This window comes from Kosakonia sp. SOY2 (assembly GCF_027109175.1).
Classification (GTDB): domain Bacteria; phylum Pseudomonadota; class Gammaproteobacteria; order Enterobacterales; family Enterobacteriaceae; genus Kosakonia.
In genome coordinates, this window is sequence record NZ_JAPVXH010000001.1 from 1,263,111 (window position 1) to 1,492,602 (window position 229,492).

Here is a 229,492-nt window from a genome sequence, read left to right on the forward strand (position 1 = left end):
TTTCGCAGCCCTTTTCACCCAGCAAGGTGCTGGCTTTGCACCCTTCCGGTACCACCGGCAGTGAACCAAACCACGCCGCCACATCGCCCTGCACTTTTGGCGTCAGCGACCAGTTCATCCACTTATAGGCGCAGTTCGGGTGTTTCGCGTCGGCATGCAGCATGGTGGTATCCGCCCAGCCGGTTACCCCTTCTTTGGGAAAGACAGTGGCAATCGGCTGATTTTCACCTTTCAGGGCATTCGCCTGATAAGGCCACGCGCTGGAAGCCACCACGCCTTCATTCTTGAAGTCGCTCATCTGTACCGTGGTGTCATGCCAGTAACGGTGAATGAGCAAATGCTGATCGCGCAGGGTTTTCAGCACCGCCTGATACTGCGCTTCGGTAAGCTGGTACGGATCGTCAATACCGAGTTGCGGTTGCGTGGCTTTCAGGAACAGCGCGGCATCGGCGATATAAATCGGGCCATCGTAGGCCTGCACGCGCCCTTTATTACTTTTGCCATCCGGCAGATTTTGCTGCACAAAGACCACCGACCAGCTATCCGGCGGCGTCGGGAACGTTTTGGTGTTATACATCAGCAGGTTGGGCCCCCACTGATACGGTGTGCCGTAGGTTTTTCCACCGACATTAAACCATTCGCCTTTGACCAGCTTCGGATCAAGCGTTTTCCAGTTGGGGATAAGCGCGGTGTTTATTGGCTGGACGCGTTTCCCCATGATCAGGCGTAAAGAGGCATCGCCGGAGGCGGTCACCAGGTCGTAGCCGCCTTTCGCCATCAGGCTCACCATCTCATCGGACGTGGCGGCGGTTTTCACATTCACCGCGCAACCGGTCTCTTTTTCAAAGGCGGTCACCCAGTCATATTGCTTATCGGTCTGGCCGCGCTCGATATAGCCAGGCCAGGCGATAATATCCAGCCGACCTTCTCCCTTTCCCACTTCGGTTGGTTCGGCGGCGTGTGCGGTCATGACGGTCAGACCCAGCGCACACAGGCTGCTGCGGGCAAATTTCTTGCTCATTATTTTCTACTCCTGTCGCAATGAAAAAAGTGCGGCAGCCTTGCCGTAAATATATCTCCCTTAATAAAAATAGACGGCGCGCTGACGGCATGAATGTGGCCCGTCGGAAATTTCGCAAGGATGTGACAGATGACGCATTGCGTTAACAATGAAAATGCTACTGCGCGCTCTTTTAGAGTATAGACAAGGGGTTAGCGAACGTCCGTTAATCTGTGTTGCTATTCACATTTCCTATGAATACCAGGTTCGGGAGCGCAGAAAATAATGACGGCGCACGTCATATTTACGCCGCCGTTATTTTTAACGGGAGAATAAGTTATTCAGAAAATAAGAAAGACGGGTGTGGTTAATTCATCATCTGGCGAATTAATTCACCCAATTGCATTGCCGCCCGCTCCTCTTTATCGCCCCAGACCCAGGCGCAATTAAAGCGGAAAAACGAACGCCAGTTGTCGGATGTCGAAAACATTTTCCCTGGCGCAATGCTGATATGGTGCGCCAGCGCCTGCTGGCTCAGTTCACCGGCATCCAGCCCGGCGGGCAACTCCAGCCATAAGAAATAGCCGCTCTCATTACGATAGATTTTCACTTCCGGCGGCAAATGCCGCAGCAGCGCCTGCCAGGCCAGATGTTTGCGCTCGGCAAGCTGTCGACGCAGGCGGCGCAAATGAGCGTCGTAGTGGTGCGTCGATAAGTAATCGACCAGCGCCAGTTGCAGCGGTGAACTGGTGGATAAGGTGCTCATCAATTGCAATTGCTGAATGCGCCTGGCGTGGCGTCCGGCCGCGACCCAGCCGACGCGAAACCCGGCGACCAGACATTTAGAAAAGGAGGAACAGTGCAACGTCATGTCTTGCGTGTCCCAGGCTTTGGCCGGTAATGGCTGTTCACGCCCGTAGTAAAGCTCGCTGTAAACATCGTCTTCAATCAGCGTGACGTTATGTTGTGCCAGCAGCGCGACCAGTTGCGCCTTTTTCGCAGCACTTAAGGTAAACCCGAGCGGGTTCTGCGCATTGGTCATCAGCCAGCAGGCTTTGACCGGATAGTCGCTTAACGCCTGCGCCAGCGCCTCAAGATCGATGCCCTCTTTTACATCAGTCGGCACCGACAGCGCTTTTAACTTCAGCCGCTCCAGCGCCTGCAACGCGCCGTAGAAACAGGGGCTTTCAATAATCACCCAGTCACCCGGTTCTGTCACCGCCTGCAGGCTGAGGTTCAGCGCTTCCAGCGCGCCCGCGGTGATAACAATCTCATCCGGCGAAATGTTCATCCCCTGGCGGGCATAGCGTTTGGCAATGGCGTGGCGCAACTGGCTGTTTCCCGGCGGCAGGTTTTCTATCACGCTCATGGCGGTGGCGCTTTTGCTCACCTTTGCCAGTGACCGGTTGAGCTGCGGCATCGGGAACAGTTTGGGGTCGGGAAAGGCGGAACCAAACGGCAGCACCGAAGCATCGCAGCTGGCCTGTAACACGTCAAAAATATAGGTATTGATGTCCACCGCTTCGTCACGCGTGATCCTGGCCGCCGGCGCACGCGGCAAGCCAGGCGCTGGCGCGACAAAATAGCCGGACTGTGGCCTGGCAATCACCCGCCCCTGGCTTTCCAGCAACTGATACGCATGACCGACGGTCATAAAACTCAGCCCGCTGCTGACGACCTGCTCGCGCAGCGACGGCAGCTTCTCTCCGGGTCGCCAGACTCCAAGCTCAATTTGTTCTGCGATTTGCTGCGCCAGGCGCTGGTATTTTTTCATGATTTTTCACGTGTTAACAAAACGACTACATCATGGCACGCGGTGCGCCATCTTGCTATATCAGTTTATACAAAACAGCCCATTATGCGCACTGTTATGGTTACAGGTTACCGCTTCGTCTGGACTAATCCGCAACCTGCCATACCCTTTACAGGGAACTGTTATACGAAAATTACCTGTATCTGTTTCTGCAAGTTCACGCTTGCGCTCATTAACATTGACGCCACAACATTGACATTGGGGTTGTGCATGTTCGGTTTAGACGCGTTTTACCTGGCGAGAATACAGTTCGCCTTCACCGTTTCTTTTCATATCATTTTTCCGGCAATAACCATCGGCCTTGCCAGCTATCTGGCGGTGCTTGAAGGTTTGTGGCTTAAAACCCGCAACCCGGACTGGCGCACGCTGTACCATTTCTGGTCGAAGATCTTCGCCGTTAACTTCGGGATGGGGGTCGTGTCCGGGCTGGTGATGGCGTATCAGTTCGGCACGAACTGGAGCGGTTTTTCCCAGTTCGCCGGTAGCATTACCGGGCCATTACTGACCTATGAAGTGCTGACCGCCTTCTTCCTTGAAGCAGGTTTTCTTGGCGTGATGCTGTTTGGCTGGAACAAAGTCGGCCCTGGCCTGCACTTTTTGGCCACCTGTATGGTCGCGCTGGGCACCATTATGTCCACCTTCTGGATCCTCGCGTCCAATAGCTGGATGCATACGCCGCAGGGCTTTATCGTTGAAAATGGGCAGGTGGTGCCGGTCGACTGGTTTAAGGTTATCTTTAATCCTTCCTTCCCGTACCGGCTGATGCACATGACCATTGCGGCATTCTTAAGCAGTGCGTTGTTTGTCGGCGCGTCTGCCGCCTGGCATCTGTTACGCGGCAATAATACGCCCGCGATCCGCAAGATGTTTTCTATGGCGATGTGGATGGCGCTGGTTGTGGCGCCGATTCAGGCGATGGTCGGCGATATGCACGGGCTGAATACGCTTGAACATCAACCGGCAAAAATTGCCGCCATCGAAGGCCACTGGGAGAACCCGCCCGGCGAAGCGACGCCGTTGCTGCTGTTTGGCCTGCCGGATATGGAGCAGGAGCGCACGCGTTATGCCGTGGCGATCCCGGCGCTCGGTAGCCTGATCCTGACGCACAGCCTCGACAAGCAAGTGCCGGCGTTGAAAGATTTCCCAAAAGATCAGCGCCCCTATTCCCCGATTGTCTTCTGGTCGTTTCGCATTATGGTCGGGCTTGGCGTGCTGATGATTGGCCTGGGCGTCGCGGCGCTATGGCTGCGTTTTCGCGACCGGCTCTATCAGTCGCGACCGTTTTTACACTTCGCGCTATGGATGGGGCCTGCGGGGTTGATTGCCATTCTTGCCGGTTGGGTTACGACAGAAGTGGGTCGACAACCGTGGGTGGTATACGGCTTGTTGCGTACGGCCGATGCGGTTTCCGCCCATGGCGATCTGCAAATGAGCCTCAGTTTGCTGGCGTTTTTTGTTGTCTACTGTTCCGTTTTTGGCGTGGGTTACAGCTACATGGTGCGGCTGATCACCAAAGGGCCGCAGGAGCGTGATGAGCACGCCACGCAAGGTACTCCGGCGCGACCGCTGTCTGCGGCGGGCGAACATCTCCAGGCGGATGAGGATAAATAATGGGCATCGATCTTTCGTTAATCTGGTTTGTCATTATCGTCTTCGCCACCCTGATGTATATCGTGATGGACGGTTTTGACCTTGGTATCGGTATCCTGTTTCCCGTCACGCGTGACGCTCACGATCGCGACGTGATGGTCAACAGTGTCGCGCCGGTCTGGGATGGCAACGAGACCTGGCTGGTGCTCGGCGGCGCTGGGTTGTTCGGCGCGTTTCCGCTGGCGTATGCGGTGATTGTCGATGCGCTGACCATTCCGCTGACCTTAATGCTGATCGGCCTTATCTTTCGCGGCGTGGCCTTTGAGTTTCGCTTCAAAGCCACACCCGCGCACCGGCCGTTCTGGGACAAAGCGTTTCTCTCCGGCTCTCTGCTTGCCACCTTCACCCAGGGGGTGGTGGTGGGCGCGGTGCTAAACGGTTTTCCGGTGACGGGCCGTACGTTTAGCGGCGGTGCGCTCGACTGGCTGACGCCGTTTAACCTGTTTTGCGGCGTCGGGCTGGTCATCACTTACGCCCTGCTCGGCGCGAGCTGGCTGGTGATGAAAAGCGAAGAGCCGTTGCAGGGGAAAATGCGCAAGGCCGCAAGAAAACTGTTGCTGGCGATGTTGGTGGTGATTGCCGTGATTAGCCTGTGGACGCCGCTGACGCATTCCGCAATTGCCGATCGCTGGTTCAACTTGCCGAATCTCTATTTCTTCTCGCCGGTGCCGCTGTTAGTTGTAGTGTTGAGTGCCTGGCTGTGGCGCAGCCTCGGCAACCCGGATTCCCACACGCTGCCGTTTGTGCAGACGCTGGGGCTGATTTTCCTCGGGTTTAGCGGGCTTGGCATCAGTATCTGGCCGCACATTATTCCGCCGGATATCACGTTGTGGCAGGCCGCAGCACCTGTGCAAAGCCAGGGCTTTATGCTAGTCGGCGCCCTGCTGATCATCCCGATTATTCTGGTTTATACCTTGTGGAGTTACTACGTGTTTCGCGGCAAGGTGCAACATGGCGCGGGGTACCATTGATGAAACAGTCGTTTTTTAACCGCCTGATGTGGATGCTTTTAATCTGGGGAGGCAGCGTGCTGGCACTGTTTGCGGTCAGTATGGTGTTCCGGCTTCTGATGTCGGCGGCGGGGTTTAAATCGCACTAACTGGCCATGGGCAACGCACGATCCCGGCTAGAAATTTCCGGGATCGTTCACTACGCTTTTTGTTGTCAAATTTACATTAGAGCTGCGATTTTTCATGCGTTTAGGGAGAAATAATGATTAACCTCGTTCAGACGCCTTACAATCTCCGGTCGGGTTACCCGATTGTTCGCCGTACGCTGGAAGACAAAAAGAAGCTGGTTAAACAAGATGGTTTTGGCCCGGAATCGTGCTGCGCCACCGTCGAATACACGCTGCGCGGTAATTCCCGCTACGCCTTTGGCAATAGCCAGATGCGTATTGAGATGCCACCGGATATTTACACCAATAACTGGGTAAAATTGCATGGCGAAATGGCGGCGCTGATTGCGGCGATACGACGCATTGAGAACGCCGGCAACGGCGATGAACAGTTGCCGATCACCAGCGTGTATATCGAATTACGCCCCTGCGAAGCCAACTGCATGCAGGCGTTGCAAAATATCCTGCCTGATAACACCACCGTTTATTTCTCCTTTCTGCACCCCGATCAGGTTGATGAGTGGAAACAAAGCGCCCGCGCGCTTTGTGCGGCATAACACTGACCAGAGACGCTCATGATTAGCGTCTCTGGTCACCACGGCGTTACCCGTGCATCACCACACTTTGCTCAACGGGAATCCGCGGCATGCGTGTTTTCGCAGAGGGCGCAGACATATCGGCATAGCCAAACGAGATGCCGAACAGCAGCCGATAATCAGCGGAAACACCGAGTTCTTCGCGGATCATATCGGCGTGAAAACCCAGTAAAGTCTGCGGAATTCCGGCAAAACCACGCGCCGTCAATGACAGCAAAAAGCTCTGCGCATACATGCCAATGTCGGAGGCAACGCGGATGTTGTCGCCAAAAGACGGCATAAACAGAAAAGCGGCGTGTGGCGCGTTAAAAAACTGATAATTCCGCAGATAAGCCTCTTTGCGCCGAGCTTTATCTTCACGCGCCACGCCTATCGCCTCGTAATAAATCCGCGCTTGTTCATGAGCGCGCTCAAAATAGTCGCCATGAAAATCATCATAAGAAAAGGTGAAATCCGGCGTCTGGTGCCCTTGCAGATCGTTTTCCGTCATCCTTTTTCCAAGACGATTTTTCGTTTCACCGGAAACCACATGCACATGCCACGGCTGGGTGTTGCAGTTAGACGGGGAATATTGCGCATCCTGCAACACGTCCCGAATTTGCTCGTCCGTTAACGGGGTTGGTAAAAATGCGCGGGCGGAAAAACGCTGGCGGACGGTTTCATCGAAGGCTTTCACTACAGTGCTCATGATTCTTCTCCGTATTAATTGTTCGCGTAGCTTAACGATGAAACCTGTTCGCAAAAACACTACAATGCGCCATGGACCTTTGCGGATTACGCACAGATGAATAAGCTCAGTCAAATTAGCGCCCGCTCAATGCAGCTGTTTCTCGCCATTGTTCGCGAGGGAAATTTATCCGAAGTCGCTCGCAACGAAGGTCTGGCAGCCTCATCGCTGTCGCGCGTGGTTCAGCAACTGGAGCAGGCGCTGGAAACCCAGTTGTTGTACCGCAACACGCGCGCGGTGATCGCCACCGAGGCGGGTCATATCTATGCCGACACGTTTCGCGCCATGTTACAGCAGCTTGCGGACGCGCAAACGCAGGTGGACGAGCGTCGCGATGAGCCTGGCGGGCGCATTCGCATTAATGCGCCGATCTCGTTTGGCCTGCGCCATATTGGCCCCAAAATCAGCGAACTGAGCGAGCGCTATCCGCGTCTGCATATCGAACTGAACCTGAACGATGACTATATCGACCCGTTTGCCGACGGTACGGATCTGCTGCTGCGTATCGCGGCGCTGCAGGATTCTGAGTTGCACGGTCGGCTGATTGCGCATCAGCAGTGCCATTTGGTGGCGACCCCCGCCTACGTGCGCCGTTATGGTCAACCGAACACGCCAGAGGAGTTGCAGTCGCACCGGTTACTGGCGTATCGCGGGAAAAGTGGTTTGCAGCGCTGGCGTTTTCAGCGGGGGGAGAAATATGTCCAGTTTTCGCCGCAGGCCAAAATCGTTTCCGATAACGCGGAATTGCTGTTACAGGCCGCACTGAGTGATGCGGGAATATTACTTTTCCCGGACTGGCAAGTGGGTGAAATGCTGAATCGCAACGAGCTTGTAGCGCTCATGCCCGATTTCACCGCCAGTTATTCGGCAACGCCGCAGTCGCTGTGGTTGCTCTATCCTGGCGGGAAATACCCGTCGCTTAACACCCGCACGGTGATCGATTTTTTACTGGCGAGTTTCGGTTCACCGCCTTACTGGCGCTATCTTCCACCGCGCCGCCAGGAATAATCCAGAAGGCGTAACGCTCCATAATCCCTTCACTTTTTTATCGTCAAATCGTCGCCACGCAACAGAACGAGTAAGGATGGAAAAGATGAAAAAGAGTGCACTGGTGTCTGCCATTCTGGCGGTGAGCTTCTCTTCGATGGCGTTTGCTGACGAACGTCCGCCGCTACCGCCGGAACAGTACCAAAATGGCCCGCAGCATAACGGTGATAAAAAACCGTCGCACGATGCGCCGCCGCCGAAACATAAGCAAGATAAGCCGCCGCGCCCGGATGACAAACACCGCGACAAACACAACGGTAAGAAACCACCGCTGCCGGAAGAAAGTCGTCCGGGTGACGACCGCTAATCTATCCTGAAATGCAAACAGGCCTTTCGTGATGGCGAAAGGCCTGTTTTTTTATCTGGCAGATACGGTTTTAACGCCGCTTGCTCAGGAGATTACGATCCCATCGCTTTGGATAACCAGGACTTGCAGATGCCACGGCGTAAATTCCACGGTTTCGCCGGTTTATCCTGGTAGCGGTCATACACTTTATCCAGATCGTCCTGGCTGGTGATATTCAAATCCGCCGGAATTTCGACCGCGCCGCGGGAGCTGATTGCCACATAGTGTTTTCCTTTTTCAAGGAAAAATGCGGTCTCATGGATCCACATCCTGCCGCTTGAATTATCCTGAACGATTAATGTCCAGTATTGATCGCCTTTCAGACGGCTGGTAAAAAGCCGGTCAACAACGCCTTCCAGCATATTATTGCTGATGTAAATCATCTCGGCGGAATTAAAGCAGTCGCCCTCTTTGTTATAACGCTGGAAATAAAAAAGCCCTTGATGAGCCTTATTAGCCTGGGTGTAGACCACTGTCGCGTCGCTACCGGTATAGGCCTGATAACGCTGCGTTCCGAGCGGGCCAGGCGTACAGGCAGACAATAAAAAAGCACCAGCAACAAGCAAGGCGCTTAACGTAAATTTACGCATTTCCTCTCCGTGAATATCATCAATAAGCCATTTCTTATTATTTTCGCCCGGCTAGATTAACGTATTACGGTTATTAACGCATGCTTGTTATTAGCGCAGCGAGATAATTTATAGCTATTCAGAAGAATTGTTTTAGGGACAGTAAAAAAAACAGGGTGGCATAGCGCCACCCTTTGTTTATTTGCGTTTTGGCAACGTTTTTACTAAGTCATCGGCACTTATCGACGCCACTACGCTGCCCGGCAGGGGCATTTTCAGTATATGGTTCTTAATTTTGCCTATCACATGCATTTCACACGGACGGCAGTCAAACTTCAGCGTCAGCACTTCGTCGCCATGCACCAGTTGCATCGGCGTCGCGCGCCAGCTTTTGATGTTGCCTTTCGCCTGTTTCGGGCACAGGTTGAAGGCGAAGCGCAAACAGTGTTTGGTGATCATCACCGGCACATCGCCCTTCTCTTCATGCGCTTCGAAGGCGGCGTCAATCAGCTGCACACCGTAGCGGTGATAAAATTCACGCGCTTTATGGTTATAGACGTTTGCCAGGAACGACAAGTGTGTTTCCGGATAAATCGGCGCGGGTGTCGCCACCGGTTTGCGGCTGCCGCGTTGGTAATTCGCCAGCCGGGCCTCTTCCAGCATCTCTACCGTTTCGCGACGCAGCTGGTTGAGCAGGCTGTTGGGCACAAACAGCGCACCCGGCAGATTCACGGTGATCGCCTGTGCGTAATACCGGGTTTGCCCCAGTTTCGCCAGCCCGTCTTTCAGGCTTTCCAGCGCTTTTTGCGCATTATTGGCTTCGTCAAACTGCCCGTCCAGCGTGTGCGTCACGCTGACGCCATCTTCGCTGGTCAGCGTCAGCACCAGTTGCTCCTGCCAGCCGCCCAGCTCAATATCCACGCCGATGCGACGCTCGCTGGAGGTTTTCAGTAATGCCTGCTGCCAGTTATGGTCAAGGTTACGGTTCAGCGCGTGGTGCGGGCGCAGTGTTCGCAGCGCGTCCGGCATTTCGTTCGGGAATACGCGGTAGCGGTTCTCGCCCGTTTTCTCGGCGACGTTGACACGAAAACCCACCACTTCACGCTTCACCAGCACGTTCAGGCCATCACCGTTGGCCAGCGGTTCGGTCACTTCAACATCGAGATGATCTTTCGCTACTTTCAGCACTTCACCGACCGGCAGGCCGATAAATTTCGGGGAATCAAACGCGCCGATATCAATTTTACGCGCATTGACAAAATAATCGGTGCTGCCGCGATGGAAGGTTTTGTCCGTCGAGGGAATAAAGAAATGTTCGGTACGTCCGGCGGACGCACGCGCCAGGTCGCCGCGATCTTCGATAATGGCGTCCAGCATCTGGCGATAATGCGCGGTGATGTTCTTCACGTAGCTCATATCTTTGTAGCGCCCTTCAATTTTGAAGGAGCGCACACCGGCATCGATCAGCGCCGCCAGGTTGGCAGTCTGATCGTTATCTTTCATCGACAGCAGATGTTTTTCATAGGCCACGACGCGGCCCTGATCGTCTTTTAGCGTATAGGGCAAGCGGCACGCCTGAGAGCAGTCGCCGCGGTTAGCGCTGCGCCCGGTCTGCGCATGGGAGATATTGCACTGCCCGGAGTACGCCACGCACAGCGCGCCGTGGATAAAGAACTCAATGGTGGCGTCGGTCGCGTTATGAATGGCGCGGATCTGCTCCAGGTTCAGCTCACGCGCCAGCACAATCTGGCTAAAACCGACATCGGAGAGGAATTTGGCTTTTTCTACACTGCGAATGTCGCACTGTGTACTGGCGTGCAGCTCAATCGACGGGATATCCAGCTCAAGTACGCCCATATCCTGCACGATCAGCGCATCGACCCCGGCCTGGTACAGGTCATGGATCAGGCTCTGCGCCGGTTCCAGCTCGTCATCATGAAGGATCGTGTTCAGGGTAATAAACACTTTCGCGCCGTAGCGATGCGCGAACGGCACCAGTTCGGCGATATCGCGCAGGCTGTTACCGGCGTTGTGGCGCGCGCCAAAGCCAGGGCCGCCAATGTAGACCGCGTCAGCGCCATGAAGGATCGCTTCACGGGCGATGGCGGTGTCGCGGGCCGGGCTTAACAGTTCAAGATGATGGGGGTGCAGGCGCATACAATCGTCGTTATCCATTATGTACAAAATGGCGGCTATTGTAGTCACAACCGGGGCGTTTCACCACCTGCCGCAGGGGGAATTTGCGTCTGTCGGCAATGCAATGTCGAAATTGCTATTTCCGCTGCGTTTCATGCGGCGATAGAGTGGTGGCTCGGACATTCCTCGTCACGTTTTATCCACCGTACTGCCGGTTGCAGGTGAGGCTGAACTTTCCTGCAGCCCGAAGTATCGCGGGTCAACGTTGTCATGTTATTTATCGTCGTCGTTTTTAGCCGCGGGCGTGCTTGCGGCTTTTTCTTTTGGATAATGGATCAACGAGTGGAAATGCACGGTGTGTGCGGAACTGTTGCGATAGGCATGGGCCTCATCGCCCGCAAAGCGCACACCCATTCCGCTGGTAAATGTTTTCCACTGCCCGCCGAGACATAAATCCAGCGCGCCATTGATGACAATCACATGCTCAATCACCCCGCTTTCGTGGGGCGTCGATTCACTTATCGCCCCCGGCGCCAGCGCAATTGAAAAGAGATCAAAGTGCAGCTTTTCATCCCACGGGAAAATGGGCGTGATTACCATCGCCTGCTGTTCAGGATCGTAGGCGTGCGGGGTATCGCTCTCCGGTGGCGCAATAAAGGTAGAAAACGGCACGTTCAGGCCGGTGGCGATTTTCCAGAGCGTGGCCACTGTCGGGCTTGATTCATTACGCTCAATTTGCCCGAGCATCGCTTTGGAAACGCCCGTCTCTTCTGCCAGCCTGGAAAGGCTCCAGCCACGGCCCTGACGGAGAAGTTTTAAGGTGCTTGCCAGGTAGTCTGCGATGTTCATTACGCCTCCGGGAAGAAAAATCCGGGGCAGTATAGCGCAGCGTTTCTTTTTTAGAGAGTGAAACTATAACCACGCTAAATACCTTATTGCACTGCCAGCTTGTGCGCTATAACGGCCAGTGATACTTTATGCGGATGCTATAACGCACAAGGATTATTTCATGTCGCATGCCACCTTTTCTCGCGCGTCTGCCCTGCCTTTTTCCAGCCTGCTGGCTGGCTTTGTCGCGGTGCTGGTCGGTTATGCCAGCTCCGCCGCCATTATCTGGCAAGCGGCCTCGGCGGCGGGCGCAACTGCCACGCAAATCGCCGGCTGGATGACCGCGCTCGGTCTGGGTATGGGCATCAGCACGCTGGTGTTAAGTCTTTGGTATCGCATGCCGGTGCTTACGGCCTGGTCAACACCAGGCGCCGCGCTGCTCGCGACCAGCTTACAAGGGGTTTCACTGAATGAAGTAGTGGGCGTATTTATCTTTGCCAATGCATTAATTGTCCTGTGTGGCATTACCGGGCTGTTCGCCAGGCTGATGAAAATCATTCCCCACACGCTGGCCGCGGCCATGCTGGCGGGCATTTTGCTGCGCTTCGGTTTGCAGGCGTTTAGCAATATTCAGGGGCATTTCGTCTTGTGTGGCAGCATGCTGCTGGCCTGGCTTATCTGCAAAGCGCTGGTACCGCGCTATGCCATTGTCGCCACACTTCTGGTCGGGGGGCTGGTGGCGTGGCTAAGCGGTGACGTTGTCACGCAAAAAATCACTATCGCGGTCGTTGCCCCGACTTATATCGCGCCAGAATTTCACTGGTCGTCGCTGGTGAGCATCGGTATACCCTTCTTTCTGGTAACGATGGCCTCACAGAATGCGCCCGGTTTTGCCACGATGCAGGCGGCGGGATACCACGTGCCGGTTTCACCGTTGATTATTTTTACCGGCGCGCTGGCACTGGTGTTCTCGCCGTTTGGTGTCTATTCCATTTGTATTGCCGCCATCACGGCGGCGATTTGCCAGAGTCCGGATGCTCACCCGCAGGCGGAAAAACGCTGGCTGGCCGCGGCGGCAGCCGGGGTGTTTTACCTGCTAGCCGGTCTGTTTGGCGGCTCGATAACCTCGCTGCTCACCGCCTTGCCATTAAGCTGGATCCAGACGCTGGCAGGGCTGGCACTGCTGGGCACGATGAGCGGCAGCCTGCACCAGGCGCTGATCACCGAACGCGATCGCGATGCCGCGATGGTCACCTTTCTGGTTACCGCAAGCGGCGTCACGCTACTGGGGATTGGTTCTGCATTCTGGGGCTTAGCGATCGGCGGGATTTGCTACAGCGCATTACGCTTAGCGCGACGCGCGTAACTGCGAGGGCGTAATGCCTTTCGCCGCTTTGAAGCGGTTACTGAAGTGGCTGGCCGAGTTAAAACCGCAGGCCAGCGCAATGGTGGTCAGCGGCTGATCGCTATGAAGCAGCAGATCTTTCGCCCGCGCCATGCGCCGTTGCATCACGAACTGGTGCGGCGCCACGCCCATTGACTGGCGGAACATGCGGGCAAAATGGTATTCGCTCAGCGCGGCCTGCGCGGCCAGATCCGCCAGCAGCAGCGGTTCTGCCAGATGCGCATCGATATACTCCAGCACCGTGCGAAGCACCACGGGCGCTAAGCCGCCCGTTACGGTCGGCAGTTGCCACTGCACGTTACTGTAGTGCTGCACCAGGTGCGTCAGTAACAGCGTCGATGCGGTACTCAGCGTTAACTGGTTGGCGTTTTGCTGCCAGTCGCAACCGAGCAAAAACTGGCGATAAAGCGCGGTGATACGCGCATCCTGGGAGAATGTTTTCTCATCCAGCGTAAACGATGCCGGGCTGCGATCCCACACCTGCTCACCCACTTCACGCAGGTGCTCATCGGTGCAGTAAAGGTGGACAAAAGACAACGTATCGCGGATATCCCACACCGATTCGCTCTCTTTCGGCATCAGGCAAAAGCGATCCGGCCCGCCGCCATTTTTCCAGCCGTAGGCGGTTTTGTGATAGCTCTCATAGCCGTCGGCAACGTACAAACTCAGGGTATGGTGATTGCAATATTGGGTGATGTTGTCGCGTTTGTTCGACCAGGCCGCCAGTTGAATGCCAGAGTGCAGCGCCACCGAGTTGTGCAATACGGCGTTGTGTTTACTCAAGTTTTCAAAGGCTTCGTAGTGTTCAGACATTCACGGAAATTATCATAAATTCACCAGAACCCCAGTCTATGAATAGCTGGCAGCGGATACCAGCGTTGTGTAAAGAAAAGCGCAAGAATATGCAAGTCCGGCGCAAACCGGTGCAATCGCCTGCGTTGCGGTTTTGCCACACTCAGCATTCGTTTTACGCACTGGAACTCAATATGAACGCATTGCTGTACGGTTTGGTGGTGGTTATCTGGGGGACAACCTGGATTGCGATTTTTCTACAACAAGGGCCGGTCGCCGCGCCGGTGTCGATCTTCTGGCGCTTTGCACTGGCCACAGTGGCAATGATGCTGGTACTGCTGGCGCAGCGTAAGTTGCGCGCCCTGCCGCTGCGCGATCATCTGTTTTGCCTGCTCCAGGGCTGCTGCGTGTTTGGTTTTAACTTCTGGTGCTTCTATACCGCTGCGGCGTGGATCAGCACCGGGCTGGAGTCGGTGATCTTCTCCATGGCGGTGTTATTTAACGCGGTAAACAGCTATCTCTTTTTTGGTCAAAAGCCACCGGCGCGCTTTTTTGTCGCGGCGCTCCTCGGCCTGACGGGGATTGTGACGCTGTTCTGGGAGGATCTGGTCACCAGCGGCTGGAGCATAACGTTGCTGATGGGGATTGGCCTGTCGGCGCTGGGCACGCTGGGTTTCTCGTTTGGCAATATGATAAGCCTCCGCCATCAGCGCAAAGGGCTGGAAACCATCACCACCAACAGTTGGGCGATGCTTTATGGAACGTTAATTATGGGAGCGATTGGCCTGCTGCGCGGTGACGATTTCACCCCGCAATGGACGGCCAGTTACCTCGGCGCGCTGGTCTACCTGGCGCTGTTCGGATCGGTGATTGGCTTTGGCGCGTATTTTACGCTGGTCGGGCGCATTGGCCCCAGCAAAGCGGCTTACAGCACCCTGCTGTTTCCGCTGGTTGCGCTGACGGTTTCGACGTTTTTCGAGGGCTATATCTGGCATTTCAATGGCGTTGCCGGTTTACTGCTGATCCTTACCGGCAATCTGGTGATGTTTGCCCGCCCGGAAACCTGGCTGGGCGGGCGCGGAACACGGCGAAAAGCTAACGCTTGCTGATATCAAACATCGTCGCGTCGGTCGCCATATCGTCAATAACTTGTTTCAGAGAGTCGACGGTGACCGGCGCATTTTCGTTATTCACATCTTTCCCTTGCCCCTGGCGCACCACTTTCAGTACCGGCGCATTGGTCTGCGCATCAATTAGCTCGCCTTCAAAATAGAGGTGCGTGTTCATCGTGCGATGGCCGGTTGCCATCTGCGTTCCCGCCACGACCATGGCCACCGGCACCACTTCATAGAACTGCAATCCCTGTTTGCTGGCGTCCACGCCGGTTATCGCCCCGCGGAAAATCAGGCTGTGCTGGCCTGGCGATGTCACCAGCGGTTTACGCGCGGCGGCGGCAGCTTTCAATTTGCTGTTGGTGTAGTTGAGAACGCCATCCAGCACCTGTTGATTTACCTGGCTGGTAGGTTTCGCCAGCGGATAATAGACCACCGGGTGGTAGACAATACTGTCGTATTTCGCTGGATCAAAACCCGGCGCCACCCAGCGAAGTACCGGTTTACCGGTGGCGGAAGTGGTTTCCTGCAGCCCTGAATAATCTTTTAGAAACCCGGAGTATTTTTCCGGTTGCGTCACTTTTGACGCGCAGCCTGATAACGCCAGCAGGCCGGAAAAGACGGCAACGCTAACCAATGCATGAGTACGCATGAGGATGTCCCTGTGAGTGCGGAATTGCTCTTAAGGTATAGCAAACGCAGCGGCGTTTTGTGGGGGGGAAAAACGACAGCGTTGACAACGCCGATACCCTCATGGTTAACGCGCAGAGAAATGGACGAGCAAACCGCTAACGTACAGGGTTCGCTCGCCCATTGATGGCTATTTCTTCAGATCTACTTGCCAGAAAATATGTTTGCCAAACGGGTCGATTTCGTAGCCCTGCACTTCTTTGCGTACCGGTTCGAAAATCGTTGAATGGGCAATCATTACCGCCGGCATTTGATCATGCATCATTTGCTGCGCCTCTTTATACAGCGCGACGCGTTTTTCATGGTCGGTCGTGGCTTTCGCTTCGGCGATAATTTTGTCAAATGGCGCGTAACACCATTTCGCCGAGTTAGAGCCGCCATTGGCTGAGGTACAGGTAAACAGCGGGCCAAAGAAGTTATCCGGATCGCCGGTCGCCGTGGTCCAGCCCATCAAGGCTGCCTGGTGTTCGCCACCTTTCACCCGTTTCAGGTATTCGCCCCACTCGTAAGTGACGATTTTGGTCTGCACGCCCACTTTCGCCCAGTCCGCCTGGATCATCTCGGCCATCCGTTTGGCGTTCGGGTTATAGGGGCGTTGCACTGGCATGGCCCATAAATCGATGGTTGTTCCCGGTGCAAATCCGGCCTCTTTTAGCAGCGCTTTGGCTTTTTCCGGATCGTAGTCGTAATCCTTCAGTTCGCTATCCGCGCTCCAGACGCCCGGCGGCAGCAGGTTTTTCGCTGCGGTGCCCGTCCCCTGGAACACGGCCTGAATGATCGCCGGTTTGTTGATCGCCATCGCCAGCGCCTGGCGCACTTTGACATTATCCAGCGGCGCTTTTTGCGTATTGAACGACAGGAACCCAGTGTTTAACCCGGCTTTGCTCATCAGCGTGATGTCTTTATTCTCTTTCAGGCGCGGTAAATCTGCCGGATTGGGGAATGGCATGACCTGGCACTCGTTTTTCTCCAGTTTTGCCACCCGCACGGACGCATCCGGCGTGATGCTGAAGACCAGACGATCAATTTTGGCTTTGCCCTGCCAGTAGCCGTCGAACGCGGTAAACAGAATGCGCGAATCTTTCTGGTACTGCGCCAGGCGGAACGGACCGGTGCCAATCGGATCCATATCGACACGTTCCGGGGTTCCTGCCTTTAACATCGCATCGGCGTATTCCGCTGAGAGGATCGACGCAAAATACCAGCCAAGATCGGCGACAAACGGCGCTTCCGGGTGCGCCAGCGTAAAGCGCACCGTATGGTCGTCGAGTTTATCAATCGCGGTGATCAGCGAACCGAACTCCAGGCTTTCAAAGTTCGAGTAAGTGCCATTAGAGACATTGTGATAGGGATTACTGGCGTCTTTTTGCCGCATAAACGAGAAGATCACATCATCGGCATTGAAGTCGCGCGTTGGCGTGAAGTATTTATTGCTCTGGAATTTCACCCCCTTGCGCAGATGGAAGGTGTAAATCTTGCCGTCTTCACTGACATCCCAGCTTTCCGCGAGGCTGGGTTGCAGTTGCGTGGTGCCCACTTTGAAATCCACCAGCCGGTTGTAGACCGGCACCGCGCTGGCATCCACGCTGGTGCCCGAGGTATAGAGTTGTGGGTTGAAATTTTCCGGCGAGCCTTCCGAGCAATAGACCAGCGTTTTCGCCGCCACAGAAGAACTCACTATCATCGCGGCCAACGCCAGAGCAAGTGTTGTCGGTTTGCTAATCATAGTTTTTCCTGTTGTTTTATTGTAAAGGCTTGTTGTTTGCCCTCTCATAAATAACATTAAAGTGAATTTGCAAACACCTGATAATTCGAATAAAGAAGGAATCACTATGACGTCGTCGCTCTCCAGTCAATTAACGCATCGCTTCTTTCGCTACCTCAGCATCACCAGCCAAAGCGATCCGGCGGCCACCACTTTACCCACCACCGTCGGGCAGTTTGATATGGCGCGTGAACTGGCTAACGAGTTGAAAACACTGGGTCTTGAAGAGATCATTATTGACGATCACGCGACCGTCACCGCCGTCAAAAAAGGCAATGTTCCCGGTGCGCCGCGTATCGGTTTTATCACCCATATCGACACCGTGGACGTCGGTTTATCCCCGCATATTCATCCGCAGATCCTGCGCTTTGAGGGGCAAGATCTCTGCCTGAACCGCGCGCAGGATATCTGGCTGCGCGTTGATGAGCATCCGGAGATCCTCGCTTATCCGAATGAGGAGATAATCTTCAGTGACGGCACCAGCGTACTCGGTGCGGATAACAAAGCCGCGGTTACCGTGGTGATGACGCTGCTGGAAAACCTGACGCCAGAACAGCGTCACGGCGATATCGTGGTGGCTTTTGTACCCGATGAAGAAGTGGGCCTGCGTGGCGCGAAGGCGCTGGATTTAGCGCGTTTTGATGTTGATTTTGCCTGGACAATCGACTGCTGCGAACTGGGCGAAATCGTTTACGAGAACTTTAACGCCGCCAGCGCGCAAATTCAGTTTACCGGGGTGACCGCGCACCCGATGTCGGCGAAAGGCGTGCTGGTGAACCCGCTGTTAATGGCGATGGATTACATCAGCCACTTTGATCGTCAACAAACGCCGGAGCACACGGAAGGACGCGAAGGTTATATCTGGTTTAACGGTATCAATGCCGTGCAGAGCTACGCGACGCTGAACGCCAACATTCGTGATTTCGACAGTAAGAGTTTTGCTAAACGCAAACAGCAAATTGCCGATGTTGCGGCAAAAATTGCGGCTCAGTATCCCACCGCGAAAGTGGAGTACAGCATCAGCGATACCTACAGCAATATCAGTAACGCGATTGGCGAAGATCGCCGGGCGATTGATTTACTGTTCACAGCCATGGAATCACTGGGGATCACGCCAAAACCGACGCCGATGCGCGGCGGCACCGACGGTGCGGCGCTTTCTGCTAAGGGTTTGCTGACGCCAAATTTCTTCACCGGCGCGCATAACTTCCACTCGCGTTTTGAGTTCCTGCCGCTACGCGCTTTCGAAGCCTCTTATAACGTTGCGCTACAACTTTGCCTGCTGGCGGCGCGTTAAAACAGACCGGGGATGGCGTCGGAACGGCGTTCACCCCGTAATGATAGTCCGATCTAACCTGCCGGATGGCCTTGTAATCCGGCATTTGCTACCCATGCGATGACAATTCATCACTGTAATCCTTCAACCCTTTGCAGGAGGCATTTACCCGGCGAATAGCGGGAAGTGGCGCAGTAGAGATTGAAAGAGAAATACGGAGGGCTGGCAGTAAAAAAACCGGAGGCCGGCTTCCGGCGCTTTTACTGCCGCAGCAGGATAAGTTACGCGGATTTGCGTGCCAGCATCGTGGCGAAACGTAATTTGATGCGGTTACCGTTGGCATCGGTGCGGTGAAGTTCACCCACCTCTTCGTTGTATTTCAGCAGTTCCCAACCGGCGTAGTAATCGCGCAACTCCCCCTCTTTAAAAGCAAACGGGAAGCCGACCGTGCACGGGAAATCTGCCGTGTCCATTGCCGCGACAATCAGGTTATAGCCGCCGGGTTTGGTGCAGCGCTGCATATTGGCAATCAGCCCTGGGATGGTTTTCGCTTCCAGAAACATCAGCACTACGGTCGAGAGAATAAAATCGTACTCGCCGTCAAAACTGAGATGGTTGAGATCAACCGCCTCAATATGTAAGTTTTCCAGCCCTTCTGTTTCACGAATATTTTGTAAGTTGCTCAGACTGTTCGGGTTTTTATCCCACGCGGTGACATTAAAACCCCGGTTGGCGAGAAACAGACTGTTGCGGCCATTACCGCAGCCGAGATCCAGTGCTTTACCCGGCTGGACATAATTCATGGCGTTAAGCACTTCCGAATGGGTCGGAGTCATGCTGTATTTTTCAGTAAAGTAGTTATCAGTGCGGGTGGTCATGCTGTTCCTCAATACGTCGCGAATTTATAAGTTGCATTTTTTGTGCATTTTATTGGTTTCGCTGGCGGATAGCCAGCGGCGTAAAATTTGCTACGTTTAACTCAGGCAGATGGGGGAAATGTAGCATGAATAAGTATCGGCTCAGTGATGAGCAACGGACAATGCATTACCAGATTGGCGGCGAGAAGCGATCCGTCGCCCTGCGCCAGATTATTGCCCTGCGCGATTTCAACGATGTTGTGGCGGGCAGCGCCGGTGGCTGGGTCGATAATGAAAACGTGCTCGATCAGCAAGGAAACTGCTGGATTTACGATGAAAACAGCATGGTTTTTCTTGGCAGCGCAGTGCGTGGCAATGCGCGGATCACCCAGCCGTGCGTGATTTGCCACGATGTCATGATTGCGGATAACGCCTGGGTTGACGGCAGTGAGATAAGCCACGGCGCGCAATTAAGTGACAACGTCACCGTTCAGGCCTCTACGGTGCGCGGTGGATGTCATTTACGCGGCGATGCGCGCATTCTCAGCGGCTGCGACATCATTGCCGCGAAAGGTTTAACGCTGGATAACGAACAGATTTTGCAGATTTACGATCGCGCCACCGTCAGCCATTCGCGCGTGGTGCATCAGGCGCAAATTTATGGCGATGCCATCGTCAATTACGCCTTTATTGAACACCGCGCCGAAGTCTTTGATTTCGCCCTGCTCGAAGGCAACGAGCTCAATGATGTCTGGGTGTGCGACTGCGCCAAAGTGTATGGCGCCGCACGCGTGGTCGCCGGGACGCTTGACGATGAGATCCCGACCATTCGCTACAGCTCGCAGGTAGCCGAAAACGCCGTCGTTGAAGGCAACTGTATTTTAAAACACCACGTGCTGGTAGGCGGTCGCGCCTGGCTACGCGGCGGGCCATTGCAGCTGGATGAAAAAGTGGTGATTCAGGGCAATGCGCGCATTCACGGTAATGTGCTGATCGAGCATCAGATTGAAATTTACGGCGATGCGGTCGTCGAGGCGCAGGAAGGCGAAAGCATTCTGTTACGCGGGCCGAAAGTGATTAACGACACGCAGCACATTACCCGCACGCCGCTGGTTGGCTCTTTATAAGTTGCTTGTCTGTTATCAAAGCCGACGTCGTTTATCCGCAACTTTTCATATTGTTGCAGGTGGTTTATGAGGCACCCGGCGGAGAAAACGAACCCCCTGTTCTGTTCACTTTCCTCCTGCCAGGCTACAGGATTTTCGCTTCAACAACCTTTGCGCAGTTTTTGTAATCCGTAGCGGCCGTCACCCGGCTGGCGGCAAAGACGGCACCTTTGCCACTCGCTTTGCGACGAGACATCCCTGATAACACCGGGCCTGCAACGAACACTCTGTTGCAGGTTTTTTTCACAAAAAATTTTTTCTTTCGTGTGGAATAAACCCGCCGTTGCTTCGTCTTATCCGCTCATGATTAGCAGGTGAGCGACTATGACAAACACTCCTTTTACGACCGGCCAGATCCTTGCACGCCTTGCGGCAATCGCATTTGTTCCGCTGGTGTTGATTGTACTGTTTCTGTGGGGCGGAGGCTGGTTAACTCCTGCGCGCCTGAGCGCAGATAAACTGGTTAATGTCTTACAACAAGCGGGCGGAGAGCATCCGGGTTATCGGCGAAATCACGCCAAAGGGCTCTGCGTTACGGGCAGTTTTATCTCTAACGGTAATGCCAGCACGCTATCGCGCGCCTCGGTATTTGCTGTCGGAGAAACGCCAGTAACCGGGCGTTTTGCCATCGCCGGAGGAAATCCCGCCGCGCCGGATTATGCTGTGCCTGTGCGCAGTCTGGCGCTGGCGTTTCAGTTAGCAAACGGTGAACAGTGGCGCACCGGCATGAACGCAATGCCCTTCTTCCCGGTCTCCACCGTTGAGCAATTCTATGAATTACAGGTTGCCTCGCTGCCCGATGCGGCAACCGGCAAACCGGATGCCGGGAAATTCAAAGCCTTCGTGCAAAAGAACCCGGAGGTCGCGCCGTTTCTGGCATGGGCAAAACAGAATGTGCCTTCGTCGAGCTGGGCCAGCGATCGGTTTAACAGCCTGAACGCATTCCGGTTTATGGATAAAGCAGATGTCGCGCATCTGGTGCGCTGGAGCATGGTGCCGCACACCGATTATCAGCCCATCAGCGCCGACGAAAAACGTGATAAAAATTTCCTGCAAACGGATCTCAAACAGCGTCTGGCGCAGGGGCCACTGAAATGGGATCTGCTGATCACCGTCGCCCAGCCGGGTGATGATGGCAGCAATGCGGCGAAAGTCTGGCCGGCCGACCGGCAAACCATCAACGCCGGAACGCTGGTTCTTACCCGGGCAACCGAACAGCAAAACGGGCCATGCAATGACATCAATTACGATCCGCTGATCCTGCCGGATGGCATTGCCGCCTCCGACGATCCGTTACTCAATGCGCGTTCTGCGGCTTATGCTAAATCTTACAATGCGCGCACCCGTGAACAATCCGCCCAGGCTGGAGCTCATTTATGAAACAGGTTGCCTATTTCCACCCGGCGCTGCGCGTGCTGCACTGGTTAATGGCGGCGGCGATCATCGCGATGCTGTTTATCGGCGTCGTGATGGTTTCCACCGTCTCATCCCTGCACAGTTTGCTGGTGTCGATCCACAAACCACTAGGTTTGATGATTTTTGTGCTGGTGCTGGTTCGTCTGTGGCTGCGGTTTTATACTGCCACGCCGGCGTTACCGGCGACGCTTGCGGGCTGGCAACGCGCCATGGCGCATCTTTCACACTGGGCGCTCTATGCCATGATGCTTGCGCAACCGCTGATTGGCTGGGGAATGCTCTCGGCAGCGGGCTATCCGGTGACTGTCGCCGGTTGGGTGTTACCGCCCGTCCTGCCGGTGAATAATGATACTTACGCGCTACTGCGGCCACTGCATTCCCTGGTGGCGCTGGCGCTGTTCGCAACGGTGATGCTGCATCTGGCCGCCGCACTGTTTCATGCCCTCGTGCTCCGCGATGGCGTTTTTGAAAGTATGTCGGGAACCCGCAAGCGATGAAGGCAAGCTATGCAACTGACTGATGATGAGATTCGTCAGGTGATGCCACATTTGCAACGCTTTGCGCTGTGGCTAACCCGCAACCCGCACAGCGCGGAAGATTTGGTGCAAAGCTGCCTGATGAAAGCGCTGACGCGTAGCCCAAATAGTGATGGCGAACGGAGCCTGCGCGCCTGGCTGTTCGCCATTCTTTACCGTCAATTTATTGACGGCGAGCGGCGTAAGCGGCGGTATATGAAAATCCTCGCCTTTTTCACTGGCGAGGAGACCACCGGCGCGTCAACCGAGTCACTGGTCATGGCGGATGATACGCTGGCGGTGTTCGCCACGCTGCCGACCGATTATCGTGCCATTCTGTTGCTGGTGAGCATTGAAGGGCTGAGTTATAAAGAAGTCGCCCAAACGCTCGATATCCCGACCGGCACCGTGATGTCGCGCCTGTCGCGCGCACGTAAATTGCTACATGAGAAATTAGACGGTACGGCAGCGCCGCTGCCGCTGAGGAGACTGAAATGACGTTGCCACCGGATGAACACGATCTGCATGCCTGGATGGATGGCGAAACCGATGAGGCGACCTCAGCGCGTATCGAGCGCTATCTGGCAGAAAACCCCGATGCCGCCGCGCAGGTTGCAGGCTGGCGGCGTGACGCGCAGCAACTCCGCCAGGCCATGAGCCAGCAAACTATCGCCCTGGAAAAACCGGAGCCACACTATTTACGCCGCCAGGTACGCCAGCAGCGACAGTGGAAACTGGCCACCGCGTTCGCGCTGGTACTGGCGTTAAGCGTGGGCGGTTATACGGGCTGGGAGCTGAAAGAGTCGCAGATGTTAATGACTCATCAGCCGATGGAGGACGCGGTTCAGGCTTATAAACTTTTTGATAATGCCGCCGTCACGCCAATGGATGTGGTGGCAAGCCAGCAAACCGAACTCACCCGCTGGGTCGCCCGGTATTTTATTAACGGTAACCAGCCGCCGAATCTCGAACAGTATGGTTTCACCTTATCCGGTGCGCGGCTTATCGCCACCGCGCAAGGCCCGGCGGCGCTGATTATGTATCAGGACAGGAACGGAACGCGGGTCGGCTGGTATATCCGCCCGTTAAGCCCGGTCAAACTCCCTCACGGGGAACGCGAGGCCGAAGATGTGATGGCGCAGTACTGGAGTGATGATCACTACAACTACGCGCTGGTCACACCGATGAACTCACCGGCGGTAAACGGCCTGCGCAAAGCGGTGTCGCAGGCCACCAGTTAGCGCGATCAGGCCTTATCGACGATCTTCGCCCAGATATTCTGATCGTCGTAGCTGCCGTTGAGAAACTCCGCCTGTTTAAGGCAGCCTTCGAGCGTAAAGCCGTTGCGCCCGGCAACCTGATTGCTGGCATGATTCGCCACCCGGCATTTGATGACAAAGCGGCGGATATCGCCGCGGCGGGCATAAAAATCGATCATTGCCTGCATGGCCTGAGACAATATCCCCTGCCGCTGGCACTCCTCATCCAGCCAGTAGCCGATATAAGCCGTTTTGTTTAACGGCTCAATCGCGTTAAACGCCAGCACGCCCACCAGCACATCGTCGCGCACAATCATGAACATTTTGGCGTAGCCGCGCTGGTGCAACAGTATATTGCTCTGCACGGTTTTACGGGTGTCATCAACGGACGTGACCGACTTCGGCCAGTTGAGAAACTGCTGTAGCCAGTCGCGGTTTTTGACAATTAACTGGTGCAGATCGTGCACAAACCGCTCGTCGGCGGCATGCAGCGTGAGATGGTCATGCACCGGTATAACGGTATCGTCCATTGCGGCTCCATAAAGCATTCGCCCCCTGACGGGGGCGAAGTGGGTTTAGCGCATGACGCGGTCATCAACGTAGTTACGTTTGTCCGGCGCGGGCGGGAAGTATTGATAAAGCCAGGTTTCGCTGATGGCGTCGCCCTGGCAGCGCAGGAACAGACGCATGTCTACCGGATCGGTGGAATCATTGGTCGGATACCAGTCGAACAGAATGCGATAACCGTCAAACGGTTCGACATAGAGGATCTCAACCTGTTTCGCTTCCCCGTTTGAAAGCGTGATGACCGGCTCAATGCCTTTCGGCGCGGCCGCTTTCAGGTCACCGCCAACAAAATCAATGGCGAAACGACGCGCCCATTTATCCGGATAGTGTTCGCCCGGCGCCCAGCCTTCCGGGAAACCGCCCATGCCGGTACGGGTGGCGTAAACGCGGGCCAGCGGAGAACGCACCGGCGGCATCGCGCTCCAGTACAAGCGGTACTGGAAGGCAAAATCATCGCCCGCTTTGACCGGTTTTTCCGGCTGCCAGAAGCAGACAATGTTATCCAGCGTTTCGCCGGTGGTCGGGATCTCCATCAGGCTAACCGCCCCTTTGCCCCACTTGTTACGCGGCTCCACCCACAGACTCGGACGTTTGTTGTACCAGCCCATCACATCCTGGTAGTGGGAGAAATCACGATCGAGTTGCAGCAGGCCGAACCCTTTCGGGTTTTCATCCTGATAAGCGTTGAACTGCAATTTTTGCGGGTTATTCAGCGGGCGGCAGATCCACTCGCCGTTCCCGCGCCACATCGCCAGACGATCGGAGTCATGAATTTGCGGATGAATGGTATCGCAGACGCGGCGTTCGTTATTACCGCAGCTGAACATACTGGTCATCGGCGCGATACCCAGTTGCTTAATGTCTTTGCGCGCATACAGGCGGTTATCGACATCCATGATCACCTGGCTCTCTTCGCAGTGGATCACGAACTTATACGCCCCGGTAATACTCGGGCTGTCGAGCAACGCATAAACGGTAAAGGTGGTGTCGGCGGGTTTTGCCGTCTCAAACCAGAAGGCGGTGAAATCCGGGAACTCTTCCGGCGTATCGGTAAAGGTATCAATCGCCACGCCGCGTGCGGAAAGACCGTACTGGAAGGTGCTGTCTACCGCGCGGAAATAACTTGCGCCAAGGAACGAGACGATATCGCGGCGCGCCAGTTCAGGCGCTTTAAACGCGCGGAAACCGGCGAAACCAAGATCGCTTTGCCCTTCCAGCTGTTTGGTATCGACGCCCGCGTCGTGGTAGTTAAACAGCTCCGGGCGGAAGTGAATTTCACGCGCCTGGTGCGTCTCCTGGTCAAGGGAGAACATGCGAACGCGGCGGCGAAACCCCATGCCGACGTGGAAAAATTGCACGTCCAGCAGGCGGCCATCAACATTGTTCCACAGCGAGTGCTGCGCATCGTACTGAATGCTGTTGTAAGCCTGCGGCGTCAGGTTCGCCAGCGTATTGGGAAGCGCTTTAGGCGCGCCGCCCCACTGCTGTTGCGCCAGATCGTGCGCCATGGACTGCAGCACGGAGAAATCAAAACGGCGGCTCTGGCCATCGGCGATGTCCGTTTCCGCCGCGAACGCCGCGCGGGAAAAGAGCGATGCAACACCGGTGGTGCCGTAAGTTGCGGCAAGGGCCATGGATGCTTGAATAAATCGTCTGCGGTTCATGCCTGGTAACACGTCCTTCTGGTCGTCAAATGGCATTTCGCGATGGCGCGAAACAGCGGCAAAAGCGTTCATTAATGAACGCATCACTCTAGACAAAATTCATTGAGAATCCAATTGTTGGCTGCCGAATATATGAACGAAACATGAAATATTTTCTGTCGATAAGAGCAGCCCGAAAGCGGCGTAAAGATCTGTATAACGGTGGGCGTTTGCGGCGGAAATAAAAAAGCGCCTGCCGGACATCAACGGCAGGCGCCAGAGTGGTCATGCTTTATTTTGCGCTGACACTAACATCAATGCCGGGGAAGTACTTCTCCGCCAGTTTTTTGATGGTGCCATCAGCGCGGATTTTATCGATGGCGGCATCAAGTTGCTTTTTGGTGGCCTCATCACCTTTACGCAGCCCGAAACCGATACCACTGCCGAGGATCGTATCGTCCGATACCGGTTTGCCAATAAAGCCAAACCCTTTCCCCTGCGGCTTGCTGAGGAAACCTGCCTGCCCCGCCGCCGACATCACCAGTGAGGCGTCAATGCGGCCGTTCAGCAAATCTCCCCACGCCATATTCTGATCTTTATACGACACCACCGTGACACCGTGCTTTTCCCAGTGCTCTTTGGCGTAGGTTTCCTGAATTGATCCCTGCAACACGCCAATGGTTTTGCCTTTCAGCCCCTCGGCGGTCGCTTCCATGCCGTCGCCACTGTTGCCGACCAGTTGTGATGGAATGCGATAAATCGGCTGGGTGAAATCGATGCTTTTACGCCGCTGTTCGGTAATGTTCATCGCCGAGTTGATGGCATCGAATTTCTTGGCAGTCAGCCCTGGGATCAAGGCGTCAAACGAGGTTTCCACCCAGCTACATTTCAGTTGCGCCGCTTTGCAGACAGCGTTTCCCAGTTCGATATCAAAACCTTCCAGTTCGCCTGACGCGTTGCGGCTTTCAAACGGGGGATATTCCGCTTCCACGCCGTAACGCAGCGCGTTTTCGGCAAACGAGGAGAATGAGCAGAGCAAACCCATGCCCAGACAGAGTGCTTTAAATTTCATCATTAACGCTCCTTAGCGTGGCTTAACACGACACAGGGCCTGCGCGCCTGCTCTTAATGTTGCCTCGTCTTTCGCAAAAGAGAGGCGGATCAACTTGTTATCTGTACCATCGGTATAAAACGCCGACAACGGAATGGTGGCGACCCCGCAGTCAATAATCAGCCTTTTTACCATCTCGCTGTCGCTTTCATCGCTGAAGTGGCTGTAATCCGCCAGCAGGAAAAACGATCCGGCGCTGGGTAGTAAACGAAACGGCGACTCAGCGAGCAAGGTTTGCAGCAGGTCGCGCTTACGCTGGTAAAACGCCGCCAGCGACAGCCAACCCTGCGGGTCACGCATATGATCGGCAAAGGCATGCTGCATGGGGGTATCGGCGGAAAACATCAAAAACTGGTGTACTTTGCAGATCTCATCCATCAGTTCCGCAGGCGCAACGCAGTATCCCACGCGCCAGCCCGTCACATGATAGGTCTTGCCAAACGACGAGATAATCACGCTGCGCTCCGCCAGTTGCGGATGGGTTGCCATGCCGTGATGCGGCTCGCCGTCGAATACCACATGTTCGTAAACTTCATCGGAGAGGATCACAATATCGGTGTGCCGGGTGATCGCCGCCAGTTGCTCAAGATCGGCGCGGGAAAACACCTGCCCGCTGGGGTTGTGCGGCGTGTTCACGATAATCATGCGCGTGCGCGGTGTGATTGCCGCGCGCACTTCGTTCCAGTTCACCGCGAAATCCGGCACCGTCAGTTTGATGGCTACAGGCGTTGCCCCCTGCAAACGGACAATGGGCGCGTAGCTGTCGAACGAGGGTTCAAAGTAAATCACTTCATCACCCGGATGCACCAGCCCGCTGATAGCCGAGTACAACCCTTCGCTGGCGCTGGCGGTGATAAGAATTTCACTGTCTACGTCGTAATCCGTGCGGTACAGCTCGCTGATTTTTTGCGCAATCCGCTCTTTTAACGGGTGCAGACCGGTCATTGATGCGTACTGGTTATGATTGGCCTGCATGGCGCGCGTCACCCCGGCAATCAGCTGCGGATCGCAAGGAAAGTTGGGCGCGCCCTGAGAAAGGTTTATCGCATTATGTTCGGCGGAAAGCTGGCCGATAACGGTAAAAATGGTGGTGCCGACATCGGGTAATTTGGAGCGAGTTTTCACCGGGGTACGCAGAGTCATGCCTGATCCTTTCACATAAAAAGTGCATAACCATTCAAACCAAACCCTGTTGAGCCGACAACCGAATTGTTGTCATAATAGCCATGAATAAATTGCATAGCTGGAGTTGTCATGTCGCCCCGATCTTTGCCGCTCAATGCCATCGACGCTTTTCTGGTCACCGCCCGCCATCTTAATTTGACGCACGCAGCAAAAGAGTTGTGCCTGACACAGGGCGCGGTTAGCCGCAAAATCGCCGCGCTGGAAAACTGGTTCGGCTTTCCGCTGTTTGAGCGCCACGCGCGCGGTTTACACCTGTCGCCGCAGGGCAGCGCCCTGTTACCGGAACTGCGCGGCGCGTATGAACAACTGGTAGCGGTCGCCTTCCAGGCGCGCTCGCAACAAACGGTGGTGCGCCTGAAAGCCCCGACCTGTGCGATTCGCTGGCTGGTGCCTCGGCTGGTGAATCTGGAACAACGTTACCCGGAATTACAGGTGGCATTGACGACTACCACCGATCACACCATTAACTTCAAAACAGAACCTTATGACGCGGCGATTGTGTTTGGCACCCAATTAAGCGCCGGGGATCTGCTGTTTGAGGAAGCGCTAACGCCGGTGATTAGCCACGCGCTGGCGCAGCGCAATGCGCTGGAAACCGCCACGTTATTACATCCGACACGGGACAAAACCGACTGGTCGCTGTGGCTGGCAAGACAAAGCGTTTTTCAGCCCGTCATGAGTAAAAATCAACACTTCGACACCATGGATTTAGCCATTACCGCCGCCATTCAGGGACTGGGGATGGCCATCGCCGATGAAACGCTGGTAGCGGAAGATATCGAGGCTGGACGCTTGCTGCGCCCGTTTTCGCAGAGTGTCAAAACCGGTGCCAGTTACCGCCTGGTGCTGCGGGAAACGGAGAATAAAGCCGCCGGGCTGGCGGCGTTCAGAGAGGGGTTGCTGGGGGCTAATCAAGCTTCACATGGTGGCGCATAACCCGGCGAAAGAAGCTCAGACGGGCACGCATAAAGCGGTTAACCAGGCGAAATCCTGCATGTTTATTCAATCCCATGCGTAACAACCGATCGCGGCCGCGCACGCAGGCCAGCCAGTTGACCGGGCCGGGTAACGCTTCTGTACGGCGACTGGCCTGGGCGGCAAAACGAACCCAGTAATCAGCAATATGCGCGGCAAAGGCGAGATCGCGCGGGTTGACATAATGGCAGGACGGTTCCGAAAGCATAAGATTGTCGAATACATACGGCACTTCATTACCGTGCCACGCGCCGTTGATATAGGTGTCGTGTGCCGCTTCGGCAACATAATCAAACCAGTAACGCCAGCAGGGTTGACCGACACGCTGCTGAGCCTGCATCACCACCAGGCCAAGCGTGGTAAAGGCCATATCGCGGCACACCTGGCGACCCAGTTCCGCATCCCCTTTCACCCCTGGATAAAGCAGGCGGATAAGCCCCAGTCCGAGCCGCTGTTCGCGGCGCATCTTTTCGATTTGCCCGGCGAGATCGACGCCAAACTCGGCCATCACGCTGGCTTCATCACTGTTCGACCCGATAATGACCGGCAACGGGTGTTGTCGACCGGCGAAAAAGGTATCGAGCATCGGTTCCGGTAACACGCAGTCACCCGCGATGGGCGCAGGCGCAATTTTCAATGGCGCTTCCAGCGGCCAAAAGGCTTCTGCCGGCAGCGCGCGCAGCTGCCCGGCACTGGCATTTTCCAGGCCAAAATGTGCGGCAATCGCTTCACCTTTTGCCAGCGCCGCTTCGCGCGGCGTATCCGGCAAGGTATAACTGCTCTGAATAATGGCTTTGTGAAACAATCCTTCAGCCAGCGGCGAGGCCATCAGCGCCATCACGCTACGCGCACCCGCCGATTCGCCAAACAGCGTCACATTTGCCGCATCACCACCGAAAGCAGCAATATTCTCCTGTACCCAACGCAGCGCGGCTATCTGATCAAGCAAGCCAAAGTTGTAGACACGTTCACCGCTCTCCTGCTCAAGCGCCGGATGGGCGAAAAAGCCAAGATGGCCAAGGCGATAATTGATCGTCACCAGCACGACGCCGCGTGCCGCAAGCGCTTTTCCGTCATACGGCGGCAACCCGCCGGAGCCGATAGTAAACCCGCCGCCGTGCAGCCAGACCATCACCGGCAGCGGTTTTGTCCGCGAAGCCGGTGACCAGATATTCAGATAGAGACAATCTTCGGAGAAACGCCCCGGATCGCCGCCGCCGACCTGCTGGCAATAATCACTGTTTTGCCAGCTGGCGGCGGAAAACGTGTCGGCGATGCGCACCCCCTGCCAGGATTGCGGCGGCTGTGGCGCGCGCCAGCGCAGCGCACCAGTGGGCGGCGCGGCAAAGGGAATACCGCGCCAGACATGAAAGGCATCTTCACTGCATCCCAGCACACTGCCCTGGCGGGTGTGTGCCAGCGGCGTTAATGGATTTTCCATAACAATATCCAGAAATAACTGATTTCTGGCAGATTACCTGTTTTACAGCAGACCGCAACGCCGTTTGCTGCGCGCTTCGGCTTCCGCATAGAGTGTGAATTCATCGAACACCGGGCAACCCAGCGCGGCCTCAAACTGCGCCTGGCTGGCGTTGCCGTGGCTACGCGCCTGGGTTTCGTTGCCGAGGTTAGACTGGAAGATCCCCGCCGCGCTGACCGGCAGAAAATCCTCATAGGTAATGGGTTGCGCCACCACCCAGCCGCGCTCGATCAACGGCTGGGGATCGTCGCCGGGATGAATCGCCTGCCGGTGCGCTTCACCCGTTGGCGTCAGGCGATAGCGGAACCACGCCAGCCCCTGCTTGCGCAGCAGCATCTCGCTGTCAGGGAAGGCTTTAAACACCTCCTGCAAATGCAACTGGTGCGTCAGGTTATCTTTGCCGGTTCCGGCGCTGGTCAGCAGTTGATCATAGAGTGCGCGCCCTTTCTGCGTTAACGCGATGCCGCGCTGTTCGATTTCGCCAAAACGCGCGGTATGCGTGCCCTGGTGCTCACCGTTAAACAGCACCGGTTCATCCAGCGCTTTGAAACTGGTCTGGCGCAGCAAAATCGGCACATCGCGACGCGGTGGCCCTTCAATGAGGATTTTCGGTTCTATGCCGTACTCCGGCATCAGCGCCTGAACACGGTCAATATCCAGCGTGCGTGGCGTTAAGTGATTGATATGGCAGCCAGGGAAACAGACCACATCGGCAATCAGGCGGTGCTCATCATGCAGCGCCTGATAGGTTTGCGCATCCACCGTGGCATGGCGGTGCCAGCGGAACGTTTCCAGCGCTTCCTCAACAAAGGCTTTAGCTTGCTGCGGGGTAAAACCGCCATTCAGTTCATGCAACTCAATCAGCTGGCGGCATGCCGGGGTGAATATGTCACGCTTTGCCAGAATGGCGGCGGCTTTATCACGCAGCGTGTCGTTCTCGATAAGCTCCAGGCGCAGCAGCGAGGTAAAAATACGAAATGGGTTACGCGCCAGCGCCGCGTCTTCGATCGGGCGAAAGGCGGTGGAGTGCACCGGAACGCCCGCCTGCGAGAGATCGTAATAGCTGACCGGAAACATCCCCATAATGGCAAACATGCGCCGCAAAGTAGAAAGCTCCTCGGCCGTCCCTACCCTGATGGCGCCGTGACGCTCGACATTGAGCCGCGCTAATTCATCGGCGTTGGCCAGTTGTTCATGCAGACGCGGGTTGTTCTCCAGCACCGCCAGATTCACATCCGCGACCAGCTCCAGCAGCGTGCCGTATTGTGGAACTTCCTGCTGGTACATGGCTGACATCGCCTGTGAAAATTGTTCCCGAATCTCATCAGCCGTGATGCTGTACGCCATAGTGTAATCCCTCCAGTGTGTTCTCTCTGGAGTGTAGAGAAGCCTTTTTACGTGCGTGATGGGAAATTTACAAAGTGTGATCGTGGCAGAAAACGCGCGTGCGCCGCGCGGTAACGAACATAACGAAAGATTATGGAACAGCGCCGCCAAAAACCCTTATCAACATGCAGGTTACGTCACATTGCGGGCAGAATCCGTTTGTAACTCAAAGAGATTAAATGTTAATAATATTTTGCTATCTGGTTATCAAAATTAAACAACTTAACTTGCCAGCGGTTCTGCACGGTTTTTAACATCATCTTATGGAAAAAAACGGTCTGTTTTCACAGCGCATTCGTCTGCGCCATTTGCATACATTCGTTGCCGTCGCTCAACAAGGAACTTTGGGGCGCGCGGCTGAAACCCTTAACTTAAGTCAGCCTGCGCTGTCGAAAACCCTCAACGAACTCGAGCAACTCACCGGTAAGCGCCTGTTTGAACGTGGCCGCATGGGCGCGCAACTCACGCTGGTCGGCGAACAGTTTCTTACCCACGCGGTTCGCGTTCTGGACGCGGTTAACATTGCCGGGCAGTCGCTGAGCCACAAAACCGAACTCAAAAACGACCTGATCCGTATCGGCGCGCTGCCGACCGCCGCGCTGGGGATCTTACCGGCGGTCATTGGCCAGCTGCACAAACAGCAGCCGGATATCACCATTCAGGTTGCCACCGCCAATAACCCGATGATCCTCGCCGGGCTGAAATCCGGTGAACTGGATCTGGGCATTGGTCGCATGTCAGACCCGGATTTGATGAGCGGCTTGAGTTATGAACTGCTGTTTCTCGAGTCGCTAAAACTGGTGGTACGCCCGCGACATCCATTGCTGCAAACCACCGTCACGCTAAGCAAAGTGCTGGAATGGCCAGTGGTGGTCTTGCCGGAAGGCACCGTGCCACGGCAGAACACAGAGGATCTGCTCGCCAGCCAGAACTGCGCGCTGCCGTCTGGTTGCCTGGAGACGCTTTCCGCGTCGCTGTCACGCCAGCTCACGGTGGAATATGACTACGTGTGGTTTGTCCCTTCCGGTGCGGTAAAAGATGATTTGCGGCTGGGCTCGCTGGTCGCGCTGCCCATTACGCCACCCGGTATTGGCGATCCGATTGGCATCATCACCCGCGTGGATAGCCCCCTGCCACCTGCCGCTCACGCGCTGATAGCGGCGATTCGCAAAACGATGCCGGGTTGATCCCGGCTGGCTTATCTTCTCTTCCGTTTGCGCAACAGGTGAACAGCTCGTTAATTGTGTGATAAAAATAGGTTGTTGAATAAGGGTTGTTGTTACGCAACTTACACTAACGCTGTAACAATCCGCAGCCGGAAGAAGAGATGAAATTCAAAACCGCTATTAAACCCTACCACGCTGCTGCCGGTGGTCTGGGCTCGCTGGAAGCGACAACGCGCTTCGTTATTGACAGTAAAAACGCGCTGAAAAATATGCGCAACCTGTTGCGCATGAACAAAGCGCGCGGCTTCGACTGCCCCGGCTGCGCCTGGGGTGATGACAATAAAAGTACCTTCAGTTTTTGCGAAAACGGCGCGAAAGCCGTGACCTGGGAAGCGACCCGTCGCCAGATTGACGCCACCTTTTTTGCGCAACACAGCGTGACAGCGCTTAACCGCCAGAGCGACTATTTCCTTGAATACCAGGGCCGGTTGACCGAACCACTGCGTTACAACCCGCAAACCGATCACTACGAACCGATTTCCTGGGACGATGCGCTGGCGGTGATTGGCGAGCATATTAAGGCAATGGATAACCCCAATCAGCTCGAACTGTATACGTCCGGCCGTGCCAGCAACGAATCGTCCTGGCTTTATCAGCTGTTTGGCCGCATGGTCGGCACCAATAACTTCCCGGATTGCTCCAACATGTGCCACGAAGCGAGCGGCGCGGGGCTGAAACGCAGCATTGGCGTGGGTAAAGGCACCATTCACCTGGCCGATTTTGAGAAAGCAGACGCCATTTTTGTCTTTGGGCAAAACCCCGGCACCAACCACCCGCGTATGCTGCACAGCCTGCGGCACGCCGCCGATCGCGGGGCGCGCATTGTCACCTTTAACACCCTGCGCGAACGCGGTCTTGAGCGATTTGCCGATCCGCAAAAACCGCTGGAAGTGGTTACGCCGATGGCGGGTGCGATCAGCTCCTCTTACTATCAGCCCAATCTCGGCGGTGATATGGCGGCGGTGCGCGGAATGGCGAAAGCGTTGCTGGAAACGCAGCGCCAGCGGCTGGCTAACGGTGAAGCGAGCATTTTTGACGATGCCTTTATTGCGCAGCACACCCACGGCATTGACGCGTGGTTTGCGCAAATCGATGCCACCGACTGGTGGACCATTGAGCAACAGTCCGGTCTCACTCAGCAACAGTTGCGCGACGCAGCCGCCATCTGGCAGAACGCAAAACGGGTGATTTGTACCTGGGCGATGGGTATTACCCAGCATAAACACTCGCTGGACACGGTACGGGAAATCACCAACCTGCAACTGCTTGGCGGTCACTTAGGCAAACCGGGCGCGGGGTTGTGTCCGGTGCGCGGGCACAGCAATGTGCAGGGCAACCGCACGATGGGGATTGACGAAAAACCGCCTGCTGCCCTGCTCGACAGCCTTGCCCGCCATTTCAGTTTCGAGCCGCCGCGCGAGCACGGGCATCATACGGTAGAGGCCATTTCGGCAATGCTGCGTGACGAAGTGAAAGTGCTGCTTGCCCTCGGTGGCAATCTGGCCGCCGCCGCGCCGGATACGCCCCTTACCTGCACCGCGCTGCGCCGTTGCGGGCTGACGGTCTACATCAGCACCAAACTGAATCGCAGCCATTTAATGCCGGGTAAACAGTCACTGATCCTGCCGACGCTTGGCCGCACCGAAGAAGATATGCAGGCAAGCGGGCGTCAGTTCGTCACCGTGGAAGACTCTTTCAGCATGGTGCATGCCTCTGAAGGCATTGGTAAACCGCTGGCCGCCACGCAGCGTTCGGAAACCGCGATTGTCGCTGGCATCGCCCATGCCACGCTGGGCAGTGACAAGGTTGACTGGCTGGCGCTGGCGGGTGATTACAACCTGATCCGCGATCATATCGCCGCCACTATTCCCGGCTTTCAGAACTTTAATGTTCGTTGCGAAGAACCGGGTGGTTTCTGGCTGGGGAATGCTGCCGCAGAGTTGCGTTTTAATACGCCTTCCGGCAAAGCGGAATTCAGCGCCGCCGCCCTGCCGCTGTCGGTCTGCCCGGAGACGCAAGCGCCGTTTGTCCTGCAGACATTACGCTCGCATGACCAGTACAACACCACCATTTACGGGCTCGATGACCGTTACCGTGGGGTTTATGGGCAGCGCGACGTGCTGTTTATGCATCCGCAAGATATTCGCGCGCTTGGGCTGAATGATGGCGACCGGGTGGATATTGAAACCCAGTCGACTGATGGCGTGCAGCGCCGCGTTGAGGATTTCCGTCTTGTCGCTTATGACATCCCGCGCGGCAACCTGGCGGCCTATTATCCGGAAACGAACCCACTGGTTCCGCTGACGCGTTTTGGCGACGGCACCGGTACGCCAACCTCGAAATCCATTCCTGTCATTATCACGCCGGCAAAAACACGCGAAACGCTGCGTATTGCCTGATCGCAACGCCCGCGTTCAGCGGGCGTTCTCTAAAGCGCTTCCTGTTTATCCGGTTTACGGATGCATTACGGCGCGATCCGCTTACCGTTGCAATCAACAACCTGCTCCCCATCCTCTTTCGTAAACGCGCCTTTCTGCGCTTCAGGCAGGATCTCCAGCACCACTTCCGACGGGCGGCAAAGGCGCGCACCGCGCGAGGTAACAACAATCGGGCGGTTAATCAAAATCGGATGCTCAAGTATAAAATCGATCAGCTGCGCATCGGTGAAGCGATCTTCTGCCAGCCCCAGTTGTTCGTACGGCGCAACATTTTTTCGCAACAACTCACGCACTGAAATGCCCATTGCGCCAATCAGTGTTGTGAGTTCATCGCGCGAAGGCGGTGTCTCAAGGTAGTGAATAATTGTCGGCTCCACCCCGCTGTTGCGGATCAGCGCCAGCGTGTTGCGCGAGGTGCCGCAGTCAGGGTTGTGATAAATCGTAATGTTGCTCATAAGTACTCTCACGACAAAGGAAAAGAGAGGCGCAATGCCAGCGCCACCAGCGTGACAAAAAGAACCGGCAATGTCATCACGATACCGGTTCGGAAGTAATACCCCCAGCTCACCGCGATCTTCTTCTGCGCCAGCACATGCAACCAGAGCAGTGTCGCCAGGCTGCCAATAGGCGTGATTTTCGGCCCCAGATCGCAGCCAATCACATTGGCATAAATCATCGCCTCTTTAAGCACGCCCGTTGCGCTGCTGCCATCAATCGACAGCGCACCAATCAGCACTGTTGGCATATTGTTCATTACCGACGAGAGGAATGCGGTAATGAAACCTGTGCCGATGGTGGTCGCCCATAAGCCCTTATTGGTCAGCAGATTCAGAACCCCGGAAAGGTATTCGGTGAGCCCCGCGTTTCGCAGCCCATAGACCACCAAATACATGCCCAGCGAAAAGACAACGATTTGCCATGGTGCACCGCGCAGCACTTTGCTTGTATCAATCGCTGCACCTTTTTTGGCGACGGCAAACAGAATAAGCGCACCAACAGCCGCAATCGCACTCACCGGAATACCGAGCGGTTCCAGCACAAAAAAGCCTGTCAGTAGCAGGATCAGCACTACCCAGCCGGTGCGAAATGTCGCCGGATCTTTAATTGCGCGGGCAGGTGCTGCCAGTTTATCTGCGGCATAATTTTGCGGAATGTCACGGCGAAAAAAGAGGTGGAGCATGGTAAGTGTCGCCGCGATTGCCGCGATGTCCACCGGCACCATGATGGAAGCGTAGGCGGTGAATCCCAGGTGGAAAAAGTCTGCCGATACGATATTAACCAGATTCGAGACAATCAGCGGCAGACTGGCGGTATCGGCAATAAAGCCTGCGGCCATCACGAACGCCAGTGTGGCTCGCGGGCTGAAACCAAGCGCCAGCAACATGGCAATGACAATCGGAGTCAGGATCAGCGCGGCACCATCGTTGGCAAACAGGGCTGCAACCGCCGCTCCTAACAACACAATATAAGTGAACAGCAACCGCCCGCGCCCGTTGCCCCAACGTGCAACATGCAGCGCTGCCCATTCAAAAAAACCGGACTCATCTAACAGTAAGCTGATGATAATGACGGCAATAAACGTCGCCGTTGCGTTCCAGACAATATTCCACACCGCCGGAATATCGCTCATATGAATCACACCGCAGGCCAGCGCCAGCACCGCGCCAAGCGTTGCGCTCCAGCCAATACTCAACCCTTTGGGCTGCCAGATAACCAGCACGAGTGTGAAAATAAATATGCTTCCAGCCAGTAACATTTCAGACTCCATGATATACGGATTTATGCATATGTTTTGTTATCAGCACGAACCCAAAGACACTGATTGCAGTTTGGCTCGCGTCTCTTCACGCAAGCAATCCCATGCTGTATCGATGGTTGCTGCCGCCCAGGCGGGCATATGAGGTGACAGCCGATAATGGATCCATTTCCCTGCCCGTCGATCAACGACCAGACCATATTCACGTAACATCGCAATGTGCCTGGAAATTTTAGGTTGCGACTCCCCCGCCGCTGCGCAAATATCACATACGCAAAGTTCGCCGGACTCTCTGAGCAACAGCAGGATGGTTAACCGCGTTTCATCGGCGAGAATTTTAAAAAGCTGAACGGGTTGCAGCATGCCTTTACCTTAATGACGCCAAATAACATATATGGTAATTCATATGTATTTCTTTTTGAAGAGACAACGAGAATCACCGGAACATCTGGCCTTTCACATCATTTTTTTGCCCAGCTGCAACCAATGTTAAACAAACATTTCACTCATCGGACACGTATTCATGGCACTGATAAACTCAACAGTATCTATCACAGCGATCGGAAGGTTATTGCCATGCAATATGAAGAACAGCAGCTTATCAACGGCCTTTTCCAGCGCCTGAAACAGACCGAGCAACAGAACGGCCAGCGCGACGCCGAGGCTGAGCGTCAGATAGCGGAATTTGTGCGTCAGCAACCTGCCGCGCCGTACTATATGGCGCAATCGATCCTGATTCAGGAAGCGGCGCTAAAACAGCTCCAGAGCAAAGTCCAGCAGCTGGAAAGCGAGCTGGCCGCGCAAAAAAGCAAACCGCAAACCGGCGGTGGCAGTTTCCTCGGCGGCCTGTTTGGCGGCGGGAGAAGCCAGAGTCCACAGCCGGAAAATAACTGGAATGCACCTCAGCAGCCGCAGCAGGACTATTCCCGTTCGGCGGCACCTGCGCCACGCGGGAGCGGTTTTATGGCCGGGGCCTTACAAACCGCGGCGGGCGTTGCTGGTGGTGTGGTGCTGGCCGAAATGCTGACCAGCATGTTTCATCAGTCCCGCCCGGAAGAGATTGTGAATATTATTGAAGAACCGGCGACGGCGGCGGGTAATTCGTCGTTTGAAAACACGCAGAACGACAACTTTAGTAATGCCTCAGACACCCGTTTTCTCGATCAGAACGATTCGTTCGGCAATGATTCTTACCAGAACGATGATTTTGATGACACCGATTACAGCAACGATGACGACAGTTTTATTTAACGCTGCCCACGCCTGAACCTGGCCCGGTGGCGCTGTCTGCCGGGCAATTTCTCCCCCTTTTTAAAACCTACCAATTCAGGTGGCATGCCCCTTGCCAGTCGGGCATTGATGCTAACCTGTGCGGCGCTCAGCAAAATGAGTCGGTTTTTTCTTTTTTCGGACAAGGAGAATGGGATGTTCATCGCCAAACCTGTCGCACGTACGCTGGCGGTTGCCGCCTGCCTGCTGGCACTGTCAGCCTGTGACGACAAAACCACCAAAACGCAAGAAGCGCAGCCGTCAGCCGAACAGGCCGAAGTGCTGAAGTACAACGAATATATTGCCGCGGCTAACATGACCTCGGCCAACTTCGGTAAACAACTTGCTGAATACCAGAAGTACACACAGCCCGCTTTCGATGGCAAAAAGAAAATGGATGATCTGTTTTTTACTGAACCGCTCTCTATGGGGCGTATTAAAGAACATCTGGATAAAGCGCACAGCATGAAGCCGGATATGCCGGAACTGGATGAACCGGGGCTTCTTTACAGCGAAGCGCTGGCAAAAGCCGAGCCGGTAAGCCGCGATATGTACAACTACATCAGCGCAAAAACATACAAAAGCGATAATGGCGCTCACGGTCGTGAGATCCAGCCCGCGTTGTTGAGCAGCATGCAGATGCTGGTCGTTGCGCAGGCGAATTTCTTTGAAGGTATCGAGGCAAAAGATCGTGCGCGCATTAAAGCGGAATTCGAACGTACGCAAAAAGGCACGCTTGAGCACGCGCAAATGGGGATGGTCTACTACCTGAAAGAGAGCCTGGATGCCGCCGGTGGCGTGCTGGATGGCAAAGGACTGGGCGATAAGAAGGCGGCATTCAAAGAGGCGCTCGATCAGTTCAACAGCATGGCTACCGCTTACGATGCCAAAGTACGCGAAAGCAACAAAACGGGCTGTTCGAGTCTTCTGTCTAAAGCCAATGACTATCTCTCCACCGGCCGTGACATTATTGAGCGCACCGAAAATGGCGAGTACGAAAAAGATGCCAAACAGTCAACGCAGTTTCAGCTGATGCAATCGCAGCAGACACAGGACGCCCAGTCCCTGCTGCAAAACTACAACAATATGGTCAGCGCCTTAAACACCAACCAGTGTTAAGATTTTGCGCATAAAAAAAGAGGCCATTCGGCCTCTTTTTTGTTTTCTGCATACTCAGAACGTTTCCCAGTTATCACCCTGCGCCAGCGCCGGGCGCTGTGGCTTGAAGGTTTTGCTGGTTGGCGATGCCGCATTATTCTGACGCTGCGGTGCCGCTTCAGTTAAACGGAATGCCCCCACGGCTTCGGTCAGACGAGCCGCCTGCTCTTCCAGCGAAGCCGCCGCCGCCGAGGCTTCTTCTACCAGTGAGGCGTTCTGCTGGGTGACGTTATCCATTTCCGTGATCGCCTGGCTCACCTGAGTGATGCCTTTGCTCTGCTCATCAGAAGCGGCGGCGATCTCCAGCATGATATCGGTCACGCGCTTAACGGCTGTGACGATCTCACCCATGGTTTCACCGGCGGAAACCACTTCTCCGGAACCTTGTTCAATTAAGCTCACGGATTCGCTGATCAGCGCTTCAATCTCTTTCGCCGCCTGCGCACTGCGGCTTGCCAGCGTACGAACCTCGCTTGCCACCACCGCAAAACCACGCCCCTGTTCGCCCGCGCGCGCCGCTTCTACCGCCGCGTTAAGCGCCAGAATATTGGTCTGGAAGGCGATGCTGTTGATAACCGCTGTGATTTCGGAAATTTTGCGCGAACTGTTGGTGATATTGCCCATCGTTTGCACGACGCCAGAAACAATCTGCCCACCTTTGGTCGCTTTGCCGGAGGCATCGCGTGCCAGCCCGCTGGCATGGTGCGCGTTGTCGGCGTTCTGCTTCACGGTCGCGGTTAATTGCTCCATGCTGGCAGCCGTTTGTTCAATGGCCGCAGCCTGTTGCTCAGTACGGGAAGAGAGATCGGTGTTACCGGCGGAGATCTCGCTGGTACCGCGATAGATCTCTTCCGCGCCCTGACGCACCGTCGCGACTGTGGTGACCAGCGAATGCTGCATCGCTTGCAGATCGCTACTCAGACGACCAATTTCGCTACGCCCGGCAGGCTCATCGGCTACCGTTAAATCCCCTGTTGCGATGCGAGAAATGCGCTGAGCCGCACGTTGCAGCGGGTTAATCACTACGCTGCGCAATACGGTAAAGGTGATAACCGTCAGCACCAGCGCTAACGCAAAGGCGGCAGCCATAAACATCAGCCCAAGCTGGGTGCGGCTGTGAGCCTCTTCGGTCAGGCGCTGCGCACGTGCGGTACGGATATCAATGGCTTTTAACAACACTTCGTTATAAGACGCATCCAGCTGGCGCGCCTGCTCACTTTCGTGGTTAATGATCGCTTCAAACATGCCGTTTTTGGCATATTTCAGCATCGGTTGCATGCCCGCGATGTAGGCATTAAAACGGGTGGTGAGATCGCCATCCAGGGCAAGGTCCGCCGGAGTTTTGACCGGGCGTTCCATATATTGATTAAAACCGTCCTGTGACTGCTTCATGCGTTTTTCTGCTTCAGCCACGTTGTTTTTCATATCTTCCATTTCGGCGATGCGACTGGCCGCGCCGGCGTGGATCAGGCTGATACGCGCTATGCGTAAGTTATTCGAACTGTTGGATAATCCCATGCGCACCTGGATTTCCTGTGTGACATCCTGCTGATCGCGATCCGCTTGCATCAGGAAGTAACCCGCCAGACCGGAACTTAATGCAAATAGCACTAAGATGCCGCCGAGAATGGAAGAAAACAGGGGAACCAATCGAATATTGTGCATAAAACCAATGCCTTGTGTTCTTTGCATCGCTGCTTTTTTATCCATGGCTATCGACTCTCATATATGTCTGATACGTACAACAGGAATGATATATAGGCATCGGCAATAATTGGATTATTCTTATGGCGAAAAGCGCGTCAGCGGTCACAGATTTGGAGTTTGGTTGCGCCAGCGGTGACACCGCTGGCGTGAGAGAGCGTTACTTTTCGCCGAAATGGATAACGGTGCGGATAGATTTCCCCTGATGCATCAGCTCAAAGGCATCGTTGATCTGCTCCAGTGGCATACGATGTGTAATGAAGGGATCGAGGCGAATTTTGCCCGCCATCGCATCTTCTACCATGCCTGGCAGCTGTGTACGACCTTTCACACCGCCGAAGGCGGAACCGCGCCATACACGCCCCGTCACCAGCTGGAATGGACGGGTGCTGATCTCCTGCCCTGCGCCCGCCACGCCGATGATGACGCTTTCGCCCCACCCTTTGTGGCAGCACTCAAGCGCGGCACGCATGACGCTCACATTGCCGATGCACTCAAAACTGAAGTCCACACCGCCGTCCGTCATTTCGACAATCACGTCCTGGATTGGCCGGTCGTGATCTTTCGGGTTAATAAAGTCGGTTGCGCCCATCTCTTTGGCGAGAGGGAATTTGTCCGGATTGGTATCGATCGCCAGAATGCGTCCCGCTTTCGCCTGAACTGCGCCCTGGATAGCCGCCAGACCGATACCGCCGAGGCCAAAGATTGCGACCGTATCGCCCTCTTTGACTTTCGCCGTGTTATGCACCGCGCCAATGCCGGTGGTTACACCGCAACCCAGCAGACAGACTTTATCCAGCGGCGCTTGTTCGTTAACTTTCGCCAGCGAGATTTCCGCGCAAACGGTGTATTCGCTGAACGTGCTGGTGCCCATGTAGTGATAAATCGGTTCGCCGTTATACGAGAAACGGGTTGTACCATCCGGCATCAGGCCTTTGCCCTGCGTGGCGCGAACGGCCTGACAGAGGTTGGTTTTCCCGGATTTACAGAACTTACACTCGCCGCACTCCGCCGTGTAGAGGGGAATAACGTGGTCGCCCGGTTTCAGGCTGGTCACCCCTTCGCCGACTTCCACAACGATGCCGCCGCCTTCATGGCCGAGCACCGCCGGGAACACGCCTTCCGGATCGTCGCCAGAAAGCGTAAATGCATCGGTGTGGCAAACGCCGGTGTGTGTGATGCGCACCAGCACTTCACCCTTTTTTGGCGGCGCTACGTCTATCTCGACGATTTTGAGCGGTTGACCCGGCCCAAAGGCCACAGCTGCACGTGATTTCATAAGTCGCTTCCTTTTTGTATATGGCTTATTGCTTATTTTAGATAAGAGCGCAGAAGATGACCGACTTCCGCCATGCGCACCGCGCGTTGATCGGCAGTGGTTTCGCCGGTGACCAGCTCATCTTTGAGGTGAATTTCAACCATTTCGCCCATCAGACCATTGGCTGCGCCGCGTACGGCGGCGATTTGCTGCAAAATCGCGATGCAGGGCTCGCCGCTTTCCAGCGCACGCTCTAATGCATCAACCTGGCCACGAATGCGACGAACCCGCGTAAGCACGCGTTTTTTATCTTCTGGTGAATGGGGCATACGACCTCCTTGATACTATAGGGGGGTATGGTAACTTTTATTTTAGTACGATGTAAACATTATGTTTTTTATGGGTATCAGAAGGTTAGGCGTTTCAGTACAACGACCTGTGAAGCATAAAAGGGGTTTCGCCGTCCCAATTCGCCCCGGTTGCGAATATGAACCAGCCGGATCAGGAATAACCGCTTTCCTTTTTCACCGCGAATAAAAAAGCCCCGGCGAATGCCGAGGCTAGTGATAAGACCAGGGTAGTATTACCACTTCAGATCTTGTTTTGATGCCTTTTGATTTTCGTTGTACATCATTTCAATAGTCGTGTAGTTACACATATCCAGTGCCGAATGGCAGTATGTCTTAATGACTTTATCCATTATTTTTCGGTCTTTCGCCTGTGAAGCCTCTTTGAACGCGCGCAAATTCTCCTGCTCCATCATTCTTAAAGTCGTTTCCTGACACATATTGAGCTTGCTATTGCAGTAATCTTTCTGAACGCGATCTTGAATGTACTTAATAACTTCCGCTTTCTGCGCCTCTGAACCATCAAAATCCATCGGATGAATGAATTTTGCGAAAGATAAAGAAGGCAGGAAACAGATAAAAAGCAACAGTGATTTTTTCATAAACATCCTTTTATTATTTATCAGAAACATGTCGTTACATTACATCAAATCAGTTTGTTTGGCACTTCGCTGATAGTAAAAAATCCCGCCCAAAGCGGTTTTTATCGGGATGATGTATAAAAACAACTTATCAAACATTCGTTATGCATTGCCCTGTTTTATTCGGTTGTACAATATTGATGCGCAAATTCATCGAAAACGTGATCGCGATGATATGCACTGTCAAAGCCGCCTCATCTACAGCTCTAACGGTATGTTTCTATGTCAGCCAGTGCGAACGACAACGTTCACGCCAGCCTGTCTGCTCAACTCCGCACCAGCGTACAACTCCGCACCAGCGTATTCCTGATATGTTCCATAAAGAAGTACGCAAAGGTAACATGTCCTTCTCAGCGTATGGTGCGTCGATGTTATGGGAGAGAGTCATTTTAATGCTTGCCGAATACATTAAAAACGCGGGGCTTTTTTTTATCTGCTTCGTGGCTGCATTATGTTTATCAATATATGGAATGCCGCTCAATAGCTTAACCGTTGGCGTTTCAGACTGGGCTTATGCAACCTTTCGCCCGCTGATTTCCACGCCTTATGAAGCCGATGCCGATCCCACCTCATTCTTTGCGTTTGTCATTATGCTATGTGTTTATGCATCGATTATGTTCGTGATCGTTAAATTAATTCTTCGCACAAAGAAGAGTTAACTCGCGTTCTTAATACAAGCAACTATTGTCAGCCAGCGTTTTGACCGACAATATTTCCCAGGTTGCCACCCCCTGCGGTACTCAGCCTCAGTTTTACTTCACCAGCGACGAATAAATCAGCTTGATCCCTAAAATACTCAGTACCGTGGCCGAGGTTCTGTCCACCGCTGTTTTGATGCGCAAATACACGCGGCGCGGTTTCTCGGATGAAAGCAGCAGCGCCACCAGCGAATACCAGCCCGCATCAATCACAAAGCTCATCAGCGGGATCACATAATAGAAGACCGTTGGAATATTGGCTGGCAGCAGCGCGGTGAAAATAGACGCGAATACGATAGCCGTTTTCGGGTTGCTTAACTGAATAAACAACCCATCACGAAACGTCTTCCACAGCCCTTTGGGTGCGTCGTTATGGTTCACAGAGAGCGTCAATGGTTGTGACGCGCCGCGAAAAATCTTCACCGCCATCCAGATAAGATACGCGCCCCCTGCTATCTTTAGCGCCATATAGAGTTCCGGCACCGCATTCAGCACCCTTTGCAATCCCAGCATCGCCATCAGCGCAAAAGTCGCCGCGCCAACCCCCATTCCCAGCGAGGTGACTAAACCATGCACACGTGAATGCGCCAGTGAATTACGCGCAACGTAAATAAAACTCGGACCAGGGCTCATTACCCCCATCATTAGCACGGCGGCGATCGCAATCAGACTGGACAAAAGCACGGAAAACCTCCTGACAAGGCGAGACTAAAGTGACGTGATGACTCTAGCAGAGAGAAAACATAATGTATTCACCGGAAAAGGATAACAATCGTAAAAATATATTGTACAAAACCCCACCATTTTTGTTTGATATCAAAATCCTAAGTAAATTTAATTAAATATATCGTAGGTTAATCAGTGCAATATTAAATATAAAATTTAACTTAGGGCTGGCGCGAATTATTTGATAAGATTTTTCTTAGTGAGACATTATGCTATTAGCAAGGAGAACTTATGCGCTGGGATATTACGGATATGCTGCTTTCCCCAACGACCGGCACGGCGTTTGCTGTCGCCAGGAATAGCGAGCATCTGTCGGTTATTGTCTGGTATCGCGGCAACTATTTTTTGCGACCAAACAACTACTTACATACTGATGGCGCACGGGTATCCATTGATGGAAAACCACAGAATTTTCGCGTTATTCATACCATGCCCTTTTTCCCTGCTATCTGGCGGACTTTAAAAACCAGTTGTCATTGTCCTGGTAATGATAACGTTTCATTACGGAATTGTGAAAAGCAGCAGACGTGTTTATTCGAACTTTGTCCCTATGGAATAAAAATGATTTCCTAGGTTAATATCACGTTGATATTTATTCCCCGGACGGACAAATAAATATTCCCCTGTAGATGAAAGCGAAAGAAAATCATCGGCCATTGCGCGCACCCGCCACGTCCTGCTCCGTGACGGATACGCGCAATATCCTGTTTAAGATTTACCTGATAGCCCGGCGGGCTCCTCCGGGCAAAACGTCAGCGTTTTAACGGCTGCCCTGCGGTTTCGCGGGCGCGCAGCACTGTCAGGAAGGTGATGAGCGCCGCGCCCATCACATAGAAGGCGGGCGAAAATTTATCGCCGGTGCTGGTAATGAGCCAGGCGGAAAACCAGGGTGTGATGCCGCCAAAGAAGGCGACGGCAAAGTTATAGGCGATAGACAAGCCGCCATAGCGCACGCTGGTGGGGAAAAGTTCCGCCATTGCGGCGGTACAGGCGCCATCAAACGCGGCGATAAACGCCCCCAGCATCACCATTGCCAGCACAGCAGAGAGCACATCGCCGTTCGCCATCACCATCATGGCCGGGTAACTCAGCAGAATAAACCCGGCGCACCCGGTCAGCATTAACGGTTTACGGCCATATTTATCCGACAGATAGCCCATAAACGGCACCAGCACCGCCACGGAAAAGAGACCAATCGTGGTGATGGCGTAAGCGTTAAGTTTCGAGAAGTGCAACTCGGTTGAGAGATAGCTCGGCATAAAAGTTTGCAGCGTCCAGTGCCCGACCGCTTTGATCACCACAAAACCGACACAGAACAGCAACGCGCCCCACGCGGTGGTTACCGCTTTACGCAGCGGCGCGGATTCGGTTTGCCCGTTCTTCATGGCGTCGAGAAATTCTGGCGAATCTTCCAGATGTTTTCGTAAATACAGACCGACCCAGCCCAGCGGCCCGGCAATTAAAAAGGGAATGCGCCAGCCCCAGTCGCTCATTGTGCTTTCACCGAGCGTTGCCGTCAGCAGAAAGACCAGCCCGGAGCCGACGACAAACGCCATAAAACCAAAGTTATCAATCCAGCAGGTGAAGTAGCCACGGCGCTCCGTAGGGGCATATTCCGCCAGGTAGGTTGTCGCGCCCGAGCTTTCGCCCCCTGCGGCAAAGCCCTGAATCAGGCGCGTTATCACCAGCAGCACCGTCGCGGTAATACCAATCTGATGATAAGTCGGTAGCAGCCCCATTACGAAGGTGGCACCGGAGGTGAGCAGGATCACCGTTGCCAGCACTTTTTGCCGCCCTTTTCTGTCGCCCAGCGAACCGAAAAACAGCCCGCCAAGCGGGCGCATAATAAAACCCGCGCCAAAGACCGCGAACGACGAAAGCAGTGCGACGCTCGGATCGCCCGCCTGGAAAAACTGCAGGCCGATAATGGCGGCGAGCGTGCCATACAGGCCAAAGTCAAACCATTCGACAAAGTGACCAATGCCGGTGGCGAGCAGCACTTTGCGTAATTTGCGCGATCCGGCAGCGTGTTCTTGTGTTGCCATCCGATCAAGAGACTCCTGTACTGGCTGTGTCATATCCCCTCCGCCCGATAGTGTTTCTATAATAGATATACTATCTACACTGCTTGTACGAATTGCGCACAGCACGGATGGCGTAAAATGTGATTTCCGCCCTGCTTTTCAATGTGGAAAACCCGACAGGATCACATTTTAGACGCGCAGAAATGAAAAAGCCCCGCAGGATGCGGGGCCAGCAATGAGGAAGCGTTAGCCGCGTTTTTTTGGCATCATGCGCAGCAGCGTGTTGTCTTTAAAATAGTAGTGATGCGCCAGCGCCGCACCGGCATGCAACGCAATGACAAAATAGCCGACATTGGCCAACAGCTCGTGGAACTCTTTAAGCGTATCCACCAAATCATAATTCGCTTCGGCGGCATACGGCATCGTAATACCGAAAGCAATCCATGGACCACCGCGGTTATACATCATCAGCAGGCCAATAACGGGCAAGGCAATAAACAGCAGGTAAATGACCAGATGCCCAAGGTGCGCCAGCCCGGTCATCATCGCGGACGGTTTCGGCTCAATCGGCGGCGTCGGGCTTTTCAGCCGCACCAGCAGACGCGCCACCATTAGCACCAGAATTGAAATGCCACATGAAACGTGGACCAGATTGAAATAAGGACGATAGCTGCGCGGGAAGAATCCGCGTAGTTCCATGGCGCAATAAGCGCCAATAACCAGCAGGAACACCAGCCAGTGAATGGCGATTTGTAATCCGGAATATTTGCTACGCATAAGGAACCCCAAAACGAACGAACCGGCGTTCAACATACCGGGCTTTCCTTAAAAATTCATTAACTTTTCCTTATCATTTTTCAGGGACTTACCACTGCCTGAATGGGATTCATTTGCCCAATAACGCCCGCCAGGTTATCACTAAATAAGTGCAAAACGGTGATTCATTACATTCTGATGGAGAAGATCGATGAGCAAAATTGGCATTAATGGATTCGGGCGCATTGGGCGCCTGGTGTTACGTCGCCTGCTGGAAACCAACAGCGGCGCAGAGGTGGTGGCGATCAACGATCTGACCTCACCCAAAGTGCTGGCCTATTTGTTAAAGCATGACTCCAACTACGGTCCGTTCGGCTGGAGCGTGGATTTTACCGAAGACGCGCTGATCGTTAACGGCAAAACCATCACGGTATATGCAGAAAAAGAGGCGAAAAATATTCCGTGGCGCAGCGCCGGTGCTGAGATCATCGTTGAGTGTACCGGTTTTTATACATCGAGCGAAAAATCGCAGGCGCACATCGACGGCGGAGCCAAAAAAGTGCTTATTTCCGCTCCGGCAGGCGAGATGAAAACTATCGTCTACAACGTTAACGACGACACGATTAATGCGCAGGACACCATTATTTCTGTGGCTTCCTGCACCACCAACTGTCTCGCGCCGATGGCCAAGGCATTGCAGGATAATTTCGGCATTAAAGTCGGCACCATGACCACCATCCACGCCTACACCGGTACGCAGGCGCTGGTCGATGGCCCGCGCGGGAAAGATCTGCGCGCCTCTCGTGCCGCCGCGGAAAATATCATTCCGCACACTACCGGTGCGGCGAAAGCCATCGGTCTGGTGATCCCGGCATTGAGCGGCAAGCTGAAAGGCCACGCGCAGCGCATACCGGTGAAAACCGGCTCCGTTACCGAACTGGTATCCATATTAGAGAAGAAAGTGACGGTCGATGAAATTCATCAGGCACTGAAAAAAGCCACCGAAAATAATGAATCTTTCGGTTATACCGACGATGAGATCGTCTCTTCTGATGTTATCGGCAGCCATTTTGGTTCCGTCTTTGACGCCACGCAAACCGAGATCACCGAAGCTGGCGGTATACAACTGGTCAAAACCGTCTCCTGGTACGACAACGAATACGGTTTTGTCACTCAGCTGGTTCGCGTACTGGAAAAATATCGCGCACTGTAATCTCTCCATCCACGCCGGGTAACAACCTGGCGTATTCAAACCAGGCAGCACATGAGAAATATCAGCCCGGAAGATTTACTCACCCTGATGAACGTGGCGGTACAACACGCCACGACGTTCCCCGTCTGGCCAACCGGCGAAGCTCCGGGTGCCGCGGTAAGCACGGTGAAGTTTCAGCTTGAAGAGCATCATACCGGCCCCTCGCCTTTTGACCGATCCGTCACCGGCGTACGCGCTCCGCACATTACTGTCTACGCGCCACAAAACCCGAACGGTGTCGGTATTCTGGTCACGCCTGGCGGCTCTTATCGACGCGTGGTGCTGGATAAAGAAGGCAGCGCGCTGGCCCCCTGCTTTAATGCCAAAGGTTACACCCTGTTTGTCATGACCTACCGCCTGCCCGGCGACGGGCATGAGGAAGGTGCGGACGCGCCGCTGGCCGATGTGCAACGCGCGATACGCGTCATTCGCGCCCGTGCGCAGGAGTGGCGACTCGATCCTGAACGTATTGGCATTATGGGTTTTTCCGCCGGCGGCCACGCCGCAGCCAGCCTTGGCACACGCTACAACGAAAACGTCTATCACCCCGTTGATGAGATGGATAAGCAACACGCCCGCCCGGCGTTTATGGCGCTGGTCTATCCGGTTATTACCATGCACCAGGAGATTGACCACCCGATGTCGCGCCAGCAGTTGATTGGCGATACGCCGGGCGACGAACAGATCCGTCGCTACTCCGCAGAGCAAATGGCCGATGAAAACACGCCGCCGACCTTTCTGCTGCATGCGGTCGATGACCCGGCAGTGAAAGTGGAAAATAGCGTGGTTATGTTCAGCGCCCTGCGCCGCCTTGGCGTGCCGGTTGAGATGCATCTGTTCGAACAGGGGAAACACGGTTTTGGCATTCGCGATGCGCTGGGCTTACCGGTGGCAATATGGCCGGAACTGATGATGGCGTGGATAGCAACCAAAGTATGAAACGAGCCCCCGCCATGTGCGGGGGCTGCGTATATCAAGATTGCAGATAGACCATTTGCGTTTGCAGATACTCGTTCAGGCCGTGGCGTCCATCCGCCCCACCAATGCCCGATTTGCGCCAGCCCGCATGGAAACCCTGCATCGCTTCGAAATTCTCGCGGTTAATGTAGGTTTCACCAAACTTCAGCCCCCGCACGGCTTTCATTGCTGTCGTCAGATCGCGGGTATATACCGACGACGTGAGGCCATAATCGCTGTCGTTGGCCATCGCCAGCGCCTCTTCCAGCGTGTCGAACGCAACCACCGGCAGCACCGGGCCAAACGTCTCTTCATGCATGATGGCCATCTCCTGGCGCACATCGAGCAGCAATGTCGGCGGGTAAAAATAGCCTTTGCCGGCGACCGCCTTGCCGCCGAGTACCACGCGCGCGCCTTCAGACACGGCGCGCTCGACCTTCTCTGCAACGCGTTGCAGTGCCGCCGCATTGATAAGCGGCCCCATCGCTATATCGTTGCGCTGCGCCGGATCGCCAAACTGTACCGCTTTCATGGCTTCGCCAAGTCGATTGACAAAGCGGTCATAAATGCCTTTTTGCACATACACGCGTTCGGCGCAGTTACACACCTGCCCGGTGTTGATGACGCGGGAATCAACAATCGCTTTCACGGCCAGCTCAAGATCGGCATCATCAAAAACAATTGCCGGCGCTTTGCCGCCCAGTTCAAGACACACTTTGGTGATGTTTTTCGCCGCTGCCGCCATGATTTTCTCACCCGCGCCAACGCTGCCGGTCATGCTGACCATCGCCACTTTCGGATTCCCCGCCAGCTCCTGCCCAACGGTTTCCCCGCGCCCGAGCACCAGGTTAAAAACGCCTTTTGGTAAGCCGACATCATGGACGATTTTCGCGAAGGCGATCGCGTTGTTCGGTGTGAATTCGCTCGGTTTAATCACGATGGTGTTGCCGGTAATCAACGCAGGCGCCATTTTGCGGGCAATCAGGAAGAACGGGAAATTCCACGGCAAAATGCCAGTGGTGACACCCAACGGGCGTTTAAAGACAAAGATATTTTCGCCCGGACGGTCGCTTTGCAGAATTTCGCCTTCATAGCGCCGCGCCCACTCGGCCATATAATCGATGTAATCGGCGGTAAAAGAGACTTCCACCTCCGCCAGTTGCTGAATTTTTCCCCCTTCGGCGACAATCAGCGCACTGATCTCAGACGCTTTTTCACGAATGCCCACCGCGATTTTGCGTAACCAGCCCGCGCGCTCAATAGCGGGCAGCGCTTCCCAGCCTGGCTGCGCCCGTTCTGCGGCGTCAATGGCCTTGCGCGCGTCTTCGGCGGTGCCATCGGGAATACGCGCCAGGATCGCTTCGGTTGCCGGGTTGATCACATCCAACCACGTATCGCCTTGCCAGCTCACGAATTGACCATCGATAAACATAGGGTGCTGTACCGGTGCTGTCATGCCTCGCTCCTGTAATAACATTGTTTTTAACAAGTAAATTCGTTGTTAAAAATCTATCCGCGCACGACATTTTTCCTACAGACAGGGGCAACTTTTGTGAGAGAACGCATAAAAGGGGCGCTAAAAAGCAACAAAACCGTGACAAGTACAGCGGAGGAAATGCCCGTTTGCGGCAACGTCTGCGCAAACGGGCATTGAGGTTACAAAGCGCGGCTACCGAGCGCCGCAGTAAGCGTGGTATCGGCCATTAAAACCTGCCACGCAGCGTCGACTTCCTCCGGGAAATCAACATGAACGATAAAATCGCGGCCGTTTGGCCCGTAGCCATTAGCATCATCGCGCAGACGCGGCACTTCCCCCAGCAGCAACGACAAATAACGCTCAACCGACCATAAACCTCGCTGCTGCGGCTGGAATGCCAGCCCCTCAGCCGTGTTGGTTAACTGCGGAGTAAAGCCGGGCCAGCTCAGCCAGTGCGGCGCATCGTGACACTGCTGGCTGACGCGGGCAAACGTCGCCATTGTGCGGCGCTGCATGGTGGGATCCTGCACCACCATCACGGTTTTCGGTTTTACCCCCTGCGACATCAGCATATCGATGCTGAACCTGGCGTTCTCGCCGCAGTTGGTGGATTTGTCCTCAATCAGGATCTGTTTCGCATCAATCTGCCAGAACTGGCGCGCGATATCGGCCAGAATTGCCGCTTCGCCGCGCCCGGTGGTACGCACGACGTTATAGCGTGGATGCCGGGCGACAGCCGAATAAAGAAACGTGGTGGAGTGCCCGACGCCACCGCTTATCAGAAGCGGCGTTTGCTGCGCCGCCGCCAGCGCGCAGGCGGCATCGATCACAGGAATGACAGCATTACCCGCGAGGATCACCACATCAGCCCGCACGGGCGTGGGCTTACCGACAAAATCATTTTGCGCGAGCCACGCACCCAGCGTATTTGCCGCCGCCAGCGTGCGCTCTGATACGGCAGGAAAAGTCGTCATCAGCATAGAACCTCCTTCGCGTTAACTTACAGCCTACCGCGTCATCACCCGCAGAACAGGGGATCACTCCGAATCCTGTTCGCAGCGGTTCAGGTAAGTTTCTGTAGCCTTTTTGAAACATGTGCAATACCCCGCGATGCAGGGATTACCGCTGTATCTGCCCCATTGAAGACAGCGCCTGTAACCCGGCGTTAAGCAGGCAAAACGGCATACTTTTATGCTGCACGCATTCGTGCACTAACGAAACCGCACCTACCGGTCACAACGCTTTTTCGAAACATACCGCTTCCGGCCTGCCAATATAGGTGCCGTAGTTTTCACGGATCCGAAAGCCGTTGCGCTGATAGAAATCAATGGCACGCTGGTTGATTTTGCGCGTCTCCAGCCACAGCGCATGAAAACCGCGCTCCCGCGCATGCTGCTCAAGCGTGCGGAGCAACTGAGCGCCTACGCCGCGCGTGCCGGGGCGCGCATACATGCGCTTGATTTCACCGATCCCGGCGGACAATTCACGAACCGCAACGCAGCCCACCGCCACCGCGTTTTCTTGTGCCAGCAAAAAGAAGCCCCGCTCACCTAAGGCTGCGGCGTCAAACGAGGCTCTGCCGCAGCTGCCTGTGAGGTGTTGCAGGTAATCAGAAAGCGCGTCCTGAAGTTGCAGGCATGCAGGTTCGCTTGCCCCGGTAAGCGTAATGGTTAGTGCACTCATTGTGACGTTGTCACCTATAGTTGTTTATTTTTATCAATAAAGCAGATCACTTAACGTCAGTAACCTATATTTTTCTTATGCACTTGCATTGCCTTTGACGGCACAAGTAGAATCATTAGCCCGCTAACCATTCACATTAACAATCTTTGTTTCTATATGGATTACAGCTGTCCCCGACATCTTCATGCGCGCACAACTTACCGTCGCGAACGATCACCCTTAGCCCGGTCAGGAAAATGTAATGCGTTTGCCGAAAAGCGACCCGTATAGCCCACGCGAATGGCAGCCGCATGAAAAACCGATGCTGCTGGGTTCGCCTTCCACCCCTTATCACAGCACTCCGCGCCGTATCGCCTATGGTGTCGTTGGCCTGCTGGTTTGCATGACCGGCGCGCTCGGCAACGCGATGGTGACAGCTAATTTGCAAAACCTGCAAGGCACGTTTGCCGCCTGGTCGACGGAGATCGCCTGGCTGCCCGCGGTGTATGTGATGACCAATGTGTCAATTAACCTGCTGCTGGTAAAGTTTCGCCAGCAATACGGTCTGCGCGCGTTTACCGAAGGGTTTCTGGTGCTGTATGTACTGGTGACCTTCTTCCACCTGTTTATCAACGATCTTAGTTCTGCCCTGTTTGTCCGCGCCGCGCACGGCATGGTGGCGGCGGCACTCAGTTCGCTCGGCATTTACTATCAGATTCAGGCCTGGCCGGCGAAACATCGCTTAAAAGCGCTGACCATTGGTATTACCGGTTCGACGCTGGCGATTCCGATTGCCCGCCTCTTTTCTACCGAGCTGCTGCAACTGGATGAATGGCGCGGGCTGTACCTGTTCGAACTTGGGCTGGCGCTGCTCTCGCTTGGCTGCGTGATCGCCTTAAAATTGCCGCCGGGCGATCGTAAAAAAGTGTTTGAAAAGAAAGATTTCATCACTTTCTTTCTGCTCGCACCAGGCATGGCGCTGCTGTGCGCGGTGCTGTCGCTGGGTCGGCTGGACTGGTGGTTTGAAGCGCCCTGGATCGGCTGGGCGCTGGCAGGCGCCGTGGTGCTGATCGTCTCGGCGATAGCCTTTGAACACAACCGCAGTAACCCGCTGCTCAACACCCGCTGGCTCTCCAGCGGCAGCATTGTGCGTCTTGGGCTGATTATGCTACTGATCCGCATTGTGCTCGCCGAGCAGAACACCGGCGTGTTTGGCTGGCTGCAATATGTTGGCCTGCAAAACGAGCAAATGACCAGCCTGGCGTGGTCGATCCTGGCAGGTATCATCTGCGGTATTACCGCCAGTTGCCTGACGATTAAACCCCAGCGACTGGCATGGCCGATTGTCACCTCGCTGGCATTGATGATTATCGCCTCGCTGCTTGATAGCCAGTCCACCAGTTTGACGCGCCCGAATCAGTTGATGGTAAGCCAGTTTTTACTCGGTTTTGCCAGTGCGTTTTTTATCGCACCAGCGATGCTGGCAGGGATTGGCGGCGTGGTGGCGGAGCCGCGCAACCTGGTCAGTTTCTCGGTGCTGTTTGGCATGAGCCAGAATATCGGCGGGCTGCTGGGTTCGGCGATCCTCGGCACGTTTCAGACCTGGCGGGAAAAGTATCACTCCAGCCTGTTAGCGGACCAGCTCACCACCTTAAACCCACTGGTCAATGAGCGTTTGCAATATTACAGCCAGATGTTTCAAAGCCAGCTTGGTGACAACACATTGCTTAGCGCGCAGGCGGTGACGCAGCTGCAAACGGTGTCGACGCTGGAAGCGAATATTCTGGCTTACAACGATACTTATCTGCTGACGGCCAGCATTGCTGCCGCCACGCTGATTTGGATTTTATGGCGCTTGTTGCGCCTGCGTATTACTGCCCGCCTTGTGTTGAAGCGGGCCACTGGGAGCAAATAATAATGTTACTGGAGTGTCTATGAGCCAGCAGGATGCCGCCAAAGAGCGGGCCAATACCCGCAGCAACTTACGTGTGGTTTCTCTTTTTTCCGCCGCCGCGATTGGCCTGGTGGGCGTACTGGTGATCCTTTACGCCTGGCAGTTGCCGCCGTTTACGCGCCATACCCAGTTTACTGATAACGCCTATGTACGTGGCCAGACAACATTTATCAGCCCGCAGGTGAACGGCTACATCACCGACGTGCCGGTACAGGATTTCGCCGTCGTGAAAAAAGGCGATCTGATTATGCAGATCGATGACCGAATCTACCGCCAGCGCGTCGATCAGGCGAAAGCCACGCTGGCGATGAAGCTGGCTGCGCTGGATAACAACCTCCAGCAGCGAAAAAGCGCGCAGGCCGTCATTGCCCGCAACGAAGCCGCGCTTGCCAGCGCCAAAGCGCAGGATTTGAAATCCCAGGCAGATTTAAAACGCGTGAAAGCACTGACCGCAGACGGCTCGCTCTCCATTCGTGAACGCGACGCCGCCCTCGCCACCGCCGCGCAGAACACTGCCAGTATTGCCCAGGCACAAGCGACGCTTGAGATGTCGCGCCAGGATTTGCAAACCACCATCGTTAATCGCGGGTCGCTACAGGCAGATGTGGAAAACGCCAAAGCGGCGCTTGAACTGGCGCAAATCGATCTGCAAAACACCCGTATTGTCGCCCCTCGCGACGGGCAACTGGGGCAAATCAGCGTGCGCCTTGGCGCGTATGTCACCGCCGGAACGCACCTGACCTCGCTGGTGCCGTCGCAACGCTGGGTGATCGCCAACCTGAAGGAGACGCAACTGGCAAATGTGGTTGTCGGGCAGCCAGTGCGCTTTACCGTCGATGCGCTGGACGGGCGCAGCTACCACGGGCGCGTGGAGAGCATCTCACCGGCTACCGGCGTGGAATTTAGCGCTATCAGCCCGGATAACGCCACCGGTAACTTTGTCAAAATCGCCCAGCGCATTCCGGTGCGTATCCAGGTGGAGGCGAAACCCGACGAACTGGCAAGGCTGCGCCCTGGAATGTCGGTGCAGGTACATATTGATACGCGGGAGGCAGAGCAATGAAGCGGCGTCTCACCGTTGTCGCGTTGAGTCTCACCCTTGCCGCTTGCCAGTCTGCCGATGTTCAGCAAGCCCAACCGTCGCTGCAGATCCCGGCGGCCTGGCGCAGCGAGGCGGGTCCGGTCAGCAAAACGGATAGCGTCTGGTGGCGTAACTTTCACGACAGCCAGCTAAACCGCTATGTCGACCAGGCACTACGCCACAACAGCGACGTGCTGATCGCCCGCGAGCGGGTCAATGAATATCAGGCGCGGGTTTACGCCGCCGACAGCGCCCTGTTCCCCGAACTGGACGCCGGAATTTCCGGCACCCGCGCCCGGTCGCAATCTGCCGCCACGGGTTTACCCGTTTACAGCACCTTGTACAAAGGCAATCTGACGGCCAGTTACAACGTCGATATCTGGGGAGCCAGCCGCAGCGCGTCTCGTGCGGCAGACGCCTCGCTGGAAGCCCAGAAAGCAGCGGCAGCGGCGGCCGATTTGACGGTGGCGACCAATGTCGCTTCCGGTTATCTCACGCTGCTGTCGCTGGATGCACAATTACAGGTCACGCAATCCACGCTGGCAGCGCGGGAAGATGCGCTCAAACTTGCCCGGCGACAGTATGAGACCGGCTATACTTCGCGGCTGGAGCTGATGCAAGCGGATTCCGAGTTGCGCAGCACGCGCGCGCAGATCCCGGTGCTGCAACATCAGATAAGCCAGCAGGAAAATGCGTTGAGTGTGCTGCTGGGTAATAATCCGGGGACGGTGAATCGTGGCGAATTTGCGGCGTTAACACCGCTGACATTGCCCTCGCAGTTACCGTCAAGTTTGCTCAACCGGCGGCCGGATATTGTGCAGGCGCAGCGCCAGTTGGTTGCCGCCGATGCGACACTCGCCGCGTCGCAGGCGAAATTACTGCCGTCGATTAACCTGACGGCAACCGGCAGTATGCAGGGCGATACGCTGCCCGGTTTGCTGGATAATCCGCTACGGTTGTGGAGCATTGGCGGCAGCATTCTTGCCCCGTTGCTCAACCGCCAGGCGCTGAATGCGCAGGTCGATGTCTCGATGTCGCAGCGTAATCAGGCGCTTTACACCTATGAAAAAACCGTGCGCAACGCGTTCAAAGAGGTGAACGATAGCCTTGATGCCATCACCCGTCTGGGCGAGCAGCTCACCGAGCTTGCCGGGCAAGTCGATGTCGCGCAGGAGACGTTACGCATTGCGCAAAACCGTTATCACAACGGTTATTCCTCTTATCTGGACGTGCTGGACGCCCAGCGTACGCTGTTTTCCGCTCAACTGAGCGCGGTGCAGGTTAAAAACAATCTGTTACTGGCGCAGGTGGATCTCTATCGCGCACTGGGAGGTGGCTGGTCCGGACTGAATTAAGTTTCTAATAAACCAGGAGTAATGCTATGCAGCAGAAGTGGTCCGCGGTTGACGAATACTTAGTAAAACAGCTGATTCCGGAAGATGAAATCCTGACGCAGGTGCTGGCAAATAACCAGCGCGCAGGGCTTCCGGCCATTGATGTTTCGCCCGCTCAGGGGCAATTACTGGCGCTGTTTGTGCGCATGGTGCGGGCGAAGCGCATTCTTGAAATCGGTACGCTCGGCGGTTACAGCACAGTGTGGATGGCGCGCGAGCTGCCAACCGGCGGCGAACTGCTGACGCTGGAAGCCGATCCGCTACACGCGGCGATAGCGCGTGAAAACCTGCAGCTTGCCGGGGTGGCGCATCAGGTCACCGTTGCCGAAGGCCCGGCGCTGCAGACGCTGGAAAACCTCGGCGAACGCCCGCCGTTCGATCTGATTTTTATCGATGCCGACAAACCCAATAACCCGAACTACCTGAAATGGGCGATGCACTATGCCCGTCCGGGTACGCTAATTATTGGCGATAATGTGGTGCGCGACGGTGCAGTGACTAACCCGACGACCACCGATGCCAGTGTGCAGGGCGTGCGTAAATTCATCGAGATGATTGGCGCCGACCCGCGCCTGACGGCCACTGCCATGCAAACGGTCGGCGTCAAGGGATGGGACGGCTTTACGCTTGCCTGGGTGAATGCGTAAGGTTACCGGTGCAAATCATTGCCGGATGGGAAACTCGCTTAGCTGGCAACGCGCTAAGGCGATGATAGTAGCCCGGTAGGCATCGCAACCGGGCTACTATCCGTTCAGGCGCTAATCTGCTCCATTGCCTGCAGGATACGCTTATCGGAGATGGGATACGGTGTCCCCAGTTGCTGCGCAAAGTAGCTGACGCGCAGCTCTTCGATCATCCAGCGGATCGCTTTGACATCCTCATCTTCCCGGCGTGCCGGCGGCAGTTTATTCAGCCACTGCTGCCAGGCTTGCTGCGTCTGCTCCACTTTCAGCATCTGCGCGCGGTCGCGGTGCGGATCGACGGCCAGTTTTTCCAGCCGCTTCTCGATGGCTTGCAGGTAACGCAACGTGTCGCCCAGACGGCGGAAACCGTTGCCGGTAACAAACCCGCGATACACCAGCCCGCTCATTTGCGTTTTGATATCCGACAGCCCGAGCGCCATGGTCATATCCACGCGCCCTTTCAGCCGCTTGTTGATATTGAACACCGCCGTCAGGATCTGTTCGACCTGTTTGGCGATCTCCACCACCGTTTCGTTCAGTTCGGCGCGCACTTTTTCATGCAGCGCAGCGAAGCTCTCTTCCGTCCACACCGGGCCGCCCGCGTCATCAATCAGTTTGTCCACGCCGCAGGAAATGCAGTCATCAATCAAATCCAGCACTTTGCCGTACGGGTTGAAATAGAGCCCCAGCTTGGCTTTGTTGGGCAATTTCTCGTGCAGGTATTTAATCGGCGACGGAATATTTAGCAGCAGCAGGCGGCGGATACCGCGCCACATCGCCTGTTGCTGCTCCTGCGGGTTATCAAACAGCTTGATCGCGACACTGTCACGTTCATCGACCAGCGCAGGCCAGGCTTTTACCTTGTAGTTACCGCGTTTTTGCTCGTAGCTTTCCGGCAACTGGCCGAAACTCCAGATATGCAAACCGCTCTGCTCGATGCCGTCATCGGCCACCGCGGAAAGAGTTTCCTGCACTTTGCCTTTCAGGCGCTCTTTCAGTTCGGCCAGCGAGCGCCCTTCCAGCAGCTTCTTGTTCTTGTCATCCACTACGCGGAAGCTGATTTTCAGGTGATCGGGCACCTGATCCCAGTGCCAGTCGTCGCGGTCGACGGTAACCCCCGTCATCCGGCGCAGTTCGCGCTCCAGCGCATCCAGCAATGGCAGTTCCAGCGGTGTAACGCGTCCCAGAAACGCTTCGGCGTAGTTTGGCGCGGGAACGAAGTTGCGCCGCGTCGGTTTCGGCAGTGATTTGATCAGCGCAATCACCAGTTCGCGGCGCAGGCCGGGAATTTGCCACTCAAACCCGCTCTCTTCGACCTGGTTTAATAACGGCAGCGGGATATGTACCGTGACGCCGTCGGCATCCGCGCCCGGTTCAAACTGGTAACTCAGACGCAGCTTCAGGTTGCCCTGATGCCAGAAATTGGGGTAATCGAGCTTACTGACGCCCTCTGCGCCCTCTTTAATCAGCATGCTCTTTTCGAAGTTGAGCAGATCGGGGGCTTCACGGCTGGCCTTTTTCCACCAGCTGTCGAAATGGCGGGCGGAAATCACCTCGTGGCTAATGCGCTGGTCATAAAACTCAAACAGCGTTTCGTCGTCCACCAGAATGTCGCGGCGGCGGGATTTGTGCTCCAGTTCTTCCACTTCCGCGCGCAGTTTCAGGTTGTCGCGAAAGAAAGCATGCCGGGTTTGCCAGTCACCCTCGACCAGCGCGTGGCGAATAAAGAGCTCACGACACAGCATCGGGTCGATCTGGCTGTAGTTCACTTTGCGCGCCGCAACGATTGGCAGACCATAAACCGTCACTTTTTCCGTTGCCATTACCGCGCCCTGCGCCCGCTCCCAGTGCGGTTCACTGTACGAACGTTTAATCAGGTGCTGCGCTACCGGTTCAACCCATTCCGGATCGATGCGCGCGGCGATGCGCCCCCACAAACGGCTGGTTTCCACCAGTTCCGCAACCATTGTCCATTTCGGCGGTTTTTTGAATAAACCCGAGCCGGGGAAGATGGAAAAACGGGCATTACGCGCGCCGGTAAATTCCTGTTTATCGGCATCTTTCATACCAATGTGCGACAGCAAACCGGTTAACAGTGCGATATGAATTTCGCGATATTCCGCAGGCTCGCTGTTGACCGGGATCCCTAACTCTTTCACCACCTGGCGCAGTTGCGTGTAGATATCCTGCCATTCGCGCACGCGCAGATAGTTCAGGTAATCCACCCGGCACTGACGACGGAACTGGTTTGACGAGAGCGCTTTTTGCTGCTCGCCCAGGTAATTCCACAGGTTCACAAAAGCGAGGAAATCAGACTCTTTATCATGAAAGCGCTGGTGCTTCTCGTCTGAAGCCTGCTTTTTATCCAGCGGTCTTTCGCGCGGATCCTGAATCGACAGCGCCGAGGTAATGATCATTGCTTCGCGCACGCAGCCATGTTTTTGCGCTTCCAGTACCATACGCGCTAAGCGCGGATCGACCGGCAGTTGCGATAGCTGGCGGCCCAGCGGCGTCAGTTTGTAGGCGGTCTGCTGCTCGTCGGTGGTGATCGCGCCTAACTCTTCCAGCAGGCGAACACCGTCCTGAATATTGCGTTTATCCGGCGCTTCAACAAACGGGAAGGCGGCGATATCACCGAGCCCTAAAGCCGTCATTTGCAAAATGACCGACGCCAGGTTGGTGCGCAGAATTTCCGGATCGGTAAATTCCGGGCGTGACAGGAAATCATCTTCTGAATAGAGACGAATACAGATCCCTTCCGACACGCGGCCGCAGCGCCCTTTACGCTGGTTAGCAGAGGCCTGTGAAATCGGCTCAATCGGCAAACGCTGCACTTTGGTGCGATAGCTGTAGCGGCTGATGCGCGCCGTACCCGGATCAATGACATATTTGATGCCCGGTACGGTCAGCGACGTTTCCGCCACGTTGGTCGCCAGCACGATGCGCCGCCCGCTGTGCGGCTGGAATACGCGGTTTTGCTCACTGTTTGATAAACGCGCATACAGCGGCAGGATCTCCGTGTGGCGCAGATCGCGCTTGCTCAGGGCATCGGCGGTGTCGCGGATTTCCCGCTCGCCGCTCATAAAGATCAGAATATCGCCTGCACTTTCGCGCCCAAGCTCATCCACCGCATCGAATATCGCCTGAAGCTGGTCGCGTTCCGTGTCGTCCGCTTCTTCGACAATCGGCCGATAGCGCACTTCCACCGGGTAAGTGCGCCCGGACACTTCGATAATCGGCGCGTTATTGAAATGGCGCGAGAAACGTTGCGGATCGATGGTGGCGGAGGTGATGATAATTTTCAGATCCGGGCGGCGCGGCAGTAATTCACGCAGATAACCCAGCAGAAAATCGATGTTCAGGCTGCGTTCGTGCGCCTCATCGATAATGATGGTGTCGTACTGCATCAGCAAGCGATCCTGCTGGATTTCCGCCAGCAGGATACCGTCGGTCATCAGCTTGACCATGGTGTTGTCGCTAACGTGATCGCTGAAACGTACTTTATAGCCAATGCAACCGCCCGGTTCGGTTTTCAGCTCTTCGGCAATACGGTTGGCAACGGTGCGCGCCGCCAGACGACGCGGCTGAGTATGACCAATCAACCCTTTAATGCCGCGTCCCAGCTCCATGCAAATTTTCGGTAATTGCGTGGTTTTACCGGAGCCGGTTTCGCCGGCCACAATCACCACCTGGTTATCGCGGATAGCTTCCAGGATCGCCTGTTTTTTCTGGCTGACCGGCAGGTTGTCCGGGTAATCAATGGTCGGGCGCGCGGCTTCGCGCTGCGCCACTTTTCCGGCGGCTTCGTTTATCTCTTGCGCCAGCGTCTGTAGCAGTGCTTGCTGAGATTCAGGATTTTTAACTTTCTTGCTGCCGTGGAGGCGGCGGGCGAAGCGCTGCTGGTCGCGTAGCATCAGGGTGCTGAGCTGCGCGCTGAGATCGGTAATCGTCAATTTCTGTTGTTCTGTCATAGCGTTATTGGGCAGAGCACTGCCGGGAAACATCTTAAGTTCGCAATCGCAGTAGGATAGCACATCGCCGCAATCCTTTTCTTGTTCAAGAAATTCGAACATAGGATTCGATATATTGCGCTATTCATGTAGAGATTTTGTGAATAGAGTGTCATGACGTCACGGGGCAACCCATTGCAAATACAATAAAGGAAACACCCAATGAGCAAAGTTTTAGTTCTTAAATCCAGTATTCTGGCAGGGTACTCACAGTCTGGTCAGTTAGCCGATTATTTCGTTGAACAGTGGCGTGAAAAACACCCGGCGGATCACATTACCGTGCGTGACCTGGCCGCTAATCCGATCCCGGTGCTGGATGGCGAACTGGTTGGCGCGCTGCGCCCGAGCGATGCCCCGCTGACACCACGTCAGCAGGAAGCACTGGCGCTCTCCGACGAGCTGATTGCTGAGCTGCAAGCGCATGACGTGATTGTCATTAACGCCCCGATGTACAACTTCAACATCCCGACGCAGCTGAAAAACTACTTCGATCTGGTGGCGCGTGCTGGCGTGACGTTCCGTTATACCGAAGCGGGCCCGGAAGGTCTGGTGAAAGGTAAACGTGTCATCGTGGTTTCCAGCCGTGGCGGTATCCATAAAGACACTCCGTCCGATCTGGTTGCGCCGTACCTGAAATTGTTCCTCGGCTTTATCGGCATTACCGATGTGAACTTTGTCTTCGCAGAAGGTATTGCTTACGGTCCGGAAGTGGCGACCAAAGCGCAGACCGACGCCAAAGCCGCAATCGACAGCCTGGTGGCTGCCTAAGATTTCCCCCTCTCACCTCCTGGTGGGAGGGTGCTTTTCCCCGCTTTTCCGGCTATTCACCTTCCGTAATATTATCGGCTGGATGCTTACCCGCGCCGCCTGTGGTTACGACACATCCCGCTTTTTTATCAACCCCATGACGCGGTGGCTGATTCACCGGAGTGCGAAAGCGCTGGCAGGCTGCCCCAGCACCTTGCTCAGGAAGGTAACGCGCCGCTTACGGTTTCTTCATCCATTTACCGTTAATGCCCTGCACGTAGTCGCCGGGCTTCGCGCGTTCCACCAGTTTCTGTCCGGCCATTCTGGCCACGTCATCCACCGCGATGTTGTTGCGATCGGCCAGTTGCTGGTAGCTCTCAGTGCGCGCTTTGTTAATGCGTTCCACCAGCGCCAGCGTCTCTTTATCCTGGCTTATCGGCGCGACATATCCATTGAGTGTTTCACCGACGCGCCCCTGGGTGCGGGCCTCATCAAGCGTCAGCGCCTGAGCGGTTGCGCTGAAAAGGCCAACGGCCAGCAGCGCGCTTATGACACGTTTTTTCATCATCGCCTCAGAACAAGTCGCTGCGGGTTTTCAGCAGGGTTTCAACGTCTTTATCCACTTTGATGTGAATTTCATGCTCGATCTTCACGTTCATATTGATGGTGATCGGCTCCTTTGGCGCCGCCACCTCAATCCGCGGCGTGCAGGCGGCCAGCAGCATTGTCGCCATCACTACGGGCAAGGCTTTCAGGGTTCTCATTTTTTATCCTCACACTCTTCGCCCTTCGCGCAGCGGGCTTGCGGTAGCGCCGCGTGTTGCTCAAGCCATGACTGCAAATTGTCGCCAAAACGTAAACTGCGCCATAAGGTGAATACATTCTCCTCATGGGTATAGTTCAAATTCACGGTACTGCTTTTGCCATCGACAAAACTGGTGCCGCGCAGGGTGGCCTGCAGCGTCAGCAGCCCCAAATTATCCAGATTGATCTTCGTCCATGAGCGGGAAATTTCCATATAGCGCAGCCAGTTAATCGCCGCGCCCGCCGCCATGTTGTCCTTCACCACCGCGTCAGCGGTATCTTTATCGATCCGCAGCGTCATCGGGCCGGGGTTATGCAGCCAGCCATCTTTAATGATCCATTGCGGGTTATCCAGCCACAGCGGCAGCGCGCCGTCAAACGGCCCGGAAAGCGCGAACTGCTTCGGATTCACTGCGCTTATCAACTCACTGGCGGAAATGTGCTTCAGACGCAGCAGTGCCGGGTCGTGCTGCGGCATACGTAACTGCTGCATGGTCACTTTTCCGCCCAGTACATCGACGCTGACATCGCTTAAAACGAGCGGATTGTCCTCGCTCCACGGCCACGCGCCCTGCAAATCAGCGGTGATGTTTTTCGCTGTCACCTGGTTTGTTATCTCACCGATGCGCAATGAAACCGGTCTGCGGGTTCCCAGTTGCCAGCGCCCTTCGCGGTAGCGGAATGGCAGCACAAAATCGACGCCGCTGATTTGGTTGTCCGGCGTCCAGACACTGCCGCTTTTTAGCACACCGTGACCGCCCGCTTCAAAACCCTGGTCCGCTGCGGCGGAAAAGGCGACCTGCGCATACAGTGCGCCATTGAGCAGCTTCATTTTCCAGTCCGGGGGAATAAGCGGCTGGAATACCGAGAGCGCCTGACGCGGCCACCATGCCTGACCGCGTAAACGCTCACCGTCCCAGCGGCCATTAACCTGCACCGGGCCAATCGTGTCGGCCTGCAACGCCCCCTTAAACTGGAACATGGTTGGATCGTTGCCTTCGACGCTGAATGTCAAGGTCGAAGGCGGTAAGACACTTCCCGCGCTGAAGCTGGTTTGCCCGGCATCCAGCGTCAGTGCGCCGGTGAACTGCGGATTTGCCGCGTCACGCACCCACTTTACTGGTGCATCCAGCACTAACCGGGGCGCAGCCATGTGCATCGCGCCATATTGCAACTGGTCAAAGCCGGTCGAGAGATCGTTAAGTGTGATCGTGTTGTTATTCCATTCGCCGCGACCGGCGACTTCCCAGCGTGCGTTCATCGGCGTGAAATTGCCGTCGCCCCAGTAGCGCCAGCGCCACAGGCCGTTATCCGGCAGAAAATCCTGCGCCTGACCATCAAGATGCAGACGGAAATCCCCCATCGCATTTTCATGCGCGCGAAGGATGGCCTGCAAACGCCCGTCAATACCATGCTGAGTGAGCTTGACGCCCGCCAGCGGCCAGCGCACTTCATCAATATTTAACGAATCAATCACCCGTCCGCGCGAGCGCAGCAGCGCGCCAGGCGTAAAAGCCAGTTGCGGATCGTCAATACTGCCGCTCAGATGGGCGGGAAGCACCGCATAAAACACCAGATCGCCCTGCTTTGCTTCTCCGGTCAGTTGCAGCGGCATATCGTTCTTGTCGCTACCAAGACGGCCAGGGCCAATTGTCAGTACCGCATTGCCTTTCCCGGCGTCGCCCTGCGTCAGCACGTTTAACCGGCCACTGAACTGCGCCTTTTCCAGCCCCTGTTGCCAGTTATCCACTTTTACACCGACCCGACCGCTCAGCGGAAAACCCTGATAGGGCCAGCTCCAGCGTCCATCGCTGATGGTCAATTGTTCGGGCGTAAGCTGCCACGGCAGAGCGAGTAGCGGATCGCCCTGATCGCGCGCCATAACCACCAGTTGCCCTTCGTTATCGCGCCAGTCGAGATCGACATCCACCACGCCCGGCTGCTGCGACAGGGTTAAGGTGCTTTCCATATGTCCGTTAACGGGTACGCTGTCTGGAACATCCGGCAGGGTAAATTCGCCACCGAGTGTAAACGGCGGCTGATCATCGACAAGACGCAGCGCCATGCGGCTAACCGTCAGCGTCTGCCCGCGCAAACGGGCATGGAGATCAACGCGCTCGCCTGAATAAGTAAGTTGCTGCACATCCGGTGTCAACGACGCGGATAATTTACCTGCCCACGTTTTCCATGGCGAAACGGTAAAACGCTCTACCGTCAGCCAGCTATAAGGCAGCATGGCTTGCCATTGGGCCAGCGTACGCGGCGCGGCAGAAACAGTTTCACTTTGTGGCAGTTTATTCAGGCAGGCGGTGTTAATATCCAGCGCGCCAATATGAAGCTGCCAGCGGCTGGGGTGTGTGAGTTCGGCGTTCTGTAATGATGCCAGTTGACAATCACCGACCAGATAGCGCAGATCGGGGATGTTTAACGCGTGTCGGGTGAATCGCGGGCTCTCCTCCATGGCGATACGCGTGCCGGCTGGCAACCAGATCCCGACCAGCGTCGGCACCCATTGCGCAAGCGTCAGCAGCAGCGTAAGCGGCAACAGAAGGAACAGTAACACCAGTGCGATGGCGGCTTTGTATTTACCCTTCATGGGTAGCTAATATCCTGATTTTGCATATGATTAAGCCGATTCTGGCGGTTATTGTGGCATGTTTGACCGTCCCTTTGAAGGCGCGAGTCGTTTTAATCATAGTCTGGCGAGTGCATTTTCAGTAGTTACAGAAAATAGTGTTTTAATATCATTAACTTATGGATTCAGCGTATGTTCACGAAAGGTTCTTTAATTCGCGGCTGGTTTATCGGTACCACCGTTTTCACCTGCTTTACCTTCAGCGATTATCTCAGTGCTAACTACTTTCACGACTCCAAAATTCCATGGCTTATCGGCGTATTCACCGCTCTGGCGATCAACTGGAGCGCCATTGGCTCGTTGAAACAATTGCGCTAGCAGCGGATATACTGAAACTGGATACATTCACCGCGCCCATGGTTGTCAATAAAATTTGAACGTTTACATAATAATTTTAAAACGTGATAATGTGGGTAGAAAACCATTGGAGAAAGTCTTATGAAACTCGCGATATACAGCACAAAGCAATACGATAAAAAGTATTTGCAGCAGGTAAACGAGAAATATGGCTACGATCTTGAATTTTTCGACTTTCTGTTAACCGAAAAGACTGCCAAAACCGCGAACGGCTGTGATGGGGTCTGTATTTTTGTTAACGACGATGGCAGCCGCCCGGTGCTGGAAGAGCTGAAAAAGCTCGGCGTGAAGTTTATCGCCCTGCGCTGTGCCGGGTTCAACAACGTTGATCTCGACGCGGCAAAAGAGCTGGGGTTGCAGGTCGTGCGTGTTCCGGCCTACTCACCGGAAGCAGTGGCAGAGCATGCCATTGGCATGATGATGACCCTGAACCGTCGCATTCATCGTGCGTATCAGCGTACCCGCGATGCTAACTTCTCCCTGGAAGGGCTGACCGGTTTCACCATGTACGGTAAAACGGCGGGCGTTATCGGCACCGGTAAAATTGGCGTTGCCGCCTTGCGCATTCTGAAAGGGTTTGGCATGCGCCTGCTGGCGTTCGACCCGTACCCGAGCGCAGCGGCGCTGGAGCTTGGCGTGGAGTATGTTGATCTGCCGACGCTGTTTTCGCAGGCGGATGTTATCTCCCTGCACTGCCCGCTCACCCCAGAAAACTTCCACCTGCTTAACCGCGACGCCTTTGCTCAGATGAAAGATGGCGTAATGATCATCAATACCAGCCGCGGTGGATTAGTGGATTCGCAAGCGGCGATAGAAGCGCTGAAAACGCAAAAAATCGGCGCGCTGGGAATGGATGTGTATGAAAACGAACGCGATCTGTTCTTTGAAGATAAATCCAACGATGTTATTCAGGACGACGTGTTCCGTCGCTTATCAGCTTGTCACAACGTGCTGTTTACCGGTCACCAGGCATTCCTGACGGCCGAGGCGTTGATTAGCATTTCCGAAACAACGCTGGAAAACCTGCGCCAGTTACGCGACGGCGAAGCCTGCCCGAACGTGCTGGCCTGATTGTCCGGGGTTCCCCTGCCTGCACGGGAACCCTTTCGGACAAACCCCGATGACGCCCAGGCTTAGCCTGTTAGAATCCCCCACGTGATGGATAACCCCTTAGAGGACGAGATGAAGAAAATCATGACTTTGGTTGCGTTGAGCGTAGTGCTTTCTGGCTGCGTGAGTTCCCGCACCGACACATTGAAGCCACAGCAACTGGCAGATCAGCGTTTTGTGCTGACCACCGTGAACGGCCAGGCCGTGCAGGGTAATGACCCGGCACCGGAAATCCGTTTTGATAAAGACCTGCGCGTGTCCGGCAAAATGTGCAACGGCTTTATGGGCCAGGGAAAACTCTCTGAAGGCAAATTGACCGTCAAACAGATGGGCATGACCATGATGCTCTGCCCTGACCAGCAGCGTAATGAACTGGACCACACCATTAATGCGATGCTCAGCGAAGGTGCGCAAGTTGATCTTACTGACAACCAGCTGACGCTGGCGACGGCGACGCAAACCCTGATTTACACGCGCGCGGCGAAGGCTCAGTAACTGCCGCAGCTTCCGGTGGCAAGCGACTGTTCACTGCAGCGTTTGCCATTTGGTAAGGCGCACATTCCCACCATTGAACCATCGAGTTGCCGGGCAACAGACAACGAACCACCAATCATCGCGCAATTCGCCTGACCACCATTTGACATTGCGGCTTTAAGCCCCGGCGCTACGTGTGCTGCGGTCGCTTGCTGAACGGGTTCACTGCTGCATGCCGATAATAATAAAGCGGCACATCCTACTAAAAACGCTGCGCGCATTTCTCTCCCCCTGCCCCTGTGTCCTCAGGATAATTTAAAAAAGCGAAACCCAAGCATCATAGGCAGCAAGACGCAATACGTCGAGAGCTGAAAAGCATCTTTATGCGACCTGGAAACATTTTTTTGCGTTTTTTGGGCGGGTGAACACATTTCGTCGCAAACCGCGATTCAGCGGGTTCGTCAACTCAGGTTCAGTGGCAGGCGTTCCGCAGGCTACATCGCCACGAATGGCCGCATCACGCAATTTGGCGGTTTGAGTTAACAACACGGTCGCGTCCTGAAGATTTCGCTGCGTAAAGCGCCTCATCGGCGAATTCAATGAGCATCGCCTCGCGCCCCTTCAATGCGGCGGCAGATCCAGCGGCAACACCAATGCTCACACTCACGACGCCAAGCGGGCTTTGCTGGTGGGGAATATTCGCAAGCTTAATATTATGGCCTATCTTTCTGGCAATATTTCCGGCGGAATTCGCATCCGTTTCAGGCAGAATGACCACAAACTCTTCTCCGCCATATCGGGCGGCCAGAAAAGAAGTTTCGCTAATGGTCTTTTTCAAATTTTCGGCGACTGCCTGTAAACAGCCGTCACCGGCAATATGCCCGTAATTGTCGTTATATTTTTTAAAGTAATCGACATCAATTAATAGCAGTGCAATCTGCTGTTTGTTGCTGGTACATTTTGCCACTTCGTCCACTAAAGCCTCATCGAATTTGCGCCGATTCGCCAGCCCGGTTAAGCCATCTTCAGTGGCCATCACTTGCAACTCGGCATTCTCAGACGCCAGAGACTCTTTTGCTGCCGACAGCTCTTTGCCGATGCGGATACGGTTGCGAACATCCTGAATAAGGTAATAGCTGGAGAAACTGACGCAGCCGATAAGAAACAGAATGATCGCAGCAAGAATTTCAGACTGACGACGCCATGAAGCCATGGCTTCATCGATGCTAACGGCAACGGTTGTCACCAAACCATAGCGTTTATTTTTTTGAAATGAATAAATGCGCTCTATTTTATCGAAACGCGACACTGACGTTGCGATCCCGGAATTCCCTCTTTTTAAATAATCCGTAAATAATGGCGAGTCCGAAATTTCCTTACCCATATATTTATCATCAAAAGGATAACGTAAAAGCACGATCCCCGCGTCGCTGGTTAACGCAATCGCGCCCTGCTTTCCAATGTCCAGCTTTCCATAGGTTTGCAAAAAATTGGCGATGTTCAGCGTCAATACAGCAACCCCTTTAAAATTCCCTTCGTTATCCTCCAGCCGTCGACTCACGGTGATCACCCACTGGCCATTTGTTCTGCTCACCACAGGCGGGCCGATAAAGATCTCCTTTGAATTATTATCCCGGTGGTGGATGAAGAAAAACCGGTCAGCGCTATTACTCCTGCCCCAAAAATTCTCCTGCAAAGCGATAACTTTATTTCCTTTATCATCATAAATAATAATGTTATTTAACTGGGTGAGAAGCAGGTTCTGGTCGGCGAGTATTTTCTTAATATTCACTAACTGCGCGGGATCCATGCCATATATTTCCGTTATGTCAGAAATGTTTTTTATCAACATCTCGCTTTGCCGGATAATTCCCTCTGAATAGGTATCGAGGGTATGGCTCAGGTTGGATATATTCGTATTAAGTTCATTCCGCGTATGGTTTTTGGTACTCAGGATCTGAACAATCAGCGTGATGGATATCGCGAAAAAGACAACAGTAATGAAACTTGCCGCAAAAAAGATCCCTTTTTTCATCTTATTTTTACCCGCTACGACTCCTTCACAAGCACGACTGTAACAGTAAATCTTAAGTATCAAAAACACACATCTAAAGGTTTGAGAGCATTTAATTCATTAAGTTATTTACTGTACTCAAACGCAACGGCTGATAATAGCAGGATTGCAAATCCGCGTTTGTTAAGAACAGATGACCATCCTCTTTTTAAACAAGGCGCGATTACCCACTGCCATCATTTACCGTACATGGTCATTGCGATGATTCCACGTTCTATTATCGTGCAGCGCCACGATCGTTGCTGCTTTACCCGGCCAATTTATGCGGGAAATTGTCGACGATACGCTTTTTTAGCGTCATTAAGACTCTGCGCATTAGCCCCACCAGCCAAATCGGGGTTGTCTGCCTGCAGCGGATCATCTTCCCAGAGACAAACAGGGCAGATCTCCCACGCACCGCTTTCTGTAAGCGTTTCGCCACCGCAGCAAGGGCAGCGCAAAAGCTGTCTTGTCATTGATTTTCTCCCTCATTAAATGCATTCCGGCGCGAGAGTAACAGGCAACGCCTGCACACATGTCACCAGGTCTCGCCATCACCTGCCATTAAATCGCAATTCATTGATTCCCGTTATAGCTCAGGACACAAAAGCGAAAATTGCGCGCGCAGTGGTTTGCTAAAATAACAGGATAACTACAGGGCTTGCCGCCGTTTCACAAGCCCCTTTCTATTGAGCAATGCAAGGGTGCCATATGATTACTATTGACGGTAATGGCGCGGTCGCGTCAGTCGCTTTCCGCACCAGTGAAGTTATCGCCATATACCCCATTACTCCCAGCTCGACGATGGCTGAACAGGCCGATGCCTGGGCCGGAAACGGCCTGAAAAATATCTGGGGCGACACGCCGCGCGTCGTGGAAATGCAGTCGGAAGCGGGGGCGATTGCCGCCGTACACGGAGCTTTGCAGACCGGTGCGCTCTCCACCTCGTTTACCTCATCGCAGGGTTTGTTGCTGATGATCCCCACGCTTTACAAGCTGGCGGGCCAGTTAATGCCATTTGTTCTGCACGTCGCCGCGCGCACCGTTGCCACCCACGCACTCTCTATTTTTGGCGATCATTCCGACGTGATGGCGGTTCGCCAGACCGGTTGTGCGATGCTCGCTGCCGGTAGCGTGCAGGAAGCACAAGATTTCGCGCTCATTTCGCACATGGCAACCCTGAAAAGCCGGGTGCCATTCATTCATTTCTTTGATGGTTTTCGCACCTCGCACGAAATTAACAAAATCGTGCCGCTGGCGGATGACACCATTCGCAACCTGCTTCCTCAGGCGGAAATTGATGCGCATCGTGCCCGCGCGCTCAACCCGGAACATCCGGTGATCCGTGGTACTTCTGCTAACCCGGACACCTATTTCCAGTCTCGCGAAGCGACCAACCCGTGGTACAACGCGGTGTACGCGCACGTTGCGCAGGCGATGGACGATTTCGCTACCGCCACCGGGCGGCAGTACAAACCTTTTGAATATTATGGTCACCCGCAAGCCGATCGCGTGATCGTGCTGATGGGCTCGGCGATCGGTACCTGCGAAGAGGTGGTCGATGAGCTGCTGACGCGCGGGGAAAAAGTCGGCGTGTTGAAAGTGCGCCTCTATCGCCCGTTCAGCGCCGCGCATCTGTTGTCCGTGTTGCCGGAAAGCGCGAAAACCGTTGCCGTGCTGGATCGCACCAAAGAACCGGGCGCCCTGGCCGAACCGCTGTATCTGGATGTGATGACCGCGCTGGCAGAAGCGTTTAATAACGGCGAGCGGGAAACTCTGCCGCGGGTGATTGGCGGGCGTTACGGTCTTTCGTCAAAAGAGTTTGGCCCCGAATGCGTGCTGGCCATTTTTAACGAGCTGCGCGCGGCGAAGCCCAAACCGCGTTTTACCGTCGGTATTTACGACGATGTGACCAACCTTTCTCTGCCGCTACCGGAAAACACCCTGCCGTCGCATGCGAAATTAGAAGCGCTGTTCTATGGGCTTGGCAGTGACGGTAGCGTGTCGGCGACCAAGAACAATATCAAGATTATCGGTAACTCTACGCCGTGGTATGCGCAGGGTTATTTTGTCTATGACTCGAAAAAGGCTGGCGGCCTGACGGTTTCGCACCTGCGCGTCAGTGAAAAACCGATCAACTCGGCTTATCTGGTGTCGCAGGCGGATTTTGTCGGTTGCCACCAGTTGCAGTTTATCGATAAGTACCCGATGGCCGAGCGCCTGAAAACGGGCGGTATTTTCCTGCTCAACACGCCTTACAGCGCCGATGAAGTCTGGTCACGTTTGCCGCAGGAAGTGCAGGCGGTGCTCAACCAGAAAAAAGCGCGTCTCTATGTGATTAACGCCGCGAAAATCGCCCGTGAATGTGGACTGGCCGCCCGCATTAACACCGTCATGCAAATGGCGTTCTTCCATCTCACAAATATTCTGCCGGGCGACAGTGCGCTGGCGGAATTGCAGGGTGCGATTGCCAAAAGCTACAGCAGTAAAGGTCAGGAGCTGGTGGAGCGAAACTGGCAGGCGCTGGCGATGGCCCGCGAATCGCTGTTCGAAGTGCCGCTGGAAGCAGTTAATCCGCAAAGTGCCCATCGCCCGCCGGTGGTCTCTGATTCGGCCCCCGATTTTGTCAAAACCGTGACGGCGGCCATGCTGGCCGGTCTTGGCGATGCATTGCCGGTCTCCGCGCTGCCGCCGGACGGCACCTGGCCGGTGGGCACCACGCGCTGGGAGAAACGCAATATCGCCGAAGAGATCCCAGTCTGGAAAGAGGAGCTTTGCACCCAGTGTAACCACTGCGTTGCCGCCTGCCCGCACTCGGCGATCCGCGCCAAAGTGGTCTCGCCGCAAGCGATGGAAAACGCCCCGTCGAGCCTGCATTCACTGGATGTGAAATCCCGCGATATGCGCGGGCAGAAATATGTGCTGCAAGTCGCGCCGGAAGATTGCACCGGCTGTAACCTGTGCGTGGAAGTTTGCCCGGCAAAAGATCGCCAGAACCCGGACATCAAAGCCATCAATATGATGTCGCGCCTTGAACACGTTGAAGAAGAGAAAGTGAATTACGACTTCTTCCTCGACCTGCCGGAGATTGACCGCAGCAAACTGGAGCGCATCGACATTCGCACCTCGCAGTTGATTACCCCGCTGTTTGAGTATTCCGGGGCGTGCTCAGGCTGTGGCGAAACGCCGTATATCAAACTGCTGACGCAACTGTATGGCGACCGCATGATGATCGCCAATGCCACCGGTTGTTCATCGATTTATGGCGGTAACCTGCCCTCGACGCCTTACACCACCGATGAAAACGGGCGCGGGCCGGCGTGGGCGAACTCGCTGTTTGAAGATAACGCCGAGTTCGGCCTTGGGTTCCGCTTAAGTGTGGATCAGCACCGCCAGCGTGTTATGCGATTAGTTGATCAATTCGCTGAACATATTCCGGCGCAACTGAACGCGGCATTGCACGCGGAAGCGACCCCGGAAGCGCGCCGCGCACAGGTGGCAGAGCTGCGCACCGCGCTGGCGTCTGTGGAAGGTGCGCAACAGCTGTTGACCGATGCCGATGCGCTGGTCGAAAAATCGATTTGGCTGATTGGCGGCGACGGCTGGGCGTACGATATCGGCTTTGGCGGCCTCGATCATGTGCTGAGCCTGACCGAGAACGTCAATATTCTGGTGCTGGATACCCAGTGTTACTCCAACACTGGCGGCCAGGCCTCAAAAGCCACCCCGCTCGGAGCGGTGACCAAATTTGGCGAGCATGGCAAACGCAAGGCGCGCAAAGATTTGGGCGTCAGCATGATGATGTACGGCCACGTTTACGTCGCGCAGATTTCGCTCGGCGCGCAGCTTAATCAGACGGTGAAAGCCATTCAGGAAGCAGAAGCCTACCCCGGCCCGTCGCTGATTATCGCTTACAGCCCCTGTGAAGAGCACGGCTATGATTTGGCGCTGAGCCACGATCAGATGCGCCAGCTCACCGCGACCGGCTTCTGGCCGCTGTACCGCTACGATCCGCGTCGTGAGGAAGAAGGGAAAGTTCCGCTGGCGCTGGACTCGCGGCCGCCGTCCGATGCGCTGGCGGAGACCCTGCTTAATGAGCAGCGTTTCCGTCGTCTCAATGCGCAGCAGCCGGAAGTGGCGGAACAATTATGGAAAGATGCCGCAGCCGACCTGCAAAAACGCTATGACTTCCTGGCCCGGTTGGCAGGGAAAGCGGAGAAAAACGCAGCGGAGTAAGCCAGCCGCTGAAAAAGCCACCGGTTAACGCTGGTGGCTTTTTTAACGCACCGATTTAGCATGGCACCCGCAGGAAGCGCGCTGATAATCACCGTTTCAGTCCGCACGGCAAGGAGCGAATTTATGCATCATCACTCAGTTACCTCATCACGCATCGCTTCTGTCGGTTATGACGAACGCACCTGCACGCTGGAAATCTGTTTTCACGATAAAAGTGTCTACCAGTATCAGGGCGTGCCGGAACGTATCTTTTCCCTGTTTCTTACCGTGGTGTCCAAAGGCCGTTTTTATGATGGCGTGGTAAAAGGCAAATATCCGGAAAGAAAAGTCGCCTGAACAGGTAGCTACCGCTGCATTAATTTCCTGTCAGGATGGAGAGCAGACAACTCGCATCAGGAATCGCTATGTCAGCACTTAACCACCCCACTCCCTATTACGCAGTGATTTTCACCTCCGTGCGTACCGCCGTTGATGAGGGCTACGGCGCCATGTCCGATCGCATGATGGAACTGGCGGTGACTCAACCCGGCTTCCTGGGCGTGGATTCCGCCCGTGAAGAGGTTGGTATTACCGTCTCTTACTGGACATCGCTTGACGCTATCAAAAACTGGAAGATGAACGCCGGGCATCTGATTGCGCAGAAAACCGGGCGTGAAAAGTGGTATCACTCGTTCACGACCCGCATCTGCCTGGTGGAAAAAGAGTATTCTTTTCAGGCGCAGGACGAGTAACAGTGTGCTCGTGCACCACGCACAATGAGCGCAAAACGCACCGCATTGAACAAATAAGCGCACGCTTTTTCGTTACGCTGTATTCGACATTCAACGGAATGTGATGAAAACAAAGCGAGGATTATGATGACATCCCGGACGCTTGAGCCAACGCCCGTAATCAAACGCCAGCAATTGCAGGACATCACCGTCACGATACTCAGTGACGGTTACCTTGAAGGCACTTTTGCGCTGTTGAACGGTATTGAAACCGACCAGGCCGAAGCGTTACTGACCGCCAGTGGCGTTTCGCCCCTGCCGCGCATGAATATTAATGCCTGCGTGGTCGAAACCGCCGGACACACCATTCTTATCGATAGTGGAACCGGTACGCCCGACGGCGCAAGCGGCGCGTTACCGGTAGCCCTCGCCACAGCGGGCATTGATCCCCGCCGTATCGATACCGTCCTGTTAACCCACGGTCACCGCGATCACATTGGCGGTCTTGCCGGCCCGCAGCAGACACCGCTGTTCAGTAACGTGCAGCGCCGGTTCGTGCATGAGAAAGAGCTCGCCTTCTGGCGGGATGAAACGCTGTATGCCAGCGCACCGGAGGGGCTCAAGCGCTCATATAACATCGCAAGGAATGCATTCAGCGCGTACGACGACCGGCTGGTGACCTTTAAGCAAGAGGATATTCTGCCCGGTATTCAGGCGGTGCCGCTTTTTGGTCATACCCCGGGTCACAGCGGTTTTCTGCTTGGCAATGAGAAAGACGCTTTGCTTATCTGGGGTGATATTGTCCATTTCCCGCACATTCAGATAGCCCGGCCTGATGTCTCGATTGCTTATGACCGCGACCCGGTGCTGGCGGCAAAAACGCGCAGTGCCCTGCTGGATCGCGTCGCGACAGATAATATTGCCGTTTGCGGTATGCACTTTAACCTCCCGACCACGGCAAAACTTAGCCGTAGCGGTAAAAGCTACGCGTTGCATTACGCGATGTAAGTTTCTCCGGCAGGAAAACCTGCCGGAACCAGCCTTGCAGAGAAGACGAATGATAAGCCCCGCTTTACACGCCGATGCACGCGAAACAGAAATCCTGCTCAATGAATTACTGGAGCTGGCCCGTTCCGAACTCGCCTTCCCCTGCTGTTGCCTGCGCGCCATGCAAAGCTGGCAGGTTAATAAGTTTCAGGTCGACGGTGCGACCTTCTCCTTCCCCCTGCGCGGCACGTTTCGTTACCGCGAGCAGGATAAGTGGGTCTGCGTACCGCCCGGCGAGATGCTGGTATTCCCCAACGCCCGTAGCATCGATATTGAGTGTACGCCCGATCCCGACAGCGGCGAGTTTCTCGCGCTGACGGTGTTAATGGCCGAGGAGCAACTGGAGGCCGCCCGGCTGTTACTGCGCGTTTTACCCCCCGGCAACGCCCGGGAACGTCGCCGCTGAACCGCTGGCACAATTTATCGCCCCGATGACCCGCTGGGTCGCCGCGCTGCGGGCCGGAAACCGGGCACTATCAATACATGCAATGCTTGAGATTGTGATCAGATTGTTTGAGATGGGACATCACGGTTTGTTGCGTCTTCAGCCGCCGGGGATAGCTATGACGATACGCAACATGGTAAGCAGTGATCCGGCGTATCACTGGTCTACCGGTGAGATTGAAGATCGGCTCAATATTAGCGGCGCCACGCTTCGCCGCCGTCTTGCGGCTGAAAATACCACGCTCAGCGCGGTGATCACCGATACACGCGTTGCCGGTGCGCTTCAGTTACTGATGACAACCCGCATACCGATAAAAACAGTTGCCGCGCGTGTTGGCTACGCGTCGGTCGCCAGTTTCAGCCGTCAGTTCAGTAAACGCTACGGCGCAGAACCTTCCGTTTTTCGCTAAAACAAACAGGCTCAATGGCATATTAAGCGCGAATAACCTGCACCCCGTTTCTTTAGCAATGTTCGGGGCACAGGATTTTACAGCGGGTCGTAAGATTCAGTTTTCTGGCGAAAGCGGTGTTTTTTTATAAGCCACAGTCTGCAACGCGCACCGATTCAATCAGCTTTGCAAAACTGTTTAAGGAGCACATTCCCTGCGCATTCTTCTCACTGCACGCCTTGAGCGCAAGATCCACCCGCCCCGGCGGGTTATCCAGCGAGAAAGCGCGCATCTCTCTCATCTCCTGCAGGGTCTGATAAACGAACGACACCTGAACCCAGTCCGTGTTGTCGCTTACCCGTTTCCAGCGTTCGAAAACCAACTCTCCGCCCGGCGGGGTATTATCGGGTTGCGACGGCAGCGACCAGTTAAGATCTAACGCACCGCTGAGATTGGCGAGATTGGTATCATGTCCGGCAATAAACAACACAGAAACAGGAAATGTGATGCCGTAGTAATGCTGATCAGCGCCGTTGGTGGTCAATGCCGTGCGTATTAAATCAAGGAAGGGGGTCGCCCGGCTCCGCGCCACTTCAGGTGTTCTTTGTAACAGATCAAACTGGGCATTATGCAGGCTTAATAGCGATTGCCATTCTTTTTCTCCTGCGATCCTGCCCCACGCCACGTCCGCCATCCCCTGGGCTTGCTGCAGGAGGAAGATTTCAGTAAGTGTTGAAGAAAGCCCCCACGCGCCAGGCAAGGAGACGTTATCAGGCTTGGTGTTGAGTCTGGTGGGGATATTTTTGGTGAATGAACACGCACGGCTATCCCCGGCGGTTTTGCATTTCTCTGAGGCAGGGAAATTTAAAACGTGCTCCAGAGTCTGAAAAGCTGGCTGATATTTCTGCGTGAATTGCTCAATACTTCCTCCCGCTTTCGTTAAAATCGCCTCTTTTACCGCCGATGTGTTAAATGAACATTTACCCGTTTTTATCGGGTTAAAAAGCGGGTCTGTCTTCGATTTGTCTTGCTGATAATGCACAGGAACAGGACATTCAGGCGCCAGCCCCGCCAGGAATGCTTCACCTGTTTTGCGGGTTCGTTGATCGGTGTCGGCAATCACTGCCACATGCCTCTCATCCGGGCAGGTTTTATCTGTCAGTAACCCCGTATCTGCCAGCCGCAGACGCTGATAATGCCCCAGAGCCGCTATAAGTTGTCCTCCGCGCGGTGTGAGCCATCCCAGCGGCACATCCCACTTGGGCCACTGAAAGGGTGTCACTTCGCGCATTTGTGGCGTGAACTTGGTTGGCGCGCGCACCCCATGACGACTAACGATCACGACGCGCTCCAGCTTCATTCCGGGGTCTTCTTTTGCCTGTAATTGAAATGAAAAAAAGAAAAGGAGTAACACTCCTGCGCGAACAATCATTGCTCTTATCACTTTTACCTCCCTTCGATGATTAGATAACGGCTTGTTTCTTCACAAGCTGATTACACATCCTGGCGAAAATGATTTTACTCCTCTATTGATGAATAGGTTTTATACCGCACCTGAAAAAAGATGAGCGATGCCCCTTTCATTTATTGCCTGCGCCTGGCACCAGCCGTAAAACGTGCTGGTATTCGCCGCCGGAATCCGTACCATACGCGACATACTTTTGCCTGCTGGTGTTTGACTACCAGCACAAGCCCATTTTCATCGCCAGTTAATGTGCATGAAAAGGGCAAAGGGTTTACGAAATTTACGGTGCATGGCGAGAGGAAATGAACCAGGATCAGAAAGGCATGCTCATCAGCAGCAGCCCTATCATGATGTGGTTTGCCCCTGCGGTGCCCCTGACGCTTCCAGAGACAAAATAATGATTGAAAAGCAAGAGATTACAAAGAAAGAACAGTACAACCTTAACAAACTGCAAAAGCGTCTGCGCCGTAACGTGGGCGAGGCCATTGCCGACTTCAACATGATTGAAGAAGGCGATCGCATTATGGTTTGCCTTTCCGGCGGCAAAGACAGTTACACCATGCTGGAAATTTTGCGCAACCTGCAACAGAGCGCGCCGGTCAACTTTTCGCTGGTGGCCGTTAACCTCGACCAGAAACAGCCGGGTTTCCCGGAACATATTCTGCCGCAGTATCTGGATACGCTGGGCGTGGAATACAAAATTGTGGAAGAAAACACGTACGGTATCGTTAAAGAGAAGATCCCGGAAGGCAAAACCACCTGTTCGCTCTGCTCACGCTTACGTCGCGGCATTCTTTACCGCACAGCGACGGAACTGGGTGCGACAAAGATCGCCCTTGGTCACCACCGCGATGACATCCTGCAAACGCTGTTTTTGAACATGTTCTACGGCGGAAAAATGAAAGGGATGCCGCCAAAACTGATGAGCGATGATGGTAAACACATCGTGATTCGCCCGCTGGCGTACTGCCGCGAAAAAGATATTGAGCGCTTCTCGGAAGCCAAAGGGTTCCCCATTATTCCGTGCAACCTGTGTGGCTCCCAGCCGAACCTGCAACGCCAGGTGATTGCCGATATGCTGCGTGACTGGGACAAGCGCTATCCTGGACGTATCGAAACCATGTTCAGCGCGATGCAAAACGTGGTGCCTTCGCACCTGAGCGATATTAATTTGTTCGACTTTAAAGGAATCACTCACGGCTCTGAAGTGGTGAACGGCGGCGATCTGGCCTTTGATCGGGAAGAGATCCCATTGCAACCGGCGGGCTGGCAGCCGGAAGAGGATGATTCGCAACTCGATGAGCTACGCCTCAACGTCATTGAAGTGAAATAACGTTGTGCCTCTCTGGTGCGCCAGAGAGGCTTTTTGCTTTATTTCAGCAACCGCACACGGCAGGTCTTGCCCTTAATTTTCCCGTTCTGCAATTGCTTCCACGCCTGACGCGCCACGCTTTGACGCACTGCGACATAAACGTGCGCCGGGTGGAGGGTGATTTTGCCGATATCCGCGCCATCCAGCCCCATTTCTCCCGTTAACGCCCCGAGCACATCACCGGCGCGCATTTTGGCTTTCTTGCCCCCATCAATGCACAACGTTGCCATTTCGGCTTCCAGCGGAACGACTTTGACGTTAGCCGGTGGATTGAGCCAGTTCAGCTTCAGTTGCAGCATCTCGGCCAGAATATTCGCGCGCTGTGCTTCTTCCGGCGCACAGAAACTGATGGCCAGACCGCTGTTACCCGCACGCGCGGTACGCCCGATACGGTGTACGTGAACTTCCGGGTCCCACGCCAGCTCGTAGTTCACTACCAGCTCCAGTGATTTGATATCCAGCCCACGCGCGGCAACATCGGTGGCGACCAGCACACGGGCGCTGCCATTGGCGAAACGCACCAGGGTTTGATCGCGATCGCGCTGCTCCAGATCGCCATGCAGCGCCAGGGCATCCTGCCCGGCGGCGTTCAGTGCATCACACACTTCCTGGCAATCTTTTTTGGTGTTGCAGAACACCACACAGGATGCCGGGCGGTGTTCGCTGAGCAGCTTTTGCAGCAAACTGGCTTTGCCGCTGCGGGAAACTTCAAAAAATTGCTGTTCTACTGCTGGCAGTGCGTCAACGGTGTCGATTTCAATTGTTTCCGGATTGCGCTGCACACGACCGCTAATGGCGGCAATGGCTTCCGGCCAGGTCGCAGAAAACAGCAGCGTCTGGCGCGAAGCCGGGGCAAAAGCGATAACCTCATTGATGGCGTCGCTGAATCCCATATCCAGCATACGATCCGCTTCATCCATCACCAGCGTTTGCAGGTTATCGAGAGCAACGGTGCTTTTTTGCAGGTGATCCAGCAGGCGGCCCGGCGTGGCAACAATAATGTGCGGCGCGTGCTGTAGCGAGTCGCGCTGCGCCCCGAAAGGCTGCCCACCGCACAAGGTCAATATTTTGATGTTCGGCATATAACGCGCCAGGCGACGCAGCTCGTTTGCCACCTGATCCGCCAGTTCACGCGTGGGGCATAAAATGAGGGACTGCGTTTGAAAACGGCTGGCATCGATGTGCTGCAATACCCCTAAGCCAAACGCCGCTGTTTTACCGCTGCCGGTTTTCGCCTGTACCCGGACATCCTTACCCGCAAGAATCGCGGGCAGCGCCGCCGCCTGGACGGGTGTCATGGTGAGATAGCCCAGTTCGTTGAGGTTTTCGATCTGGGCTGCGGGCAAAGTATTCAGGGTTGAAAAAGCGGTCACAATGTTTTCTCGCGATAAAAAGGCTTACGTTTAGCAGGCGCGTATCCTCTCAGATCTACCTTTATAACGCGACATTTTAATCGGCTCTTCATCCGGCGGCGGATCCGGCATTGGTTGCGGGCGTGGGATCGGGTCGGGGATTGGAACCGGATCGGTTGGCACCGGATCGCTCAACTGCGGGGAAAAAAAATAGAGTGCGTTCATCATTGCCTCCTTTTTGTGGGCTTCTCGTTAAGGGTAGACGGCGAGAACTCAGAGGCAAAAAAAAAGCCGACTATTAAGTCGGCGTCGTACGAATCAATTGTGCTATGCAGTAATTCAAAAAAGGAAGTAAGACAATATGGAGCGCAACGCCCATCGCTTGACGTTGCATTCACCTGCGAGATGAATATTGCCCTGAACAAGTGTTTCGTTTATTGACCTCGCTCAATTAATGCGGCGTTTTTATGTTCAATTTTTGTTAAAAAAGTGAAATTTTACAGCCAGTTACTACGATGCAACCACCAGGTAACACCACCGATCAGCACCACCAACATCATGCAAAACAGCGCAAAGCCAAAATGCCAGCCCCCACCGGGGATACCGCCAAGGTTGACGCCAAACAACCCGGTTAAAAATGTGCTCGGCAGAAAAACCATTGCCATCAAAGACATCGTATAAGTGCGTCGCGCCAGTGATTCCTGCATCACCTGGGTAATTTCATCGGTCATCACGCCGGTACGGGCGATACAGGCATCAATCTCATCGAGCCCGCGACCAAGGCGATCGGCAATATCCTGCATACGCCGGCGCTGATCGTCACTCATCCACGGCAAACGTTCGCTGGCCAGCCGGGCAAACACATCGCGCTGCGGCGCCATATAGCGGCGCATCACAATCAATTGCTTACGCAGCAACGCCAGGATGCCGCGCGGCGGAATTTGCTGATCGAGCAGGTTATCTTCAAGGTCGATAATCCGGTCGTGCAGCGATTCGATAAACTCGCTGGCGTGATCGGTCAGCGCATCGCACACATCCACCAGCCAGCCGCCACAATCCGTCGGGCCGGTTCCCTCCTCCAGATCGCTGACCACATCGTCCAGCGCCAGCACTTTGCGCTGGCGTGTTGACACAATCATGCGCTCATCCATATAAACGCGCACCGCTACCAGTTGATCCGGCCGCTCGTCCGTGCTGCCATTTATGCAGCGCAAGGTAATTAACGTCCCCTCGCCCATGCGGCTTACCCGGGGGCGCATGCTCTCCCCGGAAAGCGCCGTGCGTACGCTGTTCGGCAACACCGGTGTGGTTTCCAGCCACTGGGCGCTCTCCGGGTTGGTATAATTCAGATGCACCCAACACGGGGTGCTTGCAGTGATAACATCATTATCTTCCAGCGGTTTCACGCCGCCTTTTCCGTCCAACAGCCAGGCAAATACCGCATCCGGAACGTTCACATCAGTTCCTTTAATTGCTTCCACAGGACCTCCACAATCCGCATGGTGTTTTGGCAAGTCTAGCCATATGGCAACGTTAAGCAATCATCACGCTGAATTTATTAACAAATTAACAAACAATGCAAAAAAGAAGGCCCGGTTTCCCGGGCCTTTACGGCTATCAACGCAATCAGAACGAGTGCCAGTAATTTTCCTGCTTACCCAGCAGCGGAGCACTGACGCGTGGAGGGGAGACTTTTGCTGGCAGTACCGCATCCTGTGCTTTTACCGTCGCCAGGCGGAATTTGCCAATGCGTTGCAGTAAGCCCTCCACCTGGTGTTGTAAAACATCCGACGAGCCCGCCAGTTCATCCACCATGGTGACGTTGCTTTGCGTCACTTTTTCCAGCTCCGCCAGTGCCAGTGTGATCTGCGAGATCCCCTTTTCCTGCTGCAGCGTCGTGACGGCGATTTCATCCATTAATTTACTCACCACGCTCGCACCAGAAACAATCTCGTGCATGTTCTGCTCGGCTTCACCAACGACGGTCGCGCCCTGGTTAACGTTATCGGTGGTAACAGCAATCAGCGATTTAATGTTTTTCGCCGCTTCCGCGCTGCGATGCGCGAGACTGCGCACTTCGCCCGCCACGACGGAAAAACCTTTGCCATGATCCCCGGCGCGTGCCGCTTCTACTGCCGCGTTCAGTGCCAGAATATTTGTCTGGAAAGCAATACCATCAATGATGGAGATAATTTCGGTCATCTGACCGGCACAATCGGTTATCGATTGCATATTTTTCGCCACCTGCCCCATTAGCTTGCCCCCTTTTTGCGCGCAGGTTGTGGCATCTTTTGCCCGGGTACTTGCGAGGCGGGTATTGTCTGCGTTGTTCTTCGTGCTGGAAGCCATCTGCTCCATACTGGACGCCGTTTGCACCAGCGCGGCAGATTGCTCTTCCGTTTTAACAGACAGATCGGCGCTGCGTGAGGCCAGTTGCGCCGAAAGCTCCAGCGCGGTATCGGAAGAGGCGCGAATTTCTTTCACCAGGTTCGCGATACTGGCAGAAAGGCTGTTAATGCCCGGAATTAACCGACCCGCGCAATTATTACCAAACTCAGGAATAACGATAGAAAGGTTTCCCGATGTGACTTCTTCTATGCTTTTTTTTACCGTGTTTATCGGCGTCACCAAATATTGCGTCATATAAAACCAGAGAAGCGTCAATGATGTGAGGGAAACAACACTTGTCATGGCAAATAGAACGATATTTTTTGAGACAACGATCACTAATACATCAAGAATAAAAAAAGAGACCAGAAGATATAAAATAATAAATGTTCTTACGCTAATATTTCGCAACATAGGGAAACCCACCTGAACACCGGGGACGGTAAGATCCTTATAGCATCCGCAATCTACTTTTACACGGCGAAATTGATGCCGAATAATGTTCACCTTTAAATAATTTCAATTTTACTTAAGTCGATTTAAATGAGAAGTTTAACTTCCACTCCGCAGATACTGATATAACAATACATTGAGCAAGCAGAATTGCTTGTTAACATATATCATATAAGAAATGATGCATCCCATACTAATGAGAAATAATATTCGCGACTTAAGATAATTTTATCATATGTTAAATCATTCACTTTATTTAAGTTATTGTCATAACAGCCGATGAATAAATAAAGAGCTATTATTAGTTTATTCGCCCCTGCAATAATAAAATTAGCGTAGCCATTAAATTCATTAGGTTAGCTGCTAAAATTAGTGCCAGGATTACATATCATCTTTTTTTGCCTGTGTGGATTGCATGATGCTCTACGTTTCGTGGGACCCCATTCTGATTGGCATCTCTTTTCTGGTCGCTTTCATTGCTTCATTTGTCGCACTGGATAGCGCAGGCAAAGTTGCGACGTCTGAACCGCGCAGCGCAATATTCTGGCGTTTTTCGGGTGGCGCCACCCTGGGGATCGGTATCTGGTCGATGCATTATGTCGGCATGCTGGCAATGAAAATGCCGGTGATGATGCATTACGATTTAGAACTTACCCTCCTGTCATTTATTATCGCGATGTTGACATCCATACTTGCTATCAATATTGCCGTAGCGGGTAAAACACTGCCGACAAAACGTCTACTGTTCGCTTCCTTACTGCTCGGTACCGGCGTTGTATCCATGCATTATCTGGGTATGGCCTCGATGATGGGTTTCCTTACTATTTACTGGAACGTTGCGCTGATTGCGCTTTCGGTAGCCATTGCATTTTTCAGTGCCTGGGTTGCCCTTTGGCTGGCCTTTAGCCTGCGGCAAAATACCCATGGCGTCTTTATTAATCGCGTCTTTGCAGCCCTGGTAATGGGTGCTTCTATCAGCGCCATGCATTATACCGCCATGAGTGCCGCCACATTCAGCAACGATGGCACAGGCATTGTGATCCGCGGCCATGCAACAACGCTGATGAGCCACGACGTCGGCGAATTGGGGCTGTCATTGTGGGTTGCCACGACGACACTGGTGATTTTCGGCATCATGCTGTTCATTTCGATGATTGATTCCCAACTGCGTACATCACGTTTGACGGATAGCCTGCGCCAGCTTAATCAACAACTTGAAAAACAAGCCTATTATGACCCACTAACGGGGCTGGCAAACCGCTCCCAGCTCGACAATCTTCTTGATGCTTGCCTTAGCAAGGCCTCGGAGACACGCAGCACTTTCGCATTGATTTATATGGACTTAGATCGCTTTAAACTGGTCAATGATGCCTGGGGACATCACATAGGTGACCAACTGCTGGTGGCGGTTGCCGGGCGATTATCCGCCTGTATCAGCGAAAAAATGTCGCTGGCACGCCTGGGCGGAGATGAATTTACCCTGCTGGTGCCGGACACACACGAAGACGAAGTTGAGGCGCTGGTAAAACACCTTGTAGCCACCATTCAGCAGCCCTTCTGCGAGCTGAACCATGTCATTAATGTTTCACTCAGCGCCGGGATCAGTTACTACCCGCAGCATGGCGATACTGCCCACGAGCTGAAACTGAAAGCCGACACGGCAATGTACAGCGTAAAACAGGAAGGCCGAAACAGCTGGGCGGTTTTTCACGTCGGCATGGCGCAGAAAACCGTCGACGATCCGCTGTTTTTGCAGGATTTATCGCAGGCGTTGTCACGCGATCAGTTTGAACTCTGGTATCAACCGCAGTACCACGCGCCGGAGCATGCGTTGGCAGGTTTCGAAGCGTTACTGCGCTGGCGTCACCCGACACGGGGAGTTTTGCTGCCCGCAACCTTTTTACCGATGCTGGAAAAAACGGGGCTAATCATCTCTGTCGGGCGCTGGGTAATTGATGCAGCATGCAGGCAGTTACATCACTGGAACAACCTGGGTTTTCGTCATCTGACGCTTGCTATCAACCTCTCACCCAGCCAGTTTGAGCAGCATGATATTTACGACCAAATCACCGATTCACTGCAACGCTACCATATCGATCCCATGCAGTTGACGCTTGAAATCACGGAGAACACTGCGCTGAAAAACATCGAGCGCAGTGTGCAGTTGCTTAACCAGTTCGCGCAAATGGGTATCACGGTCGCCATTGATGATTTTGGCACGGGCTACTCCAATATGCTGATGCTGAAACGGTTACCGGCAACAGAGCTTAAAATCGACAGAAGTTTTGTGAAGGACATTCGCGATAACAGCCGCAACGTTAAAATTGTCTCCACGATCATTGATATTGCACATTCCATGAACATGCATGTCGTCGCGGAAGGTATCGAAACGGCCGAGCAGCAGGCGTTGCTGACCAATATGGGCTGCGCTTATCTGCAAGGGTTTCTTTTTGCCCGTCCTTTACCGGTCGAGAAAGTGGCAGTGCTGCTACAGCAAAAAAGATTCACTTTATCGCTGGAATGTTCAGATTCGTCACAAAAAAAGCCCGCATAACCCCCTAATTTTCAGGTATGTTGCAAGAAAGTCATTAAATTGCCGCTGATGTGTCACTTGTGACCGCGTTGCAACATACATGATTAAGGGGAGTCGCCATGCTTAAACATCACCTGGATGCGTTGAATGTGCTCTCCACCCCGGTTTGGGTGGTTGCTCCTGACACAGAAGCGTTACTGTTCGCGAATGCGCAAGCGCTGAAAATCGCGGCAGGACGCTCACTCACTGAGATGCGAAACGGAAAATACTCTGCTTATGCGCAACTCAGCCTGGCCATGTACCTGCCCAGCTTACAAAATCATGAAGATGTGGTCGAAATCTGGAGTGTTTGTCCGGATGGTGAAGAGACCACCATCAGTTGCCGTGTCGTGTTGCGTACGCTGGAAAACGCCGGTGAAGTGCTGCTGTTTGAAGGCGTATCAGGTGCCGCGGCGGCGGCGTTAAAAGCGCACCACTCGCCAACGTATCGCCCACACAAGCAAGGTTTTTACGCCCGCTTTTTTTACACAACATCCGCGCCAATGCTGCTTATCGATCCCATTCGTGACGGGTTGATTGTCGATGCCAACCTCGCTGCGCTGCGTTTTTATGGTTATGACCACGAAGAGATGTGCCAGAAACACACCTGGGAGATCAATACGCTTGGGCGCAGCGTATTACCGGTGATGCAGGAAGTGTCGAACCTGCCTGGCGGGCATAAGCCATTAAATTTTATTCATCAACTCGCGGATGGTTCCACACGCCATGTACAAACGTACGCCGGGCCGGTTGAGATCTATGGCAAGCGTTTGATGTTGTGCATTATTCACGATATCACCGAACAAAAACGCCTTGAGCAGGAACTGGAATACGCCGCGCATCGCGATGCGCTCACCGGCCTGCTGAACCGCCGCCAGTTTTATCATCTGACGGAACACATTCTGCCGACGGGGCTTGATTTCAGTTTGCTGCTGGTCGACGCCGATCATTTCAAAGGTATCAATGATCAGTTTGGTCATCAAAAAGGTGACCAGGTACTGGTTGAACTGGCGCGAATGCTTGAGACGAACTGCCGCTCAGGCGATTATGTTTTCCGCTGGGGCGGCGAAGAGTTCCTGTTACTACTGCCGCATACCACCACGGATATGGCACTAAACGTAGCGGAACGGATACGTCAGGCCGTGGCCAGTATCAACATCGCGGATCTGCCTGGTTTTACGGTGAGTATTGGTGTGGCGCACCACCTGCCTGATGAAGACATGGATGCGCTCTTCAAACGCGTAGATGAGGCGTTATACCTGGCGAAGAATAACGGGCGAAACCGGGTGCTGGCCGCATGATAACAAGCAAAAAAAAGCGCCCGTCTGACGGGCGCATTGCAGTGATGTTGCTGAGTTAGTGGATACCCAGACGCCAGGCAAAATCAATCTCTTCTTTCAGCTCGCTGTGCGACAGCGTCAGCAAATCCGCAAACTCCAGGCGCAATTGTTTGAGTTTTTTTAAGTATTCCGCCGGTGTCAGCGTGGTTTTGTCGCGACGCAGATATTCAATTGCCAGTTGGGTTGGGTCTAATTCAGTCTCCATAGCATCCTCTTTCGTGGTGAAAACCTGACCACTATAGCACACTGCACTGTCTGTTTTTTGACCAAAATCGTAAAAAGGCGGCATTCCGCGGGGGAAGATAATTTTAAACGCCCCATTTAAAAATGGGTTGCGTAGTTAGATGATAAAATGACCTTTCTTAATAACGAATCGTTGAGTCAATGATTCAGAGGTATTGCATACGACATTACTTCCAGTTTTTTAGCCCGCTCAACGAAGCGGGCTTATTTGTTGAAAAGTCAGGGGAAAGCGTAAAAATGCGTCTCCTTATTTCCTCCATTGTCCCTTCACATTCCCTAAGTAAAATTTGCACCACTCCTGCTCAGACAGGAACCATTCCGTAATCAATGAGTTTCCCCTTACTTCCCGTGACGTAAGGGGATTTTTTTATCAGTGCTTCAGAATATAAAGCGTACGGCTATAAGCCACATCTTCGGGGTTATTGATCGGATAACCTTTCAGCCATGGTTTAATCAAACGCCCGTTGGTGTACTGATAAATCGGCGCGATCGGCGCTTTTTCCGCCAGAATATGTTCCGCCTCGTTATAGTCAGCGTTTCGCGCCTGGGCGTTGGTTTCCAGCGCCGCCTGCGCCAGCACTTTGTCGTACGCCGCATCGTTGAAACGTGGAATGTTGCCGCTGTTCGTCGAGTTCAGCACCGACAGGAAAGTGGAAGGTTCATTATAATCCCCTACCCACGACGCGCGGATAACATCAAAGTTGCCGCTGTTACGGCTGTCGATATAGGTTTTCCACTCCTGATTCTGCAATTTGACGTCCGCGCCAAGGCTCTTTTTCCACATTGATGCCACCGCAATCGCGATTTTCTGATGGTTTTCTGAAGAGTTATACAGCAGCGTCAGTTTCAGCGGACGCTGCGGGCCGTAGCCTGCCGCCTGCAATAACGTTTTTGCCTGCGCGTTCAACTCGTCCTGGCTCATCTGTTCAATTTGCGAGGGCTGCGGCGTAAATCCGGCGGTAACATCCGGCGTGAAGCGCCAGGCTGGTTTTTCACCGGTGCCCAGTACTTTCTGCGCGATCACCCGCCGATCAATGGTCATGCTCAATGCAAGCCGCACACGCGCATCGGCAGTCGGCCCTTTCTGGGTGTTAAACGCATAGTAATAGGTGCCAAGCTGCGGCGGCGTATAAACCTGTCCGGGGATATCTTTAAGTAACTTTTGATAGAGGTTTTTCGGGAAAGATTCCGTAATGTCGATACCGTTCGCCAGATAGCGTTTGGTGGCCGCAGACTCCTGATTGATCGGTACAAACGTGACCTGCTGGATAACCGTTTTCGCATCGTCCCAGTAATGCTTGTTACGTTCGAGCACCAGCTTTTCGTTCACTACGCGATCGGCAAGTACATAAGCGCCATTGCCCACCAGCTTGCCAGGGCGCGTCCAATCAGCACCGCTTTGCACATTGGCTTTTTGCACCGGGTAAAAGGCAAAACTGGCGGCTAAACTAGGGAACCATGGCAATGGCCGCTCCAGTTGCACCCGCAACGTGCGCGCATCAACGGCGCTAACGCCGAGTTTATCCACCGCCTCTTTACCCTCCGTAATGTTTTTCGCATTCGCAATGCCCGCCAGCGCAGCAAAACTGGCAAAGGGTGAAGTGGTTTTCGGATCAACGAGTCGCTGCCAGCTATAGACAAAATCCTCTGCCGTCACCGGCGAACCATCGGACCAGCGCGCATCGTCCCGCAACGTAAATACCCAGGTGCGGTTATCGCTGCTTTGCCATTTACTGGCAACGCCCGGCACTATCTCGCCCTTCTCGTTCTGATTCACCAGCCCTTCAAAGAGATCGCGGATGACCTGAATTTCCGGCAAGCCAACGGCTTTCGCCGGATCTAACGTTGCAGGTTCATCTTTAACATGGCGAACGACTTCCTGTTTCTCGGCGAGTTGGGTACCCGGCGGCACATCGGCCGCCAGTGCACTTACAGAAAAACCGCACAGCCAGAGCGCGCAGCTCAGCGCTGAAACTCGATGCTTCATGGGATCCCCTCATTGGTATAACTTCCCGGCAAAAGATGAGGTAATTATTTGTTTTAACTTGGGAGAATGCAAACAGCGGACAGCGGAAAATTGAGGCTGGACGCCAAATTAACCCTCATGGCATGATTTGCGTCGCATCGCTTTATGCTCAACACTTGCTGTAAATAAACGACAATAAAAGGAAGCCTATGCCAGCCACACGCCCGCGTGCTCAACGAGGCGCATTTGCCCCCGGCAGTGAAGAGTTTGGTCGCTCGCTGTTAGGCGCGCCGCTGATCTGGTTTCCCGCCCCCATTGCCACGCGTGAAAGCGGGCTCATTATCGCCGGAACGCACGGTGACGAGAATTCGTCCGTGGTGACGCTCTCCTGCGCGTTGCGCACGCTTAAGACAGATTTACGTCATCATCACGTGGTGCTGGCGGTCAACCCGGATGGTTGCCAGCTTGGTCTGCGCGCAAACGCGAACGGGGTTGATCTTAACCGTAATTTCCCGGCGGCCAACTGGAAACCCGGTGAAACGGTGTATCGCTGGAACAGTGCGGCTGAAGATCGTGATGTCGTCTTGCTGACAGGCGATGCGCCCGGTTCAGAACCGGAAACGCAGGCGCTGTGCCAGCTTATCCATCGCATTCACCCGGCGTGGGTCGTGACATTCCACGATCCGCTGGCCTGCGTTGAAGATCCGCGCCAGAGCGCGCTTGGGAAATGGCTCGCGGATGAATTTTCCCTGCCGCTGGTCACCAGCGTCGGTTACGAAACGCCGGGATCGTTTGGCAGCTGGTGTGCAGATATCAATTTGCACTGTATCACCGTCGAATTCCCGCCGATCTCCTCTGATGAAGCCAGCGAAAAATACCTTGCGGCAATGACGGCGCTACTGCACTGGGATCCTCAAAGATGAAGCTTACCGGTGCTGAAATGCAGCGCCGGTTCAACATCCACCGCCAGCCAGGTCGGGCCATCAAGATCGGCAAAACGCACCTGGCTGGCAAGCGGTAGCGCCGCCGCGATGGCGCGCGACGTACAGATCATACAACCAAGCATCAGCGTGAATCCTTGTTGAGACGCCTCATGCGCCAGCGCCAGCGCTTCGGTTAATCCGCCGGTTTTATCCAGCTTGATATTCACCATTTCATAGCGCCCATGCAGGTGAGCGAGGCTTTCTCGGGTGTGGCAGCTTTCATCCGCGCAAATCGGCAACGGATGGATGAAATTCGCCAGTGCATCATCCTCATCGGCTGGCAGCGGCTGTTCCAGCATGGCAACGCCGAGATCCGCCAGCAACTGGCATCGCGCGGCAAGCCCTTCACTGTGCCAGGCCTCATTGGCATCCACAATTAATGTCGCTTCGGGCGCGGCAGCGCGAATTGCCACCAGCCTTTCGCTGATCAAATGGTCATCCAGCTTAATTTTCAGCAGCTGAGCGCCCTTTTCGCTGAGCGCGGCGGCGCTGGCCGCCATCTGTTCCGGTGTGCCAATCACCACTGTTTGAGCGGTGATAATAGTTTCCGGCAAACTGACACCAGCGGACTGGGCCAGCGAGATAGCCGCTTTGCGCGCCTGCAAATCCCACAAGGCGCAGTCAACCGCGTTTCGCGCAGCGCCCGGCGGCAGGAGTGTTTGCAACTCTTCACGCGTCAGGCGGTTTTCCAGTTGCGGCACAATTGTCATGATTTGCGCCATGACAGATGACTCGCTTTCACCATAACGCGGGTAAGGCGTACATTCCCCGGCGGCTTTTATGCCATCCTCTTCCAGCTCGACCACCACCACGCGCGCTTCGTTGCGCGCACCGCGCGAAATCACAAACGGCGTGTGCAGCGGCCAGGTTTCCTCATACACTTTGACGCTTATCATTCCTCACTCCTCTGCCGCAGGTCTAAACCAGTATAGATATGAAAATTGGTTTGCCGTGCTCTCCGTGGATGACATAAACTAGCGCCGACGTTAACTATATGTAAACAGGAAGATATTATGTCACAACTCGTTCATTTTCAGGGCAATCCGGTTCCGGTTGCAGGCGCTATCCCGCAGGCTGGCGCAAAAGCCAAGCCGTTCACGCTCGTGGCTAAAGACCTGTCCGACGTCGCACTGAGCCAGTTCGCGGGTAAACGTAAAGTGCTGAACATTTTCCCAAGCATCGATACCGGCGTTTGCGCGGCTTCTGTGCGTAAATTTAACCAGTTAGCAACTGAGATGAACAACACCGTGGTGCTGTGCATTTCTGCTGACCTGCCGTTTGCCCAGTCCCGTTTTTGCGGTGCTGAAGGTCTGAGCAATGTCATTACCCTTTCGACGCTGCGCAGTGCTGACTTCCTCGAAAATTACGGTGTTGGCATCTCTGATGGCGCACTGAAAGGCCTTGCGGCGCGTGCTGTGGTGGTGATTGACGAAAACGACACTGTTGTTTTCAGCCAACTGGTGAATGAGATCACCAACGAGCCGGATTACACCGCCGCGCTGGACGTGCTGAAAGGTTAATTAACCTGACACCAACAAAAAAGCCTCCGCAATGGAGGCTTTTTCTTTTCTACTCGTCGCCCTTCTTCTGGCTCAAGCCATATTCCCGCAATTTATTGGCAATCGCGGTGTGCGAAACGCCGAGCCGCTTCGCCAGTTTACGCGTGCTGGGATAGTTGCGATAAAGCTGGATCAGCACCGAGCGCTCAAAACGGCTGGTGATCTCATCCAGCGATCCCTCCATGGCATCTTCGCCCACCGGCACTGTGGCGGCATCATAATCCGGCAGTTGAATATCCTGAGCGCGCAGCTCGTAGCCTTCCAGCTGCGTTAACGCCCGGTAAATGGCGTTTTTCAACTGGCGCACGTTACCCGGCCAGCCATAGCGGTTGAGCAATTGATGCACATCCTGCGACAGTTTTGGTCGTGGAACGCCCTGTTCATCGGCGAAACGGGCCACAAAAAGCTCTGTCAGCGGCATGATGTCCTGCGGACGATCGCGCAGCGGCGGTAAGTTCAGCGTCAGTACATTCAGGCGATAGTAAAGATCTTCACGAAACAGCCCTTTTTGCACCAGCTCCACCAGATTGCGCTGCGTTGCGCAGATCACGCGCACATCCACATGCACTTCATGATCTTCGCCGACACGCCGGAACGTACCATCGTTAAGAAAACGCAGCAGTTTCACCTGCATACGCGGCGACATTTCGCCAATCTCATCAAGCAGCACCGAGCCGCCGTTTGCCTGCTCGAAAAAGCCCTTTTTCCCTTCCGGCGCATGGCCAAACAGCTCGCTTTCGACGGACTCTTCCGGAATGGACGCGCAATTCAGCGCCAGATAAGGTTTCGCTGCGCGCGGGCTGGCAAGATGGCAGGCATGCGCCAGCAAATCTTTACCGGTGCCGGTATCGCCGGTGATCAGCAGCGGTGCGGTGAGCATCGCCAGTTTCCGCGCCTGCTCCACCACCTGACGCATTTTCTGGCTCACGGCGACGATCTGACTGAACGCGCTGAGATCCTGTTGGCTCAGGTTTTGTAACTGGCGACCCATACGAATAGTCGAACGCAGCATCACCACCGCGCCGGTCAGCACCGGTTCGCCGGTCTCGCCTTCCAGGTGTACCGGCGTTATCTCCATCAGGAAATTTTGCCCGGCGATAACGACGTGCTCGTTATGCGAATTTTGCGGGTTACCATCGAGCCAGCGCTGGAAATTAAACCCTGCAATTAGCTGTACCGCGTTGTGGTTACGAAGTTTATCGGCATCCAGGGCAAAAAGCTGGCAACTGGCCGGGTTCGCCAGTTCCACTTTGCTTTTCATATCCAGCGACAATACCGGCTCCGGCAGCGCTTCGAGCAGCGCGCTCATCGCGCGGTGTTCGCGTTCGGATGGCATCCACAACACGGTACGTACATCCGTCACGCCGGGGATGCGGCGAATTTCAGCCATCAGGCTGCTGAAGGTGTTAAATTCGAGCGCGGCGAAATTCAGGTAGATCCGCCCGACAGGGTCAATTTCTATCCCGCGTAAGTCGATACCGCGCAGCACCAGTAAATCCAGTAATTCGCGAGTCAGACCAAGCCGGTCTTCACAAAAAACTTCAAGACGCATGGGAATTCGCCCTTATTCATTCACGTAATGAAAGGATGATAAGCCAGTTCGTGGTTGGCAGGAAGATATCTGTCAACAAATATTGACAGTTTGTGGAGAAAAGCGGCACTGCGGCGTAAAGGTAAGCGCGCAGCGCCGGTTTTTTAGTCAGCGGAGCGTTTCTGAAGCGTCTCTTTCAACTGGCTAATCAATTGCCTGCGGAAATCGCCAAGGCGCGGCTTATCGTCGTCAAGCCATGGCAGCGGACGGCACAGCTCCATCGCTTTAATACCGAGGCGCGCCGTCAACAGCCCGGCGCCAATCCCCTGCGCCGCACGCGCCGAAAGCCGGGCCGCCAAATCCTGCGAGACCCAGTCCATGCCAATTTCACGCACCAGTTCGCTGGCACCCGCAAAAGCGATATTCAGCAGCACTAAGCGGAACAAACGCAGACGGCTGTAGTAACCGAGTTCAATACCGTACAGCGTGGCGATACGGTTGATCAGCCGCAGATTGCGCCAGGCGATAAAAGCCATATCGACCATCGCCAGCGGACTGACGGCGATCATCAGCGCGGATTCCGCCGCCGAGCGGCTGATTTCACGCCGGGCCTGAGTATCCAGCACGGGCTGAACCAGATGCGCATACAGGCTGACAATTTCTCGATCGTTATGCGTTTCGTGGATCGCCGCATACCAGCGCTGTAGCGCCGGATGTGCCTGATCGATACCTGCCTGCCGCGCCAGTTTTTCGCAAAAAGCCCGCCCTTTCCCGGTGGCGTGGCTGTGCAATAAATCACGCGCTTCATCGCGTTCCTGCGCACGCTGGCGTAAACGCCAAAGCCGTCGCCATTCGCTGGCAACCGAACCGACACCTGCGCCAACAATCAACGCGCCGGCGGCGCAGCCGCCCAGTGCCACCCAGTCCTGAGTTTGCCAGGCGTTTATTGCCCACTGCACACCTTGTCCGGCCACGCTTACGCCAAACAGCGTCAACCCGGCGGTGACCATTTTGCGCCACAGGCTCCGTTTTGGCCGCAGCGCAGCCTCGACCACCGCCTCGGCTTGCCCCTCTTCCGGCAGTTCATCAACCACGGCGGGAGCAAAGTTTTCCGCTTGCTTATCGTTAAAGGTCTGCGCCCGCTTAAACTGCGCGCTGCTTTCCGCTTCCAGCGGGCCTGCGAAATCGATTCTCGGTTTTAGCGGCTCGGTCATCGCAATTTATCTCCAATCAAAAACTCCAGCGCCGCATCCAGGCGGATATGCGGCAGCGGCGTATCAACATCCATCACTGGCGGGCGGAACGCCTCAAAATTAAAACCTTGCTTATCCCAGAATGCCTGCCCCGGCAACCGCGCGGGCACTTCACCGGGGTAGACGGTTAGCGGCACGCCATCGCTCAGACGATGCCCGCGCAGCGCCGGGATCTTCTCGCCATTCACATCAATGATGCCGCTTTGCGTCGCCTGCACAGAAGCCAGCCCCAGACAATCCATACTGATGCCTTCAAACGCCGCGTTTTGCCAGGCGTCCTGGATCAGTTGCTGTAACAGCGACACCATATTGGCGTGCTGATCGACCGTAATATGATCGGCTTTGGTGGCGGCAAATAAGAGTTTGTCGATAACCGGCGCAAACAGGCGGCGAAACAGCGTGCGCTGACCGTAGTGGAAACTTTGCATCAGTTGTGTGAGCGCAAGCCGCATATCGTTAAACGCCTGCGGGCCGTTGTTCAGCGGCTGCAGGCAATCGACCAGTACAATCTGGCGATCAAACTTGAGGAAATGGTGTTTATAGAAACCTTTGACGACATGCTCGCAATAATAGTTGTAACGTTCACGCAGCATCCCGGCGTTGGTGTGTTTACCGGCCTGCGCCAGTTTCGCTTCCCCGGTGCCGTCAACGTCCGGCCACGGGAAGAATTGCAGCGCGGGCGCGCCCGCCATATCACCGGGCAGAACAAAGCGGCCAGGTTGAATAAAGTGCAGCCCCTCTCGTTTGCATTGATGCAAATAGTCCGTCCACGCCGCAGCAATTTCGGCCAGCCGATTTTCATCCGCTGGAGCCAGCGGATCTAGCCCCGCGCACAGGGCGCGCCATTGTGCCGACCACGCCTGACGCTGCCCTTGCAACAAGCCAGTCATTTGCCGCGACCAGCTCAGGTAATCCTGTGCCAGCATCGGTAAATCCAGCAGCCATTCGCCAGGATAGTCGACAATTTCCAGATAAAGCGTGGAGGTCTCTTTGAAATGGCGCAGCAGCGAATCATTGGAGCGAAAACGCAGCGCAAGGCGGATTTCGCTGACGCCGCGCGTCGGCGTCGGCCAGACCGGCGGCGATCCATACAACTGCGCCAGCCCCTCATCATAGGTAAAACGGGGAATACCAAAATCACGCTGCGGCACGCGTTTCACGCCAAGCAGCCGCTCTTCGCGCACGGCGCTTAGCAACGGCAGACGTGAACCTGCGTGAATGTTCAGTAATTGATTAACCAGTGCGGTAATAAATGCGGTTTTGCCACTGCGGCTCAGGCCGGTCACCGCCAGACGCAAATGCCTGTCCATTCCGCGGTTAACCAGCGCATTCAATTCGTTACGAAATCGATCCATCGCCATTGCGTTTTGCCTTAGAGCGTTAGCCGTAATTCCTTATTTTATCTCGTTTTGGGACAGGAAGCGGCGAGAAAATTTATTCGCAGCTCGCTTCAACAACGGCTCCAGCGCGAACGCCAGCAGCAACTTAACCGGGCGTCGGGCGACGGATTTCACCGCCCAGCCCGCAACACCTGCCGGGCCGAAGCGCAGCGCGGTCAGCAACGCCAGCTTTCCGACAATCTGCAAACCGGGTTTTACGTTACGGTGAACCTGTTGCCAGCGTTGATTCATATTTTTCTCCTACAACTGACGGAAACGGCTGCGCAGCGAGAACGTGTCTGAGGTGACATAACGTTCCATCTGGCGCAAACGGGCTTCTCCCGCGGCGAGCTGAGCGTCTACCGCGTCCAGCAATTCGCTGCTGCCCGGTACGTTTTCGCTCTCGGCATAATTGTCCGGCAGCGGATCCAGCACAAAAAACAGCACGATATACGCCGCCACAACAAAGAAAAACAGCCCGAAAAACATCGCCAGAATGGCAAGAATACGCACGACTTTGACGCGAATATCCAGATACTGCGCGATGCCTGCACAGACACCACCGATTTTTCCGCGCTGCGGGATGCGCCATAACTTTTTATTCAGATCGAGGGTTGCCATTAGCGGTCTCTCCAGTTCGGGTGCTCAGCATCAAGAATATCTTCCAGCGCCTGAATACGTTCGCGCATCCTCGTGGCCTCTTCGGAAAGCTGGAGTAAGCGCTGCTGCTCGTTCTGGTTAAGTTCGCCGCGTGAAGTGCGATTGTTGTAATGCAGCCATAACCAGACCGGCAACACAAACAGGATGAAAAGTGTCAGGGGTATAGCCAGAAACAGCGTGCTCATGTGTACTCCTTACAGCGGATGAGGAGCGGCATCTTCTGATGCCGCCGTTATTATTATTCGTTGTCTTGTTTCATTTTGGCTTTCAATTGCGCCAGTTGCTCGCTGATTTCGTCATCGGCACGCAGTTCTGCAAATTGCTGATCCAGCGATTTCTGCTTTCCAAAACCGTGGCTTTCCGCTTCGGCTTCCATCTGGTCGATACGACGTTCGAACGATTCAAAGCGCGCCATCGCTTCATCCAGCTTGCCGCTGTCGAGCTGCCGGCGGACATCGCGCGATGAGCTGGCCGCCTGGTGACGTAACGTTAATGCCTGCTGGCGGGCTCGGGTTTCGCTGAGTTTATTTTCCAGCTCGCCGATCTCTTTTTTCATCCGCGTCAGACTTTCATCCACCAGCGTCACTTCCTGCTCAAGCGTTTCAATCAGCGCGGTAAGTTTTTGCTTTTCAATCAGCGCCGCACGCGCCAGATCGTCTTTATCTTTCCGCAGCGCCAGTTCGGCTTTTTCCTGCCACTCGGCCTGCTGCGCGCTCGCTTGTTCAATGCGACGCGTCAGCTGTTTTTTCTCCGCCAGCGCACGCGCTGAAGTTGAACGAACCTCCACCAGCGTATCTTCCATCTCCTGGATCATCAGGCGCACCAGCTTTTGTGGATCTTCGGCTTTTTCCAGCAGTGAATTGATGTTGGCGTTCACGATGTCGGCAAAACGAGAAAAAATACCCATAATCTGTTCCTCTTGATTTCTGTAATCGGGCTTAGCCCTGCTGCTGGACTATTACAAACGCCGTGCCAACTTTTTATCTCATTGAATATAAAGCAGATGAATAGTTTTACCGCAACGATAACTTAGGCTAGAGTAGTTAATATCACTAACTAGTGGCGAATTTCATCATGTCGGAACAAAAGGATAACTTGCTCGGCGAGGCCAACAGCTTTATTGAGGTGCTGGAACAGGTTTCGCGCCTCGCGCCCATCGATAAGCCGGTGCTGATCATCGGCGAGCGCGGTACCGGTAAGGAGCTGATTGCAAACCGTTTGCACTTTCTCTCTTCGCGCTGGCAAGGACCGTTCATTTCGCTCAATTGCGCGGCGCTGAATGAAAACCTGCTGGATAGCGAACTTTTCGGTCATGAAGCGGGCGCGTTTACTGGCGCGCAAAAACGCCATCCGGGCCGGTTTGAACGTGCCGATGGTGGGACGCTGTTTCTTGATGAACTGGCCACCGCGCCAATGCTGGTGCAGGAAAAGCTGCTCCGGGTCATTGAATATGGCGAGCTGGAGCGCGTCGGCGGAAGCCAGCCGCTACAGGTCAATGTGCGGCTGGTTTGCGCCACTAACGCCGATCTGCCGCAAATGGTACAGGACGGCACATTTCGCGCAGATTTGCTCGACCGGCTGGCCTTTGATGTCGTGCTCCTGCCGCCGCTGCGCCAGCGCCAGAGCGATATCATGCTGATGGCGGATCATTTCGCTATCCAGATGTGTCGGGAACTGAAATTGCCGCTCTTCCCTGGCTTTACCGATCACGCGCGCGACGTGCTGATGGGCTATTCATGGCCGGGTAATATTCGCGAACTCAAAAACGTGGTGGAGCGCTCGGTTTACCGCCACGGCAGCATCGATACGCCGCTTGATGACATCATCCTTGATCCTTTCAACCGTGATATCACTCCCCAACCACAAACCGGGCGGGAAGCAGCCGGGTTACCAGCGTTGCCGCTGGATTTACGCAAATTCCAGTTCGATCAAGAAAAAGCGCTGCTGCAAACCAGCCTGCAACAGGCGAAATTTAACCAGAAACGCGCGGCGGAGTTACTCGGGCTCACTTACCACCAACTGCGCGCCCTGCTGAAAAAGCACCAAATCAGCTGAAATCGCCGACAATAACAGCAGTCGTAAGCAGACATTTGTACGAAGCCATAGCAAGTGCGATACACTTTGCACATGAATTTAAAATCGTTGAAAAAATCATGCGTCTGGTTTTCTCTTCCCTGCTATTGACCGCAAGCCTGGCAACGGGTTTTGCGCAAGCGGCGACACCGCTTTCTGAGCAAGCGGATATTCGCGACAGCGGCTTTGTCTATTGTGTCAATGGCCAGGTCGATACCTTTAACCCGCAAAAAGTCAGCAGCGGTCTGATAGTCGATACGCTGGCGGCACAGCTTTATGATCGCCTGCTGGATGTCGATCCTTATACCTACCGGCTGGTTCCGGAGCTGGCGGAAAGCTGGGAAGTGCTCGATAACGGCGCGACCTACCGCTTTCGCCTGCGCGACGGCGTGGCTTTCCAGAAAACAGCCTGGTTTACGCCGCACCGCACCCTGAACGCTGATGATGTGGTCTTCACCTTCCAGCGCATTTTCTCGCGCAATCATCCCTGGCATAACGTCAACGGCGGTAACTTCCCCTATTTCGACAGCTTGCAGTTTGCCGATTCTGTCGACAGCGTGCGCAAGCTCGATAACCGCACGGTTGAATTTCGCCTGAAAAAACCGGATGCCTCCTTTTTATGGCATCTGGCGACACACTATGCTTCGGTGATGTCGGCGGAATACGCCGCCCAGTTAGAGAAAAGCGATCGCCAGGAGTTGCTTGACAGACAGCCGGTCGGCACCGGGCCTTATCAACTGGATGAATATCGTGCCGGGCAATATATTCGGTTACAACGTCACGAAAAGTTCTGGCGCGGTACCCCATTGATGCAACAAGTGGTGGTCGATCTCGGATCCGGCGGCACCGGGCGCTTGTCGAAGCTGTTAACCGGCGAGTGCGATGTGCTGGCATGGCCTGCCGCCAGCCAGTTGACGATTTTGCGTGATGACCCGCGTTTGCGGCTCACGTTGCGCCCGGGCATGAACATCGCCTACCTGGCGTTTAACACCAACAAACCGCCGCTGAATAACCCGGAAGTGCGCCATGCGCTGGCGCTGGCCATTAATAATCAGCGTCTGATGCAGTCGATCTATTACGGAACCGCTGAAACCGCCGCTTCAATATTGCCGCGCGCCTCCTGGGCCTATGACAACGAAGCGAAGATCACCGAGTACGATCCGGCGCAGGCTCGCGAACGTCTGAAAGCGCTGGGGCTGGAAAATTTGACGCTGCAATTGTGGGTGCCGACCAGTTCACAGGCGTGGAACCCAAGCCCGTTGAAAACCGCCGAGCTGATTCAGGCAGATATGGCACAGGTCGGTGTTAAAGTGGTGATTGTTCCGGTGGAAGGCCGTTTCCAGGAAGCGCGGCTGATGGATATGAATCACGATTTAACCCTTGCCGGCTGGGCAACGGACAGTAACGATCCCGACAGTTTCTTCCGCCCGATGCTCAGTTGCGCGGCAATCAACTCACAGACCAATTTTGCGCACTGGTGCAACCGAGAGTTCGACGAGGTGTTACAAAAAGCGCTGGCTTCACAGCAACTTGCGGCTCGCATTGATGATTATGACGAGGCGCAGCAGATACTGGCGCGCGAATTGCCGGTGTTGCCGCTGGCATCTTCCCTGCGTTTGCAGGCGTATCGCTATGACATTAAAGGCCTGGTGCTGAGTCCGTTTGGTAGCGCCTCCTTTGCCGGTGTTTCGCGGGAAAAACAAGAGGTATCGCCACAATGATTATCTTTACCCTGCGCCGCCTGTTATTACTGCTGGTCACGCTTTTTTTACTGACCTTTGTCGGCTTTAGCCTGAGCTATTTTACGCCCCACGCTCCGCTTCAGGGCGCGTCGCTGTGGAATGCCTGGGTGTTCTGGTTTAACGGTTTGCTGCACTGGGATTTTGGTGTTTCCAGCATCAATGGTCAGTTAATTTCAGAACAGCTTAAAGAGGTGTTTCCGGCCACTATGGAGCTATGCCTGCTGGCGTTTGGCTCCGCCTTATTAGTGGGTATCCCGGTCGGCATGCTGGCTGGCGTGATGCGCGGCAAGTGGCAGGATAAAATGATCAGCGCTTTTGCGCTGCTGGGCTTTTCAATCCCGGTGTTCTGGCTGGCACTGCTCTTAACCCTGTTTTTCTCGCTGAATTTAGGCTGGCTGCCGGTGTCGGGTCGTTTTGATCTGTTATACGAAGTCAAAACGGTGACCGGTTTTTCGCTGATTGATGCCTGGCTCTCCGATTCGCCGTGGCGCGAAGAGATGATTATCAGCGCCTTACGGCATGTTGTGTTGCCGGTGTTAACGCTGGCGGTGGCACCGACTACTGAAGTTATTCGTCTGATGCGCATCAGCACCATTGACGTGTTCGATAAAAACTACATCAAAGCGGCGGCGACGCGCGGCCTTTCGCGGCTGACGATCCTGCGCCGCCATGTTTTGCATAACGCCCTGCCACCGGTGATCCCGCGCCTCGGCCTGCAATTTTCGACCATGCTGACGCTGGCGATGATCACCGAAATGGTCTTTAGCTGGCCTGGGCTGGGGCGCTGGTTGATCAATGCGATTCGCCAGCAGGATTATGCTGCGATTTCCGCAGGTGTGATGGTGATAGGCTCACTGGTTATTATTGTGAACGTGCTGTCCGATATTCTCGGCGCGCTGGCTAATCCGTTGAAACATAAGGAATGGTATGCCTTACGATAGCGTCTACAGCGAAAAACGCCCGCCTGGCGCGCTGCGAACCGCGTGGCGCAAATTTTACGGCGATACCACCGCGATGATTGGCCTGTATGGCTGTGGCGCGTTAGTGCTGCTGTGTATTTTCGGTCACTGGTTTGCCCCTTACGGCATTGACCAGCAATTTCTTGGTTATCAGTTGCTGCCGCCCTCCTGGTCGCGCTATGGCGATGTTTCGTTTTTTCTCGGCACAGATGATTTAGGGCGCGATGTATTAAGCCGGTTGTTGAGCGGTGCAGCGCCAACGGTGGGCGGTGCCTTTGTCGTTACGCTGGCGGCAACGCTTTGCGGGCTGGCGCTTGGCGTTTTCGCCGGTTGCACTCACGGCCTGCGCTCGGCGGTGCTGAACCATATTCTCGACACGCTGCTGTCGCTACCGACACTGCTGCTGGCGATTATTGTGGTGGCGTTCGCCGGCCCGCATCTCTCGCACGCAATGTTCGCCGTCTGGCTGGCGCTGCTGCCGCGCATGGTGCGTTCCGTTTACAGCCTGGTGCATGACGAACTGGAAAAAGAGTATGTGGTTGCCGCGCGGCTTGATGGTGCGTCAACCATGAATATTCTCTGGTTTGCCGTGTTGCCGAACATTACCGCAGGCATGGTGACAGAAATTACCCGCGCGCTGTCGATGGCGATCCTCGATATTGCGGCACTCGGTTTTCTCGATCTCGGCGCGCAACTGCCCTCTCCGGAATGGGGTGCCATGCTTGGTGACGCGCTGGAGCTGATTTATGTTGCACCGTGGACAGTAATGCTGCCGGGCGCGGCAATTATGGTGAGCGTGTTGCTGGTTAATATTCTTGGCGACGGTATCCGCCGCGCGATCACTGCGGGGGTGGAATAATGCCGCTTCTTGATATTCGTAATCTCACCATCGAAGTGAAAACCGGTGAAGACTGGGTAAAAGCCGTCGATCGCGTCAGCCTGACGCTGGCAGAAGGTGAAATTCGCGGGCTGGTTGGCGAGTCCGGCTCCGGTAAAAGCCTGATTGCTAAAGCGATTTGCGGCGTTACCAAAGACAACTGGCGCGTCACCGCAGACCGTATGCGCTTTGATGATGTTGATCTGCTGCGCCTCTCCTCACGTGAGCGCCGCAAGCTGCTGGGCCACAACGTATCGATGATTTTTCAGGAACCGCAATCCTGTCTCGATCCCTCCGAGCGCGTTGGCAAACAGCTGATGCAGAATATTCCCGGCTGGACGTGGAAAGGCAGCTTGTGGCAACGTTTTGGCTGGCGGAAACGCCGCGCCATTGAGCTGCTGCACCGTGTTGGCATTAAAGATCATAAAGATGCGATGCGCAGTTTTCCTTATGAGCTGACCGAAGGTGAATGCCAGAAAGTGATGATTGCTATCGCGCTGGCTAACCAACCGCGATTGCTGATTGCCGATGAGCCGACGAACGCGATGGAACCGACCACCCAGGCGCAAATCTTTCGCCTGCTCGACAGGCTCAATCAGAACAACAACACCACCATTATGCTGATCAGCCATGATTTGCAGATGCTGAGCAAATGGGCGGATCGCATCAATGTGATGTATTGCGGCCAGACCGTGGAAACCGCGCCAAGCGAAGAGTTGATCGCAACGCCTCATCACCCTTATACGCAGGCGTTGATTCGCGCGATCCCGGATTTCGGCAGCGCGATGCCGCACAAAAGCCGCCTGAATACCCTGCCCGGCGCGATCCCGCTGCTGGAGCAGTTGCCGATCGGCTGCCGCCTGGGGCCGCGCTGCCCTTACGCCCAGCGTAAATGTGTGGAAACGCCGCGGTTAGCCGGTGCAAGAAATCATCTCTTCGCCTGCCATTTCCCGCTGAATATGGAGAGTGAGTGAGATGGTCGAAACCTTGCTTGAAGTGCGCAATCTGAGCAAAACCTTCCGTTATCGCACCGGCTGGTTCCGCCGCCAGACGGTTGAAGCGGTTAAACCGCTGAGCTTTACCCTGCGGGAAAAACAGACGCTGGCGATTATTGGTGAGAACGGCTCCGGTAAATCGACGCTGGCGAAAATGCTGGCCGGAATGGTCGAACCGTCTTCCGGCGAACTGGTGATTGACGATAAACCGTTGCATTACGGCGATTACACGTTTCGCAGCCAACACATTCGCATGATTTTCCAGGATCCAACCACCTCGCTGAACCCGCGCCAGCGACTGTCGCAAATCCTTGATTTTCCGTTGCGTCTGAATACGGATCTTGAGCCGGAAGTCCGCCAGAAGCGCATTCTTGAGACGCTGCGCATGGTCGGCCTGTTGCCGGATCATGTCAGTTATTACCCCTATATGCTGGCACCGGGGCAAAAACAACGCCTGGGGCTGGCGCGGGCGTTAATCCTGCGTCCGAAAGTGATTATTGCTGACGAAGCGCTGGCGTCGCTGGATATGTCGATGCGTTCGCAGTTAATTAATCTGATGCTGGAATTACAGGAAAAACAGGGTATCTCTTATATTTATGTCACCCAGCACATCGGCATGATGAAACATATCAGCGATCAGGTTTTGGTTATGCATCAGGGTGAAGTCGTCGAGCGCGGCAGCACCGCCGATGTGCTCGCCTCGCCGCTGCACGATTTAACAAAACGTTTAATTGCCGGGCATTTTGGCGAAGCGTTAACAGCCGATGCCTGGCGAAAAGACCGCTGATTCAATAGTTTCAGTGGTCGGATTAACTCATCCGGCGACTCATGATAGAATCGCCGCGTTTTAACGACGATCGCCCCATATAATGGCGCTCGCCACAACAATGAATATAAGGATTAGAGCTATGGGTTTTCTTTCCGGTAAGCGCATTCTGGTTACTGGCGTCGCCAGCAAACTGTCCATCGCATACGGCATCGCACAGGCTATGCACCGCGAAGGCGCTGAGCTGGCATTCACCTACCAGAACGACAAGCTGAAAGGCCGCGTTGAAGAGTTTGCCGCCCAGCTGGGTTCCAGCATCGTTCTGGAATGCGATGTCGCTAAAGATGAAAGCATCGACGCCCTGTTCACCGACCTGGCGAAAAGCTGGCCGAAGTTTGACGGTTTCGTTCACTCCATTGGTTTCGCACCGGGCGATCAGCTGGATGGCGACTACGTGAACGCGGTAACCCGCGAAGGCTTTAAAATCGCCCACGACATCAGCTCCTACAGCTTTGTGGCGATGGCGAAAGCCTGCCGCGAAATGCTGAATCCGGGTTCAGCGCTGCTGACGCTCTCTTATCTGGGCGCGGAGCGTGCGATCCCGAACTACAACGTAATGGGTCTGGCAAAAGCTTCTCTGGAAGCAAACGTCCGCTATATGGCGAACGCGATGGGTCCGGAAGGCGTACGTGTCAACGGTATCTCCGCCGGTCCGATCCGCACACTGGCTGCTTCCGGCATTAAAGATTTCCGTAAAATGCTGGCACATTGCGAAGCGGTTACCCCGATTCGCCGCACTGTGACCATTGAGGACGTCGGTAACTCCGCCGCGTTCCTGTGCTCCGATCTTTCTGCCGGTATCTCCGGTGAAGTGGTTCATGTTGACGGTGGCTTCAATATCGCCGCCATGAACGAGCTGGAAATTAAATAATCCCCACCGCCCCTTCTTCTGAAGGGGCGGTTTTCGATATGCCATTCTGATATTTATTATCACCTAACAATCTTTCATCCCTCTCCGTCATTACGCCAGGATTAAGCAGCAAAAAAGATCCGGCGACAATGATATGCCGTCGTATCCGGATCGCCACTTTCAGACCAAGGAACGACCATGGAACAACGCCGGATTGAAGGCAAAAGCCACTGGTATCATGAGACCCAGTCGAGTGCCAGCCGGGCACATGCGCTACCGTTAGTTCCCGAAGCGGCCACAGTAAACGACCCTTTTCTGCTCGACCTCGCCCTGCCGGAGAAACAAAAAAACGACCTTGAAGGCATTGTTTCGCCCGCACGAAAAATCTATGCCCTGCTATTTCCGCAGCGTGTAAACACCAGCCGTTTACGCACTTTCAGCGCCTATGATCGCCTCAGCACCGCCCTTACGGCGGCGCAGGTTTTCGGCGTTCAACGGTTATGCAATCACTACGCCGCGCGGCTGGCGCCGTTATCCGGCCCGGACTCGTCACGGGAAAGCAACTACCGACTGGCACAAATTACCCAACATGCGCGGCAGCTTGCCGCCTCTCCCTCGGTTATTGACGCACGTGCGCGACAACAGTTAGAAGACGTAGGATTAACGCTGTATGACCTGGTGATCATCAATCAGATTATCGGCTTTGTTGCTTTCCAGGCGCGCGTTGTCGCCGCCCTGCAGGCATCACTCGGCCAACCGGTGCGGTTTATACCCGGTATGGAAACCCAGCAAGAAGCGGACGCCGCGCTTTTTAGCGATATCGCCACTGAATGGCAGCCCGGTATCGATAGTGTCGATTTACGTACTGCAAATGCGCCGCAAATGGAGTCACTTGCGCGCTGGCAACCGCTGCCGGAACTACGCCTGCTTGCCCCCTTGTTGGCCCATGAACATCTGCTGCTCAATGAGCTTGGCGAAATGAACGAACAGGTGGCTAAAATCAGCCCCAATAAACAGCAGAGCTGGCTGGTGGCGGCCTACACCGCGCGCCTCAACGGCAGCACGAGCTGTTTTACCCAACAAGTGCAACGTGGCAGTGACGATGAGTTACTGGCGCAGGCTCTGCGCGCCGGCAGCCGCGAGCTCAATCGTGTGCTGGCAGGGAAAAACAAAGAGAGCGCTCTGGTGCAAGCCGTTCAGATGCTTACCTGCGCGCCGGACAGGTTCAGCCCCGCGCAATTTTTACAGCTTGAGGAACATGGCTACAGCCGCCAGACGGCAATGAGCTTGCTTGTCGCTTGTGCGCTAAATGGCTGGTTAAACCGGCTGCATATCGCCCTCGGGCAAAGCGTGTAGCCGCAGGCGGGTATAGCGCAGCGTAAGTGCTCTTGCCACTGGTTGCGCAGCATGATTTTGCTGAAACAGCGCTTGCCGCAGCAGGAAGAATCGCGTAAAACTGTCAGCCGCTCTTTTAGCCACGAAAATACATAATTATGCTCCAGGACAACCCGCTGCTAGCGCAGCTTAAACAGCAACTTCATTCCCAAACTCCGCGTGCGGAAGGTGTTGTAAAAGGCACTGAAAAAGGCTTTGGATTTCTGGAAGTCGACGCGCAAAAAAGCTACTTCATTCCGCCACCGCAGATGAAGAAAGTGATGCACGGCGACAAGATTATTGCCGTCATCCACAGCGATAAAGACCGTGAAAGCGCGGAGCCTGAAGAGCTGGTCGAGCCGTTCTTGACCCGTTTTGTTGGCAAAGTGCAAAAGAAAGACGATCGTCTTTCTATCGTGCCGGATCATCCGTTGCTAAAAGATGCTATCCCCTGCCGCGCCGCCCGTGGCGTTGAGCATGATTTCAAAGAGGGCGACTGGGCCGTCGCTGAAATGCGTCGCCATCCGCTGAAAGGCGATCGCGGTTTCTACGCTGAACTGACGCAGTTTATCACCTTCGCTGAAGACCACTTTGTGCCGTGGTGGGTCACCCTGGCGCGCCACAATCTGGAAAAAGAAGCGCCAAATGGCGTGGCGACCGAAATGCTGGATGACGGCCTGCAGCGTGTGGATTTAACCGCGCTGGATTTTGTCACCATCGACAGCGCCAGCACCGAAGATATGGACGATGCGCTGTATGTTGCGCAGACCGCTGAAGGCGAACTGCAACTGACCGTGGCAATTGCCGATCCTACGGCCTGGATTGCCGAAGGCAGCAAGCTCGATGAGGCTGCGAAGATCCGCGCTTTCACCAACTATCTGCCGGGTTTCAATATCCCGATGCTGCCGCGCGAGCTGTCTGACGATCTTTGCTCTCTGCGCGCCAACGAAGTGCGTCCGGCGCTGGTTTGTCGGATGACGCTGGATGCAGACGGCGCTATCAAAGACAATATCGAATTTTTCGCGGCGACCATTGAGTCGAAAGCCAAACTGGCTTATGACGATGTCTCCGACTGGCTGGAAAACACTGGTAACTGGCAGCCAACAAACGATGCCATCGCGGCGCAGATCCGTCTGCTGCAGCGCGTCAGCCAGCTGCGCGCCCAATGGCGCCAGAACCACGCGCTGGTATTTAAAGACCGTCCGGATTACCGCTTTGTACTTGGCGAGAAAGGCGAAGTGCTGGATATCGTTGCCGAGCCACGCCGCATTGCTAACCGCATTGTTGAAGAGTCAATGATTGCCGCCAATATCTGCGCTGCACGCGTACTGCGCGACAAGCTCGGCTTTGGCATTTATAACGTGCACCTTGGTTTCGACCCGGCGAACAGCGAACAACTGGCCGCGATGCTGAAAACGCACGGTATGCATGTTGATGCCGAAGAAGTGCTGACGCTGGAAGGTTTCTGCAAATTGCGTCGCGAGCTGGATGCGCAGCCTTCAGGCTTCCTCGATAGCCGCATTCGCCGCTTCCAGTCTTTCGCGGAAATCAGCGTTGAGCCTGGCCCGCATTTTGGTCTTGGCCTGGAAGCGTACGCGACCTGGACCTCGCCTATCCGTAAGTACGGCGACATGATCAACCATCGCCTGCTGAAAGCGATTATCAAAGGCGAAACGCCGAAGCGCCCACAGGACGATGCCACGGTGCAGATGTCTGAGCGCCGTCGCCTGAACCGCATGGCGGAACGCGATGTCGGCGACTGGCTCTACGCCCGTTTCCTGCAAAACAAAGCCGGTACCGATACCCGTTTCGCGGCAGAAATTATTGATGTCAGCCGCGGCGGTATGCGCGTACGGCTGGTGGATAATGGTGCCGTTGCCTTTATTCCGGCTCCGTTTATTCATGCCGTGCGCGACGAGCTGGTGTGCAGCCAGGAAAATGGCACCGTGCAAATTAAAGGTGAAACCGTCTTTAAAGTGACCGACGTTATTGATGTCACGATTGCGGAAGTCCGTATGGAAACCCGCAGCGTTATTGCCCGCCCGGTGCTGTAACGTTTTTTAATCATGGCGCTTTCCAGCCCTGGGAAGCGCCAAATTACTGTTGCGATACCACGCGCATTTTTTTCTGAATTCTTCACACAATCCTGCAAAAACGACCACAATAAAACCTCAGGCAACTGTTTGTTTACTGCGGCTTTATGCTATTTATGACAGATCTTTTTTCGCTACCAGGCCGGGTTTTAACAAAACATTCCAAGAAGAAACAACACGTTCATGCCTGATTACCCCCTTTAAAAAGGCGGTTATCCGTCAATAAATTGTGTACCCGTTGCGCTTTTATGTGGGTTGGGAGATTGCATGAAAGACTTTCAGGAACAGAACCTGCTGTTTCGCTATCTGGGTTCGACAAGCCCCTTTTGGCGTTTAACCGCCGACAGTAACGCACTGCACTTTGCTCCGGACGAAAACGCCGATGTCAGCCAGGTTGTTGCGCTGAGCGACGAGCAAGCAGCGCGGATCCGCGAAATGACGGTCATCACGTCCAGCCTCACGATGCATCTCTCTTTATTCGGCGAGGACGTTGCCGTGCACCTTGTCGGCAGGAAAATATCCCGCAAAGCCTGGGCGGGTAGCGCATCGGCCTGGCACGATACCAAGTCAGTAGCCCGCGATCTGGTGCAAGGCCTCTCCTTCGCAGAGCAAGTTGTTTCCGAAGCGAATTCAGTGATTGTGATCCTCGATAAGCACGGGAATATTCAGCGGTTTAATCGTCTGAGCGAAGAATACACCGGCATGAAAGAGCAAGAGGTCATCGGGCAAAACGTTTTTAAACTGTTTATGAGCCGCAGCGAAGCGGTGGCTTCAAAACGTAATATCAGCGGTTTTTTTCGTGACGGTAGGCCATATGAAGTGGAACGCTGGGTTAAAACCCGTAAAGGCCAGCGTTTATTTCTGTTTCGCAATAAGTTTGTTCACAGCGGCAGCGGTAAAAATGAAATTTACCTCATCTGCTCCGGTACGGATATTACTGAAGAGCGGCGTGCGCAAGAGCGATTGCGGGTTCTCGCCAACACCGATACGGTGACGGGTTTACCCAATCGCAACGCTATTCATGAGTTAATTAGCGATGCGATAAGCGCGCGCGGGGAAACGCAGGTCGGCATTGTCTATCTTGATCTGGATAATTTTAAAAAAGTGAATGATGCCTATGGGCATATGTTCGGCGATCAACTCTTGCAGGCAGTCGCGCTGGCGATATTGAGTTGTCTGGACGAAGGCCAGGTGCTTGCAAGGCTCGGCGGCGATGAGTTTATCGTACTGGCAACAGACACTTCACAGAGCCTGCTGGAAGCGATGGCATCGCGCATTCTGACCCGTTTACGCCAGCCTTTCCGTATCGGCCTTATTGAAGTTTACACCGGTTGTTCGCTGGGCATTTCGCTGGCTCCGCAGCACGGTAATGACCGGGAAAGCGTGATCCGCAACGCCGACACGGCGATGTATACCGCTAAAGAGAGTGGCCGCGGCAAGTTTTGCGTCTTCTCGCCGGAAATGAATCAACGCGTATTTGAATATTTATGGCTCGATACCAATCTGCGTAAAGCGCTGGAAAAAGAGCAACTGGTGATCCATTACCAGCCCAAGATCACCTGGCGCGGCGAAGTACGTAGCCTTGAAGCGCTGGTCCGCTGGCAATCGCCGGAGCGCGGCCTGATCCCGCCGCTGGACTTTATCTCCTATGCTGAAGAGTCAGGTTTGATTGTGCCGCTGGGGCGCTGGGTCATGCTGGATGTGGTGCGGCAAGTGGCGAAATGGCGCGACAAAGGCATATTTGTGCGCGTAGCGGTAAACGTCTCTGCGCGCCAACTGGCGGATCAGACAATTTTCAGCGATCTGAAACAAGCGCTGCTGGATCTTAAATTTGAATATTGCCCAATTGATGTGGAGCTGACCGAGAGCTGCTTGATTGAAAACGAGGAGCTGGCGTTGTCGGTTATTCAGCAATTCAGTGCCCTGGGCGCGCAGGTGCATCTTGATGACTTCGGCACAGGTTACTCGTCCCTGTCACAACTGGCGCGTTTTCCGCTGGACGCTATCAAACTCGATCAATCTTTTGTCCGTGAAGTGCATAAGCAGCCAATATCGCAATCACTGGTGCGAGCGATTGTCGCCGTCGCACAAGCGCTTAATTTGCAGGTGATTGCTGAAGGTGTGGAGAATGCAAAAGAAGACGCCTTTCTTACAAAGAATGGCGTCAATGAACGGCAGGGTTTTTTATTTGCCAAACCAATGCCCGCTGCCGTATTCGAGCGGTGGTTCAGGCGTTATCAGGCACGTAAATCGCGTTAGCCCGCTTTCAGCGCCACCGCAGCGTGGCGATCCTGTAACAGGACTAAACGTTCCATATAAGCAATATCTTTCGGTTGCAAACAGAAAGCCGAGTCCACCCAGTCTTCGGTAATGTCCATCAGTTCACTGCGCGGTAACTGCAAAACGCGCTGGCGGGCGCGCAGCATTGCCCGCACACCGTTTAACCGGGGTTGCAGGGTATCGATAAAGGTACGTGTCGCAAGGAACCCCTGCCCGGATTCGAAAGAGACATCCACCAGCCCTTGCGCCTCATACCACTCTGCCGCGTGCGACTCCCCTTTGTAGATCAGCTCTTCCGCCAGTTTCATTCCCGAACGACGCGCTACCAGTGAGTACGCGCCCATACCGGGAAAAAGATTGAAGGCGATTTCCGGGAAACCGAGTCGTGCGTCGCGCTGCGCCAGCACGAAATGGTGCGCCAGCGCGGCTTCGAAACCGCCTCCGAGCGCACTGCCTTCGACCATCGCCAGCGAGATGGCTCCCGTGTCAAACCCTCTTGACGCGGCGTGAACGCAATCCACGCAGGCGCGGGCATAGGCGCGCAGGGCTTCGCGTCGACCATTCTTGATACAATCAACAAAAAATTGTAGATCGCCGCCGGTGTTGAACATGCCGGGGACTAACGATCCGGTTACCCAAAAATCAACGGCAAATCCCGCTTGTCGGACAAGCCAGGAAATATTCATGATCTCCTCAATTAACGCATGGTTGAAGCAAGGTCTTGGCCTGGCGCGCAGCATCATCCACACGGTACGGCGCTCCTCCTCGTAATAGCCAGAAAGCTGCGTAAAGCGTTCTTCGTCAGTAAACAGTTTGCAGGTGGTCTGGTTGATAATCGTCATTGCTTTATCCTCCGGTAATAAAAGCGCATTGCGCGCACTGCAAGACTAATCCACCGCCAGAGCCAGCTCTTTGTTGCGTAATGAATATATAATTGGCGCTTATAAGTTTTTGAGATTTCCTTTTTTTCCTTCTCTTTTTAAACTGTTTTCTGCATCATTGAATTCATTCGTTTTTCGACATAAAGGTGAAGGTATGGCAGACATCGACGTGAAACACCTTGCCGGCCGGATAGATACCGTTCTGGATATTCTGGTTGCGGGGGATTACCAATCCGCCATTCGGAACCTGGAAATTTTGAAGGCGGAATTATTGGATCTTGATAACAACGATAAAGCGGCCCCTTCTGGTGCGCCGAAAACGCCCTGGGAAATTTAACTACCCTTATTTTCGCCATGACGCGGCAGCCGGGAATGCGACGCGCGTGCTGGCGATTCCCTTTCTTCAAACCATTATTCGAAATATGTGGCTATGAATTCCCGACAACAACTTATTTTGCAGACGGTCATCGACAAGGGCCAAATGAGTGTTACAGACCTCGCGCGTATGACCGGGGTATCTGAAGTCACGATTCGTCAGGATCTGAATACGCTCGAAAAACAAAGCTATTTGCGCCGTACGCATGGTTTTGCTGTGCCGCTGGACAGTGACGATGTTGAAACACGCATGATGAACAACTACACCGTGAAGCGCGATTTAGCTGATTTTGCAGCATCGCTGGTGAGTTCAGGTGAAACCGTGTTTATTGAAAATGGCAGCAGTAACGCCCTCCTCGCCCGTAAACTGGGCGAACAGCGTGATATCACCATTATCACTGTGAGCAGCTATATAGCTCATCTGCTCAAAGAAGCGTTGTGTGAAGTGATCCTGCTTGGCGGCATTTATCAGAAAAAGAGTGAAAGCATGGTCGGCCCGCTGACGCGCCAGTACATTCAGCAGGTGCATTTCAGCAAAGCCTTTATCGGGATCGATGGCTGGCAACCGGAAACGGGTTTTACCGGGCGCGACATGATGCGTACTGACGTGGTCAATGCTGTGCTGGAAAAAGGCAGCGAAGCGATTGTGCTCACCGATAGCTCCAAGTTTGGCGTAGTCCATCCTTATACGCTTGGCCCCGATGAACGCTTTCAGCGGGTGATCACCGATTCAGCCCTTAAGCCGGAAGCACATCTTCAACTGCAGCAAAAAGGCCTGATTGTCGATATCGTTAACACTGGCGGGTTTCGCTAATCCTGTTAGCCCGCGGCGCGGGCTATCTCCCTCATATCTGAGACTATTCTGACGTTTCGATTAAGACTATTTACCTGTCTTGTTACCGGTCTGCGCGTAAAATTATTATTAGCGATATAACAGGAAGTGACTATCACTGACGTGATTGAATTACACCTGCGCAGCAAGGTTTCACGGGAAATCTTTAGGTCCGCTCACAAGCACTATACTTAAAGAGAACATTCTTCCGTGAATCGATTATTCAGGAGAAAGTATGATGATGTTAACAAGCAAAAAAATGGCCGCAGCAGTACTGGCAGTTACCCTGGCAATGTCTCTGAGCGCTTGTGGTCACTGGTCTAAACGCGATCGTAATACCGCAATCGGTGCGGGTGCGGGTGCGCTTGGTGGTGCTGTGCTGACGGATGGTAGCACGCTCGGTACGCTGGGCGGTGCAGCTGTCGGCGGTATCATCGGTCACCAGGTTGGTAAGTAATTGGTCATTTAAACGGCGACAATAAAAAATAATACTTTCTTTTTCAGGTCTACGTTTCACAGTGCAAATAATAAGGCCGCGGTAATGACCGCGGCCTTTCTGTATTCAGGTTTAACCACCCGCTAATTTCACTTTCATCCCTTTGGCTTCCAGCAATGATTTAAGTAAATCACGTTTGTCGCCCTGGATCTCAATGACGCCCTCTTTCACCGAACCACCGCAGCCGCATTTTTTCTTTAATTCTGCGGCCAGCTTAGCCAGTGCTTCATCATCTTCATCAATGCCGGTTATCAGGCACACGCCTTTGCCTTTGCGGCCGCTGGTCTGACGCTGGATACGTACAACACCATCACCTTTCGGGCGTGTATGTTGCTCTTTTGGCTCGTCAATGCGCCCGGTTTCGGTCGAATAGACCAGACGGCTGTTGTCGTCTTTCATTATTCCCCCATACCCAGCGATGCATTAATTGCTTTAAGGGTTTTCGCCGGGTCGGCAGACTGCGTAACCGGACGCCCAATCACCATATAGTCTACACCTGCCGCAAGCGCCTGTTCCGGCGTCATGATGCGGCGCTGATCGCCAGATTCGCTGCCGACCGGGCGAATGCCCGGCGTGACCAGTTTGAATGCTTTGCCTAATGCGTTTTTAAAACGGACTGCTTCCTGGGCGGAGCAAACAACGCCATCAAGGCCACATTGCTGCGTAAGGCGAGCCAGGTGCTCCGCATGCTCCGCAGGCGATGCGTTGATGCCAAGATCCTGTAAATCACTCGCTTCCATGCTGGTCAATACGGTGACCGCAATCAGTAACGGCGCATCTTTACCAAACGGAAGCAGCGCCTCTTTCGCAGCCGTCATCATCCGCGCGCCGCCAGAAGCATGCACATTCACCATCCAGACACCTAAATCTGCTGCCGCTTTCACCGCATGCGCTGTCGTGTTGGGAATGTCATGGAATTTCAAATCGAGAAAAATATCGAAACCGCGCTGTTGCAGATCGCGCACCAGCTGCGGGCCGAATAAGGTGAACATCTCTTTGCCAACTTTCAGGCGGCAATCACGCGGATCGATACGGTCAACAAACGCCATGGCCGTGTCGCGGTTATCGTAATCAAGTGCTACTACAATCGGGGAAGCAGTAACGGTGCGGGAAGTCGATAAAACAGTAGACGTCATGATCAGACCTTCTGAAATGAGGGCACCCGCTCAGGCGCGAGAAGAATAAACGGCGAGCATTCTACCCGCGAGCGCGTAGAAATAACAGGTTCGATTTTTTTGCTGCTAAGCGAAGACCAGCGCAGATGCCGCATAGTCAAAAAAACATCATTAGTATGTTGTAACTAATGATGATGTTTTTAAAAATTACTGGCCATCCAGGCCGCGAATCGGTTTAACGGTTGACCACGCCCGGCAAGATGGACAATGCCAGTACATAGTAAACGCGGTGAATCCACATTTATGACAGCGATAACGGGGTTTACTGCGCACCTGCTCGCCCACCATTTCACGCAGCACCATCAGGCTCTCTTTGGCGCGCCCCTCCTCGGCTTCGTTGAGGTGGTAATCCATTAGCTTATGGAAAACGCGCATGGTGGGATGCCGCTGCAGTTGTCGCGTAACATAGCTCTGCGCCGCGTCAGGCCCATCGCGGCGCTCCATAATATCTGCCAACATCAATTCGGCAGTCGCACCGGTGTTCTCTTCCACGCAACGCTGTAAAAATGCTGCCCATTCGTCATTTTTACCCAATTGCTGATAGCAGGTTTGCAGCATTTCCAGCGTTTCGCTGACGAGTTCTTTATCCTGATCGATAACGCGTAACAGGCTTTCCACCGCTTTTGCATAATCGCCATCGGCCATAAACACACGGCCCATCATGATAGAGACGCGCGGGCTGTCACGATCGGCGGCAGCGCCTTTTTTCAGCAATGCCATCGCCCGCCCAATCTCTTCGTTGCCCATCTGCTGCAGCGCCAGCTCACAGTAGAAATGCGCGATTTCACCCCGCTGCTTATCTTTGCCGAGTTTCACTAACCGCTCAGCGACATCAATGGCTTTTTGCCACTCGCTGGTCGCCTGATAAATTTGCAGCAATTGCTGGAGCGCACCGACTCGAAAATCGGTTTCATCCACCAATTGGTTAAACATATCTTCCGCGCGATCGTACATGCCGGCTGCCATGTAGTCGCGGCCAAGTTGCTGCACCGCCAGCAGGCGCTGGTCGTAAGAGAGGGACGCGCTTTCCATCAATGTCTGATGAATACGGATTGCACGGTCAACCTCACCGCGCGAGCGGAAAAGGTTGCCGAGAGTGAGGTGCGCTTCAACGGTCCCGGTGTCCTCTTTCAACATATCGAGGAACAGATCAACCGCTTTATCTTGCTGATTACTCAGTAAAAGGTTAACCCCGGCGACGTATTCACGTGACAGCCGGTTAGCCTCATCCTGTTTTGTCTGTTGAGCATTTCTGCGCCCCATATACCAGCCATAGGCAGCCGCGACAGGTAACAACAGAAACAACAACTCCAGCATAAAATATTATTCCTTCACTGCCGTTGAGCCGGTTGCAACCGTAACAGTTGTGGCAGGAGTAAGCTGGTGCTCAAGACGTTTGATTTTACGTTCGGCGCGCGCCAGAGAAACGCGAACGCGTAGCCAGAAAAGGCCACAAATCAGCCAGCCGATAATAAAACCAGCAGCAAACAGCACGGCCAGCAGCGTGGAAATCCTGTATTCACCCTGTGCGAGCAAATAGTTGAACGTGACTTGCTGATCGTTTTGCGCGCCAAGGGTAATCGACACAACAAAAATCGCTAACACCAGTAAGAAAATGAGTAAATATTTCACATTACGTCCCGTTATGTGCTGCCGAGCGATGAATTTATATGCAACGACTGCATTCAGCCCTATAAACTACCATTTTAGCGCCCGGCGCGAAATGGAAATGCATGATGTTAAATTCTGATTTGCGGGCGAAACAGCGGAAATCAACCCTCTTGATCGCGAGCTATAATTTCCGGTACTTCTTCCGCAGGCGGCATGAGCGGGCCGCAAATACGCTGGGCAAGCCAGGTCGCCAGCGTCACAAGCAGCCAGGATATCAACGTCGCAACCACCAAATCGCGCGGCCAGTGCATGCCTAACAGCAGCCGGCTCCCCATCACGCCTGTCGCCCACACAAGCAGCACAGCAATCGTCCATGTGCGTCTGCGTGGCCACAGCAGCCCCACGGCTAATAATGCCCAACTTGCGGCAAACATGGTATGTCCGGAGGGAAACGCGAAACCCGTCTCTTTTTGCCAGTGTTTACGTAAAAACCCAGGAATATCATGCTGGCTGGAGAGTTGTTTTTTCACTAACTCTCCACGGTCCTTACGTTTCAAAGTGTAGAACTGTTCGGCCTGAACATCGTGCGTTTTTTCCAGCCACAGGACGAAAGGTCGCGGCTCCTGAACACGCTCTTTGACAAAAGATTTAACCCCCTGTCCTGCCAGAATCGCGCAGCCAAGAATAACGAACAGCATCACTGCAGCCTTGAGGCGAAAACGCAGGCACCAGAGAAACCACGCGCACAAAAAGACATGCGTGATAATTCCCCACGGTTGGGTAACGGTTTCTGTTAACCAGTATAAAAAATGCAGCCACCAGCGGGTTTGCCCCGGCTCCCAGTTCCAGCCGGAAATCCACATTATCAGCGGCATTATCAATAAAATCGCCGCACCTGCTGTTGTTCGCATTGCAATGGAAAGCATCTTTTCTCCTTCTGATTTCGCGAACCAATATAACTGAAAAATAACATTTCCGCTGAAACCTGCGCATTTGTGCGTTTAAACGGCAATGCGTGGGTCACCTGTAGGCGATGCGTAATGCATTGTGGCAAAATGAGGTTATACAGAAGGCCAACAGGCTAAAGGTGCGCAGTGCACCACTAAAAATCCGGAGATTCACATGCAACTTAAACGTGTGGCAGAAGCCAAACTGCCAACCCCATGGGGCGACTTCCTGATGGTGGGTTTTGAAGAACTGGCAACCGGGCAGGATCATGTCGCTCTTGTTTTCGGTGATATTTCCGGGCAACTGCCCGTCCTTGCGCGCGTTCACTCCGAGTGTCTGACCGGCGATGCCTTGTTCAGCCTGCGCTGTGATTGCGGTTTTCAGCTTGAAGCGGCGCTCAATCACATTGCAGAAGAAGGACGCGGCGTACTGCTTTATCATCGCCAGGAAGGCCGTAACATCGGTTTGCTGAATAAAATTCGCGCGTATGCGTTGCAGGATCAGGGCTATGACACCGTTGAAGCGAACCATCAGTTGGGTTTTGCTGCCGATGAACGCGACTTCACGCTTTGCGCGGATATGTTTAAATTGCTGGCGGTAGACGAAGTTCGTCTGCTGACCAATAATCCCAAAAAAGTTGAGATCCTGACCGAGGCAGGAATCAATATTGTGGAGCGCGTACCGCTGATCGTCGGGCGTAACCCGAAAAACGCGCACTATCTCGATACCAAAGCAGAAAAAATGGGGCACCTGCTGAAATAAGCGCCCCATCGGTGATGAAACAGGCCTGCAGATGCAGGCCTTTGTTTTTAGTTCAACATATTACGGATCACGTAATGCAGAATGCCATCGTTGCGGTAATAGGTCAGCTCCGTTGAGGTATCAATGCGACAGCGGCACGCCAGCGTCTCCTGCTTGCCATCGGCGCGGGTTAATGTCACGGATAAGGTTCCACCGGGCGTGATATTTTGCAGATCGACAACGTCCAGCTTTTCCTCCCCCGTCAAAGCCAGCGTTTTTCGCGTCACGCCTTGTGGGAACTCAAGCGGCAGGATCCCCATACCAATCAGGTTGGAACGGTGAATACGCTCGAAAGATTCAGCAATTACCACCCGAACTCCCAACAAGCGCGGCCCTTTTGCCGCCCAGTCTCGGCTGGAGCCTGAACCATACTCTTTGCCGGCAATCACCGCCAGCGGCGTACCCTCTTGCTGGTAGCGTACCGCGGCATCATAAATAGAGACCACTTCACTGCCCGGCAGATGACGCGTCATGCCGCCTTCAACGCCCGGCACCATTTCGTTGCGAATACGGATATTGGCGAATGTCCCGCGCATCATTACTTCATGATTGCCACGTCGCGAACCATAGGAGTTAAAATCCCGGCGCTCGACGCCATGGCTTTGAAGATAGCGGCCCGCCGGACTGTCCGCTTTGATACTGCCTGCTGGCGAAATATGGTCGGTCGTGACCGAATCACCGAGCATCGCCAGGATCCGCGCCCCATGAATATCTTCCACCGGTTTTGGCTGCGCCTGCATATCTTCAAAGAATGGCGATAACCGGATGTAAGTCGAGTCATTCTGCCAGCTATACGTATCGGAGTGCTCAACCTCAATCGCCTTCCACTCCGGCGTGCCTTCAAACACCTCGGCATACTCCTTGCGGAACATTTCAGTTGAGACTTGCTCAACCGCACGGGCGATCTCACTACTTGTTGGCCAGATATCTTTCAAATAGACCGGATCGCCCTTCCGATCATGACCGAGCGGGTCGGTGGCGAGGTTGATATTCATATTGCCCGCCAGCGCATAAGCCACCACCAGCGGCGGTGAAGCAAGCCAGTTCGTTTTTACCAGGGGGTGAATACGTCCTTCGAAATTGCGGTTGCCTGAAAGCACCGCACCAACGGTAAGATCGCCTTCACGGATCGCCTGTTCAATAGGCTCAGGTAACGGTCCAGAGTTACCGATACAGGTAGTACAACCGTAACCGACAAGGTTAAAACCCAGTTCATCCAGATAAGGCGTTAATCGCGCCTGCGCCAGATAGTCAGAAACCACTTTCGAACCAGGCGCCAGCGATGCTTTCACCCATGGCTGTCGTTTGAGCCCGGCGGTGACCGCTTTTTTGGCCAGCAGCCCGGCGGCCATCAACACACTGGGGTTTGAGGTGTTGGTACAAGAAGTGATCGCAGAAATCACTACCGCACCGTCCGGCAATTCATATTTCTGCCCGTTCAGCACGTACTCGACCGGTTTGCGATCTTTCTGCGCCGTGTTCAGTTCAAGTTCTGAGCTGGCTGCAAAGGCTTTAGGCACATCGCTCAGCGCGACACGATCCTGAGGGCGTTTTGGCCCGGCGAGGCTCGCTTCAACGTCGTGCATGTTCAGTTCAAGCGTGCTGGTAAAGACGGGTTCATCGCCCGGGTTACGCCACATACCTTGAGCTTTCGCATAAGCCTCCACCAACGCGACTTGCTCTTCGCTACGACCACTCAGGCGCATATAATCAAGCGTCACGCCATCGATAGGGAAAAAGCCGCAGGTTGCGCCATATTCCGGGGCCATATTGGCAATAGTGGCACGGTCGGCAAGCGGCAGCGAATCAAGGCCATCGCCGTAAAACTCAACAAATTTACCGACAACGCCGTGTTTGCGCAGCATTTGCGTGACCGTCAGCACCAGATCGGTTGCCGTGATCCCTTCTTGCAATTTACCGCTCAGTTTAAAACCGACAACATCAGGGATCAGCATAGAGACCGGCTGCCCGAGCATCGCCGCTTCGGCTTCAATCCCGCCCACGCCCCAGCCCAATACACCGAGGCCATTAATCATGGTGGTATGAGAGTCGGTGCCGACAAGCGTGTCAGGATAGGCAACCCACTCTTTGCCCTGCAATTCGCTCCAGACCGCTTTGCCGAGGTATTCGAGATTTACCTGGTGGCATATTCCTGTTCCCGGCGGCACCACGCTGAAACGGCTAAACGCCTGCTGGCCCCAGCGCAGAAAAGCATAACGCTCATGGTTACGTTCCATTTCAAGACGGACGTTCTCTTCGAAGGCGTCATCATCACCGAAGTGATCAACGGTCACAGAGTGGTCAATCACCAGATCGACCGGGGATAGCGGGTTCACTTTAGCGGTATCGCCCCCAAGACGTTTCACCGCTTCACGCATCGCCGCTAAGTCAACGACGGCGGGAACACCGGTAAAGTCCTGCATCAGAACCCTTGCAGGGCGATAAGCGATTTCGCGATCGGCGTGCGCACTGTCGAGCCAACCGGCCAGAGCACGGATATCTTCTTCAGTGACAGATTCTTCGTCCTGCCAGCGCAGGAGATTTTCGAGTAAAACTTTTAGCGACTTGGGTAACCGCGCGATATCCCCAAGTTGTTTAGCGGCCAGCGGCAAGCTGTAGTAGTGATAAGTTTTGTTCTCTGCCTGCAACGTGTCCTTACTGGCTTCGCGTAGGGTTGACGACATGTGCTCCTCCTTAATGACAGGGATTGCTTACCCTGATGCTCTTCAGGGTCTGTATTAAAGATAACACAAACATATCGTAACGTTTTGATAACAACCAAAATTGCTACAAAAGGGAAAATCTTTCAGGAGAAGGGAAATAAAAAAACCTCGCTGATGCGAGGTTTTTCAATTCATTAGCGAAGGACAGCCCAGACAATCTGTCCCCAGAAAAGAATGGAAACAGAAAAAGCGGCTAACCACGACCAGTATTTCATTCCGCAATCATTACTCATAAATTTATTACCAGAAAATCTATTCATTAAAACTGAGTCATTACTCAATTCATTTATGCTGTGTATTAATTAAAGAGTACAAAAGAACGCATCAATGAATAGCCGGGATAATTTCCCACGTTTATTCTGATGATATTTTTATTGTTTTTTGATGTCGTCTTCAGAGAAGGCATCAATAAAAGCTTGTTGCTGCGGCGTCAGCTTCCAGGAAGCCGGAATAGAGGTCACAGGTTTCTTTTTCGCTTTAGCTGGTGTGTCATGCAGTTGACATACTTGCTTAACCGGTTCGAACCGACCCGCTATAGCCATTTTAACCCCAGAATTTCCAGATCAATAACGCGACGACTGCCCAAAACACGGCAGAGCCAAGAAATACCGCCAGCCAGGCTTTACGCTTAAGCTCAGGGTCCCTTTGCGGCTCTTCACTTCCTGATGGCATTGCTAACCTCGTACAATCGACATCACTTATCATTTTGGGTACCAACAATCGGTGTAATTAATCATGAGATGAGACAAATCCTAAAAGAACTTTAGCCGAAAATCCAGTGAATTTACTCACCAATTCCAAAGAAATATTTAATCTTTTGACCCGAAATAAATTATTGAAGTAATAAATTTGCAGAGCGGCAATTTAGTTTCTATTTTTGTCGCTAAATAGTGACAGTGTCGGGTTTAAAATTGTGAAGGCAATCACCCGGGAAGGTGATTGTATCAAAGATGAAGATAATTCTAATTTGGCTTTAGGAGACATTATGGGTATCTTTTCGGACGATAAGATACCCTACGGCATTATTTCTGCGGCAACTTAATATCTTTAAACATCGCTTCTATATCTTCATTAGAACGCAACGCCACGGCTGCATCGACCACATCGCGCGTTAAATGTGGCGCGAAGCGCTGAATAAAATCATACATATAGCTGCGCAGGAAAGTGCTGCGACGGAAACCTATTTTTGTGGTGCTGTGGCTGAAGATTTCGTGAGCATCCAGTTTAACAAGGTCCGGATCGGAGATCGGATCCACCGCCATGCTGGCAATAACCCCTACTCCCAGCCCGAGTCTGACATACGTTTTGATAACGTCTGCATCTGTCGCGGTGAAAACAATTCGTGGCGTCAACCCTGCTCGATTAAACGCCGTGTCGAGCTCTGAACGTCCGGTGAAGCCAAAGGTGTAAGTCACCAGCGGGTATTGCGCCAGCTCGTCAATACTGACGGACTGCTTAGACGCCAGCGGATGATCGGGTGTCACCACGATCGAGCGATTCCAGTGGTAGCACGGTAACATCACCAGATCATCGTAAAGATGCAGCGCTTCAGTGGCGATGGCGAAATCAGCATTGCCTTTAGAAACCGCTTCTGCAATCTGCGTCGGCGATCCCTGGTGCATGTGCAATGAAACGCGCGGATAGCGTTCGATAAACCCTTTAATCACATTCGGCAGCGCATACCGCGCCTGGGTATGCGTGGTAGCTACATACAGCGAGCCCTTATCCGGCCAGGTGTGTTCCCCCGCCACCGATTTAATTGCGTCAACTTTGGACAATACTTCACGCGCAATGCGGATGATTTCCTGCCCGGCGGGCGTCACCTGAGTGAGATGTTTGCCACTGCGGGCGAAGATTTGTATACCGAGCTCATCTTCCAGCATGCGGACTTGTTTACTGATGCCAGGCTGAGAGGTATAGAGCCCTTCCGCCGTGGAAGAGACGTTGAGGTTGTGATTCACCACCTCGACGATATAACGAAGCTGCTGTAGTTTCATAACAGACCATCCGAAGTACGCAAACGGGGTTATCGCTTAATACGATTTGATAATAAAAAAGCGGTTAGCTATAACAACTATATCATTTATAGCTTCCGTGTATAGCAGCGAACAAAGAATAATAACGCGCAAATAAAAAGGGCCGGAAAACCGGCCCCTGAAAGTATATGGCTGAAAAAACTACTTTTTAGCTTCAGTCCATTTATTATCGATATAAAACGCTGACCACCCGGTCGCTTTCCCGTCTTTTTCCGAAGCCACATATTGCTGCCTGGTCTTGCGGCTAAAACGCACAATGGTTTTATTGCCCTGCGGATCTTCCTGCGGGGCGTCCGCAAGATAGCGCAGTTTTTCCGGCAGACGGTCACGGAAGCGGTACAGTTCTTCTACCAGCGGTGCACGTGTTTCGCGAGATTTCGGGAAGGTATTCGCCGCGAGGAACACCCCGGCTGCGCCATCACGCAGAACAAAATAGGCATCCGATTTTTCACACGGTAGCTCCGGCAACGGTACCGGATCCTCCTTCGGCGGTGCAACTTCACCGTTACGCAGGATCTTACGCGTGTTTTTACACTCGTCGTTGGTGCAAGCCATGTACTTACCAAAACGCCCCATTTTCAGGTGCATTTCAGAACCGCATTTTTCACACTCAACGATTGGGCCGTCATACCCTTTGATGCGGAATTCACCCTCTTCGATCTCGTAGCCATCGCAGGTTGGGTTATTCCCACAGACATGCAGTTTACGCTTCGGATCAATCAGGTAACTGTCCATCGCCGTACCACATTTCTGGCAACGACGTTTGGCGCGCAGCGCGTTGGTTTCCGCGTCTTCGCCTTCCAGCACATTGAGCACTTCGTTTTCCGGCACCAGGTTAATGGTGGTTTTGCAGCGCTCTTTCGGCGGTAACGCATAGCCGGAACAGCCAAGGAAAACCCCGGTACTGGCGGTACGAATGCCCATTTTACGCCCACATGTCGGGCAGTCGATGCTGGTCAGTACCATCTGATTCGGACGCATACCGCCCGCTTCAGGATCCTGTTCAGCTTGCTCCAGCTGGCGAGAGAAATCGCCAAAGAAGCTATCCAGCACCTTGCGCCATTCCGCTTCGTGGTTCGCCACGCGGTCGAGGCTGTCTTCCATCTGTGCGGTAAAATCGTAGTTCATCAGCTCGCGGAAATTCTCTTCCAGACGATCGGTAACAATTTCGCCCATTTTTTCCGCATAAAAACGGCGGCTTTCAACACGCACATACCCCCTGTCCTGAATGGTCGAGATGATCGACGCATAGGTAGACGGGCGGCCGATGCCGCGTTTTTCCAGCTCTTTTACCAGCGAAGCTTCGCTAAAACGCGCAGGTGGCTTGGTAAAGTGCTGTGCCGGCGTTAACTCTACAAGCGAAAGAACATCGCCTTTATTCACCGCAGGCAACGTACGATCCTCATCACCTTTGCGCAGCGCGGGCATCACTTTTGTCCAGCCATCGAAACGCAGGATACGACCACGAGCTTTAAGACGGAAATCGCCTGCGCCCACCGTCAGCGTGGTGGAATCATACTGAGCAGGCGTCATCTGACAGGCGACAAACTGGCGCCAGATCAGCTGATAAAGCTTCTGCGCGTCGGCTTCCATGTCTTTTAACGATTCAGCTAACACCGCAACATCGGAAGGACGAATAGCTTCGTGCGCCTCCTGAGAGTTCTCTTTGCTGGCGTACTGATTAGCGTTTTCCGGCAGGTATTTTTTACCGAAGTTATCAGCAATGTAGCTGCGCACCATCGACACGGCGTCCTGGCTCAGGTTTGTCGAGTCGGTACGCATATAAGTGATGTAGCCGGCTTCATACAGGCGCTGCGCCATCATCATGGTTTTCTTCACGCCAAAACCCAGCCGCGTACTGGCGGCCTGTTGCAGCGTAGAGGTAATAAATGGTGCACCCGGTTTGCTGCTCGTCGGCTTATCTTCCCGCTCCAGCACCGTATAACGCGCTTTTTCCAGCAGGCTGACCGCCGCCATGGTTTGCTCGCGATTAACCGGACGGAAGGCTTTATCCCCTTCATGAGTCACCTGCAGCGGCAGCGTATCGCCACCAGGCGTCGCTGTAGCAGCGTCGATCTCCCAGAACTCTTCCGGCACAAACGCTTTAATTTCGCGTTCGCGCTCAACAACCAATCTCACGGCGACCGACTGTACGCGACCGGCGGAGAGGCCGCGGGCAATTTTCTTCCACAACAGTGGAGACACCATGTAGCCCACCACGCGGTCCATAAAACGGCGCGCCTGTTGAGCATTCACACGGTCAATATTCAGTTCGCCCGGCGTTTCGAAGGCCTGACGAATCGCATTCTTGGTAATTTCGTTAAACACGACACGGCTGTAGCGTTTCTCGTCGCCACCGATCACTTCCCGCAGGTGCCACGCAATGGCTTCCCCTTCGCGGTCAAGGTCGGTTGCGAGATAGATGTGGTCGGCTTTTTCCGCCAGCGATTTCAGCTCGGAAACCACCTTCTCTTTACCGGGCAGCACTTCATAATGTGCATCCCAGTTGTGCCATGGGTCGATCCCCATGCGATTGACAAGAGCGCCGCGTTCATCCTTTTTAGGCTTCTTAGCCGTTTTGGCGGAGGCTGAGTCTGCGCTCTTTTTGGGTGCTGAGCCACTGGTCGGCAAATCACGGATATGACCAACGCTGGATTTAACCACATAGTCATTACCCAGATATTTATTGATCGTTTTGGCTTTTGCCGGGGACTCAACGATAACGAGAGCTTTACCCATATTCACCTTTACCTAATTAAATTCTTCCAGAAATTCGTCGCATGTCGCTTCAGACCCACCGGCGACGAGCATTCAATATTGCGGCGGCGTCAATGGATATCAACCCTTTTTTTAACAAAGCGCGTAAAACGGAGCGTTCAGGTGACTGAGTTTACAGGCTTTTTCGCGCAAGGGCGGAGTAGCACAACGATATAACGGTCGAATGTCAAGCAAATCTGTTGCCAGATTGACGAAAGCGTCACACTGTACCTGATAAAATTTGTTACGCAACTTTATTAGCATGCAAAAGCGGATCACGCCAGCACAACGCCCAGGCAAAGCCCTTGCAAAAACAGGGAAAATTTGCCCGGGAACCGGGCCAGCGGTAAACTGACGAAATTTTTTGAGGAGTAGAAAAATGCAAGAGACATCTCAGCCAATCAATCGCCAGTCTCTGCTTGAACTGGCTAATAAAATGATCAGTGAGCATGATGACACGCTATCCGGTATCGTCGCGACCGGCGTCAGCCAGCGTAACGGCGTACTGGTTTTCAGCGGCGAGTATTTTCTTGATGAGCAAGGCTTACCGACGGCGAAAAGTACAGCGGTATTCAACATGTTCAAATACTTAGCGCATGAGCTTTCTGAAAAATATCATCTGATTGACTAAAAGAAAACGCGAGGCCGAAGCCTCGCGTTTTTACATCATCGGTTTTTGCCCGCGCTGCCACCAGCGCATCAGCAAATGATCGATGCTCTCCATCGCACTGCCCGTAAAACGCTCCATCAGCTTTTTACGCTGCTGATAGCGCACACCAATCACTTCGTGATCTTCGATAAGCCCCAGCAGCAGATCATCGCTGGTGCCAATGGCGTCGATCAGTCCTTTATCAAGCGCCTGGGAGCCGTACCAGTGCTCACCCGTCGCCACGCTTTCAATGTCCAGTTCTGGCCGCATCTGGTGAACAAAACCTTTAAACAGATCGTGAGTTTCGTTCAGGCTCTCGCGAAATTTCTGCCGCCCTTCTTCCGTGTTTTCACCAAGCAGTGTCAGCGTACGTTTGAACTGACCCGCCGTGTGCAGCTCAATGTCGATCTCTTTGCCTTTGAGGAAGCGGTTAAAGTTGGGGATCTGCGCTACCACGCCGATAGACCCGATGATCGCGAACGGTGCCGCAACAATTTTATCGGCCACGCAGGCCATCATATAGCCGCCACTGGCAGCCACTTTGTCGACGGCGATGGTCAACGGGATATGCTTGTCGCGCAAACGTTGTAACTGGGAAGCGGCAAGACCGTAGCCATGCACCACGCCCCCCGGGCTTTCCAGGCGCACAACGACTTGATCCTGCGGCGTTGCCACCGCCAGCACTGCCGTAATCTCTTCACGCAATGCGTTGACTTCGCCGGCGTCCATACTGCCTTTGAAATCGAGCACATAGGCACGCGGCGCGCCTTTGTCTTGCTGTTCGCCGGCCTTCGCCTTCGCTTTTGCCGCTTTCGCTTCCAGCTTCAGTTTTTTCTTCTGCGCTTTGTGCCAACGTTTCTGTTGGTGATCATCCAGCAAGGAGACCGACATCTCCTCCTGCATCTCTTTATATTGCTCACTCAAACGGGTGATTTTCAGTTCTCCCCGCTGGCGTTTGCGCTGTGTCAAATTAACAATCAGCACGGCCACAACAGCAATCGCCACGACGACAGTCGCGATTTTGGCCAGAAACAGGCCATACTCAGACAGTAATTCCATGCATACCACCTCGATTACACCACTCGACAATCGCACCAGTGTACATGAGCGATGCTGGCACGTCTCGCGTAAGCCATTGGTACAATGTGCCATGTTGCTGAATTTTTTCGTAAAGGTTGCGCAACCTTCCCGCAGGCTGATTGAAATAGCCCTCTGTTTAAGGCATAAAGCCAACATGTGAAGGCGATAACAGGCTCCGGCCTGAGGAGAGAGTGTGCATTATCAGCCACAACGCGATTTGTTAAACGATCGCATCATTCTGGTGACCGGTGCCAGCGACGGCATCGGCAAAGAAGCGGCGCTGACCTACGCCCGCTACGGCGCGCGCCTCATTCTGCTGGGCCGAGACGACGCAAAATTACAGCAGGTTGCGCGCGATATTGAACAAGAAGGCCAGCAAGCGCAGTGGTTTACCCTCGATATGGCAAGCTGCACCCCGGAAATGTGCCAGCAACTGGCTGATACCATTGCGGCCACCGTGCCGCGTCTGGATGGTGTATTGCACAATGCCGGTTTACTCGGGGATGTATCGCCAATGATCGAGCAGGTTCCGGCAGTCTGGAACGAGGTGATGCAGGTCAACGTGAACGCCACCTTTTATCTCACCCAGGCGCTTCTTCCTTTATTACTTAAATCGGACTGCGGCTCTCTGGTTTTCACCTCCTCGAGCGTTGGCCGCCAGGGACGTGCTAACTGGGGCGCTTATGCTGTGTCGAAGTTTGCCACCGAAGGGATGATGCAGGTGCTGGCCGAAGAGTATCAAAACCGGGTGCGGGTCAACTGTATTAACCCAGGCGGTACGCGCACCAAAATGCGTGCCAGCGCCTTTCCGACCGAAGATCCAGACAAACTGAAAACCCCCGCCGATATTATGCCGCTTTATCTGTGGCTGATGGGCGATGACAGCCGCCGTAAAACCGGTATGAGTTTTGATGCCCAACCGGGTCGCAAACCAGGAATTTCACAATGAGCGAAGAACGATATCAGCAACGCCAGCAGCGCGTAAAAGAGCGTGTCGATGCGCGCGTCGCTGCCGCACAGGATGAACGCGGGATCATTATTGTTTTTACCGGAAACGGTAAAGGGAAAACCACCGCCGCATTCGGTACGGCAACACGCGCAGTCGGCCATGGTAAAAAAGTGGGTGCCATTCAGTTTATCAAAGGGACGTGGCCGAATGGCGAACGCAACCTGCTGGAACCGCTGGGCGTGGAATTCCAGGTGATGGCAACCGGTTTTACCTGGGATACGCAAAACCGCGAAAGCGACACCGCAGCCTGTCTGGCGGTCTGGCAACATGCCGAACGAATGCTGGCCGATCCCGCGCTGGATATGGTGCTGCTGGATGAACTGACCTATATGGTGGCCTATGATTACCTGCCACTGGAAACGGTACTTGACGCGTTACGCAAACGCCCGGCAAACCAGACGGTGATTATCACCGGACGCGGCTGCCACCGCGATATTCTTGACCTGGCGGATACCGTCAGCGAATTACGACCGGTGAAACACGCTTTTGAAGCAGGCGTGAAAGCGCAACAAGGTATCGATTACTGACGCAACGTAAGGCTGCCGTCATTGCAGGCAGCGCTTTTTTGCCCCTGGAGACCGGGCCGCAGACCTTAGCAAGCAGCTACAAACAGCGCGTGAGATTTCACGCAAGCGATCGGGCTGAACCAAATCAGTTCCACATCCACTGACGTGGTTCTTTGGTGAGCAACAAAAAAGGGGCTTTCGCCCCTTTCTCTTATTCTTTATTAAGATCAGTCGTTTTTATTACGCGAACTGCCGGGACGACGACCACCACCGGACTTGCCAGCCGGTTGGCTGTGACGTTTCACCGCGCGGCGGATCTGGTTCGCTTTCATGCGACGGCGATCTTTCTCCACGGCCACTTTGGATTGCGTTTCCGCATCCAGCCCCACCAGCTCACGCAGGTAGTTAGTTTGCGCCAGATCGAGTTCCGTCCAGCCGCCGCGAGGCAATCCTTTTGGCAGCGGAATATCACCGTAACGTACGCGGATCAGGCGGCTAACCTGTACGCCAACCGCTTCCCACAGACGACGCACTTCACGGTTGCGCCCTTCGGTCAGGGTGACGTTATACCACTGGTTAATGCCTTCGCCACCGCTGAACTTGATGGTTTTAAACGCCGCCGGGCCATCTTCCAGCTGCACACCGCGCGACAGATCGCGCAACTTCGCGTCATCAACTTCGCCAAAAACACGTACCGCGTATTCACGCTCAACTTCACGGCTCGGGTGCATCAGTCGATTCGCCAGTTCACCATCGGTGGTAAACAGCAACAGACCGCAGGTATTAACGTCGAGGCGACCTACCGCGATCCAGCGCGCGCCGCGCAGTTTCGGTAGACGATCAAAAACTGTCGGGCGTCCTTCCGGATCGTTACGCGTACAGAGTTCACCTTCCGGTTTGTAGTACGCCAGCACGCGGCAGATCTGCTCCACGGACTCTTTCACCGAAATGAGGTGGCCATCGATACGGATTTTCAGCGCAGGCGTTACTTCCACGCGATCGCCCAGTGTGGCGATTTTGCCGTCCACGCTTACGCGGCCAGCCTCAATAATAGATTCGATTTCACGGCGGGAACCGTGGCCAGCTCGCGCCAGCACTTTCTGTAGTTTCTCGCTCATAGAGCTTCCTTCAGGTGTCGCCTTCACAGGCGTCGAATAGGGTCATCAGGTCGGCGAAGCCGCTGCTGAAATGGCCGCGTAGTATAGCGGCTTGCGCCACTATAAGAAAGGCTTAACGTCGCCAACCCCTTCGCGAATAACCTCGGGTGTCGATTCGGTTAAATCGACCACCGTCGTCGGTTGTTGGCCGAGATAGCCACCGTGGATGATTAAATCCACCACTTTTTCCAGCCGATCTTTAATTTCATCCGGATCGGATTCGGTAAAATCACTGCCCGGCAGCATTAACGAGGTGGAGAGCATCGGTTCGTTGAGCGTTTCCAGCAGCGCCAGCGCAATCGGGTTCGACGGTACGCGCAGACCAATCGTTTTGCGTTTTTCCTGCAATAAACGGCGCGGCACCTCTTTTGTCCCTTTCAGGATAAACGTGTAATTGCCGGGCGTATTATTTTTAATCAGACGAAAAGCCACGTTATCGACAAAGGCATACGTCGACAGCTCCGATAAATCGCGGCACATCAGCGTAAAGTTGTGGCCATCCGGCAGGTGACGAATGCGGCAAATACGCTCCATCGCCCCTTTGTCTTCAATTTTACAGCCCAACGCATAACCGGAATCGGTGGGGTACACGATGACGCCGCCTTTACGCACAATTTCTACCGCCTGGTTAATCAACCGCGGCTGGGGGTTTTCCGGATGAATATAAAAAAATTGACTCATACTTCCCTCTCTCTGTTCTGTTGCGGCTGCTCCCATTTCAGCCATACGCCCTCAACACCGGCCGGAAGCCAGAGTTTGCGCCCCAGTTCAATCCATGGGCAAGGCTGATGGAAATCAGAACCTTGCGACGCCAGTAAACCAAACTGACAGGCATACGCGGCGAGCTGCGTTCGCTCGTTGGGAGCCTGCTGGCATTGGGCGACTTCCATCGCCTCACCGCCGCACTGTGCAAAATACGCCAGCAGCCTTTTCAGCCATTTAGCAGAAAGGTTATAGCGACCAGGGTGGGCCATTACCGCCGTTCCGCCAGAATGATGAATCACATCAATAGCTTGTTCTATTGTACACCACTGGGGAGGAACGTATCCCGTTTTGCCCCGTGCCAGATACTTTTTAAACACATCGGCAATATTGCTCGCTTTGCCCTGTTCCACCAGGAAACGGGCAAAGTGTCCGCGCGTTACATTCGCCCCCTGCGCCAGCCGTTGCGCGCCTTCCCAGGCACCGGGAATGTGCGCTTTTTCTAAACGCTCAGCAATCAGTTTCGCCCTCTGGACCCGGCATTCAGATTGCGCCTGCAAAAAAGTACGCAGCGTCGGGTGGTCAATATCAATATTCAGACCAACAATATGTATTTCGTGGTTTTCCCAGACGGTGGAGATCTCCACACCGCTGATAAGCTGCAAATCCAGCCCGGCACGGACAATTTCCGCACGGGCTGCAGGAATGGCATCGGTGGTATCGTGGTCGGTTATCGCCAGCGTGCCAACGCGCATTTCTACCGCGCGATGCACCAGTTGTTCCGGGGAAAGCAGACCGTCAGAGGCCGTCGTATGGCTGTGAAGATCGTAAATAATGGCGTAATTCGTGTCGCTCAAAGCGGCTCCGCTAATTCATCTGGACGTCGGTTTGTCGCCTATCATACAGTCCAGAGAATATTTTCTGAATTCGAGGTTGACTTTCTTTTCCTGAACCAGTTAACTAGTACGCAAGTTCACACAACAAGGTATCGCAAACATGAATGCACATTTCTCTGTTACTCGCTGGTGGCGCACTCCCTGACAAGGGCTGTGAGATCACGTGCGCATTCAGCATACCGATACCAGGCCCGCTCACCCAGCGGGCTTTTTTTTGAACAAAATAAATAATGAGAGCGACTATGCAAACGCAAAAACCAGCACTCGAACTTCTGACCAGCAACGCCAGCTACCGCAGTAACCCGACGGCATTGTTCCATCAATTATGCGCTGCCCGACCGGCAACCCTGTTGCTGGAATCAGCGGATATTGATAGTAAAAGTGACTTAAAAAGCCTGCTGTTGGTTGATAGCGCGTTGCGTATCACCGCGCTTGGTGACACTGTCACCATTACAGCATTAACTGAAAATGGAGCAGCACTCCTGGCGCTGCTGGATAACGCCCTTCCCGCCGGTGTTGAAAACACCCTGCTGCCCGATGGGCGCGAGCTGCGATTCCCGCCGGTCAGCAGCCTGCTGGATGAAGACGCCCGCCTCTGTTCGCTCTCTGTGTTTGATGCTTTTCGCTTATTACAAAACCTGGTCGATGTCCCTTGCGATGAACGCGAAGCCATGTTCTTCGGCGGCTTGTTCGCGTATGACCTGGTAGCCGGTTTTGAAGATTTACCGCAGCTTACGCACGATCGCCGTTGCCCGGACTACTGCTTTTACCTCGCCGAAACCTTACTGGTGATCGACCACCAGAAACAGCAAACCCGTATCCAGGCAAGCCTGTTTACGCCTTCAGCAGAGGAAAAAGACCGCCTGCTCCAGCGAATCGACACCCTGCGCCAGCAGCTGGATCACCCGGCCGGTGCGTTGCCGGTGGAGAAAGTTGAACATATGCGCTGCGACTGCAACCAGAGTGATGAAGAGTACGGCGCAGTGGTTCGCGAAATGCAAAAAGCGATTCGCGCGGGCGAGATTTTTCAGGTAGTACCGTCTCGTCGCTTCACCCTGCCTTGCCCTTCACCGCTGGCGGCTTACGAAGTGTTAAAAAAGAGCAACCCCAGCCCGTACATGTTCTTTATGCAGGATAACGATTTCACCCTGTTCGGTGCCTCACCGGAAAGCTCGCTGAAATACGACGCCAGCAACCGCCAGATTGAGATCTACCCTATCGCCGGTACCCGCCCGCGTGGACGCCGTCCGGATGGTTCACTGGATCGCGATCTCGACAGCCGTATTGAACTGGAGATGCGTACCGATCACAAAGAGCTGTCAGAACACTTAATGCTGGTGGATCTGGCGCGTAATGATCTGGCGCGCATCTGCACACCGGGTAGCCGCTATGTCGCTGATTTAACCAAAGTCGATCGCTACTCCTACGTGATGCACCTGGTTTCACGCGTGGTGGGTGAGCTGCGTCAGGATCTGGATGTTCTGCACGCCTACCGCGCCTGCATGAACATGGGCACCTTGAGCGGTGCGCCAAAAGTGCGCGCAATGCAGTTAATTGCTAAAGCGGAAGGCACACGTCGCGGTAGTTACGGCGGCGCGGTGGGTTATTTCACCGCCCATGGCGATCTGGATACCTGCATCGTGATTCGTTCTGCGTGGGTGGAGGACGGTGTGGCAACGGTACAGGCAGGCGCGGGTGTCGTGCTGGATTCCGTTCCGCAATCTGAAGCCGATGAAACCCGTAATAAAGCTCGCGCGGTTCTGCGCGCTATCGCTACCGCACACCACGCTCAGGAGACTTTCTGATGGCTGACATTCTGCTGCTTGATAACATCGATTCCTTTACTTACAACCTGGCGGATCAGCTGCGTGCGAGCGGACACAACGTGGTGATTTACCGTAACCATGTTCCGGCGCAGACCTTGATCGACCGCCTTCAGACAATGCAAAACCCGGTGCTGATGCTTTCTCCAGGTCCAGGCGCACCGTCTGAAGCTGGCTGCATGCCGGAGCTGCTTACGCGGTTGCGCGGCAAGTTACCGATTATCGGTATCTGCCTCGGTCACCAGGCGATTGTTGAAGCCTATGGCGGCTACGTCGGCCAGGCTGGTGAAATCCTGCACGGCAAAGCCTCAAGTATCGAACACGATGGCCAGGCGATGTTCGCGGGGTTAAGCAACCCGCTTCCCGTTGCGCGTTACCACTCACTGGTGGGCAGCAACATCCCGGCAGGATTAACCATCAATGCCCATTTTAACGGCATGGTGATGGCGGTGCGTCACGACGCCGATCGCGTTTGCGGTTTCCAGTTCCACCCGGAGTCGATTTTGACCACGCAAGGCGCACGTCTGCTGGAACAAACGCTGGCCTGGGCGCTGCAAAAACTGGAGCAGACGAATACGCTGCAACCGATTCTGGAAAAACTGTATCAGGCGCAAACACTCAGCCAGCAGGAGAGCCACCAGCTTTTCTCTGCGGTGGTACGCGGCGAGCTGAAGCCGGAACAACTGGCGGCCGCGCTGGTCAGTATGAAAATTCGCGGTGAGCATCCCAACGAAATTGCCGGAGCGGCCACCGCACTGCTGGAAAATGCCGCGCCGTTCCCGCGCCCGGACTATGCTTTTGCCGATATCGTCGGCACCGGTGGCGACGGCAGCAACAGCATTAATATTTCCACCGCCAGTGCATTTGTCGCTGCTGCGTGCGGACTGAAAGTTGCCAAACACGGCAATCGCAGCGTGTCGAGCCGTTCCGGCTCATCGGATTTACTGGCGGCATTTGGTATCAATCTGGATATGAACGCAGATAAATCGCGTACCGCGCTCGATGAGCTGGGTGTCTGTTTCCTGTTTGCGCCGAAGTATCACACCGGTTTTCGCCACGCAATGCCGGTCCGTCAGCAGTTGAAAACCCGCACGCTGTTCAACGTGCTCGGCCCGTTGATTAATCCGGCGCACCCCCCGCTGGCGCTGATTGGCGTCTATAGCCCGGAGCTGGTGCTGCCGATTGCCGAAACCCTGCGCGTCCTCGGTTATCAGCGTGCGGCAGTCGTACATAGCGGCGGCATGGACGAAGTGTCACTGCATGCGCCTACACTGGTTGCCGAACTGCACGATGGCGAAATCAAAAGTTACCAACTCACCGCTGCCGACTTTGGCCTGACGCCGTACCATCAGGAGGCGCTGGCTGGCGGGACACCGGAAGAAAACCGTGACATTCTGACACGCTTACTCCAGGGTAAAGGTGAGGCCGCGCATGAAGCCGCCGTCGCCGCCAATGTCGCCATGCTGATGCGTCTGCACGGCGAAGAGGATTTACAGGCCAACGCGCAGAAAGTTCTGGATGTGCTGCACAGCGGAGCAGCCTACGACAAAGTCACCGCACTTGCGGCAAGAGGGTAAAAAATGCAGACCGTTTTAGCGAAAATCGTCGCCGATAAAGCCGTATGGGTAGCGGCGCGCAAGGAGCAACAACCGCTGGCCAGTTTTCAGAACGATGTCGTGCCAAGCACACGTCGCTTCTACGATGCCCTGCAAGGTACGCGGACAGCGTTTATCCTGGAGTGCAAAAAAGCCTCGCCCTCCAAAGGCGTGATCCGCAATGATTTTGACCCGGCGCGCATTGCGTCTATCTACAAACATCATGCGTCGGCAATTTCCGTGCTGACGGATGAGAAATATTTCCAGGGCAGTTTTGATTTTCTGCCGATTGTCAGCGGCATCGCGCCGCAGCCAATCCTGTGCAAAGACTTTATTATCGACGCTTATCAGATTTACCTGGCGCGTTACTACCAGGCAGATGCGTGCCTGCTGATGCTTTCGGTACTCGACGATGAGCAGTACCGCCAGCTTGCCGCCGTCGCGCACAGTCTGAATATGGGCGTGCTGACGGAAGTCAGTAATGAAGAAGAGCTGCAACGCGCTATCGCGCTGGAAGCGAAAGTCGTCGGCATCAACAACCGCGACCTGCGCGACCTGTCCATCGATTTGAACCGCACCCGTGAGCTTGCTCCGCGCCTTGGCACAGGTGTGACGGTCATCAGCGAATCTGGCATCAATACTTATGCTCAGGTGCGTGAGCTCAGCCATTTTGCCAATGGTTTCCTGATTGGCTCCGCGCTGATGTCCCATGACGATCTCGATGCGGCGGTAAAACGCGTTTTGCTGGGTGAAAACAAAGTGTGCGGGCTGACCCGCCCGCAGGACGCGCAGGCGGCTCATCAGGCCGGTGCCATCTACGGTGGTTTGATCTTCGTGGCCAGCTCCCCGCGCGCCGTAACGGAAGTGCAGGCACAAACGGTGATGCAGGCCGCGCCGCTGCAATATGTTGGTGTGTTCCGTAATGCCGCGCCCGAAGACGTGGTGGCTAAAGTTAACGCGCTCAATCTGGTAGCTGTCCAACTGCACGGTGATGAAGACCAGGCCTATATCGATACGCTGCGCGAGCGTCTGCCGACAAAGACGCAAATCTGGAAAGCACTCAGCGTTGGCGACAGCCTGCCCGCGCGGCGCTTCCGGCAGGTCGATAAATATGTGTTTGATAACGGCCAGGGTGGCAGCGGTAAACGTTTCGACTGGTCGCTGCTGGCAGGCGAACCGCTGGATAACGTGATTCTTGCTGGTGGCCTGAGCGCAGATAATTGCGTGCAGGCGGCCAAAACCGGCTGTGCCGGACTCGATTTTAATTCAGGCGTGGAGTCGGAACCGGGTATCAAAGATGCCAGCAAACTGGCCTCGGTTTTCCGCACGCTGCGCGCTTATTAAGGAAAGAAGATAATGACGACACTACTGAATCCCTATTTTGGCGAGTTTGGCGGAATGTTCGTTCCGCAAATCCTGATGCCGGCATTGCGCCAGCTTGAAGAAGCCTTTGTCAGTGCACAGAGCGATGCCGAATTTCAGCAACAGTTTAACGATCTGCTGAAAAACTACGCCGGACGTCCGACCGCGCTGACCAAATGCCAGAACATTACTGCCGGTACGCGCACCACGCTTTACCTCAAGCGTGAAGATTTGCTGCATGGTGGCGCGCACAAAACCAACCAGGTGCTGGGTCAGGCGTTGCTGGCAAAACGCATGGGCAAAACCGAAATTATCGCCGAAACGGGAGCGGGTCAGCATGGCGTGGCCTCGGCGCTGGCGAGCGCCCTGCTGGGCCTGAAATGTCGCATTTATATGGGCGCAAAAGACGTTGAACGCCAGTCACCAAATGTGTTCCGCATGCGCTTAATGGGCGCGGAAGTCATCCCGGTACACAGCGGTTCCGCCACGCTGAAAGATGCCTGTAACGAGGCGCTGCGCGACTGGTCTGGTAGCTATGAAACCGCGCACTATATGCTGGGAACTGCGGCAGGTCCGCACCCTTTCCCGACCATTGTGCGCGAGTTCCAGCGCATGATTGGTGAAGAGACCAAAGCGCAGATCCTCGAAAAAGAGGGGCGTCTGCCGGATGCAGTTATCGCCTGTGTGGGCGGTGGTTCTAACGCGATCGGTATGTTTGCCGATTTTATCGACGAAACCTCTGTCGGCCTGATTGGTGTCGAACCGGCGGGTCACGGTATTGAAACCGGCGAGCACGGCGCACCACTGAAACATGGCCGCGTTGGCATCTATTTTGGTATGAAATCGCCGATGATGCAGACAGAAGAAGGCCAGATTGAAGAGTCTTACTCTATCTCTGCGGGTCTTGATTTCCCATCAGTCGGACCGCAGCATGCGTACCTCAACAGTACGGGGCGTGCCGACTATGTTTCGATCACCGATGACGAGGCGCTGGAAGCCTTCAAAACCCTGTGCCGCCATGAAGGGATCATTCCGGCGCTGGAATCCTCGCACGCCCTCGCCCATGCGCTAAAAATGATGCGCGAGAGCCCGGACAAAGAACAGTTGCTGGTGGTTAACCTTTCCGGACGCGGCGACAAAGATATTTTTACCGTACATGACATCCTGAAAGCGCGAGGGGAAATCTGATGGAACGCTATGACAATTTATTTAAACAGCTGAGCGCGCGCAAAGAAGGTGCATTTGTTCCCTTCGTCACGCTGGGCGATCCGTCCCCGGAACAGTCGTTAAAAATCATTGATACGCTGATTGAAGCGGGTGCGGATGCGCTTGAGCTGGGTATCCCCTTTTCCGACCCGCTTGCGGATGGCCCGACCATCCAGAACGCCACGCTGCGCGCCTTTGCCGCAGGCGTGACACCGTCACAATGTTTCGAAATGCTGGCAACCGTTCGCCAGAAGCATCCGACCATCCCCATTGGCTTGCTGATGTACGCCAACCTGGTTTTCAGTCGGGGAATTGACGAATTCTATGCCCAGTGCGCAAAAGTCGGCGTCGATTCTGTGCTGGTGGCGGATGTGCCGATTGAAGAGTCCGCACCGTTCCGCCAGGCGGCTTTGCGCCATAATATCGCGCCCATTTTTATCTGCCCGCCAAACGCGGACGACGATCTGCTGCGCCAGATTGCCTCTTATGGCCGGGGGTACACCTACCTGCTTTCGCGCGCTGGGGTCACGGGCGCGGAAAACCGTGCGGCGCTGCCACTGCACCATCTGGTGGAAAAACTTACCGAGTATCACGCTGCGCCCGCGCTGCAGGGCTTCGGTATTTCCTCACCGGATCAGGTTAGCGCTGCCGTAGAAGCAGGTGCCGCCGGGGCGATTTCCGGTTCAGCGATCGTGAAAATCATCGAGAAAAACCTCGCCAACCCAACGGCTATGCTGGCTGAACTGAAAGCCTTTGTGCAAAGCCTGAAAGGCGCTACTTTACCGCGTTAACCTCCCGCACCGCCTGTTGATTCAGGCGGTGCGCTTTCCTGTTTATCCCCATGTTTTCCAAACGCATTGTTAAAAGGTTCATATTTTCTGTGGAATAATAATCCTAAAAATTATGACACCGATAAAAACACCATGCGTGAAACCCCTGATTCTTGCTGGCAACGTCGCTGGCTGGCCCTGTTGCTGACCGGGCTGCTTTCCGGCGCGGCTGGCATGTTGATCGCCCTTCTGTTGCATGCCATCCAGCACCTCGCTTTTGGTTATAGCCAGCAATCGCTAATCGGCGGCGCACCATTTCTGCAGGGCGTAACGGATGCCAGCGCCCTGCGCCGTTTTGCTTCTCTTGCTGCCGCGGGTGTGGTGGCAGGCTGGGGCTGGTGGCTCCTGGCGCGCTATGCAAAAAAACGTGTCGGTGTGGTCGCTGCGCTAAAAGATGTTCAGCGCCCGATGCCTGCTTTCACCACCTTAACCCATGCGCTCTTGCAAGTTGTTACCGTGGCGATGGGCTCGCCGCTCGGGCGTGAAAGCGCACCGCGTGAAGTTGGTGCCCTGTTTGGCGGTGGGATCGCACGGTATATCGGCTTAAATGCGCAAGAGACGAGGCTGGTGATCGCCTGCGGCGCAGGTGCCGGGCTGGCGGCGGTATATAACGTCCCGCTGGCGGGCGCGATTTTTACCCTTGAGGTGTTGCTGGTCACGATCAGTTGGGATGCGGTCATTGCCGCCATTGTCACCTCAGCTCTCGCTGCGTTCGTGGCATCGCTGGTGCTGGGCAACGAGCGACAATATCTTTTTACCGCCCCCGCCGCGCACCTGTCCTTGATTATCTGGGCTACCTTGTCCGGCCCGTTGTTCGGCTATGCCGCCAGTCTGTTCCGGCGGATGACCAAAAACGCGCGCGCACAGGTGAAAACCAACTGGCAGATGCCGGTCTTCTGTTTTATCGCTTTTGCCTGTCTCGGCTTGCTCGCTATCTGGTTTCCGCAATTACCGGGCAATGGGCGCGGTCCGGTGCAACTCAGTTTTGGTGGAGGCGTTACGCTGCCTCTGGCGGCAATGTTGATCGGGTTGAAAGTGCTGAGTATCTGGATGGTGCTGCGCAGCGGAGCCGAAGGCGGCCTGCTCACGCCAGGTCTGGCGATCGGTGCCCTGCTGGGAGCGCTGATGTTCCTGCTGGTTGGGCAATTTTTCCCCGGTGGCAGTATGGCGGAATTCGCGCTGACCGGTGGCGCGGCTTTTCTCGCCTCGTCGATGCAAATGCCGCTCACTGCCATTGTGCTGCTGATGGAATTCACCGGCATGGATTTCAGCTTTTTTGTGCCGTTGACCCTCTGTGTTGCGGGTGCGTATATGACGTGCCGCTATTGCGAGTCGCGCGTTCGTTTACGGCGCTGAATGCGCCATCAGGTTTCTGATAGCTGCGCGAAAAAAATTAAACGCTGACATTCGTAATGCGTCATCTCGCATTTGGCCGCGCAACATGAGGTCTGGACAAACGAGGGTTTATCCCGTGGCTTACGGTGATCTTTGTGGTTGGTGCGCGTAGCGTGATGGCGCTGGGGAGCGGTTACATACGCTAAAAGAAATCCGCATGGTGATACGGCATAGAAGTGCGTGGAAACTGGTTATTGTGAAACCAGTTTCCACAATACGCTTAAAAACGATAACCAGCAGAGAACATAAATACCCACGGATCCAGGCGAGTATGTACGCTTTGTTGCTCACCATTCGCTTTAAAGCGCACATCCGTATCAATATCCATCCACCAGACTGACATGTTAATCAGCCAGTTGCGGTTGATTAAGTAATCCAGACCGGCTTGCCCCGCCACGCCCCAGGAGTCTTTCAGACTCAAATCCGACAGCCCGGCCGCTTTCCCGGTATCATTAAATTTCTCATCAAAGAAAGTGGTGTAGTTTACGCCTGCCCCAAGATATGGGCGCAATTTGCTCTGTGAATCACCGAAATACCACTGCGCCATCAATGTCGGCGGCAGGTGGTGCACAGTGGCGATGTCGCCGGTTGGACCGGTGCCAACGCGGTGGCGAAACGGCGTCGCGGCCAGTAATTCAATGCCGATGTTGTCGGTCGCCATCCAGCTCATCGTCACACCAAGTTGGGTGTTATTGTTGACATTAAAACTGCCCAGAGCGCCTAAAACGTTATCAGAACCTTCCGTCGGACGTACCGTCGCAGAACCGGCTCGAATGAAAAACTCGCCAGCTTCATGCGCGTATACACCTGTAGAAAGACTACTCAGGATCAATGCTGCCACGGCTAACTTCTTCATATCCACTCCATGTTTAAGGTTTTTATCGCGCCGTGAATATACCTATAACTGAGTACAAAGTGATCCAACACAGATCACACTTGACCCCGTAATTTAACATTCATTGATCTGGGTTAATTTTCACTGCTCGTTACACTCATTAACTTTTGTATTTAAATCAATTTCCGCTTTGTGAGGTGGTTAAAAAAATACCTGTTCGCCCATCTTGTGCGCGTTCTGCGGCAGCGATAATTTATTGGCCTGACAATTTATGTTGATGCGTGGTTAAGTGCAGGTGTGCTATGAGTGATGTGAATCCGTGCATGTCGTGCGGAGCCTGTTGTGCGTATTTTCGAGTCTCTTTCTATTGGGCTGAAGCGGATGACGCTGGCGGCCCTGTCCCGGCTCAACTCACCGAGCCGCTAACCCCCTTTCTGCGCTGCATGAGAGGAACCAACCAAAAGCAGAGCCGCTGTACGGCGCTGCAGGGTACGCCCGGCGAGTCGGCCAGTTGCAGTATTTATGCGAACAGACCCTCTCCCTGCCGGGAATTTGCGATGTCCGGCGAAGACGGAAAGGTTAATGAAGCCTGCGATCGTGCTCGCGCGCGCTACGGTTTAGCGCCTCTTTACAAAGATATGCTTTTCCATACAAGCAGCGATGCTGCCACTGAGAGTGTATTCGGGGTACAATTGCCCGCAATTTAACACCGCTATACTCAAGGAGAGTGCATGTCTATCACGGCGAAGTCCGTTTACCGTGACACGGGAAATTTTTTTCGTAATCAGTTCGTTACCATTTTACTGATCGCGCTGCTTTGTGCGTTTATCACGTTCTTACTTGGGAGCGCCTTTAAGCCCAGTGACGAGCAACTCTCCATTTTAAGTGAAGGGGATAATCTTGCAGGCAGCGTCGGGTTGTTTGAACTGGTGCAAAATATGACGCCGGAGCAGCAACAAGTGCTGCTCCGCGCCTCTGCGGCGTCGACGTTTTCCGGCCTTGTTGGCAATGCGATTCTCGCTGGTGGCGTGCTGCTGATGATCCAGATGATTTCTGCGGGTCAGCGCATCAGCGCGTTGCGGGCGATTGGTGCCAGCGCCCCACTGTTGCCGAAGCTATTTTTACTGATTCTGCTGACCACGTTTATCGTGCAAATCGGCATTATGTTTGTGATTGTCCCGGGCGTCATTCTGGCGATCCTGCTCGCTTTCGCACCGGTGATACTGGTGCAGGATAAAACGGGGATTTTCGCTGCCATGCGTAACAGCATGCGTTTTGCCTGGGCGAATATGCGTCTTGTCGCTCCGGCAGTGTTAGGTTGGTTACTGGCGAAAACATTCCTGCTGCTGTTTGCCCATAACTTTGCGGTGTTCACTGTAGAAGGCGGCGAAGTGATTGCCAATACGTCGAGCAACCTGATTTCCGCAGCGCTGCTGGTTTATCTGTTCCGCCTCTATATGTTGATGCGTTCGTGATTGTTCCGGTTGTCCGCGTCTGTGGGCAACCCCTTATGATGGAATCGTAGAATGAAGCAGTTTCTTGATTTTCTGCCGTTAGTGGTCTTTTTCGCCTTTTACAAACTGTACGATATCTATGCGGCGACCACTGCGCTGATCATCGCGACCGCTATCGTGCTGATATACAGCTGGGTGCGCTATCGCAAAGTGGAAAAGATGGCGCTGATTACTTTTGTGCTGGTCGCGGTATTCGGCGGGCTGACCCTTTTCTTCCATAACGATGAGTTTATTAAATGGAAGGTGACGGTGATTTACGCCCTGTTCGCTGCAGCGCTGCTCTTCAGCCAGTGGGTAATGAAAAAGCCACTGATCCAGCGCATGCTCGGCAAAGAGATCGCGCTGCCGGAAGCCGTTTGGGGCAAGCTGAACATCGCATGGGCACTGTTCTTTATTTTGTGTGGTCTGGCGAATATCTACATTGCCTTCTGGCTGCCGCAAAATATCTGGGTGAATTTCAAAGTGTTTGGCTTAACCGCCCTGACACTGCTCTTCACCGTGCTGAGCGGTGTTTATATCTACCGCCATATGCCCGCGCAGGACGACAAATCCTGAGAATGAAAGCCAGGCTCTCGTGCCTGGCTTTTTTCTTTCCGAACGCCCCGCATTCGTAGTAGCATCCCGCCATAAATCCCTCATAGCAGAAGAGATAACAATGACAACCCTTCAGGACACTCCCCAGGGAGATCTTGTTTTACGCACATTAGCAATGCCAGCAGACACCAATGCCAACGGCGATATCTTCGGCGGCTGGTTAATGTCACAAATGGATATTGGCGGGGCAATACAAGCCAAGGAAATTGCGCATGGCCGCGTGGTGACGGTGCGCGTTGACGGCATGACTTTTCTTCGCCCGGTCGCGGTGGGCGACGTGGTGTGCTGCTATGCACGCTGCGTTAAACGGGGCAACACATCAGTGACGATTAATATTGAAGTGTGGGTGAAGAAGGTCTCATCCGAGCCAATTGGTCAGCGCTATAAAGCGACGGAAGCGCTGTTTATTTACGTCGCAGTGGATAATGAAGGTAAACCGCGCCCGTTACCGCAGGCATAAGAAAAAAGCCTCCGTAAGGAGGCTTTTTTTATTCCATTGAGGCACCGCCGTTCAGGCGGAACACAATATTCACAATTAATCCCGAACCCGGTTTCCCTGACTCATAACGCCACTTGCGCATTGCCGCTTTTACTTCACGCTCGAACATATTCGCCGGTTGCGCCGACAATACTTCAACGTTCTCAACACGGCCATCTGAGGTGACGTCAAATTTCACTTTTACCCGGCCTTCAATACGCAGTGCTTGCGCGCGGGCCGGATACTGCGGCTGATTGCGGCTCAGCGCGCGCGGGCCGGCAGGAACAGCCGGCGCTGGCTGGGTTGTTGCCGGCGGCGTCGGATTCGCGACCGGGCGTGCGGGCGCGTTATTCTGGAACGGCGAGGCCGGTTGCGGCGTTACCGGTTTTACTTCGCGCTTCGGCTGCTCGACCTTTTTCTCCGGTTTTGGTTTTGGCTTAGGTTTTGGCTGCGGTTTGGGCTTTTCAATCACCACTGGCGCTTCTTTCGGAGGCTCAGGAACGGGTTCCGGCTCGGGCTCCGGTTCAACCACCGGCTCCGGCGGTTGAGCAACCTGGGGAGGTTCCAGATCGGCAGGCGAAACCATCGTTACCGTAATAGGCTGCGCAGGCGCAGGAAGTTCAACGACCTGATGTACCGATGTATAGAGCAGACCCGCCACGACAGCACCATGAATACCGATGGACAATAGCGTCGGCCAGGGAAAGCGGCGAGGTAAATCGAGGGTCATTGAAGTCATAATCGTGTCAGTTAAAAAACCAGAGCTAGATTTTAAATGCAAATAGCAATCATATTCAACAAGCCATCGCATGCGCAGGCCATTTAGTCGGGTAAATGGGTAAAAAAGCCGCATGCTTTGCATGGCTGTTACCGCATTGTCATCTTTACATTGCAGTCGTTTCACCTTTCACATAGGGTATGGCTTTCTTATCTGTAAGGAGTTCTGCCCGTGCTGTACGTTATTTTTGCTGAAGATATTGCTGACTCGCTCGAAAAACGTTTGTCCGTGCGCCCTGCCCATCTGGCGAGACTGCAACTGCTGCACGATGAAGGCCGCCTGCTGACTGCTGGCCCAATGCCGGCCGTTGACAGCAACGATCCGGGAGCGGCGGGTTTCACTGGCTCGACGGTGATTGCTGAGTTTGAATCGCTGGAAGCGGCGAAGTCCTGGGCAGAAGCCGATCCTTACGTCGCTGCCGGGGTTTACCAGAACGTAACGGTGAAGCCGTTCAAAAAAGTATTCTAAAAAGAAAAGACCCGCCACGGCGGGTCTTTTACATTACAGGCGGCTTCAGAACCCGGCAGCATTTCACATCCGGCTGATGAGTTGATCGCCTGTGCAAATCGCGGCGTATTAACGAACTCGCCCGCGACTAACATATACCCGCTTCCTGCGGTATATATAGACAGACAGATCGCCAGGTCTGGTTTTTATTATTTAATGCCCAACGCTTTTGGAAAAAAGATTAATAATCACCACCCCGGCGATAATTAACCCCATCCCCATGATTGCCGGCATATCCAGTTTTTGCCCGTGTACAAGCCAGCCAGCAAGACCTATCAGCACAATACCTGCACCTGACCAGATGGCATAAATCACCCCGGTAGGCAGAGTGCGCATCGTAATTGTCAGGCACCAGAATGCGATGCAATACCCGGCGATACTGATAATACCGGGTAACAAACGGGTAAAGCTGTCGGAAGATTTCAGCGCCGTGGTGGCAATCACTTCCATCACAATGGCAATACTGAGAAAGATAAAGGCTTCTTTATTCATATGGGTTACCGGACAATATTAACGTTTACTCAGCGCCAGACGGGTGGCAAACAGCAAAAAGACCATGCCCGTGCAACGATCCATCCATCGTATGACTTTTTCTTTACGCAGGAATGACGCCAGCGGGCGCGTGGCAGAAATCAGTAGCGTCGACCAGCAGGTGCCCAGTAAAAGGTGAATAAAAACCAGGCCAAACGTCCACGCGATCGGCGGTTGCCCCTGCGGAATAAACTGCGGCAAAAATGAGACATAAAAAATGCCCACTTTCGCGTTAAGTACGTTGCCGAACATCCCTTTGATAAACCAGTTCTGCGATTTCGTATCGCTTGCGTCTATCGCCGCAAACGATCTGCGCGTGCGCAGCAACATGTTCATGCTCAACCAGCATAAATAGGCAGCACCGCAATATTTCAGGATATTGTACGCCAGCTCAGAGACTGCGATCAGTGCGCCCAGACCAAACGCCACCATTGCGCCCCAGATAAGGCAACCGGTGTTGATTCCCATCTGTGCCTTGAAGGCCTCTTTGCGCCCCTCAACGGTCGCGGTGCGTAGTATCAGCGCCGTGTCCAGCCCCGGTGTTAATGTCAAAAGCGTGGCGGCGAAGGTAAAAGCCAGCAGACTCTCCATTACCGACATACGACAACTCCCTCTTTAGCACTAAGTCCAGAAACGATCGCGGGCACCTGTTCGGTGCCCGGATATTAAAGATCGTAAATAGCGAATAACAGCACATTACGATGACGGTTTACGCCACATTTCCTGATGGCGTGGATGCGCATATTGCGTCGTGATTGCGCTTCCAGCCAGCGCGCTTTACGGCGGCTCATCTGCCGCAGCATACGCCAGCGCCCCACTTCCGTTCGACTACGCTTCATTTTTACAACTCAAAACTTAACAGAAACGCCATTATAGTCCGTCAACTTCGCCAGACCAGCGCTTTTCGGCGTTTTTATTTGCCAGATGAATGCGGATGCGTACACTCATGAAATACGGTTTTTAAAAAGGATTTTTATCTATGTCCGCTTTTTACACGGTAATGAGTTGGCTGATTGTCCTGGGTTACTGGCTACTGATTGCTGGTGTAACACTGCGCATATTGATGAAGCGCCGCGCGGTCACCTCCGCGATGGCGTGGTTATTGATTATTTACATCCTGCCGCTGGTTGGGATCATCGCCTATCTTTCCCTGGGTGAGCTGCACCTTGGAAAACGTCGCGCCGAGCGCGCCCGCGCTATGTGGCCTTCGACTGCCAAGTGGCTGAATGATCTGAAAAATTTCAAGCATATCTTTGCCACTGAAAACAGCGGTGTGGCGTCGTCTCTTTTCAAGCTTTGCGAGCGACGTCAGGGGATCGCCGGGGTTAAGGGCAACCAGTTGCAGCTACTCACCTCAACCGATGATGTCATGCAGGCATTGATCCGCGACATCCAGCTCGCCCGCCACAATATTGAGATGGTGTTTTACATCTGGCAACCCGGCGGGATGGCGGATCAGGTGGCCGAATCGTTAATGGCCGCAGCGCGCCGCGGCGTACACTGCCGCCTGTTGCTGGACTCTGCCGGCAGCGTGGCGTTTTTCCGCAGCCCGTGGGCAACCATGATGCGAAACGCCGGCATTGAAGTGGTCGAAGCGCTGAAAGTGAATTTAATGCGTGTTTTTCTGCGCCGCATGGATTTACGCCAGCACCGAAAAATCGTGTTGATAGATAATTACATCGCCTACACCGGCAGCATGAATCTGGTTGATCCGCGCTTCTTTAAGCAAGATGCTGGCGTCGGTCAGTGGGTCGATTTGATGGCGCGCATGGAAGGTCCGATCGCTACGGCAATGGGGATTGTTTACTCTTGCGACTGGGAAATTGAAACCGGAAAACGCATTCTTCCCCCGCCGCCGGACGCCAACATCATGCCTTTTGAGGAGGCCAGCGGCCACACCATTCACACCATTGCTTCCGGGCCTGGTTTTCCGGAAGATCTGATCCATCAGGCATTGCTGACCGCTGTCTACGCCTCGCGCGAATATTTAATTATGACCACGCCCTATTTCGTGCCCAGCGACGACCTGCTGCATGCGATTTGTACGGCTGCTCAGCGCGGTGTGGACGTGAGTATTATTCTGCCGCGCAAAAACGATTCGCTGCTGGTCGGCTGGGCCAGTCGGGCATTTTTTGGCGAGTTGCTGGCCGCAGGCGTAAAGATTTACCAGTTCGAAGGTGGTTTGCTGCATACCAAAAGCGTGCTGGTGGATGGCGAACTGAGCCTCATTGGTACTGTAAACCTGGATATGCGTAGCCTGTGGCTGAATTTCGAAATCACGCTGGTGATTGACGATGCCGGTTTCGGTGGCGATCTGGCGGCCGTACAGGATGATTACATCTCCCGCTCCCGCTTACTTGATGCGCGATTGTGGGTAAAACGGCCGTTCTGGCACCGCATTGCTGAACGACTGTTTTACTTCTTCAGTCCGTTGCTGTAAAACGTGCCCAACAGACGCGAAGAGGTAATCATGGAAATGGATCTGAATAATCGCCTGACCGAAGACGAAACCCTTGAGCAGGCTTACGACATCTTCCTCGAACTGGCAGCGGATAATCTCGACCCGGCGGACATCATTCTTTTCAACTTACAGTTTGAAGAGCGTGGCGGCGCTGAGTTGTTTGATCCTGGCGAAGACTGGCAGGAACATGTGGACTACGATTTAAACCCGGACTTCTTCGCTGAAGTGGTCATTGGCCTTGCGGATACCGATGGCGGCGAAATCAATGACATCTTCGCACGCGTCTTACTGTGCCGCGAAAAAGATCACAAACTTTGCCATATTCTCTGGCGCGAATAAGCGCGGAAAGAGAAAAGAAAAAGGGCTGACAGTTGTCAGCCCTTTTTTATATGCGTGGATTATAGCGGGTCGACTTTCAGGCAGGAGACCGCATGACGGAAGCTGCCCTCCAGCACCGGACGTGTCTGCGCGCACTCAGGCCCGGCAATCGGGCAGCGAGTACGGAACACGCAGCCCGACGGCGGGTTGATTGGTGACGGCAAATCCCCTTCCAGCAACTGTATCGTCTTGTTCTTTTCCCGATCCGGATCCGGAACCGGCACCGCCGACATCAGCGCTTTGGTATATGGATGCAGCGGGTTCTGGTACACCTCGTCATAAGTGCCTAGCTCTACAGCATGGCCGAGATACATCACCAGCACACGGTCGGAGATATGCTTAACCACCGCCAGGTCGTGGGCGATAAAGATTAGCGACAGCCCCATTTCACGTTGCAGTTGCTGCAGCAGGTTAACGACCTGCGCCTGGATTGAAACATCCAGCGCGGAAACCGGCTCATCACAAATGATCAGTTTCGGTTCGAGGATCAGCGCGCGGGCAATACCGATACGCTGACACTGGCCACCGGAGAACTCATGCGGATAGCGGTTAATCAGGTTCGGCAGCAGCCCCACTTTCATCATCATCGTTTTAACGCGATCGCGCACTTCCTGGCGCGACATTTTCGGATGATAGGTGCGCAGCGGTTCGGCGATGATTTCACCGATAGTCATACGTGGGTTCAGTGATGCCAGCGGATCCTGGAATATCATCTGGATATCGCTGCGCACGTCGCGCCACTCTTCCTGCTTCATGCCCAGCAGGTCTTTACCCAGCCAGGCCACTTTTCCGTCGGTGGCTTTCACCAGGCCAATAATGGCACGGGCGAAAGTCGACTTGCCGCAACCGGATTCGCCCACCACACCGAGGGTTTCCCCTTCGTACAGACGCAGCGTAACGCCATCAACCGCTTTCAGGGTTTTCGGCGGTTGCCAGAACCACTGCTTGCCATCTTTGATGTCGAAATGCACCTTTAAATCGGCGATTTCCAGCAGCACTTTTCTCTCATCAATCGCGGTATTCATACCAGTTCCTCCACCGATTTAAAGCAGGCGCGCAAACGGCCCGGGGCAAACTCCTCCAGCGGTGGAGCACTGTTACAGATTTCCATCGCATGCGGGCAGCGCGGCTGGAACGGGCAGCCTTTCGGCAGACGCAGCAGGTTCGGCGGGTTGCCAGGAATGGTCAACAACGCTTCGCCTTCCGTGTCGAGGCGCGGTACGGCATTCAACAGGCCGATAGAGTACGGATGGGAGGGCTGATAGAACACATCGCGCGCTTTGCCATACTCCATGGTACGGCCAGCGTACATCACCAGCACTTTGTCACAGATACCAGCAACAACGCCCAGGTCATGGGTGATCATAATGATTGCGGTGTTGAATTCGCGTTTCAGCTCGTTCAACAGGGTCATGATCTGCGCCTGTACGGTCACGTCCAGCGCAGTGGTCGGTTCATCGGCGATCAACAGTTTTGGCCGGCATAACAACGCCATTGCGATCATGACACGCTGGCGCATACCGCCGGAAAACTCATGCGGATACATGCGCATGCGTTTTCGCGCTTCCGGCATTTTCACCGCGTCGAGCATTTTAACGGACTCTTCAAATGCTTCCGCTTTGTTCATGCCTTTGTGCAACATCAGGACTTCCATCAACTGCTCACCCACGCGCATATACGGGTTCAGCGAGGTCATTGGGTCCTGGAAAATCATCGAGATCTGCTCGGCGCGCAGTTTGTTCAGCGCCTGCTCCGGCAGGTTAAGGATCTCTTTGCCGTTGAACGTCGCCGAGCCGCCAATACGCCCGTTCGCCGCCAGCAACCCCATCAGAGCAAACGCCGTCTGGGATTTACCGGAACCCGATTCACCCACGATACCCAGCGTTTCACCGGCACGCAGGGAGAAGTTCAGGTCATTCACCGCCGTGACGTCGCCATCCGGGGTCTGGAAGGTCACACGCAGATCTTTCACGTCCAGCAGGAGATTGGATTGCTGCTGCGTCGCCGACGCGAATGAGGTTTCAGTTATGCTCATAACAGCACTCCTTAACGGTCTTTCGGATCGAGGGCATCACGCAGGCCATCGCCGATAAAGTTAAAACAGAACAAAGTGATAACCAGGAAACCTGCCGGGAACAGCAGCAACCACGGCGACACTTCCATTGAGTTCGCACCATCGCTTAACAGCGCGCCCCAGCTGCTCAGCGGCTCCTGGGTACCCAGACCGAGGAAGCTCAGGAAGGATTCGAACAGGATCATGCTTGGTACCAGCAGTGAGGCATACACCACCACCACGCCCAGTACGTTTGGCACAATGTGGCGCACAACAATATTAGCGGTAGAAACCCCGCCGACCTGCGCCGCTTCGATAAACTCTTTCCGTTTCAGGCTCAGGGTCTGACCACGCACAATACGCGCCATATCGAGCCAGGAAACCATGCCGATAGCAACAAAGATGAGCAGGATGTTTTGCCCAAAGAACGTCACCAGTAGGATCACAAAGAACATAAACGGGAAGGAGTTGAGGATCTCCAGCAAACGCATCATCACCGAGTCCGTTTTGCCGCCCAGGTAGCCGGAAAGTGAACCGTAGAGCGTTCCCAGGATAACGGCCACCAGCGCCGCAGCGATACCCACCATCAGCGAGATACGTCCGCCGATTGCCACACGCACCAGCAGGTCGCGCCCGGAAGAGTCAGTACCAAAATAGTGACCGGACTCCATATCCGGCTTGCTGGACATCATGCCCCAGTCGGTATCGAAATAACTAAACTGCGACAGCATCGGTGCTAATGTTACAAACAGGGCTATCAGCAGCAGTACGATCAGGCTTGCTACCGCAGCACGGTTATGCATAAAGCGACGGCGTGCGTCCTGCCACAGGCTTCGTCCTTCGACTTCCAGTTTCTCACTGAAGTTTTCCAGCGCCTCGCTGTTTTTCTTACTTAACATCATGGCGAACTCCAGTATTAATAACGAATCTTCGGATCGATAACGGCATACAGCACATCAACAATCGCGTTAAACAGAATGGTCAGCGTGCCAACCAGAATGGTCAGGCTCAGCACCAGCGAATAGTCACGGTTCAGCGCGCCGTTAACGAACAGCTGGCCGATACCCGGCAGACCATAAATGGTCTCGATAACCATGGAACCGGTAATGATGCCGACAAACGCCGGGCCCATATAGGAGAGCACTGGCAGCAGCGCGGGTTTGAGCGCGTGGCGGAAAATGATCCGGCGCATCGGCAACCCTTTGGCACGCGCAGTGCGAATAAAGTTTGAGTGCAAAACTTCAATCATCGAACCACGGGTGATACGTGCAATGCTGGCAATATAAGCCAGAGACAACGCCACCATCGGCAGGATCATGAATTTCAGTGCCCCGCCATTCCAGCCGCCCGCGGGCAGCCACTTCAGCACGATGGCGAAGATCATCACCAATAACGGCGCGACAACGAAGCTCGGGATAACGACCCCGGTCATTGCCAGCCCCATCACCGTATAGTCCCATCGGGTATTCTGGTTAAGCGCGGCTACGACACCGGCCGTAACGCCAAAGACAATCGCCAGAATAAATGCCGCCGCACCTAATTTTGCGGAAACCGGGAAGCTTGCCGCTACCAGGTCATTCACGGTGTAGTCTTTGTATTTGAATGACGGCCCGAAATCGAAATGCGCCAGCTGTTTCAGATAACTGAAATATTGCGTGGTTATCGGGTCGTTTAAATGATATTTCGCTTCAATATTCGCCATGACCTCTGGCGCCAGCGCACGTTCACCGGTGAATGGACTTCCCGGCGCGAGACGCATCATAAAGAACGAGATGGTAATAAGAATGAAAAGTGTTGGGATCGCTTCAAGACAGCGACGTAGGATAAATTTCAACATTGCCCGTACCTTCTGGCCTGTGCCTTTTACACATTCTCTTTCAGGCGGTTAAGCCTGCGACCGATGTGTGTTCTGGTGCGATAAAATAAGACACTGTGGGGCAGGTCGCCCTGCCCCACTCATTGCCATTAATGCTTGATAATATACAAGTTTTTAACGTAGATATTATCCATCGGGTCTTTACCGGTGTAGCCACCAACCCAGGTTTTCACCAGACGGGCGTTCACGTAGTAGTAAACCGGAACGATCGCCGAGTCTTTATCCAGTTGCTGTTCAGCTTTGGAATAAAGCTCGCTGCGCTGTGCTTCGTCAGTGACTTTCAGCGTGTCGCCGATCAGCTTGTCAAACGCCGGGCTCTTATAGTGCGCGGTGTTGTTGGAGCTGTCAGAAAGCATGGTATTCAGGAAGGAGGTCGGTTCGTTGTAGTCCGCACACCAGCCCGCACGTGCAACATCAAAGGTGCCCTGATGACGCGTGTCGAGGAAGGTTTTCCACTCCTGGTTTTCCAGCTTAACGTCTACGCCAAGGTTTTTCTTCCAGATGGAAGCCACAGCGATCGCCAGTTTTTTATGCAGATCGGAGGTGTTATACAGCAGGCTGAACGACAGCGGTTTGTCTGCGGTGTAGCCAGCTTCGGCCAGCAGTTTTTTCGCTTCCGCGTTACGCTGTTCCTGGGTCATTTTGAACCAGGCCGGTTCAGTTAATTTTGCGCCATCGGTGTACGGCGGCGTGTAGCTGTATGCCGGCAGATCGCCCTGGTTTTTCACTTTGTTGACGATGATGTCGCGATCCAGCGCCAGTTTCAGCGCGGTACGAACGCGAACGTCAGTGAACGGGGCTTTCTGGTTGTTGATTTCGTAGTAATAAGTACACAGGTACGGGTCGACGTGTACTTCTTTAGGAATCTCTTTTTTCAGCTTCTGGAACAGTTCGATCGGCATGTTGTTATAAGTCATGTCGATTTCGCCGCTGCGGTAGCGGTTAACGTCTGTCACTTCAGAAGAGATTGGCAGGTACGTTACCTGGTTAATAACGGTTTTCGCGTTATCCCAGTAGTTGGTGTTGCGCTCAAGAACGATACGTTCGTTGACCACCCAATCTTTCAGTTTGTAAGCACCGTTGGTCACGATGTTCGCCGGCTGGGTCCATTTTTCGCCGAATTTTTCAATGGTGGCTTTAGGCACAGCCGAAACAGATGGGTGAACCAGCAGTTTATAGAAATAAGGAACCGGCTCGCTCAGGGTGACTTCAAAGGTGTAATCATCAATTGCTTTTACGCCAAGATCGCTGGTCGGTTTTTTGCCAGCGATAACATCGTCGATATTGGCGATGTGGCCGTACTGCAGATAGCTCGCATACGGAGAAGCGGTTTTCGGATCCGCCAGACGCTGCCAGCTATAAACAAAATCATGCGCCGTTACAGGCGTACCGTCGGACCATTTCGCGTTTTTACGCAGATGGAAGGTCCAGACTTTAAAATCTTTATTATCCCACGACTCTGCGACACCGGCAGTCGGGTGACCCTGAACATCGGAGATCAGCAGACCTTCAAACAGGTCGCGGTTGATGTTGGACTCAGGAACCCCTTCGATTTTATGCGGATCGAGAGATTGCACTTCAGAACCGTTGTTACGAACCAGCGTTTGCTTCTCCGCCAGTTGTACTCCTGCCGGTACATCGGCAGCCATTGCCGCGTTACCGGTAATTAGTGCAGTCAAAATCCCCGCAGCTACCAGACTTTTCTTTGTGATGATGGACATTGTGTTGTTACTCCACTCATTATAATTACTGACGTTCACGCCAGCGTGTTTCATCCCCTGTTGGGGGCCTGTATAGCGCAGGAGCTTTTTGGCGCTATCAGACATCTTTTTTACTGCTGCTATCACCGACTTTTTTTATTACGGACTGCTCAAACGGCAATCTTGCGTCGATTCTGTTACGCGTCTCCCCTGTCGAGACGCGCGGTGTTCATTATGACGAGCGTTTTATATGAAAACGATTCTCATCTGAGCTGTTTATTCTGCAAATTATAAGGTCGAGAAACATAATGGGCGGAAAATAACAAATGCCCTCTGCTGCCGCCAATACATTTTGCAAATTTGTTAACCATTTCTCTTTTACGACACAGCATCAAGCGCAAGGCAATAGCTTTTCAGCCTCCCTGTTAAATTTTTATCTATTATTATCAATGAGATAAATGAACATCACCACCATGTGATGTTTTTCGACTGACGCTGTGCTTTTTTGCACAAAAAAGCAACAATTGACTACTTTTTAGCACATTCATCTGCGAGAAGATTGAAAGTACTAATATCATTTCAATTATGTCACGGCAAGCCCAATAGTATTATGTGACAGAAATAACAGGTGCGATTGCGCGAATTCCGCACAGCAGAGATTCGTTATACTTATAATTCGCTGATTGACAACAGATTTTCTGATTAGTGTAATTTATTATACTTTCCGCCGTTTTGCGCTTTCGTCATATGTTTTGCTGATTTTGCGCGTTCCTTGACAGCGATTTTGCAACGTAAAAAGGTCATCGCTATATAGAAGAAAGCATAACGACAACCTTTTTATTTCCTTATTAAAGGAAGAAGTGAATCAGTTCAGCAAACCAGGAAATAGCGATCTCGCCCCTGCGACAATAAACTCAATACCCAGCGCCATAAGTAACAATCCCATAATACGTGTAATAACGTTGATACCCGTTTGCCCAAGCAAACGCACCAGCCAGGGCGCGATACGAAATAGCCCCCAGGAGCTGAGCGCAAACAGCGCGATCGCAACGGTAAAACCGATCAGATGCTCAACGGTGTGATAGCGTGTTCCCCAGACAATGGTGGAACTGATCGCCCCCGGCCCCGCCATCAGAGGCAAAGCTAACGGTACAACGCCAATACTTTCGCGGATGGCTGTCTCTGACTTTTCTTGTTTATTCTGCTTATCTTCACCCAGTTTCCCGCTGATCATCGACATGGCAATAGTCACCACCAGAATGCCCCCGGCAATGCGGAACGAATCGATCGAAATACCAAACAACTGCAATATGGCATCGCCAAGAAACAGAGATGTCCAGAGAATAATGGCCACGGACAGATTGGCGGTGAGATTCGTTTTATTGCGTGCGGCGGTCATCTGGTAGCTGGTCATGCTAATAAAGACCGGAATAATGCCGACCGGATTGACCAACGCAAACAGGCCAATAAAAAATTTAAAATAGAGGGGAAGATCGAACACGATGTGCTCCACAGTAGGTTTCGTAACGTTGTCAGATAAATAACCTATCGGCACGACAGGAAAATCCATGCAGAAGATACGCGCTTTCGCTGCGTAGTTCATCATGATTTCCGTGGAAATTCGCAGCAATACAGCATGTTATTCAGTTGTGGGAATTGTGATAATCTTAGAGCGCGCCTGGCCATATGCCATTAACATTTGCTACAAACGCCCAAAAATGGGCTGCTGAAAGGTGTCAGCTTCGCTGAAATTTGATGTAGATCACGCAACGCTTACTCAGAAGTGGGTAATCTTGATGACACGAAAAGAGCTCAAAAGTGTCAGTAAGTGCGTAGTATCCTCGAGGCTCTTTCAGTAAATCAGTGGTGGATGGTTTAGCGTTAACTCTTTGTTTTTATGAAATTTACGCAACCTGCAGCCGGTCTGTCTATACTATCCAATTAGGCAGCTGGTTTACTAAAAGAGTTTAAACATTATCAGGAGAGCATTATGGCTGTTACTAATGTCGCTGAACTTAACGCACTCGTTGAACGCGTGAAGAAAGCCCAGCGTGAATATGCCAACTTTACTCAAGAGCAAGTAGATAAAATCTTCCGTGCTGCCGCTCTGGCCGCCGCAGATGCTCGTATCCCGCTGGCAAAAATGGCGGTTGCCGAATCCGGCATGGGTATTGTTGAAGACAAAGTGATTAAAAACCACTTCGCTTCCGAATATATTTACAACGCGTATAAAGACGAGAAAACCTGCGGCGTTCTGTCAGAAGATGATACCTTCGGCACCATTACCATTGCAGAACCAATCGGCATTATCTGTGGTATTGTTCCGACCACTAACCCAACCTCTACCGCTATCTTTAAATCACTGATTAGCCTGAAGACCCGTAACGCCATCATTTTCTCCCCGCATCCGCGCGCTAAAGATGCCACCAACAAAGCAGCTGATATCGTACTGCAAGCAGCCATTGCCGCTGGTGCCCCGAAAGATCTGATCGGCTGGATTGACCAACCGTCTGTCGAACTGTCTAACGCATTAATGCACCACCCGGATATCAACCTGATCCTCGCCACTGGCGGCCCAGGCATGGTAAAAGCGGCGTACAGCTCCGGTAAACCGGCGATCGGTGTTGGTGCAGGTAACACCCCGGTTGTGATTGATGAAACTGCTGATATTAAACGCGCAGTGGCATCCGTACTGATGTCTAAAACCTTCGATAACGGCGTTATCTGTGCTTCTGAACAGTCCGTTGTTGTAGTTGATTCTGTCTACGATGCGGTTCGTGAGCGTTTCGCCAGCCACGGCGGTTACCTGCTTCAGGGCAAAGAGTTGAAAGCCGTTCAGGACATTATCCTGAAAAATGGCGCCCTCAACGCCGCTATTGTTGGTCAGCCTGCTTATAAAATCGCTGAACTGGCCGGTTTCACCGTTCCAACGACCACTAAGATCCTGATTGGTGAAGTGAAAGTTGTCGATGAGAGCGAACCGTTCGCCCACGAAAAATTGTCCCCGACGCTTGCCATGTACCGCGCAAAAGATTTCGAAGACGCGGTCGAAAAAGCAGAGAAACTTGTCGCCATGGGCGGTATCGGTCATACCTCTTGCCTGTATACCGACCAGGATAACCAGCCAGATCGCGTTGCTCACTTCGGTCAGAAGATGAAAACCGCGCGTATCCTGATTAACACCCCGGCTTCTCAGGGTGGTATCGGTGACCTGTATAACTTTAAACTCGCGCCTTCCCTGACTCTGGGTTGTGGTTCCTGGGGTGGTAACTCCATCTCTGAAAACGTTGGTCCGAAACACCTGATCAACAAGAAAACCGTTGCTAAGCGAGCTGAAAACATGTTGTGGCACAAACTTCCGAAATCTATCTACTTCCGCCGTGGCTCTCTGCCAATCGCGCTGGATGAAGTGATTACTGATGGTCACAAACGCGCGCTTATCGTGACTGACCGTTTCCTGTTCAACAATGGTTATGCAGATCAGATTACTTCTGTACTGAAAGCGGCCGGCGTTGAAACCGAAGTGTTCTTTGAAGTTGAAGCAGACCCAACACTGACCATCGTACGTAAAGGCGCTGAGCTGGCGAACTCCTTTAAACCAGACGTGATTATCGCGCTGGGTGGCGGTTCCCCGATGGACGCCGCGAAAATTATGTGGGTGATGTACGAACATCCGGAAACCCATTTTGAAGAACTGGCGCTGCGCTTTATGGATATCCGTAAACGTATCTATAAGTTCCCGAAAATGGGCGTGAAAGCGAAAATGATCGCTATCACCACCACTTCCGGTACCGGTTCTGAAGTTACGCCATTTGCGGTAGTAACCGATGATGCCACCGGTCAGAAATATCCACTGGCAGACTATGCTCTGACGCCGGATATGGCGATTGTCGACGCCAACCTGGTGATGGATATGCCGAAATCCCTGTGCGCCTTCGGTGGCCTGGATGCGGTCACTCACGCACTGGAAGCTTACGTATCCGTACTGGCTTCTGAGTTCTCTGACGGCCAGGCGCTGCAAGCGCTGAAATTGCTGAAAGAGAACCTGCCAGCGTCTTACAACGAAGGTTCAAAAAACCCGGTTGCTCGTGAACGCGTTCACAGTGCCGCTACCATTGCCGGTATCGCCTTTGCCAACGCCTTCCTTGGTGTGTGCCACTCCATGGCGCACAAACTGGGTTCGCAGTTCCACATTCCGCACGGTCTGGCTAACGCCCTGCTTATCTGTAACGTTATTCGCTATAACGCGAACGACAACCCGACTAAGCAGACCGCGTTCAGCCAGTATGACCGCCCGCAGGCACGCCGCCGTTATGCAGAAATCGCTGACCATTTAGGCCTGACTTCTGCCGGTGACCGTACTGCAGCGAAAATCGAAAAACTGCTGGCATGGCTGGAAAGCATCAAAGCTGAACTGGGTATACCGAAATCTATCCGTGAAGCTGGCGTACAGGAAGCTGACTTCCTGGCTAACGTGGATAAGCTGTCTGAAGATGCGTTTGATGACCAGTGTACTGGTGCGAACCCGCGCTACCCGCTGATCTCCGAACTGAAACAGATCCTGCTGGATACTTTCTACGGTCGTGAATACAAAGAAGGTGAAGTAGCGGTAGTGAAAGCTGAAGCTGCTCCAGTTAAAGCAGACAAAAAAGCGAAGAAACCCGCTTAATTGTTAACGCTAATAAAAAACCCGCTTCGGCGGGTTTTTTTATTGCGAAAGAGAGGAAACAAAAACTAACCTCTGACGCGTTGCTGAATCGTCGTTAAAGAGCCCTCTTGCAGCGCTTCTTTGTAGTGTTTGCGGCACACGGACACATAGCGTTCATTGCCGCCAATGACCACCTGTTCTCCTTCGTTATAAGGGCGCCCTTCTTGATCAAGGCGCAGCACCATACTGGCTTTACGCCCGCAGAAACAGACAGTTTTCAGCTCAACCAGTTTATCTGACCAGGCCAGCAAATATTGGCTACCTACAAATAACTCACCGCGAAAATCCGTACGCAAACCGTAACAGAGCACCGGAATATCCAGTTGATCGACAACTTCCGATAACGCATAAACCTGTTCACGCGTTAAAAACTGGCACTCGTCGACCAGAACACAGTGCACAGCTTGTTGTTGATGCTCTGCGTTGATTTCGTCAAACAACGAGGAGTTGTGATTAAACAACCGTGCGGGTGAAGATAAGCCGATACGAGAGCTAACCTTGCCTGCTCCGAAACGATCGTCAATTTCGGCGGTGTAAACCACCGTGCGCATCCCTCTTTCTTGATAATTGTAAGAGGATTGTAGTAACGCTGTTGATTTCCCCGCATTCATTGCTGAATAGTAGAAATAAAGCTGTGCCATTGCGTGCAAAACCCCAATCAAAGTGTGATATTCCCGGTGAGGAGTGTACCATATTTTATCTGCTCCTCCTGTGGTCGCTCCGCGATTGAAGTAAATCCATCCTCAATAGCAGACTCATAGATATTCCAATAGTTAATCCTTTGAGTTGTTACTGCCAAAGAAACAGCAATAAGAAATTCATGATCTTACAAATTTTTTTAATCGGAACATTCTCACCCAGGCATACGGAAATTATTAATAATTTAAGGAAGAAGCACTTTCAACGCTGGAATACTTAAGGTCGATATTTATCCATAATGGCTATAAACACGGATCAGATTAATCAGAAGTTCGTGCATAAACACGCCGTAAACGGCGCTGCCAGTACATCGGTATAAGTGGTTTTTTGTGCGTTTCTTCAAGAAAAATTTAAGTTAGCGATATTTATAAATCGACTTAATAAAGCGGCATTTTGAATTCCTTACATTCACAGCTATTGCACTGACGAAATTAACGCTCTATTATTAGCCCGACAAACCACCCCAATATAAGTTTGAGATTACTACAATGAGCGAAGCACTTAAAATTCTGAACAACATCCGTACTCTTCGTGCGCAAGCAAGAGAATGCACTCTGGAAACGCTCGAAGAGATGCTGGAGAAATTAGAAGTTGTGGTTAATGAGCGCCGCGAGGAAGAAAGCGCTGCCGCAGCTGAAGTTGAAGAACGTACGCGTAAATTACAACAATATCGTGAAATGCTGATCGCTGACGGTATTGATCCGAACGAATTGCTGAACAGCATGGTTACCGCTAAGACTGGTACTAAAGCAAAACGTGCAGCACGCCCGGCTAAATATAGCTATGTTGATGAAAATGGCGAGACTAAAACCTGGACAGGTCAGGGTCGTACTCCAGCAGTAATCAAAAAAGCAATGGACGAACAAGGCAAACAACTCGACGATTTCCTGATCGAAGAGTAATCAAGCCAGATTTCAAAAGGATCCCGCCAACTGGCGGGATTTTTTTTGATAAAGCACACATTCTCTTCACAAATATAGTGTATGGCATCTGGAATATAGGTTTCTCAAATGCGTACTGCTCAAATCCTGGTCAATTCATTTATTGTTTTGTGCGATATCTTCTGCACCGCTTTGACATAACCTTTTCATTAGGAACATTCACAAATAAAAAAGGCCGGAGATAAGCAGTGCGATGCACTATTATCTCCGGCCTTATTCAGACTACTAAAGAAAGCGTATTATGCTTTCCCGGCGCCGACAGTTTCTTCGAGCCAGGCTTTAAATTCCTCGCCCAGCGAATTGTGACGAATACCGTACTCTACAAATGCACGCATATAGCCAAGTTTATTACCGCAGTCATGGCTTTTGCCTTTCATATGATAGGCTTCTACGGTTTCTTTCTCGATTAGCATATCGATAGCATCGGTAAGCTGGATCTCATCACCTGCTCCCGGAGGTGTTTTCGCCAGCAGCGGCCAAATTTCTGCGCTCAGAACATAGCGACCCACAACGGCAAGATTAGAAGGTGCTACGTTAGCTTTCGGTTTTTCAACCACGCCCACCATTGGAACGCTATCACCCGGGTTCAGCGTTGCGCCTTTGCAATCCACTACGCCGTAAGCAGTAACATCATCCACAGGTTCAACCATGATCTGGCTGGCACCGGTTTCATCAAAACGTTTAATCATCTCAGCCAGGTTATCCTGGGAAAGATCGGATTCGTATTCATCCAGAATAACGTCCGGCAGAATAACCGCTACGGGCTCGTTACCTACTACCGGGTGCGCACACAATACGGCATGTCCCAGACCTTTCGCCAGCCCCTGACGCACCTGCATAATGGTTACGTGCGGCGGGCAAATAGACTGAACTTCTTCCAGCAACTGACGTTTTACGCGTTTTTCCAACATTGCTTCGAGTTCGAAGCTGGTATCGAAGTGGTTTTCGATAGAGTTTTTAGATGAATGTGTTACCAGAACGATTTCAGTAATGCCGGCAGCGATACACTCATTTACGACATACTGAATTAATGGCTTATCAACCAGCGGTAACATTTCTTTAGGAATTGCCTTAGTCGCTGGTAACATCCTGGTTCCCAATCCCGCAACCGGGATTACTGCTTTAGTCACTTTCGAATTTATTGCAGCCATTGAAAATCTCCTGGACTGTCCATGCTTGAACATGTTCATGAATTAACTCGCGTCTGAGTATATCAGTACCAACCCATTGACCAGGTCTGAAAAGGACGCGCTAACATCTAATTAGGACTAATACGCATAAACTGCGGCGATAGTACCACCCGTTTTTATGCGGAGGGTAAATCTATCTGCAAAGTATGATTCGATCGCTCATTCCGCGCTCAACATTAAACGCAGCCGCCCACCGGCGCCCCACACCTGACATTGCCAGGAGTCGCAACGCTGGCTCAGCTGATTTAAATAGGTATTGCCAAGCGTACCGAGAGGCACACCATTGCTGATTTGAATTTGATGATCGCCGGTATTTAACGTTGCGTTAAGACCAGCCGAAACAAGTATCAGGTTTTTCAGTTCACTGTGGTAATAACCGACAAGCAGTGGAAACTGACCGGGTAAATTAGCCTGATGCAATAATTGGTTTACCTGCTTGAGCAGCGCGCCCATCTCGGGTAAACGCTGGCGCTGGTGAGAAAGCTGTTCTTGCAGCAACCCATTAAATAAGGCGCGCAACAACAGCGCCGCCAGCACACCGTTATTTTCTGCACGCGTCACGTCCAGGCAATAAAACGCCAGGTCCTGACCTGATATCGGCGCGATATCAAGCACCAGGCCAGGGCTTTCAACAGAAACCAGTTGCCGATAATTTACCCGGCAACCGGAAATAACTTGCTGCACCGGAGGCTGAAGTTCCTGCAATAAATTCGCCGCGGCCTGAGGATTATCGACCAGCGCGTCCCAGTCCTGGAACAAGCGCTCCTCTTCCTCAACGCGTGAATTAAACATATTGGGATAAAGACAAGCGAAAAGCGTTTCTTTTAAACGATTAAGATCTTTAACGGGTTTAAGAACGACATCCTGAACGCCAAGACGCAATGCTTTAGCAATATCCGCCATATTTTCTGTCGCCGATATCACAAGCACCGGCGTTTGCATGCCCCGATTGCGTAACGTCTCAATGAGGACCAGGCCATTCATGCGCGGCATAGCAAGATCGCAAATCATCAGATCGGGATTATTTGCTGCCAACAGCTCAAGCGCGACAACCCCATCTTCCGCCAGCAGCGTTATCGCGCCTAAAGATTGCAACCACGAATCCAGCAGAGAGCGGAAAACGGGCTCGTCTTCAACGATCAGTATCTGTTTTCCGGCCAACGGCTGCGTCATCTTATCTCCCCTGCCTGACGATAGATCAATAGTGGCATGCTTCGCCGATAATCGCCTGTCAGAATTTGCTGAAGTCTATAAAAAATCTACTTACGAAAGGGTCCGTACTAAAGGAAGCAACTCATCCATTTTCTTTTCTGTCGCCAGTTGCCCCGCAGCAATAGCAGCATCAGCTCGATGAAAATCGAGTGTCGAAATTTGTGGGCAGAGAGGTTGCAACAGAATATCTGGCGGATCGCCAGCCATACGATTACGTTTGAGCCGGTTTTCAAGCACCTGAATCGAGGTACTCATGATTTCCATCGCCGTCGGCGCGATCGGCCGTTTTGGCGCGATCCGCCCCAGCCGTTCACGCAGACGTTGATGCCAGCGCTGCGTGGCAACCGTGTCGCTGTCTTTATCATTATTAGAAAGATTCACCGACAGCAGATCTTGCTGCATCAGATGGGCGTCATGCTGCAAATCCACGGCAATCACCACATCCGCACCTAACGCGCGGGTAAGGGAAACCGGTACGGGATTCACTACCGCGCCATCTACCAGCCAGTAACCGTTATGCGGAACCGGTGACATTAACCCGGGCATACTACAGGAGGCGCGAACAGCATGATGTAAATCCCCTTCAGTGAACCATAGCTCGCGCCCGGTGCTAAGGTTAGTTGCCACCGCGCCGAAGCGTTTCTGGCAATGGTTAAAATCCGCGAACGGCAACAACTGGCGATACTGATTGAACACGCGTTCACCGCGCAACAGACCACCACGCTGCCAGGAAAGATCCATCAGTCGCAACACATCCCAGTAGCCAAAAGAGCGGACCCATTTCTCCAGTGCCGGCAGACGACCACACGCGTAAGCGGCACCGACCAGTGAGCCAATGGAACACCCCGCTACAATATCAATTTCGATACCGGCACGCTGTAATGCGTTAATCACGCCGATATGCGCCCAACCCCTGGCCGCGCCGGAACCGAGCGCCAGACCAATTTTTACCTTTCTCATAACGCTTATTTTACTTCCCCCGGCTTACTGTAGCCACAGCGCTACGGCTCAGTTAACATATCGCTACCCTGGCGCTAACGCGCCGTTATTTTTATTCCTGGAATGCTATTTTGTCACAATCTTGCCCTTGCGGTAGCGCTCTGGAGTATAGCCTATGTTGCCAGCCTTATCTGTCTGGTGCGCAGCTTGCGCCGGATCCGTCACGCCTGATGCGATCGCGCTATACGGCTTTTGTGTTACATCAGTCAGAGTACCTGGTAAAAACCTGGCACCCATCTTGTGGCGCGGAGGCGTTCCGCCAGCAAATTGAAGCGGGCTTCGCAGCGACCACATGGCGCGGGCTGACGGTATTTGAGCATGCTTACGGCGAAAATGATAATGAAGGCTTCGTCAGCTTCGTGGCGCGGTTTAATGAGCATGGCAAAGACGGCGCAATTATCGAGCGTTCCCGATTCTTAAAGGAGAACGGCCAGTGGTACTATATCGACGGAACGCGGCCGCAATTTGGCCGTAACGATCCCTGCCCTTGTGGGTCAGGTAAAAAATTCAAAAAGTGCTGCGGGCAATAGGCCTGCCAGCACCTTATAGCAAACACCATCAACAGGATTTACCCGGCAATGCATTCAACACAACGTAAAATTTTGCGCACCATTTGCCCCGATCAGAAAGGCCTCATCGCGCGAATCACCAATATTTGTTACAAGCACGAACTGAACATTGTGCAGAATAATGAATTTGTCGATCACCGCACCGGTCGTTTCTTTATGCGTACCGAGCTCGAAGGTATTTTTAACGACGCCACGCTGCTGGCGGATCTCGATAGTGCGCTCCCGGAAGGTTCGGTACGCGAGCTGAATCCAGCCGGTCGTCGCCGCGTTGTCATTCTGGTCACCAAAGAGGCGCACTGCCTTGGCGATCTGCTGATGAAAGCAAATTACGGTGGCCTGGATGTCGATATTGCCGCCGTGATTGGCAACCATGAAACGCTGCGTTCTCTGGTTGAACGGTTTGATATTCCGTTTGAACTGGTTAGTCATGAAGGCCTGACGCGTGAAGCCCATGACCAGCTGATGGCGCAGGCCATTGAAGCACACCAGCCGGATTACGTGGTACTGGCGAAATATATGCGCGTATTAACGCCAGAATTCGTGTCCCGCTTCCCGAATAAAATCATCAATATTCACCACTCGTTCCTGCCCGCTTTCATTGGCGCCCGCCCTTATCATCAGGCTTACGAGCGCGGCGTGAAGATAATCGGTGCCACTGCGCACTATGTGAATGACAATCTGGATGAAGGCCCAATCATTATGCAGGACGTGATCCATGTGGATCACACCTATACCGCCGAAGATATGATGCGCGCGGGCCGCGATGTCGAGAAGAACGTATTGAGCCGCGCGCTGTATCAGGTGTTAGCGCAACGCGTGTTCGTTTACGGCAATCGCACGATTATTCTTTAACCATTAATAAAATGTGTTGTTCGGCTTTGCAGCGTTACGGGCAAAAAGCAGACAACTGATTCATTTTTCTCGTTTCAACGCTTTACAGTGGCGCGTCATTTGATATGATGCGCCGCGCTTCCCGAGATGGAAGCAGGCCAGTAAGAAATAGCTTTACCCCGTGGTGGGGTTCCCGAGCGGCCAAAGGGAGCAGACTGTAAATCTGCCGTCATCGACTTCGAAGGTTCGAATCCTTCCCCCACCACCATCTACATCCTGCATCGACAATTTGATTTTCCCCTGGTGGGGTTCCCGAGCGGCCAAAGGGAGCAGACTGTAAATCTGCCGTCATCGACTTCGAAGGTTCGAATCCTTCCCCCACCACCATCCTTAAATAAACTTCCAGTTTTACCATTTACTCCGATTCCTCACATTCTCCATTCGGGGAAGGACGAGAACTTTCGACTAGGGTTCGACCCGAGCGAAGGCGAGAGAACGTTGCCACAGGCAACGGCCCGAAGGGCGAGGAGCGCAAGCGACGAGTCATCCTTCCCCCACCACCATCCTTAAATGAACTTCCAGTTTTATCATTTACTCCGATTCCTCACATTCTCCGTTCGGGGAAGGACGAGAACCTTCGATTAAGGTTCGACCCGAGCGAAGGCGAGAGAACGTTGCCGCAGGCAACGGCCCGAAGGGTGAGGAACAAAGTGACGAATAATCCTTCCCTCACCACCATCCTTAAATAAACTTCCAGTTTTACCATTTACTCTGATTCCTCACTTTCTCCGTTCGGGGAAGGACGAGAACCTTTGATTAAGGTTCGACCCGAGCGAAGGCGAGAGAACGTTGCCACACCGGGAAACCTGACGCGCGTCTGGCAGCCGGGCCTTACAGCGGCGGTAACCGCCGTTTAACCGGCGAGCTTTTCACTATCGACGTATTACACTGCGCATATTCGGCAATGCCATCCAGTAACGTATCCAGTTGCTCAATCGAGCGCACCACCAGCCGCATAACAAAACAGTCTTCCCCCGTCACTTTGTCGCATTCGATGCACTCAGGCAGCGCCTGGAGCATTTTATCCACCTTCTGCAACATGCCTGGCATTGGCCGAACACGCACCAACGCCTGCAAGCGGTAATCCAGCGCGGCCAGGTTTACGCGCGCGCCGTAGCCTTCAATTACGCCGCGCTCTTCCAGCCGTTTCACGCGCTCTGCCGTGCTGGGCGACGTCAGCCCCACTCTCGCACTTAACACCTTCAGTGACTGGCGGGCATCCTCGGCCAGAGAGGCCAGAATCGCTCTGTCGATATCGTCAATAAGGTAATCCATCATCTTCACCTAATTTTTAAAGGAATTGGCCGTCATACACCTTACAACAACCATATAAAGCTGGCCGCCGTTTTTTCACAATATGCCAACAACGTTCAGGAGATGAAAAAATGAAAACTATCCCTAATGGCACCTGGCAGATGAGCCTGGCGATGCTGATTTCCGGGTCGATTGGCGCATTTGTGCTGCTTAGCGGTCTGCCGGTGATTGATGTTGTGTTCTGGCGCTGCCTGATTGGCGCAGGCGCGCTATTTCTTTTTATCCGCTTTGGCCGCCAGCCGTTCGCGCGCCTTGCGTTCCCGGTGTTACTGCTGGCGATAGCGGGCGGTATCGCGCTGGTGATTAACTGGCTGCTGCTGTTCGCCGCTTACAGCCGCATTTCAATGGGGCTGGCAACCGTAGTCTACAACACCCAGCCTTTTATGTTAGTGCTGATGAGTATGTTGCTCGGCGAGCGCGTTACGCTTACGAAGTGGGGATGGCTGCTGCTGGCGTTTTCCGGCGTTGTCCTCTTGTTACTCAGTGAATTGCATCACCCGAACACCCAGTGGCTTCTCGGCATTGCCATGGCGCTGGGTGCTGCCTTTTTCTATGCCGTCACCGCGTTAATCGCCCGCCACCTGAAGCAACTTCCGCCACAGCATATCGCCCTGATTCAGGTATTAACCGGCACGGTGATGTTATTACCGCTGGTGCATCTGCCTGCGGCCGGCGGGACATTCCCGTGGGGTATTTTGTTAACGCTCGGCATTGTGCATACCGGCGTGATGTACCAGTTGTTGTATAGCGCGATACAAAAGCTACCCACCCCGCTGATTGGCTCGCTGTCGTTTATCTATCCGCTGGTGGCGATTGTGGTGGATAACGCGCTGTTCGGGCATACATTAAGCGCGGTGCAAATGGCGGGTGGCGTGTTAATTCTGCTGGCTGCCGCAGGCAATAACCTTGGCTGGGGCGAGCGAAAAAGCGCGCCCGCGATAATGCCAACGCGACAGTAAAAAAAGCCCCGCGTTGCGGGGCTTTTTCTGATTAGCGACGGGCGCGAACAATCTGGTATTTGCGTGTCAGGTACTCCACCGGCGCGCTCCAGATATGCACCAGGCGGGAGAACGGAAACAGCACAAACAGCGTCATGCCCAGCACCAGGTGAACGCGGTAAATAAACGCCACCCCCTCAAGATGCGAGGAAGCGCCAACATGGAAGGTCACAACCGACTGTGCCCAGCCAACCAGCTTCATCATTTCGCTGCCATCCATATGCCGGGCAGAGAACGGAATGGTCAGCAGACCCAGCGCACACTGCACCATCAACAGCGACATGATCAGGATATCCGCCGTGGTTGAGGTCGCACGAATACGCGGGTTGAATAAACGGCGTTTCAGCAACAGCAAACCACCCACCAGGCACAACACGCCGCTGGCACCACCGCCAATCATCGCCATCTTCTGTTTCACTTCAATCGGCAGGAAGGATTCATACATCCAGTGCGGTGTTAACATACCGAGGAAGTGACCGGCAAAGATCCCCAGAATACCGATATGGAACAGGTTCGACGCCAGCGTCATCCCTTTACGATCCAGCATCTGGCTGGAGCCCGCCCGCCAGCTGTACTGACCATAGTCATAGCGCAGCCAACTGCCGAGCAGAAAAACGGCGCCGGCAATATACGGATAGATGTCAAAGAAGAACATATTAAGGAAGTGCATTAGCGCTCTCCTCCTGTTGTGATATTCAGATATTGCGGCGCAACGGCGCCGGCAAAACGACGCTGATGCGCAGTGATGTCGGTATCACCGCAGCCCTGTTCGGCGAAGAATTTCACCTGCTCTTCTTCCCACACAGCATCCAGCGCCTGCGGCGTATCATCGCGGGCTTCACCGGCAATTTTTTCCGCAACCTGCGCGCTATCCACCTGCGTATTCGCCAGCGATAACAGCGCGTCGAACAGCGTTGCATAATGGCTTTCGCGCTGCGCTAAACGCGCTTTTAACAGCGCGAGGATCGGCGCGATATCCTGCAAACCACCGATAGCCTCAGACCGGGGCAGCTGTGCCAGATATTCCAGATAGAGCGGCAGATGGTCCGGCAATTCACGGCTATCCAGTTGCAGGCCGTGGCGCTCATACTGCGCCAGCAGATCGACCATCGCCTGTCCGCGATCGCGGGATTCACCGTGGACGTGTTCGAACAGCAGCAGCGAGGTTGCGCGGCCACGATCGAACAATTCGCTGTAATTCGCCTGGGCGTCCAGCAGATCCTGAGACGTCAGATCCCGCAGGAAGACGCCAACCCTCTGGGCGTCGGCTTTTGTCAGGTTTTCACCCGACGCCAGCGCATCGAAAACTTCCTGCTGATGCTGCCATAGGGCAGCATCCGGGTACTCGAGCAAACGGGAAATAACCACCAGTTCAATCATGGGTGCGGCTCCGTTTTCACTGTGACATCCACCGCGTCAATGCGACGGCTGTTGAACAGGTTGAATTTGGTATCCGAACCGTGGCAACCATCGCCGAAGCTAAAGCCGCAACCGTTTTTCTCCGGGAAGGCTTCACGCGCCAGCTCACGGTGGCTCGACGGCACCACGAAACGATCTTCATAGTTAGCAATCGCGAGGTAACGGTACATCTCCTGCGCCTGGGCGGTTGTCAGGCCAACTTCTTCCAGCGCGCGGGTATCTTCCACACCATCCACAGTTTCCGCACGTTTGAAATGGCGCATTGCCAGCATACGTTTCAGCGCCAGCAGAACCGGACCGGTGTCGCCAGCGGTCAGCAGGTTTGCCAGGTACTGCACCGGAATGCGCAGGCTTTCCACATCCGGCAGAATGCCGTTGCTGCCCAGTTCGCCCGCATCCGCAGCAGACTGGATCGGTGACAAAGGCGGCACGTACCAGACCATCGGCAACGTGCGGTATTCCGGATGCAGCGGCAGCGCCAGTTTCCAGTCCATCGCCATTTTGTAAACCGGCGATTTCTGCGCCGCGTCAATCACGCTCTGCGGCACGCCATCTTCCAGCGCCTGCGCAATCACCGCCGGGTCGTTTGGATCGAGGAACACATCCAGTTGACGCTGGTAGAGATCTTTTTCACTCTCGGTGCTGGCGGCATTTTCAATCGCGTCGGCGTCGTACAGCAGAACACCGAGGTAACGAATTCGGCCCACACAGGTTTCCGCGCAGACTGTCGGCATGCCCGCTTCAATGCGCGGATAGCAGAAAATGCACTTCTCGGATTTGCCACTCTTCCAGTTGAAGTAGATTTTTTTGTACGGGCAGCCGGTCACGCACATGCGCCAGCCGCGGCATTTATCCTGATCGATCAGCACAATGCCGTCTTCTTCACGCTTGTAGATAGCACCGCTCGGGCAGGTCGCGACACAGGCCGGGTTCAGGCAGTGTTCGCACAGGCGCGGCAGATACATCATGAAGGTGTTTTCAAACTGGCCGTACATCGCCTTCTGCATGTTCTCGAAGTTCTGATCGCGGCTCAGCTTGTCGAACTCACCGCCCAAATCATCTTCCCAGTTCGGGCCTGCGGAGATTTTGTCCATCCGCTGACCGGTTATTACCGAACGCGGGCGGGCAATCGGCTGATGTTTGCCTTCCGGCGCGTTATGCAGGCGCTGGTAGTCAAAATCAAACGGCTCGTAGTAATCATCAATTTCCGGCATGTGCGGGTTAGCGAAAATTTTACCCAGCAACATCGGACGGTTACCCATGCGCGGTTGCAGTTTGCCGTTGATTTTGCGGATCCAACCGCCCTTCCATTTTTCCTGGTTTTCCCAGTCGGTCGGGAAGCCGGTGCCCGGTTTGGTTTCCACGTTGTTGAACCACGCGTACTCCATCCCTTCCCGGCTGGTCCAGACGTTTTTACAGGTCACTGAACAGGTATGACAGCCGATGCACTTATCGAGATTCAGCACCATGCCGACTTGTGAACGAATTTTCATTTTGCGCTCTCCTGTACCTGGTCATTGCCTTCGCCATCCAACCAGTTAATGTTCTTCATCTTACGCACCACCACGAACTCATCGCGGTTGGAACCGACCGTGCCGTAGTAGTTAAAGCCATAAGCCAGCTGGGCGTAGCCGCCGATCATATGGGTCGGTTTCGGGGTAATACGGGTAACGGAGTTGTGGATACCACCGCGCTGCCCGGTAATTTCTGACCCCGGCAGGTTCACAATACGTTCCTGCGCGTGATACATCATGGTCATACCGGCCGGCACACGCTGGCTGACAACCGCACGAGCCGTCAAGGCGCCGTTGGCGTTAAAGACTTCGATCCAGTCGTTATCCTCAATGCCGATCTCTTTGGCATCTTTATCGCTCATCCACACCACCGGACCACCGCGCCCCAGCGTCAGCATCAGCAGGTTGTCGCTGTAGGTGGAGTGGATGCCCCATTTCTGGTGCGGCGTCAGGAAGTTCAGCGCTTTTTCCGGGTTACCGTTGGATTTCGTACCCATCACTTCTTTCACCGAATGGGTATCAATCGGCGGACGGTAAACCAGCAGGCTTTCGCCGAAGTCACGCATCCACTGATGATCCTGATACAACTGCTGGCGACCGGAGAGCGTGCGCCACGGAATCAGCTCATGGACGTTGGTGTAACCGGCGTTGTAGGAAACGTGCTCATCTTCAAGGCCAGACCAGGTGGGGCTGGAGATGATTTTTCGCGGCTGCGCCTGAATATCACGGAAGCGAATTTTCTCTTCCTCTTTATTCGTGGCCAGATGCGTATGGTCACGGCCGGTAAATTCACTCAGCGCCGCCCAGGCTTTCACTGCCACATGGCCGTTGGTTTCCGGTGCCAGCGTGAGGATCATCTCTGCGGCATCGATGGCGGTGTTGAGCATTGGTTGCCCTTTCGCCGGGCCGTCCGCTTTGGTGTAGTTCAGCTTACGCAGCAGATCCATTTCGCTCTGGGTATTCCAGGCGATGCCTTTACCACCGTTGCCGATTTTTTCCATCAGCGGGCCGATGGAGGTAAAGCGCTCGTAGGTTGCCGGATAGTCGCGTTCCACCGGAATAATGTGCGGCGCGGTTTTGCCCGGGATCAGGTCACATTCGCCCTTCTTCCAGTCTTTCACACCCAGCGGCTGCGCCAGTTCAGCGGCGGAGTCATGCTGAATTGGCAGCGTCACGACATCGGTCTCTTTGCCTAAATGCCCAACGCACAGCGCAGAGAAGGATTTGGCGATACATTTATAGATTTCCCAGTCGCTTTTCGATTCCCACGCCGGGTCAACAGCGGCAGAAAGCGGATGAATAAATGGATGCATATCCGAGGTATTCATGTCGTCTTTTTCGTACCAGGTAGCGGTTGGCAGCACAATATCCGAGTAGAGACAGGTGCTGGACAGGCGGAAGTCGAGAGTCACCACCAGATCCAGTTTGCCGTCGAGACCGTTGTCATGCCATTCCACCTCTTCCGGTTTCACACCGCCCTGTTTGCCGAGATCTTTGCCCTGAATACCGTGTTCAGTGCCCAGCAAGTACTTGAGCATAAACTCGTGGCCCTTACCGGAAGAACCCAGCAGGTTGGAACGCCAGATAAACAGGTTACGCGGGTGGTTTTTACCGTTTTCCGGCTGTTCCGCTGCGAAACGCAGCGAACCGTCTTTCAGCGATTTAACGGTGTAATCGACCGCGCTCATGCCCGCTTTTTCCGCTTCAGCGGCGATACGCAGCGGGTTGGTGCCCAGTTGCGGCGCGGACGGCAGCCAGCCCATACGTTCAGCGCGCACGTTAAAGTCAATCAGATGGCCGGTATAGCGGGATTTATCCGCTAACGGTGACAGGAATTCCTGCGCAGTTACTGTTTCGTAACGCCACTGGCTGGAGTGGTTATAGAAGTAGGAGGTGCTGTTCATGTGACGCGCCGGACGCTGCCAGTCGAGGGCAAATGCCAGCGGCTGCCAGCCGGTTTGCGGACGCAGTTTTTCCTGGCCAACATAGTGCGCCCAGCCGCCGCCGCTCTGTCCCACGCAACCGCAGAAGACCAGCATGTTGATGATCCCACGGTAGTTCATATCGAGGTGATACCAGTGGTTCATCCCGGCACCGATGATAACCATCGAGCGGCCATGCGTTTTATCGGCGTTATCGGCAAATTCACGGGCGATGCGGATAATTTGCGCCTGTGAAACTCCGGTGACTTTCTCAGCCCAGGCCGGTGTGTAAGCTTTGACTTCGTCATAACGGGTTGCGCAGTTTTCATCACCCAGACCGCGATCAAGGCCGTAGTTCGCCATGGTCAGGTCGTAAACCGTAGTCACCAGCGCGGTGGAACCGTCAGCTAATTGCAGGCGTTTAACCGGCAGTTTGTGCATCAGGATATTATCAAGTTCAACGCCAGCGAAATGCTCGGTGTTGTCGCCACCGAAGTACGGGAAGCCGACCTGCGCGATATCGTCGTGTTTGCCCAGCAGGCTGAGATTCAGCTCAACATCCGCACCGCTGTTGCCGTCGCGCTGCTCAAGGTTCCACTTACCTTTTTCACCCCAGCGGAAACCGATGGAGCCATTCGGCGCGGTCAGGTTACCTTCGCTATCGAGGGCAACGGTTTTCCACTCCGGATTATTTTCCTGGCCCAGCGCATCCACCAGATCGGCGGCGCGCAGCATGCGGCCTGCCGCATAGTAACCGTCGCGCTCTTCGAGCATCACCAGCATCGGCATGTCGGTATAACGGCGAACATAATCGGTGAAGTACTGGCTCGGTTTATCGAGGTGGAATTCCCGCAGCATAACGTGCCCCATCGCCAGCGCCATTGCCGCATCGGTGCCCTGCTTCGGCGCCAGCCACAAATCACACAGTTTGGCGATTTCGGCGTAGTCCGGCGTTACCGCAACGGTTTTGGTGCCTTTGTAACGTACTTCGGTAAAGAAGTGCGCGTCCGGCGTACGGGTCTGCGGAACGTTAGAGCCCCAGGCGATGATGTAGCTGGAGTTGTACCAGTCGGCGGATTCCGGCACGTCGGTCTGCTCGCCCCAGGTTTGCGGAGAGGCTGGCGGTAAGTCGCAATACCAGTCGTAGAAACTCAGGCAGGTGCCGCCCAGCAGGGAGAGATAACGCGCGCCAGAAGCGTAAGAAACCATCGACATCGCCGGGATCGGCGAGAAGCCTGCGACACGGTCCGGGCCGTACGTTTTCACGGTATAAACGTTCGAAGCAGCAATCAGTTCATTCACTTCCTGCCAGGAGGAGCGCACAAAACCGCCGCGACCACGCGCCTGTTTAAAGCTCTTCGCTTTTTCCGCATCTTCGATGATGGAAGCCCAGGCATTAACCGGATCGCTGTGCTGCGCTTTCGCTTCACGCCACAGTTTGATCAGGCGTTTACGCATCAGAGGGTATTTCAGGCGGTTCGCACTGTAGAGGTACCAGGAGTAGCTGGCGCCACGCGGGCAGCCACGCGGTTCGTGGTTCGGCATATCCGGACGGGTGCGCGGGTAGTCTGTCTGCTGGGTTTCCCAGGTGACCAGACCGTTCTTCACGAAGATCTGCCAGCTGCACGAGCCCGTGCAGTTTACGCCATGGGTAGAACGCACGATTTTGTCGTGCTGCCAGCGGTTACGGTATCCATCCTCCCAGTCCCGGTTGGTGTTTAAGAGCTGGCCGTGCCCATCGGCAAAGGTTTCGCCTTTCTGTTTGAAGTAGCGAAACCGGTCCAGGAATTTACTCATCGGGGGTTCTCCTGTTGGAGCCTGTCAGGCTCTCTTGGTAAATCGACATTGCTGCAATTGCGGCGAAGGTAACCCCCACAAAGACAAAGAGAATTGATGATGATCAAGCTGCCAAAGCTTCGTTTCTGCGCCAGAAACACGGAGTACCCACAAAGAGTTAGGGATTTTTATTTTTTAATTTATTGATAAATAATGGTTTTATATAAACTCGCAGCGGTACAAGCAGATAATTCCGCGTTCCGGGGTATTAAGGGGTAGATGAACCTGCAAAGTGATGCCCGTCACAGAGGTTTCCGCAGCACGCCGCTGAGAAAATTGCAAAGTATGTTGTAACTAATGGCGACATAAAAAAAGCGCGGCTTTCACCGCGCAAGGATAATCAACATTTACTGAGTGTTATTGTTTTTTACGCCCGTATATCGCCCAGGTGATCACCACGCAGGCGATATAGAACACAAGGAACACTTTCATCGCGCCTGCCGGTGAGCCGGTTAACGCCAGTGAAGTGCCGAATGCTTTAGGAATAAAGAAACCGCCAATTGCGCCAATTGCCGAGATAAAACCCAGCGCCGCGGCTGTCTCGGTGGCGGCTTCACGCATGGCTTCACTTTCCGTGCCACCGCTTTGTTGCACGCGTTCCATGGTTTTTTTCCGGAAAATCACCGAAATCATCTGGAATGTCGAACCACTGCCCAGCCCGGCGGTCAGGAACAGTACGAGGAAGACACAGAAGAATGCGGTGAAATTGCCCCCGGTGCCGCCGGATGGCAGCGTCAGGAACAGCAAGGCGCTGAAAATCGCCATCAGCACAAAGTTCACCAGCGTTACGCGAGTCCCGCCGAGACGGTCAGAAATCGCGCCGCCTGCGGAGCGAGCCAGCGCGCCCACCAGCGGGCCGAAGAAGGCGAAATGCAGGATCTGCACTTCCGGGAACTGAGTTTTCGACAGCATTGCAAAACCGGCAGAAAAGCCGATAAATGAGCCGAACGTTGCCAGATAGAGGAAGCTCATAATCCACAAGTGCGAACGTTTGAGCACCGGAAGTTGCGCGCTAAGCGAGGCTTTAGAGGTCGCCAGCTCATTCATACCGAACCAGGCTGCCAGGGTAAACACCGCCAGTAACGGTACCCATATCCAGGCGGCGTTTTCGAGGTACAACAACGAACCATCAGGTTGTGCGACACCGGTACCGCCAAAGGCGGCAAAAATGGAGAAAGAGACCGCCAGCGGTGCGATCAACTGCATCACGCTCACACCGAGGTTGCCAAAGCCACCGTTGATGCCGAGCGCGCCACCCTGCTTCTGTTTCGGAAAAAAGAAGCTGATGTTCGCCATGCTGGAAGCAAAGTTTGCGCCGGCGAAACCACACAGCAGCGAGATAATGATAAACGTGCTAAACGGCGTGCTCAGATCCTGCACGGCAAAACCGAGCCACACACATGGAATGATTAAGATCCCGGTACTGAAAGCTGTCCAGCGACGGCCGCCGAACACCGGCACCATGAAGGAGTACGGGACACGTAGCAGTGCGCCGGAAACGGATGGCAACGCTGTCAGCATAAAGAGCTGGTCAGTGGTAAACTGAAAACCCACTTTCGGGAGATTGACGGCGACTGCGCTAAAAAGCATCCAGACGCAGAAAGCCAGAAGAAGACAAGGCACGGAGATCCACAAGTTGCGGCTCGCAATCTTATTGCCCTGCTGTTGCCAGAATGCCGGATCTTCAGGACGCCAGTCGGTAATAACCCGCACTGACGAACTTTTTTCCGGGATGGTTGAGTGCTGCATATACACCTCTGCTGTTCGGTTTGATGCCTGCCACCTTAGTTTTTATAGCGGTAGTTAAGTTGATATAAATCAAAGGAAAAGCAGCCCATTTCGCGGGTGAAAAATCGCCATGCTCATTTATGAGTACCTTTTCCCGACAAAAAAGGTGTGGTTTTTCACGGTTCTGACCTTCCCTACTCAGATTGTTCCCACTCTTGTCGGCTCGCTGGCAATAAAGGGGTAATCCTTTAGAGGTATGGGTATACCCCAGGCGATGGCAGACAATAGCGCCATCCGCACCGCACGCGGCCGAGGAGCCTTAATCACCTATGCTAAAACGCCTTTTTTCACCGATCTCGCTGGTTAACCAACTGGCGTTGTTGATGCTGCTGTCGACCGCCATCGGCGTGACGGGCATGGCGATCTCCGGCTGGCTGGTACAAGGCGTTCAGGGCAGCGCACATGCGATCAACAAAGCCGGTTCACTGCGTATGCAAAGCTACCGTCTGTTGTCCGCCATTCCGCTGCATGAAGACGAGCAATATTTGCTCGACGAAATGGAGTACACCGCATTCAGCCCGGAGCTGGCGCAGGCGGCACAGCGCGACGGCCAGCAAGCGCAGCTCGCGGCATTGCAAAACTACTGGCGCAGCGAAGTCGTACCGGCGATAAAACAGGCACAACAACCATCGCAAGCGGCGGAAATTATTGCGATTTTCGTTGGGCGAATCGACCGGCTGGTTACCTCGTTTGACCGCAGCACCGAACACCGTATTGAACAAGTGGTGGTGATGCACCGGCTCATGGCGATAGTGATGGGTCTGTTATTGCTGTTTGCCGTGGTCTGGCTGCGGGCGCGTCTACTCCGTCCGTGGCAGCAATTACTGAGCATGGCGCGTGCGGTCAGCCAGCGTGATTTTACCCAGCGCGCACGCATCAGCGGGCGCAACGAGATGGCGACGCTTGGCGAGGCGTTAAATAACATGTCGGCCGAGCTGGGCGAGAGCTACGCGATACTGGAACGCCGGGTACAGGAGAAAACCGCCGGGCTTGAGCAAAAGAACCAGATCCTGTCGTTTTTATGGCAGGCTAACCACCGGCTGCATTCGCGTATCCCGATGTGCGAGCGCCTGTCGCCGGTGTTGAACGGTTTGCAGAATTTAACCCTGCTGCATGATATTGAGCTGCGGGTGTACGATCTGGAAGATGAAGAAAATCATCAGGATTTTACCTGCCAGTCGGATGCGAGCTGCGATGACAAAGGCTGCCATTTATGTCCGCGCAACGGTATTCTCACCGAATCCAGCGGGTTTGGCACCACGCTGAAATGGCGACTGGCGGATGCGCATATGCAGTATGGTTTGCTGCTGGCAACGCTGCCGCCGGGCCGCCATTTAAGCCATGACCAGCAGCAACTGGTCGACACGCTGGTGGAACAACTCACCGCGACGCTGGCACTCGATCGCCATCAGGACAGGCAGCAACAGTTGATGGTCATGGAAGAGCGCGCCACCATCGCCCGCGAATTACACGACTCTATCGCGCAGTCCCTCTCCTGCATGAAGATGCAGGTGAGTTGCCTGCAAATGCAGGGCGACGCGCTGCCGGAAAACAGCCAGCAGTTGCTGGGGCAGATCCGCAACGAGCTGAATACCTCATGGGCGCAGCTGCGCGAGTTGCTGACCACGTTTCGTTTACAATTAACCGAACCAGGGCTGCGCCCGGCGCTGGAGTCCAGTTGCCAGGAGTACAGCGGTCGTTTCGGTTTCCAGGTACGTCTTGATTACCAGCTCCCGCCCCGGCTGGTCCCGGCGCATCAGGCGATTCACCTGTTACAGATAGCCCGCGAGGCGTTGAGCAATGCATTAAAACACTCCGGCGCAACCGCGGTCAGCGTCGCAGTGCAACAGCAGGAAAACCGGGTAATATTGCGCATCACCGACAATGGTTGCGGCATCCCGGTCAATGCTGAAAGGACGAACCATTATGGATTGATAATTATGCGTGACCGCGCGCAAAGCCTGCGCGGCGATTGCCAGGTTCGCCCCGGAGCATCCGGTGGTACCGAGGTCGTCGTGACGTTTATTCCAGAGACGTTTCTCTCATCCATGCAAGGAGATACCCATGAGTAATCAGGATCCGGCCACCATCCTCCTGATCGACGACCATCCAATGCTGCGAACCGGCGTGAAGCAGTTAATCAGCATGGCTCCCGACATCACCGTGGTCGGCGAAGCCAGCAACGGGGAACAAGGCATTGAACTGGCGGAATCGCTGGACCCGGATTTGATTTTGCTGGATCTCAACATGCCAGGCATGAACGGGCTGGAAACGCTGGATAAGCTGCGGGAAAAAACCCTGTCGGGCCGCGTTGTTGTCTTTAGCGTCTCCAACCATGAAGAAGACGTGGTGACCGCGTTAAAACGCGGCGCAGATGGCTACCTGCTGAAAGATATGGAGCCGGAAGATCTGCTGAAAGCGCTGCAACAAGCCGCGGCGGGCGAAATGGTGCTCAGCGAAGCGCTCACCCCGGTGCTGGCCGCCAGCCTGCGCGCCAACCGCGCCACCACTGACCGGGATATCACCCAGCTTACGCCACGCGAACGCGATATTCTCAAGCTGATTGCCCAGGGGCTGCCGAACAAAATGATTGCCCGCCGCCTGGACATCACCGAAAGCACGGTTAAAGTGCACGTCAAACACATGCTGAAGAAAATGAAACTGAAATCCCGCGTTGAAGCCGCCGTTTGGGTGCATCAGGAACGTATTTTCTGACAGGTTACGGGTCTGGTAGCGTCCAGCCCGTATTACTGTTTTCCGCTGGCGGGATCACCGGCTCCGTCAGCTTCAGTTCGATAGTGTTCGATTCAACGCGCTGCCCTTTATCGTCTTCCACCAGTGCCGACAACGTCCAGCGGTTGGTGGCACCTTCTGCGCTATCCCAGCGCGGCATAATCAGTGTCCAGCCATCGCTGCTGCGCCCATTGGCTGGCGGCGTGAGGCTTAACGCCTGCGTATCGCCCTGCCAGGTTATCGAACGTACACCGTGCGTGCTGTTAATTTGCAGTTTCAGCGCCACCGTCTCACCCGGCTGTAAATCCCACGGCGGCGTGGCGAGAAATACCGATAACGTTTTACGCTGGCGATATTCGAAAACCGGGGCATTGTTGCGCGTCGGGCTGTCATAGCGGCTACCCCGTAGCGAACGGCTCTCTGCCACCTCGCTGGCAGAGAGCTGCTTCCACAGGGGTACACCAAAGCGATAATTCACTTTCAGCCCTAAATCGTTCTGACTAACCCCACTCTCCCCCTGGCGGTGTTCGGCGGTCAGCGTCACCAGCGGGACCGGCGTGTAATTCACCCCCAGCTTCACCGCCACCGGGTTGTGATAGCCGGTACCGGTGTCAAACAGATCAACGCTGTTGCCGAAATATTGCTCGACGCTGACGCTGGTATTGAGTTGCTGATAAAACGGCAATCGCGCCTGCGCCGTAACATCGTAGCCCCGCGCCATACGCTGTTGCAGCGTGGCGGTCTGGTACTCCCAGCTGTTTACCGGCTGGTAGTAGTTTGCTGAAAAGCGTAAGTACTCGCCCCAGGCCTCAGCGCCCAGCCCGGCGCGACCAAGATTGTCATCAAGCAGATTATCGTAAAAGGTGTTGTAGCCGAGCAGCCAGTCGCCAGCGATCCAGCGCTGACCGACGCCAACATTTCCCACCAGCCCGGCATCCTGCTGCGTCAGTCCAAGCTGGCTCCAGCTGAGATAGCGATTATTATCCTGCAATGGCACAAACCAGTCGCCGTGGCTGCCGGTGAACCCGCCTTCATTATCCACTTTGAAATCCACGCTGGCGCTGCCCCACGGCGAAAGCCAGGACTCCACTTGCTGATTCACTTCATCACTGACGACATCGCGCAGTTGTCCGAAAGCAAACTGCCGCGCCTGCTCGCCGGTGGTCAGGCCGTTATCATTCATACTGGCTTCGCCGAACGCTTTCGCCATCTCGGCGAAATGCTTTTCCTGCGCACCATTTTCCGCAGCCATGCCAAGGTCCGGCAAACCATCGCCGTCATTATCAAAGGGGTTTTCTGCTTGCTGTACGAAGCTATTCTGCCGGGCACTGGCGACGCCGCTTATCAGTGACAGCATCAGAAGTGTAAGGAGAGGATAATTCATACCGGTAAGTTTAACGGTTTTGCCAGGGCTTTACAGCCGCAGACAAAATACCAGGAAAAACCTTATCCCTGCGCTTCGCTGCAGCTACAGTTAATGCACCCCTTACCGGAGAGCTGACATGAACACTAAGCATAAAATTTTGTGTAGTGCGATCCTGTTTTATGCCTCGCAGGCCGGCGCCAGCGAGCTGTTTACCCTGCAATCTTCCGCATTTGCCGATAACGCCTTAATGGAGAAAAAATTCGCTGGTAACGCCAGCAATAATCCGAACTGTACCGGCGAAAATTATTCGCCGTCGCTGGTGTGGAACAACCCGCCTGCCAATACGCAGAGTTACGCGCTGGTGGTGCACGATCCTGAAGGCGCGACCGGGCTGGGCGTAACGCACCTTGTGGCTTATAACATCGCCCCGTCCAGCACGGGCTTTGCGCAAAACGATCTGCGTGATGGCAAAGGCTATACGGGCGGCAAGAACACACCGGGGAATCTGCGCTGGCATGGCCCGTGCCCGCCTCTGGGCAGCGGCGCGCATCATTACACCTTTACCCTGATCGCCACGTCGCTTAAACCAACGCTGCCCGAAGGGCTGACGCGTGAAGAGTTATTCGCAAAACTGAAAGGTCACACGCTTGCCGCCACCGGGCTTATCGGTCGCTTTGGTCAGTAATTGTTGTGACTGCCTTTCGCCTGTCGCTGCGGCGCAGTAGCATAAACGCCACGAACCCTGTTTATCGAAGGAGTGAAGATGCAAAAGATCGTGATTATCGCCAATGGCGCGGCGTACGGCAGTGAGTCGCTGTTCAATAGCTTACGGCTGGCCATCGCGCTGCGTGAGCAGAGTAGCGACACTGAACTGCGGCTGTTTTTGATGTCCGACGCAGTAACCGCCGGGTTGCGCGGACAAAAACCCGCTGAGGGCTACAACATTCAGCAGATGCTGGAAATTCTGACGGCGCAAAATATACCGGTGAAACTGTGTAAAACCTGCACCGACGGGCGCGGCATTACCGCGTTGCCGCTGATTGACGGTGTGGAGATCGGCACGCTGGTGGAGCTGGCGCAGTGGACGCTGGCGGCCGACAAAGTATTAACGTTTTAATATTGCGGCGAGTTTAATATTTTTTTCTTATGGGTGGCGTTACGTCATCAAGTTTGCCTGCTGTGTTGCCGATAGCCCTTTAAGACAACACAGCAGGTACTATAACTATGTTCAGATCGATTAAGTCCCGTATTATTGCAGCAACGGCGGGGTGTCTCGCCGGCGCTTTGCTGCTTAACACCATCATTAACTATCAGGTAACCAGCCAGCACAGCCAACAAACCCAGCAGGATATTCTCTCCAGCACCAGCGCCAGTCACAGTATTGCGATTGCCGACTGGGTCGCCAGCAAAATGAACATGATTGCCTCTTTGCAAAGCGTGGCGTTAACCGACGATCCCGTGCCGGTTTTCACGCAGATCGCACGCGCCGGTGGGTTTATCAACGTTTATGTCGGTTACGCCACGAAAACGGCGAAATTCTCCGATCCGGGCGGCGTCCCGGCGGATTACGACCCGACAATCCGTCCGTGGTATCAGCAAGTGGTAAAAGCCGACGCGCCTGTCGTCACTGCGCCTTATGTTGACGCCAGCACCGGTGCGCTGGTGGTAACGTTCGCCGTCCCGGTCAAAGAGAACGGTACGTTAAAAGCCGTGGTCGCAGGCGACGTCTCGATGGATAGCGTGGTGGCTAACGTGCGCGGTATCAGCCCAACACCGAACAGCACCGGCATGTTGCTGGCAAGCGATGGTTCGGTGATTGCCGCCGCCAACGACAAACTGACCATGAAGCCCTTCAGCGAAGCGATTGGCGGGGTCAGCTTCGAACAGTTACGGGCTGGAAAACGGGTGGAAGGTGTGTATGCCGGCGAAGATAAAGCACTGCTGGCAAGCCCGGTCAAAGGCACCAACTGGCTGCTGGCGGTGGCGCTTGACAGCGCTGATTCTACCGCCGGGTTGCGCGCGCAACTGAAAGCCTCTGCGCTGTCGCTGATTGTGCTGGTGCTGATTGCCGGTACATTGATGCACTGGATTGTCGCCACCCTGCTCAAACGCCTCTTGACGGTGCGCGATGCCATGAACGCGATCAGCAGCGGCACCAACGATCTCTCCCAGCGCTTACCGGTGGATGGTCATGACGAGGTGTCACAAATAGCGCATGCCTTTAACGCCTTCAGCGACAAACTTTCAGTGGTAATGATTAAACTGCGCGATTCCAGCAATTCGGTACAAGTGGCCGCGCAACAGATTGCCGCTGGCAACCAGGATCTCTCCGGGCGAACCGAACAAGCGGCCTCCAGCCTGCGCGAAACGGCCAGTGCGGTCGAGCAAATCACAGCATCGGTGGCGCAGTCTACCGACGCCGCAGCACAGGCCAACGATCAGGCGCATGTGGCTTCGCAAGCGGCGTCGCGCGGCGGTCAGGTAGTAACGCAAGCGATCAATACGATGCAGTCGATTGAAGTGGCTTCGGCAAAAATCGGCGATATCACCAGCGTGATTGACGGCATTGCTTTCCAGACCAATATCCTGGCGCTCAACGCCTCGGTTGAAGCTGCCCGTGCGGGTGAACAGGGTCGCGGTTTCGCGGTGGTCGCCGGTGAGGTGCGTAATCTGGCAAGCCGCAGTGCACAAGCGGCGAAAGAGATCAAAACGCTGATCGACTCCACCACCGAAAGCGTGGCGACCGGTTCACGCTTTGTCCGCCTCGCGGGCGACAGCATGACGGATATTGTCGCCAGCATCGACAGTGTGTCGGTGATCATGCGTGAAATCTCCGTCGCCACCAGCGAGCAGATGAAAGGCATTCAGGAAATTAACCATGCGGTGCTAGATCTTGACCGTATGGTGCAGCAAAACGCGGAACTGGTGGTTGAATCGACCGCCGCCGCAGGCGCGCTGCGCTCGCAGGCGACGGAGCTTGCTGAAACTGCCGGTCATTTCCGCATTTAATTTTTTATCGGCGCGTTTTAACCACGGTTTTACGCGCCGTCTTCTTCCCCTGCCGAATAATGTAATTTTTGTTTAATCGTTACGTCATTATTTGATCAAAATCAGCATTCGAACCCCCTCCGTTTGGTGTTATGCACTGAGTGAATTGTGAACAAAGTCACGCACGGGGATCTTTCCCGCACGGATCGCGTTGTTAAAAAACTACGGGGTTAAAAATGGCGGTGGTAAAAGCAAGTCTGAAGTTGTTTGGTGGGGATACAGTAGTTGTTCGTTGTTCCGAAAGTTGTCACATTCATTTGATGAGCGAGAAGAGCCGAACGCCGAACGCTCAAACGGATATTCTGAGTGTGCAGAATCGCGCAAGCGCCTATCTGGCTGTGCCATACAGCGGCGTCTGGAGTGTGCTGATCGACAGCCACAGCCAGTCGCTGGAGCACTCGATCAGCTACGTCGCCGCTTAACGGTTGCGGTTAGCAGGCAAAACCAGGCTGCATCTCCGGGCCTGGTTTTTCTCCCTCCAGCAGCAAACGCACTTTCCCTACCAGATCGTTCAGGCAATCATCCTGCATACCGAGCTTCATCAGCTCCTGTTCCAGTGAAAAAAGATACTGCGCATTCGTACCGAGCGGGCCGCTGGCGGCGGCAATCAACGGGGCGATGGTCTGCGCACGCGTATCGGATTCATACAGCGGGTGGCGCGGATCCATAATAAACACCAGCGCATTTACCGTGCGGCCATCATCAAGCGCCAGTTTGCACCAGCTTGGCATGTAACAGCCGGTGATCATTTCGCGTTTCCACAGCAGCGTCAGCTCATCAAGCAAGGTGTCGTCGGATAAACGGTACGCCACGCCCGTGGTACGCCCGCCCTCTTTAAGCGCCAGCATGCGACCAGGCTGGCAGGCGGTGCCGCGACCAGCGGTTAAGCGCAGACAAAACGCGCGGTGCCACCCTGTCAGCGTACCGGTGCAGGATTCGTCAAACTCCAGCGCCGGGTTCCACATCAGCGAACCATAACCAAAAATCCACACCGGGCCATCGTCCGGCCGACATGCCAGCGTCGCCGCAAGCGATGCCGCGCGCTGTTCCGCCGACCAAAGTAACGATTCGTCAATATCGCCGAATGCCGTTTTGCAATCTGCTGTTCGCAAAAAATCACGCGTTAACATCTTTTACCTCCGCCACTGCCTGCTTCCGTGCGACTGCTCAACTGCTGCCTTCCCGGCATATGCTGCTTTAAGCGCAGCTTACTACGACCTTATGCAATTCACAGGCCGCTGGCAATAGCGTCAATCCATCGAATAGAGCTATAAATGGCGAAAAGTAATTATTTCAGTGCGTTACTTCTTTTTATGCCATTTGTCATCGTCACCTTTCTGGTAATCGTTTTTTACTGCCGCCCAGGCAACGCGGTGCGCCGTCTCCTCGCGGCTGGCATCCTCTTTGCGATCGTCTTTGTCCTTATATTGCTCCCAGGCGCTGTTAAACGCCTCTTTATAAATTTCCTGCGCATGCGCCGGCAGGACATGTTGCACGCTCTCTGGCAGATCGGACTTCGCTTTATACGGCATTTCACGCTCCTTTTGGCTTAAAGAAGTAAGCCTGGACGACAAATAGCGGGCACGCCAGAAAAAGTAACAGATTGCCAGATTGTCACACTTATCTCACTGTAAGATAAATAGAAATTAAATGAGAGCGTGCATTTTATTTAGTTGATAACAAAACGAAGCGCTGAGGGTAAAACTACGTAAAAAAGCCCAGCAAAACAGTGATTTTTGTTATTTTATGACCCGTTCTTTTTCTATCTATAATTCGCAAACACCTGCACTGTGATGGAGCATCATAATGACAACAACGCACGAGGCGGTGAAAACCCGCCACAAGGAGACATCCCTTATTTTCCCGGTGCTGGCGCTGGCAGTGCTGCTTTTCTGGGGAGGTTCGCAGTCACTACCAGCGGTTATCGGCATTAATTTGTTAGCACTGGTTGGTATCTTATCCAGCGCGTTTAGCGTGGTACGCCATGCCGACGTGCTTGCCCACCGGCTTGGCGAGCCCTATGGATCGCTGATCCTCAGTCTGTCGGTGGTTATCCTCGAAGTCAGCCTGATTTCCGCATTGATGGCCACCGGCGACGCCGCGCCAACGCTTATGCGTGACACGCTCTATTCCATCATCATGATTGTCACTGGCGGTCTGGTGGGCTTTTCGCTGTTGCTGGGCGGGCGTAAGTTCGCCACGCAATATATGAATCTGTTTGGCATTAAACAGTATCTGATAGCGCTGTTTCCGCTGGCGATTATCGTGCTGGTGTTTCCGATGGCACTGCCGCAGGCCAATTTTACAATTGGTCAGTCGCTGCTGGTGGCGTTGATCTCAGCGGCCATGTACGGCGTATTTTTGCTTATCCAGACCAAAACGCACCAGAGCTTGTTCGTCTATGAACATGAAGACGAAGGCGATGATGACGATCCGCACCACGGCAAACCTTCCGCGCACGGAAATCTGTGGCACACGCTGTGGCTGATTATCCATCTGGTTGCGGTCATTGCCGTGACGAAAATGAATGCGACGCCGCTGGAAGCGCTGCTGACAGAAATGAATGCGCCGGTGGCATTTACCGGTTTCCTGGTGGCGCTGTTGATCCTCTCGCCGGAAGGATTAGGGGCGTTAAAAGCGGTGCTGAATAATCAGGTACAGCGCGCAATGAACCTGTTCTTTGGCTCGGTACTGGCAACGATTTCCCTCACCGTCCCGGTTGTGACGCTGATTGCGTGGCTAACCGGTAATGACCTGGTGTTCGGCCTGGGCGCGCCGGAAATGATTGTCATGGTCGCCTCGCTGCTGCTGTGCCAAATCTCGTTCTCTACCGGGCGAACCAACGTGCTTAATGGCGCGGCGCACCTGGCGCTGTTCGCAGCCTATCTGATGACAATATTTGCCTGACAGGCAGAAATAAATATCCTCCGGCATAGCCGGAGGTTTTTCAGATACGCCTGTAAGGCGCTGTTACCAGCTGCGCCCTAACAGGCGCATACGATCTGACATTTGCATCAAACTTCGTTACTTACGGCCCGTAAACGGGCTGCCCGGATAAGGGATCGATAACTGCTCGCCCATTTTATCCTCTTCAAGCTGATGCTTTATGTATTCCTGTATCTTTGCCGTGTTCTTCCCTACCGTATCTACGTAGTATCCCCGGCACCAGAACTCCCTGTTCCTGTATTTGAATTTCAGATCTCCAAACTGCTCATAAAGCATCAAACTGCTTTTTCCTTTCAGATATCCCATAAAGCCGGATACGCTCATTTTGGGCGGGATTTCCACAAGCATATGGATATGATCTGCACAGCATTCAACTTCCAGAATCCGTACATTTTTCCACTCACACAGCTTTCTTAAAATGCTGCCTATCGCCAGACGTTTCTCTCCGTAGAACGCCTGCCTTCGGTATTTGGGCGCAAAAACTATGTGATATTTACAGTTCCATCGGGTGTGCGCTAAGCTCCTTTCGTCCCCCATTGGGACCCCCTTTTGATTTCTTGTTGAACTTTTGCAGTTGCCAGACCGCAAGGTGTTTTAACAAATCAAAAGGGGTTTTAATAACTGGCTTAAAGCTGAAAGCTTTCCGGAACCCCCAGCCTAGCTGAGGGTTTTCTATGGACAACAAAAAACCCCGCACTCGCGGGGTTTTTTATGCTTACTCGGTATCGAGTTCGTCGAAGCTTTTCACCAGATCATCAATCGCTTTGATCTGTTTTAAGAACGGCTCCAGTTTATCCAGCGGCAGCGCGGACGGGCCGTCGCATTTTGCGTTATCCGGATCCGGGTGAGCTTCAATAAACAGCCCTGCCAGACCGGTTGCCATCCCGGCACGCGCCAGTTCAGTAACCTGAGCACGACGACCGCCAGACGCCGCGCCGAACGGGTCGCGGCACTGCAACGCGTGGGTGACATCGAAAATCACCGGCGAGTTGTTGGAGACTTTCTTCATTACGCCGAAGCCCAGCATGTCGACCACCAGGTTGTCATAGCCGAAGTTCGCGCCGCGATCGCAGAGGATCACTTTATCGTTGCCGCCTTCGTGGAATTTATCCACGATATTGCCCATCTGGCCCGGGCTGACAAACTGCGGTTTTTTCACGTTGATGACCGCGCCCGTTTTCGCCATCGCTTCAACCAGATCGGTCTGACGCGCGAGGAACGCAGGCAACTGGATCACATCCACCACATCAGCCACCGGCTGCGCCTGCGACGCTTCATGCACGTCGGTGATCACTTTCACGCCAAAGGTCTGTTTCAGTTCCTGGAAGATTTTCATCCCCTCTTCCAGACCCGGTCCACGGTAGGACTTGATGGAAGAACGGTTGGCTTTATCAAAAGAGGCTTTGAACACGTACGGGATACCCAGTTTCTGGGTCACGGTGACGTAGTGTTCGCAAATGCGCATTGCCAAATCGCGGGATTCCAGCACGTTCATACCACCAAACAGTACAAACGGCAGGTCGTTCGCGACGTTAATGTCGCCAATGCTGACCACTTTTTGTTTCATAAAATCGCCTTATCGAGTGTGAATCGGAACAAATCTTTAATGCAGGGTAATCTGCTTGTGCGCAATCGAATTGATTTGCGCGCGGATCATTTCACTTATCGGATCCTCAGGACACTGCTCTACAAAGTAGTTCAAATCATTCAGCGCCACATGGTCACAATCCAGCTGCGCATAAATCAGACCGCGATCGCGGATTTCATACGGATCTTCGGGATTGAACTGCAACAGCGCTTCACTGGCGCGCAACGCCAGTTCCATCTGCTGCTCTTCCATCAGCGCCGACTTCAGTGTATCCAGTAATTTGCGGATCACTTCGGCGTTTTCGGCCTCATCGAGATCTTCGTTAAACAGCTCGGCCACCGGGCTGATATTGCCTTTCAGCCACACTTCCAGCGTGTGTTCATCCAGCGTGTCGCCGTTAAATGGGTTGATCAGCCACATTTCACCATCCAGCCATTCGGCACGCAGGATGAGCTGAGTCGGGAAAATCACCGGCGTCAGGGGAATATCCAGCTGACCGGCGACCCACAGTAAAATCGCGCCCAGCGATACCGCGCTACCCTGACGGTTTTGCAGCACTTTATCCAGCCACAGCGCGTCAGATAAACGGTACACGCCGCGCGTATCTTTAAAACCCCATTCGCCGTAAAACAGCTCAACGAGTTTTTCCAGTTGCCAGTCCTGAGGCTTTGCCTGACCTATCTCCTCACGTGCCAGACTGAGCAACCGCTCCAGTTCGTCTTGCACATATTGCGAAGGAAAGTCATCGCGAATCAGCTCGGAAACAAGGATCATCCCGTCGCATAACGGCGCTTTGTTAAATTCGAAATCAGCTAACGATCTCATGTCTTACCCCAGTATCGGTACTTTTGTGGCGGCGAGTTTAATGATGATGTACAGCACCACCAGCCCCAGCAAGAAAGCGATAAAACCTGTTTGCTGGCTGCGCGGGCGATGTCGCCCCAGCGCAATAAAACCCAAAACGATGTAGATGATAACGCCAAACAGCTTTTCAGTCAGCCATGCGCCTTTAACCGTAAATGGCAAATAGCCTGTCACCCACATCAAACCCGCGCCGCTGAGCAGCAGCACGGTATCCACCGTGTGCGGCACCACCCGCACCCAGCGGGCGTTAATACGCGGATCGCCCGACCAACGCCACCAGTAGCGTAAAACAAACAGGCTAACGGTGAGCGCCACAGAGGTCAAATGCAATGTAATCAGCAGCTTAAAAGCATTCATTGCCCGTTACTCCTGTAAAGGCCATTGCCCCAGCGTCAGGCGTTCGTTATCACCGTAATCCCGGCACGTTGCCACGTGCTGCCAGCCATAATGTTCGAAGATAGCGCGAACATCTGCGCCCTGTTGCCAGCCATGTTCCAGCAGCAGCCAGCCGCCGGGCAACACATGCTGGCGGGCAGCGTCAATGATGGTGTGTAAATCTGCCAGTCCGTTGTTGGCCGCCACCAGCGCACTGAGCGGTTCAAAACGCACATCGCCCTGCGCAAGATGCGGATCATGCTCATCAATGTAAGGTGGATTGCTGACAATCATGGCAAATTGCTGCCCTTCAAGCGCGCTAAACCAGCGGCTTTGCAGGATTTCAATATTGGTGATGTTAAGATGTGCGGCGTTACGTTGTGCCAGCGCCACCGCATCCGGGATCAGATCGACCGCCGTGACGTTGCAGTCCGGGCGCTCGCTCGCCAGCGCCAGCGCGATGGCGCCAGTGCCGGTGCCTAAATCGAGAATGCGACACGGTGAGGAAGGAAGGCGCGCCAGCGCCTGCTCTACCAGGCACTCGGTGTCGGGGCGCGGAATAAGGGTTGCCGGCGAGACAAACAGCGGCAGTGACCAGAACTCCCGTACGCCAATCAGATGCGCCACCGGCTCGCCATTCACACGACGAGCCAGTAATGTCGCCAGCTGTTGCTGCTGTCCGGCATCAAGCAAGGTTTCCCCAAACGCGAGAATGAACGTACGCGATTTGCCAGTGACAAAGCCCAATAAGATCTCCGCATCGCGGCGCGGGCTTTCGCTCGCTGCCAGCTCACTTATCGCCTGGCGCAACCACTGTTGATAATCCATTAGTCCTGCTCGGAGAGCGCCGCCAGCTGGTCGGCCTGGTATTCCTGCACAATCGGTTCTATCAGCATATCCAGCTTGCCTTCCATCACTTCGTCAAGGCGGTACAGCGTGACGTTGATACGGTGATCGGTCACACGACCCTGCGGGAAGTTATAGGTGCGGTTACGGTCGCTGCGATCGCCGCTGCCCAGCAGGTTACGCCGTGTTGAGGCTTCTGCCTGCTGGCGTTTCGCGGCTTCTGCGGCGTGGATGCGCGCGCCGAGCACTGACAAGGCTTTCGCTTTGTTTTTATGCTGCGAGCGTTCATCCTGGCACTCGACCACAATCCCGGTCGGCAGGTGGGTAATACGGATTGCGGAATCGGTGGTGTTAACGTGCTGACCGCCAGCGCCGGAAGAGCGGAAGGTATCAATACGCAGATCGGCCGGGTTGATATCCGGCATTTCGGCTTCCGGCAGCTCCGGCATCACGGCCACGGTGCAGGCAGACGTATGAATACGACCCTGCGATTCCGTCGCCGGAACGCGCTGGACGCGATGTCCGCCGGATTCAAATTTCAGACGTCCGTAAACGCCCTCGCCGCTAATTTTGGCGATCACTTCTTTAAAACCGCCGTGCTCACCTTCGTTGGCGCTCATGATCTCGACGCGCCAGCGGCGGGATTCGGCATAACGGCTGTACATACGGAACAAATCGCCGGCAAACAGCGCAGCTTCGTCGCCCCCGGTTCCGGCGCGAACTTCGACAAACGCGTTACGTTCATCATCAGGATCTTTCGGCAGCAGCAACAGCTGCAATTGCTGCTCAAGTTGCTCGCCTTTTTCTTTCGCGTCGCGCAGTTCATCCTGCGCCAGGTCGCGCATTTCCGGGTCGTCGAGCATCATCTGCGCGGTTTCGATATCTTCCTGAACCTGTTGCCAGTCAGTAAAACAGCGCGACACATCGCTCAGTTGTGCGTATTCGCGCGACAGCGCACGGAATTTATCCTGGTCGGCGATGGTTTGCGCGTCACCGAGCAGCGCCTGAACTTCTTCATGGCGCTCATGCAGGGCTTCCAGTTTGGCAACGATAGAAGGCTTCATAGGCGTAAATGCACCTTTTAATAATAAGAGAGTGTTGTGCTAATCCAGCCCGAGGCTGTTGCGCAGAATATGCAGGCGCTCATCGTCCCCGTCACGGGCGGCCTGCTGAAGAGATTTGGTTGGGGCGTGGATAAGGCGGTTGGTCAGTTTCCACGCCAGATCTTGCATGATAGCTTGCGGATCGCCGCCCTGCTCCAGCGCGGCAAGCGCTTTGGCAGTCAGTTCATCGCGTGCCGTTTCAGACTGGCTGCGGTATTCGCGAATGGTCTCGCTGGCGCTTTGCGCACGCAGCCAGGCCATAAATTCACTGGTTTCCTGGGCGACGATGGTTTCCGCCTGCACCGCAGCGGCTTTACGCTGCGCCAGGTTGTGCTGAATAATACTTTGCAGATCGTCGACGCTATAGAGATAGGCGTTCGCCACTTTGCCCACTTCCGGCTCGACATCGCGCGGCACGGCGATATCCACCAGCAAAACAGGCTGATTACGCCGCGCTTTCATCGCGCGTTCCATCATTCCTTTACCAATAATTGGCAGCGGGCTGGCGGTGGAACTGATCACGATATCAGCATCTTTCAGGCGCTCATCAATATCGCTTAAAGCAATGACTTCCGCACCGACCTCATCCGCCAGCACCTGCGCGCGTTCACGCGTACGGTTGGCGATGATCATTTTCTGCACTTTATGCTCGCGCAGGTGGCGCGCAACCAGCTCAATGGTTTCGCCCGCGCCCACTAACAGCACGGTCACCGACGCAAGGGATTCGAAGATTTGCCGCGCCAGCGTACAGGCGGCGAAAGCGACCGATACCGCACTGGCGCCAATATCGGTTTCCGTGCGCACACGCTTGGCGACGGAGAATGATTTCTGGAACATGCGCTCCAGATCGCTGGCGTTGTCATGACCACGCCGGGAATCGGCAAAGGCCTTTTTCACCTGGCCTAAGATTTGCGGCTCGCCGAGAACCAACGAATCCAGCCCGCTCGCCACACGCATTAAATGGCTGACGGCGTCATTATCCTGGTGCCAGTAGAGGCTCTGGCGCACTTCGTCTTCACGCAAATGGTGATAATCACACAGCCAGCGCACCAGCGCTTCTTGCAGGTTGTCCCGCTCTTCAACGCTCAGATAGAGCTCGGTACGGTTGCAGGTTGACAGTACCACACCGCCTTGCACCATCGGCTGTGACAGCAGGCTTTCCAACGCCTGGTCAAGCGTTTCCGGCGAAAATGCAATGCGTTCTCGCAACGAAACGGGAGCCGTTTTGTGATTGATGCCAAGTGCTAAAAGGGTCATGAGCGCGGGAATAGTACCAACGTTGATAAGGTTAGACTGTACGCATCATACAGGATGAGTGAGGTCAATAAAAGAGACACTACCCTTTCGGAGTAATTGGTAATTTAATGATTTAAGACAACTTGAACGTAGACGCTGTTTCAGAGCGGCGCTAGCATTAAGCGTAATACTGCAACCTCGCAAGGATTTCCCCTCGTTATGACTCTGCCAGACTTCCGTTTTATTCGCCTGCTGCCGCTGGCAAGCCTCGTGTTAACCGCTTGTACGCTCAATGCGCCAAAAGGGCCGGGACAAAGCCCGGATTCGCCACAGTGGCGCGAACATCAGCAACAGGTGCGCAGCTTGAATCAGTATCAGACGCGCGGCGCATTCGCTTATATATCTGACGAGCAAAAAGTGTATGCCCGTTTTTTCTGGCAGCAAACCGGTCAGGATCGCTATCGTCTGTTGCTGACCAACCCGCTGGGCAGCACCGAACTGGAACTGAACGCCCAGCCGGGTAACGTGCAACTGGTGGACAACAAAGGCAAACGGTATACCGCCGATGATGCCGAAGAGATGATTGGCAAACTGACCGGCATGCCGATCCCACTTAACAGCCTGCGCCAGTGGATCCTTGGTCTGCCAAGCGATGCCACCGATTATAAACTCGATGCGCAATACCGCCTGAGCGAGCTGAATTACAGCCAGGGCGGCAAAAACTGGAAAGTGGTATATGGCGGGTATGACAACAGCCAGCCCTCCCTGCCGGCCAATATGGAGCTGAGCGACGGCAAACAGCGCATCAAGCTGAAAATGGACAACTGGATTGCCAAATGACGACCTGGCCCGCTCCGGCGAAACTCAACCTGTTTTTATACATTACCGGCCAGCGCGCCGATGGCTACCACACGCTGCAAACCCTGTTTCAGTTTCTTGATTATGGCGACACGCTGAGCATTGAACCGCGCCGCGATGGAGAGATCCGCCTGCTAACACCGGTCGAAGGCGTGCCGAATGAAGAGAATCTGATTGTACGCGCCGCACGTCTGCTCATGCAGCGCGCGGCGCAAAGCGGTCGTCTGCCTGCGGATAGCGGCGCAGAGATCGCTATCGACAAACGTCTGCCAATGGGCGGCGGGCTCGGCGGCGGGTCGTCGAATGCTGCCACCGTGCTGGTCGCCCTCAACCATCTGTGGGGCTGTAAGCTGAGCGTCGATGAGTTAGCCGAACTCGGCCTGCGACTGGGTGCCGATGTGCCGGTGTTTGTCCGCGGTCACGCGGCTTTCGCCGAAGGGGTTGGCGAAATCCTCACCCCGGTCAATCCGCCGGAAAAATGGTATCTGGTGGCGCACCCTGGCGTCAGCATTCCCACGCCGGTAATTTTCAAAGATCCCGAGCTGCCGAGAAATACGCCGCAAAGGTCAATTGATACGTTATTAAAATGTGAATTCGGCAACGATTGCGAGGTTATCGCAAGAAAACGTTTTCGCGAGGTTGATGCCGCGCTTTCCTGGCTGTTAGAATACGCGCCGTCGCGCCTGACTGGCACAGGAGCCTGTGTCTTTTCCGAATTTGACACCGAATCCGCCGCTCGTCAGGTGCTTGAGCAAGCCCCGGAATGGCTGCACGGTTTTGTCGCGCGAGGCGTCAACCTCTCGCCGCTAGCGCAGACCATCGCCGGGCAAGCTGAGCTCCGGTGACAACGTCACACCTGTTCCAGACGTTGCACCGCGCTCTTTAATACACCGCATGGATAGAATTCAGCCCTGACCGCACATTTTGGCCGATTCTATCCACCACTGGACGCATGCCTGAGGTTCTTCTCGTGCCTGATATGAAGCTTTTTGCTGGTAACGCTACCCCGGAACTAGCACAACGTATTGCCAACCGCCTGTACACTTCTCTCGGCGACGCCGCCGTAGGTCGCTTTAGCGACGGCGAAGTCAGCGTACAAATCAATGAAAATGTACGCGGTGGTGATATTTTCATCATCCAGTCCACTTGTGCCCCTACCAACGACAACCTGATGGAATTGGTTGTGATGGTTGATGCCCTGCGCCGTGCTTCCGCAGGTCGTATCACCGCGGTCATTCCTTACTTTGGCTATGCCCGTCAGGATCGCCGCGTGCGCTCCGCCCGTGTACCGATTACCGCAAAAGTGGTTGCCGATTTCCTCTCAAGCGTCGGCGTTGACCGTGTACTGACCGTTGACCTGCATGCTGAACAGATTCAGGGCTTCTTCGATGTACCGGTAGATAACGTATTCGGTAGCCCAATCCTGCTTGAAGATATGCTGCAACTGAATCTGGACAACCCGATTGTGGTTTCCCCGGATATCGGTGGCGTCGTTCGCGCCCGTGCGATTGCCAAGCTGCTGAACGATACCGATATGGCGATCATTGATAAACGCCGTCCGCGCGCTAACGTCTCCCAGGTGATGCACATCATCGGTGACGTGGCAAACCGCGACTGCGTCCTGGTTGACGACATGATCGATACCGGCGGTACGCTGTGTAAAGCAGCAGAAGCGCTGAAAGAGCGTGGTGCGAAACGCGTGTTCGCCTATGCCACTCACCCGATTTTCTCCGGTAATGCGGTAAATAACCTGCGCAACTCTGTGATCGACGAAGTGGTTGTCTGCGACACCATTCCGCTGAGTGATGAGATCAAAGCGCTGCCGAACGTACGTACGCTGACGCTGTCTGGCATGCTGGCTGAAGCTATCCGTCGTATCAGTAACGAAGAATCGATTTCCGCCATGTTCGAACATTAATCGTTGTTGTATAAAAAACCCGCTCAGGCGGGTTTTTTTAGCTTTAAATATTATTTGTATGATTTATTAATTAGTTATCGAATGATTTCCAGGGGACGCCAGACCATTGTGAACAGATTGTTCTCACCTCATGTCATGCCTTTTCGCGCGCTAATCGACGCGTGCTGGAAAGAAAAATACACCACTGCCCGTTTCACCCGCGATCTGATTGCCGGGATAACGGTTGGTATTATCGCTATCCCGCTGGCGATGGCGCTGGCGATCGGCAGCGGCGTGGCACCGCAATACGGGCTTTATACATCGGCGGTTGCCGGGATTGTTATTGCCCTGAGCGGCGGTTCACGCTACAGCGTTTCCGGTCCGACGGCCGCCTTCGTGGTGATCCTGTACCCGGTTTCGCAGCAGTTTGGTCTGTCGGGCCTGCTGGTAGCGACGCTGATGTCCGGTGTGTTTCTGATCCTCTTCGGGCTGGCGCGCTTTGGTCGGTTAATTGAATACATTCCGCTTTCTGTGACGCTCGGTTTCACTTCCGGGATCGGCATTACCATCGCCACCATGCAGATAAAAGATTTTCTCGGCCTGCAAATGCCGCATGTGCCGGAACACTATCTGCAAAAAGTCGGCGCGCTGGTGATGGCACTGCCGACAGTCAATCCGGGTGATGCGGCGATTGGTATTGTCACCCTCGCCACGCTGGTGCTGTGGCCGCGCCTGCGTTTACGTCTACCGGGGCATCTGCCCGCGCTGCTGGCGGGCTGCGCGGTGATGCTGGTGGTCAATCTGCTCGGCGGTCACGTCGCGACCATCGGTTCACAATTTCACTACATACTGGCAGATGGTTCGCAGGGCAACGGCATCCCGCAACTTCTGCCGCAACTGGTGCTGCCGTGGGATCTGCCTGGTTCTGAATTTACCCTGAGCTGGGATTCGCTGCGCGCGTTGCTGCCTGCGGCATTTTCTATGGCAATGCTTGGTGCTATCGAATCGCTGCTGTGCGCTGTCGTGCTGGACGGTATGACCGGCACCAAACATAAAGCCAACAGCGAGCTGATTGGCCAGGGGCTGGGCAATATCGCCGCACCGTTCTTCGGTGGGATCACCGCGACCGCAGCGATTGCCCGTTCGGCGGCCAACGTCCGTGCCGGGGCCACGTCACCCATTTCGGCGGTGGTTCACTCACTGTTAGTGATCATGGCGTTACTGGCGCTGGCTCCCCTGCTCTCCTGGCTGCCGCTGTCTGCCATGGCGGCGCTGTTGCTGATGGTGGCGTGGAATATGAGTGAAGCGCACAAAGTGATCGATCTGCTGCGCCGCGCGCCGGTGGATGACATTGTGGTGATGCTGATTTGCATGTCACTGACCGTGTTGTTCGATATGGTGATCGCCATCAGCGTAGGGATTGTGCTCGCGTCGCTGCTTTTTATGCGCCGTATCGCGCGGATGACTCGCCTGGCCGTGGTAAACGTCAGCGTACCGGATGATGTGCTGGTGCTACGCGTGATCGGCCCGCTGTTCTTTGCTGCTGCAGAAAATGTGTTCAGCGATCTGGAAACCCGTATCGCCGGGAAGCGCATTGTGGTGCTGAAATGGGATGCGGTGCCGGTGCTGGATGCAGGCGGGCTGGATGCTTTCCGTCGTTTCGTCAACCGCCTGCCGCAGGGTACTGAACTGCGCGTCAGCAACCTTGAGTTCCAGCCGCTACGCACGCTGGCACGCGCGGGTATACAGCCAATCCCTGGCCGTCTGTCGTTCTTCCCTAACCGTGATGCGGCCTTAGCCGACCTGTAATCATGATGCGCGGCGGCGCATCATCACCTCGATCGCCCGTTGTAGCCATTGCAGCACGTCGGGCGTCATCCAGGTTCCCTTCATCAGATGCGGCTCCTGTTGCATCGCCCTGCGGAATTTTTGCTGCGTTTGCGGATCGGTTCCAGCATAAGACTGGAACAGCTCCAGCCAGTTAGCGGCCAGCGCCTGCGCTTCGTCAGACTCTGGATCTACTGCCTGACGTTGAGCGGTATGCAGTTTCGCCACCAGCGGCGGCCACTCCATCATGCGGTCAAAATAGTGCGCCCGGGTAAACGCCATCTCTTGCGCAGACAAATAACGCTGCCAGATAGCGAGCTTGCTTTCCGCAAAACTGTGGGTAATAAAATCGACCGCTTCCTGCGTAATGCCTGTTTGCTCACGCATTTGGGGCTCCACGCGGTGCATCTCATTTAAGCGGGTCAGAAACTCCGGTTTGTTGGCAGTATCCTGCTCCAGCCGCGTCATCCAGCGGGTTGCCAGCTCCATCGCGCGCGGATCATCCACCGGGCACTTCTGCGCTAAAAGGGTTTGCACTTCGCTCACCATTTGCGCCCAGAATCGTTCGCGAGCCTCATCGCGCGAGGCAAACGGTAATTCCTGTAACTCTTGCGGACTAAACCAACGATCGTACATTTTCATTAACTCCAGGGTCCGTAGCCAGGACTCCAGATCGGGCTCCACGCCGCTGGCGAGACCATCACGCAACACCGCAAGCTGTTCGCGCAGAGTGACAATATTGCGCATTTGCTTGTCGAGCAGCATGATTTGGTCATCCAGTAATTCCGCCAGCGGACGCGTTTCCCGCGCCAGATAATCCCCGATTGCCGCCAGTTCCATACCCGCTTTCGCCAGCGCCTGAATCATATGCAGGCGTTTGACATCAGCGAGCGCATAAAGCCGGTATCCGGCGGCGCTTCGGGCAGAAGGCAACAGCAAACCGATTTGCTCGTAGTGGTGCAACGTACGCACACTGATCCCCGCACGTCGCGCTAACTCCCCCACCTGAATCAACATATCTGCTCCTTTCTCGCCCACAGACTGGACTATCGGGCCTCACGTTACGTGAGGGTCAAGAAAAAAGCCAAAAAAAAACGGCTCCCGCAGGAACCGTTATCGAAACTGACTTTTTAACTATGATGTTGCCGGTCCCTGCGGCAGCGTTTGTCATAATGACGCACCCACCAGTACTTATCGCACACCTGCTCATGACCACTTACGCGGGCGCCAGCGAGCCAGAGAACGGCTCCGAGGAAAATACTCAGCACAGCGCCATGGGCAAAAAACTGCGGCAGGTTAAGTTGCGGCAACTGGTTTAAAATGGAATAACCAACGCCGACAACCATCACGACCAACCCCAACCCCATAAGCACATTACCGAGCAACGAAGCGTTTTTGCGTTTCATCTGTCACCTCCGGAACGACGGGTTGGATGGGATAACCCCAATCCTTGTGTGTAAAGTATAGACAGCCACCCTTTTAGCGGTTGCGGGCACGATCACAATTACACATCTATGACTAACACAAATTTACAAATAACCTACTGAACTACATGAAATTCGAATGGTTGATGTGAGCAATCATTATCATTTTTCGCGTTTCGCCGGGAGAATTTTGTCTTCGCGTCCCGCACAACGTAAACTACGCGCCGGACATTGATCTGGTCAGGAATAAAAAGTGACGATTAAACTGATTGTCGGGCTGGCGAACCCCGGCGCTGAATACGCCGCGACGCGCCATAACGCGGGCGCCTGGTATGTCGATTTGTTGGCGGAGAGAGCCCGCGCGCCGCTGCGCGACGAACCGAAGTTTTTCGGCTATACCTCGCGCATCAATCTGGCGGGAGAAGACGTGCGTCTGCTGGTCCCCACGACATTTATGAACCTGAGCGGTAAAGCGGTCGCGGCAATGGCGACGTTTTATCGCATCAACCCGGACGAAATCCTCGTCGCCCACGATGAGCTGGATCTGCCGCCAGGCGTGGCGAAATTTAAACTGGGGGGCGGCCACGGTGGCCATAATGGTCTGAAAGATATCATCAGTAAATTGGGCAATAACCCCAATTTTCACCGTTTACGCGTTGGAATTGGTCATCCGGGTGATAAAAACAAGGTTGTCGGTTTTGTGCTGGGTAAACCACCGGTTTCCGAACAGAAGCTGATTGACGAAGCCGTAGACGAAGCGGCGCGATGTACCGAGATCTGGCTGAAGGACGGTTTAACCAAAGCCACCAATCGCCTGCACGCCTTTAAGGCGCAGTAAGCGGGTTGCGCGGCATTTTTGCCGCGCGTAACAGCGGTTACGTGTATAATAGCCAAAGTTATTCACTTTTCTACAATCTGTTTTTCGCAACAGGTTGATTATCAAGATATTAAGGTAATTACATCATGGGATTCAAATGCGGTATCGTTGGCCTGCCCAACGTAGGTAAATCCACCCTGTTCAATGCGCTCACCAAAGCAGGTATTGAAGCGGCTAACTTCCCGTTCTGTACTATTGAGCCGAACACCGGTGTCGTACCGATGCCCGATCCGCGTCTGGATAAACTCGCGGAAATCGTGAAACCGCAGCGTATTCTGCCGACCACCATGGAATTCGTCGACATCGCCGGTCTGGTAAAAGGCGCGTCCAAAGGCGAAGGTCTGGGCAACCAGTTTTTGACCAACATTCGCGAAACGGAAGCCATCGGCCACGTGGTGCGCTGTTTTGAGAACGACAATATCATCCACGTTGCGGGCAAAGTGAACCCGGCGGAAGATATTGACGTGATCAACACCGAGCTGGCGCTTTCTGACCTGGATACCTGCGAACGCGCTATCCATCGCGTGTCCAAAAAAGCGAAAGGCGGCGACAAAGATGCGAAAGTTGAGCTGGCCGCACTGGAAAAATGCCTGCCGCAACTGGAAAACGCCGGTATGCTGCGCGCGCTGGATCTGAGCAAAGAAGAGAAAGAAGCGATTCGTTACCTGAGCTTCCTGACACTGAAGCCGACCATGTATATCGCTAACGTGAACGAAGACGGCTTTGAAAATAACCCTTACCTTGACCAGGTTCGCGCTATCGCTGAGCAAGAAGGCTCCGTCGTGGTGCCGGTTTGTGCCGCCGTTGAAGCAGATATCGCCGAGCTGGACGATGAAGAGCGTGACGAGTTCATGGCCGAACTGGGTCTGGAAGAGCCGGGGCTGAACCGCGTGATCCGCGCAGGTTACGCCCTGCTGAACCTGCAAACTTACTTCACCGCCGGCGTGAAAGAAGTGCGTGCATGGACCATCCCGGTTGGCGCAACCGCGCCGCAGGCGGCGGGTAAAATCCATACCGACTTCGAAAAAGGCTTTATTCGCGCGCAGACCATCGCGTATGAAGATTTCATCGCTTACAAAGGTGAGCAAGGCGCGAAAGAAGCCGGCAAGATGCGTGCAGAAGGCAAAGAGTACATCGTGAAAGATGGCGATGTGATGAACTTCCTGTTCAACGTCTAATTAGTTTTATTGTCTCATGAGGTGTCATAACATCTCATAAATCTCACAAAACCCTCTAAAATCCACGCACTTGCGTGGATTTTTTTATTCCGTATTGTCGCATGAAAGCGCGGTCTGAAATGAATACATAGGTGAGGTGCGTACAATCAGTTTCCATTCTTATCTTGGGTGAGTGCAATAAAGCTATAAGAAATAGACAAGAACCCGCTAGATCCGCAAGGTCAATGACGCATCTAACACCTTTGAGCTGCTCGCTAAAGAATGGTTGCAAATAAAAGACCGGGCAGAAACCACCAAAATGCGCCGAGGAGAGATGCTTGCACCTGTGGCAGGAAGTCATGAGTAAGGCAACGGGCCTGTCGTAACATCGTTCCTGCGGGCTAGCCGGTTTATCCCTGCCAACATGCCATTTATGAGGTTCAGCGTCCGGCTGGCTGCTGATGTGCTGTTATCCGCGCACGTCACTGAACGGGCACCTGAACGCCGCCGCTTTGGTTACCGGCGTATCCGGGAGCTTCTGCGGCGTTAAGGTATTTACGTTAACCACAAGCGGGTCTATTCACATTAACATCTTAAATATATGATAACCATCTATAATTATGCGTACTTTTATATTTCTGATATGCGGAGCATAAAGGATAAATAACAATAATTAACAACAACCACACAACATATACTAATAACAAATTTGGACTGTAGTTAGCCGGCCATTTTTCATCTGTATTTGAAGTTGGAAAATGGAGCCACCAACCGCCTGGCGAATTTAATATCAAACGTGAATAAATGCTTGCAAATATATGAATTAAATAAAGATGCACCAAATAGAAAAATAAAGACACCTTACCAAAACATAAAATAACCCCGTTGTTTTTAGGTTGCCATTTCTCCACTGCAGCTAATACTATAAAAAAAACACCTAACGTGAGCATAATAAAAAGCAATGAAGGCGGATACTTTGTTACATTTAAAAAGGAAAGTATACTGTAGGTGAGGTCATTCCCTTTAATAGTAAAGTGGTTGGCATCGCCGTAAATATTAAACCACCTTACCACACAAAAACAAACCAGTGAAATCAGACCTAAAATAAAGAACCGTTTAACCCTTAACTTAATTGGCAGTAAAAACCATGGTGCCAAATAATATCCTAAAAAAATCATACCAAACCAGGGAATTATTGGATAAAAGACCCTGACAGCCCATGAGCCAATATATATATCTCCTTGTACATGCAAGATATGAAAGATAATTTTAAAGAATCCGTCCGAAGCTGCGTATGTATCCATTAGATTATGACCAAAAAACGCGACCAGAGCGCATGCCAGTAGAAATAATCTTGATAACCAAATAAATGCAGAAAGCAAAATCATTGAAAACCCTAATATAAAAATAACCTGTATAATAACAAACTTATCAAAGTTAAATTTCCACGCAAAACTGACAACGGTTACCTCTAATAAAATCAACCATACTCCTCGACTAAACAGGAATACAGATAACTGCTGACGAGTACGCTTCAGACCATACAAATACGCACTAACACCAGCCAGAAAAATAAATGCAGGCGCACAGAAGTGAGTAATAAATCTGGTCAAAAAAAGGGATATGGATGCATGAGATAAATCGGTTGGGTCAAATCCTGTAGGGCAAAATAAAGTGCGCACATGATCTAACACCATTAAAATAAGTGCTAAACCACGTAAAAAATCAATAGATCTCAATCTTGATGAATAGCTCTGGTTACCTCCTGAGGGGAGGATTGCTGAATTTCCTATAGTATCCATGGTATCACCCCGCAGGCTGGATAAGTTGCCAAGGGTAGCGGTTTAATACGGGGTTTACCCGTTTTCTAAATGAGTTGTTCTTTAACAAGATGACAATTCCTCTGGAAAAATACCTCTAAGGTAATATTCATGATATTTTTCTATGTTAATGATTTCCATATATAATATAACCCTGTCCGCTGGAGCGTCGTTGATTACTAAAAAGAGATTCTTTAAACACGGTAGGTTGTACAATCAGGGACTAAACAGCACAAACGAATATAGCTGATATCTTATTTAGCATAGAGATTTCTGATACTTAATAAATAATTGATTGAATCAGTTAAAGGATAGCATCCAAAAAACTCACTTTTGCTAGAAAATTCTGATTTTTTTATTTTTCACATCGGATGGCTTGCGCGGTTTTAAATATGACATGTAATAAAATTTCAGCTTTTTGAAATATTGTATATTCCAAAAATTGTTTCTACAGATAAACCTTTCCCCCAGGAGGGGGAAAGTAAAAAACTCAAATTTACACCCTATTCAAGACATTGTTGCAAAATTCGCGATGAGGTCGCTTTTTTCTCATTTAAATACCTTACCCTTCAAAATATCTACTAACCAGAAGCAGCTCACCAGGAAGGTCACCATAATATAATACTGAGGTCTGGCCTTTGCGAAGCACACGCATCAGCTCAACGCTATAGGATCTTTTTCGAAATAACACAAATATGGGCCTATTCTATGCACTCAATATAAGCTACTCTGTAGCTCAGAGTTTTGGTGTTCCTGGGTTATTTTACTTTTTATCCAAAGGTTAACACCTCCAGGGACTCAATGATGTCTCTGGTATTTTTTTCTGATTGCAGTAAGTATGGGAAAATATATTTAGTAGCATACTCAATATTACTTGTTATAGCGTTAGCTAAAGAGGTGTTTCTTATATCTTCATGAATATACCCGTAACCAAAAAAAAGGAGGTGATCACTACACAAACAGTCGTATCCCTGACAATTCAAAGCATTCCAGATTGACATAGCATCTTTTCGTTCATATGTGGGTACGACAACACAGCATTCCCTTATCAATTGACATAAAGAGGAAATATTTATGTTCATGTTTTTGCCATTTTTGATTGCATTGGGTGTGATCCTGGCTGCCATAACCGGAAAGGAAAAAACCAGTTACATCCTTTGGGCAGCTTTATTGATCATCACAATTTTATCATTCATTCACCATGTAACTGATCCACTGAGTTTATCATTTTAAGGAGCTATGCTATGAAAACCCAAACTCATCCAATGACGGCTGTCCACCTGGTTAATATGGTGGGACTTCTTGGAATATGCGTTTCTCTGGTTATAGCTTTTTATTATCAACTCGTTATGCATGAATTGCCTTGCCCACTTTGCCTGTTACAGCGAATTGGGCTCATCATCGCTGGTTTCGGTTTTTTATTTAACATTTACTTTGGACTACGAAACCTGCATTACGGGATGGTAATTATTGGCAGTATCCTGACAGGAATAATGGCATCACGGCAAATGTTTTTACATATTCTGCCCGGCGACAAAGGATATGGTTCTACATTTCTTGGGCTGCATTTTTATACCTGGGCTCTGGTTACATCAGTTGTGATTATTGCTGCCACTGCGGTAGTTCTGGCAATCAGTGAGATGAATAGTTCGATTCGTCCATTAAATATGCCACCGGCGTTGTTCCGCATTGCCAGTTGGGGATTCCTGCTACTGATTTCAGCCAACCTTGTGTCAACTGTACTGGAATGCGGAGGTGGGCAATGTGCTGATAACCCGGTTATATATGAATTATTATCGAAGTAGCGTATTTCTATTTAGGATAAGGGTCTGACTAATTTTCTGTATCTAATGCTGCTATCCCCTTACCAAAGTATTCTGGAGTAACTGTGATTTTTTGTAGGCATACAGTACAGTGATTTTCAGTTATTTGGGGCAATGGAATGCAGCCCGGCGCAGATACATGCAGGTTTGATCATTTATAAACGCAGGTCGTTACACTTACAGATACTTGAATAACAGGAGATAAGGTACGGTCCAGAAACCGCAATATACGGGCTTTGAGTGGGTTCCGATAGACACACGACCAGTTTGAAATGGTGCGATAACCGGAGTCGAACCTGAGACCGGAGCATGGCGCATGCGACCTAACTCAAAAATGAGCATAGCAATAAGTACAAATAAACAACAAAATTAATAAAAAAATATCATACAAATTATGTTTTAGCGTCAAATAAGATGTCTTATCTCATGGTGTTTAGTCAAACTTCATGAGCAACACAAAAGCCTATAAAATCCACGCTATTGCGTGGATTTTTCATTTCATAGCAACTTAACTCGTCACGTCACACAATATAGTTCGCGTTACCATCAATATTTAATGCGATAAACACAGCGCATATGGCTCCGTAATTTACCCTGCCGTATTTGCCGTATTGATATTAGATGCGTTCGTATTTATATTTCTTCCATTAGATTTATATTTAGAGGAAATTAAAAAACCTCATATAACGACTATAAATTTGTTCTATATCGCAGGAAGCACTGAAATATATACAAACCGCTAATAAGCAACATTTTCGTTGATTACCTGGCGGCATTCTCTTTTATATCAATGAAACACAGTAATTTTTATAGCATACACACCTGGAACTTTGAGTGGAGAAATAATATGAATACTAACGCTTTGGATTTTGTGCTTAAAACACCGATTGAAACCACTGCCGATCTGGCACCGTTACTGGAACGTCTAAAAGGAGTACCGGATCATGGTCAGTCAAAAAGAAAAACCATGCTGACTGATAATAAAGTATCTGCACAAGTCAATGCCGGCAGCCTCATCTCATTTACCGAACGTCTGGATGGGCAGAATAAACAAGATGTGCAGAACTCAACACTGTTCGCTCAACTGGCGGCGGATAAACACTGCAACCGTTATACTGCGCCCATGGATTGGTATCGTTTTTATGTCAATGTACTGGGCCAAATTGGCTGGAACCAACCTGCTTTCGCGTTTGATACCTATACGTCAGGTGCCAGTACCGTAAAACTGGATGAGGCTGTGTTGGGGATCATTGCGCAAATCGCTACTGTCGGTGAGGTTGCATTAGTGGCAGCGGCAATGAAGGCGTTATCCAGCCTGAGCGATACCTCAAAGCAAATGCTTATCTGGGATGCGAAATCAAATTCGGAAAACACCGGTAATTTTCAAATTTTCCCGGCAGATCTGCTACCAAATGGCGATGTGGTAATGATGCTTGATGGTATGCAATTTGATGCGAAGCGCAATGAGGGGCGTTTTTTGTGGGTAACCTGGCAATCCACCTCGATCAAAATTCAACGCGCGGCAAATAAATTCGTCTTAAACGAAGGTGTTTATAAGGGGGTGCGCCAGGCCGTTATTGATAAACTGGGTGATCGGGCAATCGATATGATTGCAAATATTGAAATCTGATATCGAAATACGTTTTTTTTAATCTGTCGTCCATGATGAAGTAATAAGCCATGTTATGGACGACCACCTATTATACTTGCGATACATTGCGAGGTTAATTTATGTTGTCACTCCTGAATTCCATCACGCTTGCTGAATTAACAGATCGAGAAAAAATGCTTAAATCTGCCGCCCGCTGTCCTGACCCGGCGATTGGTTCAGATGATGATGATTATGCGCAAATTAACGAAGGTATTGTGCTCTCTTTTGATAAAACCCTCTCCAGCCAACAGCGTGATGATGTGAGCCATTCTCTGTTATTCGCTCAACTTGCGGCAGATAAGAAATTTAACCGGCATTCTGCCACTCAGGACTGGCAGGAAAGTTTTACGGGTGTGCTTGCAACGGTAGGCTGGAATATGCTCCATTTTGCCAGTCAATCCATTGAGCTTTCAGCACCTGTCGACTGGGCTGCGTTAGTGAATCAGCATATTCCCGACGCGACACAGTCTCTGGCAGGCGCGAGTATTCACGCGGCGCAAGACCTCACATTGACCTCGCCCGCTTTTACCTTATGGGAATCCGCGGCTATCAATCCGCACAAATATAGTGACGGCCTTTTCATTGTGACACCAACGCTGAATGTACAAAATTCGCCGCAAATCATTGTTCTGATGCTTGCTTATCACTTTACCAGTGATGTTGAGGGTTTTATGAAATGGCAAGAAGGCTATTCCATAGATATATACAAACTGGGACTCAAATTAAATGAAGATATTTATAACCAGCTCAGACAACCTATTCTTACAAAGCTTGGCGATCGCCCGGAATATCTGATAGCAAATATCCCAATGGATACAGCAATGTGATTGCCTGACGATAATACATACTGATCACCCTTCTGATATGCTAATTATTTTAACGACGGCGGCGCTTATTAAAATTTATTAGCAACAGGACAACCCAACTGCTTAACCAATAAAAGCTGAGTGCTTATTTGATAGTTATCTGTGTAAGCACTCTTGTTTTTACCCGCAGGATATACCTGAAACAGAATTCACAATAAATACATGGAGAAATACAAATGTCTGATACAACTCACGTCTCTTTCACCGCGAAATATGCATCGGTTTCCGCGTGGTCGGGGGCGCTTAAAATAACACTTCTCAATAATACTGGAAAAACCATTAACAGCCCTGTGAAAATTAGCTTCGATATGCCGCAAAGCGTTCAGCCATCTACCAATATTGGGTTGAACATCGAGAAAACGGGGATAAGTACAACACATATTACCGGGCAATTAGCGAACTACCTGACACCAATCGCTAATGGCAAATCGGTCAGCTTTATTGTCAATATCGGTTCCAATAATGGTAGCTTAAGCGCTAATGTTTTACCGATCGCTTATTATGTAAATGGTGTACTCGCCGGAGACAGCGATACGCCAGATACCACAGCCCCCTCAGCACCGACAGGTCTGGTTTCCACCGGCACCACCAGCTCAACCATTGCTCTTTCATGGAACGCCTCCACCGATGATGTAGGCGTCAGCGGCTATATTGTCACCTGGAGCTGGGCCAACGGAAGGCATACTAAACGCGTACCGAACACCACCACTATCCTCGATGGTCTTAGCGCAGATACGCAATATACAATCTCGGTACAGGCCTATGATGCCGCAGGCAATGTATCCGACAATACTGGCAGCATCAGCGTGCTGACCCGGCCCGTTTCGCCAGATACCACCGCCCCCAGCGTTCCGGTTAACCTGCATGTGACGCGTATTGCGCACAATGCCATATCCCTGGCATGGAATGCCTCTACCGATGAAGGTAGCGGTGTAAAAAACTATGTGGTTTCTTACGCCGAACCAGGAGCTTCATCGCAGACCGTTACCGTGACAACAACGTCAGCCACCATCGGCGGCCTGAAACCAAACATCCTTTATACCTTCCGTGTCTTTGCTGTCGATAACGCAGGCAATCAGTCAGCCAGGAGTACTGCAATTAATGGCAAGACTTCCGGTAAACCCTCGACAGGCGCTGGGGCCACTGATTTTGCACCCTATGTTGATGTCACTATATTCGCTAAATGGGCAACAACACCCCCTGGACTCAACCAGGATTTTATCAGTGATGCGATCGCATTTGGCGTCAAAAAGTTCCATCTCGCTTTCCTTGTGCAGGATCCCGCCAACCCGAAAAATCCGGTCTGGGGCAACAGTAGTTTTCCACTCAAGGCCATCAAACCGCTGACAGATTTAATTAATAACGCAGGTGGTGAACCCATATTTTCTTTTGGTGGTTTTTCCGGCGTGGATTTTTCCACCACATGGAGCGTTAATGATCTCGCCGGGTTATATGTCAATATCGCCAATAATTACGGTGTAAAAACGATCGATCTCGATTTTGAAACCCAGGGTTTTTATAATAGCAATGTTGCATTCCCGGCATTTGTGCAAGCTAAGAAGGCCGTTCCATATCTGGAAGTCAGTGTCACGCTGCCTGTATTACCGACTGGATTAGTTCAGGCTGGCCTGGATGTACTTACTAGTGCAGCAGCGAATAAATTACACCCTTACGTTAATATTATGGCGATGGATTACGGCCCAAGTTTTGCCGGCAATCAGGGGGATTACGCTATCCAGGCAATTAACGCCACCAAAGATCAGCTAAAAGCGATTTGGGGTTATACCGATGCCGAAGCATATTCAAAAATCGTTGTGACACCGATGATCGGCCACAATGACACTGACCCGTTAGTATTCACGCTTGAGGATGCAGTTAAAGTTGCTGAATTTTCCAAAGCCAATAATCTGCATCAAGTCAGTAACTGGTCTCTGGGACGCGATTTTGCACCTGATACCATCGACGAACATGGCAATATGCACTCGAACAGTAAACCAACCAGTACGCTGATCACTGGTCAGGAAAACTATGCTTTCGCCAAAGCTTTTGCAAAAGTCCTCTCCTGAGTGTTCTCTGCGGGGTTGGTAACGACCCCGTTTTATACCCCCCTGCCACAAGCTGTGATCATCCTGAAGTGTTCTCTGGCAGCGCGATAATGCATAAATGCCATTTAACATGCCCGGCCGGAACAGGAAATATACTTCACCTGAACGACGCACGATCACAGCGCACACTGTCTACTCTCTTAATTATTTCAGGAATGGATGGCCAATCATTTCACTTGTTTTTTAAAGTATAACCAGTTGATTTAGAATCCGTCGCAGAAGATGTAAGCCTAATAAAATTTCTTCCCCAACATGAAAAACCTCTCAGGTATACTGTTAACGACATATGTCTATTATTAAATCTGACACCACTAACAGTTAGTACATATAACAAAATGATATTTTTGGGTGAAAGCGAATTTCACGAATAAGGGAACAGCTACGCCAGAGTATATGAGGGAAAAGTACCCGCAACCGTTTTTTCCCTACTTTTATAGGGCCGGATTTCTGACACCAGCGGTGTTAGCCCGGGTCGGATGCCACTATTCACCCATCATGATTAAAAGACATTCTTTGCTATTGTCTGTATGAGCAATCTATCAAAACCCTTTCGATTATTTACAGCGAAGAGTATTGCGCAAGTAAGCTCTGGAATCGGATAACGCTAATTCTGCTGCCGGTCACCAGGCTTTCATGCTGTTGTCGAAAGGAGCACATCGGCGCACCGAAAACCCTGCGTTTCAAGGTATAACCAAATGAGATAATAAGATAACACCCTACTTCGCAAAAATAATTAAGAGGTTGTTTATAAGCGTCAGGCATAACTTAAAGTTATTATCCGTTTCCTGTCGGATAAAAGGCCTATGGAAATCACCCTAATTTCAATTATTCACACCATTGACTACTCTATGAAGTAATAGATTCATTGAAGAAACTATTATATGGAGAAGGCGCATGCATATATTCATGATTGACAAACATTCTATATACATTGAAGAAATGACATCGGTAGTGTCTCATAGCATTCCGGAAGTAAAAATCTGCGGTTTAAATGATTGTAAGAAAATCAATGAAACTCTGGGCAAATTCCCCGCCTCCTTAATTATTCTGGATGGTAATGATAATAAAAAAGCATGTATTGAGTTAATTGATAACTTATCGCAGCACTATCCTGGCATCCCGGTGGTGATGCTGGTAAATAAATGCCAACTCATCTCGTTGCGACAATTTCTGAATCATCATGCCATTGCTTTTGTCAGGCGCGACTCCCCCCCCGAAACCATCACACAAACGCTACATACCGCTTCTGCGGGCATGCTCAGCTTTCCCCACGAGAATATGACGGTTCTGGATAATAACCATCGTACCCTGGCTTGTCTAAGCGAACGTCAGCGCGAGATCCTAAAATTGCTCGCTGCCGGCGAATCTAATAAACAAATTAGCCGCCTCCTGAATATCAGTCCGGGTACCGTAAAAACGCATCTCGAATCTATTTTTCGTCGCCTGAATGTGACTAACCGCACCCAGGCAGCAATGATGTATTTTAAAGAAAGTTAGCCACACTATTTATGCTGTTCGATTGCCATCCATTCCCAACGAGTCTCTAGCACAAAAGGAGCATCAGATGTAAATAATGCTCCTTTTATCATACCCACTCTTTTTTTGGGTTGGTGATTTATTTAGCTTATTTTGCTGTTCTTTTATGGGGAAATTTCTTACTGGATGGCAGATTTGTAGACGGCGGATGTATGCAATAGCTGATTGTTACTATCCCGATACCGATATCTTTAAATATAAAAAAAGAGGATTGATAAGGCGTTAATATGACATCAAACAATAAAAAAGGCACATTTATCGCCACCTGTAACATAAAACCAATCCCCGCAATCAGCAGCCCAATACTATATCCTCGCGAAATATAAACGGTATTGAGAAGGCGATGACTGAGCGCGCTAATCAGAATAATCAAAGCAACAAAAACATCTACCAGAGTGAGTACCCAGTATAAAACCTTCAACATCATGATGGATCTCCTGTTTTTGAACTACGAATGGATCGGTAACGGCCTGGTATTTTGTTAACACCTCTGGCGGCGCGCTTCAGCTCTCCTGCCACCTGCAAAATGTCGCGCTCTTCTCTGTGGCAGAAAAAATTGGCCAGCCAGGCAACCATTCCGACACTGATTGACCCAATGAAATAACCGATCCCCATAGCAGTATCCTTATCTGTAAAATTCATTCCCAGCCATTGAGAGATAATTCCTCCCAGGGTAAATGTCGTACTAACGCTAATCCCCCCGATAATGATGCCCGCCGTCAGGCGGCCACGTTGATACAACTTTTTAGGTTGCCAAAAAAATGACACGCTCAGGCCACCAAATAATCCGGCGAGAGCGGCCAACCAGTTACTGAATAACCCCATGTCATCAATTGTTATCATTGCAGCCTCCTTAAATTATCAAGATATGACCTCAGTAAATGTCATGAGGCCTTAACATCAATTACTGACAAGGGAGAAGCACGACAGTTGTAGCGCCATTATCCGTAGAGAGATAACGCACCGCGCTTTGTGGGTTGTCGATCACATATTTATCAGTACGCAAACCGCGTACGCTATCCGTCACTGCACTGTACCAATTCCCGTCATTCGCAAATTGCTTGCCAATCCAGAAAGAGCGGGGTTGCGCTTTATGTGAGACTCGCCCCGTGATTTTCACACTGAACGACCCCTTGCGGGCGAACCTTCCAGCCTGGCTTGTGGACTGGTTTCGCTGTTACCTGATTCGCGTTGGGTAGCATCCAGTTCGAAGCCAATTGCCCTTTCTTCAATGCTGATGTTTCGATGAGGGATGGCAACAAGCAGGGGAAATGGCCCCGGGCAAAAGGGCCAAAGGTAAAATTAATTACACATTTATACCTGCAAAAAACCACACTCGATAAATAATCTTATTTAATAAACTGTATTAGTACAGACTCGGACTAATACAGTTTTAGATATTTCATTAATTATTTAGTCATATTAGCATCAATGACCTGATAGAACGCATTCCCTGTGTCGGCAATTGTCCATACGCCCAAAATAACTTGATACCCCGAGCGTTGTGGAATAGTACAGTTCATCTGGACTTTACTTTGCGGGATTTTCCCGTTATCAAATCTTTCGCAGAAAGGTTTTAAATCAAAATCAGCCCGAGCTAACGGTTTATTCGGATCCCATCCTTGCTTAGTGATGTAATATTTCCAGGAAGTTGTGCTATGGCGGGCGGTGAGCGTCCAGTCAAATGTATGCGCGCCACTTTTGAGATTGACTTTGTACCAACGACCTGGTGTCTGTTCATTTAATTCAGAAAAACTCGGATTCCCTGCGCTTGCGATTAAACCATCGGAAGGACCGCCGTCAGGAAAACCTTTCACGCCTTCAATCGATTGAGGTTCATACATCACCGCGCCACAAGCTTTATTTAATGCACCGCCCGCGTGAGTGCAAAGAAATGAACGACTTGGTGGGTTATCAATATATCCATGCGCGTAAACATAACCAGTCAGAAATAAAGATAACATTAAAATCAGTAGATTTTTTTTCATGATTGAATATTCCTTTTCAGATGTGATATTACCTGTTGGTATTCGTAACCAGGCTGATTTAAGATTTTTATTGATATACCTCCTTTGCAGAAAAAATATAAAAACGCGTCGGGTTCATCGCATTTTAAGGTTTGCAGATAGAGGTCTTACCTTCTCTGCACAACCTTTGCAGGGATTCCGGCGCCTGGTTTTCCGGGATCAACAACTGCATCTCTTTTTGCCGGGCCGTCCAGGTAATCTGGAGGCGGTAGAAACGCTGGTCACCCTCGCCTGGAGAATTTGCCAGGCCAGGCCGCTGCCCGAGCGGTAATACCTGGCGAAGAATAGTGTCAAGCCGCTGGCGCTGCTCTGTATTCAACTGCGCTATTTCAATGCACTGCTTTCTGATGAGTTTCGGCATATAAACCAGCCCGCCTTCACGGGCCAGTTCAATCACCACATCATCGGTGAGTTCAGGTGTGCTCACCATAACACTCCAACTTCTCTCCAGGCCTGTTCGATGGCGTTGGCAACCGCTTTGCCGGAACGTTTTCCACCGTGATAGATAGTCAATCTGGCGAAGGTGGCGAAATCTGCGTCCGGAGTCAGTGACTTGTCACAAACCGTGTCGTACCAGGCGTAACCGGTTTTTTCCCATGCATAACCGCCGACAGCGACAGATGCCAGGTAAAAGGCGCGATTTGGGATACCGGAATTTAAATGCACACCGCCATTGTCATCGCGGGTTCGGACATAATCGTTCATATGGGCGGGCTGCGGGTCGGCACCTAACATCGGATCGTTGTAGGCGGTACCCGGCGAAGACATGGAGCGCAGCGCACGGCCATTAATTCTTTCACCCAGTAATCCTTCGCCAATCAACCAATCAGCCTGGTCGGCGGTTTGCTGGTAGTAGTATTGCTTCACCAGCGAGCCGAAAACATCTGATAAAGATTCATTCAGTGCGCCTGACTGCGCATAATAGATCAACCCGGCCTCACTGCCGGTGACGCCGTGACCGAGTTCATGCGCGATGACATCGATGGCAATCGTGAAACGATTAAAAATAACACCGTCGCCATCGCCGAAAACCATCTCCTGCCCATCCCAGAACGCATTCATATATGATTCACCGAAATGCACGATGCCATTCAGGGCCATCCCCTGGTTATCAAGAGAATTACGTCGCCAGACTCGCCAGAAGAAATCATGCGTCACGCCGAGGTACTCATAGGCCTCGTCCGCAGCGATATCGCCATTGGAAGGTTGGCCTTCATAACGTACCAGCGTGCCATTTACCGTCGACTGATGATGCGCATCGTAAATATTACGCATCAATTCACCAGGGTAGGTGGTCAGAGGCTTAGAGATTCCTTTAAGGCCGATATCCATCAAGTTTTGCACATGGACTAAAGTTCGACGCGCAAAGTGTTGCTGCGCCTCAGAGCCATTGTCGATGATGCGACGTAAAATATGGGGAGGAATAAGACTGTGTGGGTAATATGCGGACATATTATTCTCCTTGGCTTTATTTAGGCTGTATGAGGACATATTGGCCTCCTTGCAATAAAATTATCTACGAGCAAATACGCTGTTCCCCTTGAAATAAGAAAGAACAACAAAAATATAGGCCTACCCACCTCTTTTACTCAATACGGCAAATAATCCAGGGCAAATAAACCAGGGCAAATTACGGAGTCTTACGCATTGTTATTCTATTGCCAGCAATAAAATCACTTTCACCTGGCCATTACCTGAAAAAACATTATTCAGATGTTATTTAATGCAAACCCTCACCATCAGATAGCTCATCATCAGGCAAGCATTGCTTCATTAAATATATTATTAACTTTTGCGTATGATTCCCGACGGATATAAAGAAAGGTTATACCGGATGTGATATTTGCCGCGTCTGCAACATCTGCCCTACCCTTCGTCTGCACAAAATAATTATATTGCGCGACGCCCGGTTAATAGTGCATATCAACGGCGATAAACCCGGTAAACGGAATGATTTTCTGGACACTTTTCCGCTAATCAATCGCCACGGATATTCCCGACACTTCCGGGCCGCTGATAATAGTGGTTTCATACTCCGCCGGTGGCATGGGATTGCGCTAACCATGCTGACGCTTACTGATATAAAACAGTTCGTTGTCATCGAAATATCGCTGCGGGATTCATCTCTCGTTCGGTAGATTTTTTTCTTTAATTCTTCACGCTTCAGTAACGGAAAAACTTTCTGTAACGGCGTTGTCGTGGCCGTCAGCACGACGACTCATGCTGCCCTCCAGGCCGTGTGATCGGCACAGCAGAGTCATCAAAATGGCTCTGCTGTGCCTGTTAAACCCATGGTGATGCAATCACATGAGATCTGATTTCCTCTCTAAAAGCCGTTACCTCACCTGAACGCTTTTTCAGGACTCACCACCATCCAGACCGCCACACCGATAATAAGCGCCCCCATAATGAAACCGCTGTTAATGGTTTCGCTCAGTACCAGATATCCCCATAGCACGCCAAACGGCGGAATTAAAAATGTCACGGTTAATGAACGTAACGGCCCGATATCGGCAATCAGTCGAAAATAGAGGATGTAAGCCCATGCCGTACAGAAAACCCCGACAGCAATGACGCTTACCCAGGCCTCTTGCTGCAGCCAGTTAACCGTTGGCCCGAACCGGGTGCTGCAGATGAAAAAAGGCAGCAAAAAAACCGTTGCGCCTGTCTGACTACCGAAAGCGACTATTTTCGGATCGAGTCCCCCTTTGTTTGAAATCCAGCTGCGCGTCAGAAAGCCGGCGATCCCATAACAACTGGTCGCGATAAGACAGGCAATAACGCCGATGATTTGTTTATCCGCTGATTGCGCTTCACCGATGGTGGTAATCACGATGATGCCGACAAGCCCCAGCAGCACGCCACCCCATTTTTTGAGGGTAAGTTTCTCGGCAAAAAAGGAAAAACCCACCAGCGCCCCCATCAACGGGGTGGTTGCATTCAAAATGGCCGAATACCCGGCAGGCAGCCATTGAGCCGCCAGACAATACATCAGAAAAGGCAACCCGGAATTAATAACGCCGAGGATAAATGAGGATTTGAACTTATCTTTAAAATCAAACGAAGATTTAAACAGTAATAAAATGACTGCGAGTCCGATAAAACCAAAAAATACCCGCAAAAATGCCGTATTAATCGCACCGAACTGCGGTACCGCTATGCGCATAAAGAGAAAACTCGCGCCCCAGATAGCGGCAAGCAACACTAACCGAAGATAATCAGCAACACGCATAACCGTTCCTTTTCGTTTACGGGGAATTCACGGCGAAACTGTGAAACATGCCAGACAGACTGACAAACAAGATTTTTGTTTATACTTAAGATTTTCTAACTCATGAGACAGTGTCGTTAATGAAAATGCCACCTTTACATGCACTTATGTGTTTTGAGTCGGCCGCGAGGCTGATGAGTATCAAAGCGGCTGCGGAAGAGTTATGTGTGACATCCAGCGCTGTCAGCCAGCAAATCGCAAAACTGGAAAACTTCACCAGCACCAGGCTGTTCATCCGCAGCCCTCGCCGTCTGGAACTGACAATCGAGGGGCGCATCTACATGCGGGCGATAAGACCCGCGTTCAGCCAGATAGCAGAAGCAACGCAACGCTTAATGAATGAGGGAAAGGCAAACAAAGTGACGGTCAGTTGCACCAGTGGTTTTGCCATTCAATGGTTGCTGCCGCGCCTGCCAGCCTTTGAAAAAGCCAATCCAGGTGTGGAAGTGCAAATCAGCACCACCAACAGGCAGGTTGATTTACTTTCCGAAGGGATTGATTTCGCTATCCGACACGGTGCGGGTAACTATCCAGGACTGACGTCTGAGGTTCTGGTAAACGACAATCTCCTCCCGGTCTGTAGCCCCCGATTACTCGCGGCAGAAAGCGAACTCTCAGGGCCGCGGGATGTGGCAAAATATCCGCTGCTGCACGATGAGCACCGGCTGGACTGGGCCTTATGGTTTCATACGCTGGGTATTGACGATGTAAAGAGTGACACCGGCCCCATTTTCATCGATTCCAATGGCGTGATTGAAGCGGCAATTGCAGGTAGAGGCATCGCGCTTGTTCGCCGTGCTCTTGTACGCGAAGAGCTAAGAAGTGGCCTGCTAATTAACCCGCTGAAAATCTCGCTTCATTCGCCGATAGCCTACTATCTGGTGTATGAGGAATCCGCGTTGTTGCAGAAGATAAGCCGCCGTTTTCGCGACTGGATCTCGGCCGCTGCAGCCACTGACGAGTAAGGACGTAGTATGCAAATCGATCTCCATTTACTTGAAGAAATCATCAGCAAAATTTTTATTGAAATGAAGCAGCGGGGAATAGATAGCGTTGCGCTGGATGCCGATTATTACTGGAATGTTCCCTCCGCATCCCTCTACGATCCTCATCGTGAGCCAGATAAATTAGACATCGGCCAGCTGGTTGATGACTACGACATAGTGAAGCTGGCTTATGAGAAGAACAGTCTGGTTAGCTATAACTTAAAAAATGTCGCGGCAATCATGAGATTCTTATCGGAAAAATATTCATTTTGAAGGCAAAATTCTGGCTGGCATCTCAGCGTTAACGGTATCACCTCTTGTCGCTGAAACAGATTGTGCGCGTAATTCGTTCGTCCTGCGCAACACAAGCTGCCTGTTTTGTGCCTGACGGAAGAACGGCTAAGCTAACAGACTGAGCACTAAAATCCCTACGGGTGCGCGGTATTTCCCCCCTGCCGGCGCGACATTGCGCGTTGTTCGCGCCCGGCGCAATGGGGAACTGGCCTTTGTTGCTGCCCCTTCCCCAGGGTGTCGCAGCGTTATCGCGGACATGAGGCGATCCCGGTGCTGCGTTACTGTTTAACCCATACCAGTTGGTCAACCCGGAACCCGAGGCTTCGCGCGGTATTCAGATAATCCTGTTTTACCGTTTCAGGAAGCGTCGGCGTGCGGGAGAGGATCCACAAATAGTCGCGGTTCGGGCCGCTCACCAGCGCGTACTGGTAATTGTCATCGAGTTTGATCACGTTATAGCCGCCGTAAAACGGGCCAAAGAACGATACTTTCAGCGCCGCGGTGGTCGGCTCGCCGGTGAAATAAGCCTTCCCTTCGCTCTCGCTCCACTTCTGCTTTTGCGGATCAAAACCACGGTTAAGGACGCTGATCCCACCGTCGCTGCGCTTGCCATAAGTGGCGGTTACCTGTTGAAGCCCGCGCTCAAAACGATTTTCCAGACGCGCGATTTCATACCATTTACCCAGATAACGGCTGGCGTCAAACCCGGTGATCGGCTGCACCCCTTTTGGCGGCGTCGGAGATTTACAGGCGACAAGTGTCAAGGCGATAGCCACACCCGTCACCACTGGCCATAACTTCATGAGAACTCCTTTCATCTTCGCGGTTGGCAGTAAAGTGTAGTGCAAACGGCCCACACTTCATTCAACCCATAAATATTCGTAGTATATTGAGAGCATTCTTTATTATCGGGTTTACCTTATGTCTTACTCCATCGGCGAATTTGCGCAACTTTGCGGGATCACCGCGACCACGCTGCGTGCCTGGCAGCGTCGCTACGGCCTGCTCAAACCGATGCGCACCGATGGCGGTCACCGGCTCTACAGCGATGACGATGTGCAGCAGGCGCTAAAAATTCTCGATTGGGTGAAAAAAGGCGTCCCTGTCAGCCAGGTGAAACCGTTGCTGGAGCGCCCCGGCGCGCGTCGCACTAACAACTGGCTGACGCTGCAGGAAAACATGCTCCAGCGCCTGAAAGAGGGAAAAATCGAATCCCTGCGCCAGCTTATTTATGATTCAGGACGTGAATATCCGCGCCCGGAACTGGTAACCGAAGTGCTGCGACCACTGCGCAGTAAAGTGTCGGCCAATATCCCGGCGATGATGACCCTGCGCGAAATCCTCGATGGCATCATCATTTCTTACACCTCCTTTTGCCTTGAAGGGGACAGAAAAGCGCCGGGCGATAACTATCTCATCACCGGATGGCACCTTGCCGATCCGTGTGAAATCTGGCTTGAAGCGCTCAAACGCACCGGCCAGGGCCACCGTATTGACGTGCTTCCCGTGCCGCCTGCAACCTTAGCGCCGGAGATCCTGCCGGAACGAAAGTGGTTGCTGGTCACTTCCGGCAAACTCACCGTCGCCCGTAAAAAACAGATCGAACTCTGGCAACCACGCGTTCGCTCCCTCGACGTCATCTCGCTCTAATCCCTTCCCTGCGCAGGCCCATGCATCAAGCGCAACGGTTACCGTTGCGTATTGGTTTCATTTTTTCGCAAAAAAAATCACCTTAAACAACCAATTGAAATATCTACAAAATAAAAAATATTTTCATCAAAACTTGGACAAATAATTTTAATTGTGTAAGTTTGAATTATGCAGTTCCGTTACGTTGTTCAACGCCCTGGTGAGAATCATGAGCACACTGTCCCGCGTCATCGATCGGTTTGTTGAGTACTACGCCCGGCTGGATAGCCAGCCCGTCTCTGCGCTATCCGCGCTGTATCACCCGGATGCGCTGCTTATCGATCCGTTTGGCGAACACCTGGGGTTACCGGCTATTGAGCGCTATTTCAGCCACCTTCTCGCCAGTGTTAGGCACTGCCATTTTTCCATCGACTCGCCACTTCACAATGACGCGCGTTTTGCCACAAGCTGGACCATGCACTGGTCGCATCCGCGCATTGCCGGCGGGAAACACCTCACGCTGCCGGGCTGTTCAGTGGTGGATGTGCGGGGCGAAAAGATAGTGCGGCAGCGCGATTACTACGATGCCGGCGAGATGATCTACCAACATCTGCCGCTGCTGGGTTGGGCGGTTCGCGGTGTGAAACGGAGTGTACGCGCATGATGACTGTCCTCATCACCGGCGCCAGTTCCGGTATCGGCGAGGGGCTGGCGAGATCCTGGGCCCGCGATGGCTACCACGTTATCGCCTGCGGGCGTGACCCGGCGCGGCTGGAAGCACTCCGGCAATCCAGCCCGAACATCACAGTACGCCTGTTTGATATGACCGATCGCGAAGCCTGCCGCCATGCGCTGGCCGATTGCTGCGCCGATCTCACCATCCTCTGCGCAGGTACCTGCGAGTATCTCGATCGCGGCGTGGTGGATGCAGAGCTGGTTGAACGGGTGGTCACGACCAATTTTCTCGGGCCGGTCAATTGCATTGCCGCGCTGCAACCGCAGCTTGTGGCGAGAAACCGCGTGGTGCTGGTCAGTTCGATGGCGCACTGGCTGCCGTTTCCACGCGCCGAGGCGTATGGCGCGTCGAAAGCCGCGCTGAGCTGGTTTGCCAACAGTCTGCGGCTGGACTGGGAAGCTAAAGGCATTGCCGTCACGGTCGTTTCACCCGGTTTTGTGGATACGCCGCTGACGCGTAAAAACGATTTTGCTATGCCAGGCCAGGTAAGCGTTGATGAGGCGGTAAACGCTATCCGTCGTGGTCTGGCGAAAGGCAAAAACCACATCGCCTTCCCGACCGGTTTTAGCCTGATCCTGCGTCTGCTGGCCGGGCTGCCCTCTTTTCTTCAGCATGCGCTGTTGCGCAGGATGGTGCGTTCATGAAGATTGCCATTATCGGCAGCGGCATTGCCGGGTTGACCTGCGCCTGGCGGCTGGCGGGACACCATCAGGTGACGCTGTTTGAAGCACAGCCCACCGCTGGCGGGCATACCGCCACGGTCGATATCACCACGCCGCAGGGTACTTACGCCATTGATACCGGTTTTATCGTCTACAACGATCGCACCTACCCGCGCTTTATGGGCCTGCTCAGCGAGCTTGGCATCCGTGGGCAAAAAACGCAGATGAGTTTCTCGGTGCATAACCCGCATAGCGGTCTTGAGTACAACGGGCATACGCTCACCTCGCTATTCGCTCAGCGGCGTAATCTTTTCAACCCTGCATTCTGGGCGTTACTGAAAGCAATTGTGCGCTTTAACCGGCTGGCGAAAGCGGCGTTACAAGGCAACATGGATGAGAATGCCACGCTGCAAACCTTCCTTGAGCGCCACCACTTTAGCGATTTCTTCGCCCGTCACTACATTTTGCCGATGGGGGCCGCCATCTGGTCATCCTCCTTGCAGGAGATGCGCCGCTTCCCGTTGCCGCTCTTTTTGCGCTTTTTTGAACATCACGGCCTTTTGGATATCACCCATCGCCCGCAGTGGTACGTGGTGCCCGGCGGCTCGCGGGAGTACATCCGTGCGATGCTCTCACAACTGGGCGATCGCCTGAGCCTGCAGCTTAACGCGCCGGTGCAAAAAGTGATTCGCCATGACAACCGCGTCGATATCGAGCTTGCCACAACCACGCAGACTTTCGACCAGGTGATTTTCGCCTGCCACTCCGCGCAGGCGCTGGCAATGCTTGATGCCCCAACCCCTGCCGAACGTGAAGTGTTAGGCAATATCGGCTGGCAGCGCAACGCGGTCGTTTTGCATAGCGATCCCCGCTTGCTGCCGGTACGCCAGCGCGCATGGGCAAGCTGGAACTATCGCCTGAGCGAGCAGGATCACGCCAGCGCCTGTGTGACTTACAACATGAACATTCTCCAGGGGCTGCCGGCGGGAAGCCCGCTATTCTGCGTCACGCTGAACCCGGATAAGCCTATCGATGATCGCTACGTCTGGCAGCGCTTTGTCTATGAACATCCGCTGTTTAACCCGGCAAGCTGGCGCGCCCAGGCGCGGCGTCATGAGATCAACGGCCAGCACCGGAGCTGGTACTGCGGCGCTTACTGGTACAACGGATTTCATGAAGATGGCGTGCGCAGCGCGCTCGATGTCGTTCACGGCATCGCCACCAGCGAGGGGCGCGCCGATGAATAGCTGCCTGTATCAGGGCGTGTTGCGCCATCGTCGGCTGCAGCCGAAAGCGCACCATTTTCGCTATAGCGTATTTATGGCCTGGATTGATCTGGACGAGCTTGATGCGCTGCCTTCCGTCGGCATTCGCCGTAATCGCTTTGCTGCGGCCTCATTCCATGATGCGGACTATCCGCTGGGCACGCCGCTTAAAGCGCGCGCGCTCGATCAAGTGGAAAAGCTGACCGCCGAGCGCCCGGACGGCCGCGTGATGCTGCTGACCCAGTTGCGCTATTTCGGCTTTCACTTTAACCCGGTCAATTTTTACTACTGCTACGACAGTGCGGGTAGCCTGCGCTGGGTGCTGGCAGAGGTGCGCAACACGCCGTGGAACGAGCGCCATTACTACGCCGTTGAAGGCCAGACGCCGCGCCCGCTGGAAAAAGCGTTTCACGTCTCCCCCTTTAACCCGATGGAGATGGTCTATCACTGGCGCTTCAACAGCCCCGGCAAAACGCTGCACATGCATATCGAAAATCATCAGCAATCAAAAGTGTTCGACGCCACGCTCATGCTGAGCCGGGAACCGTTAACCCGCGCCACGCTGGCGTCTTTACTGCTGCGTATTCCGTTGATGACGCTAAACACCGTGTTGGCTATTTACTGGCAGGCGCTGCGGCTGTGGCTCAAACGTGTGCCGATTTATCCTCATCCCGTGAGCAGGAGTGAACGTTCATGACCGATCCCGTCTTTGCGCTTGAACCCGAGATTTCGCGCAACGTCCGTATCGCGCGATGGATACTTTTCCGCCTGCTGAGCGGCATTCAGCAAGGCTCCATCACCCTGCGTGAAGGCGCCCAGACGTTTCATTTTGGCGATGCCTCAGCTACGCTGCGCGCCGAGGTGCAGATTGTGGCACCCGGTGTTTACTGGCGGCTGCTAACCGGCGGCAGCCTCGCCGCTGCTGAAGCCTGGATCGCGGGCGACTGGGAGACCAGTCAGCTTACCGCACTGCTACAGATCCTGGCGCTGAACAGCCGCGTGCTCGGGCGGCTGGAGAGCGGTTTTCGCTGGCTTAGCCGACCTGTTGAGCGGCTGCGTCATTGGACGCGGCGCAACCATCGCCAGCAGGCGCGGGAAAATATCGCCGCCCACTACGACCTGGGTAACGCCTTTTACGCGCAGTTTCTCGATGAAAATCTGCTCTATTCCAGCGCGCTTTTTGCCGACGACAATCAGGATCTTGCCGACGCGCAACAGGCCAAAATGGCCAGGCTTTGCGAACAACTGGCGTTGACACCTGCCGATCATCTGCTGGAGGTCGGCACCGGATGGGGCGCGATGGCGGAGTACGCCGCCCGTCACTATGGTTGCCGGGTAACCACCACCACGCTTTCGCAGGAGCAGTACCGCTGGGCAAGCGAGCGCATTGCCCGCGCGGGGTTGCAGGATCGTGTGCAGGTGCTGCTTTGCGACTATCGCGATCTGACAGGTGAATTCGACAAACTGGTGTCGATCGAGATGATAGAAGCCGTCGGTCAACGCTATCTGCCTACCTTTTTCAAAACCTGCCAGGCGCGTCTGCGTCCCGGTGGCAAAATGGCGTTGCAGGCGATCACCATTCAGGATCAGCGCTACCGCGACTACAGCAAAAGCGTCGATTTTATTCAGCGCTACATCTTCCCCGGCGGCTTTTTGCCGAGCATCACCGCCATGAACGATTTGATGACGCGCCACACCGATTTTGTCATACGCAATCTGTTCGATATGGGCCCTGACTACGCCCGCACGCTCGCGCACTGGCGGCAGCGTTTTAACCACGCCTGGCAGGAGATTGAAAAGCTCGGCTTTGATAACCGCTTTCGCCGCATGTGGCTCTACTACTTTGGCTACTGCGAAGCCGGGTTTAACGCGCGCACCATCAGCGTGGTGCAACTGACCGCGGAGCGCGTATGAAACGGTATCTGCAGGTCTTTTTATTGGCTATCGCGTTCGATCTCTACTGGACGCTGGTGGTGCTGTTTCGCGAGCGCGGCCTGGTTATCTGGCTTACGCTGGCGATCGCGGCCTGCATGCTGTTATCCCCCACACAGCGTCTGTACGCCCTGTTTCTGGCAGGAATGGGGGGCGGGCTGGATGCATTCTGGGCACTGACGGGTCTTATCGAATTTAGCGGCGATTCGTTGCTGCCGCTGTGGATGGTGGCGCTGTGGCTGATGTTTGCCTGCGTCTGGACGGCGCTGAGCAGTACCTCGACGCTTCCCGGCTGGGCCCTGATGTTGATGGCGACAGGCGGCGGCCCGGTGGCTTACCTCCTTGGCGAACGATTAGGTGCCATCACCTTTCTGGCCCCCACGTTTATTGTCGTTAGCTCGATGGCTACCGGCTGGCTGGTGATGATGCTCTTTTTCCATATTGTGACGGGGAGGCGCTGATGCGAACCGCGTTACTGATGTTGCTGTGGCTTGGCGCACTGGTGCCTACGGTCCACGCTGCCGACTGGTTAAGCTGGCGCAAAGTCGGCGACGCGACGCTGACCTGGGGGCCGTTTACGGTTTATACCTCGCAGTTGCGCACGCCAGACGGCCGCTACAGCGGGCCTGAACAGGATCAGGCGCTGATCATCACCTACCAGCGCGATATCGACCGCGACGAACTGGTAGACGCCACCCGCGAACAGTGGCAGGCGCAGGGGCTCCTGGCGCGCGAGCCGCAGAGCGAAGCCTGGTTGCACATGTTGCGCACGCTGTGGCCTGACGTAACATCCGGCACGCAACTGGCGTTTGTGATGCGCGGCAAACAGGGGCAATTCTGGTATCGCGCCGCTTCGTCGCAGCAAGGCTTTAGCCCGCTCGGCCCATACCAGTCGGAAGCATTCAGCAGCCACTTTCTGGCGATCTGGCTTGCGCCCGCCACGCAATATCCCGCCCTGCGTCAACAGTTGATCGGAGGTCAAAAATGAAACGCATTCTGGCGCTCGGCCTTGCGCTGATGATGCTGCTGGCCGGTTGTAGCAGCGAGATTGGCGATTATCAACACCAACAGCCGCCGCTTGATATTTTCCGCTATTTCAACGGCACAACCGAAGCCTGGGGGATGGTGCAGGATCGCAGCGGCAAACAACTGCGCCGCTTCCATGTTGAGATCAAGGGCGAGGTGGTGGGCGAGACGCTCACGCTCAATGAGCACTTCGTTTATGACGATGGTGAAAAGCAGCAACGGGTGTGGCATATCCGCCGCGTCGGTAGCGATCGCTACGAAGGTACGGCAGGCGATATTGAGGGCGTGGCAACCGGGCAGTCGGCCGGTAACGCCTTTAACTGGCACTACCGCATGAACGTGAAAGCCAACGGCAGCACCTGGCTGCTGACCTTTGATGACTGGATGTATCTGCAGGACGACACCCATTTATTCAACAAAACAGCGATGAAGAAGTTCGGCATTACCGTCGGGACGGTGACGCTTTTCTTCACCCGCCAAACGCAGTAAGAGGATAGCGCCATGAAAACCCCACCCATGATTGGTATCAGCGGCTGTTTAACCGGCTCCACCGTCCGTTTTGACGGCGGGCATAAACGCATGGGCTTCGTGATGGACGAGCTGGCGCGGTGGGTCACGTTCAAACCCGTCTGCCCGGAGATGGGCATCGGCCTGCCCGTGCCGCGCCCGGCGCTGCGTCTGGTGCAGACCACCGCCGGGGATATCCGTATGCGCTTTAGCCACGCCCCGCACGACGATGTGACAGAGAAAATGGCCGAATTCGCCGAGGCATATCTCGCCCGCCAGGAGGGATTAGCCGGGTTTATCGTCTGCGCGAAATCGCCAAGCTGCGGCATGGAGCGCGTGCGGCTGTATGACGAAAATGGTCAGCGCGGGCGTAAAGAAGGGGTTGGGCTTTTTACCGCTGCGCTGCTGGCGAAATACCCGTGGTTGCCGGTGGAGGAAGATGGTCGCCTGCACGATCCTCTGCTGCGGGAAAACTTTGTCGAGCGCGTTTTCGCCCTGCATGAACTCAATACTTTGCGGGCCAACGGCCTGACGCGCCACGGCCTGCTGGAATTTCACAGCCGCTACAAACTGCAATTGCTGGCGCACCATCAGGCGGGCTACCGGCAGATTGGCCCGTTCGTCGCCTCCCTGCATGAGTGGGAAGATCTGGATGCCTTCTTCAGGGTGTATCGCGAAAAGCTGATGGCCATCCTGAAAAAAAATGCTTCCCGGGAGAACCATACCAATGTGCTGATGCATATTCAGGGCTATTTCCGCGAACATTTGAACAGCCGTCAGCGGGGCGAACTGCGCGATGTGATCCTCAATTATCGCAACGGGCGGCTGCCGATCCTCGCCCCGATCACGCTGTTAAAGCACTATCTCGCCGAATACCCGGATGGCTACCTGGCGAAACAGCGCTACTTTACCCCCTACCCCGACGATCTGGCGCTGCGTCTGACCGTTCACTGAATTAATGACAAGAAAGCCCGAATGACCCTTACGGGCTCCTGAACCACCCCCCTTTAGACGACATCGTAGTGTCGTCTTTTTTTTTCCGGCATTGCCAGCGGCTTATGCGATCCTGAAGAGAGGGGGCAACTCACCGCGCGGAACAGACGATGGTGGCATGATCCCACCACGGATTCTCGTTCACTAGGCTTGCATGCACGACAAACTGCGCGTTTTGTACTTCCTCGAGCAAATCAGCCAAGGGTTTAAGCGTGCGCCAGGCTTGCCCCTGCCTGAGCAGACACTGCTGGTCGCTATCGTAAGCCGCAATATCCCCGGCGTAGCGCGGCAGCCCGCACATTGAGCTGATAACAAAGTACCCTGTCGGTTTGAGCAACCGCCTGACTTCGGCCAGGCAGCGCTGCCGGGCATCGCCAATGAGACAGTGCAGACAACTGCCATCCACAATCAGATCAAACATGGCATCGTCACATTGTGGGAGATGGCAGACATCGCCCGTGAAAAAGTGCGCGGGCAGGCCCGCCTGCGTAAAGCGCGCTTTCGCCCATTCGATGGCGGTTGGCGCGAAATCCACGCCCCAGACGGTATCGCCTCGCAGGGCAAAATAGTGCGCCGCCATGGCACCATTGCCACAGCCAAGTTCCAGGATGGTCGCACCGGGTTGCGGAAGATAATGTTGCTGGCTGAGCCAGGCAAAAACCTGCTGTTGTTGCGCTTTCGCGCGTTGGTAACCGTCGCCAGCCCAGGCTTCGGCACCGCTGGCTTGCAGTTCCTGATACTGTTTTTCGTAAATATCCATTGAGCACCTCACGTCCGGGCAAACCTGTCGTCACGCATTTTGATGGTGGTTAAACGTTGTGCCGCTATAGTGCGCGCATCAAAGGGTGAATGCTATTGCGCGTTTTGTTAAACGCACTTGCTGCTGCCCCCCGCGCAATTATCTATACTCCCTTTCACCTGCCCTCATTCCGTAAGGTTTCCTGTGTTAGCCAAAATTCTTGTCGCCATTGTTGCCGTCATTCATCTCTACATTCTGGTGCTGGAAATGTTCCTCTGGGACACAAAAACAGGCCGCAAAGCCTTTAACCTGAGCGCGGAGTTTGCTCGCGAAACCCGCGTTCTGGCCGCAAACCAGGGGCTGTACAATGGCTTTCTTGCCGCAGGGTTATTGTGGGGGTTGTGGCTCGCTGAGCGCGGCGTGGCGGTACTCTTTTTCTTTCTTATCTGCGTGCTGATTGCCGGGGTTTTCGGCGCGGTCACCGCCAGCCGTAAAATCCTTTATGTGCAGGCGCTGCCGGCTCTGCTGGCGCTGATTGCGTTGCTGGTGCAGCAGATGTCGTGACAGTGAGTACTGTTTTTCCTGCCGGGCTAAATGGCCGCAACGGGAAGCCGCGATGTGCAGACGCGTCGCTTAGCGCGGCGCTTTTTGTTGTTCCGCAAAGTAGTGCGCGGGCGTGCTGCCCATCGCTTTTCTGAACATGGTGATAAAGGCGTTCACCGATTCATACCCCAGTTTTGCCGCCACATTTTGCACCGAGACACCACTCGCCAGCTCCCGCAAGGCAATCACCAGATGGAGCTGTTGCCGCCAGCGCCCGAAGCTCAGCCCGGTTTCGCGCAGCATCAAACGCGCCAGCGAGCGTTCGCTGAGCGCCAGCCGCTTTGCCCATGCTTTAAAGGTGCTGCGATCGTCGGGATGGTTTACCAGCGCCTGTGCCATCGCGCGGATTTTGGCGTTCGCTGAAACGGGCAAACTGACGTTTTGCTGCGGCATGGTGGCTAACTCGTCGAGCGTGACTCTGGTCAGCCTGGCAACATGGCTGTCTGCGGGGTATTCGACGCTCTCGCCTGTCAGTCTGTCCACCAGTTCTTTGACCAACTGGGAGATCGCCAGCGTGCAACACCGGTTCGGTAGCGCTGCCGCGCCAGGCTCGATAAACAGATAATTGAGATGCGCGTTCCAGGTGGCGCTGACGCTATGTGCGACGCCGCCGGGGATCCAGACCGCGCAGTGCGGCGGCACAATCCAGATCTCATTTTCCGCCCGGCAAGTCACCGCGCCATACAGCGCAATAATTAACTGCCCTTTACGGTGGGTATGCACCGGCACTTCGGCTTCGTAATCAACAAAATCGAGACGACGCGCCACCGCCGGGCAGTCGGTGGTGTCGGGATCAAACAGGGTCGTGGCATAACGGGTTGGCATACGATTGGCAACATTCAGGTATTTTTTGACAGAATAGAGTATTTAATGGCGTGCGCAAGCCGGTAATACTTCCCGCCATGAACAAAATTGATTTCTCACCCCGCCGTTTGTTGCGCGATTTATCTGCCCTGCGTCGTCGTATGGGCGCGATGTTGGGTTCCGTCACAGTGGCGGGCGATGCCAACGCATTACTCTATTCCGCCAAGAGCTTTGCTGCGGCGATGCTCGCTTATTACATCGCCTTATCGATTGGCCTTGAAAAACCCTCATGGGCGATCATTACCGTTTATATTGTGTCGCAAACCTCGGTTGGCGCGTCGCTGAGCAGAAGCGTCTACCGCTTAGCCGGTACAATAGTGGGTGCCGGGGCGACGGTGTTGATTGTGCCCACTTTCGTGAATACACCGATTTTTTGTAGCGTGGTACTCACCGGCTGGATCACCTTTTGTCTCTATTTATCGCTGCTTGAGCGCACACCCCGTGCGTACGCTTTTGTGCTGGCCGGTTACACGGCGAGTCTGATCGGTTTTCCGGCGGTTTTTCACCCCGGCGAGATTTTTGATACCGCCATTGTTCGTGTGCAGGAGATTGGGATTGGCATCTTCTGCGCGGCGCTGATTCACCGCTATGTGCTGCCAAAACGGATCTCTGGCCTGTTCAACTGCAAAATCGCGCAAACGCTGCATTCCGCACGCCAGATGCTGGCAGACGCGCTGGCGGGAAGTGCCAATGAGGCGGCTGCTAATCTGCGACTGGCGCTGGCGTTACAATTTCTGCAAGGCCTGAGCCACCATATCCCTTACGACTTCGCCTTCTCGGCACCGGTGCGCCATGCGCGAAAAGCACTGCATGACAAGCTGGCGCGTTTGTTGATCGTCAGCGGTGAAATACACGATCGCCTGTTGATGGTCACTGCCCTGCCCGCCGATATTCAGACGCTGCTGGAAGAGGTGCAAAGCTGGCTCGTCGGGGAAGATAGCGCAAAACGGAAAATCACCGGACAAGCGCTG

At 53.6% G+C, this 229,492-nt stretch carries 220 protein-coding genes, 2 tRNA genes, 2 other RNA genes, 3 pseudogenes and 1 other annotated feature (2 of these 228 only partly in view); of the genes and pseudogenes, 117 read left to right on the plus strand and 110 right to left on the minus strand.

Annotated elements, in window-relative coordinates:
• Nucleotides 1–1,021, minus strand: the 5' portion of a protein-coding gene (gene ydcS / locus O3S68_RS05935; RefSeq protein WP_097406684.1) for a putative ABC transporter substrate-binding protein YdcS. 122 nt of this gene lie to the left of the window's left edge; 1,021 of the gene's 1,143 nt are visible here — the first part of the coding sequence; it begins with the start codon at nt 1,019–1,021; its stop codon lies off the left edge, out of view.
• Nucleotides 1,022–1,367: 346 nt separating this feature from the next.
• Nucleotides 1,368–2,774: an aminotransferase-like domain-containing protein gene (locus O3S68_RS05940; protein ID WP_045508232.1), complete on the minus strand. Its 1,407-nt coding sequence runs from the start codon at nt 2,772–2,774 to the stop codon at nt 1,368–1,370.
• Nucleotides 2,775–3,023: 249 nt separating this feature from the next.
• On the opposite strand from O3S68_RS05940, the gene O3S68_RS05945 reads away from it, so the two are divergent.
• From O3S68_RS05945 to O3S68_RS05960, 4 genes are all read left to right on the plus strand, one after another.
• The gene (locus O3S68_RS05945) at nt 3,024–4,424 is read left to right on the plus strand and encodes a cytochrome ubiquinol oxidase subunit I (RefSeq protein ID WP_097406682.1); all 1,401 of its coding nucleotides are present in this window, start codon (nt 3,024–3,026) and stop codon (nt 4,422–4,424) included.
• Complete coding sequence (cydB, locus tag O3S68_RS05950; RefSeq protein ID WP_269231036.1) at nt 4,424–5,434, plus strand: cytochrome d ubiquinol oxidase subunit II; 1,011 nt, start codon at nt 4,424–4,426, stop codon at nt 5,432–5,434. Before O3S68_RS05945 ends, cydB begins: the two co-directional genes overlap by 1 nt.
• Nucleotides 5,434–5,562 carry a DUF2474 domain-containing protein gene (locus tag O3S68_RS05955; RefSeq protein WP_017456850.1) on the plus strand — a complete coding sequence of 43 codons (129 nt, stop codon included), beginning with the start codon at nt 5,434–5,436 and terminating at the stop codon, nt 5,560–5,562. Before cydB ends, O3S68_RS05955 begins: the two co-directional genes overlap by 1 nt.
• Before the next feature lie 113 nt (nt 5,563–5,675).
• On the plus strand, nt 5,676–6,137 hold the full coding sequence (locus tag O3S68_RS05960) for a hypothetical protein (RefSeq protein WP_269231037.1): 462 nt from the start codon (nt 5,676–5,678) through the stop codon (nt 6,135–6,137).
• 46 nt (nt 6,138–6,183) lie between these two features.
• Here the strand turns inward: O3S68_RS05960 and O3S68_RS05965 are convergent, their stop codons facing one another.
• Nucleotides 6,184–6,864 carry a nitroreductase gene (locus tag O3S68_RS05965; RefSeq protein WP_045508222.1) on the minus strand — a complete coding sequence of 227 codons (681 nt, stop codon included), beginning with the start codon at nt 6,862–6,864 and terminating at the stop codon, nt 6,184–6,186.
• Between the two features lie 96 nt (nt 6,865–6,960).
• Between O3S68_RS05965 and O3S68_RS05970 the strand changes: the two genes are divergently transcribed.
• A complete protein-coding gene (locus O3S68_RS05970) occupies nt 6,961–7,911 on the plus strand; it encodes a LysR family transcriptional regulator (RefSeq protein ID WP_269231038.1) in 951 nt (316 codons plus the stop codon).
• 85 nt (nt 7,912–7,996) lie between these two features.
• Entirely contained in the window at nt 7,997–8,257 is a 261-nt protein-coding gene (locus O3S68_RS05975; RefSeq protein ID WP_045508216.1) for a hypothetical protein, read from the plus strand.
• A 92-nt stretch (nt 8,258–8,349) separates the two neighbouring features.
• Here O3S68_RS05975 and O3S68_RS05980 read toward each other — a convergent pair whose 3' ends face one another.
• The 3 genes from O3S68_RS05980 to O3S68_RS05990 all read right to left on the minus strand — a co-directional run bounded on the left by O3S68_RS05980 (nt 8,350) and on the right by O3S68_RS05990 (nt 11,850).
• The gene (locus O3S68_RS05980; protein WP_016495976.1) at nt 8,350–8,886 is read right to left on the minus strand and encodes a hypothetical protein; all 537 of its coding nucleotides are present in this window, start codon (nt 8,884–8,886) and stop codon (nt 8,350–8,352) included.
• A 177-nt stretch (nt 8,887–9,063) separates the two neighbouring features.
• A complete protein-coding gene (locus O3S68_RS05985) occupies nt 9,064–11,022 on the minus strand; it encodes a peptidase U32 family protein (protein ID WP_269231039.1) in 1,959 nt (652 codons plus the stop codon).
• A gap of 252 nt (nt 11,023–11,274) precedes the next feature.
• Entirely contained in the window at nt 11,275–11,850 is a 576-nt protein-coding gene (locus O3S68_RS05990; RefSeq protein ID WP_016495974.1) for a helix-turn-helix domain-containing protein, read from the minus strand.
• A 160-nt stretch (nt 11,851–12,010) separates the two neighbouring features.
• On the opposite strand from O3S68_RS05990, the gene O3S68_RS05995 reads away from it, so the two are divergent.
• Nucleotides 12,011–13,195, plus strand: a complete 1,185-nt coding sequence (locus O3S68_RS05995; RefSeq protein WP_269231040.1) for a benzoate/H(+) symporter BenE family transporter — start codon at nt 12,011–12,013, stop codon at nt 13,193–13,195.
• Here O3S68_RS05995 and O3S68_RS06000 read toward each other — a convergent pair.
• A complete protein-coding gene (locus O3S68_RS06000) occupies nt 13,178–14,047 on the minus strand; it encodes a helix-turn-helix transcriptional regulator (protein ID WP_045508204.1) in 870 nt (289 codons plus the stop codon). The two genes, O3S68_RS05995 and O3S68_RS06000, sit on opposite strands and share 18 nt — an antisense overlap.
• A 173-nt stretch (nt 14,048–14,220) precedes the next feature.
• Between O3S68_RS06000 and O3S68_RS06005 the strand changes: the two genes are divergently transcribed.
• Nucleotides 14,221–15,135: a DMT family transporter gene (locus O3S68_RS06005; RefSeq protein WP_097406676.1), complete on the plus strand. Its 915-nt coding sequence runs from the start codon at nt 14,221–14,223 to the stop codon at nt 15,133–15,135.
• On the opposite strand, the gene O3S68_RS06010 is transcribed toward O3S68_RS06005, so the two are convergent.
• Both O3S68_RS06010 and O3S68_RS06015 read right to left on the minus strand, forming a co-directional pair.
• Nucleotides 15,122–15,790, minus strand: a complete 669-nt coding sequence (locus tag O3S68_RS06010) for a DUF3313 domain-containing protein (protein ID WP_016495970.1) — start codon at nt 15,788–15,790, stop codon at nt 15,122–15,124. The two genes, O3S68_RS06005 and O3S68_RS06010, sit on opposite strands and share 14 nt — an antisense overlap.
• 168 nt (nt 15,791–15,958) lie before the next feature.
• Nucleotides 15,959–17,554 (minus strand): ABC transporter substrate-binding protein, encoded by a 1,596-nt coding sequence (locus O3S68_RS06015; protein WP_016495969.1) that lies wholly within the window; start codon nt 17,552–17,554, stop codon nt 15,959–15,961.
• A 106-nt stretch (nt 17,555–17,660) separates the two neighbouring features.
• Between O3S68_RS06015 and pepT the strand changes: the two genes are divergently transcribed.
• The gene (gene pepT, locus O3S68_RS06020) at nt 17,661–18,890 is read left to right on the plus strand and encodes a peptidase T (RefSeq protein WP_045508192.1); all 1,230 of its coding nucleotides are present in this window, start codon (nt 17,661–17,663) and stop codon (nt 18,888–18,890) included.
• Between the two features lie 260 nt (nt 18,891–19,150).
• Here pepT and tehB read toward each other — a convergent pair whose 3' ends face one another.
• Nucleotides 19,151–19,747: a tellurite resistance methyltransferase TehB gene (gene tehB / locus O3S68_RS06025; RefSeq protein ID WP_269231041.1), complete on the minus strand. Its 597-nt coding sequence runs from the start codon at nt 19,745–19,747 to the stop codon at nt 19,151–19,153.
• 125 nt (nt 19,748–19,872) lie between these two features.
• Between tehB and ydcK the strand changes: the two genes are divergently transcribed.
• The 5 genes from ydcK (at nt 19,873) to O3S68_RS06050 (ending at nt 24,064) form a co-directional block, all read left to right on the plus strand.
• The gene (gene ydcK, locus O3S68_RS06030; RefSeq protein WP_269231042.1) at nt 19,873–20,853 is read left to right on the plus strand and encodes a YdcK family protein; all 981 of its coding nucleotides are present in this window, start codon (nt 19,873–19,875) and stop codon (nt 20,851–20,853) included.
• Between the two features lie 363 nt (nt 20,854–21,216).
• On the plus strand, nt 21,217–22,272 hold the full coding sequence (locus tag O3S68_RS06035) for a catalase family peroxidase (RefSeq protein WP_269231043.1): 1,056 nt from the start codon (nt 21,217–21,219) through the stop codon (nt 22,270–22,272).
• The gene (locus O3S68_RS06040) at nt 22,269–22,805 is read left to right on the plus strand and encodes a cytochrome b (RefSeq protein ID WP_016495964.1); all 537 of its coding nucleotides are present in this window, start codon (nt 22,269–22,271) and stop codon (nt 22,803–22,805) included. The genes O3S68_RS06035 and O3S68_RS06040 overlap by 4 nt, the downstream gene beginning before the upstream one ends.
• Before the next feature lie 9 nt (nt 22,806–22,814).
• Entirely contained in the window at nt 22,815–23,321 is a 507-nt protein-coding gene (locus O3S68_RS06045; protein ID WP_269231044.1) for an RNA polymerase sigma factor, read from the plus strand.
• Nucleotides 23,318–24,064, plus strand: coding sequence for an anti-sigma factor family protein (locus O3S68_RS06050; protein ID WP_016495962.1), 747 nt, complete (start codon nt 23,318–23,320; stop codon nt 24,062–24,064). The genes O3S68_RS06045 and O3S68_RS06050 overlap by 4 nt, the downstream gene beginning before the upstream one ends.
• A gap of 5 nt (nt 24,065–24,069) precedes the next feature.
• Here O3S68_RS06050 and rimL read toward each other — a convergent pair whose 3' ends face one another.
• From rimL to O3S68_RS06070, 4 genes are all read right to left on the minus strand, one after another.
• Nucleotides 24,070–24,612, minus strand: coding sequence for a 50S ribosomal protein L7/L12-serine acetyltransferase (gene rimL, locus O3S68_RS06055; RefSeq protein WP_269231045.1), 543 nt, complete (start codon nt 24,610–24,612; stop codon nt 24,070–24,072).
• A 45-nt stretch (nt 24,613–24,657) separates the two neighbouring features.
• Nucleotides 24,658–26,313 (minus strand): glucan biosynthesis protein D, encoded by a 1,656-nt coding sequence (locus tag O3S68_RS06060; RefSeq protein ID WP_044489646.1) that lies wholly within the window; start codon nt 26,311–26,313, stop codon nt 24,658–24,660.
• Between the two features lie 271 nt (nt 26,314–26,584).
• Nucleotides 26,585–27,364: a transporter substrate-binding domain-containing protein gene (locus O3S68_RS06065; protein WP_269231664.1), complete on the minus strand. Its 780-nt coding sequence runs from the start codon at nt 27,362–27,364 to the stop codon at nt 26,585–26,587.
• Nucleotides 27,365–27,376: 12 nt separating this feature from the next.
• Nucleotides 27,377–28,546, minus strand: coding sequence for a pyridoxal phosphate-dependent aminotransferase (locus tag O3S68_RS06070; protein ID WP_269231046.1), 1,170 nt, complete (start codon nt 28,544–28,546; stop codon nt 27,377–27,379).
• Between the two features lie 111 nt (nt 28,547–28,657).
• On the opposite strand from O3S68_RS06070, the gene O3S68_RS06075 reads away from it, so the two are divergent.
• On the plus strand, nt 28,658–29,524 hold the full coding sequence (locus O3S68_RS06075) for a LysR family transcriptional regulator (protein WP_269231047.1): 867 nt from the start codon (nt 28,658–28,660) through the stop codon (nt 29,522–29,524).
• Here the strand turns inward: O3S68_RS06075 and O3S68_RS06080 are convergent.
• Both O3S68_RS06080 and hglS read right to left on the minus strand, forming a co-directional pair.
• The gene (locus tag O3S68_RS06080; RefSeq protein WP_269231048.1) at nt 29,496–31,004 is read right to left on the minus strand and encodes a carboxylesterase/lipase family protein; all 1,509 of its coding nucleotides are present in this window, start codon (nt 31,002–31,004) and stop codon (nt 29,496–29,498) included. The genes O3S68_RS06075 and O3S68_RS06080 overlap by 29 nt on opposite strands.
• A gap of 42 nt (nt 31,005–31,046) precedes the next feature.
• On the minus strand, nt 31,047–32,390 hold the full coding sequence (gene hglS / locus O3S68_RS06085) for a 2-oxoadipate dioxygenase/decarboxylase HglS (protein ID WP_016495955.1): 1,344 nt from the start codon (nt 32,388–32,390) through the stop codon (nt 31,047–31,049).
• A 302-nt stretch (nt 32,391–32,692) separates the two neighbouring features.
• On the opposite strand from hglS, the gene O3S68_RS06090 reads away from it, so the two are divergent.
• A complete protein-coding gene (locus tag O3S68_RS06090; RefSeq protein WP_016495954.1) occupies nt 32,693–33,616 on the plus strand; it encodes a LysR substrate-binding domain-containing protein in 924 nt (307 codons plus the stop codon).
• 140 nt (nt 33,617–33,756) lie between these two features.
• Entirely contained in the window at nt 33,757–36,054 is a 2,298-nt protein-coding gene (locus O3S68_RS06095; RefSeq protein ID WP_269231049.1) for an FdhF/YdeP family oxidoreductase, read from the plus strand.
• Nucleotides 36,055–36,119: 65 nt separating this feature from the next.
• Here the strand turns inward: O3S68_RS06095 and arsC are convergent, their stop codons facing one another.
• From arsC to O3S68_RS06110, 3 genes are read right to left on the minus strand one after another with little or no spacing between them, the layout of a single operon-like run.
• Complete coding sequence (gene arsC, locus O3S68_RS06100; protein WP_269231050.1) at nt 36,120–36,548, minus strand: glutaredoxin-dependent arsenate reductase; 429 nt, start codon at nt 36,546–36,548, stop codon at nt 36,120–36,122.
• 8 nt (nt 36,549–36,556) lie between these two features.
• The gene (locus O3S68_RS06105; protein ID WP_269231051.1) at nt 36,557–37,849 is read right to left on the minus strand and encodes an arsenic transporter; all 1,293 of its coding nucleotides are present in this window, start codon (nt 37,847–37,849) and stop codon (nt 36,557–36,559) included.
• A gap of 42 nt (nt 37,850–37,891) precedes the next feature.
• The gene (locus O3S68_RS06110) at nt 37,892–38,212 is read right to left on the minus strand and encodes a metalloregulator ArsR/SmtB family transcription factor (RefSeq protein WP_045508161.1); all 321 of its coding nucleotides are present in this window, start codon (nt 38,210–38,212) and stop codon (nt 37,892–37,894) included.
• Nucleotides 38,213–38,425: 213 nt separating this feature from the next.
• Here O3S68_RS06110 and O3S68_RS06115 point away from each other — a divergent pair, with 213 nt between their 5' ends.
• Both O3S68_RS06115 and O3S68_RS06120 read left to right on the plus strand, forming a co-directional pair.
• Nucleotides 38,426–39,100 carry a DUF2076 domain-containing protein gene (locus tag O3S68_RS06115; RefSeq protein ID WP_269231052.1) on the plus strand — a complete coding sequence of 225 codons (675 nt, stop codon included), beginning with the start codon at nt 38,426–38,428 and terminating at the stop codon, nt 39,098–39,100.
• Between the two features lie 174 nt (nt 39,101–39,274).
• Nucleotides 39,275–40,237 carry a DUF3829 domain-containing protein gene (locus O3S68_RS06120; protein WP_269231053.1) on the plus strand — a complete coding sequence of 321 codons (963 nt, stop codon included), beginning with the start codon at nt 39,275–39,277 and terminating at the stop codon, nt 40,235–40,237.
• A gap of 54 nt (nt 40,238–40,291) precedes the next feature.
• On the opposite strand, the gene O3S68_RS06125 is transcribed toward O3S68_RS06120, so the two are convergent.
• The 4 genes from O3S68_RS06125 to O3S68_RS06140 form a co-directional block, all read right to left on the minus strand.
• Entirely contained in the window at nt 40,292–41,986 is a 1,695-nt protein-coding gene (locus tag O3S68_RS06125; RefSeq protein ID WP_269231054.1) for a methyl-accepting chemotaxis protein, read from the minus strand.
• A gap of 154 nt (nt 41,987–42,140) precedes the next feature.
• The gene (locus tag O3S68_RS06130; protein WP_269231055.1) at nt 42,141–43,259 is read right to left on the minus strand and encodes an S-(hydroxymethyl)glutathione dehydrogenase/class III alcohol dehydrogenase; all 1,119 of its coding nucleotides are present in this window, start codon (nt 43,257–43,259) and stop codon (nt 42,141–42,143) included.
• Between the two features lie 32 nt (nt 43,260–43,291).
• Complete coding sequence (locus O3S68_RS06135; protein WP_016495945.1) at nt 43,292–43,567, minus strand: metal/formaldehyde-sensitive transcriptional repressor; 276 nt, start codon at nt 43,565–43,567, stop codon at nt 43,292–43,294.
• A gap of 254 nt (nt 43,568–43,821) precedes the next feature.
• Nucleotides 43,822–44,187, minus strand: a complete 366-nt coding sequence (locus O3S68_RS06140) for a hypothetical protein (protein ID WP_016495944.1) — start codon at nt 44,185–44,187, stop codon at nt 43,822–43,824.
• A gap of 179 nt (nt 44,188–44,366) precedes the next feature.
• Between O3S68_RS06140 and O3S68_RS06145 the strand changes: the two genes are divergently transcribed.
• On the plus strand, nt 44,367–44,885 hold the full coding sequence (locus tag O3S68_RS06145; protein ID WP_269231056.1) for a hypothetical protein: 519 nt from the start codon (nt 44,367–44,369) through the stop codon (nt 44,883–44,885).
• A gap of 93 nt (nt 44,886–44,978) precedes the next feature.
• Here O3S68_RS06145 and O3S68_RS06150 read toward each other — a convergent pair whose 3' ends face one another.
• Nucleotides 44,979–45,608 carry a LysE family translocator gene (locus tag O3S68_RS06150; RefSeq protein ID WP_269231057.1) on the minus strand — a complete coding sequence of 210 codons (630 nt, stop codon included), beginning with the start codon at nt 45,606–45,608 and terminating at the stop codon, nt 44,979–44,981.
• A gap of 273 nt (nt 45,609–45,881) precedes the next feature.
• Between O3S68_RS06150 and O3S68_RS06155 the strand changes: the two genes are divergently transcribed.
• Entirely contained in the window at nt 45,882–46,223 is a 342-nt protein-coding gene (locus tag O3S68_RS06155) for a hypothetical protein (protein WP_071925195.1), read from the plus strand.
• Nucleotides 46,224–46,402: 179 nt separating this feature from the next.
• On the opposite strand, the gene O3S68_RS06160 is transcribed toward O3S68_RS06155, so the two are convergent.
• Complete coding sequence (locus O3S68_RS06160) at nt 46,403–47,728, minus strand: MFS transporter (protein ID WP_370447795.1); 1,326 nt, start codon at nt 47,726–47,728, stop codon at nt 46,403–46,405.
• Nucleotides 47,729–47,920: 192 nt separating this feature from the next.
• On the minus strand, nt 47,921–48,451 hold the full coding sequence (gene cybB / locus O3S68_RS06165) for a cytochrome b561 (RefSeq protein WP_160270126.1): 531 nt from the start codon (nt 48,449–48,451) through the stop codon (nt 47,921–47,923).
• A gap of 190 nt (nt 48,452–48,641) precedes the next feature.
• Between cybB and gap the strand changes: the two genes are divergently transcribed.
• Together gap and O3S68_RS06175 are read left to right on the plus strand one after the other, a co-directional pair.
• Nucleotides 48,642–49,643 (plus strand): type I glyceraldehyde-3-phosphate dehydrogenase, encoded by a 1,002-nt coding sequence (gene gap, locus O3S68_RS06170; RefSeq protein WP_269231058.1) that lies wholly within the window; start codon nt 48,642–48,644, stop codon nt 49,641–49,643.
• A gap of 51 nt (nt 49,644–49,694) precedes the next feature.
• On the plus strand, nt 49,695–50,621 hold the full coding sequence (locus O3S68_RS06175; protein ID WP_269231059.1) for an alpha/beta hydrolase: 927 nt from the start codon (nt 49,695–49,697) through the stop codon (nt 50,619–50,621).
• Between the two features lie 34 nt (nt 50,622–50,655).
• On the opposite strand, the gene aldA is transcribed toward O3S68_RS06175, so the two are convergent.
• The 3 genes from aldA to O3S68_RS06190 all read right to left on the minus strand — a co-directional run bounded on the left by aldA (nt 50,656) and on the right by O3S68_RS06190 (nt 53,799).
• Nucleotides 50,656–52,095: an aldehyde dehydrogenase gene (aldA, locus tag O3S68_RS06180; RefSeq protein ID WP_269231060.1), complete on the minus strand. Its 1,440-nt coding sequence runs from the start codon at nt 52,093–52,095 to the stop codon at nt 50,656–50,658.
• A gap of 200 nt (nt 52,096–52,295) precedes the next feature.
• Nucleotides 52,296–53,096, minus strand: a complete 801-nt coding sequence (locus O3S68_RS06185) for a YdcF family protein (protein ID WP_269231061.1) — start codon at nt 53,094–53,096, stop codon at nt 52,296–52,298.
• A gap of 253 nt (nt 53,097–53,349) precedes the next feature.
• Nucleotides 53,350–53,799: a GNAT family N-acetyltransferase gene (locus O3S68_RS06190; protein WP_269231062.1), complete on the minus strand. Its 450-nt coding sequence runs from the start codon at nt 53,797–53,799 to the stop codon at nt 53,350–53,352.
• Nucleotides 53,800–54,040: 241 nt separating this feature from the next.
• Here O3S68_RS06190 and O3S68_RS06195 point away from each other — a divergent pair, with 241 nt between their 5' ends.
• From O3S68_RS06195 to O3S68_RS06210, 4 genes are read left to right on the plus strand one after another with little or no spacing between them, the layout of a single operon-like run.
• The gene (locus tag O3S68_RS06195) at nt 54,041–55,693 is read left to right on the plus strand and encodes an MFS transporter (RefSeq protein WP_269231063.1); all 1,653 of its coding nucleotides are present in this window, start codon (nt 54,041–54,043) and stop codon (nt 55,691–55,693) included.
• Nucleotides 55,694–55,712: 19 nt separating this feature from the next.
• Nucleotides 55,713–56,795, plus strand: a complete 1,083-nt coding sequence (locus tag O3S68_RS06200) for an HlyD family secretion protein (RefSeq protein ID WP_016495933.1) — start codon at nt 55,713–55,715, stop codon at nt 56,793–56,795.
• Nucleotides 56,792–58,168: an efflux transporter outer membrane subunit gene (locus O3S68_RS06205; RefSeq protein WP_269231064.1), complete on the plus strand. Its 1,377-nt coding sequence runs from the start codon at nt 56,792–56,794 to the stop codon at nt 58,166–58,168. Before O3S68_RS06200 ends, O3S68_RS06205 begins: the two co-directional genes overlap by 4 nt.
• 26 nt (nt 58,169–58,194) lie before the next feature.
• Nucleotides 58,195–58,854: an O-methyltransferase gene (locus O3S68_RS06210; protein ID WP_016495931.1), complete on the plus strand. Its 660-nt coding sequence runs from the start codon at nt 58,195–58,197 to the stop codon at nt 58,852–58,854.
• 104 nt (nt 58,855–58,958) lie between these two features.
• Here O3S68_RS06210 and hrpA read toward each other — a convergent pair whose 3' ends face one another.
• The gene (gene hrpA / locus O3S68_RS06215) at nt 58,959–62,861 is read right to left on the minus strand and encodes an ATP-dependent RNA helicase HrpA (RefSeq protein WP_269231065.1); all 3,903 of its coding nucleotides are present in this window, start codon (nt 62,859–62,861) and stop codon (nt 58,959–58,961) included.
• A 201-nt stretch (nt 62,862–63,062) separates the two neighbouring features.
• On the opposite strand from hrpA, the gene azoR reads away from it, so the two are divergent.
• Nucleotides 63,063–63,668 carry an FMN-dependent NADH-azoreductase gene (azoR, locus tag O3S68_RS06220; RefSeq protein WP_269231066.1) on the plus strand — a complete coding sequence of 202 codons (606 nt, stop codon included), beginning with the start codon at nt 63,063–63,065 and terminating at the stop codon, nt 63,666–63,668.
• Between the two features lie 217 nt (nt 63,669–63,885).
• Here the strand turns inward: azoR and O3S68_RS06225 are convergent, their stop codons facing one another.
• From O3S68_RS06225 to O3S68_RS06235, 3 genes are read right to left on the minus strand one after another with little or no spacing between them, the layout of a single operon-like run.
• On the minus strand, nt 63,886–64,212 hold the full coding sequence (locus O3S68_RS06225; RefSeq protein ID WP_016495927.1) for a YdbL family protein: 327 nt from the start codon (nt 64,210–64,212) through the stop codon (nt 63,886–63,888).
• Between the two features lie 7 nt (nt 64,213–64,219).
• Nucleotides 64,220–64,411, minus strand: coding sequence for a YnbE family lipoprotein (locus O3S68_RS06230; protein ID WP_269231067.1), 192 nt, complete (start codon nt 64,409–64,411; stop codon nt 64,220–64,222).
• On the minus strand, nt 64,408–67,047 hold the full coding sequence (locus O3S68_RS06235; protein ID WP_269231068.1) for a YdbH family protein: 2,640 nt from the start codon (nt 67,045–67,047) through the stop codon (nt 64,408–64,410). Before O3S68_RS06235 ends, O3S68_RS06230 begins: the two co-directional genes overlap by 4 nt.
• 171 nt (nt 67,048–67,218) lie before the next feature.
• On the opposite strand from O3S68_RS06235, the gene O3S68_RS06240 reads away from it, so the two are divergent.
• From O3S68_RS06240 to hslJ, 3 genes are all read left to right on the plus strand, one after another.
• Nucleotides 67,219–67,404 (plus strand): hypothetical protein, encoded by a 186-nt coding sequence (locus tag O3S68_RS06240; protein WP_016495924.1) that lies wholly within the window; start codon nt 67,219–67,221, stop codon nt 67,402–67,404.
• 120 nt (nt 67,405–67,524) lie between these two features.
• The gene (locus O3S68_RS06245) at nt 67,525–68,514 is read left to right on the plus strand and encodes a 2-hydroxyacid dehydrogenase (RefSeq protein ID WP_016495923.1); all 990 of its coding nucleotides are present in this window, start codon (nt 67,525–67,527) and stop codon (nt 68,512–68,514) included.
• A 111-nt stretch (nt 68,515–68,625) separates the two neighbouring features.
• Nucleotides 68,626–69,048, plus strand: coding sequence for a heat shock protein HslJ (hslJ, locus tag O3S68_RS06250; protein WP_097405954.1), 423 nt, complete (start codon nt 68,626–68,628; stop codon nt 69,046–69,048).
• Here the strand turns inward: hslJ and O3S68_RS06255 are convergent.
• Complete coding sequence (locus O3S68_RS06255; protein ID WP_071925194.1) at nt 69,042–69,308, minus strand: putative hemolysin; 267 nt, start codon at nt 69,306–69,308, stop codon at nt 69,042–69,044. The genes hslJ and O3S68_RS06255 overlap by 7 nt on opposite strands.
• A 236-nt stretch (nt 69,309–69,544) precedes the next feature.
• The gene (locus O3S68_RS06260; RefSeq protein ID WP_269231665.1) at nt 69,545–70,837 is read right to left on the minus strand and encodes a sensor domain-containing diguanylate cyclase; all 1,293 of its coding nucleotides are present in this window, start codon (nt 70,835–70,837) and stop codon (nt 69,545–69,547) included.
• An 84-nt stretch (nt 70,838–70,921) separates the two neighbouring features.
• Between O3S68_RS06260 and O3S68_RS24270 the strand changes: the two genes are divergently transcribed.
• The 7 genes from O3S68_RS24270 to O3S68_RS06295 all read left to right on the plus strand — a co-directional run bounded on the left by O3S68_RS24270 (nt 70,922) and on the right by O3S68_RS06295 (nt 77,927).
• Complete coding sequence (locus O3S68_RS24270; RefSeq protein ID WP_442913100.1) at nt 70,922–71,575, plus strand: hypothetical protein; 654 nt, start codon at nt 70,922–70,924, stop codon at nt 71,573–71,575.
• Between the two features lie 216 nt (nt 71,576–71,791).
• Nucleotides 71,792–75,316 carry a pyruvate:ferredoxin (flavodoxin) oxidoreductase gene (gene nifJ / locus O3S68_RS06270; RefSeq protein WP_269231070.1) on the plus strand — a complete coding sequence of 1,175 codons (3,525 nt, stop codon included), beginning with the start codon at nt 71,792–71,794 and terminating at the stop codon, nt 75,314–75,316.
• Nucleotides 75,317–75,439: 123 nt separating this feature from the next.
• On the plus strand, nt 75,440–75,652 hold the full coding sequence (locus O3S68_RS06275) for a KTSC domain-containing protein (protein ID WP_160271491.1): 213 nt from the start codon (nt 75,440–75,442) through the stop codon (nt 75,650–75,652).
• Between the two features lie 68 nt (nt 75,653–75,720).
• Nucleotides 75,721–76,047 carry an antibiotic biosynthesis monooxygenase family protein gene (locus tag O3S68_RS06280; protein WP_269231071.1) on the plus strand — a complete coding sequence of 109 codons (327 nt, stop codon included), beginning with the start codon at nt 75,721–75,723 and terminating at the stop codon, nt 76,045–76,047.
• A gap of 123 nt (nt 76,048–76,170) precedes the next feature.
• A complete protein-coding gene (locus O3S68_RS06285; protein WP_269231072.1) occupies nt 76,171–77,034 on the plus strand; it encodes an MBL fold metallo-hydrolase in 864 nt (287 codons plus the stop codon).
• Nucleotides 77,035–77,083: 49 nt separating this feature from the next.
• Nucleotides 77,084–77,479 (plus strand): hypothetical protein, encoded by a 396-nt coding sequence (locus O3S68_RS06290; RefSeq protein WP_269231073.1) that lies wholly within the window; start codon nt 77,084–77,086, stop codon nt 77,477–77,479.
• A 157-nt stretch (nt 77,480–77,636) separates the two neighbouring features.
• On the plus strand, nt 77,637–77,927 hold the full coding sequence (locus tag O3S68_RS06295) for a helix-turn-helix transcriptional regulator (RefSeq protein WP_269231074.1): 291 nt from the start codon (nt 77,637–77,639) through the stop codon (nt 77,925–77,927).
• Between the two features lie 124 nt (nt 77,928–78,051).
• Here the strand turns inward: O3S68_RS06295 and O3S68_RS06300 are convergent, their stop codons facing one another.
• Nucleotides 78,052–79,338, minus strand: coding sequence for an AppA family phytase/histidine-type acid phosphatase (locus O3S68_RS06300; protein ID WP_269231666.1), 1,287 nt, complete (start codon nt 79,336–79,338; stop codon nt 78,052–78,054).
• 174 nt (nt 79,339–79,512) lie between these two features.
• Here O3S68_RS06300 and O3S68_RS24195 point away from each other — a divergent pair.
• Nucleotides 79,513–79,769 (plus strand): annotated as a pseudogene (locus O3S68_RS24195) (hypothetical protein); the annotation flags it as partial.
• Nucleotides 79,769–80,704 carry a tRNA 2-thiocytidine(32) synthetase TtcA gene (ttcA, locus tag O3S68_RS06305; protein ID WP_016495912.1) on the plus strand — a complete coding sequence of 312 codons (936 nt, stop codon included), beginning with the start codon at nt 79,769–79,771 and terminating at the stop codon, nt 80,702–80,704. The pseudogene O3S68_RS24195 and the gene ttcA, both read left to right, overlap by 1 nt.
• A 38-nt stretch (nt 80,705–80,742) precedes the next feature.
• On the opposite strand, the gene dbpA is transcribed toward ttcA, so the two are convergent.
• The 4 genes from dbpA to O3S68_RS06325 form a co-directional block, all read right to left on the minus strand.
• Complete coding sequence (gene dbpA / locus O3S68_RS06310) at nt 80,743–82,116, minus strand: ATP-dependent RNA helicase DbpA (protein ID WP_097405924.1); 1,374 nt, start codon at nt 82,114–82,116, stop codon at nt 80,743–80,745.
• Nucleotides 82,117–82,146: 30 nt separating this feature from the next.
• A complete protein-coding gene (gene ynaL, locus O3S68_RS06315) occupies nt 82,147–82,320 on the minus strand; it encodes a proline-rich small protein YnaL (protein WP_442913129.1) in 174 nt (57 codons plus the stop codon).
• A 272-nt stretch (nt 82,321–82,592) separates the two neighbouring features.
• Entirely contained in the window at nt 82,593–83,576 is a 984-nt protein-coding gene (gene zntB / locus O3S68_RS06320) for a zinc transporter ZntB (protein WP_016495909.1), read from the minus strand.
• Between the two features lie 145 nt (nt 83,577–83,721).
• Nucleotides 83,722–84,897, minus strand: a complete 1,176-nt coding sequence (locus tag O3S68_RS06325) for a methyl-accepting chemotaxis protein (RefSeq protein ID WP_269231076.1) — start codon at nt 84,895–84,897, stop codon at nt 83,722–83,724.
• 457 nt (nt 84,898–85,354) lie between these two features.
• On the opposite strand from O3S68_RS06325, the gene O3S68_RS06330 reads away from it, so the two are divergent.
• Nucleotides 85,355–87,490: a putative bifunctional diguanylate cyclase/phosphodiesterase gene (locus O3S68_RS06330; RefSeq protein WP_269231667.1), complete on the plus strand. Its 2,136-nt coding sequence runs from the start codon at nt 85,355–85,357 to the stop codon at nt 87,488–87,490.
• A 98-nt stretch (nt 87,491–87,588) separates the two neighbouring features.
• Nucleotides 87,589–88,809 (plus strand): sensor domain-containing diguanylate cyclase, encoded by a 1,221-nt coding sequence (locus O3S68_RS06335; RefSeq protein ID WP_269231077.1) that lies wholly within the window; start codon nt 87,589–87,591, stop codon nt 88,807–88,809.
• A gap of 55 nt (nt 88,810–88,864) precedes the next feature.
• Here the strand turns inward: O3S68_RS06335 and O3S68_RS06340 are convergent, their stop codons facing one another.
• Together O3S68_RS06340 and O3S68_RS06345 are read right to left on the minus strand one after the other, a co-directional pair.
• Complete coding sequence (locus O3S68_RS06340) at nt 88,865–89,053, minus strand: YdiH family protein (RefSeq protein WP_044489640.1); 189 nt, start codon at nt 89,051–89,053, stop codon at nt 88,865–88,867.
• Between the two features lie 408 nt (nt 89,054–89,461).
• Nucleotides 89,462–91,078, minus strand: a complete 1,617-nt coding sequence (locus O3S68_RS06345) for a peptide ABC transporter substrate-binding protein (protein WP_269231078.1) — start codon at nt 91,076–91,078, stop codon at nt 89,462–89,464.
• A 188-nt stretch (nt 91,079–91,266) separates the two neighbouring features.
• On the opposite strand from O3S68_RS06345, the gene mpaA reads away from it, so the two are divergent.
• Nucleotides 91,267–91,980, plus strand: coding sequence for a murein tripeptide amidase MpaA (gene mpaA, locus O3S68_RS06350; protein WP_045508098.1), 714 nt, complete (start codon nt 91,267–91,269; stop codon nt 91,978–91,980).
• On the opposite strand, the gene ycjG is transcribed toward mpaA, so the two are convergent.
• The gene (ycjG, locus tag O3S68_RS06355) at nt 91,971–92,936 is read right to left on the minus strand and encodes an L-Ala-D/L-Glu epimerase (RefSeq protein ID WP_269231079.1); all 966 of its coding nucleotides are present in this window, start codon (nt 92,934–92,936) and stop codon (nt 91,971–91,973) included. The genes mpaA and ycjG overlap by 10 nt on opposite strands.
• Before the next feature lie 117 nt (nt 92,937–93,053).
• Between ycjG and tpx the strand changes: the two genes are divergently transcribed.
• The gene (gene tpx, locus O3S68_RS06360; protein WP_017457215.1) at nt 93,054–93,560 is read left to right on the plus strand and encodes a thiol peroxidase; all 507 of its coding nucleotides are present in this window, start codon (nt 93,054–93,056) and stop codon (nt 93,558–93,560) included.
• A 49-nt stretch (nt 93,561–93,609) separates the two neighbouring features.
• Here tpx and tyrR read toward each other — a convergent pair whose 3' ends face one another.
• The 7 genes from tyrR to pspA form a co-directional block, all read right to left on the minus strand.
• Complete coding sequence (gene tyrR, locus O3S68_RS06365; protein ID WP_016495900.1) at nt 93,610–95,151, minus strand: transcriptional regulator TyrR; 1,542 nt, start codon at nt 95,149–95,151, stop codon at nt 93,610–93,612.
• A gap of 143 nt (nt 95,152–95,294) precedes the next feature.
• Nucleotides 95,295–96,344, minus strand: a complete 1,050-nt coding sequence (locus tag O3S68_RS06370; protein ID WP_269231080.1) for a YcjF family protein — start codon at nt 96,342–96,344, stop codon at nt 95,295–95,297.
• On the minus strand, nt 96,341–97,738 hold the full coding sequence (locus O3S68_RS06375; RefSeq protein WP_045508612.1) for a YcjX family protein: 1,398 nt from the start codon (nt 97,736–97,738) through the stop codon (nt 96,341–96,343). Before O3S68_RS06375 ends, O3S68_RS06370 begins: the two co-directional genes overlap by 4 nt.
• A gap of 39 nt (nt 97,739–97,777) precedes the next feature.
• Nucleotides 97,778–98,014, minus strand: a complete 237-nt coding sequence (pspD, locus tag O3S68_RS06380; protein ID WP_016495897.1) for a phage shock protein PspD — start codon at nt 98,012–98,014, stop codon at nt 97,778–97,780.
• Between the two features lie 9 nt (nt 98,015–98,023).
• Complete coding sequence (gene pspC, locus O3S68_RS06385; protein ID WP_160270064.1) at nt 98,024–98,383, minus strand: envelope stress response membrane protein PspC; 360 nt, start codon at nt 98,381–98,383, stop codon at nt 98,024–98,026.
• Nucleotides 98,383–98,607 carry an envelope stress response membrane protein PspB gene (pspB, locus tag O3S68_RS06390; protein ID WP_016495895.1) on the minus strand — a complete coding sequence of 75 codons (225 nt, stop codon included), beginning with the start codon at nt 98,605–98,607 and terminating at the stop codon, nt 98,383–98,385. Before pspB ends, pspC begins: the two co-directional genes overlap by 1 nt.
• A 53-nt stretch (nt 98,608–98,660) precedes the next feature.
• On the minus strand, nt 98,661–99,329 hold the full coding sequence (pspA, locus tag O3S68_RS06395) for a phage shock protein PspA (protein WP_016495894.1): 669 nt from the start codon (nt 99,327–99,329) through the stop codon (nt 98,661–98,663).
• A gap of 152 nt (nt 99,330–99,481) precedes the next feature.
• Here pspA and pspF point away from each other — a divergent pair, with 152 nt between their 5' ends.
• From pspF to pdeR, 10 genes are all read left to right on the plus strand, one after another.
• Nucleotides 99,482–100,477: a phage shock protein operon transcriptional activator gene (gene pspF / locus O3S68_RS06400; RefSeq protein ID WP_269231081.1), complete on the plus strand. Its 996-nt coding sequence runs from the start codon at nt 99,482–99,484 to the stop codon at nt 100,475–100,477.
• A 98-nt stretch (nt 100,478–100,575) separates the two neighbouring features.
• The gene (gene sapA / locus O3S68_RS06405) at nt 100,576–102,216 is read left to right on the plus strand and encodes an ABC transporter substrate-binding protein SapA (RefSeq protein WP_016495892.1); all 1,641 of its coding nucleotides are present in this window, start codon (nt 100,576–100,578) and stop codon (nt 102,214–102,216) included.
• Nucleotides 102,213–103,178 carry a putrescine export ABC transporter permease SapB gene (gene sapB, locus O3S68_RS06410; protein WP_269231082.1) on the plus strand — a complete coding sequence of 322 codons (966 nt, stop codon included), beginning with the start codon at nt 102,213–102,215 and terminating at the stop codon, nt 103,176–103,178. Before sapA ends, sapB begins: the two co-directional genes overlap by 4 nt.
• Nucleotides 103,165–104,055, plus strand: a complete 891-nt coding sequence (gene sapC, locus O3S68_RS06415; protein WP_016495890.1) for a putrescine export ABC transporter permease SapC — start codon at nt 103,165–103,167, stop codon at nt 104,053–104,055. Before sapB ends, sapC begins: the two co-directional genes overlap by 14 nt.
• On the plus strand, nt 104,055–105,047 hold the full coding sequence (gene sapD, locus O3S68_RS06420) for a putrescine export ABC transporter ATP-binding protein SapD (RefSeq protein WP_016495889.1): 993 nt from the start codon (nt 104,055–104,057) through the stop codon (nt 105,045–105,047). Before sapC ends, sapD begins: the two co-directional genes overlap by 1 nt.
• A gap of 1 nt (nt 105,048) precedes the next feature.
• Entirely contained in the window at nt 105,049–105,855 is an 807-nt protein-coding gene (sapF, locus tag O3S68_RS06425) for a putrescine export ABC transporter ATP-binding protein SapF (protein ID WP_016495888.1), read from the plus strand.
• A gap of 121 nt (nt 105,856–105,976) precedes the next feature.
• Entirely contained in the window at nt 105,977–106,765 is a 789-nt protein-coding gene (gene fabI / locus O3S68_RS06430; RefSeq protein ID WP_016495887.1) for an enoyl-ACP reductase FabI, read from the plus strand.
• A 177-nt stretch (nt 106,766–106,942) separates the two neighbouring features.
• The gene (locus O3S68_RS06435) at nt 106,943–108,100 is read left to right on the plus strand and encodes a carboxymuconolactone decarboxylase family protein (protein WP_269231083.1); all 1,158 of its coding nucleotides are present in this window, start codon (nt 106,943–106,945) and stop codon (nt 108,098–108,100) included.
• A gap of 137 nt (nt 108,101–108,237) precedes the next feature.
• The gene (locus O3S68_RS06440; RefSeq protein ID WP_160270054.1) at nt 108,238–110,172 is read left to right on the plus strand and encodes an exoribonuclease II; all 1,935 of its coding nucleotides are present in this window, start codon (nt 108,238–108,240) and stop codon (nt 110,170–110,172) included.
• A 306-nt stretch (nt 110,173–110,478) separates the two neighbouring features.
• Nucleotides 110,479–112,470 (plus strand): cyclic di-GMP phosphodiesterase, encoded by a 1,992-nt coding sequence (gene pdeR / locus O3S68_RS06445; protein WP_016495884.1) that lies wholly within the window; start codon nt 110,479–110,481, stop codon nt 112,468–112,470.
• Here the strand turns inward: pdeR and O3S68_RS06450 are convergent.
• Complete coding sequence (locus tag O3S68_RS06450) at nt 112,467–113,333, minus strand: crotonase/enoyl-CoA hydratase family protein (protein WP_016495883.1); 867 nt, start codon at nt 113,331–113,333, stop codon at nt 112,467–112,469. The genes pdeR and O3S68_RS06450 overlap by 4 nt on opposite strands.
• 193 nt (nt 113,334–113,526) lie before the next feature.
• Between O3S68_RS06450 and yciZ the strand changes: the two genes are divergently transcribed.
• The 3 genes from yciZ to osmB all read left to right on the plus strand — a co-directional run bounded on the left by yciZ (nt 113,527) and on the right by osmB (nt 115,036).
• Entirely contained in the window at nt 113,527–113,709 is a 183-nt protein-coding gene (yciZ, locus tag O3S68_RS06455; protein ID WP_097405909.1) for a protein YciZ/DeoL, read from the plus strand.
• 93 nt (nt 113,710–113,802) lie between these two features.
• Nucleotides 113,803–114,561, plus strand: coding sequence for a DNA-binding transcriptional regulator YciT (gene yciT, locus O3S68_RS06460; protein WP_044489347.1), 759 nt, complete (start codon nt 113,803–113,805; stop codon nt 114,559–114,561).
• A 256-nt stretch (nt 114,562–114,817) separates the two neighbouring features.
• Nucleotides 114,818–115,036, plus strand: coding sequence for an osmotically-inducible lipoprotein OsmB (gene osmB / locus O3S68_RS06465; protein WP_025263597.1), 219 nt, complete (start codon nt 114,818–114,820; stop codon nt 115,034–115,036).
• Nucleotides 115,037–115,147: 111 nt separating this feature from the next.
• Here the strand turns inward: osmB and yciH are convergent, their stop codons facing one another.
• From yciH to pgpB, 5 genes are all read right to left on the minus strand, one after another.
• The gene (gene yciH, locus O3S68_RS06470) at nt 115,148–115,474 is read right to left on the minus strand and encodes a stress response translation initiation inhibitor YciH (protein ID WP_016495879.1); all 327 of its coding nucleotides are present in this window, start codon (nt 115,472–115,474) and stop codon (nt 115,148–115,150) included.
• Nucleotides 115,474–116,211, minus strand: coding sequence for an orotidine-5'-phosphate decarboxylase (gene pyrF / locus O3S68_RS06475; RefSeq protein WP_160270050.1), 738 nt, complete (start codon nt 116,209–116,211; stop codon nt 115,474–115,476). Before pyrF ends, yciH begins: the two co-directional genes overlap by 1 nt.
• 186 nt (nt 116,212–116,397) lie before the next feature.
• Complete coding sequence (gene lapB, locus O3S68_RS06480; RefSeq protein ID WP_269231084.1) at nt 116,398–117,567, minus strand: lipopolysaccharide assembly protein LapB; 1,170 nt, start codon at nt 117,565–117,567, stop codon at nt 116,398–116,400.
• 6 nt (nt 117,568–117,573) lie between these two features.
• Nucleotides 117,574–117,882 (minus strand): LapA family protein, encoded by a 309-nt coding sequence (locus O3S68_RS06485; protein WP_045508064.1) that lies wholly within the window; start codon nt 117,880–117,882, stop codon nt 117,574–117,576.
• A 140-nt stretch (nt 117,883–118,022) separates the two neighbouring features.
• A complete protein-coding gene (gene pgpB, locus O3S68_RS06490; protein WP_269231085.1) occupies nt 118,023–118,787 on the minus strand; it encodes a phosphatidylglycerophosphatase B in 765 nt (254 codons plus the stop codon).
• Nucleotides 118,788–118,983: 196 nt separating this feature from the next.
• On the opposite strand from pgpB, the gene ribA reads away from it, so the two are divergent.
• Nucleotides 118,984–119,571: a GTP cyclohydrolase II gene (ribA, locus tag O3S68_RS06495; RefSeq protein ID WP_016495874.1), complete on the plus strand. Its 588-nt coding sequence runs from the start codon at nt 118,984–118,986 to the stop codon at nt 119,569–119,571.
• A 47-nt stretch (nt 119,572–119,618) separates the two neighbouring features.
• Here the strand turns inward: ribA and acnA are convergent, their stop codons facing one another.
• The 6 genes from acnA to topA form a co-directional block, all read right to left on the minus strand.
• Nucleotides 119,619–122,294 carry an aconitate hydratase AcnA gene (acnA, locus tag O3S68_RS06500; RefSeq protein WP_045508060.1) on the minus strand — a complete coding sequence of 892 codons (2,676 nt, stop codon included), beginning with the start codon at nt 122,292–122,294 and terminating at the stop codon, nt 119,619–119,621.
• 173 nt (nt 122,295–122,467) lie between these two features.
• Nucleotides 122,468–122,566: a small membrane protein YmiC gene (gene ymiC / locus O3S68_RS06505; RefSeq protein ID WP_269231086.1), complete on the minus strand. Its 99-nt coding sequence runs from the start codon at nt 122,564–122,566 to the stop codon at nt 122,468–122,470.
• A 138-nt stretch (nt 122,567–122,704) separates the two neighbouring features.
• Entirely contained in the window at nt 122,705–122,875 is a 171-nt protein-coding gene (locus O3S68_RS06510) for a hypothetical protein (RefSeq protein WP_016495872.1), read from the minus strand.
• Between the two features lies 1 nt (nt 122,876).
• Entirely contained in the window at nt 122,877–123,038 is a 162-nt protein-coding gene (locus tag O3S68_RS06515; protein WP_082071763.1) for a YmiA family putative membrane protein, read from the minus strand.
• A gap of 317 nt (nt 123,039–123,355) precedes the next feature.
• Entirely contained in the window at nt 123,356–124,330 is a 975-nt protein-coding gene (gene cysB, locus O3S68_RS06520) for an HTH-type transcriptional regulator CysB (RefSeq protein WP_016495871.1), read from the minus strand.
• A gap of 180 nt (nt 124,331–124,510) precedes the next feature.
• The gene (gene topA / locus O3S68_RS06525) at nt 124,511–127,108 is read right to left on the minus strand and encodes a type I DNA topoisomerase (protein ID WP_016495870.1); all 2,598 of its coding nucleotides are present in this window, start codon (nt 127,106–127,108) and stop codon (nt 124,511–124,513) included.
• Between the two features lie 397 nt (nt 127,109–127,505).
• On the opposite strand from topA, the gene O3S68_RS06530 reads away from it, so the two are divergent.
• Nucleotides 127,506–127,757 (plus strand): YciN family protein, encoded by a 252-nt coding sequence (locus tag O3S68_RS06530; protein ID WP_016495869.1) that lies wholly within the window; start codon nt 127,506–127,508, stop codon nt 127,755–127,757.
• A 30-nt stretch (nt 127,758–127,787) separates the two neighbouring features.
• On the opposite strand, the gene sohB is transcribed toward O3S68_RS06530, so the two are convergent.
• A complete protein-coding gene (gene sohB, locus O3S68_RS06535) occupies nt 127,788–128,834 on the minus strand; it encodes a protease SohB (RefSeq protein WP_016495868.1) in 1,047 nt (348 codons plus the stop codon).
• 214 nt (nt 128,835–129,048) lie between these two features.
• On the opposite strand from sohB, the gene O3S68_RS06540 reads away from it, so the two are divergent.
• Together O3S68_RS06540 and cobO are read left to right on the plus strand one after the other, a co-directional pair.
• Nucleotides 129,049–129,804: a YciK family oxidoreductase gene (locus O3S68_RS06540; protein ID WP_269231087.1), complete on the plus strand. Its 756-nt coding sequence runs from the start codon at nt 129,049–129,051 to the stop codon at nt 129,802–129,804.
• Nucleotides 129,801–130,391 carry a cob(I)yrinic acid a,c-diamide adenosyltransferase gene (gene cobO / locus O3S68_RS06545; RefSeq protein ID WP_016495866.1) on the plus strand — a complete coding sequence of 197 codons (591 nt, stop codon included), beginning with the start codon at nt 129,801–129,803 and terminating at the stop codon, nt 130,389–130,391. Before O3S68_RS06540 ends, cobO begins: the two co-directional genes overlap by 4 nt.
• Nucleotides 130,392–130,597: 206 nt before the next feature.
• On the opposite strand, the gene rluB is transcribed toward cobO, so the two are convergent.
• The 3 genes from rluB to rnm form a co-directional block, all read right to left on the minus strand.
• On the minus strand, nt 130,598–131,488 hold the full coding sequence (rluB, locus tag O3S68_RS06550) for a 23S rRNA pseudouridine(2605) synthase RluB (protein ID WP_016495864.1): 891 nt from the start codon (nt 131,486–131,488) through the stop codon (nt 130,598–130,600).
• 99 nt (nt 131,489–131,587) lie between these two features.
• Nucleotides 131,588–132,208: an L-threonylcarbamoyladenylate synthase gene (locus tag O3S68_RS06555; RefSeq protein ID WP_016495863.1), complete on the minus strand. Its 621-nt coding sequence runs from the start codon at nt 132,206–132,208 to the stop codon at nt 131,588–131,590.
• Nucleotides 132,205–133,086: an RNase RNM gene (gene rnm / locus O3S68_RS06560; protein ID WP_045508050.1), complete on the minus strand. Its 882-nt coding sequence runs from the start codon at nt 133,084–133,086 to the stop codon at nt 132,205–132,207. Before rnm ends, O3S68_RS06555 begins: the two co-directional genes overlap by 4 nt.
• Nucleotides 133,087–133,246: 160 nt before the next feature.
• Nucleotides 133,247–133,341: a sequence feature (Trp leader region), on the plus strand.
• 26 nt (nt 133,342–133,367) lie between these two features.
• On the opposite strand from rnm, the gene O3S68_RS06565 reads away from it, so the two are divergent.
• The 6 genes from O3S68_RS06565 to O3S68_RS06590 all read left to right on the plus strand — a co-directional run bounded on the left by O3S68_RS06565 (nt 133,368) and on the right by O3S68_RS06590 (nt 141,297).
• Entirely contained in the window at nt 133,368–134,930 is a 1,563-nt protein-coding gene (locus O3S68_RS06565) for an anthranilate synthase component 1 (RefSeq protein ID WP_045508047.1), read from the plus strand.
• Entirely contained in the window at nt 134,930–136,525 is a 1,596-nt protein-coding gene (gene trpD, locus O3S68_RS06570) for a bifunctional anthranilate synthase glutamate amidotransferase component TrpG/anthranilate phosphoribosyltransferase TrpD (RefSeq protein ID WP_045508045.1), read from the plus strand. Before O3S68_RS06565 ends, trpD begins: the two co-directional genes overlap by 1 nt.
• Nucleotides 136,526–136,528: 3 nt before the next feature.
• Nucleotides 136,529–137,887 (plus strand): bifunctional indole-3-glycerol-phosphate synthase TrpC/phosphoribosylanthranilate isomerase TrpF, encoded by a 1,359-nt coding sequence (gene trpCF, locus O3S68_RS06575; protein WP_016495859.1) that lies wholly within the window; start codon nt 136,529–136,531, stop codon nt 137,885–137,887.
• A 12-nt stretch (nt 137,888–137,899) separates the two neighbouring features.
• On the plus strand, nt 137,900–139,093 hold the full coding sequence (gene trpB / locus O3S68_RS06580; protein ID WP_269231088.1) for a tryptophan synthase subunit beta: 1,194 nt from the start codon (nt 137,900–137,902) through the stop codon (nt 139,091–139,093).
• Nucleotides 139,093–139,902 carry a tryptophan synthase subunit alpha gene (gene trpA / locus O3S68_RS06585; RefSeq protein WP_269231089.1) on the plus strand — a complete coding sequence of 270 codons (810 nt, stop codon included), beginning with the start codon at nt 139,093–139,095 and terminating at the stop codon, nt 139,900–139,902. Before trpB ends, trpA begins: the two co-directional genes overlap by 1 nt.
• Before the next feature lie 132 nt (nt 139,903–140,034).
• Complete coding sequence (locus tag O3S68_RS06590; protein ID WP_269231090.1) at nt 140,035–141,297, plus strand: chloride channel protein; 1,263 nt, start codon at nt 140,035–140,037, stop codon at nt 141,295–141,297.
• A gap of 259 nt (nt 141,298–141,556) precedes the next feature.
• Here the strand turns inward: O3S68_RS06590 and ompW are convergent, their stop codons facing one another.
• Nucleotides 141,557–142,192 (minus strand): outer membrane protein OmpW, encoded by a 636-nt coding sequence (ompW, locus tag O3S68_RS06595; RefSeq protein ID WP_045508031.1) that lies wholly within the window; start codon nt 142,190–142,192, stop codon nt 141,557–141,559.
• Between the two features lie 281 nt (nt 142,193–142,473).
• Between ompW and O3S68_RS06600 the strand changes: the two genes are divergently transcribed.
• The 4 genes from O3S68_RS06600 (at nt 142,474) to yciA (ending at nt 144,739) form a co-directional block, all read left to right on the plus strand.
• A complete protein-coding gene (locus O3S68_RS06600) occupies nt 142,474–142,878 on the plus strand; it encodes a YkgJ family cysteine cluster protein (RefSeq protein WP_269231091.1) in 405 nt (134 codons plus the stop codon).
• A 24-nt stretch (nt 142,879–142,902) separates the two neighbouring features.
• Complete coding sequence (locus tag O3S68_RS06605; RefSeq protein WP_269231092.1) at nt 142,903–143,646, plus strand: YciC family protein; 744 nt, start codon at nt 142,903–142,905, stop codon at nt 143,644–143,646.
• Between the two features lie 51 nt (nt 143,647–143,697).
• On the plus strand, nt 143,698–144,240 hold the full coding sequence (locus O3S68_RS06610) for a septation protein A (RefSeq protein WP_016495852.1): 543 nt from the start codon (nt 143,698–143,700) through the stop codon (nt 144,238–144,240).
• A gap of 100 nt (nt 144,241–144,340) precedes the next feature.
• A complete protein-coding gene (gene yciA, locus O3S68_RS06615; RefSeq protein WP_017457174.1) occupies nt 144,341–144,739 on the plus strand; it encodes an acyl-CoA thioester hydrolase YciA in 399 nt (132 codons plus the stop codon).
• Nucleotides 144,740–144,767: 28 nt separating this feature from the next.
• Here the strand turns inward: yciA and tonB are convergent, their stop codons facing one another.
• Nucleotides 144,768–145,487 carry a TonB system transport protein TonB gene (gene tonB / locus O3S68_RS06620; RefSeq protein ID WP_269231668.1) on the minus strand — a complete coding sequence of 240 codons (720 nt, stop codon included), beginning with the start codon at nt 145,485–145,487 and terminating at the stop codon, nt 144,768–144,770.
• Between the two features lie 219 nt (nt 145,488–145,706).
• Between tonB and O3S68_RS06625 the strand changes: the two genes are divergently transcribed.
• Entirely contained in the window at nt 145,707–146,003 is a 297-nt protein-coding gene (locus tag O3S68_RS06625; protein WP_016495849.1) for a YciI family protein, read from the plus strand.
• A gap of 192 nt (nt 146,004–146,195) precedes the next feature.
• Here O3S68_RS06625 and O3S68_RS06630 read toward each other — a convergent pair whose 3' ends face one another.
• The 3 genes from O3S68_RS06630 to O3S68_RS06640 all read right to left on the minus strand — a co-directional run bounded on the left by O3S68_RS06630 (nt 146,196) and on the right by O3S68_RS06640 (nt 147,412).
• Nucleotides 146,196–146,534, minus strand: coding sequence for an SMR family transporter (locus O3S68_RS06630; RefSeq protein ID WP_045513477.1), 339 nt, complete (start codon nt 146,532–146,534; stop codon nt 146,196–146,198).
• Nucleotides 146,535–146,552: 18 nt separating this feature from the next.
• Nucleotides 146,553–147,173 carry a LysE family translocator gene (locus O3S68_RS06635; protein ID WP_269231093.1) on the minus strand — a complete coding sequence of 207 codons (621 nt, stop codon included), beginning with the start codon at nt 147,171–147,173 and terminating at the stop codon, nt 146,553–146,555.
• Between the two features lie 65 nt (nt 147,174–147,238).
• Nucleotides 147,239–147,412: a YciY family protein gene (locus tag O3S68_RS06640; RefSeq protein ID WP_017457170.1), complete on the minus strand. Its 174-nt coding sequence runs from the start codon at nt 147,410–147,412 to the stop codon at nt 147,239–147,241.
• 140 nt (nt 147,413–147,552) lie between these two features.
• Between O3S68_RS06640 and cls the strand changes: the two genes are divergently transcribed.
• A complete protein-coding gene (cls, locus tag O3S68_RS06645; protein WP_016495845.1) occupies nt 147,553–149,013 on the plus strand; it encodes a cardiolipin synthase in 1,461 nt (486 codons plus the stop codon).
• Between the two features lie 30 nt (nt 149,014–149,043).
• Nucleotides 149,044–149,373 carry an HI1450 family dsDNA-mimic protein gene (locus O3S68_RS06650; protein WP_016495844.1) on the plus strand — a complete coding sequence of 110 codons (330 nt, stop codon included), beginning with the start codon at nt 149,044–149,046 and terminating at the stop codon, nt 149,371–149,373.
• 59 nt (nt 149,374–149,432) lie between these two features.
• Here O3S68_RS06650 and oppF read toward each other — a convergent pair whose 3' ends face one another.
• From oppF to O3S68_RS06680, 6 genes are all read right to left on the minus strand, one after another.
• Nucleotides 149,433–150,437, minus strand: a complete 1,005-nt coding sequence (oppF, locus tag O3S68_RS06655; RefSeq protein WP_016495843.1) for a murein tripeptide/oligopeptide ABC transporter ATP binding protein OppF — start codon at nt 150,435–150,437, stop codon at nt 149,433–149,435.
• Nucleotides 150,434–151,447, minus strand: a complete 1,014-nt coding sequence (locus O3S68_RS06660) for an ABC transporter ATP-binding protein (protein ID WP_045513483.1) — start codon at nt 151,445–151,447, stop codon at nt 150,434–150,436. The genes oppF and O3S68_RS06660 overlap by 4 nt, the downstream gene beginning before the upstream one ends.
• Nucleotides 151,448–151,458: 11 nt before the next feature.
• Nucleotides 151,459–152,367 (minus strand): oligopeptide ABC transporter permease OppC, encoded by a 909-nt coding sequence (gene oppC, locus O3S68_RS06665; RefSeq protein ID WP_016495841.1) that lies wholly within the window; start codon nt 152,365–152,367, stop codon nt 151,459–151,461.
• A gap of 14 nt (nt 152,368–152,381) precedes the next feature.
• Nucleotides 152,382–153,302, minus strand: a complete 921-nt coding sequence (oppB, locus tag O3S68_RS06670) for an oligopeptide ABC transporter permease OppB (RefSeq protein ID WP_016495840.1) — start codon at nt 153,300–153,302, stop codon at nt 152,382–152,384.
• A gap of 128 nt (nt 153,303–153,430) precedes the next feature.
• Nucleotides 153,431–155,062, minus strand: coding sequence for an oligopeptide ABC transporter substrate-binding protein OppA (oppA, locus tag O3S68_RS06675; RefSeq protein ID WP_016495839.1), 1,632 nt, complete (start codon nt 155,060–155,062; stop codon nt 153,431–153,433).
• A gap of 844 nt (nt 155,063–155,906) precedes the next feature.
• Nucleotides 155,907–156,545, minus strand: a complete 639-nt coding sequence (locus O3S68_RS06680) for a YchE family NAAT transporter (protein ID WP_370447798.1) — start codon at nt 156,543–156,545, stop codon at nt 155,907–155,909.
• Between the two features lie 486 nt (nt 156,546–157,031).
• On the opposite strand from O3S68_RS06680, the gene adhE reads away from it, so the two are divergent.
• A complete protein-coding gene (gene adhE, locus O3S68_RS06685; RefSeq protein WP_016495837.1) occupies nt 157,032–159,710 on the plus strand; it encodes a bifunctional acetaldehyde-CoA/alcohol dehydrogenase in 2,679 nt (892 codons plus the stop codon).
• A gap of 65 nt (nt 159,711–159,775) precedes the next feature.
• Here adhE and tdk read toward each other — a convergent pair whose 3' ends face one another.
• Nucleotides 159,776–160,390: a thymidine kinase gene (gene tdk / locus O3S68_RS06690; RefSeq protein ID WP_016495836.1), complete on the minus strand. Its 615-nt coding sequence runs from the start codon at nt 160,388–160,390 to the stop codon at nt 159,776–159,778.
• A 546-nt stretch (nt 160,391–160,936) separates the two neighbouring features.
• Here tdk and hns point away from each other — a divergent pair.
• Nucleotides 160,937–161,350 (plus strand): histone-like nucleoid-structuring protein H-NS, encoded by a 414-nt coding sequence (gene hns / locus O3S68_RS06695; protein WP_017457162.1) that lies wholly within the window; start codon nt 160,937–160,939, stop codon nt 161,348–161,350.
• A gap of 278 nt (nt 161,351–161,628) precedes the next feature.
• Here the strand turns inward: hns and galU are convergent, their stop codons facing one another.
• The 3 genes from galU to rssA form a co-directional block, all read right to left on the minus strand.
• On the minus strand, nt 161,629–162,540 hold the full coding sequence (galU, locus tag O3S68_RS06700) for a UTP--glucose-1-phosphate uridylyltransferase GalU (RefSeq protein WP_017457161.1): 912 nt from the start codon (nt 162,538–162,540) through the stop codon (nt 161,629–161,631).
• A 198-nt stretch (nt 162,541–162,738) separates the two neighbouring features.
• On the minus strand, nt 162,739–163,752 hold the full coding sequence (rssB, locus tag O3S68_RS06705) for a two-component system response regulator RssB (protein WP_016495833.1): 1,014 nt from the start codon (nt 163,750–163,752) through the stop codon (nt 162,739–162,741).
• A gap of 90 nt (nt 163,753–163,842) precedes the next feature.
• Nucleotides 163,843–164,751, minus strand: a complete 909-nt coding sequence (rssA, locus tag O3S68_RS06710; RefSeq protein ID WP_045513490.1) for a patatin-like phospholipase RssA — start codon at nt 164,749–164,751, stop codon at nt 163,843–163,845.
• A gap of 110 nt (nt 164,752–164,861) precedes the next feature.
• Between rssA and O3S68_RS06715 the strand changes: the two genes are divergently transcribed.
• The 6 genes from O3S68_RS06715 to O3S68_RS06740 all read left to right on the plus strand — a co-directional run bounded on the left by O3S68_RS06715 (nt 164,862) and on the right by O3S68_RS06740 (nt 166,928).
• Nucleotides 164,862–165,320 carry a YchJ family protein gene (locus O3S68_RS06715; RefSeq protein WP_071925192.1) on the plus strand — a complete coding sequence of 153 codons (459 nt, stop codon included), beginning with the start codon at nt 164,862–164,864 and terminating at the stop codon, nt 165,318–165,320.
• Between the two features lie 48 nt (nt 165,321–165,368).
• Nucleotides 165,369–166,211, plus strand: a complete 843-nt coding sequence (gene purU / locus O3S68_RS06720; protein WP_097399703.1) for a formyltetrahydrofolate deformylase — start codon at nt 165,369–165,371, stop codon at nt 166,209–166,211.
• Between the two features lie 162 nt (nt 166,212–166,373).
• Nucleotides 166,374–166,458: transfer RNA gene (locus O3S68_RS06725), tRNA-Tyr, on the plus strand.
• Nucleotides 166,459–166,492: 34 nt separating this feature from the next.
• Nucleotides 166,493–166,577, plus strand: a tRNA-Tyr gene (locus tag O3S68_RS06730).
• Between the two features lie 43 nt (nt 166,578–166,620).
• A non-coding RNA gene (locus O3S68_RS06735) (RtT sRNA) lies at nt 166,621–166,753 on the plus strand.
• A 43-nt stretch (nt 166,754–166,796) separates the two neighbouring features.
• A non-coding RNA gene (locus tag O3S68_RS06740) (RtT sRNA) lies at nt 166,797–166,928 on the plus strand.
• Nucleotides 166,929–167,081: 153 nt separating this feature from the next.
• Here O3S68_RS06740 and O3S68_RS06745 read toward each other — a convergent pair.
• The gene (locus O3S68_RS06745) at nt 167,082–167,525 is read right to left on the minus strand and encodes an Lrp/AsnC family transcriptional regulator (RefSeq protein ID WP_044489636.1); all 444 of its coding nucleotides are present in this window, start codon (nt 167,523–167,525) and stop codon (nt 167,082–167,084) included.
• Between the two features lie 110 nt (nt 167,526–167,635).
• Between O3S68_RS06745 and O3S68_RS06750 the strand changes: the two genes are divergently transcribed.
• Nucleotides 167,636–168,523, plus strand: coding sequence for a DMT family transporter (locus O3S68_RS06750; RefSeq protein WP_097405950.1), 888 nt, complete (start codon nt 167,636–167,638; stop codon nt 168,521–168,523).
• A 31-nt stretch (nt 168,524–168,554) separates the two neighbouring features.
• On the opposite strand, the gene narI is transcribed toward O3S68_RS06750, so the two are convergent.
• The 5 genes from narI to O3S68_RS06775 form a co-directional block, all read right to left on the minus strand.
• Nucleotides 168,555–169,232: a respiratory nitrate reductase subunit gamma gene (gene narI / locus O3S68_RS06755; RefSeq protein WP_045513497.1), complete on the minus strand. Its 678-nt coding sequence runs from the start codon at nt 169,230–169,232 to the stop codon at nt 168,555–168,557.
• Nucleotides 169,232–169,942, minus strand: a complete 711-nt coding sequence (narJ, locus tag O3S68_RS06760) for a nitrate reductase molybdenum cofactor assembly chaperone (protein ID WP_269231094.1) — start codon at nt 169,940–169,942, stop codon at nt 169,232–169,234. Before narJ ends, narI begins: the two co-directional genes overlap by 1 nt.
• Nucleotides 169,939–171,474, minus strand: a complete 1,536-nt coding sequence (gene narH, locus O3S68_RS06765; RefSeq protein WP_097405888.1) for a nitrate reductase subunit beta — start codon at nt 171,472–171,474, stop codon at nt 169,939–169,941. Before narH ends, narJ begins: the two co-directional genes overlap by 4 nt.
• Nucleotides 171,471–175,214 carry a nitrate reductase subunit alpha gene (locus O3S68_RS06770; RefSeq protein ID WP_269231095.1) on the minus strand — a complete coding sequence of 1,248 codons (3,744 nt, stop codon included), beginning with the start codon at nt 175,212–175,214 and terminating at the stop codon, nt 171,471–171,473. The genes narH and O3S68_RS06770 overlap by 4 nt, the downstream gene beginning before the upstream one ends.
• Before the next feature lie 396 nt (nt 175,215–175,610).
• Nucleotides 175,611–177,002, minus strand: coding sequence for a NarK family nitrate/nitrite MFS transporter (locus O3S68_RS06775; protein ID WP_269231096.1), 1,392 nt, complete (start codon nt 177,000–177,002; stop codon nt 175,611–175,613).
• Nucleotides 177,003–177,310: 308 nt separating this feature from the next.
• Between O3S68_RS06775 and narX the strand changes: the two genes are divergently transcribed.
• Nucleotides 177,311–179,113 (plus strand): nitrate/nitrite two-component system sensor histidine kinase NarX, encoded by a 1,803-nt coding sequence (gene narX / locus O3S68_RS06780; protein ID WP_016495821.1) that lies wholly within the window; start codon nt 177,311–177,313, stop codon nt 179,111–179,113.
• The gene (gene narL / locus O3S68_RS06785; protein WP_016495820.1) at nt 179,106–179,756 is read left to right on the plus strand and encodes a two-component system response regulator NarL; all 651 of its coding nucleotides are present in this window, start codon (nt 179,106–179,108) and stop codon (nt 179,754–179,756) included. The genes narX and narL overlap by 8 nt, the downstream gene beginning before the upstream one ends.
• Before the next feature lie 4 nt (nt 179,757–179,760).
• On the opposite strand, the gene O3S68_RS06790 is transcribed toward narL, so the two are convergent.
• Complete coding sequence (locus O3S68_RS06790) at nt 179,761–181,131, minus strand: YchO/YchP family invasin (RefSeq protein WP_016495819.1); 1,371 nt, start codon at nt 181,129–181,131, stop codon at nt 179,761–179,763.
• 145 nt (nt 181,132–181,276) lie between these two features.
• Between O3S68_RS06790 and O3S68_RS06795 the strand changes: the two genes are divergently transcribed.
• The 4 genes from O3S68_RS06795 (at nt 181,277) to O3S68_RS06810 (ending at nt 184,610) form a co-directional block, all read left to right on the plus strand.
• Nucleotides 181,277–181,825 (plus strand): YbhB/YbcL family Raf kinase inhibitor-like protein, encoded by a 549-nt coding sequence (locus O3S68_RS06795; protein ID WP_269231097.1) that lies wholly within the window; start codon nt 181,277–181,279, stop codon nt 181,823–181,825.
• A gap of 78 nt (nt 181,826–181,903) precedes the next feature.
• On the plus strand, nt 181,904–182,257 hold the full coding sequence (locus O3S68_RS06800; RefSeq protein ID WP_269231098.1) for a DsrE/DsrF/TusD sulfur relay family protein: 354 nt from the start codon (nt 181,904–181,906) through the stop codon (nt 182,255–182,257).
• Between the two features lie 107 nt (nt 182,258–182,364).
• Nucleotides 182,365–184,149, plus strand: a complete 1,785-nt coding sequence (locus O3S68_RS06805; RefSeq protein WP_045513506.1) for a methyl-accepting chemotaxis protein — start codon at nt 182,365–182,367, stop codon at nt 184,147–184,149.
• 215 nt (nt 184,150–184,364) lie between these two features.
• Complete coding sequence (locus tag O3S68_RS06810) at nt 184,365–184,610, plus strand: DUF1883 domain-containing protein (RefSeq protein WP_016495815.1); 246 nt, start codon at nt 184,365–184,367, stop codon at nt 184,608–184,610.
• A gap of 9 nt (nt 184,611–184,619) precedes the next feature.
• On the opposite strand, the gene O3S68_RS06815 is transcribed toward O3S68_RS06810, so the two are convergent.
• Both O3S68_RS06815 and chaB read right to left on the minus strand, forming a co-directional pair.
• Nucleotides 184,620–185,318 (minus strand): gamma-glutamylcyclotransferase, encoded by a 699-nt coding sequence (locus tag O3S68_RS06815; RefSeq protein ID WP_269231099.1) that lies wholly within the window; start codon nt 185,316–185,318, stop codon nt 184,620–184,622.
• 171 nt (nt 185,319–185,489) lie between these two features.
• Nucleotides 185,490–185,720, minus strand: a complete 231-nt coding sequence (gene chaB / locus O3S68_RS06820) for a putative cation transport regulator ChaB (protein ID WP_269231100.1) — start codon at nt 185,718–185,720, stop codon at nt 185,490–185,492.
• 274 nt (nt 185,721–185,994) lie between these two features.
• Between chaB and chaA the strand changes: the two genes are divergently transcribed.
• Nucleotides 185,995–187,095: a sodium-potassium/proton antiporter ChaA gene (chaA, locus tag O3S68_RS06825; RefSeq protein WP_016495812.1), complete on the plus strand. Its 1,101-nt coding sequence runs from the start codon at nt 185,995–185,997 to the stop codon at nt 187,093–187,095.
• A 117-nt stretch (nt 187,096–187,212) separates the two neighbouring features.
• Here the strand turns inward: chaA and tnpA are convergent, their stop codons facing one another.
• The 7 genes from tnpA to hemA form a co-directional block, all read right to left on the minus strand.
• On the minus strand, nt 187,213–187,671 hold the full coding sequence (gene tnpA, locus O3S68_RS06830; protein ID WP_269231101.1) for an IS200/IS605 family transposase: 459 nt from the start codon (nt 187,669–187,671) through the stop codon (nt 187,213–187,215).
• A 178-nt stretch (nt 187,672–187,849) separates the two neighbouring features.
• The gene (gene kdsA, locus O3S68_RS06835; protein ID WP_016495811.1) at nt 187,850–188,701 is read right to left on the minus strand and encodes a 3-deoxy-8-phosphooctulonate synthase; all 852 of its coding nucleotides are present in this window, start codon (nt 188,699–188,701) and stop codon (nt 187,850–187,852) included.
• A gap of 36 nt (nt 188,702–188,737) precedes the next feature.
• Nucleotides 188,738–189,547 carry an invasion regulator SirB1 gene (gene sirB1, locus O3S68_RS06840; RefSeq protein ID WP_269231102.1) on the minus strand — a complete coding sequence of 270 codons (810 nt, stop codon included), beginning with the start codon at nt 189,545–189,547 and terminating at the stop codon, nt 188,738–188,740.
• A 3-nt stretch (nt 189,548–189,550) separates the two neighbouring features.
• Nucleotides 189,551–189,943: an invasion regulator SirB2 gene (gene sirB2 / locus O3S68_RS06845; protein ID WP_016495809.1), complete on the minus strand. Its 393-nt coding sequence runs from the start codon at nt 189,941–189,943 to the stop codon at nt 189,551–189,553.
• A 6-nt stretch (nt 189,944–189,949) separates the two neighbouring features.
• Nucleotides 189,950–190,789: a peptide chain release factor N(5)-glutamine methyltransferase gene (gene prmC, locus O3S68_RS06850; RefSeq protein ID WP_269231103.1), complete on the minus strand. Its 840-nt coding sequence runs from the start codon at nt 190,787–190,789 to the stop codon at nt 189,950–189,952.
• On the minus strand, nt 190,789–191,871 hold the full coding sequence (gene prfA, locus O3S68_RS06855) for a peptide chain release factor 1 (RefSeq protein WP_016495807.1): 1,083 nt from the start codon (nt 191,869–191,871) through the stop codon (nt 190,789–190,791). The genes prmC and prfA overlap by 1 nt, the downstream gene beginning before the upstream one ends.
• Before the next feature lie 39 nt (nt 191,872–191,910).
• Complete coding sequence (gene hemA, locus O3S68_RS06860) at nt 191,911–193,167, minus strand: glutamyl-tRNA reductase (RefSeq protein WP_045513513.1); 1,257 nt, start codon at nt 193,165–193,167, stop codon at nt 191,911–191,913.
• Nucleotides 193,168–193,365: 198 nt separating this feature from the next.
• On the opposite strand from hemA, the gene lolB reads away from it, so the two are divergent.
• From lolB to dauA, 4 genes are all read left to right on the plus strand, one after another.
• Nucleotides 193,366–193,986, plus strand: coding sequence for a lipoprotein insertase outer membrane protein LolB (gene lolB, locus O3S68_RS06865; protein WP_269231104.1), 621 nt, complete (start codon nt 193,366–193,368; stop codon nt 193,984–193,986).
• On the plus strand, nt 193,983–194,849 hold the full coding sequence (gene ispE / locus O3S68_RS06870; protein ID WP_269231105.1) for a 4-(cytidine 5'-diphospho)-2-C-methyl-D-erythritol kinase: 867 nt from the start codon (nt 193,983–193,985) through the stop codon (nt 194,847–194,849). The genes lolB and ispE overlap by 4 nt, the downstream gene beginning before the upstream one ends.
• Before the next feature lie 125 nt (nt 194,850–194,974).
• Nucleotides 194,975–195,922, plus strand: a complete 948-nt coding sequence (gene prs, locus O3S68_RS06875; protein ID WP_017457137.1) for a ribose-phosphate diphosphokinase — start codon at nt 194,975–194,977, stop codon at nt 195,920–195,922.
• A gap of 108 nt (nt 195,923–196,030) precedes the next feature.
• Nucleotides 196,031–197,710, plus strand: coding sequence for a C4-dicarboxylic acid transporter DauA (dauA, locus tag O3S68_RS06880; protein ID WP_269231106.1), 1,680 nt, complete (start codon nt 196,031–196,033; stop codon nt 197,708–197,710).
• Here the strand turns inward: dauA and O3S68_RS06885 are convergent, their stop codons facing one another.
• Together O3S68_RS06885 and ychH are read right to left on the minus strand one after the other, a co-directional pair.
• The gene (locus tag O3S68_RS06885; RefSeq protein WP_269231107.1) at nt 197,711–198,745 is read right to left on the minus strand and encodes a MerR family transcriptional regulator; all 1,035 of its coding nucleotides are present in this window, start codon (nt 198,743–198,745) and stop codon (nt 197,711–197,713) included.
• Nucleotides 198,746–198,858: 113 nt separating this feature from the next.
• Nucleotides 198,859–199,134 carry a stress-induced protein YchH gene (gene ychH / locus O3S68_RS06890; protein ID WP_016495800.1) on the minus strand — a complete coding sequence of 92 codons (276 nt, stop codon included), beginning with the start codon at nt 199,132–199,134 and terminating at the stop codon, nt 198,859–198,861.
• 271 nt (nt 199,135–199,405) lie between these two features.
• Between ychH and pth the strand changes: the two genes are divergently transcribed.
• The 3 genes and pseudogenes from pth to O3S68_RS06905 form a co-directional block, all read left to right on the plus strand.
• Nucleotides 199,406–199,990: an aminoacyl-tRNA hydrolase gene (gene pth, locus O3S68_RS06895; RefSeq protein ID WP_007371851.1), complete on the plus strand. Its 585-nt coding sequence runs from the start codon at nt 199,406–199,408 to the stop codon at nt 199,988–199,990.
• A gap of 125 nt (nt 199,991–200,115) precedes the next feature.
• Complete coding sequence (gene ychF, locus O3S68_RS06900) at nt 200,116–201,207, plus strand: redox-regulated ATPase YchF (RefSeq protein WP_016495799.1); 1,092 nt, start codon at nt 200,116–200,118, stop codon at nt 201,205–201,207.
• Between the two features lie 335 nt (nt 201,208–201,542).
• Nucleotides 201,543–201,733, plus strand: a pseudogene (locus O3S68_RS06905) (IS3 family transposase); the annotation flags it as partial.
• A gap of 46 nt (nt 201,734–201,779) precedes the next feature.
• On the opposite strand, the gene O3S68_RS06910 reads toward O3S68_RS06905, so the two are convergent.
• Nucleotides 201,780–202,988 (minus strand): DUF1624 domain-containing protein, encoded by a 1,209-nt coding sequence (locus tag O3S68_RS06910; RefSeq protein ID WP_269231108.1) that lies wholly within the window; start codon nt 202,986–202,988, stop codon nt 201,780–201,782.
• A 1,092-nt stretch (nt 202,989–204,080) separates the two neighbouring features.
• Between O3S68_RS06910 and O3S68_RS06920 the strand changes: the two genes are divergently transcribed.
• The 6 genes from O3S68_RS06920 to O3S68_RS06945 all read left to right on the plus strand — a co-directional run bounded on the left by O3S68_RS06920 (nt 204,081) and on the right by O3S68_RS06945 (nt 210,948).
• A complete protein-coding gene (locus O3S68_RS06920; protein ID WP_269231109.1) occupies nt 204,081–204,239 on the plus strand; it encodes a DUF5993 family protein in 159 nt (52 codons plus the stop codon).
• A gap of 11 nt (nt 204,240–204,250) precedes the next feature.
• Nucleotides 204,251–204,811 (plus strand): disulfide bond formation protein B, encoded by a 561-nt coding sequence (locus O3S68_RS06925; protein ID WP_160269949.1) that lies wholly within the window; start codon nt 204,251–204,253, stop codon nt 204,809–204,811.
• 865 nt (nt 204,812–205,676) lie between these two features.
• Complete coding sequence (locus O3S68_RS06930; protein WP_016495795.1) at nt 205,677–206,459, plus strand: hypothetical protein; 783 nt, start codon at nt 205,677–205,679, stop codon at nt 206,457–206,459.
• Nucleotides 206,460–206,560: 101 nt separating this feature from the next.
• Nucleotides 206,561–207,307, plus strand: a complete 747-nt coding sequence (locus O3S68_RS06935; RefSeq protein ID WP_269231110.1) for a hypothetical protein — start codon at nt 206,561–206,563, stop codon at nt 207,305–207,307.
• 215 nt (nt 207,308–207,522) lie between these two features.
• Nucleotides 207,523–209,412 (plus strand): fibronectin type III domain-containing protein, encoded by a 1,890-nt coding sequence (locus O3S68_RS06940; RefSeq protein WP_269231111.1) that lies wholly within the window; start codon nt 207,523–207,525, stop codon nt 209,410–209,412.
• 933 nt (nt 209,413–210,345) lie between these two features.
• On the plus strand, nt 210,346–210,948 hold the full coding sequence (locus O3S68_RS06945; RefSeq protein ID WP_016495792.1) for a response regulator transcription factor: 603 nt from the start codon (nt 210,346–210,348) through the stop codon (nt 210,946–210,948).
• Between the two features lie 127 nt (nt 210,949–211,075).
• On the opposite strand, the gene O3S68_RS06950 is transcribed toward O3S68_RS06945, so the two are convergent.
• The 7 genes and pseudogenes from O3S68_RS06950 to O3S68_RS06980 form a co-directional block, all read right to left on the minus strand.
• A complete protein-coding gene (locus O3S68_RS06950) occupies nt 211,076–211,414 on the minus strand; it encodes a hypothetical protein (RefSeq protein WP_269231112.1) in 339 nt (112 codons plus the stop codon).
• Nucleotides 211,411–211,830: a hypothetical protein gene (locus O3S68_RS06955; protein WP_160269942.1), complete on the minus strand. Its 420-nt coding sequence runs from the start codon at nt 211,828–211,830 to the stop codon at nt 211,411–211,413. Before O3S68_RS06955 ends, O3S68_RS06950 begins: the two co-directional genes overlap by 4 nt.
• 566 nt (nt 211,831–212,396) lie before the next feature.
• The gene (locus tag O3S68_RS06960; protein WP_016495789.1) at nt 212,397–212,975 is read right to left on the minus strand and encodes a lytic polysaccharide monooxygenase; all 579 of its coding nucleotides are present in this window, start codon (nt 212,973–212,975) and stop codon (nt 212,397–212,399) included.
• Nucleotides 212,976–213,099: 124 nt separating this feature from the next.
• Nucleotides 213,100–213,441, minus strand: coding sequence for a protealysin inhibitor emfourin (locus O3S68_RS06965; RefSeq protein WP_269231669.1), 342 nt, complete (start codon nt 213,439–213,441; stop codon nt 213,100–213,102).
• Entirely contained in the window at nt 213,438–214,466 is a 1,029-nt protein-coding gene (locus O3S68_RS06970) for a M4 family metallopeptidase (RefSeq protein WP_269231113.1), read from the minus strand. Before O3S68_RS06970 ends, O3S68_RS06965 begins: the two co-directional genes overlap by 4 nt.
• A 525-nt stretch (nt 214,467–214,991) precedes the next feature.
• A pseudogene (locus tag O3S68_RS06975) lies at nt 214,992–215,257 on the minus strand (IS3 family transposase); the annotation flags it as partial.
• A gap of 98 nt (nt 215,258–215,355) precedes the next feature.
• Nucleotides 215,356–216,246 (minus strand): DMT family transporter, encoded by an 891-nt coding sequence (locus O3S68_RS06980; protein WP_269231114.1) that lies wholly within the window; start codon nt 216,244–216,246, stop codon nt 215,356–215,358.
• A 119-nt stretch (nt 216,247–216,365) separates the two neighbouring features.
• Here O3S68_RS06980 and gcvA point away from each other — a divergent pair, with 119 nt between their 5' ends.
• Both gcvA and O3S68_RS06990 read left to right on the plus strand, forming a co-directional pair.
• A complete protein-coding gene (gene gcvA, locus O3S68_RS06985; protein ID WP_269231115.1) occupies nt 216,366–217,250 on the plus strand; it encodes a transcriptional regulator GcvA in 885 nt (294 codons plus the stop codon).
• Between the two features lie 9 nt (nt 217,251–217,259).
• Complete coding sequence (locus O3S68_RS06990; protein WP_269231116.1) at nt 217,260–217,544, plus strand: hypothetical protein; 285 nt, start codon at nt 217,260–217,262, stop codon at nt 217,542–217,544.
• A gap of 299 nt (nt 217,545–217,843) precedes the next feature.
• Here the strand turns inward: O3S68_RS06990 and O3S68_RS06995 are convergent, their stop codons facing one another.
• Entirely contained in the window at nt 217,844–218,368 is a 525-nt protein-coding gene (locus tag O3S68_RS06995; protein ID WP_160269932.1) for a lipocalin family protein, read from the minus strand.
• 118 nt (nt 218,369–218,486) lie between these two features.
• On the opposite strand from O3S68_RS06995, the gene O3S68_RS07000 reads away from it, so the two are divergent.
• The 10 genes from O3S68_RS07000 (at nt 218,487) to O3S68_RS07045 (ending at nt 226,276) form a co-directional block, all read left to right on the plus strand.
• Nucleotides 218,487–219,215, plus strand: coding sequence for a MerR family transcriptional regulator (locus tag O3S68_RS07000; RefSeq protein ID WP_045509546.1), 729 nt, complete (start codon nt 218,487–218,489; stop codon nt 219,213–219,215).
• A gap of 208 nt (nt 219,216–219,423) precedes the next feature.
• Nucleotides 219,424–219,858, plus strand: coding sequence for a nuclear transport factor 2 family protein (locus O3S68_RS07005; protein WP_269231117.1), 435 nt, complete (start codon nt 219,424–219,426; stop codon nt 219,856–219,858).
• The gene (locus tag O3S68_RS07010; RefSeq protein WP_269231118.1) at nt 219,855–220,574 is read left to right on the plus strand and encodes an SDR family NAD(P)-dependent oxidoreductase; all 720 of its coding nucleotides are present in this window, start codon (nt 219,855–219,857) and stop codon (nt 220,572–220,574) included. The genes O3S68_RS07005 and O3S68_RS07010 overlap by 4 nt, the downstream gene beginning before the upstream one ends.
• On the plus strand, nt 220,571–221,839 hold the full coding sequence (locus tag O3S68_RS07015) for an NAD(P)/FAD-dependent oxidoreductase (protein WP_269231119.1): 1,269 nt from the start codon (nt 220,571–220,573) through the stop codon (nt 221,837–221,839). Before O3S68_RS07010 ends, O3S68_RS07015 begins: the two co-directional genes overlap by 4 nt.
• Nucleotides 221,832–222,554 carry a DUF1365 domain-containing protein gene (locus tag O3S68_RS07020; protein ID WP_269231120.1) on the plus strand — a complete coding sequence of 241 codons (723 nt, stop codon included), beginning with the start codon at nt 221,832–221,834 and terminating at the stop codon, nt 222,552–222,554. The genes O3S68_RS07015 and O3S68_RS07020 overlap by 8 nt, the downstream gene beginning before the upstream one ends.
• Entirely contained in the window at nt 222,551–223,771 is a 1,221-nt protein-coding gene (locus tag O3S68_RS07025; protein WP_269231121.1) for an SAM-dependent methyltransferase, read from the plus strand. The genes O3S68_RS07020 and O3S68_RS07025 overlap by 4 nt, the downstream gene beginning before the upstream one ends.
• Complete coding sequence (locus tag O3S68_RS07030; RefSeq protein WP_160269915.1) at nt 223,768–224,250, plus strand: DUF2878 domain-containing protein; 483 nt, start codon at nt 223,768–223,770, stop codon at nt 224,248–224,250. Before O3S68_RS07025 ends, O3S68_RS07030 begins: the two co-directional genes overlap by 4 nt.
• Nucleotides 224,250–224,777, plus strand: coding sequence for a hypothetical protein (locus O3S68_RS07035; protein WP_269231122.1), 528 nt, complete (start codon nt 224,250–224,252; stop codon nt 224,775–224,777). The genes O3S68_RS07030 and O3S68_RS07035 overlap by 1 nt, the downstream gene beginning before the upstream one ends.
• Nucleotides 224,774–225,304 (plus strand): DUF3833 domain-containing protein, encoded by a 531-nt coding sequence (locus O3S68_RS07040; RefSeq protein WP_045509567.1) that lies wholly within the window; start codon nt 224,774–224,776, stop codon nt 225,302–225,304. Before O3S68_RS07035 ends, O3S68_RS07040 begins: the two co-directional genes overlap by 4 nt.
• Nucleotides 225,305–225,316: 12 nt before the next feature.
• On the plus strand, nt 225,317–226,276 hold the full coding sequence (locus O3S68_RS07045; protein ID WP_016495773.1) for a YbgA family protein: 960 nt from the start codon (nt 225,317–225,319) through the stop codon (nt 226,274–226,276).
• A gap of 130 nt (nt 226,277–226,406) precedes the next feature.
• On the opposite strand, the gene O3S68_RS07050 is transcribed toward O3S68_RS07045, so the two are convergent.
• A complete protein-coding gene (locus tag O3S68_RS07050; protein ID WP_269231123.1) occupies nt 226,407–227,075 on the minus strand; it encodes a class I SAM-dependent methyltransferase in 669 nt (222 codons plus the stop codon).
• 183 nt (nt 227,076–227,258) lie between these two features.
• Here O3S68_RS07050 and O3S68_RS07055 point away from each other — a divergent pair, with 183 nt between their 5' ends.
• The gene (locus O3S68_RS07055; RefSeq protein WP_045509570.1) at nt 227,259–227,618 is read left to right on the plus strand and encodes a DUF1304 domain-containing protein; all 360 of its coding nucleotides are present in this window, start codon (nt 227,259–227,261) and stop codon (nt 227,616–227,618) included.
• 69 nt (nt 227,619–227,687) lie between these two features.
• Here the strand turns inward: O3S68_RS07055 and O3S68_RS07060 are convergent, their stop codons facing one another.
• A complete protein-coding gene (locus tag O3S68_RS07060) occupies nt 227,688–228,482 on the minus strand; it encodes an AraC family transcriptional regulator (RefSeq protein WP_269231124.1) in 795 nt (264 codons plus the stop codon).
• 77 nt (nt 228,483–228,559) lie between these two features.
• Between O3S68_RS07060 and O3S68_RS07065 the strand changes: the two genes are divergently transcribed.
• Nucleotides 228,560–229,492, plus strand: the beginning of a protein-coding gene (locus O3S68_RS07065; RefSeq protein ID WP_442913102.1) for an FUSC family protein. Its footprint extends 1,140 nt past the window's final position; only the first 933 of its 2,073 coding nucleotides appear in the window; the start codon lies at nt 228,560–228,562; the stop codon falls past the right edge of the window.

Bases quoted from the DNA above. Each gene is read 5' to 3' on its own strand.
- mpaA (WP_045508098.1), top strand. From the start codon at position 91,267: ATGCCAGCCACACGCCCGCGTGCTCAACGAGGCGCATTTGCCCCCGGC.
- O3S68_RS05975 (WP_045508216.1), top strand. From the start codon at position 7,997: ATGAAAAAGAGTGCACTGGTGTCTGCCATTCTGGCGGTGAGCTTCTCT.
- pyrF (WP_160270050.1), bottom strand. From the start codon at position 116,211: ATGACGTCTACTGTTTTATCGACTTCCCGCACCGTTACTGCTTCCCCG.
- O3S68_RS06140 (WP_016495944.1), bottom strand. From the start codon at position 44,187: ATGAAAAAATCACTGTTGCTTTTTATCTGTTTCCTGCCTTCTTTATCT.
- O3S68_RS06565 (WP_045508047.1), top strand. From the start codon at position 133,368: ATGCAAACGCAAAAACCAGCACTCGAACTTCTGACCAGCAACGCCAGC.
- O3S68_RS06080 (WP_269231048.1), bottom strand. From the start codon at position 31,004: ATGGAAAATCCATTAACGCCGCTGGCACACACCCGCCAGGGCAGTGTG.
- O3S68_RS06260 (WP_269231665.1), bottom strand. From the start codon at position 70,837: ATGGATCCCGCGCAGTTAGTGAATATTAAGAAAATACTCGCCGACCAG.
- hslJ (WP_097405954.1), top strand. From the start codon at position 68,626: ATGAAGAAAATCATGACTTTGGTTGCGTTGAGCGTAGTGCTTTCTGGC.
- O3S68_RS07045 (WP_016495773.1), top strand. From the start codon at position 225,317: ATGAAAACCCCACCCATGATTGGTATCAGCGGCTGTTTAACCGGCTCC.
- O3S68_RS05945 (WP_097406682.1), top strand. From the start codon at position 3,024: ATGTTCGGTTTAGACGCGTTTTACCTGGCGAGAATACAGTTCGCCTTC.
- O3S68_RS06745 (WP_044489636.1), bottom strand. From the start codon at position 167,525: ATGGATTACCTTATTGACGATATCGACAGAGCGATTCTGGCCTCTCTG.
- O3S68_RS06940 (WP_269231111.1), top strand. From the start codon at position 207,523: ATGTCTGATACAACTCACGTCTCTTTCACCGCGAAATATGCATCGGTT.
- O3S68_RS06245 (WP_016495923.1), top strand. From the start codon at position 67,525: ATGAAACTCGCGATATACAGCACAAAGCAATACGATAAAAAGTATTTG.
- O3S68_RS05980 (WP_016495976.1), bottom strand. From the start codon at position 8,886: ATGCGTAAATTTACGTTAAGCGCCTTGCTTGTTGCTGGTGCTTTTTTA.
- O3S68_RS06650 (WP_016495844.1), top strand. From the start codon at position 149,044: ATGGAAATGGATCTGAATAATCGCCTGACCGAAGACGAAACCCTTGAG.
- O3S68_RS07035 (WP_269231122.1), top strand. From the start codon at position 224,250: ATGCGAACCGCGTTACTGATGTTGCTGTGGCTTGGCGCACTGGTGCCT.
- osmB (WP_025263597.1), top strand. From the start codon at position 114,818: ATGATGTTAACAAGCAAAAAAATGGCCGCAGCAGTACTGGCAGTTACC.
- O3S68_RS06175 (WP_269231059.1), top strand. From the start codon at position 49,695: ATGAGAAATATCAGCCCGGAAGATTTACTCACCCTGATGAACGTGGCG.
- O3S68_RS06110 (WP_045508161.1), bottom strand. From the start codon at position 38,212: ATGCTGCAACCCGTTCAGCTTTTTAAAATTCTCGCCGATGAAACGCGG.
- O3S68_RS06910 (WP_269231108.1), bottom strand. From the start codon at position 202,988: ATGGATACTATAGGAAATTCAGCAATCCTCCCCTCAGGAGGTAACCAG.
- O3S68_RS07005 (WP_269231117.1), top strand. From the start codon at position 219,424: ATGAGCACACTGTCCCGCGTCATCGATCGGTTTGTTGAGTACTACGCC.
- O3S68_RS06335 (WP_269231077.1), top strand. From the start codon at position 87,589: ATGCTTAAACATCACCTGGATGCGTTGAATGTGCTCTCCACCCCGGTT.
- O3S68_RS06960 (WP_016495789.1), bottom strand. From the start codon at position 212,975: ATGAAAAAAAATCTACTGATTTTAATGTTATCTTTATTTCTGACTGGT.
- O3S68_RS06555 (WP_016495863.1), bottom strand. From the start codon at position 132,208: ATGAGTCAATTTTTTTATATTCATCCGGAAAACCCCCAGCCGCGGTTG.
- O3S68_RS06340 (WP_044489640.1), bottom strand. From the start codon at position 89,053: ATGGAGACTGAATTAGACCCAACCCAACTGGCAATTGAATATCTGCGT.
- O3S68_RS06345 (WP_269231078.1), bottom strand. From the start codon at position 91,078: ATGAAGCATCGAGTTTCAGCGCTGAGCTGCGCGCTCTGGCTGTGCGGT.
- O3S68_RS06115 (WP_269231052.1), top strand. From the start codon at position 38,426: ATGCAATATGAAGAACAGCAGCTTATCAACGGCCTTTTCCAGCGCCTG.
- O3S68_RS06950 (WP_269231112.1), bottom strand. From the start codon at position 211,414: ATGATGTTGAAGGTTTTATACTGGGTACTCACTCTGGTAGATGTTTTT.
- ynaL (WP_442913129.1), bottom strand. From the start codon at position 82,320: ATGAACGCACTCTATTTTTTTTCCCCGCAGTTGAGCGATCCGGTGCCA.
- cydB (WP_269231036.1), top strand. From the start codon at position 4,424: ATGGGCATCGATCTTTCGTTAATCTGGTTTGTCATTATCGTCTTCGCC.
- tdk (WP_016495836.1), bottom strand. From the start codon at position 160,390: ATGGCACAGCTTTATTTCTACTATTCAGCAATGAATGCGGGGAAATCA.
- pepT (WP_045508192.1), top strand. From the start codon at position 17,661: ATGACGTCGTCGCTCTCCAGTCAATTAACGCATCGCTTCTTTCGCTAC.
- O3S68_RS06330 (WP_269231667.1), top strand. From the start codon at position 85,355: ATGCTCTACGTTTCGTGGGACCCCATTCTGATTGGCATCTCTTTTCTG.
- sohB (WP_016495868.1), bottom strand. From the start codon at position 128,834: ATGGAATTACTGTCTGAGTATGGCCTGTTTCTGGCCAAAATCGCGACT.
- O3S68_RS06295 (WP_269231074.1), top strand. From the start codon at position 77,637: ATGACGATACGCAACATGGTAAGCAGTGATCCGGCGTATCACTGGTCT.
- narH (WP_097405888.1), bottom strand. From the start codon at position 171,474: ATGAAAATTCGTTCACAAGTCGGCATGGTGCTGAATCTCGATAAGTGC.
- O3S68_RS06125 (WP_269231054.1), bottom strand. From the start codon at position 41,986: ATGGATAAAAAAGCAGCGATGCAAAGAACACAAGGCATTGGTTTTATG.
- O3S68_RS06375 (WP_045508612.1), bottom strand. From the start codon at position 97,738: ATGGATCGATTTCGTAACGAATTGAATGCGCTGGTTAACCGCGGAATG.
- O3S68_RS06590 (WP_269231090.1), top strand. From the start codon at position 140,035: ATGCGTGAAACCCCTGATTCTTGCTGGCAACGTCGCTGGCTGGCCCTG.
- O3S68_RS07050 (WP_269231123.1), bottom strand. From the start codon at position 227,075: ATGGATATTTACGAAAAACAGTATCAGGAACTGCAAGCCAGCGGTGCC.
- O3S68_RS06790 (WP_016495819.1), bottom strand. From the start codon at position 181,131: ATGCTGTCACTGATAAGCGGCGTCGCCAGTGCCCGGCAGAATAGCTTC.
- purU (WP_097399703.1), top strand. From the start codon at position 165,369: ATGCATTCAACACAACGTAAAATTTTGCGCACCATTTGCCCCGATCAG.
- O3S68_RS06980 (WP_269231114.1), bottom strand. From the start codon at position 216,246: ATGCGTGTTGCTGATTATCTTCGGTTAGTGTTGCTTGCCGCTATCTGG.
- ychF (WP_016495799.1), top strand. From the start codon at position 200,116: ATGGGATTCAAATGCGGTATCGTTGGCCTGCCCAACGTAGGTAAATCC.
- narX (WP_016495821.1), top strand. From the start codon at position 177,311: ATGCTAAAACGCCTTTTTTCACCGATCTCGCTGGTTAACCAACTGGCG.
- O3S68_RS05990 (WP_016495974.1), bottom strand. From the start codon at position 11,850: ATGAACATCGCAGACTACCTGGCAAGCACCTTAAAACTTCTCCGTCAG.
- sirB2 (WP_016495809.1), bottom strand. From the start codon at position 189,943: ATGAATGCTTTTAAGCTGCTGATTACATTGCATTTGACCTCTGTGGCG.
- ompW (WP_045508031.1), bottom strand. From the start codon at position 142,192: ATGAAGAAGTTAGCCGTGGCAGCATTGATCCTGAGTAGTCTTTCTACA.
- O3S68_RS06235 (WP_269231068.1), bottom strand. From the start codon at position 67,047: ATGAAGGGTAAATACAAAGCCGCCATCGCACTGGTGTTACTGTTCCTT.
- lapB (WP_269231084.1), bottom strand. From the start codon at position 117,567: ATGCTGGAGTTGTTGTTTCTGTTGTTACCTGTCGCGGCTGCCTATGGC.
- O3S68_RS06805 (WP_045513506.1), top strand. From the start codon at position 182,365: ATGTTCAGATCGATTAAGTCCCGTATTATTGCAGCAACGGCGGGGTGT.
- sapA (WP_016495892.1), top strand. From the start codon at position 100,576: ATGCGTCTGGTTTTCTCTTCCCTGCTATTGACCGCAAGCCTGGCAACG.
- O3S68_RS07010 (WP_269231118.1), top strand. From the start codon at position 219,855: ATGATGACTGTCCTCATCACCGGCGCCAGTTCCGGTATCGGCGAGGGG.
- trpA (WP_269231089.1), top strand. From the start codon at position 139,093: ATGGAACGCTATGACAATTTATTTAAACAGCTGAGCGCGCGCAAAGAA.
- O3S68_RS06060 (WP_044489646.1), bottom strand. From the start codon at position 26,313: ATGAACCGCAGACGATTTATTCAAGCATCCATGGCCCTTGCCGCAACT.
- O3S68_RS06770 (WP_269231095.1), bottom strand. From the start codon at position 175,214: ATGAGTAAATTCCTGGACCGGTTTCGCTACTTCAAACAGAAAGGCGAA.
- O3S68_RS06795 (WP_269231097.1), top strand. From the start codon at position 181,277: ATGAACACTAAGCATAAAATTTTGTGTAGTGCGATCCTGTTTTATGCC.
- ymiC (WP_269231086.1), bottom strand. From the start codon at position 122,566: ATGAGTAATGATTGCGGAATGAAATACTGGTCGTGGTTAGCCGCTTTT.
- hglS (WP_016495955.1), bottom strand. From the start codon at position 32,390: ATGGCGTACAGCATCACGGCTGATGAGATTCGGGAACAATTTTCACAG.
- sapD (WP_016495889.1), top strand. From the start codon at position 104,055: ATGCCGCTTCTTGATATTCGTAATCTCACCATCGAAGTGAAAACCGGT.
- O3S68_RS06190 (WP_269231062.1), bottom strand. From the start codon at position 53,799: ATGAGTGCACTAACCATTACGCTTACCGGGGCAAGCGAACCTGCATGC.
- ycjG (WP_269231079.1), bottom strand. From the start codon at position 92,936: ATGATAAGCGTCAAAGTGTATGAGGAAACCTGGCCGCTGCACACGCCG.
- gcvA (WP_269231115.1), top strand. From the start codon at position 216,366: ATGAAAATGCCACCTTTACATGCACTTATGTGTTTTGAGTCGGCCGCG.
- O3S68_RS06970 (WP_269231113.1), bottom strand. From the start codon at position 214,466: ATGTCCGCATATTACCCACACAGTCTTATTCCTCCCCATATTTTACGT.
- yciZ (WP_097405909.1), top strand. From the start codon at position 113,527: ATGGCAGACATCGACGTGAAACACCTTGCCGGCCGGATAGATACCGTT.
- O3S68_RS06090 (WP_016495954.1), top strand. From the start codon at position 32,693: ATGGAAAAAAACGGTCTGTTTTCACAGCGCATTCGTCTGCGCCATTTG.
- O3S68_RS06045 (WP_269231044.1), top strand. From the start codon at position 22,815: ATGCAACTGACTGATGATGAGATTCGTCAGGTGATGCCACATTTGCAA.
- O3S68_RS06185 (WP_269231061.1), bottom strand. From the start codon at position 53,096: ATGCTGATGACGACTTTTCCTGCCGTATCAGAGCGCACGCTGGCGGCG.
- O3S68_RS06450 (WP_016495883.1), bottom strand. From the start codon at position 113,333: ATGACGATTATCAACCAGACCACCTGCAAACTGTTTACTGACGAAGAA.
- sapC (WP_016495890.1), top strand. From the start codon at position 103,165: ATGCCTTACGATAGCGTCTACAGCGAAAAACGCCCGCCTGGCGCGCTG.
- ychH (WP_016495800.1), bottom strand. From the start codon at position 199,134: ATGAAACGCAAAAACGCTTCGTTGCTCGGTAATGTGCTTATGGGGTTG.
- O3S68_RS06135 (WP_016495945.1), bottom strand. From the start codon at position 43,567: ATGCCCCATTCACCAGAAGATAAAAAACGCGTGCTTACGCGGGTTCGT.
- hemA (WP_045513513.1), bottom strand. From the start codon at position 193,167: ATGACCCTTTTAGCACTTGGCATCAATCACAAAACGGCTCCCGTTTCG.
- gap (WP_269231058.1), top strand. From the start codon at position 48,642: ATGAGCAAAATTGGCATTAATGGATTCGGGCGCATTGGGCGCCTGGTG.
- O3S68_RS06815 (WP_269231099.1), bottom strand. From the start codon at position 185,318: ATGTTAACGCGTGATTTTTTGCGAACAGCAGATTGCAAAACGGCATTC.
- topA (WP_016495870.1), bottom strand. From the start codon at position 127,108: ATGGGTAAAGCTCTCGTTATCGTTGAGTCCCCGGCAAAAGCCAAAACG.
- O3S68_RS06935 (WP_269231110.1), top strand. From the start codon at position 206,561: ATGTTGTCACTCCTGAATTCCATCACGCTTGCTGAATTAACAGATCGA.
- yciA (WP_017457174.1), top strand. From the start codon at position 144,341: ATGACAACCCTTCAGGACACTCCCCAGGGAGATCTTGTTTTACGCACA.
- O3S68_RS06035 (WP_269231043.1), top strand. From the start codon at position 21,217: ATGACAAACACTCCTTTTACGACCGGCCAGATCCTTGCACGCCTTGCG.
- O3S68_RS06810 (WP_016495815.1), top strand. From the start codon at position 184,365: ATGGCGGTGGTAAAAGCAAGTCTGAAGTTGTTTGGTGGGGATACAGTA.
- O3S68_RS06040 (WP_016495964.1), top strand. From the start codon at position 22,269: ATGAAACAGGTTGCCTATTTCCACCCGGCGCTGCGCGTGCTGCACTGG.
- O3S68_RS07040 (WP_045509567.1), top strand. From the start codon at position 224,774: ATGAAACGCATTCTGGCGCTCGGCCTTGCGCTGATGATGCTGCTGGCC.
- oppF (WP_016495843.1), bottom strand. From the start codon at position 150,437: ATGAATACCGCGATTGATGAGAGAAAAGTGCTGCTGGAAATCGCCGAT.
- ribA (WP_016495874.1), top strand. From the start codon at position 118,984: ATGCAACTTAAACGTGTGGCAGAAGCCAAACTGCCAACCCCATGGGGC.
- rluB (WP_016495864.1), bottom strand. From the start codon at position 131,488: ATGAGCGAGAAACTACAGAAAGTGCTGGCGCGAGCTGGCCACGGTTCC.
- hrpA (WP_269231065.1), bottom strand. From the start codon at position 62,861: ATGACAGAACAACAGAAATTGACGATTACCGATCTCAGCGCGCAGCTC.
- O3S68_RS06105 (WP_269231051.1), bottom strand. From the start codon at position 37,849: ATGTTACTGGCTGGAAGCATATTTATTTTCACACTCGTGCTGGTTATC.
- O3S68_RS06205 (WP_269231064.1), top strand. From the start codon at position 56,792: ATGAAGCGGCGTCTCACCGTTGTCGCGTTGAGTCTCACCCTTGCCGCT.
- O3S68_RS06750 (WP_097405950.1), top strand. From the start codon at position 167,636: ATGAAAACTATCCCTAATGGCACCTGGCAGATGAGCCTGGCGATGCTG.
- narJ (WP_269231094.1), bottom strand. From the start codon at position 169,942: ATGATTGAACTGGTGGTTATTTCCCGTTTGCTCGAGTACCCGGATGCT.
- chaB (WP_269231100.1), bottom strand. From the start codon at position 185,720: ATGCCGTATAAAGCGAAGTCCGATCTGCCAGAGAGCGTGCAACATGTC.
- sirB1 (WP_269231102.1), bottom strand. From the start codon at position 189,547: ATGAGATCGTTAGCTGATTTCGAATTTAACAAAGCGCCGTTATGCGAC.
- O3S68_RS06155 (WP_071925195.1), top strand. From the start codon at position 45,882: ATGCGCTGGGATATTACGGATATGCTGCTTTCCCCAACGACCGGCACG.
- arsC (WP_269231050.1), bottom strand. From the start codon at position 36,548: ATGAGCAACATTACGATTTATCACAACCCTGACTGCGGCACCTCGCGC.
- tyrR (WP_016495900.1), bottom strand. From the start codon at position 95,151: ATGCGTCTTGAAGTTTTTTGTGAAGACCGGCTTGGTCTGACTCGCGAA.
- pdeR (WP_016495884.1), top strand. From the start codon at position 110,479: ATGAAAGACTTTCAGGAACAGAACCTGCTGTTTCGCTATCTGGGTTCG.
- O3S68_RS24270 (WP_442913100.1), top strand. From the start codon at position 70,922: ATGGCTCAGGTTGGATATATTCGTATTAAGTTCATTCCGCGTATGGTT.
- oppA (WP_016495839.1), bottom strand. From the start codon at position 155,062: ATGTCCATCATCACAAAGAAAAGTCTGGTAGCTGCGGGGATTTTGACT.
- yciT (WP_044489347.1), top strand. From the start codon at position 113,803: ATGAATTCCCGACAACAACTTATTTTGCAGACGGTCATCGACAAGGGC.
- O3S68_RS06930 (WP_016495795.1), top strand. From the start codon at position 205,677: ATGAATACTAACGCTTTGGATTTTGTGCTTAAAACACCGATTGAAACC.
- O3S68_RS06800 (WP_269231098.1), top strand. From the start codon at position 181,904: ATGCAAAAGATCGTGATTATCGCCAATGGCGCGGCGTACGGCAGTGAG.
- azoR (WP_269231066.1), top strand. From the start codon at position 63,063: ATGAGCAAAGTTTTAGTTCTTAAATCCAGTATTCTGGCAGGGTACTCA.
- O3S68_RS06065 (WP_269231664.1), bottom strand. From the start codon at position 27,364: ATGAAATTTAAAGCACTCTGTCTGGGCATGGGTTTGCTCTGCTCATTC.
- O3S68_RS06945 (WP_016495792.1), top strand. From the start codon at position 210,346: ATGCATATATTCATGATTGACAAACATTCTATATACATTGAAGAAATG.
- O3S68_RS05995 (WP_269231040.1), top strand. From the start codon at position 12,011: ATGTCGCATGCCACCTTTTCTCGCGCGTCTGCCCTGCCTTTTTCCAGC.
- prfA (WP_016495807.1), bottom strand. From the start codon at position 191,871: ATGAAGCCTTCTATCGTTGCCAAACTGGAAGCCCTGCATGAGCGCCAT.
- pspB (WP_016495895.1), bottom strand. From the start codon at position 98,607: ATGAGCACGCTGTTTCTGGCTATACCCCTGACACTTTTCATCCTGTTT.
- O3S68_RS06130 (WP_269231055.1), bottom strand. From the start codon at position 43,259: ATGAAATCACGTGCAGCTGTGGCCTTTGGGCCGGGTCAACCGCTCAAA.
- O3S68_RS06510 (WP_016495872.1), bottom strand. From the start codon at position 122,875: ATGGCTATAGCGGGTCGGTTCGAACCGGTTAAGCAAGTATGTCAACTG.
- aldA (WP_269231060.1), bottom strand. From the start codon at position 52,095: ATGACAGCACCGGTACAGCACCCTATGTTTATCGATGGTCAATTCGTG.
- O3S68_RS06290 (WP_269231073.1), top strand. From the start codon at position 77,084: ATGATAAGCCCCGCTTTACACGCCGATGCACGCGAAACAGAAATCCTG.
- cls (WP_016495845.1), top strand. From the start codon at position 147,553: ATGTCCGCTTTTTACACGGTAATGAGTTGGCTGATTGTCCTGGGTTAC.
- O3S68_RS06920 (WP_269231109.1), top strand. From the start codon at position 204,081: ATGTTCATGTTTTTGCCATTTTTGATTGCATTGGGTGTGATCCTGGCT.
- O3S68_RS06995 (WP_160269932.1), bottom strand. From the start codon at position 218,368: ATGAAGTTATGGCCAGTGGTGACGGGTGTGGCTATCGCCTTGACACTT.
- oppB (WP_016495840.1), bottom strand. From the start codon at position 153,302: ATGTTGAAATTTATCCTACGTCGCTGTCTTGAAGCGATCCCAACACTT.
- O3S68_RS06070 (WP_269231046.1), bottom strand. From the start codon at position 28,546: ATGACTCTGCGTACCCCGGTGAAAACTCGCTCCAAATTACCCGATGTC.
- narL (WP_016495820.1), top strand. From the start codon at position 179,106: ATGAGTAATCAGGATCCGGCCACCATCCTCCTGATCGACGACCATCCA.
- O3S68_RS06435 (WP_269231083.1), top strand. From the start codon at position 106,943: ATGGAACAACGCCGGATTGAAGGCAAAAGCCACTGGTATCATGAGACC.
- O3S68_RS06195 (WP_269231063.1), top strand. From the start codon at position 54,041: ATGCGTTTGCCGAAAAGCGACCCGTATAGCCCACGCGAATGGCAGCCG.
- O3S68_RS06280 (WP_269231071.1), top strand. From the start codon at position 75,721: ATGTCAGCACTTAACCACCCCACTCCCTATTACGCAGTGATTTTCACC.
- O3S68_RS07030 (WP_160269915.1), top strand. From the start codon at position 223,768: ATGAAACGGTATCTGCAGGTCTTTTTATTGGCTATCGCGTTCGATCTC.
- tnpA (WP_269231101.1), bottom strand. From the start codon at position 187,671: ATGGGGGACGAAAGGAGCTTAGCGCACACCCGATGGAACTGTAAATAT.
- acnA (WP_045508060.1), bottom strand. From the start codon at position 122,294: ATGTCGTCAACCCTACGCGAAGCCAGTAAGGACACGTTGCAGGCAGAG.
- O3S68_RS06225 (WP_016495927.1), bottom strand. From the start codon at position 64,212: ATGAAAAAACGTGTCATAAGCGCGCTGCTGGCCGTTGGCCTTTTCAGC.
- O3S68_RS06210 (WP_016495931.1), top strand. From the start codon at position 58,195: ATGCAGCAGAAGTGGTCCGCGGTTGACGAATACTTAGTAAAACAGCTG.
- O3S68_RS06275 (WP_160271491.1), top strand. From the start codon at position 75,440: ATGCATCATCACTCAGTTACCTCATCACGCATCGCTTCTGTCGGTTAT.
- nifJ (WP_269231070.1), top strand. From the start codon at position 71,792: ATGATTACTATTGACGGTAATGGCGCGGTCGCGTCAGTCGCTTTCCGC.
- O3S68_RS06005 (WP_097406676.1), top strand. From the start codon at position 14,221: ATGAACGCATTGCTGTACGGTTTGGTGGTGGTTATCTGGGGGACAACC.
- cybB (WP_160270126.1), bottom strand. From the start codon at position 48,451: ATGCGTAGCAAATATTCCGGATTACAAATCGCCATTCACTGGCTGGTG.
- O3S68_RS06160 (WP_370447795.1), bottom strand. From the start codon at position 47,728: ATGACACAGCCAGTACAGGAGTCTCTTGATCGGATGGCAACACAAGAA.
- O3S68_RS07025 (WP_269231121.1), top strand. From the start codon at position 222,551: ATGACCGATCCCGTCTTTGCGCTTGAACCCGAGATTTCGCGCAACGTC.
- pgpB (WP_269231085.1), bottom strand. From the start codon at position 118,787: ATGCTTTCCATTGCAATGCGAACAACAGCAGGTGCGGCGATTTTATTG.
- O3S68_RS06775 (WP_269231096.1), bottom strand. From the start codon at position 177,002: ATGCAGCACTCAACCATCCCGGAAAAAAGTTCGTCAGTGCGGGTTATT.
- galU (WP_017457161.1), bottom strand. From the start codon at position 162,540: ATGGCTGCAATAAATTCGAAAGTGACTAAAGCAGTAATCCCGGTTGCG.
- narI (WP_045513497.1), bottom strand. From the start codon at position 169,232: ATGCACTTCCTTAATATGTTCTTCTTTGACATCTATCCGTATATTGCC.
- O3S68_RS06605 (WP_269231092.1), top strand. From the start codon at position 142,903: ATGTCTATCACGGCGAAGTCCGTTTACCGTGACACGGGAAATTTTTTT.
- O3S68_RS06515 (WP_082071763.1), bottom strand. From the start codon at position 123,038: ATGATAAGTGATGTCGATTGTACGAGGTTAGCAATGCCATCAGGAAGT.
- oppC (WP_016495841.1), bottom strand. From the start codon at position 152,367: ATGATGTTAAGTAAGAAAAACAGCGAGGCGCTGGAAAACTTCAGTGAG.
- pspD (WP_016495897.1), bottom strand. From the start codon at position 98,014: ATGAATCAACGCTGGCAACAGGTTCACCGTAACGTAAAACCCGGTTTG.
- O3S68_RS06990 (WP_269231116.1), top strand. From the start codon at position 217,260: ATGCAAATCGATCTCCATTTACTTGAAGAAATCATCAGCAAAATTTTT.
- O3S68_RS06200 (WP_016495933.1), top strand. From the start codon at position 55,713: ATGAGCCAGCAGGATGCCGCCAAAGAGCGGGCCAATACCCGCAGCAAC.
- rimL (WP_269231045.1), bottom strand. From the start codon at position 24,612: ATGGACGATACCGTTATACCGGTGCATGACCATCTCACGCTGCATGCC.
- rssA (WP_045513490.1), bottom strand. From the start codon at position 164,751: ATGAGAAAGGTAAAAATTGGTCTGGCGCTCGGTTCCGGCGCGGCCAGG.
- kdsA (WP_016495811.1), bottom strand. From the start codon at position 188,701: ATGAAACAAAAAGTGGTCAGCATTGGCGACATTAACGTCGCGAACGAC.
- O3S68_RS07060 (WP_269231124.1), bottom strand. From the start codon at position 228,482: ATGCCAACCCGTTATGCCACGACCCTGTTTGATCCCGACACCACCGAC.
- O3S68_RS06145 (WP_269231056.1), top strand. From the start codon at position 44,367: ATGCGCAAATTCATCGAAAACGTGATCGCGATGATATGCACTGTCAAA.
- O3S68_RS07015 (WP_269231119.1), top strand. From the start codon at position 220,571: ATGAAGATTGCCATTATCGGCAGCGGCATTGCCGGGTTGACCTGCGCC.
- O3S68_RS06075 (WP_269231047.1), top strand. From the start codon at position 28,658: ATGTCGCCCCGATCTTTGCCGCTCAATGCCATCGACGCTTTTCTGGTC.
- hns (WP_017457162.1), top strand. From the start codon at position 160,937: ATGAGCGAAGCACTTAAAATTCTGAACAACATCCGTACTCTTCGTGCG.
- O3S68_RS06300 (WP_269231666.1), bottom strand. From the start codon at position 79,338: ATGATTGTTCGCGCAGGAGTGTTACTCCTTTTCTTTTTTTCATTTCAA.
- O3S68_RS05940 (WP_045508232.1), bottom strand. From the start codon at position 2,774: ATGAAAAAATACCAGCGCCTGGCGCAGCAAATCGCAGAACAAATTGAG.
- O3S68_RS06050 (WP_016495962.1), top strand. From the start codon at position 23,318: ATGACGTTGCCACCGGATGAACACGATCTGCATGCCTGGATGGATGGC.
- O3S68_RS07000 (WP_045509546.1), top strand. From the start codon at position 218,487: ATGTCTTACTCCATCGGCGAATTTGCGCAACTTTGCGGGATCACCGCG.
- O3S68_RS06255 (WP_071925194.1), bottom strand. From the start codon at position 69,308: ATGCGCGCAGCGTTTTTAGTAGGATGTGCCGCTTTATTATTATCGGCA.
- pspC (WP_160270064.1), bottom strand. From the start codon at position 98,383: ATGGCAACCCTCGATCTGAATAAAAAGTTATGGCGCATCCCGCAGCGC.
- fabI (WP_016495887.1), top strand. From the start codon at position 105,977: ATGGGTTTTCTTTCCGGTAAGCGCATTCTGGTTACTGGCGTCGCCAGC.
- trpD (WP_045508045.1), top strand. From the start codon at position 134,930: ATGGCTGACATTCTGCTGCTTGATAACATCGATTCCTTTACTTACAAC.
- sapB (WP_269231082.1), top strand. From the start codon at position 102,213: ATGATTATCTTTACCCTGCGCCGCCTGTTATTACTGCTGGTCACGCTT.
- adhE (WP_016495837.1), top strand. From the start codon at position 157,032: ATGGCTGTTACTAATGTCGCTGAACTTAACGCACTCGTTGAACGCGTG.
- cysB (WP_016495871.1), bottom strand. From the start codon at position 124,330: ATGAAACTACAGCAGCTTCGTTATATCGTCGAGGTGGTGAATCACAAC.
- O3S68_RS06095 (WP_269231049.1), top strand. From the start codon at position 33,757: ATGAAATTCAAAACCGCTATTAAACCCTACCACGCTGCTGCCGGTGGT.
- ispE (WP_269231105.1), top strand. From the start codon at position 193,983: ATGACGACCTGGCCCGCTCCGGCGAAACTCAACCTGTTTTTATACATT.
- ydcK (WP_269231042.1), top strand. From the start codon at position 19,873: ATGAATAAGTATCGGCTCAGTGATGAGCAACGGACAATGCATTACCAG.
- chaA (WP_016495812.1), top strand. From the start codon at position 185,995: ATGACAACAACGCACGAGGCGGTGAAAACCCGCCACAAGGAGACATCC.
- trpCF (WP_016495859.1), top strand. From the start codon at position 136,529: ATGCAGACCGTTTTAGCGAAAATCGTCGCCGATAAAGCCGTATGGGTA.
- cobO (WP_016495866.1), top strand. From the start codon at position 129,801: ATGAGCGAAGAACGATATCAGCAACGCCAGCAGCGCGTAAAAGAGCGT.
- lolB (WP_269231104.1), top strand. From the start codon at position 193,366: ATGACTCTGCCAGACTTCCGTTTTATTCGCCTGCTGCCGCTGGCAAGC.
- pspA (WP_016495894.1), bottom strand. From the start codon at position 99,329: ATGGGTATTTTTTCTCGTTTTGCCGACATCGTGAACGCCAACATCAAT.
- O3S68_RS06000 (WP_045508204.1), bottom strand. From the start codon at position 14,047: ATGTCTGAACACTACGAAGCCTTTGAAAACTTGAGTAAACACAACGCC.
- O3S68_RS06925 (WP_160269949.1), top strand. From the start codon at position 204,251: ATGAAAACCCAAACTCATCCAATGACGGCTGTCCACCTGGTTAATATG.
- O3S68_RS06240 (WP_016495924.1), top strand. From the start codon at position 67,219: ATGTTCACGAAAGGTTCTTTAATTCGCGGCTGGTTTATCGGTACCACC.
- O3S68_RS06885 (WP_269231107.1), bottom strand. From the start codon at position 198,745: ATGTTGATTCAGGTGGGGGAGTTAGCGCGACGTGCGGGGATCAGTGTG.
- O3S68_RS06285 (WP_269231072.1), top strand. From the start codon at position 76,171: ATGATGACATCCCGGACGCTTGAGCCAACGCCCGTAATCAAACGCCAG.
- O3S68_RS07020 (WP_269231120.1), top strand. From the start codon at position 221,832: ATGAATAGCTGCCTGTATCAGGGCGTGTTGCGCCATCGTCGGCTGCAG.
- O3S68_RS05970 (WP_269231038.1), top strand. From the start codon at position 6,961: ATGAATAAGCTCAGTCAAATTAGCGCCCGCTCAATGCAGCTGTTTCTC.
- prmC (WP_269231103.1), bottom strand. From the start codon at position 190,789: ATGGATTATCAACAGTGGTTGCGCCAGGCGATAAGTGAGCTGGCAGCG.
- ttcA (WP_016495912.1), top strand. From the start codon at position 79,769: ATGATTGAAAAGCAAGAGATTACAAAGAAAGAACAGTACAACCTTAAC.
- O3S68_RS05960 (WP_269231037.1), top strand. From the start codon at position 5,676: ATGATTAACCTCGTTCAGACGCCTTACAATCTCCGGTCGGGTTACCCG.
- tonB (WP_269231668.1), bottom strand. From the start codon at position 145,487: ATGACCCTCGATTTACCTCGCCGCTTTCCCTGGCCGACGCTATTGTCC.
- O3S68_RS06010 (WP_016495970.1), bottom strand. From the start codon at position 15,790: ATGCGTACTCATGCATTGGTTAGCGTTGCCGTCTTTTCCGGCCTGCTG.
- O3S68_RS05965 (WP_045508222.1), bottom strand. From the start codon at position 6,864: ATGAGCACTGTAGTGAAAGCCTTCGATGAAACCGTCCGCCAGCGTTTT.
- trpB (WP_269231088.1), top strand. From the start codon at position 137,900: ATGACGACACTACTGAATCCCTATTTTGGCGAGTTTGGCGGAATGTTC.
- O3S68_RS05955 (WP_017456850.1), top strand. From the start codon at position 5,434: ATGAAACAGTCGTTTTTTAACCGCCTGATGTGGATGCTTTTAATCTGG.
- O3S68_RS06370 (WP_269231080.1), bottom strand. From the start codon at position 96,344: ATGACCGAGCCGCTAAAACCGAGAATCGATTTCGCAGGCCCGCTGGAA.
- rssB (WP_016495833.1), bottom strand. From the start codon at position 163,752: ATGACGCAGCCGTTGGCCGGAAAACAGATACTGATCGTTGAAGACGAG.
- O3S68_RS06015 (WP_016495969.1), bottom strand. From the start codon at position 17,554: ATGATTAGCAAACCGACAACACTTGCTCTGGCGTTGGCCGCGATGATA.
- O3S68_RS06120 (WP_269231053.1), top strand. From the start codon at position 39,275: ATGTTCATCGCCAAACCTGTCGCACGTACGCTGGCGGTTGCCGCCTGC.
- O3S68_RS06610 (WP_016495852.1), top strand. From the start codon at position 143,698: ATGAAGCAGTTTCTTGATTTTCTGCCGTTAGTGGTCTTTTTCGCCTTT.
- O3S68_RS06600 (WP_269231091.1), top strand. From the start codon at position 142,474: ATGAGTGATGTGAATCCGTGCATGTCGTGCGGAGCCTGTTGTGCGTAT.
- O3S68_RS06440 (WP_160270054.1), top strand. From the start codon at position 108,238: ATGCTCCAGGACAACCCGCTGCTAGCGCAGCTTAAACAGCAACTTCAT.
- O3S68_RS06640 (WP_017457170.1), bottom strand. From the start codon at position 147,412: ATGAAGCGTAGTCGAACGGAAGTGGGGCGCTGGCGTATGCTGCGGCAG.
- tehB (WP_269231041.1), bottom strand. From the start codon at position 19,747: ATGACCACCCGCACTGATAACTACTTTACTGAAAAATACAGCATGACT.
- sapF (WP_016495888.1), top strand. From the start codon at position 105,049: ATGGTCGAAACCTTGCTTGAAGTGCGCAATCTGAGCAAAACCTTCCGT.
- O3S68_RS06635 (WP_269231093.1), bottom strand. From the start codon at position 147,173: ATGTCGGTAATGGAGAGTCTGCTGGCTTTTACCTTCGCCGCCACGCTT.
- O3S68_RS05985 (WP_269231039.1), bottom strand. From the start codon at position 11,022: ATGCGCCTGCACCCCCATCATCTTGAACTGTTAAGCCCGGCCCGCGAC.
- O3S68_RS06325 (WP_269231076.1), bottom strand. From the start codon at position 84,897: ATGTTGCGAAATATTAGCGTAAGAACATTTATTATTTTATATCTTCTG.
- O3S68_RS06660 (WP_045513483.1), bottom strand. From the start codon at position 151,447: ATGAGCATAACTGAAACCTCATTCGCGTCGGCGACGCAGCAGCAATCC.
- O3S68_RS06630 (WP_045513477.1), bottom strand. From the start codon at position 146,534: ATGAATAAAGAAGCCTTTATCTTTCTCAGTATTGCCATTGTGATGGAA.
- O3S68_RS06955 (WP_160269942.1), bottom strand. From the start codon at position 211,830: ATGATAACAATTGATGACATGGGGTTATTCAGTAACTGGTTGGCCGCT.
- tpx (WP_017457215.1), top strand. From the start codon at position 93,054: ATGTCACAACTCGTTCATTTTCAGGGCAATCCGGTTCCGGTTGCAGGC.
- O3S68_RS06230 (WP_269231067.1), bottom strand. From the start codon at position 64,411: ATGAGAACCCTGAAAGCCTTGCCCGTAGTGATGGCGACAATGCTGCTG.
- O3S68_RS06530 (WP_016495869.1), top strand. From the start codon at position 127,506: ATGCAAGAGACATCTCAGCCAATCAATCGCCAGTCTCTGCTTGAACTG.
- yciH (WP_016495879.1), bottom strand. From the start codon at position 115,474: ATGAAAGACGACAACAGCCGTCTGGTCTATTCGACCGAAACCGGGCGC.